The organism is Natronorubrum marinum, assembly GCF_052040125.1.
Classification (GTDB): domain Archaea; phylum Halobacteriota; class Halobacteria; order Halobacteriales; family Natrialbaceae; genus Natronorubrum.
In genome coordinates, this window is record NZ_JBPPFV010000002.1 from 1 (window position 1) to 225,989 (window position 225,989).

Below are 225,989 nucleotides of genomic sequence, written 5' to 3' on the forward strand. Positions count from 1 at the left end.
TTGGCCACGTGTTACTGAGCTATCTGCTACGAGTCTAAACTCGTACAACTAGCATGGCTAAATCGGACTCCAATAGCAATGACCTCCGGCAGGATCAACCGGAATGCTATATTACTCCCGACCTTGTGGTCGGGAGGGTTCATTTGGCGGTGAATGTAAATTCTTGTACACACTCACACATAAATGGGTCCACGTTCGATGACCTCGGACCGACGACCGGTCGAGCGTCACCGAACTACCAAGGCTAACATCAGATCCCTTCTGTACGGCGGACCGCAGGGGAAGGATCCTCATTTCCTTCGGATCTATTCGTAGACCATCTGGGGTACATAACCCCTTCGGACTGCGAACGATCCGAGACGACGAGACGAATCCAACGCCCCGCCGAACACATACTATCCGAATTCCCCTCGTACACTTAAGGGCATCGGATCGAAACCGCCGCCGGAAATCGCACCCGGCAGGGGGTTTTGCGTATCACACAGTAGGTATCCTGAATATATAAGGACATCGTACTGGCACGCCGATTCGTCGGCGTCAGTCGCGTTCGATCCGAGTACCCGTACGGAAGCGTATCGGTTCGACCGACGGGCTTCGACGAGAGACGGATAGTGTACCTGCCTCCGCGCCGGGAAACGGCCGGAGGGAACGCAGCGAGATGCGCCGCGTCGTTCGCATTACAATCGAAGTCCGGGTTTGTACATAAGGCCGTCGTCTCGAGTGCCGTTTGTCCCACGTTACTCCGTCTCTCAATTCGCTCGAGTCGGGCGATCCAAATCCGGAGACTATCGCCGTTCCGAGACCCGATCGGACGACTGATCGATTCCGACGAGACCGAAGAGCAGTCGCTTGCAGCCGAGCAGCAGTTCTCGAAGGACGGGTGCACCGTCGTAGAGCCAGAGGAGGGCTGCGAAGCCGGCCAGCCCAACCTGTATCCAGAGATAGGTCGAGAGCTCTCCCGAGAGGAACTCGCTCGAGTACCGGTTGAAAAACAGGAAGAACTGATCGACGAACCCCTGATCGTATCCTTCATGGGAGACCGTCTCGACCGGCCAGAGCATGATTGCTGGCTGATAGACACCTTCTCGAACGTAGGCGTCGAGTACGTCGGACGGCAAGTGCAACAGGTAACCGAGACCGAACGCGATGCCAGTACGCGGTCGTCCCGCTGAGCGGGCGACGAGACCGACGACGATCGACAGCGGAACGGCGAAGAAAATCGAGTGGCCGAGCGCGTAGCCGGCGTCGAAGACGCCGTACTCCCAGGCCAGGGGCTTGTCGATGATGTCCGGAAGGACGGACGCGAACACGACCGTGAACGCCTCGAGTCCACCGGGCGAGTCCCGATAGATCACGTGACAGAACAGCGAGTAAACGAGATAGCCGACGATCGCGTGTTCCCATGGCCACATACTCCGGACGTGCGGTGGGCGGTGGATAGTTATGCAGCGCTTGTCGTCGATCCTGCTGCGTGATAGCCCGAGACGTGGACGGATTTCGTGTACTAGACAGGGAGCCCAGTTCGGCGAGCAGTTCGAACAGCGGTAACACACCCCGCAGTAAAACGAAAACGGTTCGATGCCGTAGCAATCGGTTACCAATCATCGCCGCCGTCGTAATACGAGTGTGACGTCCGTTTCAATCCGCACACGCCGTTTCACACGGGGCACGACCGATACGATTTAACGGCGAGCGTCGAATACGCAGCTATGGATCGAGACGGGTTCGTCAAACTCTCAGTCATCGGAATCGGGCTCGTGGTGTTGAGTTTCTTCGTTCGCGGATTCAGTCAGCTCGCCCTCGGTCGAGACGTCGCGGAACTGCTGCAAGCACCCTTCGCAATCGCCGGCTTCTGTATCGTCGTCTATCTATTCATCAGGGCGACGCTCGACTTCACGGGTATCTGGGAAGTCGAGAACGGTGAGGCCTAACGCCGGCGACCGACGGGCATCTCGAAACGCGGAAGGAAACCGTTTTTCGCACACCGAACGAACGCGAGGGTATGACAGTACCCGTGCGGCCACTCCCCGACCTCGGACCGGCCGACCGCGCTGCCTTTTTCGATCGGGACGCCGGCATCGAGGCGGTCAGCGGAGACGTCGCGGAGATCGTCGAGCGCGTGCGCGAGGAGGGTGACGTCGCCGTCCGCGAGTTCACGAGCGAGTTCGACGGCGTCGAACTCGGAAACATCGACATCACGGACACGTGCGAGCGCGCGTACGACGACCTCGAGGACGACCTCCGCGAAGCGATCGAAACGGCCGCGGCGAACGTCAGGGAGTTCCACGAGGCACAACGCCCCGAGGACTGGCGCGACGAGTTCGGTCCCGGCCGGGAACTCGGCCGTCGGTTCCGGCCCATCGATCGCGTCGGCGTCTACGTTCCCGGTGGGTCAGCGGCCTACCCCTCGAGCGCGATCATGGGCATCGTCCCGGCGGTCGTCGCGGGCGTCGATCACGTCTCGGTCGTGACGCCGCCGGCCGACGAGATGAACCCGTCCACGCTGGGAGCGATCCACGCCGCGGGTGCCGACGCGGTCTACAGCGTCGGCGGCGCACAGGCGATCGCCGGGCTCGCCTACGGGACCGAGACGATCACGCGCGTCCAGAAGATCGTCGGTCCCGGAAACAAGTGGGTCACGGCGGCGAAGGCCACCGTTCGAGGCGACGTCGAGATCGACTTCCTCGCGGGACCGAGCGAGGTCGTCGTCGTCGCAGACGAGACCGCAGACCCAGAACTCGTCGCGACCGAACTGGTCGCACAGGCCGAACACGATCCGAACGCCTCGGTCGTCGCCGTTACGGCAGACGAGGACGCCGCCGAGGCGATTGCCGCGGCCGTCGACGAACAGGCCGACGCGCGCGAGCGCGAGGATGTGATACGCGACGCACTCGAGAACGATGCGAGCGGCGTGCTCCTGGCTCGATCGATGAGCGAGGCGATCCTCTTCACCGAGGAGTACGCACCCGAACACCTCGTAATCGTCGCGGAGGACGACGAGTCGCTCCTCGAGCGGATCGACAGCGCGGGCAGTGTCTTTCTGGGGCCGAACACGCCGGTCGCGGCGGGCGATTACGCTAGCGGGACGAACCACGTGCTCCCGACCAACGGCGGCGCGCGTGTCACCGGTGGGCTCTCGGTCGAAACATTCCTGCGATCGACGACGGTCCAGCGCCTCTCCGGCGAGGGGCTGGCCGACATCGGCGAGACGGTCACGACGCTCGCGGACGCCGAGGGACTCGAGGCCCACGCGGCGAGCGTCCGGCGGCGACTCGAGAAGCTGGACGACGCGTAGCCAAGTCCCGTCGTGAGAGCGGATACTCACGGAATCTACAACCTAGTTTTACGGTACTCGACGTAGAAGGAACCGTAGTAATGCCACGGCGTGAGCGCGAGAGTGAGCCAGTGGTCGACCCGACCGATAGGCGCATCCTCGAGCGAAACTACGATTACGCACAGAAGAACGTGCGACTCCTCTCAATGTGGTACGAGTGCGAGCCAAAGCGGATGCTCAAACTGCTCGCGGAGTACGATATCGAGCTGTCGCGAAACGACAGGCGACAGTTCGGAACGTACTATCAGACGGTACAACGGCATGCGAACGCCTACGTCGAGTAACGACGTACGGGATGTCGTCCGATGGGTCGCGATCGTGGGGTGTGTGATCGGTGAGTCACTAGGGTGGCCGATGGCGTCACAGTTAACACCGTTGCGACAGAAGGGGTACGCATGAGCACGGACAGCATGGATGGTGGCGACGCGGAGACGCGTCCGCAGATCGAAGTAACCGAAGAAGCGGCCGAGCAGGCGCTCAACTTGCTCGAGAGCGAGGGACTCGACGCGACCGAAGCAGGGCTTCGGCTCTTCGTCCAGCAGGGTGGCTGTGCGGGACTCTCCTACGGCATGCGCTTCGACGATGCACCGGACGGCGACGATACGATATACAACCACCACGACCTGCGCGTTTTCGTCGACCCGGCCAGCCTGAAGTATATCGAAGGCAGCATCCTTGATTTCGAGAGCGGACTGCAGGCGGAAGGGTTCCATGTGGAGAACCCGAACGTCGTCAGCGAGTGTGGCTGTGGCGAATCGTTCCGAACGTAACGTCGGTTCTCGTCACCGTTTGCCGTCCGTCGATTCTTTCGCAGACGACCCGCCGTAGCGCCGCTTCCTCCTCGAAAAAACGGTGAACGTCTCCGAACGCGAGTGGAACCGTCCCGAGTCGAGAGACGGTGCTCGAATCGAATCAGAAACGGGTTCTCGACTCGAGCAGGTGAACCCGAGGAGTCGCTCAGTCCTCGAGCTGGAAGGCCACGGTAACTTCCGCCTGGTACTCCCGGTCGTCGGCGCTCGCGACCTCGACCCCCAGTTCGTCGACTTCGATCCAGTGGACGTTCTCGAGGGTCGCCTCGGCGCGGTCGATCGCGTCGTCGGCCGCGGCGTCGAAACTCTCCGAACTCGTTCCGATCAGGGTGATCTTCTTGAAGACCATTGCCCGTAGCGGTACGCCCCGTGTCCCCTTCAATGTATGGCTAGTGATAGCAATTGGCATTGTTTTTGAGACGATTATCGTCGAAACGAGCGGTGATTCCGGAGCCATCGCCGGGAGGACGACCGATCGAAACCGACCGCGTCGACGAAAGCTGTCGGACAGCAAGGAGTTGCGTGAACGTTTTTGAGGGTTCCGGTCACACACTCTCCCATGGCAGATGCAGACGGTTCGATCGACGTGTCGGAGATCGGTGAACTGACGCCGCCGGATCGGACGCTAATGGGGCCCGGCCCGAGCGACGTCAATCCGCGAGTGCTGCGAGCGATGTCCACTCCGCTCGTGGGCCACCTCGACCCGTCGTTCGTCGAGATTATGAACGAGGTCCAGGAGTTGCTGCGCTACACGTTCCGGACCGACAATCAGTGGACGATTCCCGTCTCGGGAACCGGCTCCGCCGCGATGGAGGCCGCGATCGGGAACGTGGTCGAGCCGGGCGACACGATGCTCGTCCCGACGAACGGCTACTTCGGCGGCCGAATGGCCTCGATGGCGCGACGGGCCGGCGGCGAGGTCGTCAAAGTCGACGCCCCGTGGGGGGAACCGCTCGAGCCAGCCGACGTCTCCGACGCCCTCGCCGAACACGATCCGGACGTCTTCGGCTTCGTCCACGCCGAGACGAGTACGGGCGTGCTCCAGCCCGACGTTCCCGAACTCACGGCGGCGGCTCACGATCACGACGCGCTGGTCATCGCCGACACCGTGACCTCGATCGGCGGGGTCGAGTTGCGCGTCGACGAGTGGGATATCGACGTCGCCTACGCGGGTCCACAGAAGTGTCTCTCCTGTCCGCCGGGTGCGAGCCCGCTGACGCTCTCGGACACCGCGATGGAGAAAGTCCTCTCGCGGGAGGAGGAACCCCGCTCGTGGTATCTCGACCTCTCCCTGCTCGAGGGCTACTGGGGCGACGATCGATCCTACCACCACACCGCGCCGATCACGAACGTCTACGCGATCCGCGAGGCGCTGCGACTGGTCGCCGAGGAGGGCATCGAGGCCCGCTGGGACCGCCACGAACGACTCGCGGGCGCGCTGAAAGCCGGCATGGAAGGGATGGGCCTCGAAATGAACGCCCCCGACGAGTACTGGCTCCCGAGCCTCAACGCCGTCCGCGTTCCCGACGGAATCGACGACGGCGAGGTCTGTGCCGAACTGCTCGAGCGCTACGATCTCGAGGTCGCGAGCGGCCTGGGCGACCTCGACGGTGAGATCTTCCGGATCGGCTGTATGGGCTACTCCGCCCGCCCGGAGAACGTCATCTACGTGGTGACGGCGCTGGGTGACGTCCTCGAGTCGATGGGTGCGGACGTCGATCCCGGTGCCGGCGTGTCGGCGACTCGAGACGCACTATAAAAGAACTGGAACGGAACGCTTTTTCGCTCGTTACGCCGACACTCGTGGTCCTGGTGGGGCTCGTTCGACCTGATAGTCGTCCCCGTCAACGACGATGATGGCCCACTCGTAGTCCGGATCCGCGCTATTGAGCTTGGTCTCGATTTCGTCGGCGTCCTCCGGTTGGGCGACGAAACAGTGGAACTGTCCCGGTTGGGACGGGAGCTCTCCTGTCTCGAGGACGGTGTTTACCTGCACGGCCTTCCACTCGCGTTCGGCGCGGAACGTCGGGCCGTTGCCTTCGACGGTGTACCCAAGCTCTGCGAAGATCGACCTGGCCTGCTCGACGAGTCGCATGTTAACAGGACCCATTCATAACTACGTACGACGGCATCCATCATAAATGTTGGTGCGTCACACAAAGTCGCCCGTTCTTCCCAACTAACTGGATTTATGCCGGTGGAGAACGATACGATCGTCCAGTGAGTTAGCAGATTAATAGACGGAAACAGGCAGTTACCGACGATACACGCTGGTTTGCTGGCTCGACAGCGAACGCGGCAACGTTCCGGAAAACGGACGCTGAACTGACGAATCTCGATGCGGGTGTCGGGTTGTAAGCGTTGTATTGCGGGTGTCGTGTTCGGTGATGATCGCGATTATTCGTGGGCGGCGTCCCATTCGGTCGGCTTGCGGAAGTTCCCGCACCGATTGCACTTGATGCGGCCCATCGAATCCATCGCGTTGTCGAAGCTCTCGCAGTTCGCACAGAACCAGCCGTACCGACTCTCGGCGTCTCGAGACTCGTACGCCACGAGAAACGGTCCCTTCGAGCCTCTGTCGCCGTCCGTCTCCGAAACGTAGACGGTCGCTCCGTCGCCGGTGGACAGTGATTGCATACACGCGTGTACCCGTGCACGCGATAAATGACTGTCTGTCCGCCGTGGCGACCGCCAGGGACACCGAGCGACCGATCGCGACAGCATGTGGTATGTGTTCACAGTAGTGACTATCCTAACTGAAAGGTTTACCCGGCAGGGAATCGTTCGTTCGGATAATGTCGCTGGTCGTGGTTCCCGTTCGGTATCCGTTGTCGAAGCACTCTCGTCGAACGCTCGAGCGCGCGATCGAGGTCGCGCGCGAGCGTGACGCGCCGTTGACGGTCTTGCACGTCGATCTCTACCAGAACGGGAAGAAAGTGACGCGAATCGACCTGAAAACCGCCGTGGAGAACGTGTTCGGCCGACTCGAGAACGTTCGATACGTCGTTCGGACCGGCTTTCTCGTCGAGGAGAGCATTCTCGACGAAGTCGCGGCGGAGGGCGCCGACGCCGTCGTCATCGGCAGTCAGCAGGCGAGCCGATTACGCCGGATCTTCCGTCGGTTTACCGACAATCCGAACATCGACCAATACCTCCGAACTCACCTCGACTGCGAGGTCATCACGGTCGAGAGCGCGACGGCCTGACGCGAGGTCGAACCGCTTACGACGTTCTTCCGGCGTCCCGCACTACGAACACCGGAATTGAGGCGTTATCGACCACTCGCTCCGAGACGCTGCCGAGCGAGGTGACTTTCTCCCGGGCGCTCTTCCCGCGGGTCCCGATCACGATCAGATCGATCCCGTGCTCGTCGGCGTACTCGAGGATCGTCTTCGACGGCGTCCCTTTCCTGACGTCGGCTTCGGTCTCGAGGCCGCGCTCAGACGCCTGGTCTGCAACGGTGGCGACGGCGTCTCGACCCTCTTCCTCGAGCGATCGCTCGAGATCGGGACCGGTCTCGTCGGTGGCCGCGGCGGTGATCCGACTGTCGACGACGTAAAGCCCGTGAACCGTCGCGTCGTTGTCCGCCGCGATGGGTAACCCGTGAGCCAGCGTTTCGTCGATCGTCTCGCTCCCGTCCGTCGGAATGAGGATATCGTCGTACATCAGTCTCTGTCCGTGGACTTGGCGAGGAGTTCAAATAAAGGGCTCCCACGGTCTCGGCCAGTGGGAGGACGCGAACGGTCTCGAGCCTGCGGCAAGCGACGAGCGAACGCGAACGACTCCGCGGAGGCGGCCAACACAACCGTTACTGGCCAGTCTCGTCCCCGCCGTCGGGTTCGGCCGCTTCCTCGGCTGGCGCCTCCGAGTCCGCGGCTGACTCCGGCCAGTCGGAGTCGGGGCCGCCGACGGCTAGGCGGCCGACACCGCTGTTTGCGTCGAAGACGTGGTGTCGGTGCGGGTACGCGAACTCGACGTCCATGTCGGCGAATCGCTCGGTGACCGCCGCCTGAACGTCCGACTGGGCGACGCTTTGCTTGTAGGGGTGTTGGACCCAGAACCGCAGTTCGAGTGCGACCCCGTCGTCTGCGTACTCCTTGATCGTACAGAGCGGTGCGGCACCGTACCGTGCGCTACCGATTCGGATATCCGGCCCGCCGGAGATAACGGTATCGACGGTACGAGCGGCTCGTTCGGCCTGCCGTCGTGCGGCTTTGAGGTCGCTTTCGTACGTGATCTCGAACTCGACGGAGATCCGTGTGCGCTCGTCCTCCGCGGAGTAGTTGATCACGTCCCGCTCCTGAATCGCGGAGTTCGGGATGACGATGAACGTATTCTGGAGGGTGAAAATCTTCGTGTACCGAATCGTGATATCTTCGACGAACCCCTTGTGGCCTTCGTCGGCGATTTCGATCATGTCGCCGATCTCGTAGGGCCGGTCGGCGAGGACGAAGAAGCCGTTGATCAGGCTCCCCACGAGCGGTGCGAGGACGACCGCGATCACGGCCGAGATGACGGTCACCTGCAGGAGAATTTGGCCGCCGCCGAGACCGAGGATATTGAGGACGGCGAATGCCGTTACCACCAGGACGGAGACTCTGACGCCTCGCAGGACGGTTCGGGTGACGCTCGGGCGTTCGATCCGGCGAGCGACGGTGCGGCCGGCGATCCGAACGACGAGCTTAGAGAGGTACCAGCCGACGACCAACACGAGGCCCGCGAGGACGAACTGGACAACCATCTCCGGAATGCCGAACGGGAGGAAGCTGTGAACCTCCTCGGCCGCCGCGCTCTCGTTCTGCAACACCCCGCGCATGGCAACACACTCAGTCGCGGAGTGGTTAAGGGTTCTGACCTTCACACACGTAGTGATAGACAATAGCTCGCCACACTGAGACACAACCCGATTTCGAAAATAAGTGCTACTCAAAGTATAATAAATCATTTAATCGTCGGGAGCGTACGGACGGTCATGGCACCAGACGAACTTCGCTCGACCGTCGAGCAGGTCGGCGACCGGTTCAATCTCGGCGAGTACGAGATCGACGCCTACCTGACCGTCCTCGAGCAGGGACAGCTCACGGCCAGCGAGATCGCCGACCGAACCGACATCCCACAGCCCCGCGTCTACGACACCGTGCGTAGTTTGAGCGACCGCGGGTTGGTCGAACTGCGCGAATCGCGTCCGATGAAGGTTGTCGCGATCGATCCCGGCGAAGCCTTCGAGAACGTCCAGAACTCCTTAGCGGAGATGATCGACGAACTCGAGGCCCGCTACACGGCCCCCGCTCGCGACACGGAGGCCGTCTCGCTCGTCAAATCGCGATCGACGATCCTGCGCTATCTCGAGGAGGTCATCGCCGACGCCGACTACGAACTCTCGCTCTCGCTGACGCCGGACCTGCTGACGCGGTTCGAGGACGACCTGAAGGAGGCCGTCGACGAGGGCGTCAGCGTCGATCTGATCGTCACGCCGGGTCGAGAGGCGCCCGATCCCGACGAGTTCGACTACCTCGAGGTCGCGACGACGGCGCGGGCGCGACGCGGGATCACGACCCCGGTCGTCGCCGTCGCGGACGGCAACTACTCGATGTACGCGACCCAGGATGCGCTGCGTGACGACCAGGACCGGTACGGCGTCATCTTTAACCGCTCGGCGCTCGGCTTCCTTGTGTCGGGCTTTTTCGGCACCGTCCTCTGGACGACCGCCGAGCGGACCCTCGGCGAGGACGGGACCGCGCGACACTATCCCCGCAAGTACGCCTCGATCCGACGCTGCGTCAAAGACGTCATCGACGAGGGCGGTGAGTTCTACGCGACGATCGAGGGACGGGACGTCGAAGTCGGCGGCCCGCGCGTCGTCCGCGGACGGATCCTCGACGTCTCGTTCGAGGTCAGCGAAGAAGTCGCCGCGCTCACACTCGAGACCGAATCGGGTGAGGAGGTCACCGTCGGCGGCCGCGTCGCCGCCTTAGAAGACGTCGAGGCCCACGAAATCCACATCGGCCGCAACGAACCGCCGGCGATCGACGACGAGTGACCGGCCGCGGTCGATCGTGTCGACGCCGACCGCGGTTGGCGTCGACGGAGCTGTCAACCGGGTGCTAGTAAAGCCAGATAACAGCGGTTTCGGTAGCTTTTGGCAGCGGACAATCGGCGAATACTGCGTTCTCGAGAATAGGGGTGAGGGGAGCCGAGGCGAGTAGCGACGGCGAACGCGATCGTCGCGGCCAGTGTATCGACCGAGATTCGCGGGGGATCGATCTATCGTCGACGGCCGAGAGCCGCTGGAGGCCCTCGACGGCAGTTCGCGGCTTCACCGACGTCGCTCGTGGCCGGGATCGATCCGTCGAACGGCCGTCGATCACCAATGGCAGATTGGCGGCCCGTTGACGGCGACGAAGACTCGAGCCGACGAGCGTGACCGTTCGGTGTCAGTAGCAAGGGCGACGTAACCGAAACGATATCCCGACTCTCACTCTTTATTACACCATTTATTGCCAATATATAAGTCGCATAACGTGGACGGATCACTGGTCATGGGACGTGATACCGCCGATCGACCAGATCGTTCCCGTCTGGGACGGCGGCCGTTTCTGAAGGCCGCGTCAGTATCGAGCGCGGCCGGGGCAGTCGGCATCGCCGGCTGTCTCGGTGGGGCGCGCGATCCGGGGACCGTGGTGATGACCGCCGCCACGGACGTGGAGGGGATCATGCACAGTGACGGAGACGAACCTTCGATTCAGCAGGCGCTCTGGGACGCCGGACTGGACGAGGACATCCGGGTCGAGATCCAGACGGTCGTCAGCGACTCCGACCAGCGGATGCAGGGGGCCCAGTCCGCGCTACAGGCGGGTCGCGCCCCGCCCGACATCCACATGATGGACAGCGGCTGGACGATTCCGTTCATCCTTCGGGAACAGACGACCAATCTGGACGAACACCTCTCGGACGACGTGCTGGAGCGGATCGAAAACGAGTACCTCCAGGCCATCGTCGAGACGGCTCGACACCCGGAGACGGACGAACTACACGCACTCCCGATGTTTCCCGACCTCGGATTCATGCTGTATCGACAGGACCTCATCGAGGACGCCGGCCACGACACCGGCGACTGGGCCGAGGAACCGCCCTCGTGGGAGGAGTTCTCGACGGCCGTCAGCGACGCGATGGCCGAAGGCGACGTCGACTACGGCTTCACGACGCAGGCAGCCGCCTACGAGGGACTGTCCTGTTGTTCGTTCAACGAGGTGATGACGACCTGGGGCGGCGCGTACTTCGGCGGGGCCGACAACCTGTTCGTCGCCGGGGATCGGCCGATCACCGTCGACGACGACCACGTCGTGGACGCGATCCGGATGATGCGGACGTTCATCGACGAGGACGATCCGAACGCCCTCGAGGAGTACGACGAGATCTGTCCGTCCGCCATCGTCCAGTGGTCCGAACAGGAGTCGCTCGGCCCCTTTCAGGGCGGCGACGCGGTCGCCCACCGGAACTGGTCGTTCGCGATGGCCGAGACCGGGTCCGATGAGGCGTTCGGCGAGGACCTCGGCGTCACGACGATGCCGTACGCGGTCTCGGCCGACGACGCCGAGTTCGACGGTGTCGGCGGGACGACCTCCGCGCTCGGCGGCTGGAACCTCGTGCTGAGTCCGTACACGGATCGCCGCGAGGAGGCAGTACAGGTCCTCGAGGCGTTCACCCACGAGGAGGTGATGCTGACGATCCTGGAACTCGCCGGCTTCCTGCCGCCGGTCACCGAACTGGTGACGGAGGCCGACGAGGACGAGATCGGACCGATGGCGCGGTATACGGACCAGATCGAACGGGCCAGCGAGACCGCGATCCCGCGTCCGGTCACCGACGTCTGGCCCGAGCAGTCGGCACTGATCTATCAGGAAGTGAACGCGGCGTTCCGCGGCGCGAAAGCGCCCGACGAGGCGATGGGCGACCTCGCGGACCGTCTCGAAGGAAGCGAACGGGAGGTGGCAGAACAGAATGGCGACTGATACCGACGCCATCACCGGCGGCGAGACCCCGACCGACAGGGATCGGTCCGGGAACGCCGTCATCAACTGGATGGAGAGTCTGAGCGAGGCGGCTTACGCCTACCTGCTGTTGCTCCCGGCGTTCGCCCTCCTAACGCTGATCGCGTTCTACCCGCTCATCTCGACGTTCATCACGTCGCTGCGCGAGGATCGGACGCGCGGGGCGGAACCGCTCGGCGGCTTCGTCGGGATCGAGAACTACGTCGACATCCTCACCGGGAACGCGCGACTCGCGAGGCAGTTCCTCGACGTGACGGTGTCGGGGTCGTTCCCGTTTCTCGAGTTGGGAACCCAGTTCCTCCAGCAGGCGCTGTTCGTCACGATCGCCTTTGCGGTCATCAGCGTTATCTTCGAGACGGTGATCGGCTTCGGGCAGGCCTACGTCTTAGACCAGGAGTTCCGCGGCCGGCGCTGGGTCCGCGTCGCGATCATCCTACCCTGGGCCGTGCCCATCGTCATCCAGGGGATGATCTTCTTCCTGATGTTCCAGCCAGAGGTCGGCTTCGGCAGCGACCTCATGCAGTGGCTCGGGATCTTCGGGGCGAACCCGCTCGCCGACAGTCAAGACGCCTTCATCATCATCCTGGTCGCCGACATCTGGAAGTCCTCGGCGTTCATGGCGCTGCTGATCCTGGCCGGCCTCCAGAGCGTCGACCGAAGCCTGTACGACGTCGCCCGGGTCGCCGGGGCGTCGCCGTGGCAGCGGTTCAAGATGATCACGCTGCCGCTCGTGATGCCGGCCCTGCTGGTCGCGATGTTGTTCCGGACGATGGACGCGATGCGCGTCTACGGCCTGATCGAATCGACAGCCGGCTGTACCACCGTGCCGTCGCTAACCTGTCTCGTCGTCGAGGCGATGTTCGGCGGGACTCGCATCTACGCGACCGCGGCCGCCGTCGCGTTCGCGACCGCGCTGGTCATCGGCTTGATAATCTCGCTGTACGTGGTGTTCTTCCGCGACACCGAGGGGGGACTGTACTGATGACGGACACTCGAGATAACCCACATTCGGACGACACTGACGGACGAGCGGACCGAACGACAGCAACCGACTCGCGGGCCGAGCGATTCCGAACCTCGTCGGGGCTCCGCGCCGACGGCGGTCGCGAGACGACCGAAAGCGACCGAGCGGCCATCTTCGAGGGGAGCCAGGACGCGGAACTCGATCGCGGCCCCTTCCAGCAGTGGGCCGCGAACTCGATCGAGAATCCCGAGCGCGTCTACAGAGGAATGTTCTACGTCGCGGCGATCTTCTTCCTCTTTACGACGCTGTTCCCGTTCTACTGGCTGCTCATGGTCGCGCTGACCCCGGAGGGCCAGTTACAGGACATCATCTTCACGCCGAACGGGTTCAATCCCGGCGCCTTCATCGAGGTGTTCCAGGTGATCCCGTTCTACTGGTACATCTTCAACAGCTTCGTCATCGCGACGGCCTCGACGATCCTCGTCTTAGTCGTCGGGAGCCTCGCCGGCTACGCCTTCGGGCGACTCGAGTTCCCGGGGAAGACGCCCCTGCTACTGCTCGTGCTGGTCATTTCCTTTTTCCCGCCAGCCGCCTTCTTCATCCCGCTGAACGACCTGTTCAACACGAGCTTCTTCATCCTCGAGCCGATCACCGGCGACGGCACCCTCTACAACACGCCGGGGGCGATGGTGTTGCCGCTGTCGGCCATCTTCATGCCGCTGGCGATATTTATCCTGACGACGTTTTACGCCCAGATTCCCGACGGACTCGAGGACGCGGCCCGCGTCGAAGGGACGACCCGGCTCGGCGCGCTGTTCCGGGTCATCATCCCGCTGTCGGCACCCGGCGTCGCGACCGCGGGCGTGTTGACCTTCATCGCGGTCTACAACGAGTTCTTCTTCTCGTTCCTGATGACCGACGGCCAACCGCAGAACTGGGCCCCGATCCTCGAAGGTATTCTCGCCTATCAGGGCCAGTACGAAGTGATGTACCACCTCATGGCGGCCGCGAGCATCATCGGGGTCATCCCCGTCGCGATTCTCGTGGTCGTCGCCCAGGAAAAGATCGTCAGCGGACTCACCGCAGGAGCACTCAAGGAGTAAGACAATGGCACGAGTACGACTCGAAAACATCACGAAACGGTACGGAGAGGAAACGGCAGTCGACGGGATCAGCCTCGAGGTCGAGGACGGCGAATTCGTCACCTTCGTCGGTCCCTCGGGCTGTGGAAAGTCGACCACGATGGAGACCGTTGCCGGGCTCACCCAGCCGACCGAAGGCGAGGTGTACATCGGCGACGACAACGTCACCAAACTCGCCCCGAAGGACCGGGGCGTCGCGATGGTCTTCCAAAACATCGCCCTGTTCCCGCACATGGACGTCTTCGAGAACATCTCCTTCGGGCTGCGGCTCCGGAAGTACGACGACGAAGAAGTCCGGCGGCGCGTCGAACAGGCCGCCGACATCGTCCAACTCGAGGGGATGTTAGACCGGATGCCGGCGGAGATGTCCGGCGGCCAGCAACAGCGCGTCGGTATCGCCCGCGCGATCGTCCGGAACCCGGACGTGTTCCTGATGGACGAACCGCTGGCGAACCTCGACGCGAAGCTCCGGGTCCACATGCGGACGGAGCTCCAGCGGCTCCACCGGGAGCTGAACGCGACGATCATCTACGTCACCCACGACCAGGCGGAGGCGATGACGATGTCGAACCGGATCGCCGTCCTCAACGACGGCAAACTCCAGCAGATCGCCCCACCGCTAGTCTGTTACAACGAGCCGACGAACCTGTTCGTCGCGGGCTTCATCGGCTCGCCCTCGATGAACTTCGCGGAGGGCCAACTCGACGAAAGCGGGATCCAGACGCCGAACTTCCACCTCGATCTGGATCCCGCGGCCGTTCCGAACGCGTCGGTCGGCGACACGGTCACCCTCGGCGTGCGACCCGAGGACGTCCACCTCTCGGCGTACGCCGACTCGCTGAACCAGCCGACGGCACCGATCGACGCGCGAAGCGACGTCCTCGAGCCGATGGGTGACGAAGTGTTCGTCTATCTGCTGCTCGCAGAGGACGCGGAGCGAACGATGGACGAAGACCCAGCGTCGTCGTCCGGCCAGTTGTTGATGAGCGTCACGCCAGATACCGATATCGAGGCGGAACAGGACGTCGACGTCGTCCTCGATCGATCGAAGATCCACCTCTTCGACACGGAGACCGGCGACGCGCTCACACACGACATCACCGACCAGTCCGAACGGGAGCCGGGAACGGCCGCGACGGAGGCGGACAGCTAACCTCTATCGGTGCGCTCTCTCGAGCGCACAATCTCTTCGAACCGACCGGCTCGCACTGAGCGTCGTTTGGCGACGGAACAAAGGGGAACCAGCCCGCAATTCGATATAGCGGTATTACCTGTATCAGTACGAGAACAGACGACGACTGTGGTGACTGCACGCAAATGAAACCGAATCGAAACGACATCAGAACGGGTATCGTCGGGCTGGGAAACATCGGCCAGTACCACGCGGAGCGACTCGTCGACCACGGCGTCTCGCTTGTGGGGGGCATGGACGTCGCCGCCGAGGCGCGGTCGCGATTCGCTCGCCGGTACGACGTCGACGTCTACGAGGACCATCACGAACTGTACGACACCATCGACGCCGTGATCATCACGACGCCGAACAAGTACCACGAGGAGTACGCCGTCGACGCCTTCGACCGCAACCTCCACGTCCTCCTCGAGAAACCGCTCGCACACTCCTTCGAAAGCGCGACGCGGATCGCCGACGCCGCGAACGATTCTAGGGGCCACTGCATGGTCGGCTTCAACAACCGGTTCGCCAACACGGTCCAGATCGTCCGCAACCGGATCGAGCAGGGCGATCTGGGCGAGGTCACCCACATCGAGGCGAACTACGTCCGGCGCCGCGGGATTCCGGGCCGCGGCTCCTGGTTCACTCGGCGACAGATCGCCGGCGGCGGCGCACTCATCGATCTAGGCGTCCACGCGATCGACCTCGCCCTCTTCTTGCTCGACTACCCCGACGTCAACGAGGTCAACGGCGTCGCCCGCGGGGAGTTCGGCTCGGACGAAGCGTACGCCTACCTCGAGATGTGGGGCGAGGACGCCGGCCCGGCTGGATTCGACGTCGACGACTCCGCCAGCGCGTTCATGCGGTGTAAAGAGGATCGAACGGTCTCGCTCGAGGTCGCGTGGGCGACCAACCGCCCACCGACCCACGAGTTCGTCGTTCGCGGCACGAAGTCGGCCGCGCGATTCGATCTCCTCGAGGGGGATCTCACGTTTCACTCCGCGAGCAACGTCGGGCCCGATCACCTCGAAGACACCTCGGTCGAGACGCGCGAGATCGACACCCACTCGCGAGAACAGGAAGTCTTTTTCGACCGCATCGAGCGCGACGAACCGGACGACCGGAGCGTCGAACAGGCACTCGCCGTCCAGCAGATTATCGACGCGATCTATCGCTCGAGCGACGAGGGACACACGATTACCGTCGGCGAGTAACGCGGCCGTTTCTCGGACGCGTTCGACCGGTTCGAGCGGCGCTCACTTGCAAGTATACGCTTTTCGGCGTTCCCGTGGTACCGAGCCGCATGAGAGTCGAACGGCCGCTCGTCCTCGAGATCAGCCGTCACGAAGCGCCGGTCGGGCGACCGATCACCGTTCGCGTCCGCGATAGCGGGAATCGGCCGATCGAAGGGGCAGTCATCGAAGCGGGCTCGAAACGCGAACGAACCGACGCTCGGGGCCGATGTGAAATCACGTTCCACTCGCCCGGCTTCTGGAAGCTAGTCGCGAGGAAGTCCTCGACCGAGCGCGTCTCCTACGAACCGGCAGCGTCGCTCGTCCGAGCGATGCCGCGGTCGTCGACGGGTCGACGGCCGCGACGGTCCGGTCCGCCACGGCTGTAGCTCGGCTCCGACTGTAGCTCGACGACCACCGGCGCAGAAGCCGAACCGGGTCGCGTCGACGGATCATCGACCACGTACGGTCGCCGGCCCTCGTTCGTTCGCCGGCCCTCGTTTTATTTTATCGCCCGTTGACCGTCGGTCCGTATGGATATCGGCGTTCACACTCCACCGTTGGCCGACGAATCGCTCGAGGGAGCGCTCTCGTATCTCACTGAGATCGGCGTCGACGCGATCGAACCCGGCGTCGGTGGCCACCCCGGACAGGATCATCTCCCGCGAGCGGCGCATCTCGACGACGACGGCGCCCAACAGGAGGTCAAAAACCTGCTCGAGGAGTACGACATGCGAATCAGCGCCCTCGCGACCCACAACAACCCGTTGCATCCGGACGACGAGCGGGCGGCGACGGCGGACACCGAACTCCGCGAGGCGGTCGAGTTGGCCGACCAGCTCGACGTCGGCACTGTCACCTGTTTCTCCGGACTCCCAGCCGGCGGGCCGAACGACGAAGTTCCGAACTGGATCACGGCCCCATGGCCGCCCGAACACGCCGAGGCCCACGAGTACCAGTGGGAACGGGCGACCGACTACTGGTCGGAGATCGCCGATCACGCCGACGAGCACGGCGTCAATATTGCCATCGAAATGCACCCGAACATGCTGGTCTACGAACCCCACGGAATGGTCCGGCTGCGCGAGGAAACTGGCGATCGGATCGGCGCGAACGTCGATCCCTCCCACCTCTACTGGCAGGGGATCACGATCACCGACGCGATCCGGTATCTCGGCGAGCGCGACGCGATTCATCACGTCCACGCCAAAGATACCAAAATCTACGAGGAACAGGCTCGCGAGAAGGGCGTCCTCGATACGACGGCCTACGACGACGAGCCGAATCGGTCGTGGCTCTTTCGGTCGGTCGGCTACGGCCACGGCGAATCACACTGGAAAGACATCGTCTCGACGCTGCGGATGGTCGGCTACGACGGCGCGTTGAGCATCGAGCACGAGGACTCGCTGACGAGTTCGCGCGAGGGCCTCGAGAAAGCCGTGGACATCCTCGAGCGGGCGGTGTTCCGAGAACAGCCCGGCGAGGCCTACTGGGCGGAGTGATCGAGACGGGAGCGTTAGTCCTCGAGCGACCGGTCGATCGAGAAATGCGTCTCGCCGGTGGCCGATCGCTCGTCGACCTCGACGCGCCCGTCGCTGTGAACGACGACCTCGTACCCCTCGTACTCGAACGTGACGAACGCGTCGGGACAGACCGCCGAAGATGTCCGAAACAGCTTATCCAGCGCCGCTGGATCGACTACCGTGTACAGCGGCTCGTACGCCGGGGGCTCCACGTCGGTCACGTCCACTCCTTCGCGGGCGGCGATCGCCTCGATGACGGCCTGGGTCGGCACCGACGCGCTCTCGAGCGGCGACGGCGGATCGGATGCGGAGGACATATCCGTAGCATCCTCGCTCGAGCGGATAAGACTAGTGTCGAACGTAGCCACGTGAAAAAGGCGTTCGATAGCCACCGTACGGACGGAATACGGGCGGTGTCTGTCGCCGATCCCTCACTCGAGAGGAGTCACTCAGCGCTCGTTTCGCGCGCTCGTTCGAACGCCTCGATGGCCTGCTCCCGACGGTCGGCGTGGTCGACGATCGGTGCCGGATACGCCGGCGCAACGCGTTCGCGATCGGCCGGTTCGAGGTCCTGCCAGCCGTGAATCTCATCGACCGTCGCGTCGGCGAGTTCGGGAACGTACTCGCGGATGTACTCGGCGTTCGGGTCGTACTCCCGGCCCTGCTTCGTCGGGTTGAACACCCGAAAGTACGGCTGCGCGTCGGTGCCGGTCGAGGCCGCCCACTGCCAGCCGCCGACGTCGTTCGCGGTGTCGTGATCGGCGAGCGTCCGTCGGAACCAATCGTACCCCTCCCGCCAGTCGATCAGCAGATCCTTCGTCAGGAAGGCGGCGACGAGCATCCGAACGCGGTTGTGCATCCATCCCTCCGCCTGCAGTTGCCGCATCCCCGCGTCGACGATAGGATACCCCGTTTCGCCGGCTTTCCAGGCCGCGAGTTCGTCGGGGTCGTTGCGCCACGGAATCTCGTTCTCGTAGCCGCTGAAATTCTCCGTGACGGTTTCGGGGTTGAACGCGAGGACGTGCGCGTAGAACTCCCGCCAGGCGAGTTGGCGCTGAAACGCCGTCACGCTCGCTCGCTGGTCGTCCGTCTCAGCACGTTCTCGAGCCCGCTCGGTCGCCGCGTACACCTCCCGGACGCCGATCGTTCCCCACTTCAGGTGAACGGAGAGCCGCGAGGTAGTGTCTGCGGCGGGAACGTCTCGTTCGTCCTTGTACCGGTAGATGTCGTCCGCACAGAACGACTCGAGTCGATCGCGTGCTGCGTCACGGGTCACCATGGGGAGTTCGAGCGTTGGCTCTCCTGCTGCGTTCGCACTCGACTCGGGTTGGGGATCGTCAAATCCGAGTTCAGAAGACGACGGTAGCGGCTCGCCCGAGACGGTCGCCAGCTCGTCCGCGGTCGGTGGGGCTACCGGATCGCGTTTCTCCCGGTCGCGCCACTTCTTCCAGAAGTACGAAAAGACCGAGTAGTGGTCGCCCTCGTTCGGCGTGATCGATCCCGGCTCGTGATGGATCGCGTCGTGGACACTCTCGCAGTCGACGCCGTCGTCCTCGAGCGCCGCCGTGACCGCTCGGTCGCGGTCGGCCGCGAGTCCGCTGTACCCCTCGCTCCAGACGACCGTCTCGGCCTCGTGTTCGGCTGCGAGCCGAGGAATGGCATCGCTCGATTCACCGCGAACGACGAGCAGGTCGGCGTCTCGCTCATGGTACCACGCTCGGAGCCCCTCGAGCGCCTCGAGCAGGCAGGCGACTCGAACCGGCGAAGCGTACTCGAGGACGGTCGGATCGAGGACGAAGACGGGGACGATCGGCTCGTCGTCGACGGTAACGGCGCGGGCGAGTCCGCGGCTGTCGACTCCGCGAAGGTCACGACGGTGCCAGTAGACGACCATACCGTACTCGAGACGCCGAGCACTGAAAGTATCCGGATTGCGGCGACCCGGAACTGTCGTCGCTCGAGGCGGTCGGGACCGGTGTGGCGGCAGAATCGCTGCCAGCTGGCTACTCCTTGTCAGTGTTGGGCGACTCGAGTCGCGTCCCGAAGAACCGGCGGATCGATGCGACGATCCCGTCGACCGTGTAGTTGACGCCGATGTAGACGCTGACGAGTGCAAGCAGAGTCCCGGCGAGGACGTCAGCGAACCAGTGAATCCCTAGATACATCGTCGAGAGCGAGACGCTGATGGCGAGAAATCCCGAGATGGGGACCCACACCGGGTACTTCTTACGGGTCACCAACGACAGAAAGAAGACGGTCATCGCCAGGGACGTATGCAGCGACGGGAAGACGTTCGTCGGCTGGTTGATCTCGTTGGTGAGCGTTCGGGACTGCGGAAACGCCTCGTACAGGAGTCCCTCGAACAGTAACGGATCGACGTTTCGCGGTCCGAACGCGATAAAGAAGGTGTAGAACAACAATCCGATCGCGTAGTTCGCGGTGAACGCGAGCACGAGCGTCGACAGTTCCTCCATCTCTTCGAGTGCGAAGTACGCGACGAACGGGAACAACAGCAGGAACGCGTAGCCGTAGATGTAAATGAAGACGAAAAACGAAGTCAGGATGTCCGTCTGAAACGACTGAACGATGACGACCGGATCAGTGCTAAACAGCGCCCGGTCGAATTCGAACAGATACGGCGTGATGTTGTTTCGAAGCACGTTCCGCTCGAGGCGCTGCACGACGTCCTGCGTCGACCATCGCAAGAGAAGCACGGTAGCGAGGGCCGCAAACGGCAGGAGACAGGTCTCGAGTCGCCATCGAAACTCTCGCAACGCGGCGGCCACGTGACGCGGTCCGACGATGACGAGCGCCGCTGTAACGAGCATCGTTACTACGACGAGTGTGAGCTCGAGCAAGACGTCGAAGAGAGCCATTCGGTATACTTACGGGAAGTACTGTCCGCGAGCCATTAACTCTTTCACAGTTGTGACCACGCCGTCCTGAATCGCTGTAGTGTGTCGATCGCCTCCGACGGGCGTCGTCTCACTCGAGCAGTCGGCCGTCGTCGTAGTTGTAGCCGATATCCTGGAACAGCGGCCGAGTCCGCGACGTATCGAGCGAACCGTCGGTACCGGGAAACTCCAGGATGTCGGGATCGGGATCGGCGAACTCGTCGCCGTACTCCCACGCGCCGTTGCGAATGCCGACGAGTGACGGCGTTCTCGTCGCTCGTTGGGCGAAGCCCGCGAAGATTTCGGAGACGACGTGTTCGCGGTCGATTAATCGCGCACAGACCCGTCGGAAATTCGGGTTGCCGAGTTCGCCGTGCTGGCTGTTGAAGCCGACCATGTAGAACGCGTCGGTCGTCTCCATCGTCGTCGAGACATCGGCTGCATCCCGGATATCTTCGACAGTCCCTGGTGGGATCTCACTCGCAGTCACATCGATATCGCCGTCGATGAGCAAGTCCCGCATCGCACCCGAGTTCGGAGCGACCTGAAACCGAATCCCCTCGAACCGTGAGAATCCCTCGAGCACCGACGGCCTGTCCGACGTCCCGCGGAAGACGTGGTCGTCGAACGGCTCGAGAACGACCTCCTCGTCCGTCGAATCGCCCGCAAACGTAAGCAGTCCGGAGCCGACCGGGGACTCGTTGTCGTGGGTAATCGCCACCGTCTGCCGGTCGGTGAGCAGTTCCGACCGCTCGGCCCAGATATGCTCGGGAAGGAGCGGGATCGTCAGGGCTCGTGCGGCGACCGCCCGTGTCGTGTTGGTGAAGTACAGTTCGATCGTTCGCGAGTCGACGACGTCGGTCGATTCGACGAGAGTTTGCCGCCCCCGAAACCGCGGTGCAGGGAGCCCGCCGTCGACCTCACCCAGGGACGTGTCCTCGATGAACTCCAGCGTAAACGCCACGTCGTCGGCGTCGATCGGTTCGCCGTCGTGCCACTCGAGTCCGTTCCGGAGGGTGACGCGCGTTCGAAGCCCGCCCCCTTCGTGCCACTCGGCGCTCTCGGCCAACCACGGAACGTACGTCCCGTCGATCCGTCGTGACAGTGGATCGTACAGCAGATCCAAGAGTCCCTGGATCCGGTTTCGATCGACGGCCAGCGGATTCAACCGCTCGGTGAGCCCTTCGCCGAACACGCCGACTTCGAGCGGGCCATCCCGTGGTCCGTTGGCCGCGTGAGCGCAGAATTCGACGTATCCCAGCGCATCCCGCAACGGGGCGGGGACCTCGAAGCTCTCGCGGGACCCGGTTATTCGGTACGGATGTGCAACGGCGGTAAATGGCACCGACTGTAGCAGGTAGTCGACCAGTTCGACGAGTTCCGTGGGGCGGTCGTCCTCGGTCGCTTCGCGCTGCGTTTCGAGGTGGTCGTCAGCCGCCAATTCGGTGAACTGAAAGGGGTTTTGCCACCCTTGTTCCCCAATAAACCGCGAGTGCAACAGTCCGTACAGGGCGTCTGGATCGTCGAATCCGCAGTGTCTGGTGACGAACACGTCGTACTCACCCTCGAGCAGGACATCCCGATACAGTTCAGCTTTGGCGACGGGTTCGTGAGACGCGTCGATCCCCGCGTCGTTGTAGTTTTCCCGGAGCCTGCTCGCGATCGTCGCAGCGATCGGATCGTCGTCCGCCGGAACTGACTTGATCGACATCGAAATCTGGTCAGGACCGGGGGTTTCCGCCTGCGACCAGAGCCGATCGAAACAGCCGGCGAGAGAACTCATGCCGGCGATACCACCGCCTGCAAGGAGTCCCCGCCTGGTCGTCGACGGAGCGACGTTTTCCATACGCCCCGGGTTACGCCACCACAGCGTATAGGACTTACTCTCGAAGCGACATCTTGACGAACGGGTGTCTCGATCGGGCGAATCGACCGACTGCGACCCGACGAGCGACGTACGATCGATCAGCGAGTGCCAGAACCCGGACGCTTTGGCCCTGAGTCGAGTCGGTTACCTGGTCGTCCGTTTGCCGGCGGAGTTCGGTAGATTCCGTCCCGCGGACGGCGTATCGTGGTTGTTGGCGGCCAATCACCGGGTATCCGGAAGAAAAGTACTAAACAAACAACGGTATAGATGTGCGGAATCAATACAGTAATGAAAACCTGATTATCTTTCATTCCCGTATATGCCAGCCATAACAATTGGGTGTGGTGGTATCGAACCGCACGTGGATTCCGTTCCCACATCGCGGCCGACTGGTCTGGCAGGATCGATCGGTCGCGTCTCGAGGAACGGCCACGAGAGACAGTCATGAAACTCGCACTCATCGGATTCGGTCAGGCGGGCGGGAAAGTAGTCGATCAATTTTTAGCGTACGACGACGCGATCGACGGCGGCTTCGTCGAGAGCGGAATCGCGGTTAACACCGCGACGACGGATCTGCAGGGTCTCGAACACGTCCCCCGGAACCACCGCGTCTGCATCGGACAAGCGCGCGTCAACGGCCACGGCGTGGGTGCTGACAACGAACTCGGTGCCGAGGTCGCGGAGGCGGATATCGACGAGATTCAGCACGCCATCGACGCGATTCCGACCCACGAGGTCGACGCGTTCCTCGTCGTCGCCGGTATGGGCGGCGGCACCGGCTCCGGGGGCGCACCCGTCCTCGCAAAGCACTTGAAACGGATCTATACGCAGCCCGTCTACGGGCTCGGGATCCTGCCGGCGACGGACGAGGGCGGTATCTACACGCTCAACGCGGCCCGATCGTTCCGGACGTTCGTGCGCGAAGTCGACAACCTGCTGGTCTTCGACAACGAGGTCTGGCGCAGTGCCGGCGAGTCCGTCGAGGGCGGTTTCGATCGGATCAACCGCGAGATCGTCGAGCGGTTCGGCCTGCTGTTCGCCGCCGGCGAGGTCGGCCACGGCGATCACGTCGCCGAAAGTGTTGTTGACTCCTCGGAGATCATCAACACGCTCTCCGGCGGCGGCATCTCGACGATCGGCTACGCGACCGAGACGGTCGAAACGGACGATAGCGGCCTCCTTTCGTCGTTCACTGGGAGCGACGACGGCTTCGACGATGGGAGCGCAACCAATCGACTGACCAGTCTCGTTCGCAAGGCGACGCTTGGGCGGCTCACCCTCTCGTGTGACGTCGCCAGCGCGGATCGCGGCCTGGTCGTCGCGACCGGACCGCCCCGACAGTTGAACCGCAAGGGCGTCGAACGCGGTCGGCAGTGGCTCGAGGACGAGACGGGAAGCATGGAGATCCGCGGCGGTGACTACCCGATTACAGACGGCGACGAGGTGGGCACGATCGTTCTCCTCTCGGGCGTGACGGACGTGCCCCGAATCGATCAACTCCAGCAGGTCGGAATCGAAACCAAGGAGACGACCGAGGCGGTCCGGGCTAGCGTCGAAGACGAGTTCGCGTCGCTCGTCGACACGGGCGGCGAACTCGACGCACTCTTTTGAGACCGCGATCCGAAACCCGCGTTCGACGACTCACGTACGACGATACCCATCAGTTCTCGGACGCCGGCGGACGAATGAGCCGATCGACGGCATCACGGAACTGCGGACTCTCTCGGTACCAGAGCCAGCAGCCGACGCCGGCGAGGATGATCGAGTTGGCGACGACCCCGACGACCGACGCCAGATAGGCCGCCGCACCGTTCCCGGAGACCGCGAACGCGTTCGCCGGGTTGTCGTGAACGACGAAGAAGTAACAGACGAACCAGGCGTTGGGGATCAGCGACGCGACGAGCAGCGGCGCCCCGTAGGCGTAGTTCTTGAGCCAGATCAGGGCAAACGCGAGGAGCGGGCCGAGCAGGCCGACGACGAGCAGAAACGCGGGTTGGCCCTCCGTAAACGTCGCCCCCACCGTCGACTGAGCCACGGCGAACAATCCCAGCACGGTGAGGTACGCTACGACGGGCACCGTCACGATGAGTCGAATATCCACGTACTACGGTGGCCACCTGTTCATCTTAATCATTGTCACCAGAAGTCGAATTTCCAATATTTTTGTCCACGTCGCGGACCGTGGGAAGCCGACGGGTTACGACGTTCAAAACCGCCCGCTCGCTGTCAGCGTTGCGACTGATTGGCACTGACGAACGAATCCAGTCAGTTGAGTAGCCACCGTCTCGGTCAGCTACCCGCTGTCAGACATAGATAACGGAGCTGGAACAACCCGTCGAGCGAGCAGTCACGTATCGGCTCGATATCCCCGACGGCCCGGCGTAAGTGAGCCATTACCGTCGTTTTACTCGTCGGTGTTGGCAGCGGAGAACTATCAGTGTAAAAGTTAGTTATGGTATGATGAGTATAACGAAATCCGATATAGACAGCTAGTCGGATATGCGAAGTGAGAGACACTCGACCCGGGCATCGACACCGTCACGAATGCGGCGCGCACTCGAGTCGCTCCTCCGAAACGAGGAGCGAACGGTCATCGAGGAGTGTCGGCGATGCGGAACGACCCTCGAGTCGGGTGGCCCGAACTGCCCGGCCTGTGGCCGCGACGATATCGTGAAGTACCATCTCGAGTGACGTCGCGCCCGTCACCACCTCGTATCCGCCACATCGCGCCGTCGATCGAGCGGTTCGTCACTCGAGCGGCAGTGCACTCGTCTCGATCGCATCTCGTCGACCGTCCAGCATCTCGAACTGTTCGTCTCGGCGTGACTCGAGCCAGTAGAGCAACCGTTCGGCCCACTCGAGTTTGCGGGCTTTCGCCGGCTCCACGGTGGGATCGTCGAGGTCCCAGCCGACGAAGACGAGACGAGCCGCGCCGAGGTGGTCGGCGAGGAAGGCTGCCCGGTCGCCGTCGGTGAACCCGCCGAAATTTTCGACGGAACCTCGGGGTGCCGCCTGCGTCGTGGGGAGGACGAACTCGTCGCTGCAGTCGGGAACGACGTCACGAACCGCCGGCACGTTATCGCCGTGTGCGTGGACTGCGACCGGAACCCCTGCGTCGGTCAGTCGACGAACGGTGTCGGGATTCTTGTCGAGGTCGGTCACCATGCAGTCGACGTCGATTCGGTGTTCGGCGAGCGTGTCGACCGCCGTCGAGGCCGCGAAGACGACGTCGGCGTCGCGTACTCGCTCGAGCGACGCATCGTCCTCGAGCGAGGGACCGGCACCGGCGACCGCGACCGTCGCGTCGCGAGCACTAGCGAGTTGCTCGAGGTCGAATCCGTCGGTCAGCGAGGCCAGCACGTCGCGCGCCCGCTCGTCGCCGGCACGATCGTAGCCGAAATCGGACAGGATCGACTCGTACACTGGCTCCCACTCGTCGAACTCCATACTCGAGATGGGGCATGGAGTCGTATCTGTATTCGGGATTCGATGTCGGTTGCCGTAGTCGGCCGCGACGCACTGGAAAAGCGACGACTACTCCGTTCTAGTTGTCACTCGTCGGCGTGATTCCACAATAATTCCGTGTTGTGGGCCGGGGGTCGCCTCCAAAGTACCCCTACCCGGGAGGCCGCCCGGCGTCCAGTACCCCTTTTCGAAGCCTCCGGCATAAGCTTTCTCTTACCTCAGCATCGCCGCTAGCGAGCCGGCTAGAGCGCTTAGGTCGTCGTTTTCGTCGCGTAGACGGTCTGATACGTCTGAAATTGAAGTCATCGATCCCAGAAGTAGTACCCGACCATTGTCAACACTGTACACGTCAGCGTCGTACTCGGCGACGAGCGACGTGAACCGAACGCGATCGTCGCCGTCGAGTCCGGCAATCTCGACGGCCAGTGCCGACCAGTCGTCGGCGACCGTCGGTTCGATATCGCGCTCCGTCAGGTGGGCTCGGAGGTCGCGACTCGAGTGGACGTCCAGCCGGGAAACCGATAGCTCGCCGCGGCTGTCGCTCGAGCGCTCGGCGAACGCGTTCCCGATCAGCGCCGCGTCTCGCGTTTCGGCGACGTCGTGGGTTCGGATCACGTGCGCGCCGCGCTCGACGGCCAGCGACGTGGCCGCGAGACTGACCGGCAGTCGGTCCTCGGTCTCACGTCCCGCGATTTCCCCCAAGAAATTCTTCCGGTTGATCGAAACCAGCGTGGGCTGGCCGAGCGCACGAAACTCGCGCAGTCGGCGGAACGTCTCCCGGTCGTCCTCGAGCGTCTGGGCCTCGCTCCAGCCGCCGAACGCGGGATCGACGATCGTCTTGTCCGTCAGGCCGTTCTGTTTCAGGGCTTCGTACACCTGATCGACGTAGTCGGCCTCGGACGCCCACTCGGGAGACTTTCGGGCGGCCCAGTCGGTCTCTTCGACCGCGCCGGGTCGCTCGAGATTCGGCGGACTCGCCATCTTCGCGACGGCGACGTCGTACTCCTCACAGATGACGGGCATCTCGGGATCGGCGAAACCCGCGATGTCGTTGACCATATCGAACCCCCGAGAAAGCGCTTCGTCAGCTACCTCCGCGTACCGAGTTTCGATCGAGTAAATCGCGTCCCCGGAGACGCTCTCGATCGTCTCGAGCGCAACGTGAAGTCGCTCGAGTTCCTCTTCCGCGGAGAGGACGTCGAACCGTTTGTTCGCCGACTCGAGCCCGATGTCGACGATGTCGGCCCCCTGATCGATGAGTTCCTCGTCGACGTATCGGGCGGCGTCGCCGGGATCGTCGAAGACGCTCGGATCGTACGGGGACTCCTCGCTGACGTTCAACACGCCCATGATCCGGGGCGGGTAGTCGTCACCGATCCCCAGCCCCGCCGCGTCGACACTGTTCATACGCGGACTCAGGAGTGAAGCCTGATAGGTACCGCGATTGGGGAACCCGGCCACATCGACGCTCGGTGCAGGTGTGGTTACGTCCTCGAGCGACCGTACGCCGGCTCCGTCGGATCACCGATCAGGCTCACTCCCGACTCGTCGGCGTCGAGCGCGCTGATCCGAATCCACCGCGTCCCGTCGACGGTTGAAATCGTTTCGTCGGTCAGGGACGGGCGGGTGACGTACTCGTGCATCGTCGTCGGGCCGCTAACCGACAGTTCGCCGTCGGACTGATCCTCGAGCGTCCGCGTCTCGATCCCCGGCAACGGCTCACCGAGTGAGTTGAAGTCGTGTTCGTCAGGTTCGACGACGTGTGTCAGCCCCGTCTCCGGATGCCCCCGGTATCGGACTGGTGCTCCCGTCCGGTCGTCGACGGCCTCGTCCGGCCGCGACAGCGATGCTCCCGCCGATTCCAGAACGGCGACGAAATCGTCGATATCGGTCCCGAGTTCGCGAAGGGCCTCGTACTGTCGGGGCGAGCAGAACGCTCGATCCGCACCGTCGGTGACCAGCAACGAGCGCGCCGTTTCGGGGTCCCAATCGGCGTGCTGGTGGTACTGTCCACCCTCGAGTATCGCGGCGTTTGCGCCGTACATGAGTTCGATCGGGTTCGACAGGGGGAGCAAGCCGAGGTGACGGGGAGCAGCGTCCCCTTCGACGAACGACCCGCCGAGTTCGGCAGCGGCGGTCAGCGCCGAGTGGCTGTAGGCTACCCCGAGCGGTTCACATCCGTCGTACCCGACGTAGGCGATCAGCGCGCGGTCGTCATCTGACTGGCGCACGACGTCGATACCGGTTCGTGCCCCCGCACTGTTCATCCCGTCGTTGTCGAGAAATGACGGAAGGTCGATCCCCATTCGGGCATCGATATCGACCGTGATCGCGACGCGTACCGTGCCGACTCGGTTCAGAATACCCAGAAACGGCGTTTCATCGGTGACGTACGCGTTTGCCCCGGTTTCCTCCAGGACGGTCGTGATATCGGAACTGCCGTACTCGGTCGGCACCGTCACCGGAATACAGCCGTTTCTGAGCGTTCCGTAGAACGCTACGAGGAGCGCTCGAGGGTTCGAAAGACGGATCGCGACGGCGTCGCCGGCAGTGATATCGCGGTCCTGAAGGCCGCCGGCAAACGCGTCGGTCCGCGACCAGAGCCTCGAAAACGTCGTCGGATCGCTCCCGGCAATGGCCACTTCCGATTGGTTTTCCATCACCGTATCCTGTAGCTCGCTCGTTATATTGGACATAGTAGCCGAAGATAGTCAACGTCTGTTAAACGTTCTCCCGTTATCGTATAAGAGTATTATTCACAAGTTGATGTATAGATATGTCCTAGAAGATCGGAGGTGGATCGATTGTGTGCCACATTCGTTACTGAACGACCGAAATCGCGGTCTGCCTCTCTGGGTCGCAGCGACTGAAGACGGGTTCCACGTCTCGGTATCACAGCGACTGAAGACGGGTTCCACGTCTCGGTATCACAGCGACGAGACGGTTTCTCGAGCGTCCGCGGTCGACTACTCATCCTGGTCGTCCGCTTCGAGGACGGCCAGCCGCGAATCCCGCAGGAGTACCTTTCTGACGATCGAGGGGTTCTCGAGCAGTCGGTGCTTGGCGTGAGCACCGCGACCGCGTCCGCGGCCCTCCCGTTCGGACTGAATTACGTTGAGGAAGTTCTGCTCCTGGAGGATTTCCTGGACTCGACGCTCCGAGAGGACGTCGAAGTCGAGCTGGCGCGCGATCGACTTATACTGGTTGTAGATGATCTTCGTCGGGAACTCCTTCTCGGAACTGTTCTCGGTGAGCAGCGTCAGCGAGTAGAGGATCGCTTTGGCCTGCTGGGGCGAGCCCTCGATCAGTTCGTTGAATCGGTCGGCTTCGGTCTTCTCCTTGGCGTCGCGCACGTGATCCGCGGTGACCCGCGTTGCATCCTGTTTCTTTGCGATGCGACCGGCATTCCGGAGGATGTCGATCGCCTTGCGCGCGTCGCCGTGTTCCTGGGCCGCGAGTGCGGCCGTAAGTGGGATTACGTCGTCGGAGAGCACCCCATCGTGGAACGCGTCGCGCCGTTTCTCGAGAATCTCGACGAGTTGGTTGGCGTCGTACGGCGAGAAGACGAGTTCGTCCCGCGAGAGGCTCGATTTCACACGCTCGGAGAGGTGGTCCGGGAAGTCGATCTTGTTCGAGATGCCGATGATCCCGATACTCGAGTCCGAGATGCGCCGGTTCTCTCCTGCGCGCGAGAGTTTGCGAAGGACTTCGTCGTCCTCGAGCATGTCGATCTCGTCCAAAATGACGATGGTGACGTCGGTACAGTGATCGACGGCCTGCCAAAGACGTTTGTAGTAGTCGCCGGTGCCGAGACCGCGGTCAGGGACGCTCACACCGCTCTTGTCGGGTTCGTTGACGAGTTGAGCGATCGTCTTGACGATCGAGGCTTCGGTGTTTTGCTCCCCGCAGTCGATGAAGGCGTATTTGACGGTGATATCGTCGCGCTGTGCTTCGGAGATCACCCGCTGGGTGATCGATCGGGAGATGAGTGACTTTCCGGTCCCGGTCTTGCCGAAGATGAACAGGTGGTTGGGCTCGCTCCCGAAGATAGCCGGGTTCAGAGCGTCCGCAACCCGCTGCATCTGCTCGTCCCGGCCGACGATCCGATCCGGCCCGGGAAGGTGCGTGATCTCGAGCAATCGCTCGTCGGCAAAAACCGGATCGTCGTACCGAAAGAGGGGATCACGATCGTCGTTAGCGGACATTGCAATACCCGCACTCTTCCGACTGGATTGAAATAAAGCTATGGACTTCGCTCGCGGATGTAAATACGAGGCCTCAGGGACCCGAAAGCGGATATACGGGCGTGTGGTGAGAAACGTCTGCTTTGCCGGCATCGCGTATCTAACCCACGCACGACGACGAGCCGGGAATGCGAAACACCCCCACCCCCCTCGCGTATGTAACGTGCCGACGGGAGGAAGCCACCGAGCGTGCGGTCGTTCAGCGATTCGAAATCAGTCCGGACCGTCGTTCAGCGATCCGCGAACGGCGCTAGCCGTCGTTCAACCTGACTGCGACGTCGCTCGAGAATGTCCTACGATCGCGTCTCGGCGCATCTGAGATCACGCGGCGACCATCGCAGTCGACTGTCGCGAACGGACGAACGCGGTCGAAGAACGTCCGTTCACCCGCAGCAAAAGCAGACGGTTCGAAGCAGTATCGAAGCGACTGACGCCGAGATGGCCAGTTCTCGGGACACACACCCCCGTCGCGTATGTAACGCCGAATGGGTGGATGGGGGTCGAGCTAATTCCTCGGTTTGATCCCTTTTAGTGGCCAATCACCCTGCTTTTACATCCGCGGTCAAGGTGTGTTGCAATACAGACCCCCCACACGTGGATGGCCTTACAAACGCGAAGGGGGTGTGTCCCTCCTCCCGTTATATGAGTTTCGTTCCAAAAGACAGACCAGAACGGCGGAGAGGACAGCTCTCGGCACTCTCGATGCTCGATCATCAACTTCTGATCGATTCGAAAAACGAGTCGAGCGATTTCCTACTCGCTGAAACTACCCAGTACTCATCAAGACTACCTGTCTAGACTGGTTGTCTAGCCTAGAACTAGCTAGAACTAGCTAGAACACAGCATAGAGAAGATACAAACAGCCTCTCTCGAAATCGCCCTTTATCGTCCGTCCGGTACGGATAGATCGTACTCGGTTCCATCACTCGAGACGACCGCCGCCGTTTCACTCTAATCCGTGAATTCGCGACTCCATTCCGCCAGATCTCGAGGGTTATCGTCGGTTCTCCGAACGGCTCCTCGAGGACGGATCTCGAACGCGGACGCAAATCGAACGGTCGAATGCAGACGCAATTGAACGGTCGAACGCAGAGGCAATTGAACGGCCGAACGCAGAACCGAAAGGGTAACCCGTTTCTCGAGCCGATATCCGTCGACAGCGTATGAGCGAGGAGTCGCCCGAACCCGACAGTGTCGTTCGCCGCACGCCGCCAGCAGTCGCCGTCGTCGACGCCCAGACGCCGGGAAACGTCGGCACCATCGCCCGAGCGATGAAGAACTTCGGCTTCGAGGACCTCCTGCTCGTCGATCCGCCGGAGCTCGATCCCGACGGCGAGGCCTACGGCTACGCGGGCCACGCTCGCGAGGATATCCTCCCGAACGCGACCGAGATCACGTTCGACCACCTCGTCGAGAACTACCACACGGTCGGCTGTACCGCAGTGACCAATGAGGACGATCACAGTCACGTTCGGTTCCCGTTCTCGACGCCCACCGAACTCACAGATCGACTGGCGACCGTCGAGTCACAGACCGCGCTCGTCTTCGGCCGCGAACGCGTCGGCCTGACCAACGAGGAGCTCGCACGGATCGACGAGATCTGCTCGATTCCGGCCAGCGCGGCGTATCCCGTGCTCAATCTCGGGCAGGCCGCGACCATCACGCTCTACGAACTCCGATCGCTCACGCTCTCCGACGCGGAGACGCAGCTCCCCGATCTCGAGCGGTCTCGAGCCGCCGAACCGACGATCGATCGCGTTTACGATCAGTGGGCAGCGCTTCTCGAGGAGCTCAACCACCCCGAAGAGAAGCGCGAGAAGACGATGCGAATGCTTCGACGCGTCTACGGGCGCGCGGATCTAACCGAGGGCGAAGCCAACACGCTTCTGGGTTTGCTCCGTCGAGCGACGGAGCGGCCGGAACGACAGTAACGACCGAAACGACAGCAATTGAAGAGAAATCGGCGGCAGCGGATACTCCGATTGACACGTACGAGAAAACCACGGCCCTCGGCCACCACAGCCATATACTCCTAGTGGACACCACTACAGGATGATCGAGGTCACCCGACGACAGACGCTGTATCTCGCCAGTACGGGGATGGCAACGCTCGCGGGCTGTTCGAACTCGTCGGACGACGGTGGAACCGACGACGGCAACGACGGGACGGAAGAGACGATCGAACTGAACGGCAATCTCCCGTCGTACGCCTCGATTCTCTCCGAGAGCGACCGGCCAACCTACTTCTACGGCGCGATCGATTTCGAGACGATGTCGACGATTATCGACGACGAGGGTGCCGAAGCGGGCGACGAGCCAACGGATCCGTTGATCGGGAACCCCATCGTCGTCGCACTACTGTGCTCGTTTGGTCTCTCACAGCTGGCACATTCCCGAGCATCAACGTCGTACAGCGCCAACGACGAGACATCCAGCGGGGAAGGGGAACTCGTCTTCGCCGACGGCGTCTACGCACTGGTCGGCGAGTACGACCGCGACGGTCTCGAGACGGACCTCGAGGTCGAAGGCTACGAGCGCGAAACGGCCGAGAAATCGTACGCGGTCTACACCGACGCGGAGACCGGCGAAGCGATCGGAATCACCGACGAGGTGTACGCCTTCTCCTACCCGAACCCCGACGACGACGAGTTCGAGGCGGTCGCCGCCGTCGAACGGACGGTCGAGACCGCAAGCGGTGATCGAGCGCCGAAATACGCGACGGACGACGAATTCGAGGCGCTCCTCCGGGCCGGCGAACCCTCCGGAATTACGCTCGGACTCTACACCGCCGACGACGAGTTCGGGTCCGAGGCACTCACGGACGACCGGCCGGAGGAAGACGCCGAGAGCCTCGAGTTCGAGTTCAGCCCGTACGAGGGTGCATACGGCGTCCACCAGCAGCTATCCGTCGCCGGCAGCGACGCCAGCGCCAGTGGCGTCGTCGCGTATGCGGACGACAACCGAGTCGACGTCGAGCGGCTCGAGTCGTCGCTCGGCACCGAAGCCGACTCGCTCGAGGTGACTCGAGACGGGACGGTCGTGTCGCTCACAGCCGAGTACAGCGGTGATCTGGCGTAACCGAAGGCCCAGACGATACCGAAGGCCCAGACGATACCGAAGGCCCAGACGATACCGAAGGCCCAGACGATACCGAAGGCCCAGACGATACCGAAGATTCGGGCGATTTCGATTGCACCGAGAAGAATCGACTCGTCAGCGAGAGACCGTCGCGCTTCTCAAGGGACCGTATCGCAGTTGCTCGAGCTACCGTGGATTCGTGGGCGTACGCTCCGAATCTGTCGCTCGAGCCTCCGCAACCCGCGAGAGGAACTGACCCGTCTCGGAGACGGTGCCGGTCCAGTTGCAGTCCGGGCACGCGAACAGTCCCTGGCCGTCGATGAGCGGCTCGCCGCAGTCGGGGCAGTCGCTCGCGTTGGCTGCAGTCGCCGTCGACATCGACGGATCGCTTTCCGAAGTACCGCCCAGCGGCGTCGGAAATTCGCCCGTCCGAAGCGAGGCGATCACTTCGTCCGTCGTGAGCGTCTCCTCGGTCTCCTCGTCGGTGTGAGGAAAGACGCCGACCAGTTCGTCGTCCGCGTAGAGTTCGAGACAGAGCAACGGCGTCGCGAGGAGATCGGTCGTCTCACCGGTCACCTGAGAGGTCTTCGTGCGCTCCTGGAACGGCGGTCGAATGCTCACACCCCGACCGGCCGCCCACGTTTCGAATCGCTCGAAGCTCTCGAGGGTCTCCTGGTAGGGGCTGGTGTCCGTCAGCGCGATCTCTTTCGGCCAGCTACGGAGCAACAGATCGTCGATCGTTCCCTCGGAGTCGCAGGCCTGGAGGGTCTCGATCTGCCTGTCGACCGGCTCGAGCAACAGCGGCGCGCGCACGTGGCATACGACCGTCACGTCGGTCGACGTCGTGGTTGTGGGTGCTGTCATTGGATCATGTACTCGGGCCACGGTCTCCGACATAAATGTTTCTGGGAAGTCATATCGTGGCACGGTGCCGAGGTGAGCAACGCAGCGGTCGAGGAATCGGCGCGAACCGAGCGATCGTCGCTACTCGGTTCGTGTCCCGACGTCGGACGAGATGGGGACGTATTCCTTCGACTCAGTCTGCCCCGCCATCGGTTCTCGCGGTTGGTCGATCAGTCCCGCCGTCCGTTCTCGCGTCGGACCGCCGATCGAGAGTGATCACCGGCGTGCTCCGGTCCTCGAATCGCGACCGGAGCAGCGCGCGGAACGCCTCCCGTTTGATGACGACGAAGCCGGCGAGGATCGTCAGCAGACCGACGACGGTGAGCGAGTCGACCACCGAGCCGAGGACGAGCCAGCTCACGCAGATCGCGACCGCCGGCTCGGCGTAGCCGACGAGGTTCACCTGAATCGCCCCGCTCCGGTCGAGCAGTTCGAAGTAGAGCAGGAACGCGAAGACGCCGGAGACGAGCGTCAGGTAGAGGTACGACGCCAGCGCCGTCGGAGTCAACTGAATCGCGGCCACCGACTCGCCACGCAGGAACGCCCAGCCGAGCAACACGCCCGAGCCGAGCAGCATCGACCACGCCTGAAGCGTCTCGAGCGGAAGGTTCGATTCGATCGGACGGACGAGCACGCTCCCGAGCGCGAACGCGACGGCGGAGGCAAAGACGAGCATCGCGCCGAACACCGTATTGCCGCCAAGTGCCGCCGAGGACGGCTGGACGACGAGTACGACGCCGACCAGACCGAGGACGAAGCCGACGACGCCGAGGAGGTTGAGCCGCTCGTTCGGAAGCAACACGCCGGCGAACGCGACCGTCAGGATCGGTGCCGTGCTGACGATCGTGGCCGCGATTGCTCCCGACACGTACAGCTCTCCGAGGTACAACAGACCGTGATAAAGCGCGAAGACGAAGACGCCAGCGACGCCGATTACGAGCCATTCGGACGATCCGGACGGTCGAATCCGGTCGGTCGCGACGGCCGCGTACCCGAGGACGATCCCGCCGGCCAGCGCGTAGCGGAGTCCGGCGAACAGGAGCGGCGGCACGTACTCGAGACCGACCTCGATCGCGACGAACGAGCTTCCCCAGCAGAGCGCGAGCATCGAAAAGAGCACCAGTTCACGGTACTCGTATCGAAGTGAGGTGCGTGTAGTCATTTTCAGTTCGAAACGGATAGCACTATTTAGATCCTTCTACAATGAAAGGCGAATGGATGAACGAAAAACCACACATATGGATTGAATTCGAACGGGGAACCATACTGAATAGCTGTCTTGTAGATACCTTCAACTACATCAGACGAAGGATATATTCAACTCGCAGCCGACCGGCCCTGTATGGACGAACGCGACGTGCGACTCCTCAAGGCGATCTCCGAACTCGAGACGGGGAGTCCGGAACGGCTTCACGAAGCGACCGGCATCCCCGTGTCGACCATTCACTATCGCCTCAGCAACCTGCGCGAGGAGGGGGTCATCACGAACGACCGCTACGAGATCGATCTCGAGGAGCTCGGGCTCGGCGTGACCGTCCTCGTCGAGGTTCACGCCGATTATCAGGGCTCCTACGAGACGTTCTCCGATCGCCTACTGACCGTCGAGGGCGTCACGAACGTCTACTTCACGATGGGGAAGACCGACTTCATCGTCATCGCGAGACTGAGCAGCAGCGAGATGGTCGAGCGCCTGATCGCCGAGTTCGAGCAACTCGAGGGCGTCGACCGGACCGACTCGACGTTCGTCATCTCGGCGGTCGAAGAGCGCGACGCGCTCCAGAGCTACAGCCTCGAGACGCTGCTCGAGGAACTGACGGACGGTTAATCGGATCGAACGCTCGAGACGAAGACAGTCGGAACCCGGTTGAATGCGGGATTTTGTGAACGTACAGTGAGTAAGTAGAGAGCCGAACCGAACGAACTGATGAGTTGGGTCGGAGCGAGGTCGGTTCAGGCTCGCTTCTGGATCTCCTCACGCAGTAACTCGCTCACGAGGTCGCCGTCCGCCTTCCCGCGCAGCGCGCCCATACACTCGCCCATCAGCCCGGAGAACGCCTGCATGCCTTCTTCTTCGACCTGTGCCTCGTTCCGCTCGACGACTTCGGCGATCGCTTCGCGGACCGCTTCGTCGTCGGCCCCGCCGAGGTCTTCTGCGTCGGCCGCCTCCGCTGCGGTTCGGTCGGGATCTTCGGTCAGCGCCGTGAGGAGGTCCCCGACACCCTCGTTGGGCAGGTCGCCATCGTCGACCATCCCCAAAACGTCTCGGAGATGCGTCTCAGTGAGCACCTCGACAGCCACATCATCACGGCGGAGTTCGGTCAGCGTGGACTCGAGCGTCGACGCGGCAAGCGTCGGGTCGATGCCCTCCGCGACGAGTTCTTCGAACAGGGGCATCCGTCGGCCGTAGGCGACCTGCTCCGCCAGCCCCGCCCCGAGATCGTACTCGTCTTGGTAGCGCTCGACCTTCTCCGTCAGCAGTTCCGGCTCCGGCACGTCGCTCGGGTCGGGTTCGACAGGCGGCACGTCCGTCTCGGGGTACATCCGCGCCGCACCCGGCAGGGGGCGCAGGTAGCGGGTCGTCCCGTCGTCGTTCGCGCCGCGGGTCTCCTCGGGGACGCCCTCGAGTGCGACGCCGGCGCGCTCGGCGACGGCCTCGATCGATCCCTCGGCGACGTCGGTGTCGGCGGCGACGATCGCGACGGCGTCCTCGGATTCAGCCCCAACCGCTGCTCGCAGATCCGCAACCTCGTCTTCGGTGACCCCGTAGGCCGGCAGTTCGTCCGTGTGGAAGATCCCGCCCGCGCCGTGTCGCTTCGCATAGTCGGAGAACTCGGTGCCGAGCCGACGGTCCGGCGCGACCTCGCGGCCCACGATGCCGTCGAAGCCGTACAGCGGGACGGCCATCACGGAGCCGCCCGAACCGAGCGCCCCGCCGATGACGCCGCTGTCCGTCCCATCGAAGACAGCCGTCACGTCCTGCGTCTCGCCGATCGAGGCCTCACGCTCCGCGAGTTCCTCGCGAATCTCGACGAGTTTGGCCTGCCGAGCGACCTCGTTGCGGACGATGTCGTCGATGTCGTCGAGGCTCTGGACGCCCTTGATCTCGACGCGAGCGCCCTCCGCGATCGAGACGTTGACGTCCTGGCGGATCGTCCCGAGTCCGCGCTTGACCTTCCCCGTCGAGCGGAGGAGCATCCCGATCCGTTCGGCGGCCTCGAGGGCCTGTTCGGGCGAGGAGATGTCCGGCTTCGTCCCGATCTCGACCAGCGGAATGCCGAGCCGATCCAGGCTGTATCGAACCCCCTTGTCGGTCTCTGCGACGCGCTGGGCGCTTTCCTCCTCGAGCAGGAGGTCCTCGATTCCGACCGCGCCGTCGTCGGTCTCGATCTCGCCTTCGGTCGCGATCAGCGTCGAGCGCTGGAAGCCCGACGTGTTCGAGCCGTCGACGACGAGCTTTCGCATGACGTTCGCCTGATCGACCGGCTTCATATCCATCAGCTGGGCGATTTCGAGGACCGTCTCGAGCGCCTCCTCGTCCAACTCGTGTGGCGGCTCGTCGTCCTCCTCGACCAGACAGGTCGAGTCGTACGCGAGGTACTCGAACTCCCGATCGACCTTGCTCTCCTCGAGTGCGGCTTGGTCGATCTCGCCGAGTTCGCTGCGCGTGGGGTGTAGGTAGCGCGTGAACGTCCGCGTCGACTCCTCGGGCTCGCGAAGCTCGGTCGGACACTGGCAGAACAGCTTCGTCGCCGTATCGAGTTGCTGGTGGATCTCCAGCCCGGCGACGAGTCCGAGCTCGTCGTAATCGTACTCGCTCATTGGCGGGCACTCGGAGGCGGAGGGGTAAAAAACCGTCCAGTTGCGGTCGGACGACGACGCTGTCGCCTCCGTCACGATGCTGTCGCATCCGTCACCGTAGATTCGGCCGTCCGTATGCACGCGGCTGTCGCCGTTAGTTCGGCGGCTCCCGATCGGATAGCAGTTGCTCGAAGGTATTAGAGAGACGGGGTAGGTCAGTCAACGTGAGTACACGTGGAAACCACGCGTAGTCGAAAGGTGGCTGCCTGACCGTGCCGCCTACCGGCTCTCTCTTCTATCGTCATAAAACACCTCCGGTACTCGAGTCCATCACCCATCCAGTGTGACGATGGATCACCTCGCCATCGACGACGTTCGGACCGAACGCCGCCCATCACCCGTTCCTATCAGTGGTGCACAAGCAAGCACAACGGCTACACGCGGTAACCGGCACGTTTCCCTATGGTCCGGATTTCGACGATCGTCATCGTCCTCGCGATTATTCTCGGCATCGGTCTCATCCCGATCCCCATTATTCCCGGCGTCGGCATCCTCGTCGGTATCTCGGGGATCATCCTCGGCATCATTATTCGGCTCCTCGGCTACTGACTCAGTCGCCCGAGGACTCGGCCGAAACACCGGTACTCGAGTCACCGTCCGACGACGACCCGGTCTCCGAAGAGCCGGAATCGGATCGCGAGTACGCCGGTTCCGACCCCTGTTCTAACGCGTCAGCAACCGATTCGAGAATCGTCTCCGGCGTCGCCTCGATCATCCGGCTACGGTCGTGATCCGGCAGTACCTCGCTGTCCGCTTCAGACAGATCGCCGTCCGCTTCCGTCACGAACACGACCGAGCCGGCGACCGACTCGACCGTCTCGACGAGTTGCCGCGGCCCGGCAGCGCCGGATTCGAGCACGCTCTCGGTGACGATCGTCGCGTCGGTGGCTCGAACGCGGTCCTCGAAGTCGGTGAGAACACCCGGCGAGAGCGACTCGAAGGGAGGCACCTCGAGCCGGTTGACCGCGAGCGATTCGGCGGTCTCACCAGCCGTATCGCCGCCCGTAACGGGACCGACGGAAATTTCGAGTCCCGTGGCCGCGGTCTCGAGCCGGGCGAGCACGCTCGACGCGAGCGACCCGGTTCCGAGGACGTGAACGCGGACGGCGCTCCCGTCGCCGCCTCGAGTCTCGGACCCGCCGGCGTTCGGCAGCGCCGTCACGGTCTCCGTTCCCGTGACCGGATTTCGCGTCACCGTCGCGGTCGCGTCGAAGACGTCCGACAGCGACGCCCCGGTCAGCACCTCCGCCGCCGGCCCGCTCCGATAGACCCCGCCGTCGGCGAGCATTACGAGTCGATCGCAGTACCGCGCGGCCAGATCGAGGTCGTGGATCGCCGCACAGACGGTCCGCCCCTCATCGACCAGCTCACGGACTAGCTCGAGCGTCTCGATCTGGTGATTCACGTCGAGGCTCCCCGTCGGTTCGTCGAGCAGCATGGCCGGCGTCTCTTGGGCGATCGCCCGCGCGAGCACCACGCGCTGGCGCTGGCCGCCGCTCACCTCGTCGATCGGCCGATCCGCGAGTTCGGCCGTTCGGGTGCGCTCGAGGGCGCGTTCGACCGCTTCGCGATCCTCGCGCGTCGGGGACGAAAAGCGCGAGCGGTGGGGATGCCGTCCCATCTCGACGACGTCGCGGACGGGGAACGAAAACGACAGCGTCGTATCCTGCGGGACGACGGAGACCAGTCGACTCGAGGCCTTCGAGGACGCCCGATGAACGTCGGTTTCGCCGATCGTGATCGTTCCCGAATCCGGCTCGAGCGCGCCGCTGATCGCCCGGAGCAGCGTCGTCTTCCCGGCCCCGTTCGGCCCGACGAAGCCGACGAACTCGCCGGGCTCGATCGTCAGCGAGACGTCCTCGAGCACGGAGAGATCGCCGAAAGACAGCGAGAGATGTTCGACGGAGATCGACGCTCGCTCGGGCGACGGGCTGTACTCGCTTGCGACACCGTCACCGTCGGATCCGCCCCGGAATCGGCTCATACCGAATGCACCTCCCGACGGGTGAGCAGGAACAGGAAGAAGGGCGCACCCAGCGCGGCCGTGATGATGCCGACGGGGACGATTGGCGTGGAGACCTCGAGACCGAACGGAAACGAGAGCGTGCCGAGGCGGGCGATCGTGTCCGTTGCGACGAGGAAGGACGCGCCGGCGAGGGCGCTGGTCGGCAGGAGGATTCGGTGGTCGGGCCCGACGAGCAGCCGCATGATGTGCGGGACGACGAGGCCGACGAAGCCGATGACGCCGGCGACGGCAACGCCCGCGGCGGTGACGATGCTCGCGAGCGCGAGCAGGAGGAGTTTGGTCCGTTCGACGTCGACCCCGAGGTGGTGGGCGTCCTCTTCGCCCAGCAGCAGGACGTTCATCTCGCGCGTGTAGGTGAGCAAGACGGCCACGCCGACGAGGGTCACCGGCAGCGCGAACCGGACGTCGCTCCAGGTGCTATTGCTCAAGTGTCCCATCATCCAGATGACGGCCTGCCTGAGGTCGTCGCCGCTGTGGACGAGCATGTAGGAGATCATCGCGCCGAGAAACGCCTGAATGGCGATGCCGGCCAGCAGCAGCGTGGCGACGGGCGTTCGGCCGCCCTCGGTCGCGATCGAGTAGACGAGAAACGCCGTTCCGAGCGCGCCGACGAACGCCGAGAGGTGAAGTCCACCGAACGGGATCAGCGCCGGGAAGGCGATCGCCGCCACGGCTCCGGCGGCGGCACCCGAAGAGACGCCGATAATGGAGGGGTCCGCGAGCGGATTGCGGAAAAACCCCTGCATCACCGTCCCTGCGGCCGCGAGAGAGAAGCCGACCGTCGCCGCCAGTGCGATCCGGGGGAGTCGAATATCGGTGACGATGATCTGGTGGGTCGCCGGCACGTCGAACGCAAAGACTGTGCTGTACTGGAGGGTCGGTGCCGTGATACCGACACCGAGTACGGGCAGCGTCGAACTCCCGAACGTCAGCCCCGACGGGACGACGACCCTGTTGAGAATCGCCATCACGACCACCAGCGGCTCGATCCTGACCGCTCCGAGAGCGGCGCTCGCGACGACGACGGCGACGAGTACCGCGAGCAACCCCGCCGACCACGACGCGGTCCGGATCGGGCGTACCATACAGTACAACCTCGGTTGGCTTAGACAAATATTTGTTGAAGAAGCGCAACCTATCGATCAATGCGCCACAAATTCGTCGTTCTCATCACCGCGTTGCTCACACTCTCGCTGATCGCACCCGCGGCCGCGGGTGCCCCCGCTTCGACTTCCACTCAATCGGACGAACTGGAGTGTGAGTATCCGCTCGAGGTGACGGACGCGACCGGCGAAACGATCACGCTCGAAGAACCGCCCGAATCGGTCGTTGCGCTCCAACCGAGCGATGCACAAACCGTCTTCGAAATCGGTGCCGAAAACCGACTCGTCGGGATGCCCGATAACCCGGCGACAGCCGACCTCGAGATGGGCGACCGCGAGGCCGTCACCGACGGCTACGAGATCATCCACGAGCGCGTGATCGATCTCGATCCGGACATCGTCCTGGCCGCAAACGCCACGTTCGACGACGACATCGAAACGCTTCGTGAGGCCGGACTCGACGTCTACCAGTTCGACCAGGCGGAGTCGATCGACGACGTGCGCGACAACGTCTTCCGAACCGGCGAACTCACCGGCGAGTGCGAGGGCGCCGAAGAGACCGTCGACTGGATGGACGAGCGACTCGAAGTCGTCGACGCGGCCCTCGAGGACGCCGACCGACCGCTCGCGTACTACGCGATGGGCGACGACGGGATCACCGCCGGGACCGAGACGTTCATCCACGAGGTGCTGACGACCGCCGGCGTCGAGAACATCGCCGAACGAGCCGGTATTTCGACGTACGAACCCCTCTCGGAGGAGACGCTCGTCGATGAGAACCCCGAGTGGATCATCCACTCCGACGACGCCGAACTCGAAGATCTCACGCCCGACGCGGCCGAATCCACGACGGCCTACCAGGAGGGCAACGTGGTCGAAGTCGACGCCAATCAGATCAACCAGCCCGCGCCGCAGGTCGTCTACGCAGTCGTCGACATCGTCGAGGCGGTCCATCCCGACGCCTACGAAGCCGCGAGCGAGGGGTTAGACGACACAGACGACGGCGATACGAGTGAAGACGAAGGTGAAGACGACGCAGACGACGACACGATTCCCGGCTTCGGCATTCCCGTCGCAGCAGCCGCAGTGCTCGCCGTCGCCGGCTTCCTCCTGCGCCGTCGATAACCGTCTCACCGCCGTCTCGTTTTGAAAAGTGTTTACTCGTCGGCTGTTCGAGATGAACGCATGGTCGAGAACGTCATCTGGCCCGCCTATCTCGATGCGGGCCTCTCACGGGCCGAGGGCCGGCGCGTGTCACAGGATCTCGCAGTCGAAGAGCCGACGGTCGACGAAATCGCCAAGTCCGTCCAGCAGATCGGGTACGACGCCACGATCGAGCGGGACAAAGCCTACTCCCGGGAACACTGGGCCGACCGGGGCCGGGTCGTCGTCCGCGGGGCCGACGATTCGACGAAGAACGACCTCGTTCAGGCCGTGGCGGCGTACGTCGTCGCGATGCGGGACTAATGCGCCGGGTTGGCTCCGTCGTCCGAACCGCACAGGGACTCGCCGTGTTACGCACGGACGACACCGACGGCGATGCATCCGACTCGAGCGACGCGATCCGGAACGAAATCGGCACGATGGTTCTGAACGACTCGCTCGAGACGGTCGGTCGCGTCGTCGACGTCTTCGGTCCGGTCGACCGCCCGTACATCGCGGTAACGCCGGACAGCGGCGTCCACCTGCCGTCGCTCGTCGGCTCGACGCTCTACGCTCGGTAGGCCGCGATCGGTTCGGAGTCGTCGCTCGAGGGCCGTTTCTCGAGCCATCTCGCGATCCGTTCGAACTGTCTCGGTCCCGTTCCGGCTCCGCACGAATCGATTCGTCCGCCTCGAGCGGAAACGAAAACACCCATACGAGCGGGGTGTAAACGCCGCTTCATGAACCATCGGACACGCGTCTACCTCGCCGTCGCGTTCACCGTGGCGCTCTTTCTCGGCGTCCAACTCGGCGCGCTGGCGCTGGTCGAGCCCTTCCAGGAGGCCGGCCATCAGGCGGTCGAGGATCCCGACGATCCGACGAACAGCGCAGTCTACTTCGGCATTATCCTCGGTGCGACCGCCCTCATGCTCGTGACGTTCAAGTACGACGCCCAGTGGCTCATTAAGGCCATGATCGTCGGGGTCAGCGTGATGCTCGCCTGGTTCGTCTTCGCCGAACTCGTGCCGCCGGTCGTCACTGTCGGCGAGGTCAACGCCCTCGCCGCGCTCGCCGCGCTCGTCGTCGGCGCGGCCCTCCTGTTCTACCCCGAGTGGTACGTCATCGACACCACCGGGGTCGTGATGGGGGCCGGTGCCGCCGCGCTCTTCGGGATCAGTTTCGGACTCCTGCCGGCAATCTTGCTGCTCGCCGTCCTCGCCGTCTACGACGCCATCAGCGTCTACCGAACAGAACACATGCTCGATCTGGCCGAGGGCGTGATGGACCTCAAAATCCCCGTCGTGCTCGTCATCCCGACGAGCCTCTCCTACTCGTATCTCGCGTCGAGCAGCACCGACGGCGTTCTCGAGGACCGAGAGGACGACGCTGCCGAAAGCGATACTGGCTCGGCCCGGACAGACGGCTCGAACGCCGACTCCGTTAGTGAGTCGAGCGCGGACGATTCGAACCCGAATAACGACGGTAGCGACACCGATACCGACGAGTTATCCGAAGCAGAACAGGAGCGCGACGCGCTCTTTATCGGACTCGGTGATGCAGTCATCCCGACGATTCTCGTCGCGAGTGCTGCGTACTTCCTCGACGTCGGAACGATCGACGTCGTTCCCGGCATCGCGCTAAACGTTCCCGCTCTCGGCGCGCTGGTCGGCACCATCGCCGGCCTTCTCGTCCTCATGTACATGGTCCTCAAGGGCAGACCGCACGCGGGACTCCCGCTGCTCAACGGCGGCGCGATCGGCGGCTACCTGCTCGGGGCGCTCGCGAGTGGGCTCTCGCTCGCCGCCGCGTTCGGACTGTAGTCTGACTGTTCGTTCTATCCGATTTGTGGGTGGCGATTCTCGAGAACGGCAGTACCAGGATGTGTCTCAGCACTCGAGCGAGAGCAATGTCGATTACGGATCGATTCCGATTCGAGTTCGGCCGGACTCGAATCGACGCGAAGACGGATCGAAGTCTCTCGTACTCGGCCCACGACCGTGTCGAGTTACTCGTCTCCCTCGTCCCCTTCGGCGTCGCTCTCGACGATATCTACCTCGACGTCGTCGCCGTGCTCGATGCCGGCGACCAGCGTGTCGACACGCTCTCGCTCGTCGTCCAGCGGAACCTCGTCGTCGTCGGGATAGACCCCGATGATCACCAGGTGATCTTCGTCGTAACTGAGTTGGGCGATATCGATGTAGACGTCGACGCCCGTTTCGCCTTGTAGCGTCGCCGTCCCATCGTAGGTCTCGAGCGAGACCGTCTCCTCGAGGGCCTCCGCTTCGATGGCTCGCCCGCCGACGTTGCTGTCGATCTCGAGTTCGTCGTACTCCTGCTGGACGTACTCGGCGAGTTCCGCTTCGTTCATGTCGCCGACGGGGTTGAAGCTCTCTCCCGCGACGGCGACCTGTGGCGTCGAGACGAGCGCGAAGACGCCGGCGTCGACCTCGGAACTGAGGCCCGCGAACGGCACGTCGATGGTCCGGACGTACTGGCTGATATAGTTCGTCGTTTCGACGTTCTCGCCGCCGAAATCCCGCTCTTCGATCCGTTCTTCGGTGCCTCGATACTCGTAGCCGGCGTCGTCTGCGGCGTCCGCCGAGACGCGGATCGGCGACGCCTCGAACGTCGTGACGTCGTTGAGAATATCGCTGACACAACCTGCAGATGCGCCCGCGACGCCGATCGCAGCCGCGGCAACGAACTGTCGTCGATTCATACTAGTCGGGTCGACCGTGTTCTCGGACAAAAAGCTCGTGGTCATCGTCACGGCGTGGAATGGGGAAATTTCCCGCGTTTCAGGAACTCTACGGACGTGTTCGGCGAAACGATGAACGTCGCCGTCTGCTGGCTCCGCGAGCGCCGCGACGAGCCGGACCGTGCCTACTTCCCGGAGGGCAGTCGATAGCTCGCGCCGTCGTCCGTATCCTGCACCTCGATGCCGAGCGCCTCGAGTTCGTCGCGCAACTCGTCGGCCCGGCCGTAGTTCCCGTCCGCTCGCTCCTGTTCGCGGACGTCGAGAACGAGATCGACGACGTCGCCCGCGAGGTCGGCCGTCCCCGTCGTCTCGCCGACGAAGGAGAGCCCGAGGACGGCCCCGAGTTCCTCGAGCGTGTCGACGGCTCGTCGAAGCCCGCGGTAGTCGAACGCTGATCGGTCCTCGAGGTGGGAGTTGACCGCAGTCGCGATCGACAGCAGGGCCGACTGGGCCTCTCGAGTGTTGAAATCGTCGTTCATGGCCTCGACGAACGAATCGCGGGCGTCGTCGACGGCCGCCCGCAGCGACTCGTCGTCGACTTTCGTTCGCGCAGCGGTCGAGTCCACCGCCTCGACGGCCGCGTCGTAGGCGCGCTCGAGTCGGTCCCAGCGCTCCTCGGCTTCGGCGATCGTCTCGTCGGAGTAGAGCTGTTTGCTATTGTACGATCCCGCGGTGAGGAAGGTCCGCAACACGTTCGTTCCCCACTGATCGACGGCCTCGTCGACGGTGACGAAGTTGCCCAGACTCGAGGACATCTTCTCGTCGTCCATCTGGAACAGTTCGCAGTGGAGCCAGTAGTTTGCGAACTGCTGGTCGGTCGCGGCCTCCGATTGGGCGATCTCGTTTTCGTGGTGTGGGAAGACGAGATCCCGGCCGCCGACGTGGAGGTCCAGCGTCTCGTCTAGGTGGGTCATGCTCATCGCCGAGCACTCGATGTGCCAGCCCGGGCGACCCTCGCCCCACGGGGACTCCCAGGTCTGTCCTTCGGGCGCGTGATCGCCGTGGTCGACGCCCTCGTGACGGTGTTCGTGGACGGCGTTCTCGTCGACGCTTCCGGCCTTCCAGAGTGCGAAGTCCGCGGGATGGCGCTTCTCGGTCCGCTCGTCGGGATCGCCCTGGGACTCGATCTCGTCGAGTTCCTGATTCGAGAGTTTGCCGTACTCGTCGAAACTGGTGACGTCGAAGTAGACCGAGCCGTTCGACTCGTAGGCGTAGCCCTTCTCGATCAGCGTCTCGACGAGGTCGACGATTTCGGGGACATGCTCGGAGACGCGGGGATAGACCTCCGCTCGAAGCAAATTGAGCGAGCGCATATCTGCGAGCGTGTGTTCGATGTAGCTCTCCGCGACCGACGCTTCGTCCTCGCCGAGGTCGTCTTCGCCCACGCGGGCGACAATCTTCTCGTTGACGTCGGTGAAGTTCTCGACGTGACGCACGTCGTACCCGAGGTGCTCGAGCCAGCGGTGCATGACGTCGACGTGGACCCACGACCGCGCGTGGCCCAGGTGTGGCGGATCCGAAACCGTCAGGCCACAGTAGTAGAGGAGGACGTTCTCGGGATCCTGTGGCTCGAACGGCTCGCGGTCGCCCGTCAACGTGTTCGTCACGTGCAGGGTCATGACGCTCACTTCCCGCGGCCGAAAGTTAAAGCGTGTCATCTCTCCACGGCGTTAGTCGTGGACTTGAGCGTCGGGCTCCCCTTCGGCCGACAACGTGTCGGAAACGGTGTACTCGCCGTTCGAACGGTGTACTCGCCGTTCGGGTTCACCGTCCCGCGCTTGCGGGCGAGATGATCGTCACCCAACCCCGATAGCGGCTCGAGCCTCGATCCGATTACCCGCCGCTCGACGGAACGACCTCGAGCGCACCCTCGACCGCTCGCAGCGCGTTCGCTCCCTCGAGTCGGTCGACGACGACGACGATCGAATCCCCCCCTGCGGCGGCCACAGTGGGGGTGATCTCCTGGAGGCGCAGGCCCTGCAGGACCGCAGCGAGGGCGGCCGCGTCGACGTCCCCCGTCGCGACGATCGCCGTCCGATCGCCGCCGCTGGGACCGAACGATTCCCCGCCGACGGCGATCAGCGCGTCATCCGATCCGGGGTCGACCGGACCGATCCCGCTTTCCATCCTGACCCGCGCGTCGCAAGCGTCGCGTTCGTACGTCGGCAGTTCCTCGGCATACCGCCGCAGCGCCGTCGCAACCGCGTCGACCTCGCCGTCGATCTCGAGAAACCGGGCGGCGGCGGTGTAGTTCACGACCCCCGCTCGCAGCGCTGTGCGAAGAAACGGATGCCCGTCGGCGGCGCGGCGAGTCTCGGCTGCCAGTGACATATCACAGGCAGCGACCCATATCACTATAAATTCGACGACGTCAACCGACCGAAGCGCGAGGGACGTTAGACCGCGGCGTTTTTGCCTCGAGCGCCCAACCATCGATTATGGATCTGGACGATATCGAGGAACTCATCGAATCGAACCTCGAGGACGCGGACGCCACGGTCACGCACGCACGCGACAAGCACGACGACGATCACCTCGCGGCGACCGTAATCTCGCCGGCGTTCGACGGCGTCCCGCTGGTCCAGCAACACCAGCAGGTCTACGATGCCCTCGGCGACCACATGACGACCGACATCCACGCCCTCGAGCTCTCGACGTACACGCCCGAGGAGTACGACGAGTACGAGGGGTGAACGGCGCGTTTCGGCCGGCGAGTCGGCGCCGCGATCGCTGCAGCCGGAACCGCAGCTTTATCCACCCTACCTGATAGGATATGCGTATGGAATCGCTTCACCCCCGCATCAGGCTGCTCTGGATCGCGCAGGGAGCGATCACGGCGGTCGTCCTCGGCGTCGTCCTCGCGCTCGTCGACCGGTGGATTACCGACGTTCCCACGGTCGCCATCGCCGGCGTCGCCGCGTTCGCACTGCTGCTTGGGATCGTTTACGCCGTCCGCCTCTATCAGGTCTGGAAGTTCGAACTCCAGAACGACGCGCTCTATCTGGAGCGCGGAGTCGTCACGTTCGTCGAGACCGCGGTCCCGTTCGTCCGCGTCCAGCACGTCGACACGCAGTTCGGACCGATCGAACGCGCGCTCGGGCTCTCGAGCGTCGTCGTCTACACCGCGGGTTCGCGAAACGCGGACGTTCGGATTCCGGGGCTGACGCCCGACCGTGCCCGGGATCTGCAGGATACGCTTCGCGAACTCGCCGTCGAGAGCGAAGCCGACGACGCGGTCTGACCGACCATGAATCGACTTCATCCACTGAGCGCGGTCGCGTACGGCCTCCAGTACGGCTTCATCTGGTTATGGGTTCCGATGGTGCTCGTCCTCGTTCTGGGCGGGATCGTCGACCCGATCAGTCCGTCCTGGTTCCCCGTGGCCGCACCGCTCGGGTTCGCCGCCGGCGTCGCCTACGGAGTCGGCTACTACTACCGCTTCGAGTACGGCATCACGCCGGACACGTTCGACGTCGCCTCGGGCGTCTTCGCGCGTCGGTCCCGAGAGATTCCGTACGGCCGCATTCAGAACGTCGACGTTCGACAGGGCGTCTTCCAACGGCTGTTCGGCCTCGCGACCCTCTCGATCGAAACCGCCGGCGGCGGTGCCACCGAAGCCACGTTGAACTTCGTCAGCGAGTCCGAAGCGAACCGGCTCCAAGAGCAGATCCGACGCCGAACGGCCGACGCGAAAGACCGCCGACGCAAGGGCGAGTCGACGACTGCCGAAGGTCGGGTATCGGTCGACGAAACCGGCGAAATGGCAGGTGAAAGCGACGGGACGGGGATGTCCGAGACGGAGCGTTCCGCCGATCCGGACCCAACCGCTCCGTCGCCGGATCCGACCGAGAGCCGAGGGCATCGAACGCCAGCGTACGAACAACCGCGCCGCCGAAAGCTGTTCGACCTCGAGTCCCGAGAACTCCTGCTCTACTCCTTTACGTCGTTCCGACCCGCGGCCGCGGCGGCCGTGCTGGGACTGTTCTTCATCGCGACGGACACGTTCATCCAACTGCTCGTGGCGATCGCTCAGCCGGTCGGCGGTCCAGAATCGATCGGCGAGGGGACGGCCGCCAACTACGGCATCCTGACCCTCGTTTCGATGATCAACGGGATCGTCATCACGTACATGTTGAGCGTCGCCTACACATTCGCCACCTACTACGACTTCCGGCTCGGCCGCGCCGACGAGGACTTCGTCTACGAACGGGGGCTCCTCCAGCGCTACAGCGGGTCGATCCCCGTCGAGAAGGTCCAGTCGGTGACGGTGACGGCCAACCCGCTCCAGCGGCTCATCGGCTACGCCGGACTTTGGGTCGAAACGGCCGGCTACGGCCCCGACAGCAACGGCGGCAGTCAGTCGGCCGTGCCGTTGGCTAAACAGGGTCGCGTCCACCGGTTCACCGAGAACCTGACCGGCGTCGAGACGCCGAAGTTCCGGAGTCCGCCGACGATGGCTCGCCGTCGCTACCTCGTCCGGTACTCGATGGTCGCCGCGGTTGTGGTCGCGATCTTCTTCGGCATCGCGCAGGTGACCGGCCTCGAGCGCTGGTATCTGGCTGCGATCGTCTTCGCGGCGGTGCCCCCCGCGGCGCACCTACAGTACGTCCACCTCGGCTACTACGTCGGCGAGGATCACCTGGTCATCCGCCGCGGCTTCTGGAGTCGCCGAACCACCGTGATCCCCTACTACCGGATCCAGACGGTCTCGACGCAGCGTTCCATCTTCCAGCGCCGGCTCGGGCTGGCGTCGCTGGTCGTCGATACCGCGAGTTCGCGGACGTTCTTCTGGGCGACGCCGACGATCTACGACGTCGACCTCGAGGACGCGCGTGACGTTCAGCGAACCAGTCGCAAACGCCTGCAGTCAGCGCTCCGCGAACGGGCTCGGGACGACGAGCTGGGACTGTCGGTGGACTTCACCTGACGCGGTCTCGTTTTCCACCCGTCGCCGGCGTCGTTTCGGTGGATTTTACCACGCTCACAGCGACGCTCTCCCTATGGGAGACGAAGACACGGACTACCGTATCGAGGAGGACAGTCTCGGCGAGATGCAGGTTCCCAAGGACGCCTACTGGGGCGCACAGACCCAACGGGCCATTCAGAACTTCCCTATTTCGGGCATCTCCTTCAGTCGACGATTCGTCCGCGCGCTCGGCGTCGTCAAGAAGGGTGCCGCACAGGCCAACCGCGACCTCGGCCTGGTCAAGGACGACGTCGCCGAGGCGATCATCGAGGCCGCCGACGAGGTCATCGCCGGCGAACACGACGACCAGTTCCCGGTCGACGTCTTCCAGACCGGCTCGGGTACCTCCTCGAACATGAACGCCAACGAGGTTATCGCCAACCGCGCCGCCGAACTCATGGGCAGCGAGATCGGCGACCGCGTCGTCCACCCCAACGACCACGTCAACTACGGCCAGTCGTCCAACGATGTCATTCCGACCGCGATGCACGTTGCGAGCCTCGAGGCCGTCGAAAAGGACGTCATTCCGGCACTCGACACGCTCCGCGAGGCCCTCGAGCGCAAAGAGGAGGAGTTCGACGACGTCGTCAAGACCGGCCGAACGCACCTGCAGGACGCGACGCCGGTCACCCTCGGTCAGGAGTTCGGCGGCTACCGCACGCAGGTCGAGAAGGGCCTCGGACGCGTGGACAACGTTCGCGAACACCTCGCCGAACTCGCACTGGGCGGCACCGCGACCGGGACCGGCCTCAATACGCACGAGGAGTTCCCCGGCCGCGCTGCCGAGTACATCACCAAAGAGACCGGCGTCCAGTTCCGCGAGGCCGACAACCACTTCGAGGCCCAGGCCGCCCACGACGCGATGAGCGAGGCCCACGGCGCGCTCCGAGTGATTGCGGGCTCGCTGAACAAGATCGCCAACGATCTTCGACTGTTGGCTTCCGGTCCCCGGAACGGGCTCGGCGAGATCGAACAGCCCGAAAACCAGCCCGGCTCGTCGATCATGCCCGGCAAGATCAACCCCGTCGTCGCCGAGGCCGTCAACCAGGTCCACAAACAGGTCGTCGGCAACGACGCCGCGGTTTCCGCCGGCGCCGCGGAGGGCCAGATCGACCTCAACCTCTACAAGCCCGTCCTCGCGCACAACTTCCTCGAGTCCGCCGAACTGATCTCGAACTCGAGTCAGGTCTTCGCCGAGCGCTTCGTCGACCCGCTCGAGGCCAACGCGGAGTACTGCGAAGAGCGCGTCGAGCAGTCGATGGCGATGGCCACCTCGCTCAACGTCCACATCGGCTACGACAAGGCCAGCGAAGTCGCGAAAACCGCACTTAAGGAGGATAAGACGGTTCGCGAGGTCGTCCTCGAGAAGGGCTACCTCAGCGAGGCGGAAGCCGACGAGGTCCTCGATCCCCGAAAGATGACCGAGCGCGGCATTCTCGGTCAGGACGACTGACTCGAGTCGCTACCTGAGCCGATATTTCGGGACTGATCTCTTTCGTATAATTCGAAGCTGACACACTTCTGATACTGTGTCGTGTAACCGAGTCACACGACGTTGCTGTGCGTAGACATGACAGGAAACGGAGTACCCGAGACTGAGTAAACAGGTCGATTGGTCGTTCTTTCTTTCCGTAGCACCTCGGGTAAATCAGCACAGTGAAGCCGAATCACGTCCGTTTCGAACGGAAAAAACAAACCCAAGCAGTTTTGATGGATGCTCGCGTCAGACGAAATATGCACACCTGTCGCAACTGCAACCAGTCCTTCCAGACGGAGCTCGCCCTCGAACTACACCGCGATACGTGCAAAAAGGGACAGCTTTTCTGCCAGGTATGTGGCGACCGATTCCGGGAGGGCGATGCGACCCAGGACGGGTGGCACTTCGAGTGCCCGAACGAGGAGTGTGAGGGTGACGGACTGCAAGAGGACCTGTATCACGTCGACGACGTCCGAGCAGCGACTCACTGATCGAACAACGAACGCTTTCCGACCGAGTCGGTTTTCGACTGCAACTGGTCGCGTCCACACCTTCTTGCGCATCGAGTCCATAAACGAGCTATGGCCGCTGAACACCGCTCTCCTTCCTCGAGCGAGACGGCGGATTCGCAGTCGTCGAACCCGCGTATCGCGTCCGTCGACCCGCGAGCACCGCGGTTCGGCCAATCGATCACGGCGACGCTGTTGCTGATCGGTGTCGTATTTACGCAACCGGTGTTCGTCTACGCCGTGGCAGCGATTCTCGGACTGGCAGTGGTCTCGCGGTGGCGACTCGATTTCTACCGCCTGTGCTGGGAGCACGTCGTGATCCCCGTCCTCGGCCGGCCGGATGAACCCGAACCTGCGGCACCGCACCGGTTCGCGAAACTGCTCGGCGCTGTCGGCGCTGGCACCGCGTCGGTGCTCCTCGCCGTCGGGATTCCGACGGTCGGCTACGCGATCGCCACGGTGGTCGCACTCCTCGCGGGACTTGCGGCCACAACCGGATTCTGTCTCGGCTGCCGGATGTACAGACAGGTATCGTTCCTGCGGTCTCGAAACGTCCTCTAAACGTCGACCGACTCTCTGAGCCGACGCGCACGCATTACTCGAAACTGGACGCTGCGCGCTTGAGTTCTCGGACGGCGTCAGCATCGTTCTCGGCAATTTTGCCGACGAGTTCCCGCGCTCCCGCTTCGACCTCATCGTTCGGAACGACCCGGTTGACGATACCCAGTTCTCGCGCCCGTTCGGGAGCGATCGGCTCGCCCGTGAGAACGATCTCTTTGGCGACTCTGGTTCCCGTAATCGCCTCGATATACGGAACCGTCTCCGTCGGAGCGATACCGAACTGTACCTCCGGCAGGGCGAGTTTGGTCTCCTCCCCGAGCACGAGGAAGTCACACCGCAGGGAGAGGATGAACCCGATCCCGATGAGGGCACCGCGGGCCGCGACCGCGGTCGGATACGGTCTCGAGGTGAGAAATTCGCAGATTTCGGCGGTCAGCGCACCGATCTCGTCCGCGTACTTCTCGTCGTAAGCGGGGTCGGCGACGATCTCTCGGTCCATGCCGGCGCAGGTCACGTCGCCGGCACCCGTGACGACGAGTCCACCGATCTCGTCTTCGGGGAGATCGACGAGCGCGTCTCGGACGGCGGAGCGCAACTCGAGGGTGATAGCGTTGAGCTTCTCCGGCCGATTCAGTGTGACCGTCGCGATACCCTCGACGAGGTCGACGTCGACGAGTGGTGGTGAAGCCATATTCACCCGTCTACACAGTCGCTGTTAATTCCCCGCGGAACGGCTCCCCGACGGCACGAACTCGACTCGAAACCGAGCGACGTCGACCCGCGACGAAAGCCACCGTTCGCGCGTCGTCTCGCTTACGCTACAATCAGGGGGTTCGATTTCAAACACCGTCCTCCATCTCGATCGCCGTGTCAGTCCGTGACCGTCCGTACCAGAGTCGCTCAAGTCCGTTGCCGCCGTCGTGTGTCGGAGTTCAGCTTGTGATCTCACCCTCGAACGAGTCCCGCGCACGGATTGAACCGAGGGATCGCTTGGCACCATTTCGATATATCACTATGTAGTTTACAAGTCCCACAACTACCACCGATCGCAAGGGAATGTGTAGCGGTAACACGACTCTAGCAGCGTCGCCATCGGCTTCTGAAGACGAATGGTATTCCGAACAGCGACGGTATCGCACACACGACGTCGACCGCTGACGGCCGACGGACCAGAACGGATCATCCGACGCCAGTCCCCGTTCGGAACCAACGTTCTCTCTCCACGAAGGAGCCCCGCCGATACCCGCAGCCGTGTCCAGTGGAGCCACTAACGCCCTATCGAGACGCGCTAAGGCCCCATTCAAACGCCACGTGCTACCGGAACCCCCTCTCCGACGCGACAGCTGCGCAGGCGTCCTCGAGAACCGATCCGAGAGTCGATATTGAGACGATCCACACTACCTCGCCGGCACATCCATCTTCCGTCCCTACACCCCGCTGAACTCGCTCGAGACGCTGGGTCGACTCGCGAGGGGCGAAGATACCGCATAGACGAGGACAATTCCTGGTAGGCGAACCCTCCCGTCGGTTTCGCAGTTACCACCACCCCGTAGACGCTTCGAGACCGTGCCTGTCCGTCCACAGTTCGTCCTCGGCCGGTGGCCGTCAATATGTCTTCCGCGCCGTCTGAAGCGGTGCAAAACACCGTGTCGAGTAGCCAGCAGGGTAACCCTCCGTTTGACTCTCCGATGGCCTCGGCGTGCCCCACCGGTCTCACTATCAATCACCGAACGAGATGGAAATAATTCCGAAGGACGGCAAGCTACACTGGCCCGTCGTCCCCGTATCGGTGCTGGATCGACCCATCCTCTCGTAACGGCGCCATATGGCCGCTGAGGCGATTTTATCGATGTTCGAACTATGTGTGTGAAACTACGTTCCGACCGCCTACACCGGCTCGAGGAAGCGCTCAGGCAGGGCCAAATCGCTATCGCTCCTCGACAGACCGGGAACTGGGGTCGTACCGATCGCGGCTACGCGTGCATCGACTCCGATTACCGCGTGACATCGTGAACTGGCATGCTGACTACGGAACAGAGACACGACTCGAGTCGGCCCGGATCCGTTCGGAGTACACGCTGATCGGCGCGTTGTGAGGAACGAGGCTCGGTCCCAGTCGAACGACTCCAGCGAACCGTGTGTCCTCTAGGGCCTCACTCGTGCGAGCCACGGACGTGACGGCCCCGCCGTACCGATAGGGGGTATTCTCGATGAAGTGATCGACCGGCAGCCACTTCAGTGTCGGCTCGATGATGGTCTCGAAATTTCGAGTGCGATATCGACTCCAGTAGCGGGCCGTCTCGGGCCGCGATCGGTCGTCGAAATTCACCCTAAAAACAGCCCACCGTTTCCGCTCAATCGCGATACCAATCTAGGCATATTTCCCTCTAGTCACAGTCGAAATAATGCGATAGTTTTCACGAATTCTTCCCTGCTATTTACTTCTAAAAACACACGATATAACACATCTGTGATAATTATTTCGGCGTGCTAATTAGGCGTCTATTCGTGGGTTTGGTCGCCCGATACTGAACTCCAGTTACCGCAAACGAACTCGATATCTAGAACTGTGGTCCCAGAACGCACCATTTTTAATCCCGAATTGTGTCCCTTTCCAAAAACCAATCCAGAACAGTAGGTCTACATTTGGCGCAAATCTCGACCCACAAGAAGAGATAAAAACACTTAGCTCGAATAATGGGTAGATTAATACTCACCGCGTTTGATGGGTGTTGTATGAGCGATTCGGCGGACACCGACCGAACCACCGTCAAAACCTACGTCCCGTCCTACCAGAAATCTGAATGGCAGTCTCACGCCGACGATCTGGGGATGAGTCAGGCCGAGTTCGTTCGAACGATGGTGCAAGCCGGTCGAAGGGGGTTCGATACCGACTCTGAGGAACCCCATTCTCCGGACCCAAACCCTGGGGGTAACGGCCTCGAAACACGGGTCCTCAAACTACTCGAGTCTGACACGTATTCCTGGGACGAGTTGCTCGAAGCGGTGTCGGACGACATCGAGTCACGGCTCGACGAAACGCTCGAGGAACTCCAGGCGAACAACCGGGTTCGATACAGCGGACGCCACGGCGGGTACACCGCCGTCGACGGTGGTGTCGATGGCGACTGAACGCGGGACCGACGTCCCGGCGGACGTGACGGATCCGATCGCGTACTTCCTCGACGACCAACGCTATCACGGCAAGAGCGAACGGACGCTCGAGGCCTACGACCGAGTCCTCAGGCGGTTCGAGGCGTTCGTAAGTGAGCGCTTTGACGTTGATCAGGTGGGGGCAGCCCAGCGACGGGAGTGTATGGCCTGGATCCACTCCCTTCGAGGGGGGTTCGAACCGAGCACGATCGCGACCTACGCGTCGTATCTCAACCGGTTTTACGACTACATGAACCGCGTCGGGGTCTTCGACGACAACCCGATGGCCCTAGTCATGGAGGAGCTGTCCGAATCGATCGATACGAACCCGACGAGGCGGGATATCTCGGTTCCGGAAATGCGGGAATTTGTCGCCACGATCGACCATCCATTAGAGCGGGCCGTCGTGGTCACCCTATTGAAGACGGGGATGCGCGTCGGCGAGTGCTGCAACCTCGATCTACAGGACCTGAACCTCGAGACGCCCGAAATCGACCGCGAGTGGGACCCGCGCGTCGGACTCGAGCGGCGGCCATCGTCAGTGTTCGTCGCCGCGGCACCCGCTCGCGGTGCGACCGTCAACGGCGAGGAACGAACGGCGTCGAACAAACGCAAGCGGGACACGGTCGTCCCCGTCGACGACGAACTCCGTCGGGCGCTCCTCGAGTGGCTAGCGATCCGCCCGGACCCCGTTTCGGACGCCGACCCGCTCTTTCTCGATACCGGCGAGTCGTGGGGCGAGCGCCTGACGCCGTCGGACGTGCGCTATATCGTCGAAAAACACGCTCGAGAGCGCGGCTGGTATCGCACGGGTGGCGGGACACAGGAGAACGTCACCCCTCACTACTTCCGGCACTTTTTCACGACTCACCTGCGGGACCGAACGGGGGACCGCGGTATCGTCCAGTATCTCCGGGGAGACGTGGCCGGCGACGTGATCGATACGTACACCCACAACTGGGGTGATCGCGTTCGGGAGACGTACCTCGAGCACATCTACGCCGTCAGTCGATAAATCGCGGAGAGCGGTATCGACCGCGGAGTAGCCTGTCACCGACACCGATACTCAGACGCTCTCACGACTATTCTCTGGTTACTGGCCCCACTATCTGAGAAAATAACTACACACGTCGTAATTTGTCGTGTTCGAAAGTAGTCCTCTAAACTGTATTTCGCTATATCTAATTGTCGGTGGACTGTTCCAGAGGTTGACTGTTTGAGTTGCACTACAAATAATCTGGATAAAATCAAGATGGAGATCATATGTTTAGAAAAAGCGCGCTATCGGCCGGTTATTCCCCAGTATGGATACTGATCATCACCGTCAATTCTCACGCAAACTCCCTATATTCTACAAAATAGCGGATAGCTGCCGCTCACACATCCGACAGAACCCGGAAAAGAATTGGAAACGCTACCCTCCCGGATCAAACAGACAAAATCCGACCAACTCCACAATCTCTCCCGCACGCAGCGGGGGTTTCTCACCGAGGTCAACGTTGACCTCATCTCGCAGCACGAAATTCGCAAGTCGCCAGACGTTGTACATCATCACCCCGACTACAAAGTATAGGAACCGGATGCGGTAATCCTTTGATGCACACGTCGGCAAGAAGTGATTTTTGATCGATTTATATTCGTTCTCGATCTGCCATCGTTTTCGATACTGCGTGGTCAGCGCCATTGCCCGGTCCGGCGACACTTCCGCGTTCGTCGTGAAGATCGCGTAATTCTCCTCAATGATCTCCTCCTGATCCAGCTTCGTATCCTTCGGTACGTACATGATGCTCACATCATGCGTGCGTCCATCTACGGTCAACGTGGCATGCTCGACCTTCACGTCGGATACTGGATCGCTCGCTGTCTTCCTGATACCCTCCTTGTCGGCTTTCGCTTGCACCCTCTTTCCGAGAACATACTGGCCTCCGCGTCGGTCGATTACATCCCGTACTTCGTACTTATCGAATTCACGGTCAGCGAAAACCTTGTGGATGTCCACATGCTGTTCGGCTTGTTCCAGCAGTCGGTCAACGAGTTCGCCCCGCGTTCGGGTTTCAATCTCATCGGACTCCCACCATCGATTGTCGCGTACCGGCTCGATACCGACGACGATTGGCGTATCCTCGGCAATCACCGTGACCGTCGCAAACTTATACCCGCGTTCGTGGCTCTCCTTCAAACCAGACACCATCTTCGGATAATCCTCTTTCGGATACACCTCCCGCTTACTCCCGTCGCGATACGTGAGTAACGTGGGCTTTTCTCGCCAATCTACCTCGTTCTCGTCGCGAAATGGCGATGGCCAGAAGTTCCAGTGCGTGATGTCGATAGCCAGTTTGACAGGCTGTTGTAGCCCTTTTCGGTCGCGGCCCGCGATTTCATCCAGTTGCTTCTCAACGCCCGCATGGAACGCGGGTAACACCTCATCACGGATACGTTTCCAGTCTGGCGGCCGCTGACCCTCAGTATACTGGTCGAGATCGGTTTGCGAATTAGGGTCAGCGACTTTTTTCATCGTTCGATTATGCGAGGACCCGTGCGGCACCTCATCTCGCTCGCTGAGACGGGCAAACCGACGGCTTGGCGTCGTCGTACCCGCTTTTGCCATATTTAAATACCCCTGTCGCTCAAAATAGGCCTCCAGTGCGAACTTCGCGTTCGAAGCGCGGTCGGCACTGAACTCGTCGAAGCCGAGTTCGGTTGCTTTCCCCACTGCATCCATAATCGTCTCCTCTTCAATGTCGGTTCCGCGAATCTCCTCAGGATCAAGCGCGGGCGCAACACCCATTAGATCATGTTCCTCACCGAGTTCACGGATACGACGAGCGGCCTTCTTGATGAGGAGTCGGTCATCGAGGGAAAACCGCTCCCGCCAGTTGTAGCTAATTGCACCCTGAGTAGGAGGACGAGGCATCTCGAATCGGACGTACACGTATGATGCACCCCTGAGTCGGCGTTTCAGTTCCTCTTGGGAAATGTCCATCACCCGCTGATAGAGAAACATTCTGACGACACTTTCGAGGCTAAACGTAGAAGAGCGATCATACCCAGTGAACCAGTCTTCGTCAATATCGAGATTCGCGATAATAGGCGCGATATGGCCGCGTAGATGGCAGAGATCCTCGGCTTGCTCAGTGAGAGCCGCCACTATCTCATCGGCGTCGTCGGCCGCCGCGTCCGATTCTGGGTCTGCCATTTCGTTGGTGAATTGATTAGTCTAATTTTGACTTAGCGTCCGGTGCCGAGCTTCCATTTTTCCAGTTAGAAGCGGCGGTCGGCGCGAGCATAAAGAATCATGAGTAGACTATAGTCTATTTTAGATTATAGTCAAATTTAGAGTATACTTCAGATTTATACTCCGCTCTAAGAAACCCCACTGTGATGGCCATTGATCGCCACGAGTTCCTCAAAAAGCGCGGCGCGATTGAGTTACTCTGCGAGATTGATCCTCGCGGGTCCCGTTGGAAGGAATTAGAGCCCGAGCTTAGTGGGATAATTAGCAAACAAACACTCGCAACTCGGTTAGAACAAGGTCGCGACGTGTCGCTTCTCGACCGTGAACCGACTGATAGTGAAACAGGTTCTACAAATCTTCATGTCTTCTCTCCCGAGGGAGCCACGCTTCGGCTGATATTAGAAAAGTCGGGAACCGTTAGAGCCTATCACCAATTTAAACGGTCCCACAACGAGTTTTACAACAAATCCGAACAGATACAGCACTGGGCACGACGAGAGTTAGATACGTTTCGGCCAGCACAACACGAGGAGAATTTTGAGTTACTGAAAGAAACTAATGAGATCCCCTATCCAGACGCCCCGTCCTCCGCTGAAAACGCCGAGACTGGTAACAGTTCGGACGGGTAGTTCAATAATGATTACGTATTGATATAAGGGGGACCGCGTGGCAGTCTAGAAATTCCATTCTTCGTTAGAGGTTTTCCGAAACTAGGGTGCTGTATGTATGGAGTAGATGCTAGGACGTGTTGCATCCAGTGAGTCGGAAAAATGGAAACTCCACGGTTCCACTTATGCACTGGTTTGTGGTGCCATTTCGCATGATCACGGACGCCCGCGTGCTCGAACCCGAGTTCGTGCCACAAGAAGTGGCCTACCGAGACGCCGAAATCGATGCACTCGCGAGCGCTCTCGACCCGATCACCCGCGGCGAAACTCCCGAGCCGGTCTTTCTCTTCGGCCCCTCGGGAACTGGCAAAACCTGTATCGCGAAATATGCGCTCGACCGCCTACACGAAACCATCATTGACCTCTCCCACCAGTACGTGAACTGCTGGGGTGATTACACCCGGTACAAAACGTTATATCGGGTACTCGAAGGGGTCGACAAGGCACTGGATGTCCACCGCCAATCCACGCCGACCGACGCGCTACTCGACCGAGTGTACGAGTACGACGGGCCACCGTACGTGGTGATCCTCGATGAAGTCGATCAACTCGCCGACGTGGACGTGCTGTACGACCTGTACCGGGCGCACAACCTTTCAATGGTACTGATCGCGAACCGGGAAGAGGATGTGTTCGTACAACTCGATGAACGACTTCAAAGCCGCCTCCAATCGGCGACTCGCATTCGATTCGACCGGTACGAGATGGATGCCCTCGTCGGAATTCTTCGCGACCGCGTACGCTGGGGCCTCCGCGAGGACGCCGTCTCAGATAAAATCCTTCGGCGGATCGCGGATGCGGCGGCGGGCGATGCGCGGATTGCGATTGGAATTCTCCGCCGCGCAGCCCAGCATGCAACCGAACAGGAACTGGAGACAGTGACCGAGAGGATCGTTGATAGCGCGGTCCCAAAAGCGAAAACGGAACTTACGCAGAAGAATATCGAGAAACTGAACGACGATCAGCGAGTCCTGTACGAAATTATTTCCGACCACGGGGAAATCGACCCTCCCGATCTCTACAACGAGTATCGGAACCGGGTTGACGATTCGAAAACTGACCGTATGCTTCGGTATTATCTCCAGAAGATGCAACACTACAATCTTATCGTCGCTGACGGCGAGAATCGGGGACGAACCTATCGTGTTGTGGACTCTGAAAAATAACCGGTTCACGGCAAATCGTCGTGCGGTTTCGGTTTCCACCTCGACGATTGATCTGGAGTGGTCGATTCGGTACGTACATCTGCGAAGTTATCGGTTGACAGTTGCAATTTGAAACAGGATAGCATCTATAATCATTGGGACACAAGATAGTCGTATGACAGATGACCGTTCAGAAGGGAAGTCAGAAACGTCCCAATCAGACCCTCGTAATACCCAAATGACGACTTCATTTGGTTCGTCACTCAGAACGGACTACCGTGTTCTGGGACTAACTCTCACAGTTATCCTGTTTTTCGTAGCCGCAGTAGGATACACCTCAGGCGACTATTCGCTCTTAATGACCGTATTACTTCTTACAATTGCCTTTCTCAGCACAGCCATTCCTTTCACATATAATTCATTTAGACAGAGATAGCAGACGGAGTTGGTTGACTTCTACTCACTTCGGTAACGGCTTCCCTACGCTTAACGAAACACCGCTGTTCTTAACAATCGTACCACTTGTCAACTGCTCCTTCTTGGGTTAATGTCATTCCGATATTTCCCATATTGCATCCACTATCTCGGGAATGGCTAGGTGTGTATTCCCAAGATTTGGAATTGCCATTTGAAGTGAAGACAAAAATTTCTAGTGGCTTTTGATTGACATCCCCTGCTCTACCAAATTGGTCTAACTCAAGTGAAAATACGTGACTAAACAACTGTTCCTCTTCATCATCAGTTAGGAGAACTGCCACATCCACAGGCTGCCCAGAAGCATTATCAACGAGTATCTCAATCCCATCTTCGCTAGAAGCACACCCCGCGACCATTGTGCAAGCCGTGACACTAACGCTGTGTAGTAGATTTCTTCGAGATAAGACAGGTGTTGAAGATTTTGTCGTTTGATTACCGCTCATAAATAATATTAACACTCATTGAATAAAAAACTTCGGACTGGTTCTGTCTCACTTCTGGTATCGGCCAGTTCAAGTTGGATTATGTGGAGAGCAAAGCAACACCGAATTGAATCTCATCCGTAGTACCAATCTGGATGGAGGAGGTAGATGATTAGTTGATCGACATATCCTCTATATTCAGCAGGTCGTTTCTGACGCCTATCCGAGAGGTGGGTAGCTGCTCCAGTAACGCCTTCGCCTCTACTGATCGGGTGTTTCAAAGCCAGTTCTAAATAAAGAAACGGGGTTATCGACTACTGTTACGCGTCCGGCGGGGTGAGCGACTTCATTTTGAAATCCGACTTGGCCACGTACCGTCCTGCGAGAACCGCAAGCTCGCGCGTTCGCTCGATATCTGCGAGGTTGTGCAACAGGAGTTGCTCCCACGCCTCGTTCTCATGCGCGGTCACCGCGCTCTCGCTCTCCGCGAACGGGTCGCAATGCTCACCGCCAACGAGTTCGTCGTAGACGCCCTCAAGATTGTTCACGTCGCCTGTGTCGAATCGCTCGTACACGGTCATCACGTCCGCATACGCGACATCCGGAAACGGCCAGTCCACTTCCCGGCGGACGCACGCGCGGCGAAGAAACGGGAGATCGAATCCCCCTTTCCATGTTTCGCCGTGATACGCGGTTAGGTAGTGGCGGTCGCCGTCAATGCGCTTGTGGGCGAATTCGCCGAGTGCGGTGAGCAAGCTGCGCTCGTCGGAATGCGTGGAGACGCGGATGTTTGAGCCGGATTCGTGTTCGACGGCGGTTTCAAGGCGAGAGGCGTCGGCCTCGCGTCCGGTCGTGTTTAATCCGAGCCATGCGCCCATGTCGGTGGCAAGTCCGGCGACGGTGAGTGTTGCACTCGGTTCGAGCCCCGAGGTTTCGATATCGAATGCTATGGGTGTTAATCCTCCCATGTATACATGCTGGGATGCGGGGTGCAGTAAGGCTAGGCGGCGGATTTCCAGTTTTCCACTGTGCCGCGTTGAGGAACGTTCGCCCTTGTGTTCTCGGCGGCATCCAGTTCTAATAGGTGAAAAATTCTGTATCTGCGGGCGTGTGGTTCAGGAGTTGTCATCTGTCTCACTGAAGTGATGCGGATGGAGCGCAGGCGTTAATATGTCAGCGAGAGACTGGTTTGTAGAAATCCAAACAGCCAACCTCTGGTTCAGCGTTCGAATGGTAGCAATAGAACGATACAGCCGCTCTCAGGCCGCTTCCCAACGAATAATGGAGACGCCGTGTCCCGACGCACGGAGATGTTCTCGTCTTGGATCGACTATAGACTGACAGATAGCTCTCGAACTGGCCCAAGTGCCCCGATATCAGACGGCTTCGGCGCGAGCGTTGACCGCATCGAAGATTCGCGGGACGAACCCCTCCGCGAGCGGCGACAGTTCGTAGACGCGACTCCCGCCGTCGCGGAACTTGCCGACCAGTCCCGCATCCTCGAGCGCGTTGAGGTGGTGATACAGATCGTTCTGTCGACGGTCGAGCAGCTCCGCCAGTTCGCCACTCCGCACCTGTCCCTCCTCGGAGAGCAGATACAGAATCGTAAATCGGGTCGGTTCACCCATCACCGACAGTCGGTTTACCTCTCGCTCAAGGTCGAGGGTTCCCTCGAGGAGTTCCGACTCGATGCGGTCCTGGGCGGCCGTTCGTTGGTTCGTTGGGACCTCTCGTTCGCTCATACCTGTCTCTAGGCGTCCAGGGCACTTAGAATTAATCGTTATTAAGACACCGAGCCGATACGAACGTTTACCTGATAGTGGTCTGGATCTGCAAAACGATGGCCGGACTCACGACGTACGAGGGAACGCCGATTCGAACCATCATCGCCCAGTCGATCCCGTACGCAGAACCCGACGACACGTTCGTATTTTTGATGGGGCCGTACAGATTGCTCGATCCGTCGTATCTCTATCCGGATGCCGAATATCCGCTGCCGTCCGATCCGCTCGCGCCCGATCGGAGCGCCGGTGCCCCCGACGAAATCGAAGCGACCCTTCGGACGATCTGTGAGCGGGTGTCTGCCGAGACTTCGACGACGGTGTTCATCGCGAGTGACGTCGATATCCCGACCAAACAGGAAGCGGAACGAGCAGAATCAGACGAGACGGGGATGGCCGTCATCGATCAGTCGATCGCGTTCGCGGAGGCCAGCGAGGGGAACGCGTTCGTTTTCACGAAGGCCGGATTGACGACGGGTGCGGGAGCCGAGGCCGGAGCGATCCCCGAATACTTCCGCCTCAGAAACGACGTCGGCCGACTTCGCGATCCGCGAACGTTCTGTATCTTCGCCGAAGCCACGGCAGACAGCGAACGAAACGTGTACGAACCCCGGTTCAGCAGCGCATCCATCGACGAGATGGACGAGGCGTACGATCTCCGATTTCGGTACTTCGTCGACCGAGCAGAACTGGTCGATACACTCGTCGACTTCATCGAAGCGTACGTCGTGCCACTTTCGAGCGGTATGTGACTCGGTCGCCGGCGTCGGCTGGGTCGAATCAACCGTTATCCGGCGAAAAGAGCCGTTTCGAACGGTTTTCTACTGTTCGACCGTGAGTTCCGTCTCGAGGTCGGTTCCGTTCAACAACGCGCGAACGCCGTCGGCCGTCTCGCTCACTTCCGGCGTGCTCTCTAAGAGCACGGTCTCGCTGGGGAACAACTGCTCGCCCAGCAACAGCCCGTGTTCGCGAGCCGTCGAGCCCGTTACCGTCAGGTAGACACCGAGCCCGGTGTCGGCGATCGCGGCCTCCTCCTCGCGACCCTCTTCGGGATACGCGAAGTCGACGCCGTCGAGCGTCCGCGTGCCGAGGACGGCCTGTACGAGCCGCTCGTATCGCGGTTCGATGCAGAGCGGGCCCTCGTAGGACTCGAGGAAACCCCGGTCGAGCGATGCCGTCGATGGTGACACCGCAGGGGTGGCCATCAGCGTGTGATAGACGGTGTCGCCGAGGCCGGTGACGACGCGAACGTCGGTATCGGACGGATCGATTCGGGCGTTGATGTCGGCGATTCGGTCGAGCGGTTCCGGACGGAGTTCGACGACCTCCTCCAAGACGAGATCGGCGCTATCGAACCCGAGCGCGAACTCGTGGGTTCGCAGGGCTCGAAATGGCTCCTCGCGACCGACGAGCTGGATTTCCGTATTATCCGGGACGCCGTCGACGCCCTCGAGCGGAATCGTGACGCTGTCGAAGACGATCCGTCGGGGTTTGCCGGCCCGATCGTCTCGCAAGAGCGTGTACTCGGGCTCGGTCGGATCCTCGACGGTGCTGTAGTCGGCGAGACGATGGTAGACGTGCTCCTCGGCGTCGTCTTCGGGGTCGACCGTCCCCTTCGTGAGTGCCTTCTCGTGACGAAGCGTCGACGTGATATCGTCCGCGAGATCTGCCACGTCGAGTCGACGCGCGAATCGGTCGAGCACCGACTCGAGCGGTCGCCCCTTGCGTGGAACAGCGATCGGTATCGTCTCGCCCATCGACGAATTCTCGACCGGCGACGGATAAACGCGTTGCGTTTCGAAAACGAGACTGAGAATTCGGATCGAGACCGTCCTCGAAAAACCACGTCGTTCATACGGACAGCCGTCAGTCAGTTCCGAAGACCGCGAACCGTCCCGCGGTCACACCGGGACCCGGGTACAGCAGACCGTCTCACTCCGTGAACATCGAACCGAGCTGATCGCGCCACTCCTGAATGTCGGTAACGTCGGCCTGAACGTCCTCGAGGTCGCCTTCGATCGCTTCGACGTCGTCCTCCACGTCTTCGACGTCGTCGGCCACATCGTCGAGATCCTCGGCCACGTCTGCAACGTCAGCTTCGACGTCGTCGACGTCTTCCTCGAGATCGGTGACGTCGTCCGCGACCGTCTCGACGTCTGCTTCGACAGCCGAAACGTCCTCCGCGACGTCGTCGAGGTCGTCCCCGAGTTCGTCGACGTCCGTTTCGACGGCGCCGATCTCGCTTTCGAGGTTGGCGTTCCAGTCGGAGAGATCGCTCACGTCGGCTTCGACGTCGTCGACGGTCGCTGCCGTCTCGTCGAGTCGGTCGTCCATGGCCGAGAACTCGCCTTCGAGGCGACTGATATCGGCAGTGAGCTCCTCGATGAGCTGTTTCCCGGTGCCGTTCTCCTCGAGGAACTGCTCGAGAGCGTCAGTGTAGGCAGCGAGTTCCTCGACGCGGCGCTGCAGATGGTCGACTTTGGCAACGTCCGGACCCGACGGGTCGAGATCGAGTTCGGCGCGGAGTGCCTCGAGATCGTCCTCGTCGATGTCATCCTCGCGAATCTCCGTCGCGAGTCGGGCAGCGACGGAGCCATCGAACGCGGTCTCCGAGGTGTCCGTTTCCGAGTCGGCGTCGGTCGTGCTCGCTTCGCCGTCCCGTGCGTCGTCTGCGGCGTCTGCGGCGTCTGCGGCGTCTACGGTGTCCACCTCGGCATCGACGGCTGATTCGTCGGCCGCAGTCGATGGCTCGTCGACGTCCGTCTCTTCGGTCGTCGGTTCGTCGTCCTCGAGTTCGGGTTCGTCGACGGACGAGTCGGGCTCCGTGTCGGCGACGTCGCCGTCGTCGGCCGACGGCGCGTCTGCATCGGCGTCAAGGTCCTCGCTCGACTCAGCCAGCGGCGGTTCATCTTCGTCTGCACCGTCGTCGACGTCCGCTTCGTCTTCCTCGACGGTGGCCGCAGCGGCTTCGAGATCGAGTTCGATCTCGGGTTCGTCGTCAGTCTCCTCCTCGTCCTCGAGTTCGGGTTCGTCTCCAGCATCGTCTCCGTCGTCATCGTCGACGCCGAGATCGATCCCGAGGTCCGTCTCCTCCTGGTCAGCGTCGTCAGGTTCCGGAATCTCGTCCTCTTCGAAGCCGAGGTCGATATCCGGCGTGTCGTCTTCGTCCGCGTCGGTCTCGTCGTCGACCGGCTCCGGTTCGGGATCGATGTCGCCGAGATCGAGATCGAGTCCGCCGGCTTCGTTCTCGAGGTCGTCCGCGTCGTCAGCGGCCTCGACTTCGTCGTCTCCGTCGGCTTCGGCCGAATCGTCGTCCTCGAGGCCGGGGACGGACTCGGATTCGCCGGCGATCATATCCTTGACGGCCTGATTGCGGTCCTCCGAGACGATGTTTCCGATGACGTCGTCGGCGACCTCTTCGGCCTCCGTTCCGCCATCGTCGCCGTCGGAACTGACCTCGACGACTTCCGGCTCGGTCAGGAACTGTTCGGCATCGCTCTCGTCGTCGATGCGGATGCCGTAGACCGTGACGAGTTCTTCGTCGGGCTCGAGCGTGCCGGTGAACTCGACGTGGTTGTCCTGGAACGCGGTCCAGTCGTCGCTATTGTACTCCGGGTGGAACCCGACTTTGTCCATCGGGAACGATTCGGGGATCGATTCGGAGAGTCGAAATGCAACCTGTTCGTCACGTTCGGATTCGATCTCGAAGCGGATCGCAGGTACGGGAAACTCGTCCGCCGCGAACGTTTTCCGGACGGATAGCCCGTCAGCATCGACCTCGATCACGTCGTCCGTGTCGGCGGTGCTACTCATGAGGCCAACGTTACCACACCATTACTATAAATGATACGGACAGTATCAGATCTGGTTCACATAGCGCGTCTAGAGATCGACGCGGTCGCCGATCTCGACCAGATCGAGTCGCGTCGGGTACTCGAAACTCTTCGCGTGGTGGTGGAGCACCTTCGGGTCCGAGGTCAGTCCGCGCCACATATCCCAGTGACTTGGGAGGAGTCGCTCGAGTCCCAGCGCCGACGCGGCTTCGACGATCTGGTTCTCGTCGTTGTACCAGCGCGTTCGTTTGGGTTCGCCGGTCTCCTTGTCGGGAATTCGCCCGACGGTACCGAACGCGAGGACGCCGAGGTCGATATCGTACTCGTCGCCGATCCGTTCGAACTCGTCTGACGGCTTCGTATCGCCGCCGTGGAAAAAGGTCCCGGCGTCGTGTTCGAAGACGTAGCTCACGGGGTGGGTCGCGTCGGGATCGTTGGCGTCCTCGACGTGGACGGTAAACTCGCCGATCTCGAGGGTGTCGCCTTCGCCGACCTCGGCGAACTGCTCGTCCGCGAGATTCCACTCTGCGGACCACTCCTCTTCGTCCCGGGCGACCGCGAGGCTGTCGTCGGGTGCGTAGAAGGTGGCCTCAGTCTGCTCGAGAATCGGCGCCTGACTCGCGCCGTGAACGTGGTCGGTGTGTTCGTGCGTCGCGAGAACGGCGTCGGCCTCGGCAACGTCCTCGGGATCGAACGGAACGGGAATCATCCGGACGGTTCGCGGCGGATCGCCCAGCCCGAGGTAGGGGTCGATGTAGACGGTCGTTCCCTCGCTCCCCTTGAGGACGAAGCCGTTGCAGCCGAGATACCAGATCGCGACCCCGTCGGGTGAAGCGTCTTCGACATCACGAACGAGCCAGTCTCCCCAGTCACTTTTGATCATGTGCGTGCGTGCGAGGACCGACTGGGTAAGTGTTGTTGTCTCGGCGAACCGTAGCGGCGTCAACTGGATCGATACAAAATGAACGCGGGTGGGGAGGGCCGAAGCGGGGGATCGAGAGTAATCCGATCCGTCGGCGATCGGCACACGATCGTTCGTTGGGATCGTTCCGTACCGTCGCGTTACAACGGAATCTCCGACTGACCGGTCTCGCTGAGGGTATCCAGGTGGTCGAGTCGCGAGCCGAGCAGCTGGCGCATGAGGACGACGAACCCGTTGTCCGGTCCCTCACCGACGAGGGCGGTTTCGTCGTACTCGCCGTCGGCTGCTGGCGTTCCGAGCGTCCCCAACAAGACCGCTTTGCGGTCCGCAAACACGAGCCGACCGACGGACTCGCCGTTCGGCGGCAGGTTGAGCCAGTCTAACTGTGGCTCCCAGAGGACGACTTCCGGCGCGCGGTCGCGTATGATCTCGCGAACGCGGGGATCCCGCGATCCGACGTAGACGTCGACCCCGCGATCGATCGCGTCTTCGATCCGACGGAAACAGCCCTCCTCGAGCAGCCCCGTCGTCGTGAACATCATGAACAGTTCCTCTTCGGCTGATTCGCAGAGCGACTGACCGGTCGTGACGATCGACTCTCGTCCGCGTACCGTCCGAACCTCATCGCTCGAGTCACCGTCGGTCGATTCGACGGGGGCCGATCCGGTGGCCGACTGCGGCCGTTCGGGGTCGCTGTCGAGCCAGTCGGTGCGCAGGCTGGGATGTCCTTTGTAGGAGACACTGCCCGTCTCAAGATCGTAGGTGACGAGACCGGCGTCGTTCAGGTGTGGCAGGTGAACGTGGACGAGCGAGGTCAGCACCTGCTCGGCGCGTTCCTGAGACACGTCGCGCTCGGCGGTCTCCGCCTCGCGAGCCGCGACGTCTCGAGCGAGGGTCTCGGTCGAGAGCGGGTGGTACTGGTTCCCGAGAACGATGAGGATCGTTCGACGTCGCGAGTCGGCGAGGGCGCCGAACAGGGCGTCGAGATCGGTTTCGTCGTCCGTTCGGCCGGCGAAGGTCGCGTCGAATTCGGAATCGTCGAACACCCAGTGGTCGGTCGTCACGACCGTCCCGTCGCCAGTCTCCGCGACGAGTCCGGCGTCGACCAGCGCGGGCAGGTGCCTGTGCTGACAGTCGACGAGCGCACGCTGGTGATCGTCGTCGGTCACTGACGCGAGCGGGCTATCTGCGGTTACTGCGGCGAGTTCGAAGGCGAGATCGGTCGTCGAGACGCCGCTGGGCGATCGGCCGTGAACGATTCGGAGGATTTCACGCCGGACGCTGTCTGCGAGTGCATCGAAGACCTCGTCTCGAGATCGCGGCGACCGTCCGCCGGCGTCGGGATTACTCATCGATTACTGGTGGGGGGCTATCGGGCAAAAAAACTGCTCCAAACTACTTTGGAATCAGCACTTTATTACCAATCAAATGTTGAATGTGGGCGGAATATATTCTAAACACCATGAATAGTAGTCTGCTATTTCAGTTATCTTTGGACAGTATGGTCATCTTCTCGAGACTGTATTCTGCGATATAATTTCCGCGATCAATCACTTGTAACGTGAGTACTCCCGCAGAAGCGGATGGGGCGAAACCGCCGACCCTCAGCGTTCGCGAGCCGGGTGAGGCGGGAGATACCGAACTCGAGGCCGAAGAAGAACCGATGGGATCTGCATGCGAAACAGACGAACAGGGCTGACGATCGACTGGCCGGGTTCCGTCGGCCAGATGATTCCGTCTCACGGACGAACCGGAGTCGCTACCAGGTGCCGTGGAAGGTGTCGAACGAGAGGCTATCGAGCGGCTCGTCGCCAACGGCGATCCGGTACTCGCCAGGGGTGAGCATCGGTTTGTGGAACTGCGGGCCGTCGTCGGTCGTGATCCGCGGACAGCCGGTGTTGACGAAGGCGTCCATATCGAAGTTCCGCAGTCGATCCGGCGTCACCTCGTCCATGGTGATGAGGTAGGCGTTCTCGTTGTCGTCGATGATGTCCTGGGCGATCTCCCAGCGGCCCTGACCGATCTTGGTACAGAAGATGACGCCCCACTTCTCGGCGTCCATCGCCCGGTGGACGGCGCCGTAGCGCTGCTTCATGAATTTGTCAGTGTCCGCCGGCGTGACGACGTTGTTGACCGGATCCGCGATGACGACGTGTTTGTCGGGGTGTTCCATCGCCAGGCCGAGCGGGTGGAACTTCCCGCCGCCGACGTAGAGCACCTGGTCCGCGGGTACGTCCGCGCTCGCGTAGTTACAGCCGAGCACCTGTCCCTCGTGGGTCAGCCGTTCGTCGCCGCGGCGGCTCTGCACGTCGTAGCCCTGTTCGTCGAGGAACTCGCACATCTCCTCGTAGCGGTTCATGTGCTGGGCGGTCGTGACGAGGCCGACGCCCTCGGTCTCCTCGGGCGGCTCTAAGGTGTCGAGCGCTTCCTCCATGATGGGGAGCACCTCGACGTTCGAGAACAGCGGGACGTAGATCACCTTGTCCGTGTCCTTCATCGGCGAGTGGCCGAAGTGGACGAAGACGTCGGTGCGTTTCATCAGGTAGGTATCGAGGTCGCAGGCGCCGTAACACGGCTGCCCCGAGAGCATGAACGTCACGCCGTCCGTGAGTTCTCGGAGGTCGTCAGCGACCGCGGGACCGCGTCGCTTCAGTCCCTCGGGAAACTGCAGGCCGACCTTCGTCGCGTCTCGCTCCTCGATGGCGTCGACGATCTGCTCGAGTTCGTAGTCCCACTCCCGATCGTGCTTCAACCGCATCCCGGTGTTTCGGAGGTCACCTTCGGTGTACTCCGACTCTTGACTCATTGACCGTCTTAACGACCACGGACGTAAATACTGCACGCTGTGAGGAATACGGCGGATTGGCCACCGTATCGGGTGAATTCGTGTCCGACTCGAGCGGGGCGTATCCGACTGCACGGTTCGAATTCGATGCGATCTGACGGTCGTAGATATCGTGTCGAGTCGGCGTTGATATAGAATGGTAGCGCGACCCAACAGTCATAGTACTGGAGTATAAACCCGGTAGCAATGCCAGCGGAACAGCCTGCAGACGGGTATCTCTTCGATATCTATCGTCGATACATCGGCGAACCGGAGGATCGAACCGACGTCTACGTCGGGTTCAGCCTGTTTCTCGGTGGGATCGGACTCGCGATCGTTGCCCTCCTGCTTTTCGTGTGGAGTGGCACCTTCGAGACTCGGTCCGCATCGTACATCGCCTGGGTACAGCCCGCGTACGCGCTCGTGATGATTTCACTTCCCGTGTTCATGCTCGGGGTCGTCGTGTTGCTCCCGTCGGAACGACGGATGCTGTACACGTCGATCGCCGGCGTCGCGATCACGATCGGTGCCGTCATCGGATTCCTCGGAGCGTACCCCGACGACTGGAACGGGTACGGAAACGATTACACGGTCGAAGTCGTCGCAGCCTATGCCGTCGGTCTCGCCGGAATCACCGCATCAACGGGGGCAGCACTGATTGCCCACTATCTAGATATGGCTCAGCAGGTCCGGACCGTCGACTCGGACGACGAAACTGACGAGGAAGACGAACTCACCGATGCCGATATCCGCAGCGACATCGACGAGGCGATGGAGGACGTCGAACTCTCCTGGGGTGGCGTCGAAAAGACCGAGCACAAGCGTCTCAGCTTCTCCGAGGACGAGTTCGACGCGGTATCGGTCAACACCGACGCCGGAACGAAGACGGCCCGTTCGACGGGCGTCGACGCGCAGGTCGCGGGTCTCAAGGGACTGAAAGGCGGCGAGACGAAAACCACGACCTCGCAGTCGACGGTCGACGATCAGACGGCGAAACTCAAGGAACTGCGCGAGCAACAGCAAGCGGAGGAGCTGGCAACGGCCGAGGACGACGGCTCACCGCTCTCAGGTCTGCTCGATCGGCTTCGAGAGCTATTCGGCCGAAAGTAATCGGCTACTGCCCTGTGTTAAACTATTCTTATTGTCTATTAGTCTGAGCTGTAAGTTATTCACATAGATTTATAATCCATCGGCCGCCTTGCCAAACTATGGCGAAAGGCCTAGACGTTGGAACGATGAACATCTTGTCTGCACAGCAGGATGGGAACGATACGGTTTTCGTGCAACAGCGTAACTCCTTCGTAGAGATCGAATACTCGGATATGGCCGAGCAGATGCTCTCTCGGAGCGAAGTGCTTCACATTCGTAAGGACGATAAGGTGTACGTCGTCGGCGACGACGCCCTCAACTTTGCGAACATTTTCAACAAGGAAACGCGGCGTCCGATGAAACACGGGATCCTCTCGAACGACGAGAAGAGCGCGATCCCGATGATGAAGCTCATCATCGAGCAGGTCGTCGGCGAGCCCGCGTATCCGGACGAGAAGCTGTACTTCTCGTCCCCGGCGGATCCGATCGACTCGGATCTCTCGACGCTGTACCACCAGAAGACGATCGAGTCGTTCCTCGACGATATGGGATACGACTCCGAACCGATCAACGAGGGGATGTCCGTCATCTACAGCGAACTCGCGGACAACAACTTCACCGGACTCGGTATCTCGTTCGGCGCCGGGATGACGAACGTCTGTCTGGCGTACTACGCGGTGCCGGTCATGAAGTTCTCCGTCGCCCGCGGTGGCGACTGGGTCGACGAGCAGGCCGCGCGCGCGACGGGCACGCCCGTCGACAAGGTCACCTCCATCAAGGAGGACGACTTCGAACTGGACTTCACGACGGACGTCGGCGGTGTCGAGGGTGCTCTCTCGATCTACTACGAGAACTTGCTCGACTACGTCATCGAGAACATCGTCAAGGAGGTCGACGAGGAGGACGTCGAGGAAGGGCTCGACGTTCCCGTCGTCGTCACCGGCGGTACCTCGAGCCCCAGCGGCTTCGAGGCGCTGTTCCGTGACCATTTAGAGGACGCAAACATTCCGTTCTCGATCAGCGGCGTCTCACACGCCAACGAGCCACTGTACAGCGTCGCACGCGGTGGCCTCGTGGCCGCACGCTCCGACGAGGACGTCGACCACGACACGGGAGCGGACGACGAAGAAGTCGAAGCGGAAGCCGAGTAAGCGACCCGGTTTTTCCGTCTCTCCAGCCGACCACGAGAGTCATCGCTGCACGGACTCGTGCGACCGCGACGGAATCAGTCGGCAGATACGTCTCGCCAGTCGTCAGTTATTAGCCATCAGCAACATCCGGCCCGATGGCTCATTGTTCGTAAAATCGGTTAAACGCGTCTCGCCAGGACTCCGTCTCTTCCCCCTCCTGGATGTGGTCGACGGGGACATCCGCGAAATCACAGTGCGGACAGGTGACCGTCGAGACATCACCCAGCGAGTATTCCTCCAGCGACCCCTGGCACCGTGGACACTCCATACCTATCTCTCACATGGACTCTCCTTAACTCTATTCAAACTTGTCATGAAGCCGGCACACTCGGTTGACTCGAGCAGCGTGGTCAGTCGCCGGATTCTCAGCCACTATATTACCACTGAGCATTTACAAAGGTTTTTGTATGCGACTCATGTATGTGGTTGCAATGAGTACGTCACCGACCCCCGAACCCGATCGGACGATCGACGCCTGTCAACCCGCCGATGTCACCCCCGTCACGCTCGAGGCGCCGACGCTCGAGTCGACGGCGCCCGGCTACCTTCGGGACCTAAAGCGCGACCTGACCGAGGACGGGCTGATCCCGGCGGAGTTGACCGTCGACGCCTGCTTCGACGAGGACTGCTCGCTTGCGACCCAGGAGGAGATCGACCGCGTGCGAGCGTACGTGCGGGCCGGTGCCTTCCTCGGCGTCGGCACCGTTACGCTCGAGATCGACGATATCGCCGATCCGGAGAAGGTGCGGCCCGCGCTGGCCGCCTGTGCCGAACGCGCCGAGCGCGAGGGGCTCGCGCTCGAACTCGACGGTGCTATCAGCCTCGACTCCTAACGACGCGGTAATGTCCGGCCCGTCGCGACGTACCCTCGCTCGAGCGCTCGAAGCGCTCGCCGACTTTTCCGAGCCATCAGCCGCACTCGAGCAGTATCTCACGCCGCCGGAGATCGCCGCACACGTCTGTCACCAGGCGCGGATGCAGGACGATCTGTCGGGGTGGGTCGTCGATCTCGGGACCGGAACCGGGATGCTCGCGATCGGGGCCTCGCTCGCCGGGGCCGACCGCGTCGTCGGCATCGACGTCGATGCCGACGCGCTCGCACTGGCCGAGGCGAACGCCGCGCGGATCGACGAGGCGGGGCGGGACGGGCTCCTCGAGTGGGTCCGCGGCGACGCGACTCAGCCGCCGCTCTCCGCAGCCGATGCCGACGTAACGGTCGTCTCGAACCCGCCGTTCGGTGCCCAGCGCGGGAACCGCCACGCCGACCGCGCGTTCCTCGAGACCGCCCGGTCGATCGCCGACGTTTCCTACACGATCCACAACGAGGGGAGCCAGGAGTTCGTCGAATCCTTCGCCGCGGACGAAGGTGGCGACGTGACACACGCGTTCCGTGCCGAGTTCCCCATCGCGAACCGGTTCGAGTTCCACACCGACGCCGAGCGAACGCTCGAGGCGGAAGTGTTCCGGATCGAGTGGTAAACGCGGTCACTATCGGTGCCGCTGACCGTCGACGCACACCCGATTGCACGAGACCAGTCAGATAAACGTGAAAATTATTTTACCTGTCACTATCGTCTACTGTCGGTGTCGGTAGCCGCGCTACGTCCGTACGCTCTCGAGGACCGAGCGCTCGAACTGGGAGACCGGAGACGACAAAACACTTGTAGTAGCCGTTAAATCACCCGAACTGACACCCCGCAGATGACGAGCCCTCCACCACGGTTATCGACGGTCGCGGAACGCTGCAGTTCGGTGCTCAAGCCGTTGCGTACGGCTTCCGGCGCGCGACTCGGGATCGATCCGCGCGCACTCGGTGCGTTCCGGATCATGCTGGGGCTCCTGTTGATCGTCGATTTGATCGCCTACCGACTGCCGGGGCTCGTCACCTTCTACACCGACGACGGCGTCTTTCCACGGTCGGCGCTCGCCGAAGTCTACCCGACGTTTGCGGCTGCTTCCCTTCACGCGATATCCGGTTCGGCGTGGGTACAGGGGATCCTGTTCGCCATCGCCGGCTGTGTCGCCGTCTTCCTGCTCGTCGGCTACCGAACCCGGCTAGCCACAGGCGTCTCGCTTCTTCTGCTCGCCTCCCTGTACGCCAGGAATCCACACGTGATCAACGGCGGGAACACGATTCTTCTCACGTTCCTGTTCTTCGGGCTGTTCCTCCCGCTCGATGCGCGCTGGTCGCTCGACGGCGGTCGGCGACACCGAAACGACCGTCGCGTCTGTTCGGTCGGCACCGCGGCAATCCTCCTTCACTTCGTGATCATCTACGCGACGAACGCGGTCCGCAAGTATCAGAGCGAGCCGTGGCTGTCGGGGACGGCGGTCCCCCGCATCTTCCACGTCGAAGAGTACTTCGTCGGGCTCGGCCCGCACCTCGCGGAGTACACCGCGGCGCTCACCGCAGCCAACTGGTTCTGGGTCGGCCTGCTCTCTACGTCCCCGTTTTTGATCCTCTTTGTCGGCCGATTTCGAACCGTGCTCGTCCTCGCGTTCGGTTTCGTACACCTCGGCATGGCCGCGACGATGCGTCTCGGCGTCTTCCCGTTCGTCATGATAGCCGGACTGCTCCTGTTTCTCCCGCCGCGGGCCTGGGATCGGTTCGACGGGGTCCGCCGAGATCACGGCTCGAGCGCGTTCGAACTGATAATTCGACGGATCGAGTTGGTCCGAGACGGAGCGTCCGAACCGGAAGCGACGACGTCGCCGGCGACCGGCGCTCGTATTCGCCGCGGTCTTCGCGGCTGCTGTTCGCTCGTACTCGTCTGCGTTCTGGCCTCGCTACTCGTCTGGCAGCTAGCGGGCATCGGGGTCGTCGATTCGCCGGTGTCGGATGGTGAGCTGGCCGACGCGAGCTGGGCGTTTTTTGCGCCGAACCCGCCCGACACGTCCAGTTGGTACGTCCTCGAAGCGGAACTCGAGTCAGGCGAGACGGTCGACGCAGCCGATGGCGGGGCGGTCGCGTTCGATCGGCCGCCGAACGCCGCGGAGGCGTACGAATCAGCGCTCTGGCTCGAGTACGGGCTCGACATGCGGAATTTCGGTGAAACGCACTACGAGCCAGCAGCGGCGTACTTCTGTCAGCGCGTGGAGTCCGACGTCGAGTCGATAACGATCCATCACGTCGAACAGTCGGTCGATTCGGACGGAGCGGTCGGCGATCCAACGCCGAGCGAACGGATCAGCTACTCGTGTTGATGGCCTGCGTCGATCTGACGGTGGTCGTCAACACTCCCACTCGATGACCGTCGTCCGACTCGGCTCCTCGTACGGTCCCTCGATTGAACTAGGTTGATCGAACCTGTGGACCGTTACGCGCTCGACCGCACCGGCCTGTCCCCTGTCGGCGCGCTCGCAGGCCCAGTCCGCGTACCTCTCGGCGGTAATGCCGGTTTCCGGCCCGCTGCCGGAGTCACGAACGGCTTCCATGAACTTGCGATCCCGGAAGGTGTCGTACTCCTGTGAGGCGTCCGGCGGTCGATCCGTCGTCACGGCTCCGCCCTCGAGCGCATCGACCGTCGTTCCGTCGTCCAGTTCCGCTTCGACGACGTACCAGCTGTACGAATCCGAGGGATCCGGTGCGTACAGCCCCCACCGTTGTTCCTCGAGGAGGGGCGTGTCGATCTCCTCCGGAACGTCGTGTCCGGTCGCGTGGACGGCGCCGAAGAGCAGTATCCAACCGAGAACGATCACTCCGAGCACCGTCAGTCCCGACCGACCGTATCTGCGGACGACCGACCGAGCCGATTCGCGGTCGCTTCGCCGGTGGCGATCCAGAAGACGCCGTTCCGCGGGTCGTCGGTTGAACTGAGCGAGGTGGGCGGCAATCGGACGCGTACCGGGAAACCGCCGAGACGAACGTACGCGATCGACCGCCTCCCAGAAGGGACTCGTCAGGAACGGAAGGATCGCTGCCGCGAGTACGAGCGGAAACAGGCCGATCGAGATGGTCGGGATCATTCCCAGAAACGCACCGATATACACGAGGGCGACCGCCGCGCGTAACCGGCCAACGGGCAGCAAGAGGAACGCAACCGATCCCGCGAGGAGCGTTATCCAGATCCAGTTGATCGCTTCGAGGAGCGCGGGAACGCTCCCGAGGTGGTTTCCGAGATAGATCGTCATCGCATCATTGGCGAGCGCGATTTCGACCGCTTCGCCGGCGTACCAGGTCGTTCCGCGGTGTTTGAGGATTGCGTTTTGAGTGAACACGGCGAGGGGTTGGACGAGAAGCGCCGCGGTCGTCACGCCGACGACGGTGGTCCGAGCCGTCCCTCGCCGAACTGCGTCGACCGACCACCGCTCCCCGAGCGGGGTCAGGAGCGCGACCAAGAGCAACACCCTGAGCAGTCGATCTCCCCCGTTGAGAACCGCCGGATTTCGCCCGTGCAACGAAAGCAACAGGAGAAGCGAGACGAGGGCGACGACTCTCGTCCGATAGCCCGCGATCAGCGCGACCGCGAACAGCGCGGCCACGACGAACAGCAACTGCTGGAACCACAGTTCACCGGACGCGGCGTGGAGCGACAGCCCGCTGAACTGGGGATACGCTGCCTCGTACGCAGCCAACGGATACGCTCCGTCGTCGGTGTAAAACCGCTCGATAGCCCCGGCTCGATGGATCAGATCCAGGAGGAGGAGCAGCCCGAGGGCGATGCGGAGTGCGGCGAGAGATCGCGTGTCGATTTCGAACCGGGATCGGACCGCCTCGCGAATCGCTTCGAGCCGATCGCTGCGGTCGCGACACCCGCCAGTAGCCGGCTGGCCCTGACTTCCGTTTCGGTCTCCGTCCATGTGTCTCGCACTCGGCCGATCGCGGCGGGTTCAACGACGATCGATACGGTGGTGGATGGAGAGATCTTTCTTATAGGTTTTGTGGATCGACGGGACGGCGAACGCCTCGATAACGGTATCGAGGCCGTAACAGCCGATAGTACGCCGAGTTCGGAACCGGTACGCCGTTGTCGGTACTCGCGGACGACTCCCGACTCGACTCCGGACCGTTCCGATTCCCTCGGTTCGGTCCGGCGTTCGTCGCGGGCGCGACAAAGTGAGTGAAGTGTTCGCTTCGGACGACTCCCTACCCGTTGAGGTGCTGAATCCGCGCGTAGCGACTCGCCCGCCAGCCGGTGACGAGCGCAACGACCGTCCCGACGACGATGGCCAGCGCGAGTCCGAGCAGGTAGACCTCGAGCGGCGTCCGGAGCAGCTCCCCGAAGCCGATGACCGACGACGCGAGGTAGTTCAGCCCGGCCGCGAGCGGGGGTGTCAGGATGAGCCCGAGGACCCCGCCGAGGACGCCGATGACGAGTCCCTGGACGGCGATCGTTCCCGCGAGCAGCCACCGAGAGAGCCCGATCGCCCGGAGGGCGGCGAGTTCGTCCCGCTGTTGGTAGGCGACGAGCACGAACAGGTTGACGGTTAGGACGATCCCGCCGACGACGGCGAGGCCGATCAGCGTCGCGCCGCTGGCGAGAACAAGGGGCTGTTCTTCGAACATCGCGCCGATCTGCTCGTCGCTGGTCCGGACGTCGTAGGCCGCGTACTCCTCGTCCAGGTCCTCGACGACGGCGTCGCGGTCGGCGTCGTCCTCGACGCTGGCGGTAATAAACGTCGCCCGATCCGTTCCGGTCGTCCCAGCGATGGCCTGGAGATCCGTCAGCGGGACCGTCTCCGTGTCCGAGCCCAGATACTGCGAGTAGTACGCGGAGATGCCGACGACGGTGAACTCGTGGTTCGGCGCCGACTCTCGACTGGTTCCGACGTAGACCGTGTCGCCGACCTCGACATCGTGAGCCGCCGCGGTGTCCGGGTCGAGCACGATCTCCTCGTTTTCCGGTTCGCTGGGCCGTTCGCCGTCCGGATGTTCGCTCGTGGTGTGGTTCATCCTGCTTTCGAACCCGCCTCCCGCTTCGAAGCCGAAGCCGTCGTGGGTCTCGTGGACCCCGACCGCGGACGTCCGCTCGAGGTCGTCGGCCTCCGTTCCGACGTAGATATCGTGCATCGCAATCGGTGCGGCCGAACTGACGTCGTCGCGTTCGGTCATCTCTGAAGCGAGGGCGTGAGAGCCGACGATCGGGTTCGACGTACCGCTGGCCGAGGGATCGATCGGCTCGCTCGAGACCCAGATATCCCGGCCGGCGTTGTCGATCCCGTCCTCGCCGGTCTGGACGACGCCGACGCCGAGACTCGCGAGCAGCGTCACCGACAGCACCGCGAGCGCGACCGCAAACACGGTGAGTGCGGTTCGTCCGGGCGAGCGCCGAAGCTGTGCGAACGCCAGCCCGACGACGGCTCGCAGCCGCCGGCCCGCTCGTCGAAGGTTCGAGCTCATCGCCCCACCTCCTCGAGAACGGAGGTTCGCGCGGCGACGGCGAGCGGATAGGGGATGGCGACGAGCCCAGAGACGAGCGCGACGGCGAGCGCGTAGGGGACGAGTATCGGGTGGACGACCGCGACGGCACCCGGCGCGACCGTTGCGCCGGCCAGCGCGTTGACGGCGTAGATACCGCCGACGCCGAGGACGATCCCCACCAGTGCGCCCCCGAGGGTCGTCAGCAGCGTCGAGACGGCGACGATCGAGAGCCGACTACGCGTCGGGTAACCGACTGCCTCGAGGACGGCGAGGGTTCGACGGTCTTCGGTGACGGTCATCCCCGCGGTCGTCGCGACGAACGAGGCGCAGATGGCGATGCCGACGACGAATGCGAGCAGGCTGGTCGCGAACGCCAGCCCGTCGCCGAACAGCGCCGACGGATCGGTTCCGTCGTGAGTTTCGACCGCGGCGTCGGGATACTCGTCCGCGGCGGCCGACTCCGCCGCGTCGGTGTCGCCCCAGATCAGCACCCGGTCGGCCAGCCGGTCGTTGTCGGCTCCCGAAAGCGCCTGGAGTTCGCTCAGATGAACGAGCGCGACCGGTGTCTCGTCGTCATCCCCGCCGGCCTCCTCGACGGCAGCGGCCGTCACTGTGGGTACAGACGCGTTCTCCGGGAGCTGTGATCCGCCGACGGTCAGTTCGTCGCCCGGCTCCGCCTCGAGTCGGTCAGCGGCCGCCTCGGAGAGGACGAGTTCGCCCGCCCGCGGACCGTCGTACGAGCCGTTGGCGTAGTGTGGATCGCCCGGCTCGAGCGCATCGGTCGAAAGCCCGCCGACGGTTCGGGACTCGTCGTCCGGGACGACGCCGACGAGGAGAACGGTTTTCGGTTCGCCACCGTCGGCCGACTCGAGTTTCACCGGTTCGACCAGTATGGGCGAGGTGTGGTCGACATCGTCGTTCGAGCGGATCGACTCCGCGCGTTCGTTGGTTTCACCCAGTCGCGGCCCCTCCACGCCGTCGACGGCCGACAGCGCGCCGCTCTCTTCGGGAAGGATCTGGACGTCCGCGTCGGTGTCGTCGACCGCGCCGCCGCCGGCGAGGCCGAGCGCGACCCCGGTCACGACCAGCAGCAGGGCGATCGTCAGGGCGACGGCACCGACCGTCGCCACGACGCGCCTCGAGCGCGTTCGAACCGTCCGTTTCCACAGCCTGACGACCGAGACCCCGACGAGACCGCGCCAGCGCGTTCGACGAGAGCCGTCGCGCGCGGCGTCGAACTCGTCGTCAGCCTCCATCTGAGACCACCCGTCCGTCGCGAAGGGTGACCACGCGGTCGGCGACGGCGAGCGTCGACTCGTCGTGCGAGGCGACCAGCAGCGCCCGATCGCGGCCGATATCCATCAGGAGGTCGAGCACGTCCTCGCCGGTCGCCGTGTCGAGTTCGCCCGTCGGTTCGTCGGCGACGATCACGTCCGGATCGGTGACGAGCGCCCGCGCGATCGCGACGCGCTGTCGTTCACCCCCGCTCAGTTCGCCCGGGAGGTGGTGGATCCGATCGCCGAGGCCGACCTTCTCGAGCAGTGTTTCGGCGCGCTCGCGTCGCTTCGCTCGGGAAATTCCTGCCTGGACGAGCGGCAACGCAACGTTCGCGCGGGCCGAGAGCGACGGGAGCAGATGAAAACGCTGGAAGACGATCCCGACGTGTCGACGTCGCAACCGGGTTCGCTCCCGGTTCGAGCAGGCCGTGAGATCGGTGTCCAGCAGCTCGACGGCGCCGTCGGAGGGAACCAGCAGCCCCGAAACCGCGTGGAGGATCGTCGACTTGCCGCTCCCGCTCGGTCCTTCGAGACCGACGACGTCGCCCGCTTGTACGTCGAACGAGACGTCGCGCAGGGCGGTTACGGTTCGATCCTCGCCCGAGCGGCCTCGGCCCCCGTTCGCCCCGTACTCGTGAGTGACGGACTCGAGCCGAACGGCCGTCGGCGATTCGACGTCGTCGGTACTCGAGTCGTCGTTCGAGGCGGTCGCCTGCCGTGGTGCGTAGTTGCTCATCGGTCCAGAGTTCAACTCGCTCGAACGAACGGCGGAGCCGGATATTGTTTCTCTCCGGCTTCTCTCGACCACGTGGCCGTTAACGGCTCGAGCGAAACCGCCAAACTGGTTCTCAGCCACCACAGTAATCGCTACGCGACCGTCTCGAGTTTCGACTGGTTCGTCAGCGCCGATCGAAGTCCCGTCCGGCGAAACGTCGTCGTAATACTGACTGTCTCGCTCAACTAGCCGTTCCTGCTGGCACCAACCGACCGAAACCGCGGTCTAACTCCCGGTAGAAGCACCGGAACGCCCGACTGATTCCCATCGAGGGTCGATCTCCGAACCGGATCGATCGCTGTCACGAACGGACGGCATACGGACGTTCAGGCCGTCGAATCCGTCTCGCGGGATCGGGAGCGGCTACTCCGCGCTCGCGATGGCGATCCGCGTTCCGTCGGCGGCGGCGTATACGGTATCGTCCTCCCGCTCGAACGTGAGTCCGCTCGCTGCAGTCGACTCGTTCGACTCGGGCAGCGGCGCCGTCTCGACGTCCCCGGTCTCGGTCGACTCGACCTCGAGGGTGAACTCGCCGTCCACGGACGAAATCGTCACGTTCCGGTCGTCGATTCGGACGTCCGCGCGCGACCCGTTCGACTCGTGGGCGAGCTGCGGCTCGTCGCCCTCGGCCCAGATTTCGACCTGGTAGACGCTGTCGTTGCCGACCGGCTCCCAGCCGGTCCGTTCGACGTGGACGGTCTCGCGCCAGCCGGGCCCGCCGACGGCGATCGACTCCTCGCCCGAGAACTCGAGTTGCCGGGCCGGGACCACCTCCACCCAGAGCTGTCGCTCCTCGCTCGCGACGATCACGCCGCTGGCATCGAGGGCGACGGCGTCGGATAGCGGCCCGATCCTGACGGGCGAGACGAGTTCGTACTCGACGTCCTCGGCGTACTGAATCGTGTAATCCTCGATCTCGACGGCCGCGTCCGAGGAGGCGGCTTCGCCGTCCAGTACGAAGAAGTTGACCGGGATCGCCATGCCGGCGAGGACGGCGAGAACGACGATCACGAGCGTGAACGCGGCCTGTCTCCGGCCGACGTCCGAGAGCCGACCCGAGTCGCGAGCGTCGGACGTGGCGGCTATTTCGCCGATCCGCTCGAGGGGAGCAGTCAGGGCTGTCGCGTCGGAGTCGCCCCCGTCACCGCTGTTGCGAGCGAGTTCGACCGGGCGGGCGACGGCCGACTCGGACGGGGGTCGGCGGCCTCGAGCGAACCGGCGGCTGAGCCGCGCCGGAACGACGGGGCGCTCGCTGGCCGTGATCGCGACGGTAACCACGAGCGCGAGCACCGTGACGATCAGTACGCCGGGACCTTGATAGAGGTAGAAGACGTTCCCGCCACCGAACCAGTAGATCTGCCAGAGCCCCTGTGCGAAGCCGAAGATGAGGATCGCAATCCAGATTCGAAGCGCGTCTGGGCGGCGTCCGCGTCGTCGAAGCAGTGCGATTCCGAGCACGAGACCGATGAAAAAGCCGAGGGCGTGTCCCTGAATGGCGATGCCGGCCCACGACGGTGCGGAGGGGGCGCTTGGCTCGGCGACGTAGACCCCAATCGGATTCCGGAGCGCACGGTAGAGCGTCAGCAACACGCCCTGTACGCCGAGGACGCCGACGATCGTCGCGATGGGGTAGTGAACGAGGGCGAACGCGGCGAAGGCGAAGACGACACCCGAGAAGCCGATCACGGGCCCGAGCGCGAACAGGCTCGTGAGGATCGTGATCGCGACGACGATGAGCGGAAAGACCAGCAGTGCGCGGATCCAGGGGTTGGTACGCCATGAGTCAACCGGGTCCGCTCCCCGTCTGTCAGTGTCGGACGAATCGGCTTCCCGTCCGTCGGGGTAGTGTCCCCAGGCGTACTCCGCGATGGGTGCGACGACGACGGCGGCGGCGAGGTTTCCGAGGATGTGGTTCGGTCCGGCGTGGGAGAACGACGCCGTCAGCATCCCCAGCGGATAGAAGTACGAGTACGCCCGGTAGGGGATCGTCACGGGATCGCTGAACGCCGTGATCCCGTCCTGGACGAACAGGTAGACACACCAGACGAGCGCGATGACGATCAGCGACCCCCACGGGACGCCCATCACGAGCCTCGAGCGGGTCACGTCGCCCCACCGAGCGTCGGTTCGATGGAGTCGACTGACGACCGCCACGGAGAGGAGCACCGTGGCCACCGTAACGATGGGGAGGACGACCGTCAGGAGGACCCACTGGACGGTCTCGAGCGAGAGCATATCCAGACGTTCGAGCGAGCGTGTATATGGATTTACTTCTATTGCGCCAGTGCAGCCAGGAACTCGAGTCTCTCAATCGTCTCGAAACAGAGCCAGTAGCGTGTCGGAGAAATATTCACAGCCGACTCGATTCGATTCAAATGGCTGGAGATATATGCTGGACTGAGTATAATTACATAAATCGGTGCAATACACAGGCGAACGACGTAACGCAGCGGTTCGGGAACTTTCCACTCCCTATCAAAAGTCACCTGCTAGATATAGTGGATAGGTTGAGCCAGTTTGTGCATTACAGATACTCACCTAGCGGACTTGCTTTTCCATAATAATTTCGTCATAATCGCGGTATTCGAGCGGGTAGTTCCCGGTTTTTTCGTAACCACGGTCATGATAAAAATTGGGAAGATAGGGATGGTCTTCAGGTGTTGTCAACCGTACAATCTCGTACCCAGCGTCCCCTGCCCACACCTCAGCGACGTTCACTAATTCGCTCCCGATTCCTTGGGTCTTCCACTCCTCGTGTACACCGAGCCGGCTGAGTTTCAACCTGTCCGAGTCGATTGCTTCGAGCCGAACTCCACCAACGACATCTCCTTGAACAGTGCCGACGAACATGTGAGCGGCTCGAATCCATTTTGCAACCGTATCTGCTGTGATGGATTCCGCTTTGGCCGGAAATCCGAGCCGGCGGTTTTCTTGATATGCGCTCCTGTAAACCGCGGCAAGCTGTTCAGCATCCTCAACAGTCGCCTGTCGGATGATCGGGTTCGCCATATGTTCGATACTACCAATATTGGTGTTGAAAACTGTGATTTTGACCTTTCTGCACTCGGTCCCCGAGGACCGATAACGACAGATTCGACCGGAGCAGTGTGCAAGACATGCGCTATATTTTCAGTATGGCTCTCTCAACATCTATATTACCTGATGGAAGTAAGCGCGCTAGGTTCGCGCCCTATATTTTGGACGGAGAGTCCTAACAAGACTTGGATCGGATGTGCGTGCGAAGTTTTCTATGACACGCTGGAGCCAGTGCATTCCCACAGCCGTCGATTCGGATATCACTCCTCGAGAGACGCCACTCCGAACAGAAAGGTACAAGCGGCCGACGACCGGACTCATCGACATGGAACTGCGGGTCACCGAGAGCACCGAGAACGAACTCTCGATCGAGATCGCCGGCGAGGATCACACGTTTATGAACGTCCTGAAGGGGACGCTGCTCGAGCACGACGACATCACGGCCGCCACCTACGACGTCAACCCCGAACAGTCGGGCGGTCAGACGGAGCCGATCCTGACCATCAAAACCGTGGAAGGCGTCGATCCCCTCGAGGCGCTCGAGGCAGCAGCGGGCGACGTCCGCGGGAAAACGACGGCGTTCCGCGACGCGTTCGAAGCGGCCGCCTAAGCAGGATCGATCGCCGACGCGTCTCGCACTTCTCTTTCAACACGTCAGATAGACGCCGTAGAGCGCGCCGTCGGGACCGACGTGGAGGTCGAGTCCTTCGGACTCGAGTCCGGGATCGGTGAGGCCGTCGCTCGCCATCACCGCCTCGGCGACGGCCGCTCCGAGCGCGGCCTCGTCGTCGTAGTCGTCGATCGAGCCGGGGATCGGCACGTTCACACCGACGAGGTCGTTGCGACACTCCACGCCAAAGTCGCTCCCGTCGACCGAATCCGGATTCGCGTCATCGTACGTTCTCGCCACGTCCGCGCGGTTCAGGTATTCGGCGTACGCCGCCAGTCCGTCGTCGGAGGACCGCGACTCGTCCGCGTTCCGTTCCGCCTCGAGTCGGTCGTGAACCTCGCCTTCGGTCGCCTCGAGGTCGATTCCGGCAGCCTCCGTTCCCTCGCCGGGCGCGTCGGGCGGCGACGGCGTTCCGATGCCGGGGATGATCGATGTCGAGACGATCCCCGTCGCGAACAGGGCGACGATCAGGGCGAAGCCGACGATAATCGGCGCGTAGGGTTTGGCGACCTCGAGCCAACTGGGGACCTCGAGATCCCGATCGACGTCGCTGTATCGCTGCTCAGTTTTCTCCAGGTCGTGGTCCCCACAGCGCGAGCAGGGCGGGTTGTTCTTCATGTGCTGGCGACCGCAGCTCGCACAGACCCACATGTACTGCGTGCCGGTGTCGACCGTCTCGAACTCCTCCTGCCGGACGACCGCCTCTTCGAACGTGTTGTGGCCGCAGCTATCGCAGGGCGGATCGTTCGAATCGTGTGGTTTACCACACCACGTACACCGCCACTTCACTGGTAGTAGAGCACGACCGGGCAGATATAAGCGTATTGGAAGCCGAAACGGATGGGATGAAAGGAACCGTACGCTCGACCTCAAAATCGGCCGCTGATCCTCCCCTCAGAATCGGTTGGAATCGCAGTCAGCGTGGAACCTGAACGTCCCGTTCATCAGGATACTCCGTTCCCACCTTGTTCCGCTCGGGTTCGCTTCACTCACCGCTCGCGCAAAAATCTGGTCGAAAAAGGCCGCTCGCTCGTCCCCCGCTCGCGGCTCGCATGTTGCTTCGCTTCCGCTCAGACCTCGAGGTTCAGCGTCGTATCGGCACGTCCCGTTCGTCCAGATACTCCTTTACCTCGCCGATCGAGTGCTCGTCGAAGTGAAAGATCGACGCCGCGAGACCGGCGTCGGCGTTGGCCTCGGTGAACACGTCGTACATATCTTCGGGGCCGCCACAGCCCGAGGAGGCGATGACCGGCGTATCGACGGCGTCACAGACCGCCTTCGTCAGCGGAAGGTCGTAGCCGTCCTTGGTCCCGTCCTTGTCGATCGAGTTGACGAACAGTTCGCCCGCGCCACGGGACTCTGCTTCCTGGGCCCACTCGAGGACGTCGATCCCCGTCCCCTCGCGGCCGCCTTTCTTGGTACACTCGAACCAGCAGGCCTCGCCATCGACCTCGACGTAGTGTTCGCCCTTCTCGTCGAAGCGGCGTCTGGCGTCGACGCTGATGACGATGCACTGGCTGCCGAAGGCTTTCGCGCCGTCGTTGATGAGTTCGGGTCGCTCTAACGCGCCGGTCGTGATCGAGACTTTGTCCGCGCCCGCACGTAGCGTTTCCTTGATGTCGTCGGTCGTGCGGATGCCGCCGCCGACGGTCAGCGGGATGAAGACCTCGTCGGCGACGTCGCGGACGACGTCGAGCATGGTCTCGCGGCCCTCCGCGGAGGCGGTGATATCGAGGAAGACGAACTCGTCGGCCCCGGACTCGTTGTACGCCTTGGCCATCTCGACCGGATCGCCGGTGTATTTCAGGTCCTCGAAGTGAACGCCGGTGTAGACCGCCGGGTTCCCGTCCTCGTCTAGATCCACGTCGATACACGGAATGATGCGCTTGGTCAACATGTGGTCGTTACTCGAGCGTTGGCACCCGGAGTAGTAAAGTGGTCTGCATCGGGTAGTGGGCGTGAGCGATGCGGTGATCTCTGCTCGACTCTCTACAGCTGAACCGATTCGGTTCGCAATCGCGTGTCTTTAAGGCCCTGAGCCGGCAACACGCAGCTATGGCAGACGATACGGATCCAGCAGACGAACCGGATACGGCCGCCGCCGTCGGCCACGACCTCGAGGCCGAACGGACGACCGCTCCGATGAGCGAGTTTACTGCACGCGAAGCGGGTATCGGCTTCGTGATCGTGTTGATCGGCGTCGCTATCGCGTTCGGGGTTCCACTGATCGCCGTCGCTCCCTAAGACAGAACGCGGTGCGGAAACGTGGTCGTTAGAAGACGTACTCGTCGTCGTGACCCATCATACCGTCGTCTTCGAGGCCGCCAGGGCCACCCTCGTCTTCGTCCATCGGTCCACTGGTCTTGTAGGCTTTGATACCGGTCGACAGGAGGTCCTCGATCGCCTCTTCGCGATTGACGAACTCGCCGCGTTCGACCATCTGGGCGATCTGCATCTCGAGGTGTTCCGGTATGGTGATCTCTACTTTCGGCATCTGATTCGGCTTTCGGCGAGGGGGTATTTAGGTTTGACGGGGACTCCACGGTGTCCGGAATTGGGCCACCGCGGTGGCTCTCGGCTGGCCGGCGAATCGTCGTCGTCGTACAGAATGTACTGCCCGTGTTGGATGTGTTACCGCCGCTGTGGGGGCCATCGGAACACCGATCTCGAACGTGTCAGTATCGCTCGAGCGAAACCGACGGAGAAGTGGCCGGTCGGTACGTGGTCCGGTAGTCGCGTCTCGGTACCGCGACCGAAGCGTTGGTCAGCGTCGGTGTCGCTCTACTTGTTGCCCATCATCGAGTCGAACGCGTTCTTGAGCGACGTCCCCGGCTGGGTGATCGTCTCGAGCTGGTTGCGCATCTTTCGCTGGTTGAAGTAGCTCGCGAACGCGAGGATGGTCGGCGGCCAGAGGCCGATGAAGGTCCCGAGCCGGCGCTCCCCGCGGATGAAGAAGTAGTAGAGCGAGAGCCCGACCGACGCGGCCGACGCGATGGCTGCGGGGCCCATGGCCTCTTCGCCGACTTCTTCTGCTGACTGTTCGCTGACGTCCCGTTCGGATAGCTGTTGTCTGCTCGCCATACACTGTGAGGGTGGTCGAGACTGTACTAAGGGGTGGCGAGGGTTTCGAGAGGAAGGGCGTGAATTGTGATGTCGACTCGACTGTTCCACTCCGTTCCAACCGCGGCGCCGTCCCCGAAAATCGGGGTTACGTGTCGGCGATCGTATCACTCGAGTCGGGTGTCACCGAGCACGCGGCTCGAGCGGCGGGAGCGTTCGACCGGCCGTCGTGTCGGTCGTCGCGATCTCGGAGACCGATCGTCGCCGAGCGTCACATCTACGTCCGTCGGCACTAACCCACCCGTATGACTAACGACGTCACCGACGTCACGGAGCTCTACCGGGAGTTCGGCGACGACCGACTCCCGTCCGGACAGCGCGAGACCGAGGCGTTTCCTGTCCTCTCGAAGGGGCCCACGCCCGACTGGGACCCCGAAACGTGGGAGTTCACCGTTACCGGCGCGGTCGAGAAGGAGCTCGCCTTCTCCTGGGAGGAGTTTCAGGCGCTCCCCAGCGAGACGCAGCGACAGGATTTCCACTGCGTCACCGGCTGGAGCAAGTTCGACTGCGAGTTCACGGGCGTCCCGTTCCCGATGCTCGCCGAGCGAGCGGGGGTCATCGACGACGCTGACGAACGACGGTTGTCGGGCAACCGAACGGAGTCGGGTCAGGCCGTCCACGTGATGTTCTCCGCACTCGACGGCTACACGACCGATCTCGCGCTCGAGGACTGCCTGCGCGAGGAGGTGCTCTTCGCGTGGGCGTACGACGGCGAGTCGCTCCCGCCGGATCACGGGGGCCCGCTGCGGGTTGTCACGCCCCACAAGTACGCTTACAAGGGGGCCAAGTGGGTCGACGGCGTCGAGTTCCTCACCGAGACCGAACGCGGCTACTGGGAGAAACGCGGCTACTCCCAGACGGCGGACCCGTGGCAGGAAGAGCGATATAGCTGATCGATAGCCGTTCGTCCCCACGCAGCCGCCGTTTCCGTCGACCGGATACACCGCACGTTCCCGTCAACCCCCACACAGCGTCCGGGATAGTTAGGCTGAAGGCACGGCAGTCCCGAACTGTGTTCGATGGACCAATCGTCGGGTGAGCGTCGACTGGCGGGTGAGACGGGGACCAGGCCAGCCGACGGTCCGGCCACCCTCACTAGCCGGAGTCGCGAACTCGAGGACGTGTCGTTCGGCGCGATCGTCGGCGTCGCCACCGACTCGCGGATTCTGTGGGCCACGCCGGACGGGCTAGAAGTCGTCGGTCGCGGCGTCGCCGCTCGAGTCACCGCCAGCGGACCGAAGCGATTCGACCGAATTCGAGCGCAGACCGCTCGGGTGTTTGACGCGCTCGATCACGACGGCCCTGCGGTCGCGCGACCCCGCGCGTTCGGCGGCTTTTCCTTTCACGACGGCCACGAGTCTGGCCCGCCGTGGACTGGATTCGATGCCGCTTCGTTCGTCGTCCCGCAGACGCTCGTCGTTCGCAGCGACGAGGGCACCTGGCTGACGACCGTCGGGGACGACCCCGACGAGGCGACGGCTCGCCTCGAGCACTGGACCGACCGCTTGGACGACATGCCGACGATGCAACCCAGCGGGACGGCACCCGGCATCGACTCGACGAAGCGGACGACATCCCGCGAAACCTGGACCGAACAGGTCGAAACCGCGCTCGAGCGAATCGAACGTGGTGCGCTCACCAAAGTCGTCCTCGCGCAAGCGCTGTCGGTCGAACTCGACGGCCCGGTCGATATCCCCGGCACGCTCGAGCGCTTGCGCCGGCGGTATCCGAACTGTTACCGGTTCCTGATCGGTCACGAGGTCGGCGGAACCTTCTTCGGCGCGCCGCCCGAGCGGCTCGTCTCCAAACGCGGCGCTCGGGTCGTGACCGAAGCCCTCGCTGGTTCGGTTCCCCGAAGCGACGCCCCCGAGGAAGACGAGGCGTACGCTGATCAGATGCGCGACAGCGAGAAGGTACAACGCGAGCACGGGCTCGTCGTTGAAGCGATCCGCGACCAGCTCGAACCGCTCGCGTCCGAACTCCAAATCGCCGACCAGACGATCAGACGGTTGGCGAACATTCAACACCTCCAGACGCCGATCTCGGCGACGCTCGAGGGAGATCGACACGTCCTCGAAATCGTCGAAGCGCTGCATCCGACGCCGGCCGTCGGCGGGGTTCCGCCGGCGGCGGCCTGGGAGACGATCCGCGACGCCGAGACGTTCGACCGTGGCTGGTATGCGGCCCCGGTCGGCTGGTTCGACGGCGACGGCGACGGCGAGTTCGCCGTCGGCATTCGCTCGGGGATCGCGACCGAGGAGACGGTTACCCTCTTTGCGGGCAACGGTATCGTTGCCGACAGCGACCCTGACGACGAGTGGGAGGAGGTACAGCTGAAGTTTCGACCGATTCTCGACGAGTTACGGTGAGACGATGACCGGACAGGTGATCCCGTGACTGCGCCGAACCGCGCGACGCTGTGGGGCCGTATCCTCGTCGACGAACTCGCGAAGGGTGGCCTCGAGGCCGTCTGTATCGCCCCCGGGAGTCGATCGACGCCGCTGACGGTCGCGTTCGCCGACCATCCCGAGATCCGCGTCTTTTCACACCTCGACGAGCGCTCCGCGAGCTTCTTCGCGCTAGGGCGCGCGAGACGAACCGGCGAGCCGACGGCGCTGGTCTGTACCTCCGGAACCGCGGCGGCGAACTTTCATCCCGCCGTGATGGAGGCTGACCGGGCTCGCGTCCCGCTGCTCGTGCTCACTGCGGATCGACCCCACGAACTCCGCGACAGCGGCGCGAATCAGACCGTCGATCAGGTCGGCCTCTACGGCGAGGCCGTTCGGTGGGACGCGGAACTGCCGGAGCCCGAAGCCGAGGCGCGGAAAGTGCGAAGCCTTCGGACGACCGCCGCGAGAGCGTTGTCGGAGACGGTTGGAACCGATCCCGGCCCCGTCCACCTGAACTGTCCGTTTCGAAAGCCGCTCGAGCCGATCGAGGTGTCCGACGATGTCCCGGATTCGTTTTCGGAGACGCTGGCCGGCGCGGGACGAGACGGCGCGTTCGTCGAGACGAGTTCCGGGCGCGTAACGCTCGAGGACGGCCAGTACCGACCGCTCGTAAAGGCACTCAAGGAGGCCGACCGTCCGCTGATCGTCGCTGGGCCGGCCGATCCGGTCGACCTGGCCAAACTCGATCCCGAAGCGGTCGTCGCCGTCGCCGAACGCGTCGGCGCGCCGATCCTCGCGGATCCGCTCTCGAGCCTTCGATTCGGGGCCCACGTTTCTGACATCGACGCCAGTGATGGGCCCGTTTGCGGCGGTTACGACGGCTACATCGCCGATCTTCCGTCGCCAGATGTCGTCGTCCGCTTCGGCGCGTCACCGACCTCGAAGTCGCTTCGCCACGCCCTGCGCGACAGCGGGGCCCGGCAGTTCCTGTTCGATCCAGCGGGCGCGTGGCGCGAGGCGACGTTCACCGCGACCGACCTGCTCGCGGCGTCGCCCGGGAGCGTGTTCGAGGGGCTGTGCGAGCGACTCGAGTCCGAATCCGTCGAAGGCGCCCACGGAATCGCATCCGCAGCGAACGACGACTGGCGCACTCGGTTCGAGACCGCAGAAGAGCGCCACTGGCACGTCCGCGACGACGCGCTCGCGGAGGGCGCACTCGAGACCGATCCGTTCGAGGGGGGCGTCCTCGCGTCGGTGTTCGCGCACGCGCCGGATCCGGCGACCGTCTTCGTCTCGAACAGCATGCCGATCCGGGACGCGGATCGGTTCGGACGGCCGCGAGCGGCCGATCTGACGGTGCTCGCGAACCGGGGTGCGAGCGGGATCGACGGCATCGCGAGCACGGCGTTGGGTGCCGGGAGCGCGACCGACGACCCGCTCGTCCTCGTCACCGGCGATCTGGCGTTCTACCACGACTCGAACGGGCTGCTCGCGGTCGAGCGCTGCGACGTCGAGGCCACCATCGTCCTGCTGGACAACGACGGCGGCGGAATCTTCCACAAACTCCCCATCGAGGAGTTCGAGCCGCCGTTTACGGACCAGTTCAAGACGCCACACGGCCTCGAGTTCGAACACCTGACCGAGCTCTACGGCCTCGAGTACGAGCGGGTCGACCCCGTCGATTTCGCCGACGCCTATCGCGACTCGCTCGAGCGCGACGGAACGCAGGTGCTCGCCCTCGAGTTCGACTCGGAAGCGAGTCATCGGCGGCGGGAGGCGCTCGAGGATCGGGTTCGTGACGAAATTCGACGCGAGAGCGAGTAACGACTGATCCAGCTCATTTCGATCTCTACAGCCAAGCATACTCGCCTTACCGATTGTCGGTACCGATGGTCCACAGGCGATTTTTGAATCGAGCGAGCCACGTGCGGCGGCGCGCGCTGTCTCGCGGTGAACGAAAGTGACGCGAGTCGAAACTGTGCGAGGTCGTCGTGAACGGAGTGAACGACGGCTTGGAAGGCGCGAAGCGTCTTCCAGTGGATGAGCGAGCGACTGAAAGGAGTGAGCGGTAGCGCGGAACCTCCGGTTCCGCGAACCATGCGAGCGGGCCGAAGGCCCGCGAGCAAAAATCGGTTGGGGAGGGCGTGGAATTCATCGCCGCCAGCGCAGATCAGGACGTTCATGACAGTAAAAAAAACAATTAGAGTATCGATCGATTCATGGCCGAAGCGCCCACCAGAGCGCGACGGCGTAGCCAAATGGGATCCAGACGAAGCCGAGTGCGACCAGCCCGGTGATCGAAAACGCCGGCACGGACGCCACCTGATCGATTCCGAGCGGGAACAGCACGCTCCAAAATCCGAACATCGCGGTCGCGATGCGGGGCCTCGTAAGCAGATAGCCGACGAAGGCGAGCGTGCACGCGGCGACGATCGCGTTGATCGCGAGCGGGAACAGCGGCGTCACGCTCGCCGCGACGAACAGCGGATACAGCAGCCAGAGACAGGCGATCGTCACCGCCGTCGTCTGCGTTATCGCCTGGCCCTCCCACTCGAGGTCGACCTCTCCCTCCCAGTCGTGGACGGCGTACCGAAAGCTCGAGGAAGCGTCGGCGTCGGACGTACTCGAGCCCGCGGACGTCCCTGTGCCACTCGTCGATCCGGTGGCACCGGCCGCCCGGGTACCGGCAGTCGCTCCGGCGCTGGTCGCTCCGGCACTGGTCGCTCCCGACGCACCAGCCGCGGACGCCGTGTCACTGGCAGCCGAGCCGTCATTCGCGGACGATTCGCGCCCGCCCTCGGTCACGAACGTCCAGCCGCCACTGGCTCGCTGCTGGGCCGTCTTCCGCTGGCGTCGCGCGCGCTGGCGGGCGTGGTGGCTTTTGCTTCGCCCGTTCCTGCGTCGATCGCGGCCGGTAGCACCCCCATCGGTGTCCCTCCGTGAGGTGGACTCCGAACGGGTCGACGATGCCGTTTCGGTCTCCGAACTCGAGTCCGGCTCGCCGGTAGCGTCGCCAGTTTCGTCCGCCGCGCTCGAGTCCGGGGACCTCGCCCCGCTCGAGCGCTCGGCGAAGCGAACGTAGGCGTCGTGGCCGAGGCGGTCGTACCGCGCGCGTTCGGTGCCGTCGGTGAGGACGGATCTGGCCGTCGAGACGCGTTTGAACTGGGCGGCGGCGTCGGGGGCGTCGTTGTGATCCGGATGGGTCTCGAGGACGCGCTCGCGATAGGCCGTCTGGATCTCGGCGCAGGTCGCGTCGGGATCGACCTCGAGGACGTCGTAGTACGTTCGCCCCATCGACTACGCTGGAGTTCGGAGCCCAGTCAAAAAACATCACTGATTGGCTGATTGTCAATTCGACTGGTCGCTCTCCAAACTCGGCGATTTTCCAGATTATGACGCTTTGCTCCCAACCGAGCGGGTATCCCTCGGTTCGTCGACTGACTCTGGCACACCAAGTGAACTGTATATTGCTATATGAAATAGCGTTCGGCGCGTCCTGCCTTCGGAGGGCGTCAAATCGCCGGCGGACACCGACGACGGTGGATTTTATTACTCGTTGCGGCGGAATCGATGAATACGGTCCGTCACACAATGGACGACTCGCCACAGCCACTACCGGCCGATCAGTTCGACGCGCTCCTCGAGGACGACAGCCACGAAGAGGCCGTTGCGTCCCTCGAATGGGTCGCCACAGCCGACGCCGAGACGCGGAAGACGGCGCTTCGAGCGTTGCGTACGGGGGCCGAAACGAATCCGGGCGGGTTCAAGCCCGTACTCAGTGCGCTCACGCCGTTTCTTACCGACGAGGAGCGATCGGTCCGTCTGACGACCGCGAAACTGTTCGTGACCGCTGCCGAAACTGAGCCGGAAGCGGTCTCGTCGCTCGTTCCGGCGCTCGCTGCTCGGTTGGCTGACGAGGATGAGTTCTACTACGTGCGGGCCCGTTCGGCAGAGGCCTTGGGCTACGTCGCACTGGAAGAACCGGATACAGTCGCCTCGCCCGAAGTGCTGGCGGATCTGCGGATCGGGCTGTCGTTCGACGAACCCGAGGTGCGGGAGAAACTGGCGAAAGCGCTCGAGTACCTGGCGCTGGCCGATCAGCGTCGGCTCCGCTACCACGTCTCGGACCTCACTCGGCATCTCGACGATTCGAACGAACTCGTTCGGTACCACCTCTGTACCGCGCTCGTCGCGATCGGCTGTGCGTATCCGGACGCAGTGTCGGAGCGTACCGCCGCCCTGGCTGATCGACTGGACGACGAGAGCCATTTCGTTCGGGGACGGGCGGCCGAGGCGTTCGGCCTGCTCGCCCGCTCAGACTCGGCCGTGTCGGTACCCGACGTGACTCGAGCCGTGGAATCGGACGTGAGTTCGAACGCGGACGACGAGGGAGAGCGGTTCCTCCGCGACCGAGTTCGATTCGCGACGGACGCAAGCGGCGAGGAGTCGACCGACACCGGTTCCGGCGGAATCGGGACGATCGAGGGGATTCGCGATCGAACTGACGAGGTCGTCGATGCCATTACCAGCCCCGACGGCGACGAGTGTCCCCACTGCGGACAGTCGCTTCCCAAAGCGGGGCCACCGATCTGTCCACGATGCGGCGGCCCCCGGTGAGCTATCGGCTGTATTAGGTCGGCCTAAAAACCGGAACGGTTTTATCTTTTAGGTTTGCCTAAATCAATATGGCGGACCAACTCAGTGAACAGGACGTGTCGGCACGGCGAAATTACAGGGGCTCCGAAGCAATCGACGACGTATCGCTTCGGCGACGTTCGAAGCCCGCTGGAACGCGTAACGAGTCACCGACTGGACCGCTCGGTACCTCCTTGGATACCGCCCTGGTCGACTCAGTCGACGTGATTTCGCGATGAGTAGAAGGCGACCGAATCTCGAGACGGACCCGACCGAGCGGTCGGTGTCTGACGGCACGCGGTTCCGGTGGCTGTTCGATCCGAAACTTCTCACGGTAGTGTTCGGGAGCCTCTCCGTCGTCTTCGTCGGCGCGCTGATTCAGGTGAGCTACGGCGCGTACTCGATGACGTTCGCCGAGGCGTGGCGAGCGGTGTTCAATCCGAACGTGCTGTTCAATCCGCACGCGTGGGACGCGTTTTTGCTCGGCGAACCGATGCCCGAGATGAGCACCGAGAGCCTCATCGTCTGGAACATCCGCCTTCCGAGGGTGTTCGTTGCGGTGCTGGTCGGCATGAACCTCGCCGTTTCGGGGGCGATCTTCCAGGCGGTCACCCGGAACGAACTCGCGAGTCCGTTCATTCTCGGTGTCTCCTCCGGTGCCGGGCTCATGATCTTGCTCACGCTCGTCGTGTTCGGCAGTCTAACGACGTTTCTGCCGCTGATCGCTGCGCTCGGCGGTGCCGTCTCGTTTCTCATCGTCTACGTCATCGCCTGGAAGAACGGCACGTCACCGGTCCGATTGGTCCTGGCCGGCGTCATCGTCGGCACGGTTTTCGGGTCGCTGCAGACGGCGCTGTTTTTCTTTGCGGACGACATTGGGGTCGTTCAGTCGGCCATCGCGTGGACCACCGGCTCGCTCACCGGTACCGACTGGGAGCAGGTCCGAATCGTGCTCCCGTGGACGATTGCAGTCGTCGTCCTCTCCATCGCCGGTTCGCGCCAGATGAACGTCCTTCTGTTGGGCGAGCAGACGGCGAAGTCCCTGGGGATGTCGATCGAGAAAGTCCGCTTTGCGCTCTCGGGCGTCGCCGTTCTTGCGGCAGCGGCGAGCATCGCCGTCGCCGGCATCGTCGGTTTCGTCGGCCTCATCGTCCCCCACATGGTTCGGAACCTCGTCGGAAGCGACTCCAAGAAGTTGATCGTCGGCTGTCTGTTCGTCGGCCCGGCGTTGATGGTCAGCGCCGACGTGGGCGCGCGACTGGCGTTGAATCCCACCCAGATTCCCGTCGGCATCGTCACCGGACTCATCGGCGGTCCGTACTTCCTCTACTTGATGCGAAAACAGCAGAACATGGGTGAGATCTAAATGGGGCGCACCGTCACGGAGAGCCAACGGACGAACGAATCGAAAGACCCAGCCGTCGTCGACTCGGCGGCGAGAACGCTTTCCGGTTCGGAGCTCGTGTTACGGTACTCGAGCTCGGACGAACCGATTATCGCCGGTGAATCCATCACAGCCGAACCGGGAGCGGTCACCGCACTCGTCGGCCCGAACGGATCGGGGAAGAGTACGCTTTTGAAGGGGCTGGCAAACCAGCTCGCGCCTGAGGACGGTTCGGTACTGCTCGGCGGCGGCGACGTGCAGTCGATGGGGACGAAGGCGCTCGCCCGGAAGCTCGGCTTGCTTTCCCAGGAGAGCACGTCGCCCAGCAGTATCACCGTTGAGGAGCTCGTTTACCACGGCCGCTATCCCCATCGAGGCTTTTTCGAAACCGTCACCGACACGGATCGGGAGGCGGTCGAGCGCGCATTCGAACTCGCGGGCTGTGACCATCTCCGCGAACGCGAGGTCGGGAGCCTCAGCGGCGGACAGAAACAACTCGCGTGGATCGCCATGGTATTGGCTCAGGAAACCGACGTGCTCTTGCTCGACGAGCCGACGACGTTCCTCGACCTCCACCATCAGCTCACTGTCCTGGAGATCATCGAACGGCTGCGTGAGGAAAGCGAGATTACGGTTATCGTCGTGCTTCACGACATCGAACAGGCGGCACGGCTCGCCGACCGCATGGTCGTTCTCGAGAACGGCGAGATACGGGCTCGAGGGGCACCGTCGGAGGTCGTCACCGAAGCGCTTCTCCAGGAGGTGTTCCGCATCGATGCCGAGATCGAACTGACCGAGCGCGGACCGCGGATCGACCCGCTCTGCGCTCGCAGCGACGCCGGCGATTCGGATCACGACTCCGAATTCGGGCGACGAAACGACGGCGTGGAGGCCGAATAGTGGCCGAACACGAGGAGTTCGAAACGGAACTCGACGCCTACCGCGAGCGAGTCACACAGCCGTTGCTTCGACTGTTCCGTACGTACGGCCTCGGTGAGGCTCGCTGGCTCGCACTCGGGCTGTTCTCCAGCGTGCTCGCCTACGGGACGATCCTCGTAACGCCACTCGTGCTCGGGACGACCATCGACGCGGTGTTCGGCGAGGAAACGTACGCGCTTCCGCTCGTGCCCGCCGCGTGGCTGCCGACCGACCCGACCGCACAGTTCTGGCTATCCGCGACCGTTATTGGGGTCGCGCTGGCGGGCGGCGCGCTCCTCCAGTGGGTTCGGGGCGTAGCGATGAACTTCTTCGCCCACGGGGTGATGTACACGATTCGAACGGAGACGTACGAGAAGATGCAGCGCCTCGATATGACGTTCTTCGACAACAAGGAGACCGGCGAGGTCATGTCGATTCTGAACAACGATACCTCGAACCTCGAGGTGTTCTTCGATAACGCGCTGGGCGACAGCGTGCGGATCGGCGTGATCGTCGTCGGGATCACCGCCGCGTTGCTGTACACGAACTGGCAACTCGCAGTGGTCACGCTGGGAGCCGTGCCGCTGCTGGTCGCGTTCACCTGGTGGTTCGTCAGGGTGATCGAGCCTCGATACACTACCGTCCGCTCGACGATCGGTGATCTGAATACGCGCATCGAGAACGGTCTCAGCGGGATCGAACTCGTCAAGACCGCCAGCACCGAGGAGTACGAGAACGGCCGCGTTCGCGACGTCTCACAGGAGGTCCTCGACGCGCAGATGGACGTGTTGAAGCTGAGTTACTTCTACCGGCCCGGCATGGAGTTGATCACCGGCGTGGCGCTGCTCGCGACGTTCGTCGTCGGCGGACTGTGGGTGTTCTCCGGACCGCCGCTGTTTTTCTCCGGCGAACTCACCACGGGCAACTTCGTCGTCTTCATGCTGTTGACTCAGCGCCTGACGGGGCCGATGGCTCAGCTCTCGAGCATCGTCGACTGGTACGAGAACGCGAAGGCGTCGGGCAAGCGTATCTGTGGACTGATGGACGTCCCGGTCCGGATTCAGGACACGCCGAATTCGGTCCCGCTCGAGGACGTCGATGGTCGGATCGAGTACGACGACGTTCGGTTCAGCTACGAGGGCGAAGAGACCGTCCTCGACGGCGTCGACTTCGATGTGGAGCCAGGGGAGACGGTCGCACTCGTCGGCGCGACCGGCGCGGGGAAATCGACGGTCGCGAAACTCCTGTTGCGGTTGTACGACATCGACGACGGTGCGATCCGCGTCGACGGTCACGACGTACAGGAGCTCCGCGTTTCGGACCTGCGGGGAGCCATCGGCTACGTGAGCCAGGAGACCTTCCTTTTCGACGGCACCGTGGCCGAGAACATCCGTTACGGGCGCTTCGACGCGAGTGACGACGAGGTACGGGCGGCCGCCGACGCGGCGGAAGCCCACGAATTCATCCGAACGCTTTCCGAGGGGTACCGAACGCGAGTCGGCGAACGCGGGGTCAAACTGTCGGGCGGCCAGCGCCAGCGGATCGCACTGGCCCGGGTGATCCTGCAGGATCCGGCGATCATCCTGTTGGACGAGGCGACCGCCAGCGTCGACACGGAGACGGAGTACCTCATCCAGCGCTCGCTCGAGCGCTTGACCGCCGACCGGACGACGCTGGCGATCGCCCACAGGCTGTCGACGATCAAAGACGCCGATACCATCCTCGCGCTGAAGGACGGACGGGTTGTCGAGCGCGGCACCCACGAGGAACTGCTCGCAGCGGACGGCCTGTACGCCAATCTGTGGGGCGTACAAACCGGCGAGATCGACGATTTGCCCGAGACGTTCGTCGATACCGTCACTCACGGGGCGATCGACGGCGAACGATGACTTTTAGGCACACCTAAAAATCGGAGTATTTATTATGTTTTAGGCGAGCCTAAACCCATGGGTAGAGAGAAACCGGCACGTGGGGAATCGACGCGGCGGGATTTCGTCACGTACGGCGGCACGGCTGTCGGTGGCGGATTACTGGCCGGCTGTTCGGACATCGTTGGCAAGAACGACTCGGGGTCGACGGCGGAAGCAAGCGGGGGCGCCTACTCGGTGACGATATCACCGGTCGGACCCATCGAATTTGAGAAGGTCCCCGATCAGGTACTAACCTATAGTATAAATTACGTCGACATGGCGGTGGCTTTCGGCCACGGTGAAGCGATCAAGGCGATGCCGACGGAGCGTTTTTATACCGGATATTACGACCAGTTACCCGGTGTCGAGTTTGATCCCGCTACGCGGATGACGAGCAGTTACGACAACAAGGAACTTATCTACGACGTCGATCCCGACCTCATCTTGCTTGATCCGACGTGGTACACCGTTTACGGCGAGTACTACGACTTCGATGAGAGCGATATCGAGGAGATCGAGCGGAACGTCGCTCCCTACTTCGGGAATCGGTTCTCGCGGGCGCACAACGAGCGAGTCGATCACAGCGTCGAGAATTACGAATTCTACACCGCCTGGGAGTTATACAACAAGGTAGCACAGGTATTCCGCGAGACGGAGCGGTATCAGGCGTTAAAACGCGTCCGTGACGATCTCGTCTCACTCGTCGAATCCACCCTCCCGCCTGCGGACGAACGCCCGACAGTGGCGCTGGTTGCGATGAACGACTGGGGTGTGTTCTCGCCGTACAAAATAGATAACGAGGGATACGGCGTCTCCCACTACCGGCCGCTCGGCGTGCGGGATGTATTCGCCGAGAGCGACCGCACGTACGAATCGGACGCGGGAACCTACGACCTCGAATTGATGCTCGAAATCGATCCGGACGTTCTCATTCACAACTTCGGCACGGGCGGCTTTGACGAACGGTATCAGTCGATGCTCGAACTCGAAGACGATCCGGTTGGCTCGAAGTTGAGCGCGGTACAGAACGATCGACTGTACGGTGGCGGCGATTCGATGCAGGGCCCGATTTATAATCTGTTCCAGATAGAGATGGCTGCGAAGCAAATCTACCCCGAGCAGTTTGGCGAGTTCCCGACCTACAACGACGATGGGACGTACGACATCCCGGAATCGGAGCAGCTGTTCTCGCGAAAGCGCGTTGCGGACATCATCAACGGAGACTTCGAACAATGACTGGCCCGAATGTCGATGCGAGTGATGCACCGACGCGCAGAGACTATATTAAGTACGGAGGCACAGTTATCGGTGGTGGACTGCTGGCAGGGTGTTCGGACTTAGCAGGCCAGAACGACTCGGGATCGACGGCGGAGACAAGTGACGGCTCGTACTCGGTGACGATGTCGCCGATGGGAACCGTCGAGTTCGATTCGGTTCCGCAGTCATACATGTCCTACCGCGTCACCCACGCGGACATGGGCGTCGCCCTCGGTGTCGGCGACCGATTGAAAGCGGTTTACAATATCGGACAGTATCCGTTCGAATTCTACGACGAGCTTCCGGGGGTCGATATCGATGTCGACTCGCTCTCGGAGATAGAAGTCAATTCAGACTACGAGGCCGACAAAGAGTGGTTCTACGAGATGAACTGCGACGTCCATCTGATGGATCCCGAGTACATGTCGCAGTGGCTGCTCACACCCGACGATGTCGACGAAATAGCACAGTCTATCGGGCCGTTTTTCGGCCACTACGCCCGTCGACGGATCGGCGAGGAACGCGACTACCCGTTCCTCTCGCTGTACGACATCTTCGAGCGCGTCTCGAGGGTATTCCAGCGTGAAGAACGATACGTCGCGTTCGAAACGCTTCACGACGAGTTTATCAGCGGCCTGCAGGACGACCTTCCGCCCGAGTCTGAGCGTCCCGCCGTCGGGCTCGTCGCCACCGGGCCCGAAATGGTACAGAACGACGAGTTCGGCGCGTATCACATCGACCCCGGCTATGGAAAGAAACAGTACATCGACCTCGAGGTGGAGAACGCCATGGAGGGGGTGGTGCCCGAAGACACGTCGTACGCACAGGTCGATTACGAGACGCTCCTGGATGCCGACCCGGACATACTGATGATCCATAACGGAATCATCGGGACCGATTCTCGCGAGGACTTCATCGAGCAGGTGATCGATCCGATGCGAGAACACACCCTCGGGAGCCAGCTCACTGCGGTACAAAACGGTGACGTCTACCGCGGTGGCAACAACACGCAGGGGCCGATCACGAACCTCTTTCAGACGGAGGCAGCCGCAAAGCAGCTGTATCCGGAACTCTTCGGGGAATTCCCCGGTTTCGGTCGAATATCCGACGACGCGCAGCTCTTCGACCGACAGGCGGTTGCAGACATCATCAATGGTGATCTCTAAATATGAGCGACGACACCACCGACACGACGCACGAGGCACCGACACGCAGAGACACGCTGAAATACGGCAGCACGCTCGCCACAGGAACTCTGCTAGCCGGCTGTTCGGAGCTGGCTGGGCAAGACGACGGCACAGAGGGGGCCGACAGTCAGGGTTCGTACGAAGCCTGCATCGAACCCGTCGGCTGTCTCTCCCTCGAGGAGGTTCCGGAGAGCTGGATGGCGCTTACGGGCCCGTGGGCGGATATGGCCGTCGCACTCGGTCAGCGCGATGGGTTTCGGCCCGCCGGATGGTATCCGGAGCCGTACTTCTACGACCGCGTCGGCGTGTCGATGCCGACGGACGTTCCGAACCCGCTCGCCGGGGGCGGCTGGGACAAGGAGTTATTCTACGAACTCGATCCGGATATCATCCTCTGTGACCCGAACTACCTCCACGGAACCGGCTTCGACGACTCGTGGGACGAGAGCGATACCGAGGAAATCGTGGAGACCGTCGCTCCCTTCTTCGGGAACAACATCGTCCGCCGTCGGGAGTTTCACGACTACGAACTCTACTCGCTGTACGAGGCGTTCGATCGGTTGGCCGACGTCTTCGACGAGCGCGAGCGGTACGAGGCGTTCGTCGACGTTCACGACGACCTCTGGTCCGAGATCGACTCGAAATTATCGGCTGACCAGGACCGCCCCGAAATCGGACTGATAAACTTCGGATCTGACCTCGAAAGCGGCGAATTTGCGGCGATGACGACTGATTCCGAAGGGCTCGAGATGAAGCAGTATCGCGACCTCGGCATCGAATCGGCGTTCAGCGACGAACAGACCGACGGAATGCTCGACTACGAGTCGATGATCGATATCGATCCCGAGATCATCGTCGTCCACGGCGGCGTTCGCCTCACGGACGATACCGGCGAGTTCTCCGCACGCGCGTTTCACGACCAGTTCGTCGCGCCGCTTTCGGACCATCCGGTCGGCCGTCAACTCACCGCCGTCCAGAACGACGCCATCTATCCGGGTCCGTACTTCCAGCAGGGGCCGATCGTGAGCCTGTTCCAGACCGAACTCGTCGCACGCCTGCTCTACCCCGAGACGTTCGGCGCGTTCGATCCTGAGCGGTTTCCGGACGTCCCCGAGGACGAGCAGTTGTTCGATCGCGAGCGGATTGCAGAGATCATCAATGGAGACATCTGACATGAGCGACAACACCACCGATGCAACCCACGAGGCACCGACACGCAGAGACACGATCAAGTACGGCGCGGCGCTTGCGACCGGGACCGCCCTCGCGGGCTGTTCTGAGTTAGTCGGACAGGAGGAAGATGTAGGGCCCGAGACGACCGAAAAGGAATCGTACTCGGTGTCGATGGAACCGATGGGGAGCGTCGCGTTCGACCAAGTACCCGAGCGGTGGATCGCCTACGACGGCGGCTACGCCGATATGGCCGTCGCGCTGGGACAGGCTGATGGATTAGCTGGCATCGGTGGTGCGGACCGCTACTACACGTACGTCTACGACGAACTGCCCGGGGTGACCGTCGACCGGGACGTCCTCGAGCAGTATCCGGAGGTTCGGACCAAAGAGGAGTTCTACGAACTCGAGAGCGACGTCCACCTGTACGATCCCCAGATGCTCGTCAACTGGTTCGACTGGAACGATGGCGACGTCGAGGAAATCGCGTCGAACGTCGCACCGTTCGTTGGCAATCTGATCTTCCGGCGCTCCGACGAGTGGCACGACTACCGCTACTACACGCTGTACGAAGCCTTCGAGAAAGTGGCCGCGGTGTTCCAACAGCAGGCACGCTACGAGGCGTTCAGCGAACTGCACACCGAGTTTATGACGGCGATACGGGAACGACTTCCGCCGGTTGCGGACCGGCCGGACGTCTTCCTCACGTTCGAGGGGGCCGACGAACCGGAGGCGTTCTCGCCGTACCGACTCACCGATGCGGGAACGAGCAAAAAACAGTGGCGGGATCTCGGCGTCCACGACGCGCTGGCGGGGACGGACGTCGACAACCTCAGTACCACGAACCGCGGCAAACTCGATTACGAGAACGTACTCGAGGTCGACCCCGACGTGATTCTCGTCCGCGGCCACGAGCGAAAGTCCGCGACGGAGTTCCGCGACACCGTTCTCGAGTATATGCAGAGCCATCCCGTCGGGAGCGAACTCACTGCCGTCCAGAACGGACGGGTGTATCGCGGTGGGTACCTCAATCAGGGACCAATTCACAACTTCTTCCTGACCGAGCGGGCGGCGAAGCAACTGTTTCCCGACGAGTTCGGCGACGTAACCGGCGACGAACGGCTGTTCGACCGTCAAGCGGTTGCAGACATCATCAACGGAAGAGAGATAAATGAGTGATGATATCGACGGCACGACTGGAGAACCGACGCGCAGAGAGACGCTAAAATACGGCGGTGCACTCGCGGCTGGCACTGCCCTCGCGGGCTGCTCGGAGTTGGTTGGGCAGGACGGAGACGACGGGACCGAACCGTCCGATACTGGGACGTACTCGGTGACGATATCACCGGTCGGAACGGTCGAGTTCGATAGCGTCCCCGAGGCGGCGGCCGTCTACGATCCGCAGGTGGCCGACCACCTCGTCGCGCTGGGCCAACAGGAGCGGATCGTTTCGCTGGGCTTTCCCGATCGCTACTACACCGGATTCTACGACGAACTTCCCGGCGTCGAGTTCGACACGAGCGACCTCACCGCGTTCTACACCGATCAACTGACGCTCGACACGGAGATACTCTACGAACTCGACGCCGATATCCACCATCTCGATCCGCTCCGATGGGAAGGGACCTTCGACGCCGCGGACATCGAGGAACTCGAACAGAACGTCGCACCGTTCTTTTGCAACCGGTTCAGCCGGGCACACGGCTACCAAGGCGACCAGTCCTACGAGTACTACACGCTCTGGGAACTCCTCGACAAGTACGCACAGGTGTATCAGGTACAGAGCCGAAGCCAGGCGCTAGTTCGGGTTCGAGCAGAGATGCTCGAGACGATCCGAGACGCCCTCCCACCGCAGGAAGAGCGGCCGTCGGTCGCGCTCGTCGTCTACAATCACGACGAGGACACGTTCGGACCGTACCGACTGAACGGCCCGGGATTCGGAAAGGCACACACGCGCCCACTCGGCGCGAACGACGCGCTGGCAGAGGGGACGAAGAGCTACGCTTCGGACTACGGGAACAACTACTCGATGGAGGCGATGCTCGAGTTCGACCCGGACGTGATGATCCACAATTTCGACTGGACCAACGTCCGGGAGCGGACGGAGGCGTTCTTCGACCTCGGCGACCACCCCGTTGGCGGGGAGATCACGGCCGTCCAGAACGGCCGACTCTACGCCGGTGGATCGGCCCTACAGGGACCGATTTTCAATCTCTTCCAGGTCGAACTCTCGGCGAAACAGATCTATCCCGACCTGTTCGGCCAGCCGCCTGCCCCGGATCAATCCGTCCCGGCGGATGAGCGATTATTCGACCGACAGGAGGTTGCGGATATCATCAACGGAGCGGTCGAGCAATGAGTGACGATACCGTGATCCAGTCCAATTTACTGACACGGCGAGACACCCTGAAGTACAGCGGGGCGCTCGCAACCGGCGCTGCCCTTGCGGGGTGTTTGGACGGTAACAGCGAGTCGGAGTCACCCGAGGAGACGGATGACGGTTCGTACTCGGTAACGATGGCTCCGGCCGGTACCGTGGAGTTTGAGAAGCCACCGGAACGCGTGCTTACGGTTCTTCCACATCACGCCGACATGGCGCTCGCGGCCGGCCACGGCGAGGCCGTCTCCTCCATGCTGTACAATCCCGAGTACAACGACACGATCTGGAATACGTGCCTCGAGCGGCTCCCGGGCGTCTCCGCCGACTGGGCGGACCTCCCCGGAACGTGGGACCCCGACAAGGAGTTCCTCTACGAACTCGACAGTGACCTCCACCTCGCGGACCCTGCGTACATGACGAACATGCCGAGTTGGACGCGCGAGGACACCATGAAAATCGGGGAGAACGTTGCCCCGTGGTTCGGCAACACGCTCAGCAACGCGAACAAGGAACCGGCCGCGGAGTGGGCCGACGACTACGAGTACTACACGCTCTGGGAAATCTTCGAGCAGGTCGCAACCGTGTTCCAGGCGACGGAGCGCTACGAGGCGCTCAAAGCCGTCTACAGCGAGATGGTCGCGACGATCGAGGAGAATTTGCCGCCGGAAGACGAGCGGCCGTCGGTGGCGATGATCATCCTCATCCAGGGTGAGGACAGCATGTACACGTATGCATTGAACGGCCCTGGCTTCCTAACCGCCCACACTCGCCCGCTCGGTGCAGACGACGTTTTTGCGGACGTCCAGACCGAATCGACAGTCGACTACGAGGCCCTCGTCGAAGCCGATCCCGACGTGATCCTCTGTCTCGCCGGACTGTCGGAGGCGCGTCACGTGACGAAGACTCGAGAACGGTTCCAGGACGGCCCGGTAACCGAATCGGTTGCAGCGGTCGAGAACGACCGCATCCACACCCAGGGCGGGCGCAACCAGGGGCCGCTGATGAACCTCTTCCAGACCGAGATGACGGCGAAGCAACTCTACCCCGACATCTTCGGCGAGTGGCCGACGTACACCGAGGGGCCGTACCCCGAAATTCCCGCGGACGAACAGCTGTTCGACCGGCAGGCGGTTGCAGACATCATCAACGGAGAGAGATAAATGAGTAACACTACCGATACCAAGAACGAAACACCGACACGGAGAGACGCGCTGAAGTACGGAGGGACGCTCGCAACCGGTATCGCCTTCGCAGGCTGTTCCGAACTGGTCGGACGGAGCGGTGAGTCGGATGGACAGTCGGGCGATGGTACCTCGTCCGGCGATGGCACCTATTCGGTCACGATGGCCCCCATGGGCGAAGTCGCGTTCGACTCACCGCCGGAGAGCGTGTTTACGCGGCTGACTCACCTCGCCGGGATGGCGTTCGCCATCGGACGGGGGAACGACGTCAACGCGATGCACGCGCCGGAGTACTACGACCAACTGTGGAATCAGTTCACCGAACGACTACCCGGCGTCACGCTGGACTGGTCGGGGTTGTACTCCTCCTGGGACCCGGACAAGGAGATGCTCTACGACCTCGATAGCGACGTCCACCTGGCCGATCCGGCGAGCGTAAACGCCCTCGACAGTTGGAGCATGGCCGACATCGAGGAAGTAACAGAGAACATCTCACCGTGGTTCGGGAATCAATTCAGTGACAGACACGGCGAACCGCCGGCCGATTGGGCCGACCGCTACGAGTATTACTCCCTCTGGGAGATGTTCGAGACGGTCGCAGCGGTGTTCCGCGAGGAAGCGCGGTACGAAGCACTTGCGAAGGTACACGCGAACCTGTTAGAAACGCTCGAGGCGGATCTGCCGCCGGAGCAGGAGCGCCCGACCGCGGTCATGGCGGGAATGAGCGACATCGAGAGCATGTACGTCTACACGCTGGATACGCCCGGATTTCTGACGGCGCACGTGCGCCCGCTCGAGCCGGTCGGTGCGCTGGGCGACGACGTCTCTTCCGGCGATACAATCGATATGGAAGGGTTGCTCGAAGCCGACCCCGACGTCATATTTGCCCCGGGCGGAATGCACCCGGGAACGGATATGTCGGGGATACGGGACGCGTTTCAGAATCACTCCATCGGACAGCGGATTTCCGCGGTCGAAAACGGTCGGATCTACGCGCAGGGGGCGCGCTACCAGGGGCCGATTCTGAACCTGTTCCAACTCGAGATGACGGCAAAGCAGCTCTACCCCGACGCGTTCGGTGAGTGGCCGACGTACACCGACGGCCCCTACCCCGAGATCCCCGCGGACGAACGGCTGTTCGATCGTCAAGAGGTTGCGGAGATCATCGCGGGTGATCGGTGAATGCGCGCTCGAGAGTGGGCGATTGCGGGATCCTTCCGCGAGCCCGAAGAGTACGGCATCCCCGACCTGCCGTCGTGGCGAGTCCGTCGCAACGAGTGTGGCGGGCTGGCGTTCGCCGACGGGGACGGAGAGCCGTTCATCGCCGCCGATCATCCGGTGACGGTGAGACGCTAACGACGATCCATGATCGACGCCACCACCGGTATCGCACGCGGGAGACGTGGAGACCCCGTCTCGAGTCCGTTCGCGCGCGATTCGAGGCCTCACAGCGAGTGCAAAGGAGGCGAGGGCTTCCTCGAGAACGAACAGCTAGTCGACCGCCAGCAGGCTGTAGACAGCGACAACGGAGAGAACGATCCATGAAAGACGGTACTGAAAACACGACAGGGGCACCGACACGCAGAGAGACGCTGAAGTACGGCGGCGCCGTGATCGGCGGCGGGCTGCTCGCCGGCTGTACGAGCGGAACGGAAGACGAGACGGGGCCGACCGAAACGGACGAGTCGTACTCGGTGACGATGGAGCCCGTCGGCACCGTCGAGTTCGAGTCGGTTCCCGAAACGTGGTTCCCGTACACCGGGGATTACGCGGACATGGGCGTCGCACTCGGGCGGAGCGACGGCCTCTCGGCCATCGGCCTCCGCGCCCGATTCGCCTCCCACCTGTACGACGAACTCCCCGGCGTCTCCGTCGACGAAAACGAGCTCACCGAACTCTATCAGAACGGCACCGGCAAGGAAATCTTCTACGAACTCGAGGCCGACGTCCATCTCATCGATCCGAACTTCATGGTGAACCGCCTCCAGTGGAATCAGTCCGACGTCGACGAGATTCGAGACAGCGTCGCTCCGTTCGTGGGGAATACGATCTTCTCGCGCGTCTACGACTGGCACGACTACGCCGACTACACGCTGTACGAGGCGTTCGAGAAGATCGCACAGCTGTTTCAGGCGGAGGCTCGTTACGAGGCGTTCGCACAGTATCACGACGAGGTGCTCGCGGACGTTCACGAACGGCTCCCCGAAGAGACACCGACTGTCGCCGTGCTCTACCCGGCGGACGTTCCGCCGGAATCGTTCTACCCGTATCTGATCGACTCCGGGACGCAGTCCAAACACTGGAACGACCTGCACGTCGAGGACGCCCTCGCACCGCACGGCATCACGGACACACAGGCCGGTGGCGGTACCATCGACTACGAGACCCTGTTGGAGATCGACCCGGATGCGCTCGCGATCAGGTTGCAAGGCGAGATCACACCGGCGTACTTCGACGACGAGATCGTCTCACACCTCCAGCATCACGACGTCGCGAGTGAGCTCCAGGCCGTACAGAACGACCGGGTGATCTACGGCGGGGTGACCTACCAGGGGCCGATCATCCATCTCTTCCAGCTCGAGCGCGCGGCACAGGAACTGTATCCCGACGCGTTCGGCGACGAACAGCTATTCGACCGCCAGCGGGTTGCGGACATCGTCAACGGAGCGTTTCAACAATGAGTACTAGCGACACGACCCAAACTGAAGCAGCGTTCGATCACGACGTCGTTGTAGTCGGCGGGGGTCCCGCCGGCTGCTCGGCGGGCGTCTTTACCGCCCGGAACGGCTTGGATACGGTGATCTTCGACCGCGGACGCTCCTCGATTCAGCGCTGTGCCTACCTCGAGAACTACCTCGGCTTCCCCGCGGGGATCGACATCGAGACGCTGTACGGACTGATGCACGATCACGCCGAGACGGCGGGCTGTGAGATCGTTTCCGACCTCGTCGAATCGCTCGAGCCCCTCGAGACCGGCGAAGGGTTCGTCGTCAGCCCGCAGGAAGGGGACCCGGTCACCGCTCGCCGAGTGATCGCGGCCACGCGCTACGACGGCGAGTACATGCGCGGTCTCGACGACGAGGCGGCGATGTTCGAGACGCACGACCACGACGGCGAGGAACACGAGGACTTCGATAAGAGCTACGCCGAAAGCGACGGGACGACGCCGGTCGAGGACCTGTTCATCGCGTCGCCGTACGGCGACACTGGCTATCAGGCGAGCATGGCCGCCGGACACGGCGCGCGGGTCGGGATAACCGTCGTCGAAGACATTCGACGAGCGCAGGACTATCCCGAACGTCTGGCGAATCACTACGACTGGAGGCGCCGAGAGACGGAACTCGACGACGAGTGGAGCGAGCGAAGTCGGTGGCGGGAGTATTTCGACAATCAACTCCCCGACGATCACGACTTCGAGGAGGCGCGACTCGCCGAGATCCGCGAGCGAGAGATCGACCGCAGGCTCGCGACGTACCTCTCCGACGACGAGATCGAACGGCGGGTCGAGCGCGGTCACAGGCGGCTGCTCGAACACGTCGACGACGAGTTAATCCTCGAGGCGGCGCGCGAAATCGAGGCCGAACGCGAGGTGGGGGGTGAGTAGCATCGCTCCCATCAGCGAACCGACGGTTCTCGAAACGCCGGTCGCCCTCGATCTTGTCGTCTACCCGCTCTCGGCCGTGAGGAACGGTCGGGTCTACACGTCGGGTGTCGGACGGGCGGGGGACCATCCGGGGCCGATCCAGTGACAGATGACCGGTGGTCCCCAGTACCTCCTCGTGGTCTTCCTCGCCGAACGACAGGACGGCCCACCGGTTTCGTCCGGGGCCGTCGCGGATGCGGTCGGTCGGTCGCCCGCAGCGACGACGGAGATGCTCCAACGACTAGAAGCGAGGGGGCTCGTGACCTACGAGCCGTACGACGGAGCGACGCTCACCGAGGAGGGACGAGACGCCGCCGAAGAGCTGTACGAGGCCTACGATATCCTCTCGCGATTCTTTCGCGACGTACTCGAACTCGACGAGTACGAGCGCGAGGCGATGGAACTCGCGGGAGCGGTCAGTCCGACAGTCGTCGACCGACTCGGATCGACCCTTCTCGCCGACAGCGAGTCATCCGAAGAGACACAGATGTCGCTCCCATCCGCCCTCTCGGACTCCCGATAACGGCTTGCGTGTACTCCGGTCCAACTGGTACCGCCGGCCGAACCAAACCGTACGCTTTTTGTTTTAGGCCTGCCTAAACAGCGCCAATGGCCACCGGTACTCGCTCGGATGGCGAACGTGACTCCGAACCGGCTCCGAACCACGGACCCGAGATCGCAGTCTGTGAAAGCGGTCCCGACACGCTGGTGTTCATCGAATCCGGGAACACCGAGGGATGGATTTCGAGCACCCGTATCGTGGACGTCACTCGATGAGTTCCGGCTACAGAGAACGTCTACGGTAAAAAGTCGATAGCTACACTGGAACGCTCGAGGCGAACCGACGGGACGCCACTCGAGGCCCGACTCCGTCCGAGGTCCGCGCTACTTCGTCGCGGACTCGAGGACGAGGGTGTCGTCTTCGAGGTAGTGTTCGATGTGGTGGGTGTGTTCTTCGACTGTTTCGAGTTGCTCACGGAGCATCTGACTCGTCGCGTAGTCGCCGAGGCCCTCCGCGAGTTCGATGTGCTGTCGGTAGCTCTCGATGATGTCGCCCATCATCTCGAGGTCGTTGGCGAGCGAGGTCCGGACGTCGTAGACGTCTTCGTCTTCGGGTTCGACCGTCGCGTTGGCCGCGAGGGTCGTCATGCTGGCGTGTGGGACGCCACCGAGCGCTTGCAGTCGTTCGGCGAGTTCGTCGGCCGCGTCTTCGACGTCCTCGTAGACCTCCTGGAGGAAGACGTGGATATCGAGGAACTCCGCTCCTTCGACGTTCCAGTGGTGTTTGTGGAGTTGGTGGTAGAGGACGTACGCGTCGGCGAGGTCGGTATTGAGCGCGTCAACGATCTGTTCCGCCTTCTCCGTGTCGAGTCGAAGGGCGTTCTCTTCGACGGTGTCCGCAGGCTGTCGAGTGGTCTTTTGCGTGTTCATCACAGTTCGTAGTTGGTTCTCCCTCCTCTTATAACTTCTCAATTTACGAACAATTTTTCGTACTGCCTAAACCGTCTCTCACGCGAAGTGGAACGGTGATCGGCGAGGGAGAGACTGTCGTCGCTCTCGAAGCGAGACGGCTACCGACGCACGACGGACCGGCCGCGCTACGGCGCGAGTCCGGTCTCGCCTACTCGATTCGCGGCCCCGTCTCGTCGGTCCGGCCGGGAAGCTCGAGTTCGATCTCGAGTTCCGGCTCGTCCATCCCGTCGAAGTCGATCTCGAGGGAGACCGGGTCGCCGAACGCGAACGGGAGGACCCACTCGTCGTCGCCGATCGTGAGTTCCTCCCCGTCGCGAAGCTGTTCGCCGAGCGCGATGAGGAACTCGCCGGCGTCGCTCGCGTCGAGACGGTACTCCCGTTCGAAGTTGCGCCCGGCGCGGATCGTCGTTCGCTCGTCGGTGTCGGGTTGGTCGGCTGTCATCGTCCGTGGTACAGGGCACCGACGGATATGTCGTTCACGGTCGGTCCGTTCGAATCGCAGCGTCTCGATACCCGGATCGTTCACCCGCCGATGCTCTCGACCGGCCTCGAGGCACGACGCGAACCTATTTCACGCGCTGCCCACCAAACACGAGCCAATGGTTTCAGAACGCTTCGACGCGGAACAGTGGGAGCCGGTCGCGGACCTGAACGACGAGTTCGAGGACATCACCTATCATCGAGCGGTCGACTCCGGCACGGTCCGGATCGCCTTCGATCGGCCCGCGGTCCGCAACGCGTTCCGACCGGGAACGGTCGACGAACTGTACGACGCGCTCGACCACGCCAAACGCCAGACCGACGTGGGCTGTATCCTGCTGACGGGGAACGGCCCGTCGCCGAAAGACGACGGCTGGGCGTTCTGTTCCGGCGGAGATCAGACGATCCGCGGCGAGGACGGATATCAGTACGAGGGCGACGAGGAGCGGGCGTCGGAACAGGGGCGCCTGCACATTCTCGAGGTCCAGCGCCTGATTCGACACATCCCGAAGGTCGTCGTCGCCGTGGTGCCGGGCTGGGCCGTCGGCGGCGGCCACTCGCTGCACGTCGTCTGTGACCTCACGCTCGCGAGCGCGGAACACGCGAAGTTCCTCCAGACCGATCCCGACGTGGCCAGCTACGACGCCGGCTTCGGCTCGGCCTATCTCGCCAAACAGATCGGGCAAAAGAAGGCTCGAGAGGTGTTCTTCCTTGGAAAGACCTACAGCGCCGAGGAGGCCGCAGAGATGGGGATGGTCAACGAGGCGGTTCCGCACGAGGAACTCGAGGAGACGGCTCTCGAGTGGGGCGAGCGCATCAACGCCAAGAGTCCGACGGCGATGCGGATGCTCAAGTACGCGTTCAACATGACCGACGACGGCATGGTGGGCCAGCAGGTGTTCGCCGGCGAGGCGACGCGACTGGGCTACATGACCGACGAGGCGAAGGAGGGACGGGACGCGTTCGTCGAGGGTCGCGACCCCGAGTTCGACGACTACCCGTGGCACTACTGAACGTAGCGATTTGATCCGTCACCGTCGCGTGCGGCTGTGAACGTTTTGGGTCTATTCTTGTATCGAATGTCCGTCTCCGCTTGAGACACGTGCTGTCTCCTTGAGCGTACTGCTCATGCTGGCGGCGGGGATTTTCACGCCCTCCCCAACCGATTCACTCACTCCCTACGGTCGTTCGCTTATCCACAGGGAGACGCTTCGCGTCTTCCACGCAGTCGCTCGTTTCATCTGCTTACGGGCGCTATGCGCCCGTTCGCACGGTCCGCGGGACCTTCGGTCCCTCGCTACTCGCGACGACCTCGCGCACCTTCGTCGACGCACCCTCGTCGTGCTCGGGTGCGTCGTCAGCGCGCGCCACCGCAGAGTGTTTGACCGATCCAGGCAACTTCCTTGCCCAGTACTGCCCGCCGTCGCACTCGAGCACGCCCGCTCCATACCTCCGACCCGGTCGCGGTAGCATCGTCAGGAAGAGTAACGCTTTGGGTCTTCCAGCACCGAAACCCAGCCAGTGACACTCCCCGAACGGTCCGCGCTGTCCCGGCGGGACTACCTCCGGGCGCTGGTCGCCGTCGGCGGCGCGAGCGCGCTCGCCGCCTGTACCTCCGAGGGCGACGACATCGACGTGCCATCGGGCACGGACGACCCGTCGTCGCTCCCCGAGCGACAGCACGCCTGGAACGACGCCCTCACGCGGGACGACGACGGCAACGTGCGGCCGCCGGAACACCACGTCCTCGTTGCGCTCTCGCTCGTCGACGAGCCGACCGACGAGGCTCGAGCACAGGTCGAGGCCGCCCTGCAAGACCTCGAGCGCGCCTACGAGTGGAGCAACGAGGGGCTGCTCTTCACGCTCGGCTACACGCCGGCGTACTTCGACCGGTTCGACGGCTCACTACCCGACGAGATCGATCTCCCGGAGCCGGAAGCGATCGTGGGACAGGCCGACGAATTCGACGAGTTTGACGCCATCTTCCACCTCGCGAGCGATCACTCACAGGTCGTCCTCGAGGCCGAGGAGGGACTGTTCGGCGAGGGAGACGAACTCAACGGGCGCGAGATCGAGACGGATCTGACGGGCGTCTTCGAGCGCGTCGACGAGCACCGCCGAACCGGCTTCGTCGGTGCGGGACTCCCCGCGGAACACACCGACGTCTCGGGGGTTCCCGACTCCGTGCCGGCGGAGGCCCCGTTCTTCATGGGCTTTCGGTCCGGCTTCGCGGAGAATCAGGCCACCGAAAACCGAGTGACGATCGAAGCGGGGCCGTTCGCGGGTGCGACGACCCAACACGTCGAGTCGATGACCATCCAGCTCCGAACCTGGCTCGAGCAGGACAGCCACTATCAGCGGGTCGCGAAGATGTTCAGTCCGGAGCACGCAGACGAGAACCTGACCGGCGACATCGGCGAGGCGCTGGGGGCCTCGAGCGGGCTGACCGACGAGCGGATCGAGGCGACCGAGTCCGACGCTCGCGGCGGCGTCGTCGGCCACGCCCAGAAGGCCGCTCGAGCGAGAGAGGACGGCAATCCGCTGTTGCTCCGGCGCGATTTCAACACCGTCGACGGCGATACGCCGGGGCTTCACTTCCTCTCGCTGCAGGCCGGCATCGACGAGTTCGTCCGCGTTCGCGAGGCGATGGAGGGCGACGACCTCGGCGCGCCGAACGCGAACAACGGCATTCGGAGCTACGTCTTTCCGAATCGGCGGGGCAACTACCTGCTCCCGCCCCGGTCGCTGCGGGCGCTGCCGGCGGCGGATCCGGAGCGGGCGTAACGATCGACGACGGTCCACGGGACACGAGTACACAGATGCAACGACGCGATATCGATCGACGGGCGGTCGTCCGATTGGCGGGAGCGACGACCGAAACGCTCGCTCCTGCGGGCCGTTTGGGACGTGCCGACGACGGTGGACGAGTCGATTCGCTCACGGTCACGATCGACTCGCCGCTACGGGTGCCTCGCCAGCAGGAAGACGAGACGGCCGTTCTCGAGGGGGCGCCGATCGAACTAACGGGACCGGAGGACCGATGACGGGACCGACGTCGCCGCGCCGGTCTGGTGCCATCGCGCTGGTCGTCGCGTGTGCGCTCGTCGGTGCGCTGCTCGCTCCGGCGGCGGCGGTCACCGCCGGCGACAACGCGACGACGTTCCAGTTCGATCCGCACGAGATCGAGGCGGAGCCGGGTGAAACCGTGACGCTCGACCTCGTGGTGAGCACGCACGGCGGGTACGGCGGCGAAGGGATCGACGAACTCTCGATCGACCTCGAGTACGATCCGGATGCGCTGAGCGTCACGGACGTCGAGCACGGCCCGATGCTGACGGCGGGCAACGACGGCGCTGACGCGAACGGCTCAGCCGACGGCGACGACGCGACTGACGACGAGGGTTCGGCCACCGTCGACGGCTCGGCCGACATCGACAACGAACGCGGGACGGTGCGGATCGAACAGCAGCGCGAGCCCTCGGGTGACGGTGCCGTCGGGACGGATACGGCGGCGACCATCACGCTCGAGGTCGCCGAGGACGCGCCGTCGACGACGACCCTTGAGATCGACGAGGGCGAGGCGATCCTCGTGACCGGCTACCCGCAGGCGTCGCTCGAGCGAGACGCGACCATCACCGTCGACGACGGGGACGATACCGTCCCCGGGTTTACGGCGTTGCTGGCGGTCGCCGCGATCGTCGCGGCGATCATATTCTACAGCAGGCAGTAGCCCGCATTGGCCTCGAGAGGAGTGAATACCGCTGCAAACGACCGTCTGGTCGACTACCGGAACTGCCACCGAGGCTTTCCGATCGGCTGCAATGCCAACGTTGACACTCCCGCGAGTCGGACTCTCGAGCAATGAGTACGGCGGAGGTCGACATTTCACGGACGAAGGCGTGGTTGATGGCTGCACGCCCCCAGACCTTGCCCGCGGCGGCGGCGCCGATAATCGTCGCCACGGGACTCGCGGTCCACGAGGGCGTGTTCGCCCTGTTGCCGGCGGTGATGGCGTTCGTCGGGGCGGCGCTGATCCAGATCGGTACCAACTTCGCGAACGATTACTACGACGCGATCAAGGGCGCCGACACGGACGACCGGGAGGGCTTTACGCGGGTCACGCAGGCCGGGATCATCGAACCCGAACGGGTGAAACTGGCGACGATCGTCACGTTCGCGCTGGCGATCGCCACCGGAACGTATCTCGTCTATATCGGCGGCGTCCCGATTCTCGTCGTCGGACTGGTGAGCGTCCTCTGCGGCTGGGCGTACACCGGCGGCCCCTACCCGCTCGGCTACCACGGTCTCGGGGATCTGTTCGTCTTCGTCTTCTTCGGTATCGTCGCCGTGATGGGCACGTTCTACGTGCAGGCCGCGGCGACGGTCGCCGAGCCGCTTGCGACGGGGATTCCCGAGAGGACGGTGACGCGCGAGGCGTTCCTCGCGAGCCTGCCGGTCGCCGGGATTTCGACGGCGATTCTGGTCGTGAACAACGTTCGCGACCTCGAGACCGACGCCGAGACGGGCAAGCGCACGCTTGCGGTTCGACTCGGCTACCGGTGGAGTCGCGCCGAGTACGTGGCGCTGCTCGGACTCGCCTACGTTATTCCCGTCTGGCTCTGGGTCGACGAGGGGTTCGGCCCCGGCGCGTTGCTCCCGCTGGTCACGCTTCCCTACGCGGCCGTGATCGCCCGAACCGTCTGTACCCGAACCGACGGCGAGGCGCTCAACCCGGCGCTCGAGGGGACCGGGAAACTGCTGGCGATCTACGCGGCCCTGTTCGCCGCGGGGGTGGTACTGTGACCAACGACTGCGACTACGCTCGAGACCTCGAACTCGAGTATCGGCCGTTCTCGCTGTCGCTCTCCAGTCCGCTCGAGACGGCCGACGGGACGATCGAGTCTCGAGACGGGTTTCTCGTCCGAATCGTGGACGTGACGCTCCACGACGGCGACCCGGTGGTCGGCTACGGCGAGGCGACGCCGCTTCCCGGCTGGACGGAGTCCCGGGCGGACTGCGAGGCCGCCCTCGAGCGCGCAAGCACCGCGATCGAGACCGATCCCGACGCCGCGCTCGAGGCGGTCGAAGGACAGGTCGCCGCCAGACACGCGATCACGCTCGCTCTCGCGGACCTGCAGGCGACCCGCGAGTCGACGCCGCTGTACCGGTACATCGGCAAGGGACCGATGGTCGGCCGGGTGCCGGTGAACGCGACCGTCGGCGACGGCTCGCCCACCGAAACCGCGAGCGAGGCGGCCGCCGCCGTCGGGCGCGGGTTCGACTGCTGTAAGCTGAAGGTCGGCCGCAGGGACCTCGAGACGGATATCGAACGCGTGCGACGCACCCGCGAGGCGGTCGGTCCGGACGTCGAACTGCGGGTCGACGCGAACGAGGCCTGGACCTACGAGGAGGCGACGACCGCGCTCGAGGCGTTGGCTGATCTCGACGTCGCAATTCTCGAGCAACCGCTGCCCGCGGGGGCGCTCGAGGGCCACGCCGATCTTCGGAGGCAGGCGGGCGACGACGGCGTCGCGATCGCGCTGGACGAAGGGCTGCTCGAGCACGGCGTCGATGCGATCTGCGACGCGGCGGCGGCCGACGTGCTCGTCCTCAAACCGATGGCGCTCGGCGGGCTCGACGTCGCCCGGAAGGTCGCAGCCTGGGTCGGAATGCTCGAGGTCACGCCCGTCGTAACGACGACGATCGACGCGGTCGTCGCGAGGACCGGCGCGGTTCACCTCGCGGCGTCGATTCCGGACGTGCCGGCCTGCGGGGTGGCCACGGCGGAGTTGCTGGCCGAGGATCTGGGCCGGGATCCCGTCCTCCTCGAGAAGGGGTCGGCCGTCGTTCCGCAGGCGAAAGGGCTCGGCGTCGAGGGGGTGTGGCAGGAGTGATGGGCGCGCCGGACGAGTGGCCCACCCGGGACCTGCTGTCCCACCGCGCCTCGACGACGCCGGACGCGACGGCCGTGATCGACGCCGACGAGGGCGAATCGTGGACGTTCGGCGAGTTCGACCGTCGGGTCGATGTCGTCGCGAACCGGCTCGAGACGGTTCTCTCCGGTCCCGAGAGTGCTGCAGCCGATGCCGAGAGACGACTCGGCGTCCTGATGGAGACGCGAGTCGCGTTTGCCGAGGTCTATCTTGCTGCGATACGTCGCGGGGTCGCGGTCGTGCCGCTGAACGTCCGCGAGACGGCCGTCGAACTCGAGTCGAAAGCTCGTCGAACCGATCTCGACGCGATCGTCTGCGAATCCGAGACTGAGGACCTCGCGCTCGAGGTTACGGACCGTCCGATCGCCTCCGTCGACGACCCCGAACGTGACGGCGTCACCTCGCTGTTTTCGTCCCGCTCGAGAGGTGGCGCGGAGACGAGTCTCGCTCCGACTCCGCTCGAGCGCGACCGAACCCACCTGCTCATGTTCACGTCGGGGACTGCGGGCACCCCGAAGGGGGTTCGGCTGACGGTCGGTAACCTCGTCGCGAGCGCGGCCGCGTCGGCGTTCCGCCTCGGCGTCACGCCCGACGACCGGTGGCTGTGCTGTCTGCCAATGTACCACATGGGCGGGCTGGCTCCGGTCGTCCGCTCGGTCCTCTACGGCACGCCCGTCGTGATCCAGCGGGAGTTCGATCCCGCGGCGACTGCCGGCGTGATCGAAGAGTACGATATTTCCGGCGTCTCGCTCGTTCCCACGATGTGCAAACGGCTGCTCGACGCCGGCTGGAATCCGCCCGACTCGTTGCGATTCGTTCTGCTCGGCGGCGCGCCGGCCTCGAGCGACCTCCTCGAGCGCTGTCGAGCCGCTGACGTGCCGGTCTACCCGACCTACGGGATGACCGAGACGGCCTCCCAGATCGCGACGGCGACGCCCGCGGAGACGAGCACTCACGAGGGGACAGTCGGACAACCCCTCGTCTGCACCGACGTGACGGTCGTCGACGACGCCGGCGAGCGGGTTCCGGCCGGCGAGGCCGGCGAACTGGTCGTCTCCGGGCCGACGGTGACGCCGGGTTATCTCACCGAGGCGCAGACGGAAGCGGCGTTCGGCGAGTACGGGTTACACACCGGCGACATCGGCTATCGGGACGCGAACGGCCGACTGTGGGTGCTCAACCGTCGCAGCGACCGGATCGTCACCGGCGGCGAGAACGTCGATCCCGGCGCGGTGATCGAGGCGTTGCGCTCGTCTTCGCGGGTCGAGGACGCCGCGGTCGTCGGCCTCGAGGACCCCGAGTGGGGCGAACGGGTGGCTGCGCTCGTCGTGCTCGCCGACGGCGGTAGCGGGTCGACGGAGCCGAGGACGGTCGACCTCGAGTCGCTGCTCGAGCACTGTACCGAACGCCTCGCCGGGTTCAAACGGCCCAAGACGATCGCCGTCACCGACGCGCTCCCGCGGACGGCGTCGGGGACGGTCGATCGGGAGGCGGTTCGAGTGCGGTTGCTCGAGTCGGGAACCGACGTCTCGAAGCTGTCCTGATCGGCTATGGTAGCCACTGAAAGTCAATGCACACCTGATCGCAGGACTGCGTTGCGATCAGTGTGTAAATCGTTTCAGTTATTACTATAACGGCGACTGTAGCCGCCGGAACCGAAGTTAAGACGCTCGCACCCCTATCCTCGACCGTGTGTACACTCACCCTCGCCTGGCAGATCTTCGAGGACGCGCCGGTCGCGGTCGCCGCGAACAGGGACGAAGCGATCGAGCGGGAGGCGCTGCCGCCGGACGTTTATCGCGAGGATCCGCTCGTAGTCGCCCCGCGGGACGCAGAAGCTGGCGGCACGTGGATCGGCTACAACGAACGCGGCGTCTTCGCGGGAATCACGAACAAGTGGACCGCCGCTGAACTCGCAGCCGAGCGCTCGCGGGGCCTGCTCGTCGCGGACGTCCTCGAGGCCGAATCTGCCGCTGCGGGGGCCGCAGCTCTCGAGGATGCCGTCGCCGAGGACGAGTACGACGGCTTCTACCTCGTGATCGCCGACCAATCGGACGCCTACTGCTACTACTGGGACGGCGACCTCTCTCGAGTCGAGTTCGAACCCGGCGTACACGTCGTGGTCAACGTCGCCGTCGACGAGACCGTTGACGTGCCCTCGGTCCGACCCGACGTCGGCCGTCAGCAAGCCGACAACGCCCGCGCAGTTCGCGAGGCCCTGTCGGTCGAGGAGGGGAGCGACGAGTCAGTTTCGGCGTGGCTCGAGCGAGCCGGGACCGTGCTCGGCGACCACGAGTACGGCGTCTGCATTCACGAGAACGGCTTCGGAACGCGGTCGTCCTCGCTGATCGCCCTCGGCCCTGACGGCGGGCGGTACTCGTTCGCGGCCGGCCCGCCCTGCGAGACGGCGTACGAGCCGGTCGATCTCGAGGCCGCAGACAGCACGGAGACGGTCGGCATCGGCGGCGAGTGCGACGCCGAAGGGCACATTTAAGCGCCTCGCTCTATCTCATACGTACATGGACGCACCTCAGTCCCGAGCGACGAGCACGGAGTGGTGGTCACCGTGAGCGTTTCTACGATCGAAGCCGAACTCTCCGAGGACGAGCGCGCCGGACTCGAACTCGTCCGCGAAACCGGCGGGATCCACCAGAGCGACTTCTGGAAGGAACTGGACGTCTCCTCGCGGAAGGGGAGTCGAATCGTCGAGTCCCTCGTCGAGAAGGAACTGGTCGACCGAGAGGAGACGGTCTACGCCGGACACAACACCTATCACATCTCACCGACCGCTCGAGACCTCGACTTCACCCTGCTGATGGCCGGAGACATGTTGTCGCCGTTTATCGGCGAGGAGGAGGTCGATCCCAACAGCGACGCCTTCTCGCAGTGGATCATGAACCTCGCCTACGAGGAGTAGTTCGGCACTCGGTTTCACGGCCATCATTCGATTTCTCGAGTTCTATACTGAACGGCGGGATGACCGGATTATCGCCAGTGGATCAAAACAGCACCCGAACACCGCCTGTCAGTCGTACGGATCGAATCGCTCGATGAGGACGAACGGATCCCGTTCGCGGTTGTAGTAGGAGACGTCGCCGTCGATCGCTTCGATGAGGCGTCTGTGGACCTCGCGTGCGGCTCGCCCCTCGTCGGGTCCTAGGTGGTGACGACCGCGCATATCCGTCCAGAAGCCGCCGTCGAGCCAGAGCAACGTCTCGTCGTTGGACTGGTAGACAACCTCTCCGTTCTCCGTCAGACCACCGATCGCGAGCTGGCGACCGGAGAGCTGGGCCCGTGCGAGTACGGCGACGAGCTGGCGACGAGAGACCGGCGCGTGGAGCGCGACGTCGTCGATGGAGTCGCCGAAATACTCCTCGACGAGATCGCACGCGCGGGAGAACTCGTCGAATTCGACCTCGTGTTCTTGGGTAATCTTCATTGGACGATCACCGAGCGACCGGTTCGGTATGGGTACTGTTAGCAAAAACACTATAAAAATCTATCTTTCGATTCAGCGAGTGAGGCGCGCTCGAGTCAGGCGAGCGCACTTGCAGCCCGAATCAGGCGCTCCTCGCCGAAGGCCGGACCGACCAGCTGCAGGCCGACGGGGAGTCCGTCGGTTTCGCCGGCCGGCACCGAAATCGCGGGCAGGTCGGCGAGGTTTACTGGGACGGTGTTCGCGTCGGCAAGATACATCTGAAGCGGGTCGTCGAGGCTCTCGCCCAGTTCGAACGGCGGGACGGGCATCGTCGGCGACGCGAGCACGTCGGCTTCCGAAAGCGCCTCATCGAAGTCCTGTTTGACCCAGGCGCGGGCGTCCTGTGCCTTCTTGTAGTACTTGTCGTGGTAGCCAGCCGAGAGGGCGTACGTCCCGAGCAGGATGCGGCGTTTGACCTCGTCGCCGAAGCCTTCCTTGCGAGTCTGGGCGAAGCGCTCGTTCCAGTTGCCGTCGGCGTCGGCGTCGTGGCCGTAGCGAACGCCGTCGAACCGCGCGAGGTTCGAGGAGGCTTCGGACATCGCGATCACGTAGTAGGCCTCGACGGCGTGTTCGACCGACGGCAGCGAGACCTCGTGATACTCCGCGCCGCGGTCCTCGAGGTCGGCGATGGCGTCCCAGAACGTCTCGACGACGCCCTCGTCGGCCCCCTCGAGCAGTTCCGTCGGAACGCCGATGGAGAGGTCGTCGACGTCGCCGGTGGCGGCGTCGGCGTAGCTCGTGTCGTCCTCGACGGGTACCTCGCGTGTGGTCGCGTCCCGCTCGTCGTGTCCCGCAATCACGTCGAGCAGCGCTGCGGCGTCCTCGACGGTCTCGCCGAAGGGGCCGATCTGCTCGAGACTGTTGCCGTAGGCGACGAGTCCGTACCGCGAGACCAGCCCGTAGGTGGGTTTGATGCCGACGACGCCGCAGAACGCGGCGGGGCAACGAATCGAGCCGCCCGTGTCGGATCCGAGTGCGACGTCGGCTTCGCCCGCGGCGACGGCGGCGGCCGAGCCGCCCGAGGAGCCGCCGGGGACGTGGCCGGGTGCGGCGGGGTTTTCGGTCGAACCGAAGTGGGAGGTCTCGGTCGTCGACCCCATCCCGAACTCGTCCATGTTCGCCTTGCCGACGATGGTCGCGCCCGCGTCTTTCAGTCGGCTCACGACCGTCGCGTCGTACGGCGGGACGTACTCGGCGAGCATCTTCGACCCGCAGGTCGTCCGGACGCCCTCGGTCGAAATGTTGTCCTTGACAGCGACGGTCGTGCCGGCGAGCGGACCGTCGTCGTCGCCGTCGATAGTTTCCTCGGTGATGAAAATATTGTCCTCGCTGAGGGATATCTCTTGAGTCATGATCAGGAAACGTTCGGCCCCTTGAAGTAGCCGTCCTCGGTCTCGGATGCGTTCTCGAGTGCCGCCTCGCGGTCGAGGGAGTCGCGCTCCTCGTCCGGCCGCATCACGTTCGTCAGGTCGGCCTCGCGGTCGACCTCGGGCACCTCGTCCAGCGTCTCGAAGTACTCGAGGATGTCCGCGAACTGTCGCGTGAACTGGTCGACCTCGTCGTCCGCGAGGTCGACGCGAGCCAACTCCGCGACGTGGCGGACCTCCTCGTCACTGACGGCGTCGCTCATGGGTGCACGCACTGGCCAGCGGGGAGTAAGGGTTTCGATACGTTCACCGGCCGGTCTCAAATTCCGCTTTCGCCCGAAGATCCCGCGATCGGGCACACACGTCGGCGATCAGCTGTCGGAAGCGGTAGACACGTTCGACAGTCTCACAGGATACTCTACCATTCATCTCACGACACGATCGAAGAATTTAAGCGTCGGCGGTTCATCTGTGTATGTCACGATAGCACGTTTTCCAGCGAGCGTTGTGATCGATTTCCAACACAATGTCAGATACCACCATCCAAACACGGAGCGGTGAGCGACGTCAGCAGGAGTCCGAAGAGTCACCAGAACGGTCGAGCGAGCGAGAGGAGTGTCCCGAATGCGGCGGACGCCTCGTTTCCGACACCGAGCACGCGGAGACGGTCTGCGACGATTGCGGCCTCGTCGTCGAGGAAGGTGAGATCGACCGCGGCCCCGAGTGGCGTGCGTTCGACGCCGGCGAGAAGGACGAAAAGTCCCGCGTCGGCGCGCCCACGACGAACATGATGCACGACCAGGGGCTGTCGACCAACATCGGCTGGCAGGACAAAGACGCCTACGGTCGGTCGCTTTCGAGCCGTCAGCGCCAGAAGATGCAGCGGCTTCGCACCTGGAACGAGCGCTTTCGCACCCGCGATTCGAAAGAGCGCAACCTGAAACAGGCGCTCGGCGAGATCGACCGGATGGCCAGCGCGCTCGGCCTCCCGGAGAACGTCCGCGAGACCGCCAGCGTAATTTATCGGCGGGCCCTCGAGGAGGATCTCCTTCCGGGCCGCTCGATCGAGGGCGTCGCGACGGCCTCGCTGTACGCCTCCGCACGGCAGGCGGGAACCCCCCGGTCACTCGACGAGATCTCGGCCGTTTCCCGCGTCGAGAAGGACGAAGTGGCACGCACCTACCGCTACGTCGTTCGGGAACTCGGTCTCGAGGTCAAGCCCGCCGATCCCGAACAGTACGTGCCGCGCTTCGCGAGCGACCTCGACCTCTCGGACGAAACCGAGCGGCGCGCACGGAGCCTGCTCTCCACCGCGAAAGAAAAGGGAATCCACAGCGGTAAGTCGCCGGTCGGCCTCGCCGCCGCCGCGGTCTACGCTGCGGCGCTTCTCACGAACGAGAAGGTCACCCAGAACGACGTCAGCGAGGTTGCGAGCATTTCCGAGGTCACCATCCGCAATCGGTACCACGAGTTGCTCGAGGCCGAAGAGGGCGCGCCGGCCTGATCGGTTCACGGGTCGACTGCTCTCTCGACGCCGATTTCCGCGCTCGTCAACAGTCGATTGTCGCGAGTTATTCCGACACTAACCGCTTCGAACCAATTATAGTCTGTCCATAGTGAATATACGCCTTCGCTACGTGTCGGGTATGAGCTGTGACAACTGTCCGTCGGAGGAGGTCGCCTACACCTTGACGACTCACGTGTCGGATAGCCCCGGCGAGCAGATCGATCTGCACTTCTGTTCGAACGAGTGCCTGCGCGTTTGGACGTGACCGAGTCCCCGACTGTTCGCAAGCGGTGTCCGTCAGTCGATCGGAACTGGAAACGAACGAGCGTCGATCGGGCGACTCTCACAGGTCGTCATAGATCTCGGGATTCGGCTCGCCCTGGACGTCGATGACGCCGATCATCCCCCAACGGATTTGACGCACCGCGTGGCCAGTGTACGTATGGCTTCGAGCACGTCAGCGCACCTCGAGACGGCCGCGGAACTCCCGTCGTCGCTCGAGGTTGAATCGACGGTCCAACCCGTCAACGGAATCGAGCTACACGTCGTCGCGGCCGGCGACGAAGCGGATCCGCTGGTCGTTCTCCTACACGGCTTTCCGGAGTTCTGGTACGGCTGGCGACACCAGATCAAACCGCTCGTCGACGCCGGCTATCGCGTGCTCGTTCCCGACCAGCGGGGCTACAACCTGAGCGAAAAGCCTGAGGGCGTGCGACCGTACCGGACCAGGGAGTGCTCGCGGGACGTCGTCGAGCTGATCGCGAGCGAGGGCCGTGATAGCGCTCGCGTCGTCGGCCACGACTGGGGCGGTGCGGTGGCCTGGGACCTCGCGCTCCGACACCCCGAAGTCGTCGATCGGCTCGCAATCGTCAACGCGCCACATCCGGTCGTCTACCGCCACCACCTGCTCTCGAACCCGGAGCAGCTGCGCCGGAGCTGGTACGCGTTTACCTTCCAGCTACCGTGGCTCCCCGAACTCGCCTCCCGCGCCGGAAACTTCGCGCTGCTCGAGCGAGCGCTCACTGAGGTGGCCGCCCCGGGTACCTTCAGTGACGCCGATCTCGACCGATACCGCTGCGCCTGGCGGCAAGATGGGGCGCTCACGGCGATGCTCAACTGGTATCGGGCGGCCGCCCGATACCCGCCGACGGTTCCTCGAGAACGGGTCGAGGTTCCGACGCTGATCGTCTGGGGCACGGACGACGTCGCGTTGACGACCGAACTGGCGATCGACGCCGACCAGTACTGCGACCACAGTCGGCTCGAACTCCTCTCAGAGACGAGCCACTGGGTGCAGCACGAACGGCCGGAGCGATTGACGGAACTGCTGCTCGAGTCGTTCGCCAACGGGCCGTAAGCTGCCAGCCCCGACTGGCCCCCGGACTCACTCCGCCCAGATGGCGGTCACGACCTCGTTCTCGTACTCGACGGTTTCGAACGCGTAGCCACGGTCCTCGAGTTTCGGGTAGAGGAACTGCGGGACTCGGTCGTTGCGCTGGATCAGGACGGTCTCGTCGGGACGATCAGCGAGCGTCTCGAGGGTCTTCGCGAGCGGTTCGGGCGGGCCGAGCGAGCGCACGTCGAGGATCTCCCGCGGTCGGTCGCTCGGCGCATCGGTCCGCTCGAGGACGGTATCGGAGGACTGCATACGCGGTGGTTCGCGACGACGCTACCTCGGTTTCGTCCCGTACGTGTTCGGTCGCACGGTAGAAGTGCGAACGGGGGTGTGGGTGGTGTGTCGTGTTACCCCGGTCGTGGTGTCAGGCGATCGCTTTCGGGAACCAGGCGACGAACTCCTCGGGACCGACGCGTTCGACCTCGTAGCCGTCGGCGTCGAACGCGTCGACTTCGGCCTGGAACTCGTAAAACAACGGCTTGGGCTCGTGATCGTTGACGATCGTCAGCGTCTCGCCTGGCTCGAGGTCGTCGAACGCCTCGTGGATTTTCGGATGGCGGTTCACCGGTGGGATCTCCCGGACGTCGAGTTTCGTCATGCAACTTGTTCTGCGGAACGCGGCCGCAAGGATATTCGTTCGAACGTGTTCGGCCCTCGAACTCTCGTCGAGGGACCACTCGCCCTCGGGCCACGCTACGCGCGTTCGATACGGACGTACCAGACGCCGTCGCGCTGGTCGCTCTCGTGGGTGAACCCGCGGGCCTCGAGGACCTCGTACAGCGGCTTCGGTTCGAACGGTGCGATCAGTCGCAGCCGGCCGTCGGCCGCGAGCGACTCGAGTGCAGCCACGATGTCGTCGAACGGCGGGCCGTCGATCTCGCGGACGTCGAGCGTCGTCTCGGTGGCGGTGTGTTCGGGTGCCATACGTCGAGAATCGGCGCGAACCACGGTGGAGATTCGGGCGAACGTGTTCGAACGTTCCGCATTCCCACGGGCTGGGAACGGTCGCGAATATATTCGATGGCACGGGTACATACTGCTACACGGAACACGTTCCTATGGCTCAGGCGACACTCACAATCACGATGCCCGAACAGGTCTGGATTCAACAGCTCTCGACGGCGTATCCGACAGCGAGCTTTCGAGTGCTGGCCGCGGTCCCCGGCTCCGAGACCGGCTTCGCCCTCGTCCGGATCGCCGGCCCTGAGGTCGCCGATATCGTCGAGGAGATGCGCGACCACCCCCAGATTACCGAACTCTCGCTCGCCCAGTGGAGCGAGAACGAAGTGACCGTTCACTTCGAGACGACCGCCCCGCTGTTGCTTTTCTCGTCGCGAGACTCCGGAATGCCGATCGAACTCCCCGTCGAGATCGTCGACGGCGAGGCGACGGTCGAGGTGACCGGCTCGCGGAATCGGCTCGCCGAACTCGCCGAACAACTCGAGCACTTCGGGCTCGGATATCGGATCGAACACGTCCGCGAGCGGCTCCACGAGAGCCAGTTGCTCTCGGACCGACAGCTCGAGGTCGTCGTCGCCGCCGTCGATGAGGGCTACTACGACACGCCTCGACGCAGTTCGCTGACGGAGCTCGCTGGGCATCTCGACATCGCGAAATCGACCTGCAGCGAGACGCTCCACCGGGCGGAGGAAGCGATCATCAAGCGGTTCGTCGAGGATCTGCCGAGCGTCGACACCGAGGAGACGGTCGAGGACCCGCTCGCGAGTGGTTGATCAGTCGGCCCGCCGCGCCAAGACGAGCAGTGCCGTCGTGTCCGCCTGTGCTTTCGGAGAAATCTCCTGTGCCCCGTCGAATCTGACGACGTCACCCTCTCGGACATCGTACTCGTCGTCACCGAGTGACACCGTGAGGTGGCCCTCAAGGACGTGCAAAACGATTTTTCGGTCTGGATGTTGATGCGTCGGAATCCGCTCACCGTCGGCAAGCGCCAGTCGAATCGTCTGCGGTTCGCCGTCGAACAGGTGTGCGTGGGGTGTTTCCTCGAGGAAATCGAGACGGCGTCGTTCCGTCGGCGACGGTGGTCGATCGGTCATACTCGAATCTGAGCGTTCCTCGAGCGTCGGTACTGTGCCGAACAGGTTCGGCCGCTTCCGTTCTCGACATCGTGCGTAAAGTCGATTGCAGACGCGAGTTCGATAGCCATGCGTATGTTGACACATATTGTGCGACGACCGTTCAAAAACCTACTTAGATAGTATCTATCTCCCAACTATTCCGTTTCTCGGTCGCGCGTATTTCGAACCGAACTCCTGTACCTGACAGTACAGGTAGTGGCTATTACGCAACCTTAAATATGGGCGAACATATTCGCGTCAATTCTCACGTCGTGGAAATCGGCTCAACACTTGAACGTTATCTAGTTATGAGTGCGGTACAGAGGATCCACAGATGACCGTATTCAATTGCGTGTCGGCGTGTAATTACTTCGCATCGAGCGGATTCTCGTCCAGAGGTGTTCGATCGGAATGAGCACGGACGACGAATCTTTCCACCCGCTCGGTCAAGAGTGGGAGACTGAACTAGAGGGGATGCTCGACGAAACCGAGTACGATTCTGATCTCGGTATGCAGATGGCCCAAGACGCGATGCGCGTCACCAAGGGCGAACTCTCTGAAGCCGAATTCCACGAGAAGTATCACGACGACGTGATGGACGAGTTTGGCGTCGACGACCGCCCGACCGAAGCCGCCTACGACCAGGCTCAAGAGGAGTCGAACGGCACGATGGGGCGGATGCTTTCTGCCTTCGACGGCGACGGCGAAGAAAGCCGCCGCGATGTCATGAAGAAGATGGGCGTCGGTGCGGCCGCCGTCGGACTCGGTGCGTGGGGCACCGTCGACGACGGACAACCCAGCCTCGCAGACGACGGCAACATCACTGACGCACAGCCCAACAGCGACGTCCAGTGGGGGATGGCTATCGACCTCGAGCGCTGTGACGGCTGTCTCTCCTGCGTCCAAGCCTGCGCCGAGGAGAACAACCTCGACCAGGGCGTCAACTGGATGTACGTCCTCGAGTACGACGAGCCCAGAGCGGGCACGCCAGAGAACAGCCGCAACCGGCTCGTTCGCCCGTGTCAGCACTGTACCGACGCCCCCTGTGAGAAGGTCTGTCCGACGACGGCCCGACACACTCGGGACTCGGACGGCCTCGTCCTGACAGACTACGACGTCTGTATCGGCTGCCGATACTGTCAGGTCGCCTGTCCGTACGGCGTCAACTACTTCCAGTGGGACGAACCGGATATTTCGACCGACCAGATCGCCGAACAGGCCGAGGACATGGGCAACGACGGCGACCACATGGTCGACGAGCGCCAGCGCTGGGTCGACAGTCGCGCCCCGCGTGGCACGATGAGCAAGTGTACGATGTGCCCGACCCGACAGGACGGGTTCTCGGGTGACGATCGAGTCGGCACGACGGCCTGTGAAGAGGCCTGTCCGCCGGACGCGATCAACTTCGGGAACATGCAGGACGAGACCAGCGATCCGCAGGTCTACGCGTCGAACCCGAGCCGAGCCCGCACGCTCGCTCGACTGGCCGTCGGCGAGGACTTCCTCGGCTCCCTCGAGGAGGATCTCGACGGGGAGGACGACGACCTCGAATCCGTCCTCAACGCGACCGCGCTGGACGAGGATACGCTCGGACTGCTGCTCGCCATCCGGATCACCGCCGAGAGCGGGATGGCCGCCGGCGACGGCGACATCGCTGCCTACGAAACGGACGTCCAGAACGTGCTCGAAGCGCTTTCGGACCACGGCCTCGACCTCGAGAGCGAAGAAGTGCTCTCGGAGCTCGGCCTCGCCGATGCACCCGACGAAACCGAACTCGACGGCGAGGAAGAGAACGGTGACGAAGAGAGCGCCGAGGACGAGAATGGCGAGGAGGAGAACGGTGACGAAGAAGAAGCCGAAACCGGCTCGTTCATTCAGGAAGACGAGGGCGAAGCGGAAGCGGAAGACGAAGACGAGTTCGAGGGCCCGGACGTCGAGGCCGCACAGAACCTCCTCGATGCGTTCGCAGGCGTTCCGTCGTCGAGCTTCCGACTGCTCGAGGATATGGGAACCAACCCGAACGTCGTCTACCTCGGTAACGAGCCCGGTCCGAACGCCGAACAGCGCGAGCCGACCGGCTCGGGTGTCGCCTACGAGAACATCTCCTACCAGCGAGCGGACGGCGAGCGTACCAACCTCGTCGACAACCGAAAGGACGTGCTCGACGAGAAGACCGTCGGTGACACCGGGTGGTCGCTGTGAGCACCAAGACGCCATCTGAGGCGGACATCCTCCGCCCGGTCAACAACGTCTCGAAACAGTACCTCATTCTGTTCGGGATCTGTGCGCTGGCCCTCGGGGCCTTCCTCGTCGCGTGGATGTACCAGCTGGCCGAAGGCATGGCCGTCACCGGACTCTCCGACTGGGGCTCCGGCGGCGGCGCGACCTGGGGACTGTACATCGGCGCGTTCATCTGGTGGGTCGGGATCGCTCACGGCGGTATCATCCTCTCCGCCGCGGTCCGACTGCTCGGCATGGATCGATACATGCCGGTCGCCCGCCTCGCAGAACTGCTGACGATCGCCGGCCTCTCCGCGGCCGGCTTCTACATTCTGGTCCATATGGGCCGTCCGGACCGGATGGTCACGAGCGTGCTGGGCCACTACCACATCACGGTGAACAACTCGCCGCTGGTGTGGGACGTCACCGTCATCACGGCGTACTTCGTGCTGACGGCGACCTACCTCGCACTGACGCTTCGGTACGATATCACCCGACTCCGCGATGATCTGCCGGGCTACCTCTCGCCCGTCTACAACGTCCTGACTCTCGGCTACACCGAGGACGAGGACGAGGTCGTCGAGCGGATGGTTTGGTGGCTCGCACTCGCGATCATCATCATGGCACCGCTCCTGCTTCACGGCGGTGTGATTCCGTGGCTGTTCGCGGTGCTCCCCGGCATGCCGGCCTGGTTCAGCGCGGTGCAGGGACCACAGTTCCTGACCATCGCACTTACGTCGGCGATCAGCGGCGTGATCATCGCCGCCTACGCGTTCCGTCGTGCCTACGACTGGGACCACATCATGACCGACGACGTCTTCCGCGGGCTGCTCCTGTGGCTCGGGTTCTTCTGTCTCCTGTTCCTCTGGCTCCAGCTCCAGCAGAACGTCGTCGGCCTGTTCGCCGCGCCGGTCAGCACGGGCGTCGCACAGGAAGCGACGATCTCGCACCCGGTCTACATCACCGCGATGACGCTCGTCTTCGCGACGCTCGTTTACATCTTCGCGCAGACGATCCGTCCATCGCTGTTCACGAAGCCGCGAGCGCTCGCCGCCGCATTTACCGTCCTGTTCGCGACGCTCATCGAGAAGGTGCTCTTCGTCGTTGAAGGATTCATGCACCCCGAGTTCGAGATCTACGCGGCGACACCCGGGGAGTACTTCCCGAGCGCCATCGAGATCCTCTCGCTGGTCGGTACGGTCGGGATGGTCGTCCTGATCTTCCTCGTGGTCTCGAAGGTCGTTCCGATCGTCGAACTCCACGCGATCGAACACCTTCGCGGCGACCACGCGCACGGACACGAGGACGCGGATGAAACGGCGACCGAACCGGAGGTGAAAGCATGAGCACCGTCGCAGCACTCGCCGAACCGCTCTACCACGGCTACAGCGGCACCGAGGGCCTCACGGGCTTCCCCAACATCGGGACCTACCTCATCTTCGCCGTAATCCTGGTACCGGTTTACATCATGGTCGTCTCGTGGTTCGCCGGCACGCCCCGTGACACGAAGACGGGGCTGCTCGGCGTCTCCTATCTCGTCGGGATCACTGCCCAGATGTGGATCGGGATGTTCATCCTAACCATGATCATCGGCTTCGTGTTCTACGGCGGCCTGCCGGAGCCACTCGGCTCCCCAGGCCCCACCGGTAACATACCGATCTTCGGGTTCCTGTTCTAACCCGATCGATCGAACGATCTCCGCTTTCTCTCGTTTCGCTTCTCGACGCTTTTTGCAGCCGCGTTTACTGTCGCCGCCCCGTCGATAGGGACGTCTTTGTGATCTTCGCCCTCGTTCTCGAGCGGATCTTAGACGTTCGTTCGACAGTCATCGCCGGTCGTCGTTATGAGACCCATGCACAGTCAGGGGAAACCACAACCCCGACTGCGGGTAAAAGACTCTCTATGACACTTGTTGACATTCTCTCCCTGATCCTCTACCACGGCTACGAGGGAACCGAGGGGTGGACCGGGTTTCCGAACGAGGGGACCTACATCATCTTCGGGATCGTCCTGCTCCCGATTTACGTCATGCTCATCGCGTGGTTCGTCGGCACGCCCCGAGACACGAAGACGGGGCTGCTCGGCGTCTCCTACCTCGTCAGCATCGCGACCAGTATGTGGGTCTCGATGCTCATCATGACGGTCTTGATCGGAATCATTTTTTACGGACAGGCGCCCAGCATCTACTGAGGGTGAGAGCCGGCCTCGAGGTCGAGTACGACTTCGCGAACCGGTGCTCACCGGCAGGTTCGAACGCCGAACCATCACACGTATCCCGTTCGGCTCCCTTATGATCGGATAACGCATACGACGTATTATGAGCATTACAGAACACGAACTCCAGATCAAACTCGAGGGGATCGAAGACCCGGATATCGGCGAGGACATCGTCTCGCTCGGCCTGGTCAACGACGTCCGAATCGAGGACGAAACCGCCCGGATCGACCTCGCGTTCAACGCCCCGTACGCGCCCTCCGAGATGAAACTGGGCAACCGAATCCGCGAGGTCTGCGATGAGGCGGGCCTTCAGGCGGACCTACGTGCCCACGTCGGGGAAGAGCACGGATTCGACGACGAGGTACTGCCGCGGGTTCGCAACGTCATCGCCGTCGCCTCCGGGAAGGGTGGGGTCGGCAAAACGACGGTCGCCGCGAACATCGCGTCGGGTCTCGAAAAGCGCGGGGCGATGGTCGGTCTGCTCGACGCCGACATTCACGGGCCCAACATTCCGCGGATCCTGCCGGTCGAGAGCGAACCCGGCGTGACGCCGAACGAGGATATCGTCCCGCCTCGATCGGACGGCGTCCGGGTCATCAGCATGGGGATGATGACGGAACAGGAGGACGATCCGGCGATCCTGCGCGGCCCGATGGTCAACAAGTTCATGCTGAAGTTCCTGGAGGGCGTCGAGTGGGGTCGACTGGACTACCTCATCGTCGACCTCCCGCCGGGGACGGGTGACGCGACGCTAAACCTCCTGCAGTCGATGCCGGTGACCGGTGCAGTCGTCGTCACGACGCCCCAGGAGATGGCCCTCGACGACACCCGAAAGGGGATTCAGATGTTCAACAAACACGACACGCCAGTACTGGGCGTCGTCGAGAACATGAGTTCGTTCATTTGCCCCTCCTGTGGCGACCAGCACGGCCTGTTCGGCACGGAAGGGGCGAAGACGATCGTCGACAAGTACGACGTCCCGCTGCTCGGACAGATCCCGATCCACCCCGACTTCGGCGCGGAGGGCAGCGAGGGGGCGATCGTGAAGGACGACGAGAGCGAGGTCCAAGAGACCGTCGAGAATCTCGTCGCGGAGGTCGCCGACCGCATCGGCGAGACCAACCGCCGCACGGTCGCCGACAACGTCGAGGGCGGCCCGGAGAACCAGCTCCCGACCGAACTCGAGGACTAGCGGCCCCGTTTTACTCCCGTCTCGAGCGCCGTCGAATCGGTTCGAAGACTGGCTTCAGGGTTCTGTTTCGACCTCCCATTCGAGCGTTATCGTCAGTTCCTCCCGCGGGCCGCCGAGCATCGGCGATCGCTCCTGTACTTCGATGCCGTACTCGAGTTCCGGTGCCGGCGAGAGCGTCAACATCTTGTTCCCGACGCGCACTTCGGCGGGGCCCTCGCTCCGCAATTCTCGAGCGACTTCCTGTACCAGATCGGCCGCCTCCTCTCGAGACACGTTCTGCTCGTGGTTTGTCTTCTCTCCCATAGCAAAACGACCACCGAACGAACATAAATAGGTTGGCCGGGAATCGGCAGGCACGACTTTGGTGACGGCCGTTTTCGGCCAGAGATACCAGATCCCGAGACGGTGTCGAGTCGACAGAGACGGCGTCGGGGACTCAGGATTCCGGCGGTTCCGGGCCGTCCTCGAGCAGCGAGCGGACGTACTTCGTCACGTGGTCGTCGATCCGGCGCTTATAGCCGGCCTGTCGGGCGAGACGGTCGAGTTCGCGAGCGACGAGACTGCCGTACTGGACGGCCTTTTTCTCCCGAGAGACGACCTCGGCGGCGAGGGAGTCCGCGGCGACGCGACGAAGCGCTCGTTTGCGCTCGGTCTCGTCAGCCAACAGATCGTCGGGCAGTCGAAGCGCGGCGTCGACGACGGCGTCGTGGAGGAGGGGAGCGACCGGCTCGAGGCCGGTGGCTTCGATCGCGTGAACGTCTCGCGGAAGCTGTTCGGAGAGCGTCGCGATCTGTTCGCGGACGGCCTCACGGGTCGTCTCGGCCTCGACGCGGTGGTCGAGACGGACGACTTTTTCGTAGCCGCCGAACAGTTCGTCCGCACCCTGGCCCACCGCCAGGGCGTCGAAACCGTCGGCGGCGACGCGCTCGCCGACGAGATAGAGGGGGAGGGCGATCTGGACGTCCATCGCGTTCGTGCGGCCGGTCGCGCGGGCGAGGTCGGGCACCGCTCGCTCGAGGTCGGCCGGCTCGAGCTCGACGACGGTCAACTCCCGCCCCATCGCCTCGGCGGCCGTCCGCGCGGCCGCGACGTCGTGGCTATCGGGGAAGCCGACGACGTACAGCGGGGCGTCGAGCAGTTCGGCGACCAGCGCCGAGTCGACGCCGCCCGAGAAGGCGACGGCGATGTCGTGGTCGGTATCGAGCGCGTGGTCGGCCGCGATCTGGATCGCCGCGGCGAGTCGCTCGAGTGCGGCGTCGTGGTTCGTCTCCGGCTCCGGATCGGGGAGCGTCCAGCGACGTTCGGGTTCGGCGTCGGGGGCCGTCAGGTCGAGTGTGGTCCCGGCGGGGAGGAGCGCCGGCGCTTCGAGGGCCGTCGGTTCGAACGCCCAGTCGACCGTTGGTGTACGGCCATGGTCCTCGCGCTCGACGTACACGGGCACGCGGCCGAGCACGTCGCGAACGAGCGCGCCGTCGAGTTCGCCGGCGAAGCCGGTCGTTCCCGGCAGCGGCTCGTCGCGCTCGAGGGCACCGCAAACGGTTTCGGGGTCGGCACCGCGAAGCGTCATCGGAACAGCCCCACGACGGAGTTTCTGACGCGACGCGAGACGCCGCCGGCGGCCTGCCGGAAGCTGATGTGCCACGGCGTTCGTTTGCCCTCGACCGTGGTTCGGCCCTCGCGAATCGCCTCGAGGATCGCGGCGGCGGAGCGGTCGTCGGCCTCGACGCGGGTGACGGCCTGGCCGACCATCTCGCTGATGTGAGCGTCGCTGCCGGCCGTCATCGGCAGGTCGTGGGACTCGGCGAACCGTTCGGCCTGTCGGTTCGCGCGGCCGGTGAGCAGCCGCGAGTTGTAGACCTCGATCGCGTCGCCCTCGGCGAGTTGGTCCCGGGAGATGCGGGCCATCACGCCGTGGCGCGACTCCTGGAAGGGATGGGGGATCACCGCGAGTCCGTCCTGCTCCCAGATGGCCTCGAGCGTCGACTCGTAGGAGAGTCCGGGCGGGACGGCGTCTTCGAGCCCGAAGCCGAGGATGTGGCCGGCTTTGCTCGAGATCTCCATGGCGGGGATGCCGATCAGTCCGTACTCGGGGGCGCGTTCGGCGGCCTCGAGGCTCGCGTCGATCTCGTCGTGGTCGGTGACGGCGATCGCGTCCAGACCGACGGCCTGGGCCTGTTCGAGGATCAACTCGACCGAGTCTCGGCCGTCGTAGGAGAGCGCGGAGTGAGCGTGGAGTTCAACCGACAGCACGGGTATATCACGGTGGTTCGTGTGGACCGATCAAAAACAACTCGGTACGTGATAGCTTTGCGAGAACGGAATGGGGGGTGTTCACACGGTTCGAGCGAGAGGGCCTCGAGATCCTACTCGTCGGTGTCGAGTTCGACCATCTCGAGCGACCGGTCGAGGTGACAGACCTCGTGTGGCGGGTCGCCGAGGATGTCGCGAATGCGGTACTCCTCGTCGAACTCGACGGCGTCGGGTTCGCAGTACTCGTGGCTCGGACACTCGACGTAGGGACAGGGGCCGGAGAGGCTCGCCTTGCTGCCGGCGAACGCCCCCTTCGAGGGGATGTTCGCGCGCACGGAGACGGGTTCGACCTCGACGGCGCGGACGCCGCCGTCGTGCATCGCACACTCGAGGGTCTGGGCGTTCTCCCGGACGGACGTGATCCGGTACTTGGTATCGGGCTGGAGGTTGAGACACTGACTGCGATAGGGACAGCCGGCGCAGGCGTCGGCCTCGCCGTGGTAGACGAACTCCGTTCCCGGGTCGGCGAGTCGGGTTCCGACGAGCGTAACGGTCGACATAGCGGCCCCTACTTCGCGACGCCGGTTAAGACTCACGTGTCGACTCGTCGACCAACGGATCGCGGACCGCCGCGTTCGTCGCGATGGCCGGTTACGCGGATTCGCTCTCGGAATCGTCGTCTTCGACCGTGCCGGTCAGTTCGTCGAGTCGATCGAAGTACGTCTCCCGGGGGACCTGGTAAAGGCCTCGGTAGTCGACGTCGCCGGCGTCGAACGCGTCGGCGAGGTCGAGCGCGCGCTCGAGGGCCTCGCCGCGTGTCTCGAATCGTTCGTTGTCGGCGGAGACGTCGGGCTCGAGATAGAGGGTGACGTACCAGTCGTTGCTCGGACGGCTGGTCGGATTGGTTCCGGGGCGACGGGTGCGTTTTCCGTGGGTCAGGTACAGTGTGGGAAGACAGGCCGCCGGAAAGTCGTCGCCGTTGAAGATGTCCGGTCGGTATGCGAGCACGAGGCGGCCGTCGTCACCCTGACTCCAGACGGTCCAGGCGTCGGGGAGCGACGAGAGCGGCGGTTCGGGATCCCCGCCGGTCTCCGAGTTTGTCATATGCGGCGGTAGGTCGGCCGGTCCTAAAGCCTCGTCGTCGCGGGGACTCGAGGTGAGGCGTGTTGTGTGCTCACACGCCGAGCGCGCACGAGCGAAACCGGCCGCTGCAGGCCCGCAACTTATGCCGTCGATCGACCAAGGTGTGGTATGGTAGCGTGGGGCAACATATAATACATCCTACCACCGTGCGGAATAATATTCTGGTAAATATCTTTTGGGGCTAAAGCTAAGTACCTGGATTACTCACTCATTAAATACTATCGGTATCCGTTCGCCGGACCGATCCACTCCGCGCCCGTCCCCGGCGCGCCGTTGGCCGAGCCTCTGAGGAGGTCATCGCGCAACGTGAGTGGTGATCGATCACACATGGCACGACAGACCGCCGCCCGACGCAGTTCGGTTCGTTTCGAGAGCGAGTTACTCCCGGAGCCTGCCGACTGCCGTGACGATGTGTGGTCGACGGTGACACGGCTCGACGGATCCCGACGGTTCGGCCGCGACGAGAGTGGTGGTCGAACGACGTCCGCACCGACCACTCCGCGTGATCACGGACGATGCAAACGGGGGAGATCGCAACTGGCAATGATACCATGACCGGTGATATCGAGACACTCGAGACGCTCAGTACGGACTACAAGGAATCGATGCCCGCGGACCTGCGGGAGACCAAGTCCTTCGACTGGTACTTACAGGAGTGCTACGAGGACGCGAAGATCACCCGCAACGCCCACCAGCGCGTCGCGGACATGTTCGACTACTACGGGACGGCCTACGACGAGACCGAAGGGGTCGTCGAGTACCTGCTCGCGAGCGAGGATCCGCTCGGCGAGGGTGAGAACACCTTCTACGGGAAGGTAATTCACCAGTCGATCCACGAGTTCGTGAACAAGGTGAAGTCGGGTGCCCGCCGGCTCGGCCCCGAACGGCGTATCAAACTCCTGCTCGGCCCGGTCGGCTCCGGGAAGTCCCACTTCGACAAGCAGGTCCGCAAGTACTTCGAGGACTACACGCTCCGCGAGGAGGGCCGGATGTACACCTTCCGCTGGACCAACCTCTGTGACGTCATCAAGGATCAGGACCCCTCCGACGACACCGTCCGGTCGCCGATGAACCAGGATCCGCTCGTGCTCCTCCCGATCGAGCAACGCCAGCAAGTGCTCGACGACTTAAACGAGCGCCTCGATGCGCCGTACACGATCCAGAACGAGCAGGCCTTAGACCCCGAAAGCGAGTTCTACATGGACCGACTGCTGGCCTACTACGACGACGACCTCCAGCAGGTCTTGGAGAACCACGTCGAGATCGTCCGCTTCGTCGCCGACGAGAACAAGCGCCAGGGCCTCGAGACGTTCGAACCCAAGGACAAGAAGAACCAGGACGAGACGGAGCTCACCGGCGACGTCAACTACTCGAAGATCGCGATCTACGGCGAGAGCGACCCGCGGGCGTTCGACTACTCGGGGGCGTTCTGTAACGCGAACCGCGGCATCTTCTCCGGCGAAGAGTTGCTCAAACTCCAGCGCGAGTTCCTCTACGACTTCCTCCACGCCACCCAGGAACAGACGATCAAGCCGAAGAACAACCCCCGGATCGACATCGACCAGGTGATCGTCGGCCGGACGAACATGCCCGAGTACAAGGACAAGAAGGGCGACGAAAAGATGGAGGCCTTCAACGACCGCACCAAGCGGATCGACTTCCCCTACGTTCTCTCCTACGAGGACGAGGCCAACATCTACGACAAGATGCTGAACAACGCCGATGTGCCGGACATCAACGTCGAACCGCACACGTTAGAGATGGCGGGGCTGTTCGGCGTCCTCACGCGGGTCGAAGAGCCCGACACCGAGACGGTCGACCTCCTCTCGAAGGCCAAGGCGTACAACGGCGAGATCGACGAGGGCGACGACATCGACATCAAAAAGCTCCGCGACGAGGCCGAACAGAAGGCCGAGATCGGCGAGGGGATGGTCGGCGTCTCGCCCCGGTTCATCGGCGACGAGATCGCCGAGGCGATCATGGACTCCAAACACCGCAGCCGCGGCTTCCTCTCGCCGCTGACGGTGTTCAACTTCTTCGAGGAGAACCTCGAACACCACGGCTCGATCCCCGAGGAGAACTTCGAGAAGTACTACCGCTACCTCGAGACGGTGCGCGAGGAGTACAAGGAGCGAGCCATCGAGGACGTTCGCCACGCCTTAGCCTACGACATCGACGAGATCCAGCGTCAAGGCGAGAAGTACATGGACCACGTGATGGCCTACATCGACGACGACACCATCGAGGACGAACTCACGGGCCGCGAGCAAGAGCCCGACGAGACGTTCCTCCGATCGGTCGAGGAGAAACTCGACATCCCAGAAGACCGCAAGGAAGACTTCCGGCAGGAAGTGTCGAACTGGGTCTCCCGGCGCGCACGCGAGGGCGAGGCGTTCAACCCGCAGGACAACGAGCGCCTGCGCCGCGCGTTAGAGCGCAAACTCTGGGAGGACAAGAAGCACAACATCAACTTCTCCGCGCTGGTCAGCGCCAACGAATTCGACGACGACGAGCGCTCCTCGTGGATCGACGCGCTGATGGAACAGGGCTACTCCGAGGGCGGCGCGAAGGAAGTGCTCGAGTTCGCCGGTGCGGAGGTTGCCAAAGCCGAGATGGATTGATATGACCGGAAACGACTACGTCACCGAGGCCGACCGCACGTTAGAGGAGACCTACGAGGAGCCGATGGACCTCGCGACCTACGTCGATCGGATCTTCGCGAATCCGACGATCGCCTCCCACGCCTCGAAGTACCTCCTCGAGGCGATCGAGGCGGCGGGCACTCGGACCGTGGTCGAGGAAGGCGAGGAGAAGGAACGCTACCGCTTCTTCGACGATCCGCACAACGACGGCGAACACGCGATCCTCGGCAACACCGAGGTGTTAAACGGGTTCGTTGACGACCTCCGATCGATCGCCGCGGGCCGGGCGAAAGACGAGAAGATCATCTGGTTCGAGGGCCCTACGGCGACCGGCAAGTCCGAACTCAAGCGCTGTCTGGTCAACGGACTGCGCGAGTACTCGAAGACCCCCGAGGGTCGCCGGTACACGGTCGAGTGGAACGTGACGACGGCCGAAGCCGAAGACCGCGGACTGAGCTACGGCAGCGGCGACCCCACGGCGAGCGACGACCAGCACTGGTACGAGAGCCCCGTCCAGGCGCACCCGCTGTCGGTGTTCCCGGAGGAGGTCCGCGAACGCGTACTCGAGGACCTCAACGGCGATCTCGATGACCACGTTCCCGTTCGGGTCGACGCGAAACTCGACCCGTTCTCCCGGGAGGCGTACGACTTCCTCGAGGAGCGCTACCGACGCGACGGCGAGGAAGCGCTGTTCTCGGCGATCACCGACGACGACCACCTGCGGGTGAAAAACTACGTCGTCGACGTCGGCCAGGGCGTCGGCGTCCTCCACAGCGAGGACGACGGCCCGCCAAAGGAGCGACTCGTCGGCTCCTGGATGCACGGCATGCTCCAGGAACTCGATTCGCGCGGGCGCAAGAACCCGCAGGCGTTTTCCTACGACGGTGTGCTCTCGCAGGGCAACGGCGTCCTCACCATCGTCGAAGATGCGGCCCAACACGCCGACCTGCTGCAGAAACTGCTGAACGTCCCCGACGAGCAGTCCGTCAAACTGGACAAGGGGATCGGGATGGACGTCGACACGCAGATGCTGATCATCTCGAACCCGGACCTCGAGGCACAGCTCAACCAGCACTCCGACCGAAACGGGATGGACCCGCTGAAGGCGCTCAAACGCCGGCTGGACAAACACCAGTTCGGCTACCTGACGAACCTCAGCCTCGAGTCGGAGCTGATCCGTCGCGAACTGACCAACGAGTCCGCCGTCTGGGAGGCCGAGAGCTACGAGGAACTCGAGGCGCGGATCCGCGAGCCGGTGCGCGTCTCGGTCAAGGATCAAGGCGGCGAGACGCGGACGGAGGAGTTCGCGCCCCACGCGATCGAAGCCGCCGCGCTGTACGCGGTCGTGACGCGACTCGACGAGGAGAACCTGCCCAACGGGCTGGATCTCGTCGACAAGGCGCTGATCTACGATCAGGGCTACCTGCAGGAAGGCGACACGCGACGCGAGAAAGACGAGTTCGACTTCAACGGCGAGGCCCACGACGGCGAACACGGGATTCCGGTCACCTACACGCGGGACACGCTCGCGGAACTCATCCAGACCGACCGCGATCGCCACCACTCCGAGCTGGCTGTCGAGGACATCGTGATGCCCCGAGACGTGTTGAACACGATGGCCGAGGGACTGTCGGACGCCCCCGTCTTCTCGTCGGGCGAGCGTTCGGAGTTCGAAAACCGGATCGTCCCCGTGAAAAACTACATCTTCGACCGGCAGGAGAGCGACGTCATCGAGGCGATCATGCACGACAAGCGCGTCGACGAGGGGACCGTCGCCGAGTACGTCGAACAGGTCTACGCCTGGGAGACCGACGAGCCCCTGTACAACGACCGCGGCGAGGAGGTCGAGCCGGATCCGCTGAAGATGAAGCTCTTCGAGATCGAACACCTCGGTCGCTTTTCGGAGGCCGAGTACGAGGGCAACCTCCCCCGCGAGAGCGTCCGAAACTTCCGCCGGGAGAAGGTTATCACGTCGCTGAACCGCCACGCCTGGGAGCACCGCGACGACGACTTCGCCGTCGAGGACGTCGATCTCACCGCGATTCCGGTAATCAAGAGCGTCCTCGAGAGCCACGACTGGGACGACGTCCAGCGGACGTTCGAGGACTTCGATCCGCGCCAGTGGGACGACCCGCCGAGCGGGACGGAGACGGCGACCGTGAAAGAACGGACGATCGACACCATGGTCGATCTCTTCGACTACTCGGCGGCCTCCGCCGAGCTAACCAGCCGACACGTCATGGGACAGGTGAGCTACAGATGGGACTGAGAGACGACCTCGAGCGATTCCGTGAGGTGGGCGAACAGCGACGCGAGGATCTGGCCGACTTCATCCAGTACGGCGACCTCGCCGGCGGCCGCGGATCGATCCAGATCCCGGTTAAGATCGTCTCGCTGCCGGAGTTCGAGTACGACCAGCGCGACAAGGGCGGCGTCGGCCAGGGCGAAGATGGTACGCCCCAGCCGGGCCAGCCGGTCGGCCAGCCACAGCCCCAACCGGGCGACGGCGACGGCGAGGACGGCGAACCCGGCGAGGAGGGCGGCGAGCACGAGTACTACGAGATGGATCCCGAAGAGTTCGCCGAAGAACTCGACGAGGAGTTAGGGCTCGACCTCGATCCGAAGGGGAAGACGGTCGTCGAGGAGAAGGAAGGTCCCTTCACCGATATGACCCGGAGCGGTCCCAACAGCACCCTCGACTTCGAGCGGATGTTCAAGGAGGGCCTCAAGCGCAAGCTTGCGATGGACTTCGACGAGGAGTTCTTGAAGGAACTCTGCAAGGTCGAAGGCATCGAGCCCCGCGAGGTGTTCGAGTGGGCCCGCGGCGAGAGCCTGCCCGTCTCGATGGCGTGGGTCGAAGAGGCCCACAGCGAGATTCCCGACGAGGAACGCGGCACGTGGTCCTCGATCGAGGAAGTGGAGGAGAACGTCGAACGCGAGTCGGTCCAGCAGAAGATCCGCCGTGAGGGGATCAAACACGTCCCCTTCCGCCGCGAGGACGAACGCTACCGCCACCCCGAGATCATCGAGGAGAAAGAGAAGAACGTCGTCGTGGTCAACATCCGCGACGTCTCCGGCTCGATGCGCGAGAAGAAACGCGAACTCGTCGAGCGGACGTTCACGCCGCTGGACTGGTATCTCCAGGGCAAGTACGACAACGCCGAGTTCGTCTACATCGCCCACGACGCCGACGCCTGGGAGGTCGAACGCGACGACTTCTTCGGCATCCGCTCCGGCGGCGGGACGAAGATCTCGAGCGCGTACGAACTCGCCAACGAGCTGTTAGAGGAGTACCCTTGGAGCGACTGGAACCGGTACGTCTTCGCGGCGGGCGACTCGGAGAACTCGAGCAACGACACCGGCGAGCGCGTCATTCCGATGATGGAACAGATCGACGCCAACCTCCACGCCTACGTCGAAACTCAACCCAGCGGTAACGCGATCAACGCCACCCACGCCGAGGAACTCGAGCGACACTTCGGCCCCGACGCCGAGGACGTCGCGGTGGCGTACGTCAACAACAAGGAGGACGTGACGGACGCGATCTACGAGATCCTCTCCACGGAGAGTGACGACAATGAGTAAACGCAACTCCAACGCGGATCGATTCCGCAAACAGGCGATCGCCGCCGACCTCGAGGAACCGGTCGACGAGGCCAGAACCCTCGCCGTCAAACTCGGCCTCGAGCCGTACCCGGTCAAGTACTGGATCATCGACTACGACGAGATGAACGAACTCATCGCCTACGGCGGCTTCCAGAGCCGCTATCCCCACTGGCGGTGGGGGATGCAGTACGACAAGCAACAGAAGCAGGGCCAGTACGGCGGCGGGAAGGCCTTCGAGATCGTCAACAACGACAATCCGGCCCACGCTTTCCTCCAGGAGTCGAACACGTTGGCCGACCAGAAAGCCGTGATCACCCACGTCGAGGCCCACTCCGATTTCTTCGCGAAAAACGAGTGGTTCGGCCTCTTCACCAGCGGTCGGGCCGACGACGATCAGGTCAACGCCGCCGCGATGCTCGAGCGCCACGCGCGAGCCATCGACGAGTACATGTCCGATCCGGAGATCGATCGCGCGGAGGTCGAGAAGTGGATCGACCACTGTCTCTCCCTGGAGGACAACATCGATCAGCACCAGGTGTTCAGTCGGCGACTGGAGATCGACGGGCCCCGCGACGACCTCGACGACGATATCGCGGAGAAACTCGACGAACTCGGACTCTCGGACGAGATCAAGGGCGAAGTGTTCGACGACGAGTGGCTCGAGAAACTCGAGGAGGGCGACGAGGCGGTCACCTTCCCCGAGGTGCCCCAGAAGGACGTCCTCTCGTTCGTCCGCGAACACGGCAAGCAGTTCGACGACGAGGCGGGACGGGCCGCCGAGATGGAAGAGTGGCAGCGGGACATCCTCGACATGATGCGCGCGGAGGCCTACTACTTCGCCGCCCAGAAGATGACGAAGGTGATGAACGAGGGCTGGGCCGCCTACTGGGAGTCGACGATGATGACCGACGAGGGGTTCGCCGGCGACGACGAGTTCATGAACTACGCCGATCACATGGCCAAAGTGCTCGGCTCTGGCGGGCTCAACCCCTACAGCCTCGGGATGGAGCTCTGGGAGTACGTCGAGAACCGGACGAACCGCCGAGAAGTCTTAGAGCGGCTGCTCCGCGTCGAGGGCGTCTCCTGGCGCAACCTGATGGACGTCGTCGACTTCGATGCAGTCCTCGAGACGCTCGAGCCGCCGGAGGCCATCGCGACGATCACGCCGGAAACGCTCGATCGACTCGAGGAGGTTCCCGAAGAATGGGTCGACCGCGACGCGCTCGAGCAGGCACGGAACGGCGAAATCGACGTCGAAACGTACCCGTGGAAGGTGCTGACCACCGAGGGGCTGGCGCGACGCCACTACTCGCTGGTCAAGCGCCAGCACCGCGGGTTCCTGACTCGGGTCAGTCAGAACGATCTCGAGCAGATCGGTCGCTACCTCTTCGACGATGCGCGCTACGAGACGGTCGAAGAAGCGCTCGCGGACGTGGACTTCTCGGCGGGCTGGGATCGAATGTACGACATCCGTGAGAGCCACAACGACGTCACGTTCCTCGATGAGTTCCTCACGACGGAGTTCATCACGGAGAACAACTACTTCACCTACGAACACTCCCAGGCGACGGGCCAGTTCCACGTCGCCAGCGACGCCGCCGAGGACGTCAAAAAGAAGCTACTGTTGCAGTTCACCAACTTCGGGAAGCCGACCATCGCGGTCTACGACGGGAACTACAACAACGCGAACGAACTCCTGTTGGGCCACCAGTACAACGGCGTCATGCTCGATCTCGGGCAGGCCAGGGAGACCTTGAAGCGGATCTTCGAGCTGTGGGGCCGGCCCGTGAACCTGTTGACGATCGTCAAGGACGTCGATGAACACGATATCGAGGTGGCGAAACGACGCAACCGAGAGCCCGAACCCGAAGAGCGCGGCAAGCTGATCCGGTACAACGGGGAGGACGTGACGATCGACGACGTTCCGTGGGAGGAAGTCGAGCACCTCTCGGCCGACGACGTCGATTACGACACGAAACCCGACGAGTGGCTCGCCTGACCGTTCTTTCGGCCATTTTCGACCGCAGTAAACACTCGGAAGGCTTTTGCCGCCGATCGCACATGCTCGGGATGTGATGGATGGGGAAGGGGGCGAGGCGGTCGAACAGCGACGAGTCGACGCTGACTCGTTCGACCTGCCGTCAGTCCTCGCACAACTGGATAGGCGCGAACCGACCGACCAACGAGCGGCCGTCGAAACGATCCGCGACACGCTCGACGAGCGTCCCGGCGACTGCGTGCCGACGGTTCCGAAGCTCCGCGCACTGCTCGAGCAGCCGGCGCTCGAGTTTCACGAGTCGGTCGCGTACTGCCTGGCCGAACTCGCGGCCGAGTCGCCCGCGGACGTGGCGCCGTCGGTCGACGTGATCGTCTCCTTCGTCGATGAGCATCCGGACCGGCCGGCGACTCGAGAACTCCTCCGATGTCTGGCTATCGTTGCGGGGGAGCAGCCGTCGGTCGTCGTCGAACACACCGCCACGATCGCGGACGTGGTCGATCGACGATCCGGCTACGACGACTGGGGACTCCGCGCGATCCAGCAGGTGTCGCGAACGACGCCGACCGCGGCGCACTCCGCGCTCCCGGTGCTTACCGATGCGCTAGCGGCGGATCCGGAGACCAACGGTGTTCCCGTCCTTCCGACGCTGGGTCGGCTGACTCGATCCGAGACACCCCCGGAGCGACTCGAGTTCGTCGCGCGGGCGACCGAACTCGTCGACCACGACGACCCGTCGCTTCGACGCAACGCCATCGGCTGCCTGGCGGACATCGCCCACCGCGAACCCGCGGCGGTCGAGCCGGTCTGTGACGATCTCGGTGATGCTCTCGAGTCTCCGGATCCGGAGACGCGCGCGAACGCCGCCGTGTTGCTCGCCCGCGTCACCGCGGCAACGGGCCGGGACGTCGGTCCCGCACGAGAGCCGTTGCTCGAACTGCTCGCGGACGATTTCGATCGCGCGCGGGCGAACGCGTGCGTCGCACTCGGCCACGGACGCGTCGAGGCGGCCGCGGATCGACTCGAGACGCTGGCAGCCGACGATCCGGCGTCGATCGTTCGCGAGCGGGCCGACTGGGCGCTGGACCGACTCTCCTAATTCTGTCCTCGACTCCGGCGACCGTAACGCAGTGGTGTCTGGCCGACGAGAACTCGCATATGACACGGGAGACGTTTTCCGTCGAAACCGATGCGCGGTTGACGACCGTCGACGTAACTGATCGAATCGCCGCGGCCGTCCCCGCCGACCTCGAGTCCGGCACGGCGACGGGGTTCGTCGAGCACACGACGGCCGGATTGATCGTCCAGGAGGACGAGTCGCGGTTACGCGGCGACCTCGAGTCGTTCCTCCGGGAGCTGGTTCCCGACGAAGGACACGCACACGATCAGTTAGACGGAAATGCGGATTCGCACCTCCGAACGGCGCTGCTCGGCCCGGACGTGACGATACCGGTCGAAGACGGTGAGCTGGCGCTCGGAACGTGGCAATCGGTGCTGCTGGTCGAGTGCGACGGGCCGCGCACGCGGACGGTGTCGGTGACGACTGTCGGCGAGTAGTGAGCGTGCGCGAATCGGTCTCGAGGGGGGATTCGCCGCGCGAACCCGACAGACGGCCAGTACGATGCTCGATGGACTGAGGCGCGAGCCATGGTTGCGAAACAATTTTCATAGATCATCATAACTGAAGGATATGAAAACCGAGCACAAGCTCATTTCCGCCGGAGTCGCGATCGCTCTCATCGGTTTTCTCCCGGAAATATACGTCGCCGTTCGAGCACTGCGGTCGCACCTGCTTCTCGTCGGGTTCGGCATCGCTTTCGTCGGGATCGGTCTGTCGTTGCGATCCTCCGCCGAATTCGACCTGGCGTAACGCTATATCCGGAGCGGCCGATCCGCCGAGACGCAGTCGACGCCGCGCCACTCGAGCAACTTTGCCGTAATCCGCCGCTCGAGCGACCACGCGTGAATCTCGAGGTCGACCGACTTCGCTCGCGGGACGAGATTCGTCGTCAGACAGCGCCAGTAGTTCGCGCCGATGACGTCGCAATCGAGTTCGACCGCGGTCGTGACCGGCGTCTCGAGGCGGCGACTCACCAGCAGCCCCGTCGGCTGGCTGCGATCGATCTCGCGGATCGTCTCGAGTTCGGGCAGGAGAAAGGAGGTCGTGACGACGCGGTTCTCGACGTCTTCGATGGCCTCGAGCACGTCCGCAGCGATTCCGGTGGCCTTCATCTCGAGGTTGACTTCGACGTCCGGCGGGAGGGCCTCGAGCATAGCCTCGAGCGTGGGGACGCGTTCCCCGGAGCCGAGGACGGTGTGGGTCTTGAGTTCCTCGAGCGTGGTGTCGGCGACCGTACCGTTGCTCCCGGTCACGCGGTCGATCGTGTCGTCGTGGATGACGACGAGTTCGCCCGAACCGCAGCGCCGGACGTCGAACTCGACGGCGTCCGCGTACTCTGCGGCCGATCGAATCGCTACGATCGTGTTCTCGGGGGACGTGGCGGCAAAGCCTCGATGGGCGATCAGACGCATTCGGTAGGACAACGGCCGCAAGCGGCTTTAGTGACTCGTTCGGTTCGAGACGCCGCCGCAGCGCCCTCGGGTCGACCGGCTTTCACCCCGGACGTCTGCCGTCTTGCGATTTTCGGAGAGAACTCGATCCGAGTTCCAAACCGTGTAGTAAGTACGGTTAAACAGGCATCGGGACTACAGGGAAACGATTACAGTCCCCGATGCACCAGTCACGAGTACGCCGTACTACCGATAGGTGATGATCGAGTTATGACCGACCGAATCGACGATCCGATCGACGTGCTCCTCGTCGAGGACAATCCAGGCGACGTTCGACTCACGCAGGAGGCGTTCAAACAGCTCTCGATCGAGACGACGATTCACGTCGCCACCGACGGCGACGATGCCCTCGAGTTCCTCACGAAGCGCCGCGATAGCGATCCGGACACCGTTCCCGACCTCGTCCTCCTCGATCTGAACCTACCTCGGATGAACGGCCTCGAGTTCCTCGAGACGATCAAAGACGACGCGACGCTCACGCGAATTCCCGTCCTCGTCCTAACGAGTTCCGAGGCCGTCGAAGACGTCCTCGACAGCTACGAACTCTCGGCGAACGCCTACCTGACCAAGCCGACCGATCCGACCGAGTACGAGGAAACGGTCGAAGCCGTCGCGGAGTTCTGGCTCCAGAAAGCCGCGCTACCGCCGGTCTCTTCGTAGCGTTCGTTGCATCCGGGCGGTCACTCCTCGAGTGCGCGTTCTCCACGTTCGCACCGCGTGTCGACCCACTCACCCCCGACATTGATCTAACAGGCCGTGGCAGTGACGGTATGCCTTCGACCGAGTTCGACGTCGACTTCGACGGAACCGTCGCGGTGATCACGGGCGCGAGCGGCGCGCTCGGAAGCGCGGCCGTCGACCGCTTTCGGGCGGCCGGCGCGACCGTTTGTGCCGTCGACGTCGTTGCCCCGGACGACGAGGACAGCCTGCTCGAGACCGACGAGCGGACCCACTTCTACGAAGCGGATCTGACGGACGAGACCGACGTCGAGCGACTCGTCTCGGCTATCGCCGACGACCACGACCGGATCGATCACCTGCTGAACATCGCGGGTACCTGGCGCGGCGGCGACTCGATCGAGGAGACCGATCTCGACGAGTTCGATCTCCTGATGAACGTCAACCTGAAGACCGCGTTTTTGGCCGCGAAACACGCCCTCCCACAGCTCCGGGAAAGCGAGGGTTCGATCGTGAGCATCAGCGCGCGGTCGTCGCTCGAGGGTGGTGAGGGCGACGGTCCCTACCGAATCACGAAAGCCGGGATTCGGCTGCTGACGGAGACGCTGGCCGAAGAGAACCGCGGTACCGTTCGAGCCAACTGCGTGATGCCGAGCGTGATCGACACGCCGATGAACCGCGAGATGATGCCCGACTCGGATCACGACTCGTGGGTGGACCCGGCCGAGATCGCGGACGTGATGGCCTTTCTCTGTAGCGACGGCGCGGCTGTGACCAGCGGCGCCGCTGTGCCGGTGTACGGCGAGGCCTGACGGCAAAAAACGAACTGCGACGCAGTCGACTCTCGTTACGCGTTCTCGCCGATCCAGTCGGCGAACGAACCGGTGAGGAAGTCGACGTAGTCCATCACTCCCAGCGAGAGCGAGACGACGAGCACGACGAGGATCGGCACGCGAATCGCCCAGATCCAGACGGTACCGAGCGAGCCGAGGTCGCCGATCCCCTTCTCGAGTTCTTGCACGGCGAACTTCGGCGTGATCCAGCCGACGAGGATGACCAGCATGAGCGCACCGAACACCAGCAAGACGCCGTCCGCAAAGCCGTCGAGCAGGTCGAGGAAGATCAGGTCGTAGGTGACCGGCACGCCCAGCAGGTAGATGACGCCGCCCATGCCGAGCGCCGCCTTCCACCGTTCGACGCCCTTCTCGTCGATGACGTAGGCAGTCACGACCTCGAGCAGGGAGATCGCACTCGAGAGCGCAGCGATGGCGACGGTCCCGAAGAAGAGGAGCCCGAGGATGTGGCCCCCCGTGACGTCCGCGAACGCGGCGGTCATCGAGACGAAAATTGCACCGGCACCACCCTCGCCCGGTTCGGTGATTCCCGCCGAGAAGAAGATGGGGAAGACGACCAGCCCGGTCAGGAACGCGATCCCGGTGTCGAAGCCGATGATCGCCGTCCCGTCTTTGGCAAGGTTGCGGTCCTCACCGAGATAGGAGGCGTAGGTAACCATCACGCCCATCCCGAGCGAGAGGGTAAAGAAGGCCTGCCCGGCCGCAGCGGGGAGCAGTTCCATCCAGTTGTCGGCGATGACGCCGAACTCCGGCGAGAGGTAGTACTCGTAGCCAGCACCGGCGTCGGGAAGCGTAAAGGCCCAGATCGCCATTCCGACGAGCAGGACGATGATCGCCGGGACCATCACCTTCACCGCGAGTTCGATTCCCTGTCGGATTCCGAGCGCGACGATACCGATCGTCAGCGCCATGAACACCGTATGGAACAAAAAGGCATCTAGTCCGGTCGACAGCTCGCCGAACATCGCCCCTGCTTCCCCGCCGTACTCGGCGAGGTGACTCGCGTAGCTGCCGCGAAACCCCTCGAGGAAGTAGCGGATGAACCAGCCCGCGACGACGCTGTAGTACGAGAGGATGACGAAGCCGGTGACGATGAAGATACCACCGATGTACTTCCAGGCGTCACCGCCCAGTTCCATCAGCGCACCGACCGGATTTCGTTCGGTCTTGCGGCCGACGACGAACTCCACGAGTATCGCCGGGAATCCGACCAGTGCCACGAACAGGAGGTAGACGAGCAGAAACGCCGCACCACCACCCTCTCCCGTGACGAACGGGAACCGCCAGATGTTTCCTAACCCGACCGCGCTCCCGACCGCGGCGAGAATAAAGCCTGTCCTTGTCGCCCACGTTTCGCGTTGTACCATAATCCAGTCGAGAAAGTCCTGTTTTAAATGCCTTCTTAATACCGATTCAATAGCTCGTATCGAAACAATAGTTGTGGCATCCGAACCCCGGAATTTCCATATAGGACGGTCTCATACTATCTATTTAACAGTATAGAGAATCTCAAAACCGAAGGATTATTTATCACAGCACGTTCGTGGTTATGTGATAGCCATACTCATGGACGTATCAGATACAATTGCTCGGGGGAAGGAGCAACTGCGCATGCAACCACTCCTCTTATTGGCGGTGCTCGCTGTGGTGGTTCTTACCATCGACCTGATCGCCAGACTCGCTGGTGTTGAGGTCCCGCTGTCAAACGGACGCTCTTTCGGTGGGGCGCTCTCGATGAGCAGATTCGGTGGTCTCGTGTGGAACGGGATTATCGTCGGACTCATCTTCGGGCTCGCTGGTATTGGGCTCTCAATGACGTACAGCATTCTCAATTTCGCTAACTTCTCACACGGCGACCTGGTTACGACCGGTGCGTTCACCGGCTGGGGCACGTCGCTGTTGCTCGCCGGATGGGGGATCGGGGACCTGGGTCACCTGCTACTGGTTCGACCCGGGAGCGGTGCCAATCCCAACGAAATCGGGGCCTCGATCGTTCAGGCGCCGCTGTCGATCATAGTAGGCGTCATCGTTGCAGCCGTAGCCACCGTTCTCGTTGCCGTCGCGATCGATCGTATCGTCTACAAACCGATGCGGGACCGCGGCGGTATCGCGCTGCTCATCGCCAGTATCGGTGCGGCCCTCGCACTCCGGTACGTCATCCAGTTCGTCTACGGAGGCCGCAACCGTGGCGTGACGTCGACCCAGGAAGTCACCACACCGATCGCCGGGTTTTCGGTCAACATGCACGAAGCCACGCTCGTCATCGTTGCCGGCGGACTCATGCTCGGGATGCATTTCATGCTCCAGCGAACCAAACTCGGGAAAGCGATGCGCGCGATGGCGGACAACAAAGACCTCGCGCTCGTCACCGGGATTCCAACCGAGCGGGTCGTCACAGCGACGTGGGTGCTCGGAGGGGCGCTCGCCGGTGTCGCCGGCTACCTGTACGTGCTCGAACGCGGTACCATCGAATTCAACCTCGGCTGGTTCCTCCTGTTGTTCATTTTCGCAGCGGTGATTCTCGGGGGAATCGGGTCGATCTACGGTGCAATCGCCGGCGGCTTCGTTATCGGACTCGTCCACGAAGTGTCCCTGATCTGGATCCCGTCGGACTTTAACGCTGCCGCCGCGTTCCTCATTATGATCCTCGTATTACTGTACCGTCCGCAAGGGATCTTCGGCGGGGTGACTACAGCATGAGTGCAGAAACCGGGAGCGGCCCTGGGAGCGGGGAACCACGGGCTGACGGTCCTGCCGATCTCAAGAACTATCTGATCGATCAGATCGGTGCGACCGACTTCCGAATCGTTATCGCAACGATGCTCGGTATGTACGCGCTCTTTGCCGTGTTCACGTTCCTCGCGGGAGGTGGTATCAATTCGCTCGGGTCCACGTGGATCCGTCTCACCTATCTGTTCGCCGCGTACGCGATTCTCTCGCTCGCTCTCAACCTCCACTGGGGATACACCGGTCTGTTCAACATCGGTGTCGCCGGGTTCATGGGCGTCGGCGTGTACACGATGGCGGTGCTCTCGACGCCACCCGACGCGATCTCCGGGATGGGGCTCGGCCTCCCGCTCATCGTCGGCGTCGTGGGCGGGATGATCGCAGCGGCCCTCGTTGGCTTGATCGCCGCCGTCCCGGCGCTCCGACTGCGCGCCGACTACCTCGCGATCGTCACCCTCGGCCTGTCGGAGATTATTCGACTGACGCTCAACTCGGCCACGCTGTCGAACTGGACCATCGAGGTGTTCGGGTTCGGCACCGGCGGGGGTAGCGGGATCGACCTTCCCGCCCGCCCGACGGACGGACTGGTCAACACGGCGGTGGGCGAAGTAATCGTCGACCTCTTGAGTCCAACGATAGCGACTCAGGTCATCAGACGGCTGTTGTGGGTGTTCGTGATGATCGGGTTCGTTATCGCCGTCTACTGGTTGCTGGCTCGAGTCGGCAACTCCCCGTTCGGGCGAGTGCTGAAGGCGATTCGTGAGGACGAACTCGTGGCCCAGTCGCTCGGCAAAGACACCCGCTGGTTCAAAATCAAGGTGTTCATGCTCGGCTGTGCACTGATGGGGCTCGGTGGGATCCTCTGGCAGGGCTCCCAGGGATACGTCAGCCCGGACTCGTTCCGTCCGATCGTCACGTTCTACGTCTTCGTCGCGGTGATCATCGGCGGATCGGGCTCTAACACGGGCAGCCTCGTCGGATCGATCCTCTTCGTCGGCCTGTTGTTCGAGGGGCCACGCACGCTCGGGAACCTCATTTCCAACACGTTCAGTCTCGGCTCCGCCCCCGGGACGTTCGACGGAGCCATCGCACCGCTCGCTTCGCTCGATATCGGGCCGTTACTGGCATACATGATCAGCAACATCTCAGCGTTCCGATTCATCCTGCTCGGCGTCGTCCTGGTCGTCCTCATGCAAAAGCGTCCCGAGGGTGTCCTCGGTCACCGGACGGAAACGGCGTCGGCAATCAGTCTCGACCGTCCCGCCTCGAACGGAGGTGAGACCAATGAGTGACACTACCAACGCGAAGACGGCTGCAACCGATCGATCCGACGAGGTCGGACGGGAAGAAACAGCAGATACCGGCCGACTGGATGCGGCATCGACCGACGTTCCGCTTCGAGTGGAAAACCTCAGAAAAACCTTCGGCGGTATCGTCGCCATCGACGACGCCAGTTTCGAAGTCGAAGCCGGCACACTGACTGGGCTTATCGGACCGAACGGTGCCGGTAAGTCGACGACGTTCAACTGCATCGCCGGCGCGCACACCCCGGATTCCGGCACGGTCGTCTTCCAGGGCGAGAACATTACCGGACGTCGTCCGGATCAGATCGCGAACAAGGGCCTCGTCCGTACCTTCCAGATCGCCCGCGAACTCGAGGAGATGACGGTGCTCGAAAACCTGATGCTCGCTCCACAGCGTCAGATCGGCGAGAAACTCTGGAAGTCGGTGACGCCGATCGTTCGGAACGACGTGATCGAGCAGGAGGGCGAACTTCGCGACCGCGTCTGGGATATCGTGGACTTCTTCGAGATCGACCACATCGCCCACCAGGAGGCCGGAACGCTCTCCGGGGGGCAACGCAAACTCCTCGAGATGGCGCGAGCGATGATGACCGACCCGGAGATGTTGCTGCTGGACGAACCGCTCGCGGGCGTCAACCCGACGCTCGAAGAGAAGCTGTTGGAGCGAATTCACGACCTCCGCGAGCAGGGGTACACGTTCCTGCTCGTCGAACACGATATGGACGTTATCATGGAAAACTGCGAACACGTTATCGTCATGCATCAGGGCGCAGTCCTGGCCGAGGGTGAGCCCGAAGTCGTCCAGAACGACGATCGAGTCGTCGAAGCATACCTCGGGGAGATCGACGTATGAGTACAGATCCAACACCCGAACCCACGTCCGAGGATGCGATCACCGCACAGCGTGATCCACTCGCCACGGCGCCGGAGGAATCCATTCTTCGCGTTCGCGACCTCGACGCCGGGTACGGTGACCTACAGATCCTCACTGATGTCGTTCTCGACGTCGGAGAAGGCGAGTACGTCACCATCGTTGGCCCGAACGGTGCCGGCAAGTCGACTGTAATGAAGTCCGTGTTCGGTCTGACCACGTACTTCGGCGGCACGATCACGTTCCAGGGGTCAGAGATCCAGCAACTCGCTCCGGAGCAGATCATCCACGAAGGGATCAGCTACGTGCCACAGAACGACAACATCTTCGGCTCGCTCACCGTGGAGGAGAATCTCGAGATGGGTGCGTACATCCTCGACGAGGTTCCAGAGGATCAGATCGAAGCCGTCTACGATCGCTTCCCGGTCCTTCGCGAGCGACGCACGCAGAAGGCGGGGACGATGTCCGGCGGGCAGCGCCAGATGGTCGCTATGGGTCGAGCGCTGATGCTCGACCCCGACTTGCTTCTTCTCGACGAGCCGTCGGCCGGTCTCGCACCCGATCTGGTACAGGACATGTTCGATCGGATCGACGATATTAATGCCGACGGAACGGCCATCCTGATGGTCGAGCAGAACGCAAAGACCGCACTCCGGCGCTGTGATCGTGGCTACGTCCTGGCGCAGGGAGAAAACAGCTACACCGACACCGGCGATCGACTGCTGGCCGACGACGAGGTCCGCCAGCAGTTCCTCGGCGGCTAATCGCGTCTGTAGGCTATTATCGAGAGGACGATACTGCTCGTGAGAGGTGACGAGTACTGTGGCTTGCATCTGAGGTTGTTCGATTACGAGCCAGCGAGCCGTATGGGTAGTTTGCAAACCAGTCGCATCCGAAGCGACACACTACTGATCGCAGCCCTCGCTTGCGATCGGGTGTGTACTGACTCAGCGACGACGACAGATTCCGAACTCGGATCCAGTTCTCGAGTACCTGTCCGGCTGTCGGCATACCATCGTCAAAAACCGATATCGGGACGGAAGTCGTCGTCAGTTCTCGAAGTCGATCGATCGCTGCGTTTCGAGTTCGCCGTCCTGGAAACGCATCACATCGTACGTGACGGCCATCATGTCGCCGTTATCGTCGAAGTTGACAGGCGATGACGCACCCTCATAGTTGATCTCTTCGCCGTCCGCAACCATCGCGACCGCTTCGTCGAGGTTCGTCGGATCCACCTCGGTCCCGTTGGGATTTGCAATCTCGCGAATGTTATCCCGGATCGCGGTGCCGTCGGCTTCGTCCCCACCTGCAGCAACTGTTGCGAGGGTGATGACGGCTGCCGCGTCGTAGGCGTGACTGTTGAACACGGCGGGTTCCGCGTCGAACTCCTCTTCGTACATGTCGGCGAAAGCGTCGGCACCCGGACCGGCCGCACTCGGTGCTGTTCCCCAGACATCGTCCATCCCGCTGCCGACTTCACCGGGGAGTGTACCGTCGATGAGTCCGTCCGGGACGATGATCTGGCCGTCCCAGTCGTCGGCGTAGTTGTCGTAATAATCGCGGAAGAGCGTAATGCCGGATTGTGGGAAGCCGACGACCATCAACACGTCCGGATCGTCGTCCAGCGCTTCCCCGATCTGGGAGGTGTACGACGCCTGTTCAGGTTCGAACGAGACGCGGTCGGTGACCTCACCGCCCCCGTCTTCGAAGGCATCCACGTACGACTCCTCGAGTGCCTGTCCGTAGTCGTCGTTGAGGTATAACGTACCGGTCGTCGTGCCCTCGAGATCGTCCATGGCAGCCTCCGCCATTACCGGCCCCTGCAGTGCGTCGCTCGGGCAGGTCCGGAAGACGTAGTCGTCGTCGTCCAGTTCCGTTACCGCCGGTGCGGTCGAAGACGGTGAGATACCGACGACCTGATTCGGGATGTACGCCTGGCGCGTCACCTGAAGGTTGACGTTCGATGACGTCGGCCCTACTACGGCTGGATAGCCGGCATCGATGAGACTCTGCGCGGCGGAGATCCCCGCTTGCGGATCGGTTTCCGTGTCACCCGTCTGGACGTCGAAATCGAGGACGCCGCCGAGTTGGCTCTCGACGAGAAGGGCACCGTCACGGATTGACGGACCGAGGCTACCGAGGTCACCCGTCTCCGGCGTCAAGACGCCGAATCGAACCGTCCCACCGTAATCGTTCTCTACGCCGCCGTTGCCGACACCGCTCCCGTCGTCATCGTCGCCGCCAATACAGCCAGCAAGGCTGATTGCACCTGCCGCACCAATACCACTGAGCACACGCCGTCTATTGAGTCGTTGCACCATGGGTAACAGTGGCAACAACTCCTATATATGTCTTTTGTGAACGGCGTACATGAATTCTGACTGTGGGATCAACACTCAGAATATCTGTACTATTTCTAATTGTGCTTCGATAATGGCAGCGAACATCTAATTTATAGTAACAATTGAAACGATTTACACACTGATCGCAGAGCTGTCGTGCGATCTGGTATGCATTGACTGTCAGCGGCTACTATAGCTGCGTTGGCTGCCGAATAGCTCGCGAAATCGATTCCGTGTAGCTTCGTTCTCCCCTGGCAATAAGATAGACATTCACACACATGGGCGGGATAATACTACGAGTTACCGAACGCTTTTGAGGAACGTGGTCGTTGCCTCGGGCAATGAACGGGAGGGTTCATCAATGACCATGGAGGATCGGATCAACGAACTCGAGGAGCTTCGGGAAGAGGCCCGCCTCGGCGGTGGAGAGGAGCGAATCGAGAAACAACACGACAAGGGAAAGATGACCGCTCGCGAGCGGATCGACTACTTCCTCGACGAGGGAACCTTCACCGAGTTCGACCAGCTTCGAACCCACCAGACCAGCCAGTTCGGGATGGAGGAGAAGAAGGTGCCCGGCGACGGCGTCGTCACGGGCTACGGCGAGGTCAACGGGCGTACCGTCTTCGTCTTCGCCCACGATTTTACCGTCTTCGGCGGCTCCCTCGGCGAAGTTTTCGCCGAGAAAATTTGCAAGGTCATGGATATGGCGATGGAGGTCGGGGCACCCATCGTCGGACTCAACGATTCCGCCGGCGCTCGTATTCAGGAGGGCGTCAAGAGTCTCGCCGGCTTCACCGAAATCTTCCGCCGAAACCAGGAAGCCAGCGGCGTCGTCCCGCAGATCTCCTCTATTATGGGTCCCTGCGCCGGCGGCGCGGTCTACTCGCCGTCGATCACCGACTTCATCTTCATGGTGAAAGACACGAGCCACATGTACATCACCGGCCCCGGCGTCACCAAGACCGTCACCGGGGAGGAAGTCACACATGAGGAACTGGGCGGCGCGATGACCCACGCCGGGAAGACCGGCGTCGCCCAGTTCGCCTGCGAGAGCGAGGAACAGGCCCTAGACGACATCAAACGGTTGCTCTCCTATCTCCCACAGAACAACGTCGAGGATCCGCCGCGCGTCGAGCCCTGGGACGACCCCGACCGCCGCGACGAAGAGCTCAAGTCGATCGTGCCGCCAAGTCCGCAGAAGCCCTACGACATGACTGACGTCATCGACAGCGTCGTCGACGAGGGCTCCTTCTTCGAGGTGGCGGACAACTTCGCCAAAGAGATCGTCGTCGGCTTCGGCCGTCTGGACGGCCGCTCGGTCGGTCTCGTCGCCAACCAACCTCGAGTCAACGCCGGCACGCTCACCGTCGACTCCTCGATGAAAGGGTCCCGGTTCATCCGCTTCTGTGACTCCTTTAACATCCCCATCGTCACCTTCGTCGACGTCCCCGGCTACATGCCCGGGACCGATCAGGAACACCGCGGGATCATCCGCCACGGCGCGAAGCTCCTCTACGCCTACTCGGAGGCGACCGTCCCGCTGCTTACCGTCATCACGCGGAAAGCCTACGGCGGCGCCTACTGCGTCATGGCCTCTAAAAACCTCGGTGCCGACGTCAACTACGCCTGGCCGACCGCCGAAATCGCAGTCATGGGTCCCCAGGGCGCGGTCAACATCCTCTATCGCAAGGAACTCGCCGAGTCGGACAACCCCGACGAGTTGCGCGACGAACTCATCGAGGAGTACCGCGAGGAGTTCGCCAACCCGTACACTGCAACGGACAAGGGCTTCCTCGACGACGTCATCGTCCCGACCGAGACCCGGCCGCGCCTGATCGACGACCTCGAGATGCTCGAGACGAAACGCGAGTCGAACCCCGACAAGAAACACGGCAACATCCCACTATAACGCATGGCATCACAGAAACAGGCCGAACCGGGCGATGCGGATCAGTCCGCGACGGACGAGGGAGACGGGGCGGCCGCGAACGTGCTCCCCGCCGATGTCACCCTCGAACTCCCCGACGACGCGAACGACGAGGAAGCCGCGGCTATCGCGGCGGCCGTCGGCGCCCACCTCCACGACCATGCGCTGGCGGTCGCTGCGGCGGCGGCCGCGTCCGGCGAGGAGACGTGGGACGAGAAGCGCTGGGCGTTCGCGGGTCGGATCCGAGCCCAGCAGTCGCGGACCGTGCGCGTTCCGCGAGACGCGCCGACGAACGCCTGGTCGGCTGCCGGGCGAACCGATCGGTTCTGACGCGGATTCGACTGTCGCCTTCCCCTCGAGTCACGTTTTCTGTCGAACCCAGGGAGATTCGGTCATCCTCGCGTCCGGCCGCGAGTGGCCACCGCTTGCGGGTCAATGAATGCAATTAAGAGACCCCACACACAACCCCCGGGCATGGCCACGGAAACCGAGTCTACGACGGATATGGGTGTTGGACTGGCGCTCGCGCTCGGCGCGGTCGCGTCGATCGGTGCGCTGTTGATGTTTGTCGGCGCACCAGATATAACGGCTGCCTGGGGATTCGCGGCAGCGATGCTCTTTAGCTCGCTGGCAGTCGTCGGCATCCACCTCTACTGGGACTAACTCACACACCGGCCGAAACGCCGGTGACAGTCAGCGTAATCGACCTGAAACGGCCTATAAAAGTTAAGAGCAACGACGCCCTAGAGGCAGCCACGGACGATGACCGACTACTCCAACGAAGAGCAGCGAATTCTCTCACACCTCCGAGAGAGTGCCGCCCGAGGTGAACAGTACTTCCGGGCGAAGAATATCGCGGACGCGATCGGATTGTCCTCGAAACAGGTAGGTGTCCGTCTCCCTCACCTCGCGGAGAAAGCTGACGAGGTCGACATCGAAAAGTGGGGCCGTGCCCGTTCGACAACCTGGAAAGTCACCATCAGTTGAATCCGATGCTACGCGGTTTCGTGTCCGGCTGTCGATCCCCGCTCGGTCCACGGTCTTTTTAATAGTGACTCACGCAGGTAGAGCCATGACTGTACGGGTCGACCGTTCGTTCGAGCTGTCGGCATCACCCGAGCGCGTCTGGGAGTTCATCGCCGACCCGGAGAACCGGGCTCGGGCGATCAGCGTCGTTCAGGAGTACACCGTCGACGACCCCGAGGGTCGGCGAGTGACCTGGCACGTCGAGTTGCCGATCCCGCTCGTCCGCAAGACCGTCGCCGTCGAGACCGAAGATATCACTCGCGAGCCGCCGGAGTACGTCGAGTTCGTCGGGAAATCGAAGGTGATGCGGGTCACCGGGAAACACGAAATCGTCGAGACGGAGAACGGCACTCGCCTCGAGAACAACTTCACCGTCGACGGCAAACTCCCCGGCGTCGAGAAGTTCTTCAAGCGCAATCTGGACGGCGAACTCGAGAACCTCCGCCGGGCGCTCGAACGGGATATCGAGCGGACTCGCTCGGAGGAGTCGTGATGGCGGCCTCGACCGAGAACGGCCTTCGGATCGCGCTCGCCCAGATCGAGGTCGAACCCACCGAGGTTGACGCGAACGTCGAGCGAGCGCTCGAGGCGGTCTCGAGCGCCGCCGCCCGCGGCGCGGATCTGGTCGCGCTCCCGGAACTGTTCAACGTGGGCTACTTCGCGTTCGACAATTACGAGCGCCTCGCCGAACCGTTCGAGGGGGAGACGTTTACGCGGCTGCAAGAAGCCGCGGCCGAGCACGAGATCGCCGTCCTCGCGGGGAGTATCGTCGAGGACCTGGCGGCCACCGAGACCGTCGCAACGCCCGCCGAAGAGGGACTGGCCAACACGGCCGCGCTGTTCGACTCGAGCGGCGCGTTGCAGCTGGTCTACCGGAAACACCACCTCTTCGGCTACCAGTCGGCCGAGTCGGAGCTGCTCGTGCCCGGCGAACGCATCGAGACCGCCGAAATCGGCGGCGTCACCGTCGGCGCGACCACCTGTTACGACCTGCGATTTCCGGAGCTCTACCGGCGGCTGATCGACGCCGGCGCGGAGCTGGTGCTCGTACCGAGCGCGTGGCCCTATCCGCGCATCGAACACTGGGAGACGCTCTCGCGTGCCCGTGCGATCGAAAATCAGTGTTTCGTCGCGACGATCAACGGTTCCGGCGAGTTCGACGACGCCGACGCGACGCTGCTCGGCCGCTCGACCGTCTACGACCCCTGGGGGACCGCGCTTTCCTCGAGCGGCGACGAGCCGGCGCTGGTCGTGAGCGATATCGACCTCGGTTCGCTCGAGCGCGTGCGCGAGGAATTTCCGGCGCTCCGGGATCGACGGCTGTAGTCTCGAGGTGCGGAATCCACGATTACCCCCGGCTGAGCGCGGATGAAACCATCAGACGACGAGACGATCCCGCGACCGCTGACTTTTTATCCCGTGGCGGTAATTATTCGAGTGCCGGTTGATAGGCGCTTTTCACGTCACGACCGGCATTGCGCGTCGCTCCGGCCCGTCGCTCGCTCGTCTCCCGGGAACGAGCGACTCACTCCGCCCCACGTCTCGCCCACTCCCTCGTCCACATCCCTTTCGGACGAACTAACTCGAACCCGTGTACCATAGCCGTTGTTCTATCCATCCAACGGCGACCCGTTGCGAAAAAGTAACGTAGCCGGTTCGCGTCTGTTTTGCCAGGAATGTTCAGGAAGGTTCTCGTCGCGAATCGAGGAGAGATCGCTGTCCGAGTGATGCGAGCGTGCGAAGAGTTGAATATCGGCACGGTCGCCGTCTACTCCGACGCCGACTCGGACTCCGGCCACGTTCGCTACGCCGACGAAGCGTACAACGTCGGTCCGGCCCGAGCGGCCGACTCGTACCTCGATCACGAGGCCGTCATCGACGCCGCACGTCGCGCGGACGCCGACGCGATCCACCCCGGCTACGGCTTCCTCGCGGAGAACGCCGAGTTCGCGAGCAAGGTCGAAGCCGCCGATGGGATCACGTGGGTCGGTCCCGCGAGCGACGCGATGGAGTCGCTGGGCGAGAAGACCAAGGCGCGGACGATCATGAACGAGGCCGACGTCCCGATCGTCCCCGGGACCACCGACCCCGTCACCGATCCCGAGGAGGTCAAAACGTTCGGCGAGGAACACGGCTACCCGATCGCCATCAAGGCCGAAGGCGGCGGCGGCGGTCGCGGGATGAAGGTCGTCTGGGACGAAAGCGAGGTCGAAGAGCAACTCGAGAGCGCCCAGCGCGAGGGTGAGGCCTACTTCGACAACGACTCGGTCTACCTCGAGCGCTACCTGGAGCAGCCGCGCCACATCGAGGTCCAGATCGTCGCCGACCACCACGGCAACGTCCGCCATCTCGGCGAGCGCGACTGTTCGCTCCAGCGGCGTCACCAGAAGGTTATCGAGGAGGGGCCGTCGGCGGCCCTCTCGGACGAACTGCGCGAGAAGATCGGCGAGGCCGCCCGCCGGGGCGTCTCCGCCGCGGAGTACACCAACGCCGGCACCGTCGAGTTCCTCGTCGAGGAGGAAGAACGAGAACCGGGCGAACTGCTCGGACCCGACGCCAACTTCTACTTCCTCGAGGTCAACACCCGAATCCAGGTCGAACACACCGTCACCGAGGAAATCACGGGCATCGACATCGTCAAGCGCCAGATTCGAGTCGCCGCCGGCGAGGAACTCGACTTCGCACAGGACGACGTCAATATCGACGGCCACGCGATGGAGTTCCGAATCAACGCCGAGAACGCGGCCAACGATTTCGCGCCAGCGACCGGCGGGACCCTGGAAACGTACGATCCGCCGGGCGGCGTCGGCGTCCGCATGGACGACGCCCTGCGTCAGGGTGACGACCTCGTCACCGACTACGACTCGATGATCGCCAAACTCGTCGTCTGGGGCGAGGACCGCGACGAGTGTATCGAGCGCTCGCTGCGCGCCCTGCGGGAGTACGAGATCGCGGGCATTCCGACGATTATCCCGTTCCACCGACTCATGCTCACCGACGAGGAGTTCGTCGCGAGCACGCACACGACGAAGTACCTGGACGAGGAGATCGACGAGAGCCGCATCGAGGAGGCTCAGGCCCAGTGGGGTGGCGACGTCGGCGACGGAGGAAGCGGCGACGACGAGGAGACCGTCGAGCGCGAGTTCACCGTCGAGGTCAACGGCAAGCGCTTCGAGGTCGAACTCGAGGAACACGGCGCACCCGCCATCCCGGCCGGCGACGTCGACGTCAATGGCGGCGGCGCTCAACCGCCACAGCCCGCGGGCGGAGACAGCGGCGGAAACGAACTCGAGGGAAGCGGCGAGACGGTCGACGCGGAGATGCAGGGGACGATCCTCGACGTGAAGGTCGAGGTCGGCGACGAGGTCGCCGCCGGCGACGTGTTAGTCGTCCTCGAGGCGATGAAGATGGAAAACGACATCGTCGCCTCCAAGGGCGGTACCGTCACCGAAATCGCCGTCGAGGAAGACCAGAGCGTGGATATGGGCGACGTGCTTGTCGTCCTCGAGTAGGGCGGTTTCGGTCTCGAGTAGCGCGTCTCTTTCTCTCGAGTTGCGTCGTCTCGATCGGTTCGGCGCGTTCGACCGCTGAGTCGATCTCGGCACTGAACGCGATTCGTTCCGGATCCCGTCAGTGAATATGTGCGGGCCAGCGGTGAAGTGGGGACGGTCGAAACGGCCGGTGCACGCGGTCTCGAACGATTTCCGTTCGACGCCGCTGCGACGACACCGTGTCGCCGGGTCGTCTTCGGACGATCGGTACGCGGTGACACGCCGAAGGATCGGCTCGGGTGGACGGAGCGACGTCGGATCGGGGTGGTGCCCGACTCTGGCGTCTGACTGGTCAGTCATTGGTGCTCCGATCACCCGCCGACCTGTTCTCGGTCTCGAACGCGACGGCCGGCGGCGTCGCGGACTGAGACGATTGTCGAGGGCGATCCCGACCCGCACAACAACGTTGGCGGCGACCGACTCACTTGCCCTGCGCTCGCGAACGCCGCTGCTGTAGCGAACCTCGGCGGTTGTCGTCCCGCGTCGCACCCAAACCGTTGCTCCGAACTCGTTCGAGTCCTGGCTCAACAACAGAACATGAACGGGTAGATGAGGGCCACGCGGTCGCCGTCCTCGAGTTCGGTCTCGAGACCCTCGTAGTGCTCGTTGAACCGGCCGTTGATGCAAACGCGAGCGAACGCCCGGGTCTGCTCGCCTTCGGGGTTCTTGCGCCAGGTGCCGGGCAGTTCCTCGGGCGTACGCGCCCAGCCGTGGGCGGTCGCCTCCGCCTCGGTTTCGGCGATCAGCATCTCCTCGACGTCGTATTCGGCGAAGAAGGCCTCGAGGAACTCCCGGAGCCGGTCGCCCGCGAAGGTGTACTCGAGTTCGTGGGTGCCCACGGCATCCCGAACGTGGCCGGTGCAGCGGACGGTGACGGTCGTTTGCGCTCGCTCCTGTTCTCGCGCGTCTTGGTGAACCTGCTCGGCGGTCATACTCGATAGTACGGACGCGAGCCGCAACCGTTCGATCCCGAACTTGTTCGGACACAACTGCACGGCGGTGGATACCCGACTGTCGGATATGAGCCAGATTCGAGGCGACCTCCGAACGGACCAGCAACCGCCGATGGCGATTCCGCTCGGCCACTTCGTCGTCGGACTCGCCTTCCTCGTGGCGGGCGTCGTCGGCGGAACCGTCACGGCCGTCACGACGGTCCCCGGGCTGTCGAACGCGGCGCACGTTCACCTCCTGTTGATCGGCTGGATCGCAATCACGATCATGGGCGCGATGACGCAGTTCGTCCCCGTCTGGTCGGGGGTAGCGATTTACTCTCGACGGCTGGCAGTCGCGCAACTCGTCCTCGTCGCCGTCGGCGTAGTCGGCTTCGCGACGGCGCTGCTCGCGACGGCGCTATCCTGGCTCCCCATCGCGGCCGCAACCCTCCTGGTCGGGCTCTGGATCTTCGTCTACAACGTCGGTCGAACCCTGGTACGGGCGCGGCCGTTCGGTCTGACCGAGCGACACTTCGCGTTTGCACTCGGCTGTTTCGCCCTCGCCGCACCGCTCGGATTCTTTCTCGCCGTCGACTTCGCGGTCGGCGTTTTCGACTCGACCGCCGTCGATAGAGGCGACGTTCTACTGGTCCACGCAACCCTCGCGCTCTTCGGTGCCGTCCTCGCGACGATCGTCGGTGCGCTCGCCCAACTCGTGACGATGTTCACTCAGACCGATCGAACGCCGTTCGACGACCGGTTGGTCGGACTCGAGCAACTGCTGTTCCCGACGGGTCTGCTCGTCTTCGCCGTGGGTCGCGGACTGGCCACGGAGTCGCTCGCTCGAGTCGGCGCGCTCGCCGTCCTCCTCGGCCTCGCCGCGTTCACCGTCGTCATCGCACGCCAACTGTCGCGATCGACCGTCGATCGCTCCCCGATGACCGCGCGGTACTGGGTAGTCGCCGGGTCGCTGTGGGCCTGGATCGCCCTCACCGTCTCCGCGTGGTGGCTCGAGCCGGCGGGCTACGCGACCCTGTTCGGCCACCCCGACGCCACAAATCTGCTCGTCTTTGGCGTCTTCGGGTTCGTCGTCGTCGGCTCGCTCTACCACATCGTCCCGTTCATCATCTGGCTCGAGCGCTACAGCGACCGGCTCGGCTTCGAGCAGGTTCCGATGGTCGACGACCTGTACGACGGTCGACTCGAACGGGCTGACTTCTGGCTCACGCTCGTCGGCTTGCTCGGCATGGCCGCTGGCCCGCTGTTCGCACTTCCGACCGTCGTGAGAGTATCGAGTGCGATTCTCGCCACGCTCGGATTCTGCCTGTTCGTTCTGAATATGCTACTGACGCTCCACCGACACGCACCCGACGGGATCAGTGGGGTGCTCGCGGGAACCCTCAAAATCGACGCCGGCGTAGACGGTGTTGGCAATCACGAAAACCGGGAGGATGTCGGAGACGTCGGTCCTCGTCCGTAGCCACCGATTGTGAGTTGCACTCGTCTTTCGATCGGTTAGCGGGCTTTCACCTACTCGGACAGGGAGTTCGGCACCGATCCCGTTTCCCGAAGCGAGCGCTCGAGTCGCTCGAGCGAGGCATCGAGCGCGTCGGCTTGCTGGTGTGACGGGTGTACGCGAACGCGGACGATATCGTACTCGTGATGGTCCGCGAGCCCGTTCCACGCCCGAAAGGCCCCCTTGATCAGCGCGTCTGCCGCCGGACAGAACTCCGTCGTCGGCGTGAACTCCGCTCGGAGGACGGACGGATCGTCGGCGTCAACGGCGTAGCGAAATCCCGATTCGGGATGTCGCCGATCGAGATTGAGACGTGCGAGATTGTAGCCGAACGTCGCATCGTAGACGCCGCGTTCCTCGAACAGGGCTCGAGTGAGGCGATGAAAGGCGGCGTGCTCGTCGCCGGTGAGTACGGCGTGGCCCTCGAGAAACGGGCCGGACTCGGGGACGTGATCCGGGTCGAACGCGTCCCATCCGTCGAAGCTGTCGGTTGTACGCACCGTTTCGGTCGGTGAGGATGGCTCCGTCGCGAAGGGATTCATCACGACTAGCAATGGAATCAGCTCATTCCAGTAGTTGATTCCGAACATATTCGCAAACGCCCCATCACAATGTCTGCCTGTGCGATGGGTATACTCATATCGATAGTTCAGGATACTATCTATGAAATTGTTTCAAATAGACTAATTATAGAAAGATATACAACGGTGTACAATACTGAACCTCACAACCCACTACTGTCTAACAAGGAGAGATTGGGGCCAGAGGATTTATATCCAGTGACTGTAAGAGTCTGGCCAATGCTACTCTCAGTCGATCGATCGGATACCGCTGCCATCCACTCAGTCAGTTTTGACGTAATTGCCGCAATCGCCGAACGTGAGGGTGTCGACCCGATGGATATCGAGCCGCCGGAGTACGAAGCGTTGTACGATGCGATCAACCCGGAAGCCCTCGATGCACTTTTTGCACCGCGAGAGGACGGCAGCCCTCGAGCCTCCGGTCGCGTGGAATTCCCGTTCTGCGGCTATCTCGTCGTCGTCTCGAGTGATGGTGACGTAGACGTCGAAGAGTTGAACAACGGGAGATAAGGCTCGCTATCGAGACGGTTCGCAGTAGCCGCTGACGCACCTCAGTCGCCCGCCTCGTCGATTCGACGCCGCCATGCGTCTGGAATCGGTTCGGACTGCCCCGTTTCTCGATCGACGAGCACCTGAACCGTTCGGGCCGTCGCGGCCGGTTCGCCGTCGGCTCGAATTTCGTAGGCCATCGTCAGACTCGAGGTTCCCAGTTCCGACGCGCCTACCGCGACGGTGACCTCGGCGTCGCTTTCGATCGGTCGGACGTAGTCGATTGTGAGGCTCGCGATCACGGTTCCGACGTCGGTCAGCGAGACGCCGAAGATATCCTCGAAATACGCTTCTCGCGCCTCCTCGAGGAACGTCGCGTAGATCGCGTTGTTGACGTGGCCCATGAAATCGAGGTCGCGGAGGCGAACGTCGATACCGATCTCGCACTCGTAGTCGGTGTTCTGGTCGTCGTTCTCGCCGAACTCGTCAGTCATCGGTTCCCGCTACCGAGTGCAGCGTCCTATACGTACGTGCTACGATCCGGACGATCCCGACAATGGGAATACAGCGCCACCTGCTCACTCGCCCGCACAGGCCGCTTCGAAGACGGTCTCGTGAAGCCGATCCGTGACGATTTCCATCAGCGGTTCCATGTTCTTCGTGTCCGCACGGTTGTACTCGACGAGGGTCTCGAGTGCCGCCTCGTCACCGCGTTCGTACTCGTGCCAGAGCCGGACGGCGTCCCGGCCGGAGAGATCGGGCATGTCTCGATCGATTCCGAGATCCTTCTCGATGGCCTTCAGCCCGCCGTCGAGCCCGATCTTCTTGCAGGGGTACATGAGATCGACGTGGGGCGTCGCGACGTCGATATCGTAGCAGGTCTCCAGGAACGGCACGTCGAAGCGCTGGCCGTTGAACGTCACGAGCAGCGAGGACGCCTCGAGTTCGTCCTCGAGCCGCTGACTCGTCAGGTCCCGACCCTGCACGAAGGTCTTCGTCTCGCCGCCGCGGTGGACGCTGACGGTCGTGACATCGTTACAACTCGCGTCGAGACCGGTCGTCTCGATGTCCAGAAAGCAGGTGTTCTCGCGGACGTTCTCGTAGCACCGCCAGCGGCTGGCCGCAGGCAGCGCTTCCGTGAAGACGGAGACGTCGCCGCGCTCGAGGTGGGTTCGGCCCTCCTCGATGAACGACTCGATCCGGTCGGCGACCGTGTCGCCGACGACGCTGCCGTCGAACTCGTCCCAGTGGGTGATCCCCGCTCGCCACAGCTTGCGTTCGGTGGTTTCCCCGACGCCGCGGACGGGAATGAAACTGTTCTCGATTCGCACACCAGTGTCAGGGGCCCGGGCGAACTAAAAGCGATTGGATCGCACTGGGGGACTGCCGATCGCGGGCTGGACTCGAGTCCGTCGGAGACGGCGAGCGGACGCACCGTGGACGGATTGTATACGGGCTTCACGTACCATCTTCCCGGTAAGATAGATTGGAAACTGACTGCGGATCGGCCACGGCCGAATTCGCTTAGTTACCGTCGGAACTGTTGTCCGAGAGGTACAGCGTCCGATCGATGATGCTGACGGCCGCCTCGCCCCACCGCTGAACGGCGGCTCCGTCCGAGTCGGGAATCTCGATGACGATTCGATCCCGTCCGATGCGCACGTCGCCGTCGGGCGTCGAATCGCGGTCCGCAAAGCTCCGCATCTGATACTGGAGCAATCGCTTCGTCGAGCCGCTGATGTCGACCGTCTCCGTGTCGAACTCGAACAGCAACGTGGCACCGCCGCGGTCGTCGTCTTCACCCTCGAACACCTCCGCCGTCACGTCGAAGTGGTGACTCGAGAGCTCCGGCGCCGGTGCGTCCTCGTTGATCGTCTCGACGGCTTCTTCGACGGTCACGTCGTCTGCGTCGTCGAACTCGAACGTACCGACGTCGCCGCCGAACGGATCGGCGGGAGCGTCGTCGGTGCCGCTCGCGTCGTCGGAGTTCATCACGCTCGAATCCTCGTCGGCGATTGGTTCGTCCTCCTCGAACTCGAGGACGTCCGTGCCGGTCGACGCCGAGTTACTGGTCTCATCGGAGTCGTCGACCTCCTGCATAGCCGAGTCGACGTTGTCCGTCTCGCCGGCAGCCGACCCGTCGCTCGGGTTCTTCCCGCCGTGATCGTCGTCCCGATTTGTCTCAGCACTGGTGGACGGCTCGTCCGACCCGCCCGAATCATCGTCGGCCGTTTTGTCTGGATCGCTATCGGCCATCTCGTCCGTATCACCCACTTCGGCCGTCTTGGACACGCCATCGGCTTCGGCTGGCCCGGATGTCGCAGCCGATTCCACGGGTCCCGCAGCGATAATCTCCGACTCGTCGACAGCCGCGTCCGAACCGTCGGTTAGGGCACCGGCAATCATCGGTTGTGACGATCGGAGCGCCTCGCGGTCAAGCGGGGTCGCGTACCAGGCCGTTCGATCGGGCGAAGTAGTAAATCGACCTCGACTTCGCTCCGCTCGCGGGTGGGCCGATTTGGACGATGCCGTCGACTCGGCGGCGTCGTCGTCTGAAGTGGATTCGCCAGTCGGCACGCCGTCTCCGTTAATCGGCACGTCGTCCGCGTCTGTCGTACCGTCGGCTGACTGCTCGAGACTGCCGTCACCGTCTCCACCGACGGGGGCCGACGGCTCGTTCTCGCCATCGACAGCACCGGGATCACCGGCCTGTGACGGCTGCTGGCCGGTCCGGGGCTGTTGGGACGCCTGCTGCACCGTTTCGTTGGCAGCCTGTTGCGGTGCCTGCTGTGGCCCCTGTGGCTGTCCCTGCGTCGGCTGTCCCTGCTCCTGCGGGCCGGAGCTAATCGTGCCGCCGCTTAGATGAAGCTGCGTCCCGCCGTTGTTCGATCCGTTCGAGATCCCGTCCAGCGCGTGGGCGATATTCATTAAGTCGTCGTCGATATTGTCCTCGAGCTTGTCGATTTTGTCCCCCACGCTTCGGAGTGCGAGGGCGACGTCCCAGAGCACGACGACGCCGAAAAAGAGTAGCGCAAGGAAAACGGTTACTGCAGCCCCTACGAGAAGCTGAATGTCAAGTTCGACCATATATGGTACTCTGTAATCCGATAGGTCGTTCGATATATAGACCTTCTGCCGTAACACCAATAACACTGGACTGAGACCGTTTAGGACGGCCATTACAGGCGATCTCGTTCGGCGAGGATTCGACCCACTATCCGACGTTTCACACTCGAGCGCCAGGTATCACTTCCAGATTACTGATACCACTTCCGTCATTCGAGCAACCACAACAGGGTCAATCGGCAGCACGCTCCGTGGATCGATCCGAGATCCGGGATCCGGCCGAGGAATCGACCGACCGGATTTTTGCACCCGGCGTCCGTAGGCCAGCTATGGCCGATCACGACGACGATCTCGCAGACGCCGTCCGCGAGCTCACACGGACGATCGACGACCTCCGGGCGGAACTCGAGTCCACGCAGCGCCGTCCCCGACTCCGGCCGCCGGCACCGCGACCGCCGACGCCGCGAGACCTCCTCCGCTTCGCCGACGAGATCGCCATCCCCGCCGCGATCGCCGTCCTCGAGACCAGCGTGCGGGCGCTCGAGGGGTTCCAGCGGGCGCTCGAACTCACCCGCACCGAACGAGAGGTTCGCGACCGGACCACGGAGGCCGCGGACACCGCCGGCGAACGGGCGAACGCGTTGCGACGGACGACGCTCTCACAGCTCGATACCGTGCTGGCCCAACTCCAGCGAGCGACGAGCGCGGAGCCCAACACGTCGAACGAGGGGCTCGACGAGTTGCTCTCGCAGGCCCGCGCCCTACGGGACGACGTCGACAGCCGACTTCGAGACGTGGACGACGACCTCGAGCGAACCGACTCCTCGACGGACGCGATTCGGATCGACATCGACGACGCCGATGTCGTCGGCGATGATAACGACGATCGCGGCGAGACGGCACGCGACGACCCGGGTTCGCGCGTCGACGTCGACGCCGAACTCGAGACGCTAAAAGATCAGTACGGCTCGGAGGAACCGGACTCGAACGGTACGGACCACGCCGAGGAGGACGAACACGCTGTCGGCGAATCCGGTGTTGACGATGGTGACGACGATTCTACCGGGAGCGACGAAAACAGCGCGAGCGATTCCGATCGATCCGATTCTCGCGGGGACGATGCCGAGGAAAACAGTGCTGGCGACGATCCCGATGCAAACGGTGACGGTACCGACACCGATTCCGACTCCTAAACCGGCTCGAACCGCGGTCGGAGCGACGCTCCTCCCTGATTCGAACCGGCTTCACATCTGTGTTCTGTTGCTCACGGGTGTTCGCAACAGAACACAGGGCTCAGACCGGTTCGAACCGATACCCGTCCCAGTCCTGACTCTCCGGCTCGCGGATGCCGGCTCCGGGCTCGCGGAGTTCGTCGACGTACACTGGTTCGACCTCGTCGCCGGTTTCGACCTCGTCCGTCGTCACCTGTCCGATCGCGCGGACCGATTCCCCGTCGACGTCGAACTCGACGATCGCGAGCGTGTTCGGTTCTCGCACACCCGGCGGCGTCGCCATGCTCGTCGTCCAGGAGATCACTTCGGCGCTGTACTCGCTGAGATCGATCGTCTCCACCGGCTCCGACCCGCCGGGACCGCGCGGGTGGCCGGGGTAGCTGATCGAGCCGTCCTCGTATCGCGTGGCTTCCATCGTCATTGTGCTGCCTCCATGATGGTCGTGATAACGCAGTTTCCAAAGCCGCCGACGTTACAGCAGAGCCCGACGTCCGCCTCGACCTGTCGCGGTCCGGCCTCCCCGACCAGTTGTTCGTATATTTCGACCGCCTGTGCGACGCCGCTGGCTCCGAGCGGATGTCCTTTCGACTTGAGTCCCCCCGAGGTGTTGATCGGGAGCTCTCCGGTGTCGCGCTCCGTATACCCCTCCTCGACTAACTGCCACGCTTCGCCCTGCTCGGCGAAGCCGAGCCCTTCCATCTGGAGGAACTCGAGGATGGTGAACATGTCGTGGAGTTCCGCGACGTCGATGTCGTCGGGGCCGTAGCCGCTCATCTCGTAGGCCCCCTTCCCGCTCTCGACGACGCCACCCATGATCGTGGGATCCTCGCGTTCGTGGACGACGTGGGTGTCCGTCGCGCCGTCGATGCCCGAGATCACGACGTAGTTGTCTGTGTACTCCTGAGCCACGTCCTCGGGACAGAGCATTAGCGCCGCCGAGCCGTCCGTGATCGGACAGAAGTCGTACAGCCGCAGCGGGTCCGCGACGATCGGCGACTCGAGTGCGGTCTCCTCGTTGATCTCCTTGCGAAACTGGGCGTGGGGGTTGTCCACGCCGTTCTTGTGGTTCTTGACGGCGACCTTCGCGAGACTGTCCCGGGGCGCGTCGAAGCGCTCCAAGTAGTGACGGGCCGTCAGCCCCGCAAAGGAGGGGAGCGTGACGCCCGTCTTGTACTCGACGGGATGGGTCAGCGACGCGATGACGTCCGTAGCTTCGCCGGTGGTCTTGTGAGTCATTTTCTCGCCACCGACGAGCAGCGTCATGTCGCTCGCCCCGCTGGCGACGGACTGCCAGGCGGCGTAGATTCCGGCCCCGCCGCTCGAACTCGTTTGATCGACGCGCTGGGTGTACGCCGGCATCGCCTGCAGGTCGTGTGCCAGCGCGTTCGGCACGCCGGTCTGTCCTTCGAACTCCCCGCTCGCCATGTTCGAGACGTACAGGTGCTCGACGTCCGCCGCGTCGACGCCCGAGTCCTCGAGGCAGTCGATTCCGGCTTCCGCGAGGAGGTCCATCACCCACTCTCCCTCGCGTTGCCCGAACTGGGTCATCGAGGCTCCGATGATTGCAACACGTTCCATATCCTACTGGAGTTCGGTCAGCGATTTATAGGATGGGGTCTCGACAGCGAGTGATAGCGGTCAGACCTGCGATCTGAACGATACCGTACAGTCACTCCCACGAACGGCTACGCTTCGGCGACCGCAAGCATGTGTACCGACAGCTCCGCCACGAGCGAATCACTGTTGGTCCGCCGCACGGTCTCTTCGAGTGCGGCCCGTTCAGCGTCTGTGACCTCGTTCAGACGGCTCTTGAACTGACTGTCGTGGAGTGGAGACGCCAGCCCTTCCAGCCCGACCGTCGTCACGACGTCGAGACCGCCGTTCTCGAGGAGTGATTCCAGTTCCGCGCGTCGGAAGAAGTGCGTCGCGGTGAACTCGTTCTCGTACCCGTACTCGCCGAGCAACGCCGAATCGTAATCGCCGTGCTCGAGCAGCGCCGGTAGGGCCTCGAGATTGTGTCCGGTCAGGAGGTACAACTGGACGGCACCGAGCAGACCCATTACGGAAACGAACACCGGTGCCCCGGGGGCACTCGCTCGCTCGAGTTCACGAACTGCGCCTGTTCGATCCGTCTCGTCTAACACGTGAGAGAGCGGACCACCGAGACAACACGTCGCATCGAACGCGTTCGCGGCCACGCCGAGATCAGTGATGGTCCCCTGTGAAAGCGTGACGTTCGACTCGACATCGTGTTCGCGGATTCGCTCGCGAGCGATGGCCAACTGACTGCGACTGAGATCCACCAGTGTAACGTCGTATCCCTGCTCGGCGAGCCAGATACTGTACCGACCCGCACCCCCTCCGGCGTCGAGCACGCGTCCACCAGAGGGAAGGTGTTTCTCGAGCGCTTCGATCGTCAGTGTGTACTCCAGTCGACCGTCGATACCGTCCTCGAGGCGTTCCCACTCGCGCTCGCCATAGGCGTCGTAGAACGCACGTGGATCGTCAATATCAGGTGACGAACGTGATGGCATGTGTTTGCCATCTCGGGATTCCGTCAAAACACGTTCGAAGAAACTACGCGGATTCAGCAGCGGTCGTCCGCAACTCCGTCGCGCGCGAACGAGCCTGCTCGATGACCGCAGGACGAGCCTCGAAGGAGACGACGACGTCCTCGTCGCCGTAGGTGACGTCATCGACGTTCGCGTTGTCGTGGATCCACGACACCACGCTCATCGTCTCGTCGGTCATCGGCAGGAGGAGTCGTTCTTCTTCCCACTCGGGGAGTTCGCGGTCGATTCGCTCGAGCAGTTCCTCGACGTTCGTCCCCTCCATGCCGCTGACGGTGACCGGGTTCGGCGCGAGCGACGAGAGGGCCTCGCGTTTCTCCGCGAGTTCCTCGTCGTCGATCGTGTCGATCTTGTTCAACACCGTGACGATCGGCGCCTCGTTGCGCTCGTAGAGGGTGTCGTGGCAGGTGACGAGTTTCTCGTGGATCTCGTCAATTGGTTCGCTGACGTCGACGACGAGCAAGACCAGATCGGCCCGGTAGACGGAATCGAGCGTCGACTTGAACGATTCGACGAGCCAGTGAGGCAGGTCGCTGATGAACCCGACAGTGTCGGTTACCAGGACGTCCCGCGGCTCGATGGACGCCCGACGAGTCGTCGTTCCGAGCGTCGTGAACAGCTTGTCCTGGGATTCGGCCGTCGCGTCGAGGTCGGGGTGGAGTCCCTCGTTCTCCTCGACGGTGAGATCGTCGGCCAGCTGTCGCAACAGCGTCGACTTGCCGGCGTTCGTGTAGCCCGCCAGCGCGACCAGATCGAACCCAGAGTCTCGGCGGCGCTCCCGCCGTTGCTCCTCGGTTCGCTCGATCTGCTCGAGTTCGTCGTTGATCCGGCTGATCTGGGCTTTGATGTCCCGTTCGCGGCTCTCGTCGTACTCGCCCAGGCCCATGAAGCCGGGGTGTTCGTCGCGTTTGGCGAGGCTCGTCTTGGCCTCGGCGCGGGGCAGTTCGTACCGGAGTTCGGCCAGTTCGACCTGGAGCTGTGCCTTGCGCGTCTGGGCGCGCTGGCCGAAGATCTCGAGGATCAGGGTGAACCGATCGATGACTTCGACGCCGTCGGGAAGCAGCTGTCCGAGGTTGTACGTCTGGTAGGGTCCGAGCCGGTTGTCGAAGATGACCGTCGTCGCTTCCGTGGCGACGGCGACCTCGGCCAACTCCTCGGCTTTTCCCTCGCCGAGTTGGAGGGCCGCGTCGGCCCGCCGCGACTGGGTGACCTCTCCGACGACGGTGTACCCTGCCGCCGCGGCGAGGTCGCGAATTTCACTCGTGTCGGGCGTTCCGGAGTCGACGCGTTTGGCGATGATGGCGTTCATGCGGGTGGCAAAATGCGGGTGGCGTTCGGGGATCGGTGCTCGCGTCCTCGCGCGAGGCCGTACTCGTCGACCCGGCGAACCGTCGCTCGCGCGCACTGCTCGCGCCGACGCTGCAGGCGACGCGACGGGTGTCCGACCACACTACGGATGCCGGTCGAACACCTCCATTGGCTGGACGATACTCATAGCTACCCGTACGCGTCCGATCGTCTTGAATCCCGTGCACGATGCCGTCTTGCGGTTCGCTCGTAGTTCCACGACCGACCGCTCGTACTGGTAGCAGTTCGGCGGTCGAACCGCTGACCACACTCCACATATCAGGAAAGCAGAAACTCAGACAACCACAACAGTAATCGTACCGGACTCGAATACGAACCCGTGATGCTAGACGTCGATCTGACGACGCTCGGTCTCGAGTTCGGGGGTGGGGCGGTTATCGGGGCGGTACTGGGATTCGCGACGAAGCAGGTCGCAAAATTGCTGGCAATCGTCATCGGCGTTCAGTTGATGGCCTTTCGATACCTCGAGTCACAGGAGATCGTAACCGTCGACTGGAGCCGTCTCACGGCTGGCCTCCTCGAGACGCAGGAACACGCACAGAACGAGATTCACTGGCTCGAGTCGGTGCTCTCGATGGTCTCGGTCGGCGCGGGCTTTACCAGCGGCTTCCTGGTGGGCTACCACCGCGGTTAGGAACTGACTGGGAGCGTACCCGTTTCGCTCTACCGCGTCTTCAGATCGTCCTTGTCCTTGATGATCTCCGTCTCCGCGTTCCCGCTCGAGTGTTCGTTAACGACGTTGTAGAACTCGTTTTGCAACCCCGCGGGGAACGTGATGACGCCGATCCAGGAGCCGTCGGGCTGCCACTCCTCGCGCTCTAAGTCGCCGAACTGGCGGACCTGCGCCTGCGCGCTGCCGGCGTACTCGGCGGGAATCTGGGCCGCGATCGTTACCTCCTCGAATCGAATCGGAATCACCGGCCGCAGTGCGTCCAGTGCGTCGTCGACCTGCTGTTGAACCGGTTCCATCGGATCGACGGTGAAGCCGGCCTCCTCGAGCGCGTTCTCGATGCGCTCGGGTGGGTGGGGTGCGTTGTCCATCTGCGGGTTGACCGCGTTCCGCGTGATGGTGTCGATCAGCTGTCTGCGCTTTTGTTCTTGCATCTCGCGGCGCTGGTCGGCCGTGATCTGAATCTCCCCTTGCTTGATTACTTCCGGGATGATCTCGAGCGGGTCCGTCGTCTCGAAGACCTTCTCGAGATCATCCTCGGCGGGGCGGTCGCCGCGCGAGGCGTCCTCGAAGACGTCTTCGGCGGCGATGACCTCCTCTAGATCGCCGTCGAACTCGTCGCGTTTGATCGAAAGCGCCGCGTCCGGGTCTACGAGCACTTCGAAGCGCGCCCCGTGTGACTCGAGTCGCGCCGTCACCGCCTCGTCGAGCGATATCATACCAGGGAGTACCCCCGGCCGCCTAAAAGAGCTTTTCCTGACGGCATCCGCCGCGACCGTCCGGCGTCGCGCGGGCCGTTCGGTACGAAACCGCGAGGAGTGCCGCCGTCTCGATTACTACTCTTCGGGTTCGTCGTCCTCACCGTCGTCGAGGAGGCCGTTCTCCTCGAGGTGGGTCTCGATCTTGTCGTGGTCGAACTGCTCGAAGGATTCGCTCTCGACGTCAATCGTTGCGAGACCGACTTCGTTGGGCAGCAGCGAGCCCTCGTTGACCGACGCGAGCGCGTCGAGCGCGAGCGCGATGCCGCCGTCGAGGTCGGCTTCCTCGTCGTAGTTCTCCTCTAAGTATTCCTGCAGTTCGCCGCGGTCGGAGCCGACGGCCAGGGCCTTCCACTCGTATGGGGTCCCCGACGGATCGGTCTCGAACAGGCGCGGTTCGCCGTTGTCGATGCCGCCGACGATCAGCGCGACGCCGAACGGGCGAGCGCCGCCGACCTGCGTGTACTGCTGGATGTGGTCGGTGACCTCCTTGGTCAGCGTCTCGACGCCGATCGGCTCGCCGTAGCGCAGCTGGTTGACCTGCGTCTGGCGGCGGGCGAAGTCGATCAGTTGGCGCGCGTCGGCCACGTGGCCGGCGCTCGCGATGCCGACGTGGTTGTCGGCCTTGTGAATCTTCTCGACGCTCGAGTCCTCGAGCAGCGGGGAGGGGACTCGCTTGTCGACGGCGAGGACGACGCCGTCTTTCGTTCGGACGCCGATGCTCGCTGTTCCTCGTTTGACCGCCTCGCGGGCGTACTCGACTTGGTAGAGTCGGCCGTCCGGCGAGAAGATCGTGATACCTCGGTCGTATGCCTGCTGTTGTTGTTGTCCCTGCATAGTCTCACACTAAATCGTAATCGAGGTCTGTCGCGCCCGTAAACGTCTCATCGAGTCGCACGTCTGCCTCGCATTCCCGCAGGACGGCGACTCGCTCCTCGTTCCCGAACACGACGTTTCTCTCTTCCGAATCTTGCCGGCGTTTACCTAAATAGTTTTCTTCAGCGGCACGGATCGTGCCACTGATACCGCGGACCCGAATTCCGACCGCAGCGCCGTCGATACCGTCGATACAGGCGACGGCCGCGCGAGCCGGCTCCGTCTGGCCACGGCGGACCCGAACGATCGCTTCGCCGATTCCGTCGTCGAACGCGAACCTGACGACCGTCATATCCGCGCGAGCGCTGCCCGGATCGCCCAGCAGGTTCTGGGCCGCGTACCAGCACTCGCGCTGGAACGCCCGCCGATCGAGAGCGGCGTCGGGCCAGCTTTCGATCTCGACGGCGAGATACCGCCAGCGCGGCTGGAGGTGTTTCGGGAGGTGTTTCATTCGCCCGTGTTGGTCTCGTCGTCCGCGTCATCGCCGGTGACGCCGTCGGCCTCGGCCGGCGTCCGCTCGGCGACCAGGACGCCGACCTGGTCGTGGACGCGTTCGACCGCGGTCAGCGAGAAGCCCGCGTCGGTGAAGGCGTCCGCGAGGGTGCCGACGGTCGCCGGATCGTCGACCTCGGGCGAGTAGAACGGCTCCTCGGGATCGGGTTCGCCGAAGAACATCACGTCCCCGAGGACGAATTTTCGGGGCTCGAGGGCCGCGATGACGTCGATCGCCTCGCGCTTTTCCGTGTCCGAGAGGTGGTGGAGCGCGAAGTTCGAGGTGACCACGTCCACGTCGTCGTCGTAGTCGGGCTCGCGGAACGTGCCGCGGCCGAACTCGAGGTTCTCGAGCCCTTCGGACTCGGCTTTCGCCTCGGCTTCGGTCATCATCCCCTCGCTGATGTCCCGGCCGACGACGCGCTTCGCACCGGGTGCGAGCGCGAGCGCGATGGCACCCGTTCCGGTGCCCAGATCGAGGACGATGTCGTCCGCCTCGGGGGCGGCGTGTTCGATCACGAGGTTCGCACAGGCCCGATACTCGTCGGAGTTCGAGTCGTCGTACTCGCCGGCTAGCTCGTCGAATCGAGCGGCGTGATCCTCAAGGCTCTTTTTCATATCTCCCCCGTTCGACCCCCGGCTCAATGAACGACTCGGACTGCACGTGTCGGTTGCGCTCGGCGAGTCGGCCCCACTCCGCGAGCCCGTCCTCGATAAACTCGCTCGAGAACCCCAGTTGCTCCCCCACGGCGATCAGTTCGCGAGGAGCGCGCAACTCGAGGTGCGAGGCGGGGTCCGCGCTCACGACGTACGGCGCGTCGTAGTAGTCGACGATCTCCTCGAGCTTTCGCAGCGACTGGATCTCCCTGACTCGACGACCCCCGCTCTTGCGGAGGACTCCCGAGAGGGAGAACTCGAGGCGAACGCCGTTCTCAACGGCGGCTTTCACGAGGACGTGGTTGACGTCGCCGCGGTCGGCCATCGGATGGGCGAGCACGTCGACTTTGTCGTTCTCGACCGCGAACCGATTCATGTCGTTCGTCCCGCCGTGCAGCGCGACGATGGTCTGGTCGGTGCGGTAGTTTCCGACGGAGCCACCGGCCTCCTGCGGGCTGTCGGCCCGGATCTCGACGCCCTCGACGACGTCGATGTCGTACTCCTCGCGGATCGCCGCAGCGTCGTACTCGGCCCTCGAGTCGTGGTGGTTGCGGACGACCACGCCCTCGAAGCCGTAGTCGGCCGCCGTCTTGGCGAGTCTGGCGACCGTGCTGTCTCCGTCGGGACGGGCGTGGACGGCCTCGTACATACTCGGGTCGTCTCGCGGCGGCGACTTGGGGTTTGCGCCATGCACCGAACAAAAATTCGTGGCCGGGAACACGCTCGCCGGAACCCGGCGAGCGTGCGACCCGGGGGAGGGCAGGCCGCCACCCGATGCTCACCGCGAGCGAACCCGAAGGGTGAGTGAGCGGGCCGACGATTGATGTGAACGAGCGAGGGTGCGACGCGAAGCGTCGCTATCGAGCGAGAGAACGGAAGGAGGAGTGCTTTTTATAAACATTTTACCGAGTGACGACGGACTGTGCGACAGCTACGCTGTCGTCAGTCCGTCAGAACGTAGAGTAAAATGTTTTAGTTGAGAATCGACTGCGCGACTGTCGCGAGCTGGCCGTTGTCGGCCTCGTTGAGTCGGTCGTCGCCGATCTTGAGGCGGAGTCGCGGGCGGCCGACGTCGATCGGGACCTTCTCGGTGTCGATGAGACCCATGTCCTCGAGTTTGGTCTTCGTTCGGCTGAAGGTCGCCTTGGAGGCGATACCGACGTCCTCGCCCCATTTGCTGATGTCGTAGAGGAGCGCTTCGTTCTTGGCCGCGACGAGCAGCGAAATTGTCACTTCGTCGAGTCCGTCACCGTCGCCGCGGGCGGTCTCGAGCGAGTTGAGGATCGCCGTGAAGTCCTCCTCAGCGTCGGGGCTGATCTCGTCGGCGAGCGTCTCGCGAACGGCCGTGATCGGCGGCGTTCGGAGGTTGAACTGGGAGGCGTCCGCCCAGCGGTCCGCGTAGGTGTCGAAGGTGTCCTCGACGAAGCTGTCGTCGTCGGTGACGAGGCCGCCGACGCGGTCGCCGGCGTGGACGACGGCAATAACGCGCTCGTCGGTGACGAGCAGCGAGTTTTCGGGGGCCTCCTCGAGCGTTCGCAGGGCGAGTGCGTCCTGGCTGATGAGGTCGGCGGCGTTCGAGGCGACGATGAAGTCGTCCATAACGTCTTTCAGCGTCCGTTCGTCGGCGAGCATGTGTACCGTCGGCAGGTCGCCATCGAACGCGATCGCGACTGAAACGAACTCTTCGATCGCATCCGCGGATGGATTGACCATGTACACGTCGCCTGACGCGTCCTCGAGGATGGAGTCGAGGATATCGTCAATCTGGTGGTTGAGTAAATTCGAGGTCATGTCTATACAGAAGTAATCGTCTGCAAAGCACTTAATTTTGTTGGCCGATTCGCCGCTACAACTTGAACTCTGCCGATGTTTGCGGTAGGATTTGTCGATTCTTCCATCGAATTTTCAGTGTGCTTTCAAGATACAATGACGGTCGTGTAACACGATTGTGGCGGAGTCGTGCAATGTGCGACCGTCTCGGTCGACTATGCAGTTCATGTTCGGTTCGATGCTGGCCCCGAAAAAACAGTCATCGTGGCATCCGGATTAGGGACCGCTGTACGTACTGACTCGATTGAGAATGGTAAAATCTCCACCCAGTGATGCCATGACTGAACCTGTTTCGTACAGTGCGGTACTGACCTCGAGTATAAGCATCGGTTCCATACGGTACCATAGTGCACGGCATTCTATTTAACTATACGGTATCAGTTAAAAATAGATGCCCACCGCAAATTGATTAACAGTGCTACCGAGTAACGGTCGAAAAGGGCCGGTCGCCGACGCAGAGGATTCGATTGGTCACCGCGAAACTATCGACGCCCTCGCCAGCCACGGATGAAGACTCCGTTTCCCCGTACACACGCGACAGGGTCACGGCTCGCGGAAACGTTCTCGGGTACGGCGATAAATTGAGCGCGAGCGTGCCAGTTACCGATCCACTATGTATATCATCGTGTCGGCCAAAGGTGAGTACATGCGTGACGCGTACACCTGTTCTCGAGACGTGACGGTCGACGCCGTTGAGCAGTCGTCGCAGGCGACGACGCGGCCGGAGCGGCTGCAGGCGAAACGGGTCACAACCTACAGCGGACCATAATCAGCGGTCGAACCGGGCAGCGAGTTCTTTCGACCAGTAGAGATCGCCGTCGTAGATGACCGACGCATCGGTTTCGCGGAGTAAGGAGTGGACGCCGGACTCGGAGAGCGTGAAGTTCGACGTCCCGCCGCAGAGATACGCGTACTCGTTATCCTCGGTGTGGGGGAAGTAGTACGACCCCATCACTCGCGTCGAGTAGCAGTCGAACGTGGCTAAATACTGGTCGCCCTCGGATTCGAGTTCTTCGAGCGTGATGGTGATCGGTAACTGGTGTTCGCCCTGCCCGAGCGAGTGGGTCCCGTCGCCCACGACGGCGTAGTCTTTCCCCATCATGATACGTCGGCGTGCAAGCCCCATCGCGCGCTCGATACTAAATCCGTGGACGAGGAGTTTGGCGAACGTCGACCCGACCTTGATCGCGTGATCGTTCAACACCTTCGTGAACGTAACCGCGCCGGCGACGCTTCCCTTCTCGATCAGTCCCATCCCCTCGTAGTAGGAGCCACACGCGTTAAGGAAGAACGTCTGGGCGTTACACCGACCCAGGCTGTCGGTCGAGAGGTAGCCGTCCGGACAGCGCAGTCCGTCGGTCTCGCAGTGCCCGATGTAGTGGACGAAGTCGTGGTCGTCCTCGAAGACGCGGGCGAGGTCGGCCGTCGTCAACGACTCCTCGACGGTCACGTCCATCGTCAGCTCCTCCGAGCGCTGGCGGTAGATTCTGGCGACATCGTCGTGCTCGCCGGCCATCTCCGGATCGTTCAGGACGACACAGATCGAGGTTGAATCGCTCGAGCGCTCGATGAAGTCGAGTCGGTTGTGGTAGGCGTTCAGCGTCGTTTTGAAGACGTCGATGGGAACACCGTCCGCCAGCCAGCCGTGGACCCGGCCGTTTCGAAGTTCGGGTTTGACGATATCCACCGACGCGACTTTGCCGGCGCTCGCCCTGTCGAGTACGGCGGTTCCGGGTCCGGAGTCTCGACTGCCGCCGCGGTAGAAGTCCTCCAGCGAGCGTTCGACCAGCTCTCGCCCCTCGAGTTCGGAGGTTCGGGGGGTGTAGATCATGCTCAGGCGATCGAGCAGGAAAGGGAGCGATTCGATGCTCTCGTAGCGTGGCGAGACGTACGTCGAAAGATGCCAGTCGGGGAGTCGGTGCTCGATCGCCGTGTAGGGGACGTCGAGGTAGGTCGCGAGTCGCTCCTGTGGGCTCGCCTCGTACAGTTCGTCGGCGTCGAGTCCGAGCACCTCGAGGACGCTCAGCTCCGCCAGATCGGTTCCGTACGGGCCGGCGTTGCGCACGAGACAATCGAGGAAGAACACCTTTCGAAGCAGTCGCTCGACGTCGCGTTCGAGCTCGGGCATCGGCGAGAGGCTCGTTTCGACGGCGAACTCGGGAACGCGGAGTGTCGGCCGAACGGGGGTGGTCCCGCGGTGGTCGCTAGTCCGGACGGTCGCCTGAAGGTAGTAGGCAAGCGGGGCGGTCACGAACAGCGACTCGTACTCCGGCGGCACGACCAGTTCGATGCCCGACTCGGAGAAGTCGTCGCGAATACAGTCGGGAATCTCGAGGGCGTCGCCATGCTCGAGAAGCGACGGATGTCCGCGAAGCGTCGGGTAGGTCCGGTCCGGTCCGTCCGTTTTGTGCGAGGCCGCGAGGTGGGTGATCCCCGCCGCGAGTCCGTCTGGCGTGTCCGGGACGGTGATCGTCCCCGCGGGAAGTTCGTGGTGGCTCCGAAAGCCGACGATGACGCGGACCCGGTCCGGAAACGTGACGACGGTCTCCTCGAAGCCGTCGGTCTTTTCGATGGTCGCCGCGCCGGAAAACCGGAGGTAGGTCTTGATCTCCGTATCGATGTCGACGACGTACTCGCCGGGCGGGAGCGAGAGCGGCGAGCCGTCGGGGTCGAGTTCGTGTTGCTCGTCCGAGCCGAGCGAGAACGCGTAGGCGACGGCGTGGGGGAATCGGAGTTCGTTCGTCGTCACGACCGCGGTCTCGTCGACCGGGCGCTGGATGTCCGGGCCGGGACCATCGACGACGAGTTCGCCACCCTGGACCGACAACTCGGTGTTGTCGGCATCCGTGACGCGGAGCGTCTCGTCGTCCATCGTCCACTCTATCATTCGGTACGCTGAATGTTTCTCCGGTAAGTTAGTTGTATCGGGTGGGGGAACGAACGGGGGATAGATCGGTCGTCACTCGCTCGTGAACATCAGTCCGTTTGGGAGTTACGGAGAGTTCCCGAGCGGTCCCTCGTCCCCGTTCGAGACGCGCGAGTAGTGGCTCCACTTGCCGAAGACGGGTACACTTATGCGGACGCCAGACCGCACATCGAACATGGACCACGAGCACGTTCGGGACGTCGATCCCGCCGTCGCCGATGCACTCGAGGGAGAGGTAGATCGCCAGCGGAACTCGCTGCAGATGATCGCCAGCGAGAACCACGTCAGCGAGGCCGTCATCGACGCCCAGGGGAGTGCGCTGACGAACAAGTACGCCGAGGGTTACCCCGGATCCCGGTACTACGGCGGCTGCGAGTACGCCGACGAGATCGAACAGCTCGCGATTGACCGCGCCCAGGACCTGTTCGGTGCCGAGCACATCAACGTCCAACCCCACTCGGGCACGCAGGCGAATCAGGCCGTCTACTTCGCGATGCTCGAGCCGGGCGACAAGATCCTCTCGCTGGATCTGACCCACGGCGGTCACCTGAGCCACGGCCACCCGGCGAACTTCGTCGGCCAGTTCTACGAGGTCGAACAGTACGAGGTCGACCCGGACACCGGCTACCTCGACTACGAGGGCCTGGCCGAACAGGCCGACGAGTTCGAACCCGACATCATCGTCTCGGGCTACTCCGCGTACCCGCGCGAAGTCGAGTGGGAGCGCATCCAGGAGGCCGCCGACAGCGTCGGCGCGCTCCACCTCGCCGACATCGCCCACATCACGGGGCTCGTCGCCGCCGGCGTCCACGACTCGCCGGTGGGAACCGCCGACTTCGTCACCGGTTCGACGCACAAGACCATCCGCGCCGGCCGCGGCGGCATCGTCATGTGCGACGAGGAGTACGCCGACGACGTTGACTCGGCGGTGTTCCCCGGCGGACAGGGCGGCCCCCTCATGCACAACGTCGCCGGCAAGGCCGTCGGCTTCAAGGAGGCGCTCGAGCCCGAATTCTTGGAGTACGCCGAGCAGACGATCGCGAACGCGAAGGCGCTCGGCGAGAGCCTCGTGGACAACGGTTTCTCGCTGGTTTCGGACGGGACGGACAACCATCTCGTGCTCGTCGACCTCCGCGAGAGCCACCCCGACACGAGCGGCGGCGACGCCGAAGAGGCCTTAGAGGACGCCGGCATCGTCCTCAACGGGAACACGGTTCCCGGCGAGACGCGCTCGGCGTTCGATCCGTCGGGCATCCGCGCCGGTACGCCCGCGCTGACGACCCGCGGCTTCGACGAGGACGACTGCCGTCAAGTCGGCGATCTGATCGCCCGCGTGATCGACGCGCCGGAAGACGAGTCGGTCATCGACGAGGTCCGCGAGGACGTCCAGTCGCTGTGTGATGCGAACCCGCTGTACGAATAGAAACTCGCGATAGAGGCCATCAGTCGCTTGAAGTCGGCTTTTAATTCTCCGGTCCGCGAACGACCACTCGTGGGATCTCGATCGCCCGCACCGCGACGGGAGTGAGACATTGACGGCCTGGTGAGACGTAGTCGACCCAGTATTACCGCTTCTCGAGTATCGTTCGCCACTGGGTCTCTCCGCGCTTGGTCGCGACGACCTCCCACGGCGTTCCGATCGTCGCTTCCCGGAGTCGGTCGACGCTGAACACGCGAAAGAGCAGCGTTCGCCCGACATCGCCCTCGTACTCGCAGTGGTACACTCGATGGGCGAGCCCGGGTGCCGGATCGTCTCGGTAGCCGAAGACATCGTTCGCAGCGTCGCCCCTGGGGACGTAGTTGTCGAGAACCGCCGTCCCGCCGGGCGTCGTCACGTACGCGAGATCCTCGAGAAACGCACGAACGCCGTCCATCGAGCCCGCCAGCCCGACCTGCGTCCCGATCGAGTGGGCCGATCGGAACCGATCGCGGTCGAACTGGTCGCGGAGCGAAAACATGTCCGCCTGACGGGCGTCGTTCACGCCGCGATCCTGCATCGTCTCGACGAGATGGTCGCTGACATCGATCGCGACGGTCTCGAATCGCTCTTGGTAGTAGAGGGCGTCTCTCCCCGCACCGGCTCCCAGATCCAGCAACGGGCCGTTCAGCCATCGATCCCGCCACGCGCAGTCGTCGTGTTCTCCGAAGTACCAGTCCTCGATGGCGTGCTCCCGAACGGCGTCGCCGTCGCGGTCGAGGAGCGGTGCCTCCCGGACACCGAAGTGGTGGTCGCGGATCGCACGACCGAACGGATCAGTCGATGTCACAACGTGTGACACACGCCCGACTGTCATAAATATGCAATGAAATCCGGTACCGATCCACACCGTATTCGGACACGTCTGGGACCGGAACTCGAGGCCGGGGACGATCACGTCGTCACCGCCGAGTGCGACACCGACGAGTAAGCGGTCTCGGAATCGGGTACGTCAAACCGAAGCTCACAGCGGAGCAAACGGCGCTCGAGAGATCGCCGGTCAGTCGTCGCTGTCCGTATCGCCGCCGCCGATCGACTCGTGTTTGTGCAGCAACGCCATCTTGTCGCGGAGGTCCTCCCCGTCCTTGTCGTACGTGCGGACGCGGTAGACGTACAGCAGCGAGACCAGTGCGATCCAACCGAACTGAACCCCGAGCGCGCTCGGTGCACCCAGTGCGACGAACACCATGAAGATCGCCGAGACGATGACGTTCCCCACGGCGACGACCTTCAGTAGCGGCATCGGGAGCTTGTAGAACGAGTACTCGTACCGGTCCGGGAAGATCTTCGGGAGGTTCCACAGGGCGACGCCGCTGATCATGAAGCTAATGAAGATCCCGGTGACGGTGATCGTCACGAGCCAGTCGAGTACGTCGACCGCGAGTATCCCACCGAGGGGACCGGTCAGTGGTGCGACCAGCAGCGGCGGCACCGCGAGCAACATCAGCGCGCGATTCGGCGTGCCGAACCGGTCGTCGATTCCCGCGAAGAAGTTGGGGATAACGTCGTCTCGAGCCGCGCGCATGATCGTTCGCGAGTAGGACGTGTACAGCGTGTTCGTCGTCGTCGCGGCGGCGACAAGTGCGCCGAACGCGACGAACGCGATCGCCCAGCCGGGCATGATCCCTTCCGCGACGGCTGCGAGGCCGCCTTCGACGGCTTCGCCGTCGTCGCCGACGATCTCCTGCCACGGCACCGCACCGATCAGCGCCACGATGATGCCGATCGTCAGAACGGCGACGAGCGTCATCCCGACCGCGAGCACGCGCGGGATGTTCTTCGCCGGATTCTCGAGTTCCTCGCCGATCTCGATGATCATCGCGAATCCCTGGAACGGGATGTACAGGGTGACGGCGGCGAGGAAGAACGGCGCGTAGCCGTCGGCGAAGGGCTCACCCTCGCCCGACGGGAACAGCGGCTCGAAGTTCGAGGCGTCGAACGAGGTGAATCCGCCGGCGATGAACGTGAGCATCGCGGCCATCAACAGACAGACGAGGACGATCTGGACGTTCGCAGCGAGCCGAACGCCGACGTAGTTGAACACCAGAAACGCTCCAAGCAGAAGGTAGACAGACGCCAGCGTCGGCAAGTCGGCGAAGACGGGGACGTACTCGGCGAAGCCGAGCGCCGCGAACAGGAGGTACGCCCAGACGGACATGACCGGCACCGCGACCCCCAAGAAACCCCAGTACGGCCCGACGAGCCGCGAGGCGTAGACGTACGCCCCGCCGGCGACCGGAATCGCGCCCCCGAGTTGTAACAGCAATAGGATGCCCAACACCATCGGAATGATGGATAGCAAAATCGCGACGATGATGCTCGGCCCGGCAACGACCGCCATCTGCGTCGGCACGATGAAAATGCTCATCCCCACCGCCGTCCCGATGAGCAGTGCAACCGCGGCAATCGGTCCAACCTTCTCGTTGATCAGCTTGAAGTCGTCTCTCGACATCGATAGTCTGTCAGAGTATGACACCCAGGGGATCTTTAAAATACTTATTCTTGCGAAAATACGCTTACCATTTCTGTCCAAACAGCCGCTTGAACGAACCGCTGTTATCTCGTGTGGCGTTTATAACTATTTGCGTTCAAGGAATGTATGGTTCCAGAGAGGAAACCGGAAGGCGGTGTCCCAGTCGCCGACTACAGGGACCGTCGGCGACACCGGCCCCGTACGAACTCAACCGCCTTGGCCCGCCACACGGTCTCTCCATCCACAACTGGGCTTCGAGGAGCCGTTGGCTGACCGGTTCACGTAGGTTTTTGTAGACGTGTCATGTCAGCAACTCTCATGGGAACTGATGGAGCGACGGCGATGTATCGAACCAGGACCGACGCCCTCACGACCGAGCGCGGCGACGGGCGGCCGGTCGTCTTCGCTCACGGAACGTTGATGGATCGAACGATGTTCCGACCGCAACTCGAGGCGCTCGCTCCCGACTACCGAGCAGTCGCCTACGATTTGCGCGCGCGGACGGATCGGTACGCGCCGGGATACGACCTCGGCGATCTTGTCGCGGACTGCGACGCACTGCTCGACGGAATTGGGGAAGAGAGCGCCGTCATCGGCGGGATGTCCATGGGTGGATTCATGGCGCTGCGGTTCGCGCTCGCCTATCCCGAGCGAGTCGACGGACTGATCCTGATCGATTCGATGGCCTCACCGCACGAGGCCGAAGAACGGGAGACCTACGGCCAACTCGTCGACCCACTCGAGGGCTCGACCGATTCCACCCCGCGGTCGCTGGCGGAGGGGGTCACCGGCTATCTCTTCGGCGAGACGACCCGCGAGGAGAACCCAGCACTCGTCGAGGAGTGGGTCGATCGCTGGGCGACCTACCCCGGCGCGGCGGTCTATAACGAACTGCACTCCTGGCTCGACCGGCCCGACGTCACGGACCGACTCTCGGAGATCGATGTGCCCGTCCTCATCGTCCACGGCGAGGAGGATCCCTCGATCGACCCCTCGCGAGCCGAACCGATGCTCGAGGAGCTTCCGGACGCCAGGATGGAACGGATTCCGGCGGCCGGTCACACGTCGAACCTCGAGCGCCCCGAGCCGGTCAACGAGGCGATTCGAGAGTTCCTCGAGGAACGGTTCTGACGGCATAACTATACACATGCGTGCATATTTGGCGCGTGTTAATTCTAATTCTGAGCACGAACCCGAGGGTTAATGAGCCTCGCGGTCGCCCAGTCGAACAATGACGGAGATCATCGACGGCAACGCGGTCGCGAGCCAGATTCGTGACGATCTGACGGACGCAATCGAGACGCTCGCCGACGCGGGCGCGCGACCGGGGCTAGCGACCGTTCTGATGGGCGACGACCCCGCCAGCCAGACCTACGTGAACATGAAACAGCGCGACTGCGAGGAGGTCGGCATCGAGAGCATTCACGTCGATGTCGACGGAGACGCGCCGCCAGAGGAACTGTACGAAACGATCGCCGATCTCAACGACGATCCGGATGTCCACGGCTACATCGTCCAGGCGCCCGTCCCGGATCACGTCGACTACCGCGAGGTCATCCGCCGCGTCGATCCCGCGAAGGACGTCGACGGCTTCCACCCCGAGAACGTCGGCCGCGTCGTTGCGGGCGACGCTCGATTCCGGCCCTGTACGCCCCACGGCGTACAGAAGCTGCTCGAGAGCGCCGGCGTCGAGACCGAAGGGAAGGACGTGACGATCGTCGGCCGTTCGGATATCGTCGGCAAGCCGCTGGCGAACCTGTTGATTCAGAAGGCCGACGACGGCAACGCGACGGTGACGGTCTGTCACTCCCGGACCGAGAACCTCGCCGAGAAGACGCGCGGTGCGGACGTCGTCGTCGCCGCTGCCGGGGTTCCCGAACTGATCGACGGCTCGATGATCGGCGAGGGCAGCGTCGTGATCGACGTCGGCGTCAACCGCGTCGATGCCGATAACGAAAAGGGGTACGAACTCGTCGGCGACGTCGAGTTCGAGAGCGCGAAAGAACAGGCCAGCGCGATCACGCCGGTTCCCGGCGGCGTCGGCCCCATGACGCGTGCGATGTTACTCTATAATACGGTCGAGGCGGCGAGCCAGCAGACGGACATCGACGTCGAGTTGCCCTGAGACACGGTCTATTCGACTCGGCTTCTCTTACCCGTGTCGAGTTCGCCGCACCCCTTCTTCGATCGCTTGCCGAAGTTCGTGTGGCCGTTCCGATCCGAGAAAGATCGCCGGGCCGTTCCTCCGGTGTATGTCGACGCCGTCGCTCGCGTTCGGTCGATACTCCCAGCCCCATCGCGTCCGCCGGAGCCCGTACTGATAGGCGCGACGCTCGCTCCGTCGGACGTTCTCGATCTCCTCGAACGAAACGTAGCGTTCCGACCAGTGGAACGGGCGAAACCGGAAGTACACACCGTCGTCGCGGACCGTCGTTCGGAGCGTCGATCGAAGGATCAGCGGAATCGGTCCCAGGACGGCCACCACGGTCACGACGACGAGCCCAGCCCCCCGAAGCGTCGGCCCCCCTGCCTCGAGGACCGCGACGAGGGCGACCACGAGCGCCGGTATCGAGAGCACGACCAGCGCCGGTCCGAGCCAGGAGGGGAGCGACTGGTGCTCTTCGAACGTCGGTTCCGTTCCGGTCGGTCCGCGCTCGGTCCTCACGCCGATCACCTAGCTTCCATCGAACTCGAGTCCCGTCAGTCGGTCCTGTGCCTGCGAGAACGCCACCTCGTCGCCGCGCAGTCCGTTCGCGAGGTCGCGAGTCGCCTCGACCAGGCGGTCGGCCGTCCGAGGGTCGACGTCGCCATCGAGCATCCGTACGCGGGTGACATGTTCGCCGAGGGTCTCGAGAGCGGTACGCTCGGCCGTCGTCAGCTCGCGGTCCGCGATCCAGGTTCGAACGTCGCGCCGGTACTCGCGGACGGCGTTCGCGTACGCGAGCCCGCGGGCCGCGCGGAGGGACGTGGGGATCTCCGCTGCGGGCGGACGTTCGCCAACGTCGGATCGAGGCTCCGACGAGGATCGCCTCGCGTCACTCGACTCACCGCCGTCCGCGTCGCGAAGCAACGAAAGGAAGTAGAGCTCCTCGCGTTCCTCGAGACGCATATCACGGGCCACGATATCGGCGACGTGGAGCAGTTCGCCGGCAGCCAGGTAGCTGTCGTCGAGGTCCCGAAGCTCGCCGGCGGTAATGAATCCGCGCCGGCGGATATACTCGCGACACGCCTCGCGGGCGCGATCCGCGAGGTCGTCGTTCGAGACCTCGTCGATGGCGTTGCGGACCGCCGTGAGGTCGAACGCCACCGGCATATCGGTGTGTTCGGTTCGGTCGTCGACGCCGACGCTGCGGAGGCTGCCACAGCCCGGACAGCCGACGCTGCCCGTCTCGTAGTACGACCAGCGGGTTCCACACTCCGTACACTCTCGCTCACCCCGTATTTTCATACGTGACCGTACGGATAGGACACCAAAAACCACACCGGAGTCGAGCGCTCGGGCCCGCTGCGCTCTGGCCTGCGTCCGCGGGTTCGAGTCGAGCGTCTCTCTCGAGGGCACTACGGCTCTCTGGCGAACAATCCGGCCGCGGAGATGCCGCCGATTCCGATCGCGAGCCAGTACGTACTGAGCCGATAGATGAGCGCGACGGTCAGGGCGGCGGCTGGCTCGAGCGAGCCGAGCGTGGTGAGTCCGGCCGTCACGACCGCTTCGACACCGCCGGTCCCGCCGGGAGAGGGGACGACCGATCCCAGCTTCCCGAGCGCGACGACGATAGCGACGACGGGAAGGGTGAGCTGATAGCCCAGCGCGATCGCGCCGATGTACACCGGGAGCATCAGGAATGCCATGCCGAGGTGGGCGTAGACGGACGCGATTACGAGGGTCCGTTTGTCCGCCGTTATCGTCTCGACCGTCGTATAGAACCCGTCTAGTCGCGACCGAACGGCACCGGCGGAGAGCTGTTGATCGAATCGGTCGGTAAATTGGCTGACGATACGGCGACCGACGCCGGCGATTCCGAGGACGAGCCTGTAGACGACGATCGGTCGACGGACGGCGACGAATACGACCGAGGCGACGACGACGAACAAGGCACCGAACGCAGCGAGTTGGGTGCTCATTCCGGTCCCGATCGCGCCGCCGGTGGCGATCATCCCCAGCGCCAGAAAGCCGAACGTGTAGTAGGGAACGTAGTTCAGCAGATCGGCGGAGATGACGCTCGCGAGTCCGTCCTCGTAGGCCATCTCACCGTCGCGCGAGATCAGGTAGGCGACGAACGGCTCCGTCGCGAGCTGGCCGTACGGCGTCGCGTACTTGACGAACATCGCCGTCAGAAAGACCCCGGCGATCCGGCTGCGGGGCATCGTGTCGTCCACCAGCGAGACGAACCGCTCCCAGACCAGGCCGCGAAAGGTCAGTGCGAGCAGTCCGGAGAGCAGTCCGAGACCCAGCAACCGGAGATTGGCCGTCGACAGTTCGGCGACGATGTCCTGACTGCCGACGGCGCGAACGAGGAGGGCGAGGAGGGCAACGGCGAACACGAAACCGAGGGCGATCCGGCGCTTCACGATCCGAACATTGCACTGAAACTACAACTATGTTATGAATGAGTCGGCGCTCGTAATTTAGCCCTCGCCGGCAGTCTCGACGGCGCTCCACGGCCGAGCGCCTCGCGAACGGTGTCTCCCGACCGACGATTTCACCGGTCCAACCGGAGTTACCCGCCGAACGGTTCTCGGTCGATGACGGTCACACGTTCTGTGGTTACGTTCAACACGTCATTAACGGACGGCAGTTGCAGGCCGCACTGAAACCAACGGAAAGGTCCTATCCAGAGATATGTCCGATTCAGAACTGAACCGACGCAAGTTCGTCGCCGCAGCAGGTACCGCAAGTGCACTCGTCCTCGCCGGCTGTGCCGACGAGGGTCCCGGTGACGATAACGAAAGCGAAAACGGTAACGAAGCCGAAGAAGATCCGGGGACAGAAGAAAACGGAGCGGAAGAGAACGAGACGGAGGACAACGAGACCGAGGACGAAGGTGAAGACGGCGAGACGTACACACTGACCGTTACCGTCGAAGATGACAGCGGGGAACCCGTTGAGGGCGCGACCGTCGAACTCGACGAAGCCGACGGCGGCATGATGGACGACGACGAGAACGGTCTCGCGGACGACGACAACGAAACCGACGACAACGAAACCGACGACAACGAAACCGACGACAACGAGACGGAAACCGGTTCATCCATTCAGGACAACGAGACCGACGACAACGAAACCGACGGCAACGAAACCGACGACAACGAGACCGAAGAGAACGGCCTCGCCGACGACGGGGGAGAGGACTTCCCGCGCGAAGAGGAGACCGACGAGGACGGAGAAGTCGAATTCGACGAACTCGAAGACGGCGAGTACACCGTTATGGCCGAATCCGACGGTGAAGAGGCCGAGGACGAAGTCGAAATCGACGGCGACGACGAGGAACTCACGCTGACCCTCGGCGAGGACGGCGGGAACGGCCTCGCGGACGACGACAACGAGACCGACGACAACGAATCCGACGACAACGAGTCCGACGACGGGCTCTAATCGGTAGCGACGTCGACGCTCAAGTGCACGCTGCGGTCGCTACGAATACTGGCGGCCGATCGGCCGCCGTATCCCATCGATTTTCTTCGGCGCGATAGGTTAGCCAGCGGCTGCTGTCCGAACCGCGACTCGAGACAGTACGCCGTTCGAACTCGTGGCTGTCGCGCGGGCGTTCGCGAGATGGATCGCAAGCTCGCCCGTGGTTCGGACGCCGGCCCCTGTGAACTGTTTGTACAACTGTTGTCGGATCGAAACCGGCGGCTTCACGCTGAAAGTGACGGGAACGGTCTCGAGGAACGATCCTAATCCGGTGTTGGTCCCTCGACACCCGCTGTTACTCCTCGCTTCGAACGAGTGGCACTCGTCGCTGGCGATGGTGGTCGAATCGTCGGCGAACGCCTGTCGGCGGATTTCGATCCAGCAAGCCCGATCACGGCGACCTTTTTTCCGTTCCGCACGCGTACTGACCACCCATGCGAGACGAAGAAGAGATCCGCGAGCAGTACGAGTTCCTCACCGAGCACCTCGAGAGCGAGGAGATGCGCCACGATGGCGTCAGAGAGATGTTTACCTACTACAAACGGGCGATCGGCTGGGTTCTCGAGGAAGAACATATCTAACCGATCGGACGAACGGACGTATCACCAGTCCGGTCGGTGTCGTTACCTTTAAGTATACTCGGCAAAATCGTTCACCTGACGCTTCGCTTGGAGGGCCGAAGCGTCAGCGGGGACCAATTCAGGGCGGCAAGCGATCGCGTGGCATTTTTCCGCCACGCGATTTGCTTTCCTGTTTCGACGAACGCTAACCGAACAGCGCCAGCCTCATTCGTCGGTGGACGCTCGATAATTTGAGCGACGCGTTTCGCGTTCTACTATTATAATAATACCGAAATTATTTGGCTGGACTGTAAACATGAACCGCACGTTACCTAACTTCGGCCGAGAATCCATCATAGGGGTTATCATTCGGTTTTGCTCCAGAAATCGATTCTCGACGGTAATATCCCGGTTTCGATCGAAACAACCCGATAGCCTTATTAAAATTCGACAGTAAGTGCAATTGGTACTTTCCCAATGTACGACCTGACAGGATTCCAGCGTGACCTGCTGTACGTTATCGCTGGCGAGGAGGAACCCCACGGACTAGCAATCAAAGAGGAACTCGAGCAGTACTACGAGAAAGAGATCCACCACGGCCGACTCTACCCGAATCTCGATACCCTCGTCGACAAAGGGCTCGTCGAGAAGGGACGGCGCGACCGCCGAACCAACTTCTACACGCTCACGCGTCGCGGCCGACGCGAACTTGAGGCCCGCCGCGACTGGGAAGGACAGTACGTCGAACTCTAGGCCGTTCACGAACGATCACCACGGTCGCGGGATTGCTGTGCGGACTGGTAGTGAGCGTCGCTGCCTGGGTGTGCTTTGAGACGATTTTGTTCGTTCTCTTCCTCAATAGAGCTAACATCGTGGTTTCAAAACGGGTTGAATCTAGTCGGATCGCTCCGTTTTCTTCGTCTTGACCGGCTGTGATTGCTCCGTTTCTGGTTTCTTCAGAGGCTGACGTTCTCCGTAGGTGAGAATTCGCCAGACCCATTCGATGGGGCCGTATCTGAAATGTCGAAGCCACAGCACTGATAGTGGGATCTGAACAGCCCAGATCATGAGTACGACTGCGAGTGCCTCCAACCGTGTAACGGTTCCGAACAGACCGAGTCCGTGCCCGTAAAAAATCGATGTTGCAAGAATCGTTTGAAGCAGATAGTTCGAAAACGCGGTCTGTCCGACCGCTGCCAGTGCCGCGGAAACGACCCCGGTTGGTCGCCGTCGACACCAGAGCATAATTCCAGCGACGTAGGCCACAGCGAGTGGGATGCTCCCCCAGTAGTTAAACTGCCGTCCAATGAAGAAAGCCTCGCTGAAAGTCCACTCCTGAGTCGTGTTGTACCAGACGCCCACGAGGATCAACGAAAGGCCGGTGACCGCTCCGGCAACAAATAGCCGGCGGTAGAAGCGCTCCGATCGATCGTTCGAGAGGACCCCCCAAGAAAACAGCGCCATGCCGATCAACATCAGGCCGCTGACCCGCCAGAACAACCAGACAGGTATGTCGAAGAGATGGGCTTCGAGCACGGTCGGAACGCGGTATGCGAACTGGTCCGCCCAGGGTCCTTGATACGCAGTGATCTCGTCTCGAATCACCGCTTGTGATGGGTTCCATAGTGCAAGCGTCTCTTCGGGCACGTGCTCGGCGTAGCGCCATCCGAGTACCGAAAAGAGCGTTGGCACCGCGAGCATTGTGAGTCCGGTGAGCGCCTGCTTGATCGGTGACCAGTTTCGGGCGAAGATCACAACGAGAGCGCAAATGCCGTATACAACGAGGATATCACCGTACCATAGCAGATAGGCGTGACCGAGACCAATCAGTACCAAAAGGATCGTTCGGCGATAGTGAAGTCGAATCGCCGGTTGTCCGTTTCGCTCTTTGCTTGCCGTGAACAACAGTATTCCTGCTCCGAACAAGAGCGTAAACAGCGTCATGAATTTCTGGTCGAAGAAGACGTGACTGACGAACCAGACCGCGTAATTTGCGCCCGTGAAATCTCCATACGCCGTCGGATTGAATGCCGCAGCTTGCGGCATCGAAAACAGCCAGATGTTGATAACCAGGATACCGAGAAGTGCAAAGCCGCGAAGGACGTCCAAGCTGACGATTCTCTCGGACGGCGCAGTCGGCTTCGGCGCGTCCTCGTTCGATTCAGTTCCCGACGCAGGTTCGGCTTGTGTCATCACGTTCATGGTCTCAGGAGTGGACCTTGCAAATTAGTCCAACATGTTGGAGCCACACTCAGTGGAATGGCGGGTATCTGATACGAGTGAGAATGGGCGATACGCACACCGACTCGAGCCGACGACATCGGAAGAAAGGGGCAATGATTAGCGCCAAATTCCGGGTTCAACTTCCGGAAGGAATCTGGGTAGCCGACACGTCACGAGCGTTTCCAGACGCAACGTTTAGACTCCTCTCGGGGCTGCGTATCGGCGAGAAAGCGGTTGAACTCGGTGAGGTCATCGCCGACGACCCGCAGGCGATCATCGATCGCCCACAGTCGTCGATTGACGGGTGGGAACTGCTCGAAGCAACCGACGAACGCGCCCTCACGAAGTACGAAACGACCGACATTGAACTCTACGAATTCGTCGAATCGTCCGCGCTGACGGTCGAATTCCCCGTCGTCGTCCGAGACGGCTGGTATGAGTTCGACCTGACAGGAACACGGGACGACCTCGAACGGTTTGGAGACGCCCTCGATGAGGCTGGTCAGCCGTACGAACTGCAGTCGATTGTCGGAACAACGGATCCGGAATCGCTGTTGACTGATCGTCAGCGCGAACTCCTTGACGCCGCGCTCCAAGCAGGCTACTTCGAAGTCCCTCGAGACTGTACCCTGGCTGAACTGGCCGAAACTCTCGGCGTGGACAAATCAACCGCCAGTACCGTATTACGAACCGGTGAAGCCAAACTCGTCGCTTGGTTTCTGACGGGGCCGAAACAGAACTGACATCGAATACGGAGAACAAGAGTAGCCACTCGGCCTACCCGTTGGTCGAGCAATCGAAATCTCGAACGAGCGAGGACTCGCGAACGACATGTTCTACACGCGGCGTGTCGGCAAGCGCGGTATCGAGAAACTCGACTGTGAAGTCGGTAATGAACACACTCAGTAGCCGACGCCATCCGTTCCGGCTGGTCAGCGATTGATCGATAAATTGTTTGACGAGAGCAACCCCTGTCACTAGCCAATACATGGGTTCGGTACGGAGCCCCGCACAACCCCCTCTCGAGACAGCACCGATCCAGACACCAATTCCGGGGACGCGGACGAACAAATCACGGTCGGCGACGACGGCTATGAGCTCCGGATCGTCGACGTGCCCACCGGACGGCAATTCATCATGGGCTCTTCCTCCCGTTCGTTCCGTTCGTCTTCGGGTGGGGTCGATCGAACGGGATGGCCGAGCGGTCCCGTCGGCAAACGACGAAACAGTATCTCGCCTGTTCGTTTCGGACCACGGAACCGTCGTGTTCTCGGGAAGGGGCCACGGAACCGTCGTTCGAGTACTGTCCGCGGGACGGGCGACGACTGCGCGAGGAGTCCGCGTAGCGCTCGAGCGATCCTGTACGTGATCGCTGGCGCAGTGGCTGCCGCCGGTCGACCGTCACTATCGCGGCCGTCGATCCGTAACGAGAGCCGTCCACGCCGACGACTCCGGCAGGTCGCTTATGTGTGCTCGTGGTGAACGTCCGGGAGTGAACGAGGTTACGTTGCAGCTCGCGGACGCGCCGCTGGACGAGACCGTCGTCCGACTCGCCCTGGCCGGAGCGCTCGGGATGTTCCTCGGTCTCGAGCGCGAGTGGTCCCAGAAGTCGGCCGGCATCCGGACGTTCTCGCTGATCAGTCTCCTCGGCGCCGTTTTCACCCTGCTGGCCTCGGAAACCGAGATCGGCGAGGGGCTGCTCGTGCTCGGCGGCATTCTCGTCATCGTTCAGGGCGTGTTGCTGGCCGTGCAGGGGTTGTTGGACGACGACGGCGAAACCGGGCTCTCGCTGACGACGTCGGTGTCGATGCTCGTCGCCTACGGGATCGGCGCACTGGTCGCCGCCGGGTTCATCCTCGAGGGTGTCACGGTCGCCGTGCTCTCGTCGCTGTTGCTCGTCCTCAAGCGCGAACTCCACGAGTTCGCGTGGGGACTCACCCGCGAGGAGATGCGCTCGACGACCGAGTTCGCCATCCTGGCGTTCGTCGTCTATCCGCTGTTGCCCGCCGAGTGGAACCCCGAGATCGCCGGAATCGTCATCCCGCTCGAGCCGCAGGTGATCTGGCTGATGGTCGTCGCCGTCGCCGGGATCGGCATCGTCAACTACGCGATCGTCTCGACCTACGGCGGCCGGGGGATCGCGGTGACCGGCTTCTTCGGCGGGCTGGCCTCCTCGACGGCCGTCGTCGGGACGATGCTCGATCACGTCCGTCAGCGCCCCGAAGCGGCGTCGTACGCCGTCGCCGCGATCCTCCTCGCGAACGCGGCGATGGCCGCGCGCAACCTCGCCATCGCGGTCGGCTTTACCGTGGGCAGCGACACCACCGTCCTTCTCGAGGCGATTATCCCGCTCGGGGCGGTCATCGTGATCGCCTTCATCATCGCGGCCACGACCGCCGACTGGCGAGAGTCCGGGCCGATCGAACTCGAGAGCCCGTTCTCGATGAAGAACGCGCTCGCGTTCGGGGCCGTCTTCCTCGTCGTGCTCGTCTTCGGGTCGCTCGCCGAGACGTGGTTCGGCACGCTCGGCTTCTACGCGACGGCCGTCGCGAGCGGCTTCGTCTCGAGCGCCGGCGCGACCACCTCGGCCGTCGTCCTCTACCGCGGCGGGCAACTGGGTCCGGCGGAGGCGACGATCGCGATCTTACTCGCGACGGTCTCGAGCATTCTGGTCAAGACGCTCCTCGCGTCGACGTCACCGAACCACGACTTTCGGAAGCAGGTTGCAGCCTACAGTGCACTGCTCCTCGTCGGCGGCGCACTGGCGTCGATTATCATCGTCATTTAGGGCTCGAGTCCCGCTTTGCTCCCGGTCGTCGTACGAAAGCCTCGGCCTCTTTCCGCTCCCGTGTGGACGTGTGGTACGATGCTCGGAGCACTCTCGGTCGGCAAAAAGGCGGTGTCGTTCGGCTACAAACGCTACGGCGTCCCGGGAGCGATCGCCTCCGGCGGGGCCGCCCTGGTCGGCTACGTCGCCGTTCGACGCGCCCTGCAGGCGGCGACGGAGGCCGACGAGGACTCGCTCGCCGCGGCTATCGATGGCAAATCGCTCGAGGCGGCGATCGACCAGAAGGGACTACAAGCAGTGACCGACGTTGGGACGATCGACGAGGCGATCGATAGAGACCAACTGCGCTCGAACGTCGACATCGGTAACGTCCAGTCGGACGTCGAGTCGTCGATCGAGGAAACGGACGAGTTCGAACAGAATCGGGGCGGCGAATAACGAGCGCGGAATCGAACCGTCGCCGACGGCCGGTCGAGCTATTCTTCGCGGAGTTCGTTCATGTGATCGATCCGCCGCTGGACGAGATCGGGTTTGCCGATGTCGTGGCGCATGTGTAGCCCCTCGTCGCCGGCAACTGCGAGGGCGTCCTCCGCGATTTCCTCGGCCTCGGTGATCGAATCCGCGAGACCGACAACGGCGAACGAGCGCGAGGTGGTCGTGTAGATGCCGTCGTCGCGCTCGTCGACGCTGGCGTAGTACAGGAGCGCGTCACCGGCACTCTCTTCGTCCACTTGCACTTTGGCACCCGCCTCTGGATCCGTCGGATACCCCTCCGGCACGGCGTACTTGCAGACCGTTGCCTGGGAGGCAAAGTCGAGTTCGGGCGGGGCCTCGCCGTCTCGAGCGGCCGTCAGCACGTCGAGGAAGTCCGTCTCGAGGACGGGAAGCGTGTTCATCGCCTCGGGGTCGCCGAAGCGGGCGTTGAACTCGATGACCTTCGGGCCCTCGCTCGTGAGCATGAACTGACCGTACAGAATCCCGCGATAATCGTCGAGAGCGTCGACGGTGGCCTCGATGATCGAGACGGCCTCCGTGTAGTCCGCTTCGGTCATGAACGGAAGTTCGTTCGTCGCGTCGGAGTAACTGCCCATTCCGCCCGTGTTCGGCCCTTCGTCGCCCTCGTAGGCGCGCTTGTGGTCTTGCACGGCGGGTGCGGTCTCGAAGGCCCCGTTGGCGACGAACGCCTGAATCGTGACCTCCTCGCCGATCAGGCGTTCCTCGAGGACGATCCGGTCGTAGTCGGAGTTGCGGATGTACGCCTTGCCCTCCTCGGGTGTAACCTGATCGCCGATGACCTTCACGCCCTTGCCGCCCGTGAGGCCAGCGGGTTTGATCACCAGATCGCCGTCGTAGTCGTCGATGTAGTCGCAGGCGGCCTCCATATCGTCGAAGGTCTCGAAATCCGGACAGCCCGGGATGTCGTGTTCCGCCATGAACCGCCGCTGGAAGGCCTTATCCGTCTCAATCCGGGCCTCGTCCTCCTTCGGGCCGAACGGGTAGACCCCCGCGGCCTCGAGTTCGTCCGCGACGCCGGCCTCGAGGGGTGCCTCGGGACCGATAACGGCGATCGTCGCGTCTACTTCTTCGGCGTATTCGACGACGGCTTTCGGGTTGGTCGTCTCGAGCGTCTCGAACTCGCTCGCGATCCGAGCGATTCCCGGGTTTCGGTTCCCCGCGCAGGCGTAGAGGTCGGCCTCGCTGTCCTCGAGCGCGCGAGCGATAGCGTGTTCGCGGCCACCGCCGCCGATCAGGAGCACGTGCTCTCGCATGGTCGATAGCGGAACGCACGAACCTGTAAGCGTTGCTCTTTCTCCGAGCGAATTGTATCCACACCCGTGTATATCTCAGACGACGGTCACCGGCACGGGTGAATCGCGGACGACATCGTCCGCGAGGGGACGCACGAGCAGTTGGCTCGCGCCGCTTCGGTCACGGTCGCCGACGACGATTCGGTCGACGTCGTGTTCGGCGGCGTACTCGTGGACTGCCCGCGGTGGGTCGCCGGTCGCTTTCGCCGTCGACAGCTCTCGGTCCTGGTCGATCGCTCGTTTTCGCGCCCGTACGAGGGCCGAGTCACCGTCACCGCCGGACGTCGCGTCCTCCGGTTCGTCGTCGACGATCGCCGTGTTCGTCCCGCCGTAGCCGTCAGCCGGCTCGACCACGTAGAGGACCGTAATCGCTCCCGCCGAGTACTCGGTCAACGCGTGCTCGAGCGCGGCGCGGGCGAACTCCGAGTCGTCGTACGGAACGAGAACGTGAGTGGACATAATTTCTCTACCGACAGGATCGGCAAGGTCGTACGCATTGCAGTGGCTGGTGACAGGCAACTGGTGAGTGCGGTCCAGTCAGGCGTAAAACAGCGGCGGCCGCCGGTCGCCACCGTACTCCCCATCGGGAAGATACTCCTCGAGCGCGTCCACGTCCTCGTTTCCGAGCAACTGGTCCAGTACGTCCACCGCAGCCCCGCGATGCAGCGGCTGGTTGTCGTTCCCGCACTGCTCGTCCATTACACACGCGGGACACCCCCCGACGTTCCCGCAGTCGCAGTCCGCGATGAGGTTCCGCGCGCGCTCGGCAACGGCTTCGTAGTTCTCGTAGATCGCCCGCGCGAAACCGAGTCCGCCCTCGATCCCGTCGTAGATGAACCAGCCGCTCGCGGGGGTTCGATCGAGATCCATCGCGATCTCCCGCACCGTCGCCTCGGCGGCGGCGATGTTCTGCGGTGCGTCGTCCTCGCCTGCTGCAGTGCTGGCTCCGATACCCGGCCCCATCCCCGCATCCGTCTCGTCAGCGACGGCCGCCTCCTGATCGAGGTGCGAGTCGATCGTCAGCGTCGCCAGCCCGCCCAGATCCCGTTTGTCGACCATCAACTCGAGCGGCGCCACGCCGATCGTCGCGTGCTCGGCGGCGTGGAGTCCGCCCGCGTAACCGAGGTGGGCGGTCCCCGCGAGACCGTCCTCGAGTTCCGGCACCGAGAACTCTCGATACTTTTCGATAAGCGCGTCTTCAACGGCCTGGGGCACCTCGAGCCAGCACAGTTGCGTTGCCATCGACAGCGGCGGGTTGTCGGTCGGAATCCCCTGTTCCCGCTTTTTCCCGCCGTGGATCGCGACCTTATCGTAGGTGCCGTGGTAGACGAGCACCCGTCCACGGCCGAAGTGCAGCGTAAAGTCGCCGATCTCTCGGGACTCCTCGGAGACTGCGTCGAGGACGGTCACGTCAGTTCGCGTGCGCGTGTAGTACTCCGCGTTCGTCGGCCGGAGCGTGACCGAGGGGCGCGGTGACCCGTGGTCGACCTCGATAATTTCGTACTGCTGGCCCTGATGAAGCCGCACTGCGCCCTCATGGAAGTCCCGGAAGACGCGTTCTCTCGCGAGCGGTTCCATCTCTGGATCGTGCTTCGTGTCGACGCCGTCGGCGAGTCCCACCTCGTACTCCTCACCCGCCGTCGCGTACAGCGAGATGGACTGCTGGGGTCGCGGCGGCCCGACGTAGGAGACGCCGGTCTCGAGCGCTCCCGTCAACTGCCCCGCGCGCCGCCACATCTCGACGGCGCGCTCGAGGCGCTCGCGTTCGGCGAACCAGCCAGCGTCCGATACGTCGAGCGCGAGTTCGTCGGCTGCACAGCGCAGGTGCTGAGCGAAGACGGCGTCGTTGTCGATGTCCACGACGGCGTCCTCGACGTCGTTCTCGAGCAGGTAGTCCGGATTGTTCACGACGTACTGATCGAGCGTGCGGTGTTCGGCGACGAGCACCGAGAGCGCCCGCCTCGCGCCTCGGCCCGCTCGCCCGATCTGCTGCCAGAACGACTGGCGCTGGCCGGGGTAGCCCAACTGGACCGTCGCGTCCATCGCGCCGATATCGATCCCCAACTCGAGGGCGTTCGTCGACGCCACGCCGTCCAGAATCCCGGTCTTGAGCTGATGTTCGGTGCCGTGGCGTTTCTTTCGCGAGTGACCGGCGTGGTACGGTTCGATCGCGCTCCCACGGTCGGGGTTCGTGTAGTAGTGGTTCTCGTGGCGGTGTTTCGACGCCCGCTTGACCGAGAGTTCGGCGAGCTTTCTCGACGGAGTAAACAGCAGCGTCTGGGCGTTCTGGTAGGTCAGATGCGAGAGCAGCCGCGGGGCCTCGACGGTGGCGGGAACGCGCTCGAGGACGGCGTCCTCGGCTTCTCTCTCGTCGTCCGCGTCCTCGTCACGCCACTCGTCGCGGTCGTCGTCTGCGTCTTCGCGGCTCACGTGTCGCTCGGTCCGCATCGCTCCCGTTCGCGTATCCGAGGACTCGCTGCGCTCGTCCTCGCGAGCCCGAGGCGGCGGATTCCAGAGCACCAGATCCCGCGGCCCCGCGGGGGAGCCGTCCTCGTCGACCACGGTGGCGGGTTCGTCGATCAGCGCGGCGGAGTGTTCCCCGGGATTGCCGATCGTCGCGCTCGTGAGGACGTACTGGGGATCGGCGTCGTAGTACGAAAGGACGCGCTCCAGCCGCCGGACGATCCAGGCGACGTGCATGCCGTGGACACCGGTGTAGGTGTGCGATTCGTCGATCACCACCAGATCACAGGCCGAGAGGAATCGCGCCCAGCGGTCGTGGTCGTGTAAGTAGGTGTTCACGCCCGCGAAGTTCGTGATGATGACGTCGGCCTCCTCGCGGATCCGCTTGCGATTCTGCCCGCGTTCGGTGTCGCCGTCGTAGACCCGGACCGTGATCTCGAGACCCAGTTCGTCGAAGAGATCGTTCAAACTCCGTTCCTGATCCCGGGAGAGGGCCTTCGTGGGATAGAGGAGGTAGGCGGTGGACTCCTCGCCTCGAGCCCGCGCCTCGAGGTAGTTCCGCGCGATCTGGAGCGCGTAGACGCGGGTCTTTCCGGAGGAGGTACTCGTCGCGACGCAGACGTGCTCGTCGCGTGCGAGGGCCTCGAGCGCGTCGGCCTGGTGGGTGTAGAGGTCGTGCTCGAGCGGCCCCGCGAGTTCGGGTCGGAGGACGTCCGCACTCGGCACCGTCTCGGCGGGCCGACCGGGGCGCTCGAGGAGCGAAATATCCTCGGGATTCCGGTAGCCGGGGAAGGTGTCGACCAGTTCGTCGCCGGTAACTGGAACGGCCGCCTGCTCGTCGTGGTTTTGCTCGCTCATGGTTAGAAATCACTCAGTCCGGTCTGTTCGCCGCCGCTCGTGTCGCTCGAGGGTTGTGGGTTCGACGTTCGATCCGTCGAATCAGCGCTGGATCCGTCCGTCGCCGTCCGACTCGAGTCTCCGCCATTCGAGACTGAGACCGAATCGGATTCGGCCTGCGCCGCGTCCAGAAGCCGCTCGTAGACGTGCCACAGCGCTCGGCAGTCGTCCTCGCAGTAGGCTTCGTGGCGAGCCCACTCGAGTGGCTCCCCTGTTCGCACGAATTGCTGGTAGGCTGCCGCGGTCTGCGCACCGTCGAGACCGGTACCGGCACTGTCGTAGCCGAGCGCGTCCGAAACGGCCTCGAGTTTGTTCGTCCGCCCGGGCAGGAGCGCGTTGTCGTTGCCGACGGCCCAGAGGTAGAGATCGAACTTGGGGATCGACTCCCACTCGTCGACGTAGTAAGGAACGTGCCGGGCGATGAAAGCGCCGAGGTGCCGGTAGTCGAACCGCCAGCCGTTCCACGTGAGCAGGGCACGGTTGGGGTGGACGCCCAGCAGCCAGTCGCAAAAGGCCTCGAGCACCGACCCAGGATCCGACGGATCGTCGCGCTCGACGAACGTGCGGTAGTCGTCCGTCGCGGGATCGTAGACGCCGACCTGCCAGATGATCGTCGGCGAGAGGCCGTCGGTCTCGATGTCGACGCAGAGCGGCGGCGTGTGCCAGTTCTCGCCGGGCAGGGACTCGTCCGTGAGCCGTCGTGGCTCGCCCGTCTCGAGGACCGACGCGTGTCGGTGCATCGTGCGGGCACGGTCGCGGCCGACGCGAGGGAGGTCGGCCAGCGTCTCGAGGGACGTCTCGAGGAGTTCCGTGCGTGTCGTCACTCCTCGCTCGGCGAGTCGCTCGGCAGTCTTCGGGCCGATTCCGGAGACGGCCTCGAGACCGAAGTTAGTGATTTTGTGCGTTTCGACGCCCTCGATCCCGCCGGCGGTGAGCGTCAGGCTCGCGACCGACTGTCGGTGGTTGTATCCCTCGACGGGGCCTGCCCCCTGGACGCGAACGGAGACACAATCCTCGTCGAGTGGCTCGAAGCCGCCGATCAGGTTATGGTCGACTCCACGGACCGCGCCGGTGTCGGGTTCGAGGTGCCACAACTCGTCGTATCCCGCGGGCTCACTGCCCGTCAGGACGGTCGTGACTCGTCCGGTCGAAAGCGCGCTGGCGAGCGCGTCCGCGCCCTCGAGGGTCGTCTCGAGAGCCGTCGGACGAACGGTCGTCGTCACGTCGTCGCAGACGAGCGCGGCGATACCGGGTCGTTCAGCGAGCGCGCTCGAGACGCTCTCCGACTGTGGATGGAGGGACCTGATTCCGGCAGCCACGGCGATCTCGAGGCTGCCACCGCCGATCTTTTGTCGGTGAAACGGACCCTCGCCGCCGGTCTCGAGCGGCGGGTGAAACGCCGGCGCGTCGAACGCGCTGCGGGCCCGGGCGAACGCCTGCGGTTCTCGAGACGGGCCGAGCACCCAGACGGCGTCGGGTTCGAGGGTCACCTCGAGATCCTCGAGCGTCGCGACGGGGCGGTCGGCGATCGCCGAAGGCGGAAGGGCGAGGAGGGTGGCGCCGTCTCGAGCGGTCATCGCTCGTCGGAACGCGCGGCGCGATAAAGAGGGTTTGGACACCGCGGTGAAAGTGATCCGTTAGCCCGCGGCTCGTCTTCGCGGCCGGAGGGAAACTCAGCGGCCCGAGTCGTCCGGATCCGTCGGCGCGGGGTAGGACTGATCGCGCGCAACGAGGGTGTCCGGATCGAACTCGATGAGGCGATACTCGCACGGATCCAGTCCGCGGAACGTCTCGGGCCACGCCGCCTGTTCGCCACCGAGGTACTTCCGCAGGAGTCGCTCGGCGCAGTCGGCGTCGTAGGGCTCGAGGCTCGCTTCGCCGCGCATACCGACGTGTTCGACGCGCCCCGCTCGAGCGTCGAAATCGACGATCGCGACCGCCGATTTCGGATAGCGTTCGACGCGGCTGGGATACGAACGCCCGCGCAACTGCGCGATCGTCCAGAGGGTGGCGTCCTCCCACAGGAACCAGAGCGGAGAGACGCGCGGCCCCGCGTCGGACGATTGCGCGACGAAGCAGAACAGCGGACGAGCGAGAAACGACTCCAGGTCACATTCGAGACTGTCCTCGATGATGTTCATACGGTGGCGTCGTCCGAGATCGTGTTAGTAGTGTGGATGGTCGACGAATCGAGCGGTCGACCCGCCGCTCCCGACCGGTACGGATAAATCCGCAGGGTCAGAAATCCACTCTCAATGCGACAGTACCTGGATCTCGTCGACGCGACCCTGAGCGGGGGCACGTACAAGCCCAATCGGACCGGCGTCGACACGATTTCGGCCTTCAGCGAGCACTACGAGGTCGATCTGCAGGAGGGGTACCCCCTCTTGACGACGAAAGCGATGGACGGCTACCGCTGGAACTCGATGCTCCACGAAGTCTGCTGGTATCTCTCCGGCGAGGAGCACATTCGAACCCTCCGCGAGGAGACCAAGATCTGGGACGCGTGGGCCGACGACGAAGGCAAACTCGACACCGCCTACGGCCGCTTCTGGCGACGGTATCCGGTTCCCGAGCAGGGCGCACAACTCGAGGGCGAATCCTGGCCTGATGACTCTCACCAGTGGGTCACCGAGGAGGACGACGGCAGAAAGACCTTCGACCAGTTGCAGTACATCGTCGACACGCTCTCCGACTCGCCGAACTCACGCCGTCTGGTGGTCAACGCCTGGCATCCGGCCAACGCGGCCGTCTCGACGCTGCCGCCCTGCCATTATTCGTTCGTCTTCAACGTGCAGGGCGACCGGCTGAACTGCCACCTCACGCAGCGCTCGGGCGACATCGCACTCGGCGTCCCGTTCAACATCGCGGCCTACGCGCTCCTGACGAAGGTCGTCGCCCAGCAGACCGGATTCAAACCCGGCTCCTTCGCCCACACCGTCGTCGACGCACACGTCTACTGCGGGCGCGGCGCGCGCGGGGAGTGGTACGCGGACAACCTCGAGGCGCTCCAGTCCCGGCTGGCCGACGTCGACGCCCGCGAGGACTACCTCGCGGTTCGCGAGTGGCTCGAGTCCGAAGCGCCCGCTGAAGCCGACGGCGACGAGCGCCTCGACCACGTCCCTGGCCTGCTCGATCAGCTATCTCGAGAGCCGCTCGAACGACCGACGCTCGAACTCGCCGAAACCTCGATCGACGACCTGCGCTACGAGGACGTCCAGCTCAAGGACTACGAATCCCACGACGGACTCGAGTTTGCGGTCGCAGAATGAGCGAGCCCGAATCCCCCAACCTGGAAACCGACCGCGAACTCGTCGGCATCGTCGCGGTCGCCGAAAATGGCGTCATCGGGAAAGATGGGGACATGCCCTGGCACATCCCCGCGGATCTCCAGCACTTCAAGGAGACGACGATGGATCATCCGATCATCATGGGTCGAGTGACCTACGAGGGCATCCTCGAGACCCTCGGCGAACCGTTACCTGGCCGGACGACGATCGTGTTGACAAGTCGTGATCTCGAGACGCCCGAGAACGCCGTCACCGCGGGGAGTCTCGAGGACGCGCTCGAGAAAGCCGACGCTGCCGCGCGCGAGCGTCACGACGACGCCGACCGACTCTTCGTCGCCGGCGGCGCGACCGTCTACGAGCAGTTCCTCCCCGCGCTGGATCGGTTAGTCGTGACCGAAATTGACGACGACCCCGACGGCGACACGCGGTTCCCCGACTGGGACCGAGACGCATTCGAGACCGTCTCTCGCGACGAACGAGACGGGTTCGCGTTCCTCGAGTACGTCCGTCGCGAGTGACGCGGCGTCGAATTGGGCGGCTCTGTCGGAATCTACGATCGAGGATAGCTTTTCGAAGCCGTGCTGAAGAGAGAGGACGAGTTCAGCACGTACAGTTTATCCGAATAGGACCCGAAGGACGAAGCTATGGCCGTCATCCAATGTAATGGGGCCGACCTCTATTACGAGGACTACGGAGAGGGGCAGCCGATCGTTTTTCTCCATGGCGTATTGCATGGGCTCCGGTTCTTCGAACCGCAGTTGGCCGGACTCTCGGACGACTATCGGACAATCGCGTTCGATTGTAGAGGACACGGCCGGTCAGAGAAGACGGAACTCGGCCACACGGTCCCGCAATATGCACGGGACCTCCACGCGTTCCTCGAACAGCGCGACCTCGAGGACGTCGTCTTGGTCGGCTGGTCGATGGGCGCGTTCGTGTCGTGGGACTACGTGGATCAGTTCGGTACAGACCGGATTCGCGGGTTGGTCGATGTTGATATTGAAGCAACCCGGTTCAGATGGGACGATTACGACTACGGACTCGCTCGGCTGGAGGACATACAGAGCCTGCTTGAACTGGCGCAGTCAGACCAGCAAGCTCTCATCAATCGGTTCACGGAGCAGGTTTTCGCCGACCCGACAGCCGAGACGAGAACCCTACAGTACGACGAGATCTCTCGGACGCCACCGCCGATTCAAAGCGCAATCCTGTTCGATACGCACACGCGAGACTACCGATCTGTCCTCCCCGAAATCGACGTTCCGATGCTGGTCTGTGCTGGTACCGCCGAAACGAGAGGCTCCGTCGACGCCGTTCGGCACGTCGCCGAACTCGTTCCCGAGGCGAGGGTGGAACTCTTCGACGAGAGCGGCCACGGTCCGCCGTTCGAAGAACCCGAGCGGTTCAACCAGGTCGTGAGCCGGTTCGTCGACTCGCTGTGACCGATACGTACCCTGTATTCAGCACGCCATTCATATCAACTATTGAGGAGCTCAATAGAGCCAATTAGACGAGATGAGCCTTTTTGAGGACACTTCCTCCCGATTGCGCGTTGGCAGTCCCGAATCATAATAGAATATTAAGAATACAACCACACACCAATACCGTCAAATACGGGGGTATTAGTATGTGTTACAGCGGATTCTCGGGAGATTCAAAACCCCCCGGTCCGAAGTCCTCCTATGGCAACTGATGAGTTCTCGGACGCAATCCGGGAGTTCGAACACGATGGCGAGACGTACAAGATGGCAGATCTCACGGTACTCGAGGAGCAGGGCCTCTGTGACCTCGAGAAACTGCCGGTGAGCATCCGCGTGCTGCTCGAGGCGGTCCTCCGAAACGCGGACGGCGATATGATCTCGGCACAGGACGTCAAAAACGCGGCCTCCTGGGAGCCGGACGTCCCGGACGTCGAAGTTCCCTTCCAGCCGTCCCGCGTGGTTCTTCAGGACCTGACCGGCGTTCCGGCGGTCGTCGACCTCGCGGCGCTGCGGTCGGCCGCGGACCGCGCGGACAAGGACCCCTCGATCGTCGAACCCGAAGTCCCCTGTGACCTCGTGATCGACCACAGCGTACAGGTCGACTACTTCGGCAGCGAAGACGCCTACGAACAGAACGTGGAACTCGAGTACGAGCGAAACGAAGAGCGATATCGTGCGATCAAGTGGGCCGAACAGGCCTTCGAGGACTTCAACGTCGTCCCGCCGGGAACGGGGATCGTCCACCAGGTCAACTTGGAACACCTCGGCAAGGTCGTTCACGCACGCGAAGAGGACGGCGAGCAGTGGCTCCTCCCCGACACCCTCGTCGGCACCGACAGCCACACGCCGATGATCAACGGCATCGGCGTCGTCGGCTGGGGCGTCGGCGGGATCGAGGCCGAAGCGGCCCTTCTGGGCCAGCCGATCACGATGACCCTCCCCGAGGTCGTCGGCGTCGAACTCACGGGCGAACTCCCCGAGGGCGCAACCGCGACGGACCTCGTGCTCCACATCACGGAGAAGCTCCGTCAGGTCGGCGTCGTCGACAAGTTCGTCGAGTTCTACGGCGACGGCGTCTCCCAGCTCTCGGTCGCCGACCGCGCGACCATTTCGAACATGTCGCCCGAGCACGGCTGTACAATCTCGATGTTCCCCGTCGACGACGCGACGCTCGACTACCTCGAACTCACCGGTCGCGACGAGGACCACATCGAACTCGTCCGGGAGTACTTGGAAGCCCAGGGCCTGTTCGGCGACCACGATCCGGAGTTCACCGAGACGGTCGAGTTCGACCTCGGCACCGTCGAACCCAGCCTCGCGGGTCACAAGAAGCCCCACGCCCGGATTCCGATGGGCGATCTGGACGAGCACTTCCCGACGCTGCTCGCCGAAGAGGGCGTCATCGACTCCGGCGCCGCCGAGAGCGACGGCGGACTCGTCGCCAAGGAACAGCCCGGACTCGACGAGAAGATCCCCGTCACGCTCGAGGACGGCACCGAGGTCGAGATCGGTCACGGGAGCGTTCTCGTCAGCGCGATCACGAGCTGTACGAACACCTCGAACCCGTCGGTGATGGTCGCCGCGGGCCTGCTCGCACGCAACGCGCTCGAGCAGGGCCTCGACGTTCCCGACTACGTCAAGACCAGTCTCGCACCCGGCAGCAAGGTCGTCACGGAGTACCTCAAGCAGGCCGACCTACTCGACGACCTCGAGGGCCTGGGCTACCACGTCGTCGGCTACGGCTGTACGACCTGTATCGGTAACGCCGGCCCGCTCGCCGAACCGATCGAGGCCGCCATCGACGAACACGACCTCTGGACGACCAGCGTCCTCTCGGGGAACCGAAACTTCGAGGCCCGAATCCACCCGAAGATCCGCGCGAACTACCTCGCCAGCCCGCCGCTGGTGGTCGCCTACGGTCTCGCGGGCAAGATGGACATCGACCTCGAGAACGAACCGATCGGCACGAACGACGACGGCGAGGAAATCTTCCTCGAGGACATTTGGCCGGACCCACAGGAGGTCAAAGAGACGATTCACGAGAACGTCTCCGCCGAACTGTTCAAAGACAAGTACGCGAGCGTCTTCGAAGGCGACGACCGCTGGGAGGCGCTCGACGCACCGACGGGCGACGTCTACGAGTGGGATTCGGAGTCGACCTACATCCGCGAGCCGCCGTTCTTCCAGGACTTCCCCCTCGAGGAACCCGGCGTCGAAGACATCGCGGACGCCCGCTGTCTGCTCACGCTCGGCGACACGGTCACGACCGACCACATCAGCCCGGCTGGACCGTTCAGCGAGGATCTGCCCGCCGGCCAGTGGCTCTCCGAGCGCGGCGTCGAACCGTACGAGTTCAACACCTACGGCTCCCGCCGCGGGAACCACGAGGTCATGATGCGCGGCACGTTCGCGAACGTCCGCATCGAAAACCAGCTGCTGGACGGGAAGGAAGGCGGCTACACGATTCACCACCCGACGGGTGAGGAAACGACGGTCTTCGACGCCTCCGAACGCTACCGCGACGAGGAGACGCCGCTCATCGTCATGGCCGGCGAAGAGCTCGGGACCGGCTCGAGCCGCGACTGGGCCGCCAAGGGGACCGATCTGCTCGGCATCCGCGCGACGATCGGCAAGAGCTACGAGCGGATCTACCGCGACAACCTCCTCGGCATGGGCGTCCTGCCCCTGCAGTTCGCCGAGGGCGAGGGCTGGGAAGAACTCGGCCTCGACGGCACCGAGTACTTCGACATCAAGGGACTCGACGACGGTCTCGAGCCGAACGCCGAACTCACCGTCGTCGCCGAGGACGACGACGGCGAGACAACCGAGTTCGACGTGACCGCACAGGTCGGCACGCCCGCGGCCGTCAAGTACGTCGAAAACGGCGGTGTGCTCCACCTTGTGCTCCGCCGCATGCTGACGGAGTAAGGGGCTCGAGTCTCGGCGGTTCGCGTTCATTTTTCCGCCGATCGATCATCGCGGTATCTTACCGGTCCGTTTCCTGATTTATTGCTAAATAGTGAGTGTAGTATATATCCTCTGGAAGCGTTCATACTACCTGAGGAATAATGTCAACAGAAACTACTGAGGAGTCGTACGCCGAGTTCCCGCTCGACGTCGACTGGCAAATGATCGGGATCATCGGCGGTATCATCGCACTGATCGGCGTGCTTGCAATCGCGTTTCCCCTCGCAACGGGGCTCTCCGTCACGTACGCGCTGAGTGCCCTCCTCATCGTGAGTGGGATCGTCCACGGGGTAGCCGCGTTCTCGAACCGCGGTTGGAGCGGCACGGTCTGGCAACTCGTGCTCGCCGTCGTCGCCATCCTCGCGGGTATCGTGCTCCTCGCGAACCCCGTCGTCGGGCTCGCCTCGCTCACCGTCCTCGTAATCGCCTACCTGCTCGTCGACGGACTGGTGGAACTCGCCGCCAGCATCCGGATGAGCGGTCAGGAGGGGAGAGGCTACATCGCAGCCAGCGGGGTCCTCTCGCTCGTCCTCGCCGTATTTCTCTGGGCTGGATTCCCCGCCGACTCGGCCTGGGTCGTCGGGCTGCTCGTCGGCGTGAGCCTGCTCATGACCGGGTTCTCGATGGTCCTCGTCTCCATGTCCGGTCGCCGGATCGAGAAAGACCTCGATGCGGGCGTGGTCGACTCGCGAAAGGCGTGAGCTGCCATTTTTAACTGGACCGTCTTCGCCACACCGTCTCTGCAGATTGACGACCGACCGGTTCTCGGGTGATCGACCGAGCCGAAAATGAACGCCGTACTCCACGACAGCGTTTGCGTACCCCGCGTTTTTACAACCGCCGTTCGTAGAAGACCCTATGACCGACCCGACTCAGCGCAATCGGCTCGACGAGGAGGAAAGTCCGTACCTGCGCCAGCACGCGGACAACCCCGTCAACTGGCAGCCGTGGGACGACCAGGCCCTCGAGGCAGCCAGGGAGCGCGACGTGCCGATCTTTCTCTCGATCGGCTACTCGGCGTGTCACTGGTGTCACGTCATGGAGGACGAGAGCTTCGCGGACGACGAAGTCGCGGAGATGCTCAACGAGAACTTCGTCCCGATCAAGGTCGACCGCGAGGAGCGTCCGGACGTCGACAGCATCTACATGACCGTCGCCCAACTCGTCACCGGTCGCGGCGGCTGGCCGCTCTCCGCGTGGCTCACGCCCCAGGGCAAACCGTTCTACGTCGGGACCTACTTCCCGAAAGAGGCAAAGCGAGGCCAACCCGGCTTCCTCGACGTCCTCGAGCAGCTCACGAACTCCTGGGAGCAGGACCGCGAGGAAGTCGAGAACCGCGCCCAGCAGTGGACCGACGCGGCGAAAGACCGACTCGAGGAGACGCCCGACTCCGTGGCTCAGGCGGAGCCGCCCTCGAGCGAGGTGCTGACCAGCGCGGCCGACGCCGCGCTCCGGAGCGCCGACCGCCAGCACGGCGGCTTCGGCTCCGGCGGGCCGAAGTTTCCCCAGCCCTCGAGGCTCCACGTTCTCGCCCGCGCGTACGACCGGACGGGTCGCGAGCAGTTCCGCGAGGTGCTCGAGGAATCCCTGGATGCGATGGCTGCAGGTGGGCTCTACGACCACGTCGGCGGCGGCTTCCACCGCTACTGCGTCGACGCCGACTGGACGGTGCCCCACTTCGAGAAGATGCTGTACGACAACGCGGAGATTCCGCGGGCGTTCCTCGCGGGCTATCAGCTGACGGGCGACGAACGGTACGCCGAGGTGACGGCGGAGACCCTCGAGTTCGTCGACCGAGAGCTGACCCACGAGGATGGCGGCTTCTTCAGTACGCTCGACGCCCAGAGCAAGACGGAAGACGGCGAGAAAGAAGAGGGGGTCTTCTACGTCTGGACGCCCGAGGAAGTCAGCGAGGTGCTCGCAGACGCGACGGACGCGGACCTCTTCTGTGCCCGCTACGACATCACCGAGTCGGGCAACTTCGAGGGGACGAACCAGCCCAACCGCGTCCGTTCGATTCCGGACCTCGCCGACGAGTTCGATCTCGCGGAAGACGATATCGAGCAGCGACTCGAGTCCGCCCGCGAGGAACTGTTCGAAGCCCGAGAACGGCGCCCGCGACCGAACCGCGACGAGAAGGTCCTCGCGAGCTGGAACGGGCTCATGATCAACACCTGCGCCGAAGCGGCGCTCGTTCTGGGCGAGGACGACTACGCCGAGACGGGCGTCGACGCGCTCGAGTTCGTTCGGGATCGGCTCTGGAACGAAGACGATCAGCGGCTTTCGCGCCGGTACAAAGACGGGGACGTCGCCGTTCAGGGCTACCTCGAGGACTACGCCTTCCTCGCGCGCGGTGCCCTCCGGTGTTACGAGGCGACTGGGAACGTAGACCACCTCGCATTCGCGCTCGACCTCGCCCGTACTATCGAGACGGAGTTCTGGGACGCGGAACGCGGAACGCTCTACTTCACGCCCGAGAGCGGCGAGTCGCTCGTCACCCGACCGCAGGAACTCGACGACCAGTCGACGCCCTCCGCAACGGGCGTCGCGCTCGAGACGCTGCTCGCGCTCGACGGGTTTGCCGAGGAGGACTTCGAGCAAATCGCGTCGACCGTCCTCGAGACCCACGCCAACCGGATCGAGGCGAACTCGCTCCAGCACGCTTCGCTCTGTCTCGCCGCGGATCGACTCGAGGCCGGAGCCCTCGAGATCACCGTGGCCGCGGACGAACTCCCCGCGGCGTGGCGCGACCGCTTTGGGGCGGAGTACCGCCCCGACCGACTGTTCGCGCTCCGGCCGCCGACCGCTGAGGGGCTGGAGGCCTGGCTCGAGCAGTTAGGACTCGAAGAACCCCCTGCGATCTGGGCCGGCCGCGAGGCCCGCGACGGCGAGCCGACGATGTACGTCTGCCGGGATCGGACGTGTTCGCCGCCGACGCACGATATCGAGGACGCGCTCGAGTGGTTGGACGACAACGCTAACGCTGTCGAATCCGATAGTACGTCGCTCGACGACCCGGAGAGTCCGTTCTAACGGCACTCGCCGAACGCCCGTTGCTACTGCTGTCACTCGAGAGGAGGTGGAACGACGGTACCGAAACGGCGATCTCGAGTCGAGCCTACAGCTCTTCCTCGAGTTGCTTCGCCAACCAGATCGCCGGCGGGAGGTCCTCGGACTCGACGAACCGCGTCACTTCCTTGCCGTCGTCGGTCTCTACGACGACGGTCGGGATGTACTCGATATCGTACGCGGAGACGCCGGGACCCTGCTTGTCCTCGTCGAGGGCGTACTCCTCGATACGGTCCTCGGGAACGGCCGCAGCCTCGAGTGCGGCCCCCAGATCCGGCAGCAGTTTCCGGCAGTCCTTACACCAGTCGCCGCCCCACACCTTGTATACCAGTTCGTCGTTGTGCGCTGCGAGCGTGTCGACAGCCTCCTGGTAGGATGCTTCGTCCCACGTGGGGTTCGGCCGCATGGTCTCGAGACTCATAGCAGGGGGTAGTGAGTCCGGGGGCTTAACGACGGTGTTTGTGGCAGGCGTTTCGCTCAGGGACGATGGTACTCGTACGATATATCGTACACAAGAGACGGGTCGAGACCCCGATCGACAGTCCGAAGCAATTTTCACACTAACCACAAGTATTATATCTATGGTATTCGACTCGAGCGCTCACTCGGATCACGAGCAGGTATCGTACTTCACTGACCCCGAAACCGGGCTACAGGCGATCGTCGCGATCCACGACACGACGCTCGGACCGAGCCTCGGCGGGACGCGACTGCTCGATTACGCCTCCGAGGATGCCGCCCTCGAGGACGTGCTGCGACTCTCCCACGCGATGACGTACAAGGCGGCCGCGGCCGACCTCCCGCTGGGTGGCGGAAAAGCGGTGATCCTCGGTAATCCCGACGAGATCGAACGCGAGGCCCTGTTCGAGGCGTACGGTCGGGCCGTCGACTGCTTGGGCGGTCGGTACATTACCTCCGTCGACGTCAACTCCGGCGTCGAGGATATGGACGTGATCGCTCGAGAGACTGACCACGTCGTCGGGACGAGCGGCGGGTTAGGCGATCCGTCGCCGATCACGGCCCACGGCGTCTTTCACGGCGTCCGAGCCTGCGCGGAGTCCGTCTACGGAACGCGGTCGATGGACGGCCGCGACGTCGTAATTCAGGGGCTCGGCAAAGTCGGCCGCTCGCTCGCCGAGGAACTGCTCGCCGACGGGGCCTCGGTGACGGTCTCCGACGTCGACGACGACGCCATCGACGCGTTCGCCGAGGAGTACGACGTCGAAACCGTCGATCCGGAAGCGGTCTACAGCCAGTCCTGCGACGTCTTCGCACCCTGTGCCGTCGGCGGCGTCGTCAACGATGAGACGATCCCCCAACTCGACTGCGACATCGTCGCGGGCGGGGCGAACAACATCCTCGCCGAACGGCGACACGCGGCCGTGCTTCGGGAGCAGGACATCCTCTACGCCCCGGACTACGTGATCAACGGTGCCGGACTGATCACGGTCGCCAAGGAGTATCTCGGCGGTACCCGCGAGGAAGCCTACGAGGAGGCGGCCGCGCTCGGAGATCGACTGCTCGAGATGATCGAACTCGCCGACGACCGAGACACGACGGTGCTCGACGCGGCCGACGCGTACGCCGAAAACCGAATCGAAGGCGGCGAACGGACGCCGACGATCCTTTCGTAACTCGACTTCATTTCGTCGATCGCGTCTCGAGACCGTATCGACGGGGGCGTCCGATACACCGGCACGTCCTGCCAGTGTCCAGCATCGGTTTATGGCTCGACTTCCTAGGGGTTGCCAATGAAAGGGAGCATCCTGGACACGATCGGCTCGCCGCTCGTCCAGGTCGACTCGCCGGAGGGCGCGACCGTCGCCGCGAAGGTCGAATCCTTCAACCCCGGCGGCTCGGCCAAGGATCGGCCGGCCCTCCAGATGATCCGGGCGGCCGAACGCGACGGCACGATCGAACCCGGCGACCGGCTCGTCGAACCGACCAGCGGAAACACCGGAATCGGTCTCGCACTGGTCTGTGCGGCCCGAAATTACGATCTGACGATCGTGATGCCGTCGGACAAATCCGCGGAGCGTCGCCGGATCATGGCCGCTTACGGCGCCGACCTCGAGTTAGTCGACGGCAACATGGAAACGGCCCGCGCACGCGCCGACGAACTCGAGGCGGAGGGCGCGATCCAGTTGGGGCAGTTCGAGAACCCGGCGAACCCCGAGGCGCACTACCGGACCACCGGTGCGGAGATCGTCGAACAGGTCGGTGACCGAGAGATCGACGCCTTCGTCGCCGGCGTCGGCACCGGCGGCACGATTTCGGGCACCGGCCGCCGGCTCCGCGAGGAGTTCCCCGAGATGGACGTTATCGCGGTCGAGCCGGCCACGAACGCCGTCCTCTCGACGGGCGAGGCCGGCGACGACGACTTCCAGGGGATGGGTCCCGGATTCGTCAGCGACAACCTGGATCTCGATCTGATCGACCGCGTCGAGACCGTCGAACTCGAGGACGCCGAAGCCGAGTGTCGCCGACTTGCCCGCGAGGAGGGCGTCCTCGTCGGCCAGTCCAGCGGCGCGACGAGTCTGGTCTCCCAGAAAATCGCCCGAGAAATCGCCGAGCCCACCCTCGACTGCCCCGAGGTGCCGGGCGCGTTCGACGAACCGGCCGCGACGCCGGAGCCGGACGGCGGCGAACGGTTCGACGACTGCCCGCTCGTGGTGACCGTCTTCTGGGACAGCGGCGAGCGATACCTCTCGACGGGACTGTTCGACTGAGAGCGCCTCGAGCGGGGCGACCACCTCCGACCGATCGAACGACGAAACCGCGAGCCGCGACGCCAAAACGATTCTTTCACCTTAGCCAATGTACTTTACCCGTCTCCGTCTATGTCACCGGTAATGACGGAGTCCTCCAGACGAACGCTGCTGTGTGCTAGCGCCGGCCTACTCACCCTCACGGCCGGCTGTCTCGACGAATTCGGCAGTTCGACGAGCGATGACAACCCGTCGAACGACGATGATTCCGACGAGAACGATCCGGAATCCAGTGATGATGAGACCGAATCCACCGCTACCGGGAGTCTCGAGACCACGGACAACGTGTCCTTCGAACATACGGACGTGCCGATGGAACCCGAAGCGACACTCGTCACCAGCGCGGATCGCGCCGACAGATGGCTCGACGAGCACGAGTTCGTCGACGACGTAATTCCCGAGTTCGTCGAGGAGACGTTATTCGAGGAGTCGGTGCTGCTCGCCCTCGAGAGCGACGCGCCGACCCTCTGTTATGCGATGGCACTCGAGGAGGTAACGCTTGAGGAGATCGACGAGTCGGACGACGGCGAGGCGCAGCTCTCACTCGACGCAGCGGTGATCGACGAATCCGACGACGACGAGGCGTGCGGACAGCAGATGATCGCCGTCGGTCAACTCGTCCGCGCGACGTTCGACGGCGAGCCCGCGACCAGCGCGTCGGTGACGATTACCGATTCCGACGGCACCGACCACGAAATAGGACTGGCTACCGACAGTGCGAGCGAGTCGGATGTCGATCGGGAGTCCACCGACAACGCCTGACCGGGCCACCCCTGACTCTCTCTGGCTCCCGCTCGAAATCGTCTCGAGTCAGGGCGCGTGTTCGGCTTCGGTGAGTCGAACGACCAGCGTCTCCTCGACGTCGCGGAGATCGTACTCCGGGAGGTCGCCGTCTGTTCGGCGCACGTACAGCGGTTCGACGAGTCGCCACTGCGAGCCGACGACCCCCGGAGTACCGCTCGAGTCGGTTCCGTTGTCCGCACTCGAGTCGGTCTCGCCGTCGGCATCCGGGTCACTCGTCTCACCCGACTCGACCGATGTCGTCGGCGCTCCGGCCGGGGTTCCACCGTCGCTCGCCGCGCTCGGCTGTTCCGTGCCGTCCAGCTCCGGGCCGACTCGCTCGAGCCCGTAGATCTTACAGAACTCGGCCGTATCGGCCGGCTCGACGGCTCCGTTGCGAAGGTCCGTGGCGAGCGGGCGCGAGAGCCACTCGTCGTCGCTGACGCTGGGTTCCTGGACGAGCGCTTCGTCGACGAAGCGGGTGAGATACCAGTTCAGGTCGTTCAACAACGAGATGGCGGCGCCAACGCTGACCGTTCGGAGTGCAATGGAGTTCTCGAAGGGGCGCTCGAGATCGTACGTCGAGAGCGCCTCGCGGGATGTCTCCCGGGAGAGGAGTTCGTACTGGAGGTTGCAGTCGGCCGTCCCGATGAGACAGACGCGCGTCACTGGTCTCCCCTCGGTGCGTCGGCGTAATGTGGGTTTCGCTCCCCGGCGGTCGGGTGGGAACGGCGGCTACGCCGGCGCCTCGTTCACGGCTCCACCAATTCCGCGTTTCGCGCGGCTGCTTCGGCCCGCTCGAGTAGGTCGTCGGGCTCCGCTTCCAAGAGCGGCTCCAGGCGCGCGTTCGTCTCGACGCGGTCGGGAGCCACCCGGTTGCAGCCGGCGTTGATCGTCGAGTCAGTGTAGGTGTCGATCGCGCGGGCCTTCGCGACGATATCCTGCTTGTCCAGCGTGAGCAGCGGTCGGTGGACCGGCAGTCGAGCGGCGCGACTCGTCACGCCGAGGTTCCGGACGGTCTGGCTGGACTTCTGGCCGACGGCCTCACCGGTGACGATGCCGTTCGCGTCGACGAGTTCCGCCAGCGTCTCGGCGGCCCGGTAGAAAAAGCGGCGCAAAGAGAGCATCCGGCCCTGCTCCATCTCGCTGACCAGCAGATCCACCGTTTCGCCGCCTGGAATCTTGTACACCTGCGTGTCGAAGTTGGGCGCGTACCCCGAGAGTTTTCGGACGGTCTCCATCGCACGCGCCTCGTGGTCGATACCGCCGTAGGCGCCGAGATCGACGTACGCCGGCACGATCGGACAGCCGCGTTTCATCATCTCGTAGGCCGCGACGGGCGAGTCGATGCCGCCGCTGACCAGCGCGATGACCGGCTCCTGAGCGCCGAGTGGCAGCCCGCCGGGTCCCGGGACGTGCTCGAGGTAGACGAACGCCAACTCCTCGCGTACCTCGACGCCGAAGGTGATGTCCGGATCGTCGAGGTCGACTTCGGGTTGGAACTCGTCCTCGACGGCCTTCCAGATGGCCGTCCCGCCCTCGCGGGCCAGATCCTCGCTGTCGTAGGGGAGGGTCTTGTCGGCCCGTCGGGCGTCGACCGCGAAGGTTCCGCCGGTGTACCGTTCGCGCGCCGTCTCGACGAGGGCCTCGAGGATGCGCTCCTTTTCGGTACTGACGACTAGTGCGGGACTCGCGGAGACGATCCCAAACGCGTCCGTCGCGGCGGCAGTCGCCGACTCGACGGCGTCTTCGGTGGTGTGAATCAACGGTCGATTCCACCGCTGTTCGACGTCGCCGGAGATCGAACGGTCGGCCAACAGCGCCTCGAGGTTCTCGACGAGGATCTCCTCCATGTACCGCTTGACGGTGTTGCTCTTGGTGTTGACGTCACCGTGACGGAGGAGGACGGTGTCGGCTCCCGGCGGGTGCATAGGCGGAATAGACGGGCGGAGCTATAAGGGGATTACGAGGGGCGGACGCGAGCCGAGTTACGGAGGCGACCGAGGGCCGAATCGCGAAGTCGAGATCAGCCCGCGTCTCGGACGGACGGTTCGTGAGCTACCGGTGGTCGGTGAGCTTTCGGTAGGCCAGTTTCGGGAGCTGTCCGACGACCGCGGGGAACGTAAGGCCCAACTGGGCGTTTCCGTCCGCCGTATCCCAGTACGTTCGACCGGTAGTCAACTTCCCGTCCTCGAGTCGGACGGTGGACATCCCCCGGAGGATCAGCTGGCGGCCGGTCGGCGGAATGCCCTCGAGCGGCCCGTCGTGGGTCCCCGTGAGCGTCCACTCTACCAGTACGACATCGTCGTCGGCGACAACCGATTCGGGGAGGACGTGAAAGTCCGGGAATGCCGTCTCGGTCTCCCGGAGGTGCTCGCGGAACTCGCGGGACCCGCGAACCGGTTTCGAGAGGGTTGGATCCGTGTACGTAAACGCGTCGTCGACGAACTCCGAGACCCTGTCGAACTCGTGGTCCTGCCAGAGTGCGGTCACGTAGTCGCGGACGATGCGTTCGTTTTGCTGGGGGATGGCGTCTACTTCCATAGTGGTTCTTCAGTGCTCGTCCGGGTTGCTCCGGGCTCTCGAGGGAGGATAGTCACTCGAGTGCGCCGCGGGGCGACGAGAACGTACGCGCCTAGAGGCGCTTCGAAACGTTAACCCTTCCCACCATGATCTGCCCCGTCGTGTTGGTTAGCCAACCGATCCGCTAATCGTTGGGCTCAGGCGGCCGGTGTGGAAGTAGATCCCGACGAGCAGGACGACGCCGGCGAGCATCGGGACGACCGCGCTGACGCCGTAGATGATCTCGAAGCCGACGACGTCGACCAGCGGAAGCGAGACGAGGGGTCCGAGCCCGCCCCCGACGTCGCCGAGGACGTTGTTCGTTCCCATCGCGCGGCCGACGCGCTTCTCCGGCGTCAGATCGGCGAGCAACGCCGTCAGTGGCCCGCCGACGCCACCCTGTCCGGCGCCGATCAGGAGACACGCGAGGACCAGCACCTCGAAACTCGAGCCGAACGCGAGGATCGAGAAGCCGACACAGGAGGTGATCAGAAAGCCGATCATGACGGGAACGCGCGCGCCGACAGAGTCGCTCAGGTAGCCGCCGCCGAGCGTAAACACCGCGCCGGCCAGCACCGTCAGTCCCATCAGCATCCCCGACGAGCCTTGCGCGTCGAGCCCGAAAATGGAAATCGCGCGGGCGTCGAGCAGCAACACGAGCGTCGAGAAGAGCACGCCGATGTACGCGAAGTAGAGCCCGAAGTTGACGAGCCCGATCGTCAGCGCCGGGACGCTCACGTCGACGTCCCAGGGCTTGACCGACGTCTGTTCCTCCTCGACGTGGGTCTCGGGGACGATCAGGTAGGCGATGACGCTCGCGAGGCCGGCGAACGACGCCGCGAGGACGAACGCCTCGACGTTCCCCCAGACGTCGCTGACGACGCCGCCGAGGACGAGTCCGGCGGGGAAGCCGAAGGTGATGCCCGCCCGGACGATGCCCATGCTGGTTCCCCTCGAGTCCGCCTCGCTCACGTCGGCGGTGATCGTGTACGCGGTCGCGAAGACGAGTGCGCTCCCGATCCCCCAGAGGATGCGGGCGATCATGAACCAGAACTCGGGCATCGGCGAGAGGATCGCGACGACGTAGATGAACGTCGCGACGCCTTCGATGGCCAGCCCCGCGACGAACGGTTTTCGGGTGCCGATCCGGTCGACGAGCACGCCGGCGGGCGCGTTCGCGACGAGCCGCGTAAACCGGTTCGCACTCAGGATGAGCCCGACCATGACCGCCGAGATGCCGAGCACCTCGCCCAGGTTCGGCAGGATCGGGAAGATGACCCCGCCGCCGAAGCCGACGAAGAAGGTACTCGCGACGACGGCGAACACGATCCGGTTCGAACCGACAGAGGGGAGGTTCACTGGCGGTCGCTCTCGAGTACTGTTTCGATTCGTAACTCGCTCGGTTGTGCGAACGGGGCTGTGGCTAAAGGTCCTATCGAAACCGGTGATCCCACGGGGCGGAATCGTCCTGCCTGTTGTACTCTCTGTGCCCTCGAGAGAGACTGGAACCGAGTGCAGTGCTGGGGATCCAGCCGCACAGTCCCAGCGGCTCGGCGTCGGCTACCCGTTATATAAGACGGCTTGGTGACAGAACAGATATAATGCTCACACAGCGCGGAGACCGGTTCTGGACCTACGAGGAATCGCTCCGATTCTTCGGCGTCGAGATCGGTCGCATTATGTCCGTAATGCGGCTCTCGAGCGGCGGTCTGTTCGTCCAGTCGCCGGCCGAACTGACCCCGGAACTGAAATCGGCTTTGGACGACCTCGGCGAAGTCCGGTTCGTCGCAGCGACGAGCAAACTCCACGGGCACCTGTACATGGAGCAGTACAGGGCCGCGTATCCGTACGTCGAACTACTGGCTGCCCCCGGCCTCGCCGCACGTCGGACCGATTTGCAATTCGATCACCTACTGGGCGATACGCCCGATCCGCGGTGGGGTACTGACGTCGATCAGGCGGCGATCGTCGGCCACCGGTGGCTCACCGAAATCGCCTTCTTTCACCGGCCGAGTCGGACGCTCATCCTCGGCGATGTCGGCTTCCACATCGGCGAGCGCAGCCCCCTGAAGACCCGTCTCGTGGCCCGCGCCCTGCGCATCTACGAGCGGATCAGCCCGCCGATCGAGCTCCGGCTCACGATCACAAACGAGGCGACGTTTAGACGGTCGATACGGGACGTCCTCGCGTGGGACTTCGACCGCGTCGTGCCCGGTCACGGTGAGATCGTCGACTCAGGCGGAAAACGGGCGGTTCTCGAGGGCTACGACTGGTTGTTCGAGTAACGGTCGAAAACGCGACTCTCTGTGCCGCCCCTCAGAACGTCGTCAGTTCGCCGTCGATCACGCGGCGCGTGATTCCGGTGACGTCGGCGAGTTCCGCGTCGACGATCGCGTTAACCTCGTCCTTTACATCCCCAAGCGCGACGCCGTCTTCGGTGACGGCGTGGACGTCGGCGACGTGTGGCTGGTCGATCGGCCGGCCGATCTGGGAGAGCAGTCGAACGCGCAGGTCGCGGATGCCGTCGACCTCGCCGACGACCTCCTCGGCGATCTCCGTCGAGAGCAGGTTGTAGATCTTTCCGATATGATTGACCGGGTTCTTGCCGCTGGTCGCTTCCATCGACATCGAGCGGTTGGGCGTGATGAGTCCGTTCGCGCGGTTGCCGCGGCCGACGGAGCCGTCGTCGCCCTGCTCGGCGGAGGTGCCGCTCACCGTAAGATAGATCGAGCCCTCGTCGTAGTCGTCGGCGGTGTTGACGTGGACGTCGACCGCGCGGCCGGTGTGTTCGTTCGCGACCCCCTCGACGAACTCGCGGACGGACTCGACGGCGTCGATGTAGGCGTCCAGATCGGCGATGTGCTCGTCGACCATCGCCGCGGCGACGGTGACGTCGATCTCGTCGCCCTCGCGTTTGCCCATGATTTTGACGTCCGTCCCGAGTTCCGGGTTCTCGTCGGCGTACTCGCCGTTGAGTCGGTGTTCGGCCTCGAGGACGATCTGTTCGGTCTCGGTCAGGGGTGCGTGACCGACGCCGAAACTCGTGTCGTTGGCCATCGGGACGCTCACTTCGTCCTCGCCGAAGACCTCCTGTAAGTCGCCGCTGCCCTCGCCGAGTTTGACATCGACGACGATGTCCTCGCCGAACGTGAGTTGGGGGATCGTCTCCGCTAAGTACTCGCGTGCGGCGCGCAGCGCGATGGGTTCTGCGGGGATGGTCTGACCCTCGTAGTGTTTGGTCGCGCGGCCGACGATCAGCAGATAGATGGGATCGACGACTTCGCCGCCGCCGAAGGCGGGTGCGGCCTCTCCGGCGACGAGCTGTGTCTCGTCGGTGTTGAAGTGTAACACTTCGCCCACGCGGTCGATGTACTCGCGGGCCAGCGCGCCGGCGACGGCCTCGGCGATTCCGTCACAGATCGAGTCCGGGTGGCCGATTCCCTTCCGCTCGACGATCTCGACTTCCTGATCCTCTACTGCCTGACGGTCGATCGGCTCGACCCGAATGTTCCGCTCACTCATTACCGGGAATTGGGGGACAGGCGTTCTATAACTTGCGGAAACAAAATCGAAACGAAAATGTCTGGAAGTAATACGGGTCGCCCGTCCGAGCGCCGAATACGTGCGTCTACCGTGACTCGGCGATGTCAGGACTCGAGCAACAGCCCCAGATACGACGTCCGAAGCTGCTCGTCGGGATCCAGTCCGAGTCGCTCGAGGACGTCGTAGGCCCCGTTACGGGCCGACTCGAGGTCGGCTTCCGTCTCCACGTCGGTCTCGACCTCGACGTACTCGCCGACGCTGTCGACCGAGTCGAGGGTGATCGTGTAGCCGTCGAGGGCGAAGCGCTCGCGTTCCTTGCGGACCGTCGCGGCGGGCTCGAAGCCGAGGTTCGTCAGGACGGCGTCCATCGTCTCGCCGTCGCCGACCGTTGTCTCGTGCTCCTCGCGGCTCTTGGATTGCTCGTCCAGCAGGGGCCCCTTGTACGTGATTCTGGTCTCGTCGCTGCCAGCTTCGGGATTCGACTCCCGGCGAATCCGCAGCGCCTCGTCGGTCTCGACGAACGAGCGGTGGGGCGCATCGTAGTACGTATCCACCTGGACGATGGCCCGTTCGCGGTCCGCGTCGAGGGCCTCGAGTCGCGTCCGGACGGCCTCGAGATTCGCGGGGACCTTCACTTCGACTTCGTACATGGACGGAGAGACGAAAAGCGGCCGTAAGTATCGGTCGCTCTCCGTCTCGCGTGAAAACGTGTACCTTAAATGTAGACGGCGGGACGTACAACGTATGACCGAGGAACAGGAGGCCGAGCTCGAGGAGCAGGCCGATGACGCCGACGCAGAAGGAGACGAGAGCGCCGAGGAAGCCGAGGGGCTTCAACACGGCGACTTCGTCGAGATCGACTACACCGCCTACACCGCGGACGGTGACCAGCTGGTCGACACGACCGACCCCGACGTCGCCGAGGAGGAGGGTGTCGACGACCAAGGTCAGGAGTTCAAGCCGCGAACGATCGTGCTGGGCGAGGGCCACATCTTCGAGGGCGTCGAAGACGCGCTCGTCGGCAGCGAACCCGGCGACTCCGGCAGCGTGACGATTCCCGCCGAAGAGGCCTTCGGCGAGCACGATCCGGACGATGTCCAGACCGTCAGCGCCGAGAAGATCGACGAGGACGACCGCTACCCCGGTGCGAACGTGCAGGTCGACGGCCAACAGGGATACATCAGCACGATCATCGGCGGCCGCGCCCGCGTCGACTTCAACCACCCGCTGGCCGGCGAGGACGTCGAGTACGAGTACGAGATTCTCGAGGAAGTCGACGACCGCGAACAGCAGGCCGCCGGCCTG

221 protein-coding genes, 1 rRNA gene and 1 pseudogene (1 of these 223 running past the window's edge) are annotated in these 225,989 nt (G+C 63.2%); 125 read left to right on the forward strand and 98 right to left on the reverse strand.

All coding sequences use genetic code 11. The features are described 5' to 3' along the window. A 16S ribosomal RNA gene (locus ACSFC5_RS09655) occupies positions 1-105 on the reverse strand; the annotation flags it as partial. 680 nt (positions 106-785) lie between these two features. After that, entirely contained in the window at positions 786-1,412 is a 627-nt protein-coding gene (locus tag ACSFC5_RS09660; protein WP_440765043.1) for a metal-dependent hydrolase, read from the reverse strand. Positions 1,413-1,709: 297 nt separating this feature from the next. On the opposite strand from ACSFC5_RS09660, the gene ACSFC5_RS09665 reads away from it, so the two are divergent. The 4 genes from ACSFC5_RS09665 (at position 1,710) to ACSFC5_RS09680 (ending at position 4,104) form a co-directional block, all read left to right on the forward strand. Continuing rightward, positions 1,710-1,931, forward strand: coding sequence for a hypothetical protein (locus ACSFC5_RS09665; protein WP_440765044.1), 222 nt, complete (start codon positions 1,710-1,712; stop codon positions 1,929-1,931). A gap of 71 nt (positions 1,932-2,002) precedes the next feature. Next, positions 2,003-3,295, forward strand: a complete 1,293-nt coding sequence (hisD, locus tag ACSFC5_RS09670; RefSeq protein ID WP_440765045.1) for a histidinol dehydrogenase — start codon at positions 2,003-2,005, stop codon at positions 3,293-3,295. An 80-nt stretch (positions 3,296-3,375) separates the two neighbouring features. Then, positions 3,376-3,618 (forward strand): hypothetical protein, encoded by a 243-nt coding sequence (locus tag ACSFC5_RS09675; RefSeq protein WP_440765046.1) that lies wholly within the window; start codon positions 3,376-3,378, stop codon positions 3,616-3,618. A gap of 111 nt (positions 3,619-3,729) precedes the next feature. Continuing rightward, complete coding sequence (locus ACSFC5_RS09680; protein ID WP_440765047.1) at positions 3,730-4,104, forward strand: HesB/IscA family protein; 375 nt, start codon at positions 3,730-3,732, stop codon at positions 4,102-4,104. A gap of 187 nt (positions 4,105-4,291) precedes the next feature. On the opposite strand, the gene ACSFC5_RS09685 is transcribed toward ACSFC5_RS09680, so the two are convergent. Next, positions 4,292-4,492, reverse strand: a complete 201-nt coding sequence (locus ACSFC5_RS09685) for a dodecin (protein ID WP_006091367.1) — start codon at positions 4,490-4,492, stop codon at positions 4,292-4,294. A 210-nt stretch (positions 4,493-4,702) separates the two neighbouring features. Here ACSFC5_RS09685 and ACSFC5_RS09690 point away from each other — a divergent pair, with 210 nt between their 5' ends. Then, complete coding sequence (locus ACSFC5_RS09690) at positions 4,703-5,902, forward strand: pyridoxal-phosphate-dependent aminotransferase family protein (RefSeq protein WP_440765048.1); 1,200 nt, start codon at positions 4,703-4,705, stop codon at positions 5,900-5,902. A gap of 30 nt (positions 5,903-5,932) precedes the next feature. Here ACSFC5_RS09690 and ACSFC5_RS09695 read toward each other — a convergent pair whose 3' ends face one another. Both ACSFC5_RS09695 and ACSFC5_RS09700 read right to left on the reverse strand, forming a co-directional pair. Then, the gene (locus tag ACSFC5_RS09695) at positions 5,933-6,238 is read right to left on the reverse strand and encodes a DUF7116 family protein (RefSeq protein WP_440766295.1); all 306 of its coding nucleotides are present in this window, start codon (positions 6,236-6,238) and stop codon (positions 5,933-5,935) included. A gap of 302 nt (positions 6,239-6,540) precedes the next feature. Next, positions 6,541-6,780, reverse strand: coding sequence for a DUF5816 domain-containing protein (locus tag ACSFC5_RS09700; RefSeq protein WP_440765049.1), 240 nt, complete (start codon positions 6,778-6,780; stop codon positions 6,541-6,543). 158 nt (positions 6,781-6,938) lie between these two features. On the opposite strand from ACSFC5_RS09700, the gene ACSFC5_RS09705 reads away from it, so the two are divergent. After that, entirely contained in the window at positions 6,939-7,349 is a 411-nt protein-coding gene (locus ACSFC5_RS09705; RefSeq protein ID WP_090306219.1) for a universal stress protein, read from the forward strand. 16 nt (positions 7,350-7,365) lie between these two features. Here ACSFC5_RS09705 and ACSFC5_RS09710 read toward each other — a convergent pair whose 3' ends face one another. Next, positions 7,366-7,809 carry a universal stress protein gene (locus ACSFC5_RS09710; protein WP_440765050.1) on the reverse strand — a complete coding sequence of 148 codons (444 nt, stop codon included), beginning with the start codon at positions 7,807-7,809 and terminating at the stop codon, positions 7,366-7,368. 142 nt (positions 7,810-7,951) lie between these two features. Then, complete coding sequence (locus ACSFC5_RS09715; protein WP_440765051.1) at positions 7,952-8,959, reverse strand: mechanosensitive ion channel family protein; 1,008 nt, start codon at positions 8,957-8,959, stop codon at positions 7,952-7,954. Between the two features lie 156 nt (positions 8,960-9,115). On the opposite strand from ACSFC5_RS09715, the gene trmB reads away from it, so the two are divergent. The 8 genes from trmB to ACSFC5_RS09755 all read left to right on the forward strand — a co-directional run bounded on the left by trmB (position 9,116) and on the right by ACSFC5_RS09755 (position 18,205). After that, complete coding sequence (gene trmB, locus ACSFC5_RS09720) at positions 9,116-10,183, forward strand: HTH-type sugar sensing transcriptional regulator TrmB (RefSeq protein WP_440765052.1); 1,068 nt, start codon at positions 9,116-9,118, stop codon at positions 10,181-10,183. A gap of 499 nt (positions 10,184-10,682) precedes the next feature. After that, a complete protein-coding gene (locus tag ACSFC5_RS09725; RefSeq protein ID WP_440765053.1) occupies positions 10,683-12,155 on the forward strand; it encodes an extracellular solute-binding protein in 1,473 nt (490 codons plus the stop codon). Next, on the forward strand, positions 12,145-13,176 hold the full coding sequence (locus ACSFC5_RS09730) for a carbohydrate ABC transporter permease (RefSeq protein WP_440765054.1): 1,032 nt from the start codon (positions 12,145-12,147) through the stop codon (positions 13,174-13,176). Before ACSFC5_RS09725 ends, ACSFC5_RS09730 begins: the two co-directional genes overlap by 11 nt. Beyond that, the gene (locus ACSFC5_RS09735; protein WP_440765055.1) at positions 13,176-14,261 is read left to right on the forward strand and encodes a carbohydrate ABC transporter permease; all 1,086 of its coding nucleotides are present in this window, start codon (positions 13,176-13,178) and stop codon (positions 14,259-14,261) included. Before ACSFC5_RS09730 ends, ACSFC5_RS09735 begins: the two co-directional genes overlap by 1 nt. 4 nt (positions 14,262-14,265) lie before the next feature. After that, positions 14,266-15,453, forward strand: coding sequence for an ABC transporter ATP-binding protein (locus ACSFC5_RS09740; RefSeq protein WP_440765056.1), 1,188 nt, complete (start codon positions 14,266-14,268; stop codon positions 15,451-15,453). A gap of 164 nt (positions 15,454-15,617) precedes the next feature. Then, positions 15,618-16,685, forward strand: a complete 1,068-nt coding sequence (locus tag ACSFC5_RS09745; protein ID WP_440765057.1) for a Gfo/Idh/MocA family protein — start codon at positions 15,618-15,620, stop codon at positions 16,683-16,685. An 89-nt stretch (positions 16,686-16,774) separates the two neighbouring features. Then, a complete protein-coding gene (locus ACSFC5_RS09750) occupies positions 16,775-17,092 on the forward strand; it encodes a carboxypeptidase-like regulatory domain-containing protein (RefSeq protein ID WP_440765058.1) in 318 nt (105 codons plus the stop codon). A 144-nt stretch (positions 17,093-17,236) separates the two neighbouring features. Then, positions 17,237-18,205 carry a sugar phosphate isomerase/epimerase family protein gene (locus ACSFC5_RS09755; RefSeq protein WP_440765059.1) on the forward strand — a complete coding sequence of 323 codons (969 nt, stop codon included), beginning with the start codon at positions 17,237-17,239 and terminating at the stop codon, positions 18,203-18,205. 14 nt (positions 18,206-18,219) lie between these two features. On the opposite strand, the gene ACSFC5_RS09760 is transcribed toward ACSFC5_RS09755, so the two are convergent. From ACSFC5_RS09760 to ACSFC5_RS09775, 4 genes are all read right to left on the reverse strand, one after another. Further along, positions 18,220-18,543 carry a HalOD1 output domain-containing protein gene (locus ACSFC5_RS09760; protein ID WP_440765060.1) on the reverse strand — a complete coding sequence of 108 codons (324 nt, stop codon included), beginning with the start codon at positions 18,541-18,543 and terminating at the stop codon, positions 18,220-18,222. 128 nt (positions 18,544-18,671) lie between these two features. Further along, a complete protein-coding gene (locus ACSFC5_RS09765) occupies positions 18,672-20,120 on the reverse strand; it encodes a cryptochrome/photolyase family protein (protein WP_440765061.1) in 1,449 nt (482 codons plus the stop codon). A gap of 109 nt (positions 20,121-20,229) precedes the next feature. Then, positions 20,230-21,102, reverse strand: a complete 873-nt coding sequence (locus ACSFC5_RS09770) for a phosphatase PAP2 family protein (RefSeq protein WP_440765062.1) — start codon at positions 21,100-21,102, stop codon at positions 20,230-20,232. A gap of 109 nt (positions 21,103-21,211) precedes the next feature. After that, a complete protein-coding gene (locus ACSFC5_RS09775; RefSeq protein WP_440765063.1) occupies positions 21,212-22,966 on the reverse strand; it encodes an ABC transporter substrate-binding protein in 1,755 nt (584 codons plus the stop codon). Positions 22,967-23,431: 465 nt separating this feature from the next. On the opposite strand from ACSFC5_RS09775, the gene ACSFC5_RS09780 reads away from it, so the two are divergent. Continuing rightward, positions 23,432-24,598, forward strand: a complete 1,167-nt coding sequence (locus ACSFC5_RS09780) for a tubulin/FtsZ family protein (RefSeq protein WP_440765064.1) — start codon at positions 23,432-23,434, stop codon at positions 24,596-24,598. Positions 24,599-24,647: 49 nt separating this feature from the next. Here the strand turns inward: ACSFC5_RS09780 and ACSFC5_RS09785 are convergent, their stop codons facing one another. After that, positions 24,648-25,088, reverse strand: coding sequence for a hypothetical protein (locus tag ACSFC5_RS09785; RefSeq protein WP_440765065.1), 441 nt, complete (start codon positions 25,086-25,088; stop codon positions 24,648-24,650). 443 nt (positions 25,089-25,531) lie between these two features. Between ACSFC5_RS09785 and ACSFC5_RS09790 the strand changes: the two genes are divergently transcribed. Beyond that, complete coding sequence (locus tag ACSFC5_RS09790; protein ID WP_440765066.1) at positions 25,532-25,678, forward strand: hypothetical protein; 147 nt, start codon at positions 25,532-25,534, stop codon at positions 25,676-25,678. A 57-nt stretch (positions 25,679-25,735) separates the two neighbouring features. Here the strand turns inward: ACSFC5_RS09790 and ACSFC5_RS09795 are convergent, their stop codons facing one another. From ACSFC5_RS09795 to ACSFC5_RS09810, 4 genes are all read right to left on the reverse strand, one after another. After that, on the reverse strand, positions 25,736-26,434 hold the full coding sequence (locus ACSFC5_RS09795) for a 6-hydroxymethylpterin diphosphokinase MptE-like protein (protein WP_440765067.1): 699 nt from the start codon (positions 26,432-26,434) through the stop codon (positions 25,736-25,738). Positions 26,435-26,665: 231 nt separating this feature from the next. Further along, complete coding sequence (gene folP / locus ACSFC5_RS09800; RefSeq protein ID WP_440765068.1) at positions 26,666-27,859, reverse strand: dihydropteroate synthase; 1,194 nt, start codon at positions 27,857-27,859, stop codon at positions 26,666-26,668. Between the two features lie 77 nt (positions 27,860-27,936). After that, a complete protein-coding gene (locus ACSFC5_RS09805; protein ID WP_440765069.1) occupies positions 27,937-29,148 on the reverse strand; it encodes an AMP-binding protein in 1,212 nt (403 codons plus the stop codon). A gap of 270 nt (positions 29,149-29,418) precedes the next feature. Further along, the gene (locus tag ACSFC5_RS09810) at positions 29,419-30,657 is read right to left on the reverse strand and encodes a Cdc6/Cdc18 family protein (RefSeq protein WP_440765070.1); all 1,239 of its coding nucleotides are present in this window, start codon (positions 30,655-30,657) and stop codon (positions 29,419-29,421) included. Between the two features lie 1,202 nt (positions 30,658-31,859). On the opposite strand from ACSFC5_RS09810, the gene ACSFC5_RS09815 reads away from it, so the two are divergent. Both ACSFC5_RS09815 and ACSFC5_RS09820 read left to right on the forward strand, forming a co-directional pair. Then, a complete protein-coding gene (locus ACSFC5_RS09815; protein WP_440765071.1) occupies positions 31,860-32,627 on the forward strand; it encodes an RNA methyltransferase in 768 nt (255 codons plus the stop codon). Positions 32,628-32,748: 121 nt separating this feature from the next. Next, positions 32,749-33,774, forward strand: a complete 1,026-nt coding sequence (locus ACSFC5_RS09820) for a hypothetical protein (RefSeq protein WP_440765072.1) — start codon at positions 32,749-32,751, stop codon at positions 33,772-33,774. 186 nt (positions 33,775-33,960) lie between these two features. Here ACSFC5_RS09820 and ACSFC5_RS09825 read toward each other — a convergent pair whose 3' ends face one another. After that, the gene (locus tag ACSFC5_RS09825; protein WP_440765073.1) at positions 33,961-34,638 is read right to left on the reverse strand and encodes an HTH domain-containing protein; all 678 of its coding nucleotides are present in this window, start codon (positions 34,636-34,638) and stop codon (positions 33,961-33,963) included. 172 nt (positions 34,639-34,810) lie between these two features. Further along, positions 34,811-35,839, reverse strand: coding sequence for a DMT family transporter (locus tag ACSFC5_RS09830; protein WP_440765074.1), 1,029 nt, complete (start codon positions 35,837-35,839; stop codon positions 34,811-34,813). A gap of 180 nt (positions 35,840-36,019) precedes the next feature. Here ACSFC5_RS09830 and ACSFC5_RS09835 point away from each other — a divergent pair, with 180 nt between their 5' ends. Further along, the gene (locus ACSFC5_RS09835; RefSeq protein WP_440765075.1) at positions 36,020-36,502 is read left to right on the forward strand and encodes an Lrp/AsnC family transcriptional regulator; all 483 of its coding nucleotides are present in this window, start codon (positions 36,020-36,022) and stop codon (positions 36,500-36,502) included. A gap of 125 nt (positions 36,503-36,627) precedes the next feature. Here ACSFC5_RS09835 and gatE read toward each other — a convergent pair whose 3' ends face one another. After that, complete coding sequence (gene gatE, locus ACSFC5_RS09840; RefSeq protein ID WP_440765076.1) at positions 36,628-38,496, reverse strand: Glu-tRNA(Gln) amidotransferase subunit GatE; 1,869 nt, start codon at positions 38,494-38,496, stop codon at positions 36,628-36,630. Between the two features lie 441 nt (positions 38,497-38,937). On the opposite strand from gatE, the gene ACSFC5_RS09845 reads away from it, so the two are divergent. Then, the gene (locus tag ACSFC5_RS09845; protein ID WP_440765077.1) at positions 38,938-39,084 is read left to right on the forward strand and encodes a hypothetical protein; all 147 of its coding nucleotides are present in this window, start codon (positions 38,938-38,940) and stop codon (positions 39,082-39,084) included. Position 39,085: 1 nt separating this feature from the next. Here the strand turns inward: ACSFC5_RS09845 and ACSFC5_RS23335 are convergent, their stop codons facing one another. From ACSFC5_RS23335 to btuC, 3 genes and pseudogenes are all read right to left on the reverse strand, one after another. Continuing rightward, on the reverse strand, positions 39,086-39,778 hold the full coding sequence (locus tag ACSFC5_RS23335) for a hypothetical protein (protein WP_502262896.1): 693 nt from the start codon (positions 39,776-39,778) through the stop codon (positions 39,086-39,088). Beyond that, positions 39,752-40,519 (reverse strand): annotated as a pseudogene (locus ACSFC5_RS23340) (ABC transporter ATP-binding protein); the annotation flags it as partial. The gene ACSFC5_RS23335 and the pseudogene ACSFC5_RS23340, both read right to left, overlap by 27 nt. Next, on the reverse strand, positions 40,516-41,646 hold the full coding sequence (gene btuC, locus ACSFC5_RS09855) for a vitamin B12 ABC transporter permease BtuC (RefSeq protein ID WP_440765079.1): 1,131 nt from the start codon (positions 41,644-41,646) through the stop codon (positions 40,516-40,518). The pseudogene ACSFC5_RS23340 and the gene btuC, both read right to left, overlap by 4 nt. Before the next feature lie 60 nt (positions 41,647-41,706). On the opposite strand from btuC, the gene ACSFC5_RS09860 reads away from it, so the two are divergent. From ACSFC5_RS09860 to ACSFC5_RS09875, 4 genes are all read left to right on the forward strand, one after another. After that, positions 41,707-42,789, forward strand: coding sequence for a PGF-CTERM-anchored ABC transporter substrate-binding protein (locus ACSFC5_RS09860; RefSeq protein WP_440765080.1), 1,083 nt, complete (start codon positions 41,707-41,709; stop codon positions 42,787-42,789). 60 nt (positions 42,790-42,849) lie between these two features. Next, the gene (srp19, locus tag ACSFC5_RS09865; protein ID WP_440765081.1) at positions 42,850-43,131 is read left to right on the forward strand and encodes a signal recognition particle subunit SRP19; all 282 of its coding nucleotides are present in this window, start codon (positions 42,850-42,852) and stop codon (positions 43,129-43,131) included. Then, a complete protein-coding gene (locus ACSFC5_RS09870; RefSeq protein WP_440765082.1) occupies positions 43,131-43,388 on the forward strand; it encodes an H/ACA ribonucleoprotein complex subunit GAR1 in 258 nt (85 codons plus the stop codon). Before srp19 ends, ACSFC5_RS09870 begins: the two co-directional genes overlap by 1 nt. A gap of 159 nt (positions 43,389-43,547) precedes the next feature. Then, positions 43,548-44,627, forward strand: coding sequence for a presenilin family intramembrane aspartyl protease PSH (locus ACSFC5_RS09875; RefSeq protein ID WP_440765083.1), 1,080 nt, complete (start codon positions 43,548-43,550; stop codon positions 44,625-44,627). Between the two features lie 185 nt (positions 44,628-44,812). Here ACSFC5_RS09875 and ACSFC5_RS09880 read toward each other — a convergent pair whose 3' ends face one another. From ACSFC5_RS09880 to ACSFC5_RS09890, 3 genes are all read right to left on the reverse strand, one after another. Beyond that, a complete protein-coding gene (locus ACSFC5_RS09880) occupies positions 44,813-45,526 on the reverse strand; it encodes a DUF6517 family protein (protein WP_440765084.1) in 714 nt (237 codons plus the stop codon). A gap of 164 nt (positions 45,527-45,690) precedes the next feature. Beyond that, positions 45,691-47,184: a cysteine--tRNA ligase gene (gene cysS, locus ACSFC5_RS09885; protein ID WP_440766296.1), complete on the reverse strand. Its 1,494-nt coding sequence runs from the start codon at positions 47,182-47,184 to the stop codon at positions 45,691-45,693. 214 nt (positions 47,185-47,398) lie between these two features. Continuing rightward, positions 47,399-47,896, reverse strand: coding sequence for a DUF7523 family protein (locus tag ACSFC5_RS09890; protein WP_440765085.1), 498 nt, complete (start codon positions 47,894-47,896; stop codon positions 47,399-47,401). A gap of 107 nt (positions 47,897-48,003) precedes the next feature. Here ACSFC5_RS09890 and ACSFC5_RS09895 point away from each other — a divergent pair, with 107 nt between their 5' ends. The 6 genes from ACSFC5_RS09895 to ACSFC5_RS09920 all read left to right on the forward strand — a co-directional run bounded on the left by ACSFC5_RS09895 (position 48,004) and on the right by ACSFC5_RS09920 (position 53,078). Next, complete coding sequence (locus ACSFC5_RS09895) at positions 48,004-48,258, forward strand: BolA family protein (protein ID WP_440765086.1); 255 nt, start codon at positions 48,004-48,006, stop codon at positions 48,256-48,258. Positions 48,259-48,344: 86 nt separating this feature from the next. After that, complete coding sequence (locus ACSFC5_RS09900; RefSeq protein ID WP_440765087.1) at positions 48,345-48,806, forward strand: PH domain-containing protein; 462 nt, start codon at positions 48,345-48,347, stop codon at positions 48,804-48,806. Positions 48,807-48,812: 6 nt separating this feature from the next. Next, positions 48,813-50,492 carry a PH domain-containing protein gene (locus tag ACSFC5_RS09905; protein ID WP_440765088.1) on the forward strand — a complete coding sequence of 560 codons (1,680 nt, stop codon included), beginning with the start codon at positions 48,813-48,815 and terminating at the stop codon, positions 50,490-50,492. 73 nt (positions 50,493-50,565) lie between these two features. Next, on the forward strand, positions 50,566-51,984 hold the full coding sequence (locus tag ACSFC5_RS09910) for a class II fumarate hydratase (protein WP_440765089.1): 1,419 nt from the start codon (positions 50,566-50,568) through the stop codon (positions 51,982-51,984). Positions 51,985-52,265: 281 nt separating this feature from the next. Continuing rightward, entirely contained in the window at positions 52,266-52,499 is a 234-nt protein-coding gene (locus ACSFC5_RS09915; protein WP_440765090.1) for a transcriptional regulator, read from the forward strand. A gap of 90 nt (positions 52,500-52,589) precedes the next feature. Next, on the forward strand, positions 52,590-53,078 hold the full coding sequence (locus ACSFC5_RS09920) for a DUF4395 domain-containing protein (protein WP_440765091.1): 489 nt from the start codon (positions 52,590-52,592) through the stop codon (positions 53,076-53,078). A gap of 34 nt (positions 53,079-53,112) precedes the next feature. Here the strand turns inward: ACSFC5_RS09920 and ACSFC5_RS09925 are convergent, their stop codons facing one another. Beyond that, on the reverse strand, positions 53,113-53,769 hold the full coding sequence (locus ACSFC5_RS09925; RefSeq protein WP_440765092.1) for an enoyl-CoA hydratase/isomerase family protein: 657 nt from the start codon (positions 53,767-53,769) through the stop codon (positions 53,113-53,115). Positions 53,770-55,814: 2,045 nt separating this feature from the next. On the opposite strand from ACSFC5_RS09925, the gene ACSFC5_RS09930 reads away from it, so the two are divergent. Beyond that, a complete protein-coding gene (locus ACSFC5_RS09930) occupies positions 55,815-56,210 on the forward strand; it encodes a DUF5805 domain-containing protein (protein ID WP_440765093.1) in 396 nt (131 codons plus the stop codon). Further along, positions 56,200-57,246 carry a tyrosine-type recombinase/integrase gene (locus tag ACSFC5_RS09935; protein WP_440765094.1) on the forward strand — a complete coding sequence of 349 codons (1,047 nt, stop codon included), beginning with the start codon at positions 56,200-56,202 and terminating at the stop codon, positions 57,244-57,246. Before ACSFC5_RS09930 ends, ACSFC5_RS09935 begins: the two co-directional genes overlap by 11 nt. A gap of 399 nt (positions 57,247-57,645) precedes the next feature. Here ACSFC5_RS09935 and ACSFC5_RS09940 read toward each other — a convergent pair whose 3' ends face one another. Beyond that, positions 57,646-59,427 (reverse strand): transposase, encoded by a 1,782-nt coding sequence (locus ACSFC5_RS09940; protein WP_440765095.1) that lies wholly within the window; start codon positions 59,425-59,427, stop codon positions 57,646-57,648. 185 nt (positions 59,428-59,612) lie between these two features. Between ACSFC5_RS09940 and ACSFC5_RS09945 the strand changes: the two genes are divergently transcribed. Together ACSFC5_RS09945 and ACSFC5_RS09950 are read left to right on the forward strand one after the other, a co-directional pair. Continuing rightward, positions 59,613-60,095, forward strand: coding sequence for a hypothetical protein (locus tag ACSFC5_RS09945; protein WP_440765096.1), 483 nt, complete (start codon positions 59,613-59,615; stop codon positions 60,093-60,095). 128 nt (positions 60,096-60,223) lie between these two features. Then, entirely contained in the window at positions 60,224-61,300 is a 1,077-nt protein-coding gene (locus ACSFC5_RS09950; RefSeq protein WP_440765097.1) for a Cdc6/Cdc18 family protein, read from the forward strand. A 485-nt stretch (positions 61,301-61,785) separates the two neighbouring features. On the opposite strand, the gene ACSFC5_RS09955 is transcribed toward ACSFC5_RS09950, so the two are convergent. From ACSFC5_RS09955 to ACSFC5_RS09965, 3 genes are all read right to left on the reverse strand, one after another. Next, entirely contained in the window at positions 61,786-62,199 is a 414-nt protein-coding gene (locus ACSFC5_RS09955) for a hypothetical protein (RefSeq protein ID WP_440765098.1), read from the reverse strand. A 299-nt stretch (positions 62,200-62,498) separates the two neighbouring features. Beyond that, positions 62,499-63,146: a hypothetical protein gene (locus ACSFC5_RS09960; protein ID WP_440765099.1), complete on the reverse strand. Its 648-nt coding sequence runs from the start codon at positions 63,144-63,146 to the stop codon at positions 62,499-62,501. A gap of 408 nt (positions 63,147-63,554) precedes the next feature. Continuing rightward, on the reverse strand, positions 63,555-63,920 hold the full coding sequence (locus tag ACSFC5_RS09965) for an ArsR/SmtB family transcription factor (RefSeq protein ID WP_440765100.1): 366 nt from the start codon (positions 63,918-63,920) through the stop codon (positions 63,555-63,557). Positions 63,921-64,018: 98 nt separating this feature from the next. On the opposite strand from ACSFC5_RS09965, the gene ACSFC5_RS09970 reads away from it, so the two are divergent. Further along, positions 64,019-64,711: a DUF7509 family protein gene (locus tag ACSFC5_RS09970; protein ID WP_440765101.1), complete on the forward strand. Its 693-nt coding sequence runs from the start codon at positions 64,019-64,021 to the stop codon at positions 64,709-64,711. A 69-nt stretch (positions 64,712-64,780) separates the two neighbouring features. Here ACSFC5_RS09970 and ACSFC5_RS09975 read toward each other — a convergent pair whose 3' ends face one another. From ACSFC5_RS09975 to ACSFC5_RS09990, 4 genes are all read right to left on the reverse strand, one after another. Continuing rightward, on the reverse strand, positions 64,781-65,716 hold the full coding sequence (locus tag ACSFC5_RS09975) for a phosphoribosyltransferase HisG-related protein (protein ID WP_440765102.1): 936 nt from the start codon (positions 65,714-65,716) through the stop codon (positions 64,781-64,783). Between the two features lie 175 nt (positions 65,717-65,891). Further along, a complete protein-coding gene (locus ACSFC5_RS09980; protein WP_440765103.1) occupies positions 65,892-67,772 on the reverse strand; it encodes a midas domain-containing protein in 1,881 nt (626 codons plus the stop codon). 69 nt (positions 67,773-67,841) lie between these two features. Further along, complete coding sequence (locus ACSFC5_RS09985) at positions 67,842-68,675, reverse strand: MBL fold metallo-hydrolase (protein ID WP_440765104.1); 834 nt, start codon at positions 68,673-68,675, stop codon at positions 67,842-67,844. Between the two features lie 179 nt (positions 68,676-68,854). Continuing rightward, complete coding sequence (locus ACSFC5_RS09990; RefSeq protein WP_440765105.1) at positions 68,855-70,066, reverse strand: DUF7344 domain-containing protein; 1,212 nt, start codon at positions 70,064-70,066, stop codon at positions 68,855-68,857. A gap of 209 nt (positions 70,067-70,275) precedes the next feature. On the opposite strand from ACSFC5_RS09990, the gene ACSFC5_RS09995 reads away from it, so the two are divergent. Further along, positions 70,276-70,413, forward strand: a complete 138-nt coding sequence (locus ACSFC5_RS09995) for a hypothetical protein (RefSeq protein ID WP_440765106.1) — start codon at positions 70,276-70,278, stop codon at positions 70,411-70,413. 60 nt (positions 70,414-70,473) lie between these two features. On the opposite strand, the gene dph2 is transcribed toward ACSFC5_RS09995, so the two are convergent. After that, the gene (dph2, locus tag ACSFC5_RS10000) at positions 70,474-71,520 is read right to left on the reverse strand and encodes a diphthamide biosynthesis enzyme Dph2 (protein WP_440765107.1); all 1,047 of its coding nucleotides are present in this window, start codon (positions 71,518-71,520) and stop codon (positions 70,474-70,476) included. Between the two features lie 225 nt (positions 71,521-71,745). Here dph2 and ACSFC5_RS10005 point away from each other — a divergent pair, with 225 nt between their 5' ends. Both ACSFC5_RS10005 and ACSFC5_RS10010 read left to right on the forward strand, forming a co-directional pair. Continuing rightward, positions 71,746-72,648, forward strand: a complete 903-nt coding sequence (locus ACSFC5_RS10005) for a cell division protein CdpA domain-containing protein (protein ID WP_440765108.1) — start codon at positions 71,746-71,748, stop codon at positions 72,646-72,648. Positions 72,649-72,746: 98 nt separating this feature from the next. Continuing rightward, complete coding sequence (locus ACSFC5_RS10010) at positions 72,747-73,778, forward strand: disk-shape morphogenesis protein volactin (RefSeq protein WP_006091426.1); 1,032 nt, start codon at positions 72,747-72,749, stop codon at positions 73,776-73,778. 139 nt (positions 73,779-73,917) lie between these two features. On the opposite strand, the gene ACSFC5_RS10015 is transcribed toward ACSFC5_RS10010, so the two are convergent. Next, positions 73,918-74,085 (reverse strand): TFIIB-type zinc ribbon-containing protein, encoded by a 168-nt coding sequence (locus ACSFC5_RS10015; RefSeq protein ID WP_440765109.1) that lies wholly within the window; start codon positions 74,083-74,085, stop codon positions 73,918-73,920. Between the two features lie 163 nt (positions 74,086-74,248). Between ACSFC5_RS10015 and ACSFC5_RS10020 the strand changes: the two genes are divergently transcribed. The 3 genes from ACSFC5_RS10020 (at position 74,249) to ACSFC5_RS10030 (ending at position 77,021) form a co-directional block, all read left to right on the forward strand. Then, the gene (locus ACSFC5_RS10020; protein WP_440765110.1) at positions 74,249-74,650 is read left to right on the forward strand and encodes a DUF7961 family protein; all 402 of its coding nucleotides are present in this window, start codon (positions 74,249-74,251) and stop codon (positions 74,648-74,650) included. Positions 74,651-74,660: 10 nt separating this feature from the next. Beyond that, complete coding sequence (locus ACSFC5_RS10025) at positions 74,661-75,296, forward strand: METTL5 family protein (protein ID WP_440765111.1); 636 nt, start codon at positions 74,661-74,663, stop codon at positions 75,294-75,296. 222 nt (positions 75,297-75,518) lie between these two features. After that, positions 75,519-77,021: an HTTM domain-containing protein gene (locus ACSFC5_RS10030; RefSeq protein ID WP_440765112.1), complete on the forward strand. Its 1,503-nt coding sequence runs from the start codon at positions 75,519-75,521 to the stop codon at positions 77,019-77,021. Between the two features lie 27 nt (positions 77,022-77,048). On the opposite strand, the gene ACSFC5_RS10035 is transcribed toward ACSFC5_RS10030, so the two are convergent. From ACSFC5_RS10035 to ACSFC5_RS10060, 6 genes are all read right to left on the reverse strand, one after another. Further along, positions 77,049-78,617: an HTTM domain-containing protein gene (locus tag ACSFC5_RS10035; protein WP_440765113.1), complete on the reverse strand. Its 1,569-nt coding sequence runs from the start codon at positions 78,615-78,617 to the stop codon at positions 77,049-77,051. A 286-nt stretch (positions 78,618-78,903) separates the two neighbouring features. Continuing rightward, positions 78,904-80,157, reverse strand: a complete 1,254-nt coding sequence (locus tag ACSFC5_RS10040; protein ID WP_440765114.1) for an ABC transporter permease — start codon at positions 80,155-80,157, stop codon at positions 78,904-78,906. Beyond that, on the reverse strand, positions 80,154-81,434 hold the full coding sequence (locus ACSFC5_RS10045; RefSeq protein WP_440765115.1) for an ABC transporter permease: 1,281 nt from the start codon (positions 81,432-81,434) through the stop codon (positions 80,154-80,156). Before ACSFC5_RS10045 ends, ACSFC5_RS10040 begins: the two co-directional genes overlap by 4 nt. After that, the gene (locus ACSFC5_RS10050; protein ID WP_440765116.1) at positions 81,424-82,191 is read right to left on the reverse strand and encodes an ABC transporter ATP-binding protein; all 768 of its coding nucleotides are present in this window, start codon (positions 82,189-82,191) and stop codon (positions 81,424-81,426) included. The genes ACSFC5_RS10045 and ACSFC5_RS10050 overlap by 11 nt, the downstream gene beginning before the upstream one ends. Positions 82,192-82,593: 402 nt before the next feature. Next, entirely contained in the window at positions 82,594-84,465 is a 1,872-nt protein-coding gene (locus ACSFC5_RS10055; RefSeq protein WP_440765117.1) for a rhomboid family intramembrane serine protease, read from the reverse strand. A gap of 303 nt (positions 84,466-84,768) precedes the next feature. Then, positions 84,769-85,239, reverse strand: a complete 471-nt coding sequence (locus ACSFC5_RS10060) for a GNAT family N-acetyltransferase (RefSeq protein WP_440765118.1) — start codon at positions 85,237-85,239, stop codon at positions 84,769-84,771. Between the two features lie 352 nt (positions 85,240-85,591). Between ACSFC5_RS10060 and ACSFC5_RS10065 the strand changes: the two genes are divergently transcribed. Continuing rightward, entirely contained in the window at positions 85,592-85,876 is a 285-nt protein-coding gene (locus tag ACSFC5_RS10065; protein ID WP_440766297.1) for a DNA-directed RNA polymerase subunit L, read from the forward strand. A 36-nt stretch (positions 85,877-85,912) separates the two neighbouring features. Here ACSFC5_RS10065 and ACSFC5_RS10070 read toward each other — a convergent pair whose 3' ends face one another. Continuing rightward, on the reverse strand, positions 85,913-86,725 hold the full coding sequence (locus tag ACSFC5_RS10070; protein WP_440765119.1) for a hypothetical protein: 813 nt from the start codon (positions 86,723-86,725) through the stop codon (positions 85,913-85,915). A gap of 295 nt (positions 86,726-87,020) precedes the next feature. Next, complete coding sequence (hisF, locus tag ACSFC5_RS10075; RefSeq protein WP_440765120.1) at positions 87,021-87,833, reverse strand: imidazole glycerol phosphate synthase subunit HisF; 813 nt, start codon at positions 87,831-87,833, stop codon at positions 87,021-87,023. Between the two features lie 158 nt (positions 87,834-87,991). On the opposite strand from hisF, the gene ACSFC5_RS10080 reads away from it, so the two are divergent. Continuing rightward, positions 87,992-88,180 carry a DUF7550 family protein gene (locus tag ACSFC5_RS10080; RefSeq protein ID WP_440765121.1) on the forward strand — a complete coding sequence of 63 codons (189 nt, stop codon included), beginning with the start codon at positions 87,992-87,994 and terminating at the stop codon, positions 88,178-88,180. A 28-nt stretch (positions 88,181-88,208) separates the two neighbouring features. Here ACSFC5_RS10080 and ACSFC5_RS10085 read toward each other — a convergent pair whose 3' ends face one another. Continuing rightward, entirely contained in the window at positions 88,209-88,430 is a 222-nt protein-coding gene (locus ACSFC5_RS10085; protein WP_006091440.1) for a ribbon-helix-helix domain-containing protein, read from the reverse strand. Between the two features lie 287 nt (positions 88,431-88,717). After that, a complete protein-coding gene (locus ACSFC5_RS10090) occupies positions 88,718-89,017 on the reverse strand; it encodes a hypothetical protein (protein WP_440765122.1) in 300 nt (99 codons plus the stop codon). Positions 89,018-89,301: 284 nt separating this feature from the next. Here ACSFC5_RS10090 and ACSFC5_RS10095 point away from each other — a divergent pair, with 284 nt between their 5' ends. The 3 genes from ACSFC5_RS10095 to menD all read left to right on the forward strand — a co-directional run bounded on the left by ACSFC5_RS10095 (position 89,302) and on the right by menD (position 93,270). Next, complete coding sequence (locus ACSFC5_RS10095) at positions 89,302-89,949, forward strand: sulfite oxidase-like oxidoreductase (RefSeq protein WP_440765123.1); 648 nt, start codon at positions 89,302-89,304, stop codon at positions 89,947-89,949. 126 nt (positions 89,950-90,075) lie between these two features. Next, complete coding sequence (locus tag ACSFC5_RS10100; RefSeq protein ID WP_440765124.1) at positions 90,076-91,425, forward strand: isochorismate synthase; 1,350 nt, start codon at positions 90,076-90,078, stop codon at positions 91,423-91,425. Positions 91,426-91,449: 24 nt separating this feature from the next. Next, positions 91,450-93,270, forward strand: coding sequence for a 2-succinyl-5-enolpyruvyl-6-hydroxy-3-cyclohexene-1-carboxylic-acid synthase (gene menD / locus ACSFC5_RS10105; protein WP_440765125.1), 1,821 nt, complete (start codon positions 91,450-91,452; stop codon positions 93,268-93,270). A gap of 393 nt (positions 93,271-93,663) precedes the next feature. Here menD and ACSFC5_RS10110 read toward each other — a convergent pair whose 3' ends face one another. Further along, positions 93,664-94,740: a J domain-containing protein gene (locus ACSFC5_RS10110; RefSeq protein ID WP_440765126.1), complete on the reverse strand. Its 1,077-nt coding sequence runs from the start codon at positions 94,738-94,740 to the stop codon at positions 93,664-93,666. 297 nt (positions 94,741-95,037) lie between these two features. Here ACSFC5_RS10110 and ACSFC5_RS10115 point away from each other — a divergent pair, with 297 nt between their 5' ends. The 17 genes from ACSFC5_RS10115 (at position 95,038) to ACSFC5_RS10195 (ending at position 111,634) form a co-directional block, all read left to right on the forward strand. After that, a complete protein-coding gene (locus ACSFC5_RS10115; protein ID WP_440765127.1) occupies positions 95,038-96,063 on the forward strand; it encodes a hypothetical protein in 1,026 nt (341 codons plus the stop codon). Between the two features lie 253 nt (positions 96,064-96,316). Continuing rightward, positions 96,317-97,447 carry a FecCD family ABC transporter permease gene (locus ACSFC5_RS10120; protein WP_440765128.1) on the forward strand — a complete coding sequence of 377 codons (1,131 nt, stop codon included), beginning with the start codon at positions 96,317-96,319 and terminating at the stop codon, positions 97,445-97,447. After that, on the forward strand, positions 97,448-98,365 hold the full coding sequence (locus ACSFC5_RS10125; RefSeq protein WP_440765129.1) for an ABC transporter ATP-binding protein: 918 nt from the start codon (positions 97,448-97,450) through the stop codon (positions 98,363-98,365). Beyond that, positions 98,365-100,272, forward strand: coding sequence for an ABC transporter ATP-binding protein (locus ACSFC5_RS10130; protein WP_440765130.1), 1,908 nt, complete (start codon positions 98,365-98,367; stop codon positions 100,270-100,272). Before ACSFC5_RS10125 ends, ACSFC5_RS10130 begins: the two co-directional genes overlap by 1 nt. Before the next feature lie 57 nt (positions 100,273-100,329). Then, positions 100,330-101,529: an ABC transporter substrate-binding protein gene (locus ACSFC5_RS10135; RefSeq protein ID WP_440765131.1), complete on the forward strand. Its 1,200-nt coding sequence runs from the start codon at positions 100,330-100,332 to the stop codon at positions 101,527-101,529. Continuing rightward, positions 101,526-102,716, forward strand: coding sequence for an ABC transporter substrate-binding protein (locus tag ACSFC5_RS10140; protein WP_440765132.1), 1,191 nt, complete (start codon positions 101,526-101,528; stop codon positions 102,714-102,716). Before ACSFC5_RS10135 ends, ACSFC5_RS10140 begins: the two co-directional genes overlap by 4 nt. A 2-nt stretch (positions 102,717-102,718) precedes the next feature. Further along, positions 102,719-103,909, forward strand: a complete 1,191-nt coding sequence (locus tag ACSFC5_RS10145; RefSeq protein ID WP_440765133.1) for an ABC transporter substrate-binding protein — start codon at positions 102,719-102,721, stop codon at positions 103,907-103,909. A gap of 1 nt (position 103,910) precedes the next feature. Beyond that, positions 103,911-105,086: an ABC transporter substrate-binding protein gene (locus tag ACSFC5_RS10150; protein WP_440765134.1), complete on the forward strand. Its 1,176-nt coding sequence runs from the start codon at positions 103,911-103,913 to the stop codon at positions 105,084-105,086. Continuing rightward, positions 105,079-106,266, forward strand: coding sequence for an ABC transporter substrate-binding protein (locus ACSFC5_RS10155; RefSeq protein ID WP_440765135.1), 1,188 nt, complete (start codon positions 105,079-105,081; stop codon positions 106,264-106,266). The genes ACSFC5_RS10150 and ACSFC5_RS10155 overlap by 8 nt, the downstream gene beginning before the upstream one ends. Continuing rightward, on the forward strand, positions 106,263-107,447 hold the full coding sequence (locus ACSFC5_RS10160; protein ID WP_440765136.1) for an ABC transporter substrate-binding protein: 1,185 nt from the start codon (positions 106,263-106,265) through the stop codon (positions 107,445-107,447). Before ACSFC5_RS10155 ends, ACSFC5_RS10160 begins: the two co-directional genes overlap by 4 nt. Continuing rightward, a complete protein-coding gene (locus ACSFC5_RS10165) occupies positions 107,448-108,650 on the forward strand; it encodes an ABC transporter substrate-binding protein (protein ID WP_440765137.1) in 1,203 nt (400 codons plus the stop codon). Continuing rightward, entirely contained in the window at positions 108,651-108,824 is a 174-nt protein-coding gene (locus ACSFC5_RS10170; RefSeq protein WP_440765138.1) for a hypothetical protein, read from the forward strand. Between the two features lie 9 nt (positions 108,825-108,833). Beyond that, a complete protein-coding gene (locus ACSFC5_RS10175; protein WP_440765139.1) occupies positions 108,834-109,013 on the forward strand; it encodes a hypothetical protein in 180 nt (59 codons plus the stop codon). Next, entirely contained in the window at positions 109,010-110,149 is a 1,140-nt protein-coding gene (locus tag ACSFC5_RS10180; protein WP_440765140.1) for an ABC transporter substrate-binding protein, read from the forward strand. Before ACSFC5_RS10175 ends, ACSFC5_RS10180 begins: the two co-directional genes overlap by 4 nt. Further along, a complete protein-coding gene (locus ACSFC5_RS10185) occupies positions 110,146-111,072 on the forward strand; it encodes an FAD-dependent oxidoreductase (protein ID WP_440765141.1) in 927 nt (308 codons plus the stop codon). Before ACSFC5_RS10180 ends, ACSFC5_RS10185 begins: the two co-directional genes overlap by 4 nt. Next, positions 111,065-111,217 carry a hypothetical protein gene (locus ACSFC5_RS10190; protein WP_440765142.1) on the forward strand — a complete coding sequence of 51 codons (153 nt, stop codon included), beginning with the start codon at positions 111,065-111,067 and terminating at the stop codon, positions 111,215-111,217. The genes ACSFC5_RS10185 and ACSFC5_RS10190 overlap by 8 nt, the downstream gene beginning before the upstream one ends. Positions 111,218-111,220: 3 nt before the next feature. Then, positions 111,221-111,634 carry a metal-dependent transcriptional regulator gene (locus tag ACSFC5_RS10195; RefSeq protein ID WP_440765143.1) on the forward strand — a complete coding sequence of 138 codons (414 nt, stop codon included), beginning with the start codon at positions 111,221-111,223 and terminating at the stop codon, positions 111,632-111,634. A 362-nt stretch (positions 111,635-111,996) separates the two neighbouring features. Here the strand turns inward: ACSFC5_RS10195 and dpsA are convergent, their stop codons facing one another. Then, positions 111,997-112,542, reverse strand: a complete 546-nt coding sequence (gene dpsA, locus ACSFC5_RS10200; RefSeq protein ID WP_440765144.1) for a DNA starvation/stationary phase protection protein DpsA — start codon at positions 112,540-112,542, stop codon at positions 111,997-111,999. 190 nt (positions 112,543-112,732) lie between these two features. Beyond that, complete coding sequence (locus ACSFC5_RS10205) at positions 112,733-113,026, reverse strand: amphi-Trp domain-containing protein (RefSeq protein ID WP_440765145.1); 294 nt, start codon at positions 113,024-113,026, stop codon at positions 112,733-112,735. A 157-nt stretch (positions 113,027-113,183) separates the two neighbouring features. Here ACSFC5_RS10205 and ACSFC5_RS10210 point away from each other — a divergent pair, with 157 nt between their 5' ends. The 9 genes from ACSFC5_RS10210 to ACSFC5_RS10250 all read left to right on the forward strand — a co-directional run bounded on the left by ACSFC5_RS10210 (position 113,184) and on the right by ACSFC5_RS10250 (position 121,914). After that, entirely contained in the window at positions 113,184-114,077 is an 894-nt protein-coding gene (locus ACSFC5_RS10210; protein ID WP_440765146.1) for a 1,4-dihydroxy-2-naphthoyl-CoA synthase, read from the forward strand. A gap of 508 nt (positions 114,078-114,585) precedes the next feature. Then, on the forward strand, positions 114,586-115,848 hold the full coding sequence (locus ACSFC5_RS10215) for a DUF7405 family protein (RefSeq protein WP_440765147.1): 1,263 nt from the start codon (positions 114,586-114,588) through the stop codon (positions 115,846-115,848). 35 nt (positions 115,849-115,883) lie between these two features. Continuing rightward, positions 115,884-116,108, forward strand: coding sequence for a hypothetical protein (locus tag ACSFC5_RS10220; protein ID WP_440765148.1), 225 nt, complete (start codon positions 115,884-115,886; stop codon positions 116,106-116,108). Continuing rightward, the gene (locus ACSFC5_RS10225) at positions 116,105-116,794 is read left to right on the forward strand and encodes a cohesin domain-containing protein (RefSeq protein ID WP_440765149.1); all 690 of its coding nucleotides are present in this window, start codon (positions 116,105-116,107) and stop codon (positions 116,792-116,794) included. Before ACSFC5_RS10220 ends, ACSFC5_RS10225 begins: the two co-directional genes overlap by 4 nt. 131 nt (positions 116,795-116,925) lie before the next feature. After that, positions 116,926-117,867 carry a 1,4-dihydroxy-2-naphthoate polyprenyltransferase gene (locus ACSFC5_RS10230; RefSeq protein WP_440765150.1) on the forward strand — a complete coding sequence of 314 codons (942 nt, stop codon included), beginning with the start codon at positions 116,926-116,928 and terminating at the stop codon, positions 117,865-117,867. Then, complete coding sequence (locus ACSFC5_RS10235; protein ID WP_440765151.1) at positions 117,864-118,958, forward strand: mandelate racemase/muconate lactonizing enzyme family protein; 1,095 nt, start codon at positions 117,864-117,866, stop codon at positions 118,956-118,958. Before ACSFC5_RS10230 ends, ACSFC5_RS10235 begins: the two co-directional genes overlap by 4 nt. After that, complete coding sequence (locus ACSFC5_RS10240) at positions 118,958-120,541, forward strand: class I adenylate-forming enzyme family protein (RefSeq protein ID WP_440766298.1); 1,584 nt, start codon at positions 118,958-118,960, stop codon at positions 120,539-120,541. The genes ACSFC5_RS10235 and ACSFC5_RS10240 overlap by 1 nt, the downstream gene beginning before the upstream one ends. Before the next feature lie 146 nt (positions 120,542-120,687). Continuing rightward, positions 120,688-121,491 carry an NRDE family protein gene (locus tag ACSFC5_RS10245; protein ID WP_440765152.1) on the forward strand — a complete coding sequence of 268 codons (804 nt, stop codon included), beginning with the start codon at positions 120,688-120,690 and terminating at the stop codon, positions 121,489-121,491. A 72-nt stretch (positions 121,492-121,563) separates the two neighbouring features. Further along, positions 121,564-121,914 carry a helix-turn-helix transcriptional regulator gene (locus ACSFC5_RS10250; protein WP_440765153.1) on the forward strand — a complete coding sequence of 117 codons (351 nt, stop codon included), beginning with the start codon at positions 121,564-121,566 and terminating at the stop codon, positions 121,912-121,914. A gap of 108 nt (positions 121,915-122,022) precedes the next feature. Here ACSFC5_RS10250 and ACSFC5_RS10255 read toward each other — a convergent pair whose 3' ends face one another. From ACSFC5_RS10255 to gatC, 3 genes are all read right to left on the reverse strand, one after another. Beyond that, on the reverse strand, positions 122,023-122,436 hold the full coding sequence (locus ACSFC5_RS10255) for a DUF8048 family protein (protein WP_440765154.1): 414 nt from the start codon (positions 122,434-122,436) through the stop codon (positions 122,023-122,025). Between the two features lie 95 nt (positions 122,437-122,531). Further along, positions 122,532-123,827, reverse strand: a complete 1,296-nt coding sequence (gene gatA, locus ACSFC5_RS10260; RefSeq protein ID WP_440765155.1) for an Asp-tRNA(Asn)/Glu-tRNA(Gln) amidotransferase subunit GatA — start codon at positions 123,825-123,827, stop codon at positions 122,532-122,534. Between the two features lie 2 nt (positions 123,828-123,829). Continuing rightward, positions 123,830-124,105: an Asp-tRNA(Asn)/Glu-tRNA(Gln) amidotransferase subunit GatC gene (gatC, locus tag ACSFC5_RS10265; RefSeq protein WP_440765156.1), complete on the reverse strand. Its 276-nt coding sequence runs from the start codon at positions 124,103-124,105 to the stop codon at positions 123,830-123,832. Positions 124,106-124,368: 263 nt separating this feature from the next. On the opposite strand from gatC, the gene ACSFC5_RS10270 reads away from it, so the two are divergent. From ACSFC5_RS10270 to ACSFC5_RS10280, 3 genes are all read left to right on the forward strand, one after another. After that, entirely contained in the window at positions 124,369-125,346 is a 978-nt protein-coding gene (locus tag ACSFC5_RS10270) for a transcription initiation factor IIB (RefSeq protein ID WP_440765157.1), read from the forward strand. A 142-nt stretch (positions 125,347-125,488) separates the two neighbouring features. Next, a complete protein-coding gene (locus ACSFC5_RS10275) occupies positions 125,489-125,614 on the forward strand; it encodes a hypothetical protein (protein ID WP_440765158.1) in 126 nt (41 codons plus the stop codon). Between the two features lie 177 nt (positions 125,615-125,791). Continuing rightward, entirely contained in the window at positions 125,792-126,706 is a 915-nt protein-coding gene (locus ACSFC5_RS10280) for an alpha/beta fold hydrolase (protein WP_440765159.1), read from the forward strand. A 27-nt stretch (positions 126,707-126,733) separates the two neighbouring features. Here ACSFC5_RS10280 and ACSFC5_RS10285 read toward each other — a convergent pair whose 3' ends face one another. The 3 genes from ACSFC5_RS10285 to ACSFC5_RS10295 form a co-directional block, all read right to left on the reverse strand. Beyond that, positions 126,734-126,997, reverse strand: coding sequence for a DUF2249 domain-containing protein (locus tag ACSFC5_RS10285; protein ID WP_440765160.1), 264 nt, complete (start codon positions 126,995-126,997; stop codon positions 126,734-126,736). A 112-nt stretch (positions 126,998-127,109) separates the two neighbouring features. Continuing rightward, the gene (locus ACSFC5_RS10290) at positions 127,110-127,343 is read right to left on the reverse strand and encodes a DUF2249 domain-containing protein (protein ID WP_440765161.1); all 234 of its coding nucleotides are present in this window, start codon (positions 127,341-127,343) and stop codon (positions 127,110-127,112) included. Positions 127,344-127,438: 95 nt separating this feature from the next. After that, positions 127,439-127,669: a DUF2249 domain-containing protein gene (locus ACSFC5_RS10295; RefSeq protein WP_440765162.1), complete on the reverse strand. Its 231-nt coding sequence runs from the start codon at positions 127,667-127,669 to the stop codon at positions 127,439-127,441. Between the two features lie 134 nt (positions 127,670-127,803). Between ACSFC5_RS10295 and ACSFC5_RS10300 the strand changes: the two genes are divergently transcribed. Continuing rightward, a complete protein-coding gene (locus ACSFC5_RS10300; RefSeq protein ID WP_440765163.1) occupies positions 127,804-128,478 on the forward strand; it encodes a helix-turn-helix domain-containing protein in 675 nt (224 codons plus the stop codon). On the opposite strand, the gene ACSFC5_RS10305 is transcribed toward ACSFC5_RS10300, so the two are convergent. Then, the gene (locus ACSFC5_RS10305; protein WP_440765164.1) at positions 128,479-128,799 is read right to left on the reverse strand and encodes a cupin domain-containing protein; all 321 of its coding nucleotides are present in this window, start codon (positions 128,797-128,799) and stop codon (positions 128,479-128,481) included. It lies immediately after the preceding gene. Between the two features lie 432 nt (positions 128,800-129,231). Between ACSFC5_RS10305 and ACSFC5_RS10310 the strand changes: the two genes are divergently transcribed. The 5 genes from ACSFC5_RS10310 to ACSFC5_RS10330 all read left to right on the forward strand — a co-directional run bounded on the left by ACSFC5_RS10310 (position 129,232) and on the right by ACSFC5_RS10330 (position 134,449). After that, the gene (locus ACSFC5_RS10310; RefSeq protein WP_440765165.1) at positions 129,232-131,022 is read left to right on the forward strand and encodes a 4Fe-4S ferredoxin N-terminal domain-containing protein; all 1,791 of its coding nucleotides are present in this window, start codon (positions 129,232-129,234) and stop codon (positions 131,020-131,022) included. After that, positions 131,019-132,386, forward strand: coding sequence for an NrfD/PsrC family molybdoenzyme membrane anchor subunit (nrfD, locus tag ACSFC5_RS10315; protein WP_440765166.1), 1,368 nt, complete (start codon positions 131,019-131,021; stop codon positions 132,384-132,386). Before ACSFC5_RS10310 ends, nrfD begins: the two co-directional genes overlap by 4 nt. Beyond that, positions 132,383-132,718 carry a hypothetical protein gene (locus ACSFC5_RS10320; RefSeq protein WP_440765167.1) on the forward strand — a complete coding sequence of 112 codons (336 nt, stop codon included), beginning with the start codon at positions 132,383-132,385 and terminating at the stop codon, positions 132,716-132,718. Before nrfD ends, ACSFC5_RS10320 begins: the two co-directional genes overlap by 4 nt. A gap of 224 nt (positions 132,719-132,942) precedes the next feature. Next, entirely contained in the window at positions 132,943-133,230 is a 288-nt protein-coding gene (locus ACSFC5_RS10325; RefSeq protein ID WP_440765168.1) for a hypothetical protein, read from the forward strand. Between the two features lie 127 nt (positions 133,231-133,357). Beyond that, entirely contained in the window at positions 133,358-134,449 is a 1,092-nt protein-coding gene (locus ACSFC5_RS10330; protein WP_440765169.1) for an Mrp/NBP35 family ATP-binding protein, read from the forward strand. Positions 134,450-134,503: 54 nt separating this feature from the next. Here ACSFC5_RS10330 and ACSFC5_RS10335 read toward each other — a convergent pair whose 3' ends face one another. From ACSFC5_RS10335 to ACSFC5_RS10355, 5 genes are all read right to left on the reverse strand, one after another. Beyond that, complete coding sequence (locus tag ACSFC5_RS10335; RefSeq protein WP_440765170.1) at positions 134,504-134,752, reverse strand: amphi-Trp domain-containing protein; 249 nt, start codon at positions 134,750-134,752, stop codon at positions 134,504-134,506. Between the two features lie 133 nt (positions 134,753-134,885). Then, positions 134,886-136,016: an asparagine synthase C-terminal domain-containing protein gene (locus tag ACSFC5_RS10340; RefSeq protein WP_440765171.1), complete on the reverse strand. Its 1,131-nt coding sequence runs from the start codon at positions 136,014-136,016 to the stop codon at positions 134,886-134,888. Continuing rightward, positions 136,013-136,699 (reverse strand): PHP domain-containing protein, encoded by a 687-nt coding sequence (locus tag ACSFC5_RS10345; protein WP_440765172.1) that lies wholly within the window; start codon positions 136,697-136,699, stop codon positions 136,013-136,015. The genes ACSFC5_RS10340 and ACSFC5_RS10345 overlap by 4 nt, the downstream gene beginning before the upstream one ends. Before the next feature lie 113 nt (positions 136,700-136,812). Next, the gene (locus ACSFC5_RS10350) at positions 136,813-137,259 is read right to left on the reverse strand and encodes a UPF0179 family protein (protein ID WP_090306548.1); all 447 of its coding nucleotides are present in this window, start codon (positions 137,257-137,259) and stop codon (positions 136,813-136,815) included. A gap of 91 nt (positions 137,260-137,350) precedes the next feature. Then, positions 137,351-137,803 carry a DUF5820 family protein gene (locus ACSFC5_RS10355; RefSeq protein ID WP_440765173.1) on the reverse strand — a complete coding sequence of 151 codons (453 nt, stop codon included), beginning with the start codon at positions 137,801-137,803 and terminating at the stop codon, positions 137,351-137,353. Between the two features lie 590 nt (positions 137,804-138,393). Between ACSFC5_RS10355 and ACSFC5_RS10360 the strand changes: the two genes are divergently transcribed. The 6 genes from ACSFC5_RS10360 (at position 138,394) to ACSFC5_RS10385 (ending at position 147,643) form a co-directional block, all read left to right on the forward strand. Continuing rightward, a complete protein-coding gene (locus ACSFC5_RS10360) occupies positions 138,394-140,463 on the forward strand; it encodes a PrkA family serine protein kinase (protein WP_440766299.1) in 2,070 nt (689 codons plus the stop codon). 1 nt (position 140,464) lies between these two features. Continuing rightward, positions 140,465-142,753, forward strand: a complete 2,289-nt coding sequence (locus ACSFC5_RS10365) for a PrkA family serine protein kinase (protein ID WP_440765174.1) — start codon at positions 140,465-140,467, stop codon at positions 142,751-142,753. After that, entirely contained in the window at positions 142,744-144,069 is a 1,326-nt protein-coding gene (locus tag ACSFC5_RS10370) for a YeaH/YhbH family protein (protein ID WP_440765175.1), read from the forward strand. The genes ACSFC5_RS10365 and ACSFC5_RS10370 overlap by 10 nt, the downstream gene beginning before the upstream one ends. Further along, positions 144,062-146,089 (forward strand): SpoVR family protein, encoded by a 2,028-nt coding sequence (locus tag ACSFC5_RS10375; protein WP_440765176.1) that lies wholly within the window; start codon positions 144,062-144,064, stop codon positions 146,087-146,089. The genes ACSFC5_RS10370 and ACSFC5_RS10375 overlap by 8 nt, the downstream gene beginning before the upstream one ends. A 76-nt stretch (positions 146,090-146,165) precedes the next feature. Beyond that, positions 146,166-147,185, forward strand: coding sequence for a HEAT repeat domain-containing protein (locus ACSFC5_RS10380; protein ID WP_440765177.1), 1,020 nt, complete (start codon positions 146,166-146,168; stop codon positions 147,183-147,185). 59 nt (positions 147,186-147,244) lie between these two features. Next, positions 147,245-147,643, forward strand: a complete 399-nt coding sequence (locus ACSFC5_RS10385; protein WP_440765178.1) for a secondary thiamine-phosphate synthase enzyme YjbQ — start codon at positions 147,245-147,247, stop codon at positions 147,641-147,643. Between the two features lie 315 nt (positions 147,644-147,958). On the opposite strand, the gene ACSFC5_RS10390 is transcribed toward ACSFC5_RS10385, so the two are convergent. Further along, the gene (locus ACSFC5_RS10390) at positions 147,959-148,618 is read right to left on the reverse strand and encodes a glycerophosphodiester phosphodiesterase (protein WP_440765179.1); all 660 of its coding nucleotides are present in this window, start codon (positions 148,616-148,618) and stop codon (positions 147,959-147,961) included. Between the two features lie 249 nt (positions 148,619-148,867). Here ACSFC5_RS10390 and ACSFC5_RS10395 point away from each other — a divergent pair, with 249 nt between their 5' ends. After that, positions 148,868-149,317, forward strand: a complete 450-nt coding sequence (locus tag ACSFC5_RS10395; protein ID WP_440765180.1) for a response regulator — start codon at positions 148,868-148,870, stop codon at positions 149,315-149,317. 110 nt (positions 149,318-149,427) lie between these two features. Further along, on the forward strand, positions 149,428-150,147 hold the full coding sequence (locus tag ACSFC5_RS10400) for an SDR family oxidoreductase (protein ID WP_440765181.1): 720 nt from the start codon (positions 149,428-149,430) through the stop codon (positions 150,145-150,147). A gap of 35 nt (positions 150,148-150,182) precedes the next feature. On the opposite strand, the gene ACSFC5_RS10405 is transcribed toward ACSFC5_RS10400, so the two are convergent. Continuing rightward, complete coding sequence (locus tag ACSFC5_RS10405) at positions 150,183-151,556, reverse strand: sodium-dependent transporter (RefSeq protein WP_440765182.1); 1,374 nt, start codon at positions 151,554-151,556, stop codon at positions 150,183-150,185. Positions 151,557-151,755: 199 nt separating this feature from the next. Between ACSFC5_RS10405 and ACSFC5_RS10410 the strand changes: the two genes are divergently transcribed. Genes ACSFC5_RS10410 through ACSFC5_RS10425 form a run of 4 tightly spaced genes read left to right on the forward strand, consistent with a single transcriptional unit; the run spans position 151,756 to position 155,855 of the window. Further along, entirely contained in the window at positions 151,756-152,889 is a 1,134-nt protein-coding gene (locus ACSFC5_RS10410) for a branched-chain amino acid ABC transporter permease (RefSeq protein ID WP_440766300.1), read from the forward strand. Beyond that, positions 152,886-154,208, forward strand: a complete 1,323-nt coding sequence (locus tag ACSFC5_RS10415) for a branched-chain amino acid ABC transporter permease (RefSeq protein ID WP_440765183.1) — start codon at positions 152,886-152,888, stop codon at positions 154,206-154,208. The genes ACSFC5_RS10410 and ACSFC5_RS10415 overlap by 4 nt, the downstream gene beginning before the upstream one ends. Continuing rightward, complete coding sequence (locus ACSFC5_RS10420; RefSeq protein ID WP_440765184.1) at positions 154,201-155,073, forward strand: ABC transporter ATP-binding protein; 873 nt, start codon at positions 154,201-154,203, stop codon at positions 155,071-155,073. Before ACSFC5_RS10415 ends, ACSFC5_RS10420 begins: the two co-directional genes overlap by 8 nt. After that, positions 155,070-155,855 (forward strand): ABC transporter ATP-binding protein, encoded by a 786-nt coding sequence (locus tag ACSFC5_RS10425; protein ID WP_440765185.1) that lies wholly within the window; start codon positions 155,070-155,072, stop codon positions 155,853-155,855. The genes ACSFC5_RS10420 and ACSFC5_RS10425 overlap by 4 nt, the downstream gene beginning before the upstream one ends. Before the next feature lie 285 nt (positions 155,856-156,140). On the opposite strand, the gene ACSFC5_RS10430 is transcribed toward ACSFC5_RS10425, so the two are convergent. Next, on the reverse strand, positions 156,141-157,412 hold the full coding sequence (locus ACSFC5_RS10430; protein WP_440765186.1) for an ABC transporter substrate-binding protein: 1,272 nt from the start codon (positions 157,410-157,412) through the stop codon (positions 156,141-156,143). Between the two features lie 388 nt (positions 157,413-157,800). On the opposite strand from ACSFC5_RS10430, the gene ACSFC5_RS10435 reads away from it, so the two are divergent. The 7 genes from ACSFC5_RS10435 (at position 157,801) to ACSFC5_RS10465 (ending at position 163,901) form a co-directional block, all read left to right on the forward strand. After that, positions 157,801-159,345: an acyl-CoA carboxylase subunit beta gene (locus ACSFC5_RS10435; RefSeq protein ID WP_440766301.1), complete on the forward strand. Its 1,545-nt coding sequence runs from the start codon at positions 157,801-157,803 to the stop codon at positions 159,343-159,345. 3 nt (positions 159,346-159,348) lie between these two features. After that, a complete protein-coding gene (locus ACSFC5_RS10440; protein WP_440765187.1) occupies positions 159,349-159,693 on the forward strand; it encodes a DUF8022 family protein in 345 nt (114 codons plus the stop codon). A 144-nt stretch (positions 159,694-159,837) separates the two neighbouring features. Next, positions 159,838-160,026: a DUF7525 family protein gene (locus tag ACSFC5_RS10445; RefSeq protein WP_440765188.1), complete on the forward strand. Its 189-nt coding sequence runs from the start codon at positions 159,838-159,840 to the stop codon at positions 160,024-160,026. Between the two features lie 99 nt (positions 160,027-160,125). Then, positions 160,126-160,350 carry a DUF7123 family protein gene (locus tag ACSFC5_RS10450; RefSeq protein WP_006091498.1) on the forward strand — a complete coding sequence of 75 codons (225 nt, stop codon included), beginning with the start codon at positions 160,126-160,128 and terminating at the stop codon, positions 160,348-160,350. A gap of 85 nt (positions 160,351-160,435) precedes the next feature. Further along, positions 160,436-160,882 carry an SRPBCC family protein gene (locus ACSFC5_RS10455; RefSeq protein WP_440765189.1) on the forward strand — a complete coding sequence of 149 codons (447 nt, stop codon included), beginning with the start codon at positions 160,436-160,438 and terminating at the stop codon, positions 160,880-160,882. Continuing rightward, positions 160,882-161,715, forward strand: coding sequence for a carbon-nitrogen family hydrolase (locus tag ACSFC5_RS10460; RefSeq protein WP_440765190.1), 834 nt, complete (start codon positions 160,882-160,884; stop codon positions 161,713-161,715). The genes ACSFC5_RS10455 and ACSFC5_RS10460 overlap by 1 nt, the downstream gene beginning before the upstream one ends. A 350-nt stretch (positions 161,716-162,065) precedes the next feature. Next, positions 162,066-163,901, forward strand: a complete 1,836-nt coding sequence (locus tag ACSFC5_RS10465) for an acetyl-CoA carboxylase biotin carboxylase subunit (protein ID WP_440765191.1) — start codon at positions 162,066-162,068, stop codon at positions 163,899-163,901. Positions 163,902-164,464: 563 nt separating this feature from the next. On the opposite strand, the gene ACSFC5_RS10470 is transcribed toward ACSFC5_RS10465, so the two are convergent. Next, positions 164,465-164,872 carry a MoaD/ThiS family protein gene (locus ACSFC5_RS10470; protein ID WP_440765192.1) on the reverse strand — a complete coding sequence of 136 codons (408 nt, stop codon included), beginning with the start codon at positions 164,870-164,872 and terminating at the stop codon, positions 164,465-164,467. Positions 164,873-164,960: 88 nt separating this feature from the next. Here ACSFC5_RS10470 and ACSFC5_RS10475 point away from each other — a divergent pair, with 88 nt between their 5' ends. Continuing rightward, positions 164,961-166,352, forward strand: coding sequence for a hypothetical protein (locus ACSFC5_RS10475; protein ID WP_440765193.1), 1,392 nt, complete (start codon positions 164,961-164,963; stop codon positions 166,350-166,352). A 50-nt stretch (positions 166,353-166,402) separates the two neighbouring features. On the opposite strand, the gene ACSFC5_RS10480 is transcribed toward ACSFC5_RS10475, so the two are convergent. Continuing rightward, positions 166,403-166,978 (reverse strand): DUF7998 family protein, encoded by a 576-nt coding sequence (locus ACSFC5_RS10480; RefSeq protein WP_440765194.1) that lies wholly within the window; start codon positions 166,976-166,978, stop codon positions 166,403-166,405. A 210-nt stretch (positions 166,979-167,188) separates the two neighbouring features. Between ACSFC5_RS10480 and ddfA the strand changes: the two genes are divergently transcribed. Continuing rightward, complete coding sequence (gene ddfA, locus ACSFC5_RS10485; protein WP_440765195.1) at positions 167,189-167,479, forward strand: DdfA family disk-determining factor; 291 nt, start codon at positions 167,189-167,191, stop codon at positions 167,477-167,479. 41 nt (positions 167,480-167,520) lie between these two features. Here the strand turns inward: ddfA and ACSFC5_RS10490 are convergent, their stop codons facing one another. The 3 genes from ACSFC5_RS10490 to ACSFC5_RS10500 form a co-directional block, all read right to left on the reverse strand. Then, positions 167,521-167,952, reverse strand: coding sequence for an acyl-CoA thioesterase (locus tag ACSFC5_RS10490; RefSeq protein WP_440765196.1), 432 nt, complete (start codon positions 167,950-167,952; stop codon positions 167,521-167,523). Positions 167,953-168,036: 84 nt separating this feature from the next. Next, positions 168,037-168,789: a ribonuclease H-like domain-containing protein gene (locus tag ACSFC5_RS10495; RefSeq protein WP_440765197.1), complete on the reverse strand. Its 753-nt coding sequence runs from the start codon at positions 168,787-168,789 to the stop codon at positions 168,037-168,039. A gap of 193 nt (positions 168,790-168,982) precedes the next feature. Beyond that, complete coding sequence (locus tag ACSFC5_RS10500; protein ID WP_440765198.1) at positions 168,983-170,545, reverse strand: AAA family ATPase; 1,563 nt, start codon at positions 170,543-170,545, stop codon at positions 168,983-168,985. Between the two features lie 308 nt (positions 170,546-170,853). Here ACSFC5_RS10500 and ACSFC5_RS10505 point away from each other — a divergent pair, with 308 nt between their 5' ends. After that, the gene (locus ACSFC5_RS10505) at positions 170,854-171,717 is read left to right on the forward strand and encodes a DUF7547 family protein (protein ID WP_440765199.1); all 864 of its coding nucleotides are present in this window, start codon (positions 170,854-170,856) and stop codon (positions 171,715-171,717) included. A 100-nt stretch (positions 171,718-171,817) separates the two neighbouring features. Here the strand turns inward: ACSFC5_RS10505 and ACSFC5_RS10510 are convergent, their stop codons facing one another. The 4 genes from ACSFC5_RS10510 to hflX all read right to left on the reverse strand — a co-directional run bounded on the left by ACSFC5_RS10510 (position 171,818) and on the right by hflX (position 175,635). Then, entirely contained in the window at positions 171,818-172,177 is a 360-nt protein-coding gene (locus ACSFC5_RS10510) for a PhlB family protein (RefSeq protein ID WP_440765200.1), read from the reverse strand. Then, positions 172,174-173,334, reverse strand: a complete 1,161-nt coding sequence (locus ACSFC5_RS10515; RefSeq protein ID WP_440765201.1) for a thiolase family protein — start codon at positions 173,332-173,334, stop codon at positions 172,174-172,176. Before ACSFC5_RS10515 ends, ACSFC5_RS10510 begins: the two co-directional genes overlap by 4 nt. 107 nt (positions 173,335-173,441) lie before the next feature. Beyond that, positions 173,442-174,290 (reverse strand): class I SAM-dependent methyltransferase, encoded by an 849-nt coding sequence (locus tag ACSFC5_RS10520; protein ID WP_440765202.1) that lies wholly within the window; start codon positions 174,288-174,290, stop codon positions 173,442-173,444. 43 nt (positions 174,291-174,333) lie between these two features. After that, complete coding sequence (gene hflX, locus ACSFC5_RS10525; protein ID WP_440765203.1) at positions 174,334-175,635, reverse strand: GTPase HflX; 1,302 nt, start codon at positions 175,633-175,635, stop codon at positions 174,334-174,336. 381 nt (positions 175,636-176,016) lie between these two features. On the opposite strand from hflX, the gene ACSFC5_RS10530 reads away from it, so the two are divergent. Further along, a complete protein-coding gene (locus tag ACSFC5_RS10530) occupies positions 176,017-176,328 on the forward strand; it encodes an FUN14 domain-containing protein (RefSeq protein WP_440765204.1) in 312 nt (103 codons plus the stop codon). 29 nt (positions 176,329-176,357) lie between these two features. On the opposite strand, the gene ACSFC5_RS10535 is transcribed toward ACSFC5_RS10530, so the two are convergent. The 6 genes from ACSFC5_RS10535 to tbsP all read right to left on the reverse strand — a co-directional run bounded on the left by ACSFC5_RS10535 (position 176,358) and on the right by tbsP (position 180,938). Further along, the gene (locus ACSFC5_RS10535) at positions 176,358-177,083 is read right to left on the reverse strand and encodes a ribosome assembly factor SBDS (protein WP_440765205.1); all 726 of its coding nucleotides are present in this window, start codon (positions 177,081-177,083) and stop codon (positions 176,358-176,360) included. A gap of 117 nt (positions 177,084-177,200) precedes the next feature. Beyond that, positions 177,201-177,959 (reverse strand): archaeal proteasome endopeptidase complex subunit alpha, encoded by a 759-nt coding sequence (gene psmA, locus ACSFC5_RS10540; protein ID WP_440765206.1) that lies wholly within the window; start codon positions 177,957-177,959, stop codon positions 177,201-177,203. A gap of 4 nt (positions 177,960-177,963) precedes the next feature. After that, positions 177,964-178,449, reverse strand: a complete 486-nt coding sequence (locus tag ACSFC5_RS10545) for an Rpp14/Pop5 family protein (protein WP_440765207.1) — start codon at positions 178,447-178,449, stop codon at positions 177,964-177,966. Next, positions 178,446-179,108: a class I SAM-dependent methyltransferase gene (locus ACSFC5_RS10550; RefSeq protein WP_440765208.1), complete on the reverse strand. Its 663-nt coding sequence runs from the start codon at positions 179,106-179,108 to the stop codon at positions 178,446-178,448. The genes ACSFC5_RS10545 and ACSFC5_RS10550 overlap by 4 nt, the downstream gene beginning before the upstream one ends. After that, positions 179,092-179,796, reverse strand: a complete 705-nt coding sequence (locus ACSFC5_RS10555) for an RNase P subunit p30 family protein (protein ID WP_440765209.1) — start codon at positions 179,794-179,796, stop codon at positions 179,092-179,094. The genes ACSFC5_RS10550 and ACSFC5_RS10555 overlap by 17 nt, the downstream gene beginning before the upstream one ends. A gap of 323 nt (positions 179,797-180,119) precedes the next feature. Further along, entirely contained in the window at positions 180,120-180,938 is an 819-nt protein-coding gene (tbsP, locus tag ACSFC5_RS10560; protein WP_440765210.1) for a transcriptional regulator TbsP, read from the reverse strand. 685 nt (positions 180,939-181,623) lie between these two features. On the opposite strand from tbsP, the gene ACSFC5_RS10565 reads away from it, so the two are divergent. Continuing rightward, the gene (locus ACSFC5_RS10565) at positions 181,624-181,746 is read left to right on the forward strand and encodes a hypothetical protein (protein WP_440765211.1); all 123 of its coding nucleotides are present in this window, start codon (positions 181,624-181,626) and stop codon (positions 181,744-181,746) included. Here ACSFC5_RS10565 and ACSFC5_RS10570 read toward each other — a convergent pair whose 3' ends face one another. Next, the gene (locus ACSFC5_RS10570) at positions 181,747-183,864 is read right to left on the reverse strand and encodes a hypothetical protein (protein WP_440765212.1); all 2,118 of its coding nucleotides are present in this window, start codon (positions 183,862-183,864) and stop codon (positions 181,747-181,749) included. A gap of 214 nt (positions 183,865-184,078) precedes the next feature. Here ACSFC5_RS10570 and glyA point away from each other — a divergent pair, with 214 nt between their 5' ends. Next, entirely contained in the window at positions 184,079-185,326 is a 1,248-nt protein-coding gene (glyA, locus tag ACSFC5_RS10575) for a serine hydroxymethyltransferase (RefSeq protein WP_440765213.1), read from the forward strand. 142 nt (positions 185,327-185,468) lie between these two features. On the opposite strand, the gene ACSFC5_RS10580 is transcribed toward glyA, so the two are convergent. Together ACSFC5_RS10580 and ACSFC5_RS10585 are read right to left on the reverse strand one after the other, a co-directional pair. Continuing rightward, positions 185,469-186,170 (reverse strand): class I SAM-dependent methyltransferase, encoded by a 702-nt coding sequence (locus ACSFC5_RS10580; RefSeq protein ID WP_440765214.1) that lies wholly within the window; start codon positions 186,168-186,170, stop codon positions 185,469-185,471. Between the two features lie 210 nt (positions 186,171-186,380). Further along, complete coding sequence (locus ACSFC5_RS10585; protein ID WP_440765215.1) at positions 186,381-187,832, reverse strand: APC family permease; 1,452 nt, start codon at positions 187,830-187,832, stop codon at positions 186,381-186,383. Positions 187,833-188,171: 339 nt separating this feature from the next. On the opposite strand from ACSFC5_RS10585, the gene ACSFC5_RS10590 reads away from it, so the two are divergent. Next, positions 188,172-188,984, forward strand: a complete 813-nt coding sequence (locus ACSFC5_RS10590) for an alpha/beta fold hydrolase (protein WP_440765216.1) — start codon at positions 188,172-188,174, stop codon at positions 188,982-188,984. 100 nt (positions 188,985-189,084) lie between these two features. Continuing rightward, positions 189,085-189,978, forward strand: a complete 894-nt coding sequence (locus ACSFC5_RS10595; protein WP_440765217.1) for a bifunctional methylenetetrahydrofolate dehydrogenase/methenyltetrahydrofolate cyclohydrolase — start codon at positions 189,085-189,087, stop codon at positions 189,976-189,978. A 27-nt stretch (positions 189,979-190,005) separates the two neighbouring features. Here the strand turns inward: ACSFC5_RS10595 and ACSFC5_RS10600 are convergent, their stop codons facing one another. From ACSFC5_RS10600 to ACSFC5_RS10610, 3 genes are all read right to left on the reverse strand, one after another. Then, on the reverse strand, positions 190,006-190,518 hold the full coding sequence (locus ACSFC5_RS10600; RefSeq protein WP_440765218.1) for a hypothetical protein: 513 nt from the start codon (positions 190,516-190,518) through the stop codon (positions 190,006-190,008). Between the two features lie 9 nt (positions 190,519-190,527). Continuing rightward, positions 190,528-191,301, reverse strand: a complete 774-nt coding sequence (locus ACSFC5_RS10605; RefSeq protein WP_440765219.1) for a DUF7117 family protein — start codon at positions 191,299-191,301, stop codon at positions 190,528-190,530. Between the two features lie 110 nt (positions 191,302-191,411). Beyond that, entirely contained in the window at positions 191,412-192,422 is a 1,011-nt protein-coding gene (locus tag ACSFC5_RS10610) for a lysylphosphatidylglycerol synthase transmembrane domain-containing protein (protein WP_440765220.1), read from the reverse strand. A 271-nt stretch (positions 192,423-192,693) separates the two neighbouring features. Between ACSFC5_RS10610 and ACSFC5_RS10615 the strand changes: the two genes are divergently transcribed. The 3 genes from ACSFC5_RS10615 to ACSFC5_RS10625 all read left to right on the forward strand — a co-directional run bounded on the left by ACSFC5_RS10615 (position 192,694) and on the right by ACSFC5_RS10625 (position 194,798). Beyond that, on the forward strand, positions 192,694-193,446 hold the full coding sequence (locus tag ACSFC5_RS10615; protein WP_440765221.1) for a hypothetical protein: 753 nt from the start codon (positions 192,694-192,696) through the stop codon (positions 193,444-193,446). Between the two features lie 473 nt (positions 193,447-193,919). Beyond that, on the forward strand, positions 193,920-194,066 hold the full coding sequence (locus tag ACSFC5_RS10620) for a DUF8555 family protein (protein WP_440765222.1): 147 nt from the start codon (positions 193,920-193,922) through the stop codon (positions 194,064-194,066). A 456-nt stretch (positions 194,067-194,522) separates the two neighbouring features. Further along, on the forward strand, positions 194,523-194,798 hold the full coding sequence (locus ACSFC5_RS10625) for a PadR family transcriptional regulator (protein WP_076578009.1): 276 nt from the start codon (positions 194,523-194,525) through the stop codon (positions 194,796-194,798). A gap of 141 nt (positions 194,799-194,939) precedes the next feature. Here ACSFC5_RS10625 and ACSFC5_RS10630 read toward each other — a convergent pair whose 3' ends face one another. Further along, on the reverse strand, positions 194,940-196,238 hold the full coding sequence (locus tag ACSFC5_RS10630; RefSeq protein WP_440765223.1) for a DUF418 domain-containing protein: 1,299 nt from the start codon (positions 196,236-196,238) through the stop codon (positions 194,940-194,942). 143 nt (positions 196,239-196,381) lie between these two features. Between ACSFC5_RS10630 and ACSFC5_RS10635 the strand changes: the two genes are divergently transcribed. The 3 genes from ACSFC5_RS10635 to ACSFC5_RS10645 all read left to right on the forward strand — a co-directional run bounded on the left by ACSFC5_RS10635 (position 196,382) and on the right by ACSFC5_RS10645 (position 199,494). Continuing rightward, the gene (locus ACSFC5_RS10635) at positions 196,382-197,011 is read left to right on the forward strand and encodes a helix-turn-helix domain-containing protein (RefSeq protein ID WP_440765224.1); all 630 of its coding nucleotides are present in this window, start codon (positions 196,382-196,384) and stop codon (positions 197,009-197,011) included. A 749-nt stretch (positions 197,012-197,760) separates the two neighbouring features. Further along, positions 197,761-199,056: an MgtC/SapB family protein gene (locus ACSFC5_RS10640; protein WP_440765225.1), complete on the forward strand. Its 1,296-nt coding sequence runs from the start codon at positions 197,761-197,763 to the stop codon at positions 199,054-199,056. A gap of 78 nt (positions 199,057-199,134) precedes the next feature. Further along, complete coding sequence (locus ACSFC5_RS10645) at positions 199,135-199,494, forward strand: hypothetical protein (RefSeq protein ID WP_440765226.1); 360 nt, start codon at positions 199,135-199,137, stop codon at positions 199,492-199,494. Positions 199,495-199,532: 38 nt separating this feature from the next. On the opposite strand, the gene purD is transcribed toward ACSFC5_RS10645, so the two are convergent. From purD to ACSFC5_RS10670, 5 genes are all read right to left on the reverse strand, one after another. Then, on the reverse strand, positions 199,533-200,825 hold the full coding sequence (gene purD, locus ACSFC5_RS10650) for a phosphoribosylamine--glycine ligase (RefSeq protein WP_440765227.1): 1,293 nt from the start codon (positions 200,823-200,825) through the stop codon (positions 199,533-199,535). 75 nt (positions 200,826-200,900) lie between these two features. Further along, entirely contained in the window at positions 200,901-201,323 is a 423-nt protein-coding gene (locus tag ACSFC5_RS10655; protein ID WP_440765228.1) for a universal stress protein, read from the reverse strand. Positions 201,324-201,401: 78 nt separating this feature from the next. Further along, positions 201,402-204,185, reverse strand: coding sequence for a DEAD/DEAH box helicase (locus ACSFC5_RS10660; RefSeq protein WP_440765229.1), 2,784 nt, complete (start codon positions 204,183-204,185; stop codon positions 201,402-201,404). A 2-nt stretch (positions 204,186-204,187) separates the two neighbouring features. Next, positions 204,188-205,801 (reverse strand): ribonuclease H-like domain-containing protein, encoded by a 1,614-nt coding sequence (locus ACSFC5_RS10665; RefSeq protein WP_440765230.1) that lies wholly within the window; start codon positions 205,799-205,801, stop codon positions 204,188-204,190. A 96-nt stretch (positions 205,802-205,897) separates the two neighbouring features. Next, entirely contained in the window at positions 205,898-206,365 is a 468-nt protein-coding gene (locus ACSFC5_RS10670; protein WP_440765231.1) for a pyridoxamine 5'-phosphate oxidase family protein, read from the reverse strand. A 114-nt stretch (positions 206,366-206,479) separates the two neighbouring features. Here ACSFC5_RS10670 and thyA point away from each other — a divergent pair, with 114 nt between their 5' ends. The 6 genes from thyA (at position 206,480) to ACSFC5_RS10700 (ending at position 214,995) form a co-directional block, all read left to right on the forward strand. Continuing rightward, the gene (gene thyA / locus ACSFC5_RS10675; protein ID WP_440765232.1) at positions 206,480-207,496 is read left to right on the forward strand and encodes a thymidylate synthase; all 1,017 of its coding nucleotides are present in this window, start codon (positions 206,480-206,482) and stop codon (positions 207,494-207,496) included. Beyond that, a complete protein-coding gene (locus ACSFC5_RS10680) occupies positions 207,493-208,032 on the forward strand; it encodes a dihydrofolate reductase (RefSeq protein WP_440765233.1) in 540 nt (179 codons plus the stop codon). The genes thyA and ACSFC5_RS10680 overlap by 4 nt, the downstream gene beginning before the upstream one ends. 126 nt (positions 208,033-208,158) lie before the next feature. Then, positions 208,159-208,956 (forward strand): alpha/beta fold hydrolase, encoded by a 798-nt coding sequence (locus ACSFC5_RS10685; protein WP_440765234.1) that lies wholly within the window; start codon positions 208,159-208,161, stop codon positions 208,954-208,956. 240 nt (positions 208,957-209,196) lie between these two features. Further along, positions 209,197-211,923, forward strand: a complete 2,727-nt coding sequence (gene acnA / locus ACSFC5_RS10690) for an aconitate hydratase AcnA (protein WP_440765235.1) — start codon at positions 209,197-209,199, stop codon at positions 211,921-211,923. A gap of 140 nt (positions 211,924-212,063) precedes the next feature. Further along, positions 212,064-212,663: an HdeD family acid-resistance protein gene (locus ACSFC5_RS10695; RefSeq protein WP_440765236.1), complete on the forward strand. Its 600-nt coding sequence runs from the start codon at positions 212,064-212,066 to the stop codon at positions 212,661-212,663. A gap of 157 nt (positions 212,664-212,820) precedes the next feature. After that, positions 212,821-214,995, forward strand: coding sequence for a thioredoxin domain-containing protein (locus ACSFC5_RS10700; protein ID WP_440765237.1), 2,175 nt, complete (start codon positions 212,821-212,823; stop codon positions 214,993-214,995). Between the two features lie 85 nt (positions 214,996-215,080). On the opposite strand, the gene ACSFC5_RS10705 is transcribed toward ACSFC5_RS10700, so the two are convergent. After that, the gene (locus ACSFC5_RS10705) at positions 215,081-215,452 is read right to left on the reverse strand and encodes a TlpA family protein disulfide reductase (RefSeq protein ID WP_440765238.1); all 372 of its coding nucleotides are present in this window, start codon (positions 215,450-215,452) and stop codon (positions 215,081-215,083) included. 160 nt (positions 215,453-215,612) lie between these two features. Between ACSFC5_RS10705 and ACSFC5_RS10710 the strand changes: the two genes are divergently transcribed. The 3 genes from ACSFC5_RS10710 (at position 215,613) to ACSFC5_RS10720 (ending at position 218,561) form a co-directional block, all read left to right on the forward strand. Further along, positions 215,613-216,665 carry a Leu/Phe/Val dehydrogenase gene (locus ACSFC5_RS10710; protein WP_440765239.1) on the forward strand — a complete coding sequence of 351 codons (1,053 nt, stop codon included), beginning with the start codon at positions 215,613-215,615 and terminating at the stop codon, positions 216,663-216,665. A 117-nt stretch (positions 216,666-216,782) separates the two neighbouring features. After that, positions 216,783-217,760 (forward strand): PLP-dependent cysteine synthase family protein, encoded by a 978-nt coding sequence (locus ACSFC5_RS10715; RefSeq protein ID WP_440765240.1) that lies wholly within the window; start codon positions 216,783-216,785, stop codon positions 217,758-217,760. 123 nt (positions 217,761-217,883) lie between these two features. Continuing rightward, positions 217,884-218,561, forward strand: coding sequence for a hypothetical protein (locus ACSFC5_RS10720; RefSeq protein WP_440765241.1), 678 nt, complete (start codon positions 217,884-217,886; stop codon positions 218,559-218,561). A gap of 48 nt (positions 218,562-218,609) precedes the next feature. On the opposite strand, the gene ACSFC5_RS10725 is transcribed toward ACSFC5_RS10720, so the two are convergent. The 4 genes from ACSFC5_RS10725 to ACSFC5_RS10740 all read right to left on the reverse strand — a co-directional run bounded on the left by ACSFC5_RS10725 (position 218,610) and on the right by ACSFC5_RS10740 (position 222,500). After that, positions 218,610-219,248 carry a DUF5804 family protein gene (locus tag ACSFC5_RS10725; protein ID WP_440765242.1) on the reverse strand — a complete coding sequence of 213 codons (639 nt, stop codon included), beginning with the start codon at positions 219,246-219,248 and terminating at the stop codon, positions 218,610-218,612. 83 nt (positions 219,249-219,331) lie between these two features. Next, positions 219,332-220,510, reverse strand: a complete 1,179-nt coding sequence (locus ACSFC5_RS10730; RefSeq protein ID WP_440765243.1) for a tRNA sulfurtransferase — start codon at positions 220,508-220,510, stop codon at positions 219,332-219,334. Between the two features lie 127 nt (positions 220,511-220,637). Beyond that, positions 220,638-221,123 carry an ester cyclase gene (locus tag ACSFC5_RS10735; RefSeq protein ID WP_440765244.1) on the reverse strand — a complete coding sequence of 162 codons (486 nt, stop codon included), beginning with the start codon at positions 221,121-221,123 and terminating at the stop codon, positions 220,638-220,640. A gap of 147 nt (positions 221,124-221,270) precedes the next feature. Next, complete coding sequence (locus tag ACSFC5_RS10740; protein ID WP_440765245.1) at positions 221,271-222,500, reverse strand: MFS transporter; 1,230 nt, start codon at positions 222,498-222,500, stop codon at positions 221,271-221,273. 242 nt (positions 222,501-222,742) lie between these two features. On the opposite strand from ACSFC5_RS10740, the gene ACSFC5_RS10745 reads away from it, so the two are divergent. Then, the gene (locus ACSFC5_RS10745; RefSeq protein ID WP_440765246.1) at positions 222,743-223,426 is read left to right on the forward strand and encodes a DUF4336 domain-containing protein; all 684 of its coding nucleotides are present in this window, start codon (positions 222,743-222,745) and stop codon (positions 223,424-223,426) included. 31 nt (positions 223,427-223,457) lie between these two features. Here the strand turns inward: ACSFC5_RS10745 and ACSFC5_RS10750 are convergent, their stop codons facing one another. Further along, a complete protein-coding gene (locus ACSFC5_RS10750; RefSeq protein WP_440765247.1) occupies positions 223,458-224,663 on the reverse strand; it encodes a methionine adenosyltransferase in 1,206 nt (401 codons plus the stop codon). A 125-nt stretch (positions 224,664-224,788) separates the two neighbouring features. Further along, positions 224,789-225,334 carry a class IV adenylate cyclase gene (cyaB, locus tag ACSFC5_RS10755; RefSeq protein WP_440765248.1) on the reverse strand — a complete coding sequence of 182 codons (546 nt, stop codon included), beginning with the start codon at positions 225,332-225,334 and terminating at the stop codon, positions 224,789-224,791. A gap of 94 nt (positions 225,335-225,428) precedes the next feature. Between cyaB and ACSFC5_RS10760 the strand changes: the two genes are divergently transcribed. Next, positions 225,429-225,989 carry the 5' portion of an FKBP-type peptidyl-prolyl cis-trans isomerase gene (locus ACSFC5_RS10760; protein WP_440765249.1) on the forward strand. Its footprint extends 402 nt past the window's final position, so 561 of the gene's 963 nt are visible here — the first part of the coding sequence; it begins with the start codon at positions 225,429-225,431; its stop codon lies off the right edge, out of view.

Bases quoted from the DNA above. Each gene is read 5' to 3' on its own strand.
- ACSFC5_RS10165 (WP_440765137.1), top strand. From the start codon at position 107,448: ATGAGTAACACTACCGATACCAAGAACGAAACACCGACACGGAGAGAC.
- ACSFC5_RS09710 (WP_440765050.1), bottom strand. From the start codon at position 7,809: ATGTACGACGATATCCTCATTCCGACGGACGGGAGCGAGACGATCGAC.
- ACSFC5_RS10440 (WP_440765187.1), top strand. From the start codon at position 159,349: ATGGCATCACAGAAACAGGCCGAACCGGGCGATGCGGATCAGTCCGCG.
- dpsA (WP_440765144.1), bottom strand. From the start codon at position 112,542: ATGAACACGCAAAAGACCACTCGACAGCCTGCGGACACCGTCGAAGAG.
- ACSFC5_RS10225 (WP_440765149.1), top strand. From the start codon at position 116,105: ATGACGGGACCGACGTCGCCGCGCCGGTCTGGTGCCATCGCGCTGGTC.
- ACSFC5_RS10385 (WP_440765178.1), top strand. From the start codon at position 147,245: ATGACACGGGAGACGTTTTCCGTCGAAACCGATGCGCGGTTGACGACC.
- ACSFC5_RS09935 (WP_440765094.1), top strand. From the start codon at position 56,200: ATGGCGACTGAACGCGGGACCGACGTCCCGGCGGACGTGACGGATCCG.
- ACSFC5_RS10750 (WP_440765247.1), bottom strand. From the start codon at position 224,663: ATGAGTGAGCGGAACATTCGGGTCGAGCCGATCGACCGTCAGGCAGTA.
- ACSFC5_RS10365 (WP_440765174.1), top strand. From the start codon at position 140,465: ATGACCGGAAACGACTACGTCACCGAGGCCGACCGCACGTTAGAGGAG.
- ACSFC5_RS10415 (WP_440765183.1), top strand. From the start codon at position 152,886: ATGAGTGCAGAAACCGGGAGCGGCCCTGGGAGCGGGGAACCACGGGCT.
- ACSFC5_RS10370 (WP_440765175.1), top strand. From the start codon at position 142,744: ATGGGACTGAGAGACGACCTCGAGCGATTCCGTGAGGTGGGCGAACAG.
- dph2 (WP_440765107.1), bottom strand. From the start codon at position 71,520: ATGAGTCAAGAGTCGGAGTACACCGAAGGTGACCTCCGAAACACCGGG.
- ACSFC5_RS09700 (WP_440765049.1), bottom strand. From the start codon at position 6,780: ATGCAATCACTGTCCACCGGCGACGGAGCGACCGTCTACGTTTCGGAG.
- ACSFC5_RS10605 (WP_440765219.1), bottom strand. From the start codon at position 191,301: ATGAAAATACGGGGTGAGCGAGAGTGTACGGAGTGTGGAACCCGCTGG.
- ACSFC5_RS10275 (WP_440765158.1), top strand. From the start codon at position 125,489: ATGAGCTGTGACAACTGTCCGTCGGAGGAGGTCGCCTACACCTTGACG.
- cyaB (WP_440765248.1), bottom strand. From the start codon at position 225,334: ATGTACGAAGTCGAAGTGAAGGTCCCCGCGAATCTCGAGGCCGTCCGG.
- ACSFC5_RS10240 (WP_440766298.1), top strand. From the start codon at position 118,958: ATGGGCGCGCCGGACGAGTGGCCCACCCGGGACCTGCTGTCCCACCGC.
- ACSFC5_RS10340 (WP_440765171.1), bottom strand. From the start codon at position 136,016: ATGACGCTTCGCGGTGCCGACCCCGAAACCGTTTGCGGTGCCCTCGAG.
- ACSFC5_RS10355 (WP_440765173.1), bottom strand. From the start codon at position 137,803: ATGACAAACTCGGAGACCGGCGGGGATCCCGAACCGCCGCTCTCGTCG.
- ACSFC5_RS09815 (WP_440765071.1), top strand. From the start codon at position 31,860: ATGAGCGAGGAGTCGCCCGAACCCGACAGTGTCGTTCGCCGCACGCCG.
- ACSFC5_RS09905 (WP_440765088.1), top strand. From the start codon at position 48,813: ATGAATCGACTTCATCCACTGAGCGCGGTCGCGTACGGCCTCCAGTAC.
- ACSFC5_RS10405 (WP_440765182.1), bottom strand. From the start codon at position 151,556: ATGGTACAACGCGAAACGTGGGCGACAAGGACAGGCTTTATTCTCGCC.
- ACSFC5_RS10210 (WP_440765146.1), top strand. From the start codon at position 113,184: ATGGTTTCAGAACGCTTCGACGCGGAACAGTGGGAGCCGGTCGCGGAC.
- ACSFC5_RS10565 (WP_440765211.1), top strand. From the start codon at position 181,624: ATGCGTGACGCGTACACCTGTTCTCGAGACGTGACGGTCGACGCCGTT.
- ACSFC5_RS10290 (WP_440765161.1), bottom strand. From the start codon at position 127,343: ATGACGAAACTCGACGTCCGGGAGATCCCACCGGTGAACCGCCATCCG.
- ACSFC5_RS10515 (WP_440765201.1), bottom strand. From the start codon at position 173,334: ATGGAACGTGTTGCAATCATCGGAGCCTCGATGACCCAGTTCGGGCAA.
- ACSFC5_RS09895 (WP_440765086.1), top strand. From the start codon at position 48,004: ATGGATCTGGACGATATCGAGGAACTCATCGAATCGAACCTCGAGGAC.
- ACSFC5_RS10660 (WP_440765229.1), bottom strand. From the start codon at position 204,185: ATGAGCGAGCAAAACCACGACGAGCAGGCGGCCGTTCCAGTTACCGGC.
- ACSFC5_RS10045 (WP_440765115.1), bottom strand. From the start codon at position 81,434: ATGGAGGCTGACGACGAGTTCGACGCCGCGCGCGACGGCTCTCGTCGA.
- ACSFC5_RS10285 (WP_440765160.1), bottom strand. From the start codon at position 126,997: ATGCAGTCCTCCGATACCGTCCTCGAGCGGACCGATGCGCCGAGCGAC.
- ACSFC5_RS10325 (WP_440765168.1), top strand. From the start codon at position 132,943: ATGACACTTGTTGACATTCTCTCCCTGATCCTCTACCACGGCTACGAG.
- ACSFC5_RS09680 (WP_440765047.1), top strand. From the start codon at position 3,730: ATGAGCACGGACAGCATGGATGGTGGCGACGCGGAGACGCGTCCGCAG.
- ACSFC5_RS09910 (WP_440765089.1), top strand. From the start codon at position 50,566: ATGGGAGACGAAGACACGGACTACCGTATCGAGGAGGACAGTCTCGGC.
- ACSFC5_RS10295 (WP_440765162.1), bottom strand. From the start codon at position 127,669: ATGGCACCCGAACACACCGCCACCGAGACGACGCTCGACGTCCGCGAG.
- ACSFC5_RS10390 (WP_440765179.1), bottom strand. From the start codon at position 148,618: ATGCGTCTGATCGCCCATCGAGGCTTTGCCGCCACGTCCCCCGAGAAC.
- ACSFC5_RS10100 (WP_440765124.1), top strand. From the start codon at position 90,076: ATGGACCAATCGTCGGGTGAGCGTCGACTGGCGGGTGAGACGGGGACC.
- ACSFC5_RS10030 (WP_440765112.1), top strand. From the start codon at position 75,519: ATGACGAGCCCTCCACCACGGTTATCGACGGTCGCGGAACGCTGCAGT.
- ACSFC5_RS10490 (WP_440765196.1), bottom strand. From the start codon at position 167,952: ATGACTGACGAGTTCGGCGAGAACGACGACCAGAACACCGACTACGAG.
- tbsP (WP_440765210.1), bottom strand. From the start codon at position 180,938: ATGACCTCGAATTTACTCAACCACCAGATTGACGATATCCTCGACTCC.
- ACSFC5_RS10635 (WP_440765224.1), top strand. From the start codon at position 196,382: ATGATTAGCGCCAAATTCCGGGTTCAACTTCCGGAAGGAATCTGGGTA.
- ACSFC5_RS10055 (WP_440765117.1), bottom strand. From the start codon at position 84,465: ATGCTCTCGCTCGAGACCGTCCAGTGGGTCCTCCTGACGGTCGTCCTC.
- ACSFC5_RS10720 (WP_440765241.1), top strand. From the start codon at position 217,884: ATGACGGAGTCCTCCAGACGAACGCTGCTGTGTGCTAGCGCCGGCCTA.
- ACSFC5_RS10095 (WP_440765123.1), top strand. From the start codon at position 89,302: ATGACTAACGACGTCACCGACGTCACGGAGCTCTACCGGGAGTTCGGC.
- ACSFC5_RS09740 (WP_440765056.1), top strand. From the start codon at position 14,266: ATGGCACGAGTACGACTCGAAAACATCACGAAACGGTACGGAGAGGAA.
- ACSFC5_RS10120 (WP_440765128.1), top strand. From the start codon at position 96,317: ATGAGTAGAAGGCGACCGAATCTCGAGACGGACCCGACCGAGCGGTCG.
- ACSFC5_RS09980 (WP_440765103.1), bottom strand. From the start codon at position 67,772: ATGAGTAGCACCGCCGACACGGACGACGTGATCGAGGTCGATGCTGAC.
- ACSFC5_RS10445 (WP_440765188.1), top strand. From the start codon at position 159,838: ATGGCCACGGAAACCGAGTCTACGACGGATATGGGTGTTGGACTGGCG.
- ACSFC5_RS10410 (WP_440766300.1), top strand. From the start codon at position 151,756: ATGGACGTATCAGATACAATTGCTCGGGGGAAGGAGCAACTGCGCATG.
- ACSFC5_RS10585 (WP_440765215.1), bottom strand. From the start codon at position 187,832: ATGTCGAGAGACGACTTCAAGCTGATCAACGAGAAGGTTGGACCGATT.
- ACSFC5_RS09760 (WP_440765060.1), bottom strand. From the start codon at position 18,543: ATGTCCTCCGCATCCGATCCGCCGTCGCCGCTCGAGAGCGCGTCGGTG.
- ACSFC5_RS09830 (WP_440765074.1), bottom strand. From the start codon at position 35,839: ATGACTACACGCACCTCACTTCGATACGAGTACCGTGAACTGGTGCTC.
- ACSFC5_RS10035 (WP_440765113.1), bottom strand. From the start codon at position 78,617: ATGGACGGAGACCGAAACGGAAGTCAGGGCCAGCCGGCTACTGGCGGG.
- ACSFC5_RS09775 (WP_440765063.1), bottom strand. From the start codon at position 22,966: ATGGAAAACGTCGCTCCGTCGACGACCAGGCGGGGACTCCTTGCAGGC.
- ACSFC5_RS10025 (WP_440765111.1), top strand. From the start codon at position 74,661: ATGTCCGGCCCGTCGCGACGTACCCTCGCTCGAGCGCTCGAAGCGCTC.
- ACSFC5_RS09940 (WP_440765095.1), bottom strand. From the start codon at position 59,427: ATGGCAGACCCAGAATCGGACGCGGCGGCCGACGACGCCGATGAGATA.
- ACSFC5_RS10715 (WP_440765240.1), top strand. From the start codon at position 216,783: ATGAAAGGGAGCATCCTGGACACGATCGGCTCGCCGCTCGTCCAGGTC.
- ACSFC5_RS10430 (WP_440765186.1), bottom strand. From the start codon at position 157,412: ATGGTGCAACGACTCAATAGACGGCGTGTGCTCAGTGGTATTGGTGCG.
- gatA (WP_440765155.1), bottom strand. From the start codon at position 123,827: ATGACTCAAGAGATATCCCTCAGCGAGGACAATATTTTCATCACCGAG.
- ACSFC5_RS10535 (WP_440765205.1), bottom strand. From the start codon at position 177,083: ATGATATCGCTCGACGAGGCGGTGACGGCGCGACTCGAGTCACACGGG.
- ACSFC5_RS09810 (WP_440765070.1), bottom strand. From the start codon at position 30,657: ATGTCCGCTAACGACGATCGTGATCCCCTCTTTCGGTACGACGATCCG.
- ACSFC5_RS10400 (WP_440765181.1), top strand. From the start codon at position 149,428: ATGCCTTCGACCGAGTTCGACGTCGACTTCGACGGAACCGTCGCGGTG.
- ACSFC5_RS09820 (WP_440765072.1), top strand. From the start codon at position 32,749: ATGATCGAGGTCACCCGACGACAGACGCTGTATCTCGCCAGTACGGGG.
- ACSFC5_RS10005 (WP_440765108.1), top strand. From the start codon at position 71,746: ATGCCAGCGGAACAGCCTGCAGACGGGTATCTCTTCGATATCTATCGT.
- ACSFC5_RS10310 (WP_440765165.1), top strand. From the start codon at position 129,232: ATGAGCACGGACGACGAATCTTTCCACCCGCTCGGTCAAGAGTGGGAG.
- ACSFC5_RS09660 (WP_440765043.1), bottom strand. From the start codon at position 1,412: ATGTGGCCATGGGAACACGCGATCGTCGGCTATCTCGTTTACTCGCTG.
- ACSFC5_RS10220 (WP_440765148.1), top strand. From the start codon at position 115,884: ATGCAACGACGCGATATCGATCGACGGGCGGTCGTCCGATTGGCGGGA.
- ACSFC5_RS10230 (WP_440765150.1), top strand. From the start codon at position 116,926: ATGAGTACGGCGGAGGTCGACATTTCACGGACGAAGGCGTGGTTGATG.
- ACSFC5_RS09915 (WP_440765090.1), top strand. From the start codon at position 52,266: ATGCACACCTGTCGCAACTGCAACCAGTCCTTCCAGACGGAGCTCGCC.
- ACSFC5_RS10545 (WP_440765207.1), bottom strand. From the start codon at position 178,449: ATGAAACACCTCCCGAAACACCTCCAGCCGCGCTGGCGGTATCTCGCC.
- ACSFC5_RS09845 (WP_440765077.1), top strand. From the start codon at position 38,938: ATGGTCCGGATTTCGACGATCGTCATCGTCCTCGCGATTATTCTCGGC.
- ACSFC5_RS09695 (WP_440766295.1), bottom strand. From the start codon at position 6,238: ATGCGACTCGTCGAGCAGGCCAGGTCGATCTTCGCAGAGCTTGGGTAC.
- ACSFC5_RS09965 (WP_440765100.1), bottom strand. From the start codon at position 63,920: ATGAGCGAACGAGAGGTCCCAACGAACCAACGAACGGCCGCCCAGGAC.
- ACSFC5_RS10280 (WP_440765159.1), top strand. From the start codon at position 125,792: ATGGCTTCGAGCACGTCAGCGCACCTCGAGACGGCCGCGGAACTCCCG.
- ACSFC5_RS10590 (WP_440765216.1), top strand. From the start codon at position 188,172: ATGGGAACTGATGGAGCGACGGCGATGTATCGAACCAGGACCGACGCC.
- ACSFC5_RS10530 (WP_440765204.1), top strand. From the start codon at position 176,017: ATGCTAGACGTCGATCTGACGACGCTCGGTCTCGAGTTCGGGGGTGGG.
- ACSFC5_RS09705 (WP_090306219.1), top strand. From the start codon at position 6,939: ATGTCGCTGGTCGTGGTTCCCGTTCGGTATCCGTTGTCGAAGCACTCT.
- ACSFC5_RS10620 (WP_440765222.1), top strand. From the start codon at position 193,920: ATGCGAGACGAAGAAGAGATCCGCGAGCAGTACGAGTTCCTCACCGAG.
- ACSFC5_RS09730 (WP_440765054.1), top strand. From the start codon at position 12,145: ATGGCGACTGATACCGACGCCATCACCGGCGGCGAGACCCCGACCGAC.
- btuC (WP_440765079.1), bottom strand. From the start codon at position 41,646: ATGGTACGCCCGATCCGGACCGCGTCGTGGTCGGCGGGGTTGCTCGCG.
- ACSFC5_RS10125 (WP_440765129.1), top strand. From the start codon at position 97,448: ATGGGGCGCACCGTCACGGAGAGCCAACGGACGAACGAATCGAAAGAC.
- purD (WP_440765227.1), bottom strand. From the start codon at position 200,825: ATGCGAGAGCACGTGCTCCTGATCGGCGGCGGTGGCCGCGAACACGCT.
- ACSFC5_RS10270 (WP_440765157.1), top strand. From the start codon at position 124,369: ATGTCAGATACCACCATCCAAACACGGAGCGGTGAGCGACGTCAGCAG.
- ACSFC5_RS10735 (WP_440765244.1), bottom strand. From the start codon at position 221,123: ATGGAAGTAGACGCCATCCCCCAGCAAAACGAACGCATCGTCCGCGAC.
- ACSFC5_RS09790 (WP_440765066.1), top strand. From the start codon at position 25,532: ATGCGGCGCGCACTCGAGTCGCTCCTCCGAAACGAGGAGCGAACGGTC.
- ACSFC5_RS10175 (WP_440765139.1), top strand. From the start codon at position 108,834: ATGATCGACGCCACCACCGGTATCGCACGCGGGAGACGTGGAGACCCC.
- ACSFC5_RS10375 (WP_440765176.1), top strand. From the start codon at position 144,062: ATGAGTAAACGCAACTCCAACGCGGATCGATTCCGCAAACAGGCGATC.
- ACSFC5_RS10500 (WP_440765198.1), bottom strand. From the start codon at position 170,545: ATGGTCGAACTTGACATTCAGCTTCTCGTAGGGGCTGCAGTAACCGTT.
- ACSFC5_RS10040 (WP_440765114.1), bottom strand. From the start codon at position 80,157: ATGAGCTCGAACCTTCGACGAGCGGGCCGGCGGCTGCGAGCCGTCGTC.
- ACSFC5_RS10360 (WP_440766299.1), top strand. From the start codon at position 138,394: ATGACCGGTGATATCGAGACACTCGAGACGCTCAGTACGGACTACAAG.
- ACSFC5_RS10060 (WP_440765118.1), bottom strand. From the start codon at position 85,239: ATGGCGAACCCGATCATCCGACAGGCGACTGTTGAGGATGCTGAACAG.
- ACSFC5_RS09745 (WP_440765057.1), top strand. From the start codon at position 15,618: ATGAAACCGAATCGAAACGACATCAGAACGGGTATCGTCGGGCTGGGA.
- ACSFC5_RS09765 (WP_440765061.1), bottom strand. From the start codon at position 20,120: ATGGTCGTCTACTGGCACCGTCGTGACCTTCGCGGAGTCGACAGCCGC.
- ACSFC5_RS09755 (WP_440765059.1), top strand. From the start codon at position 17,237: ATGGATATCGGCGTTCACACTCCACCGTTGGCCGACGAATCGCTCGAG.
- ACSFC5_RS10110 (WP_440765126.1), bottom strand. From the start codon at position 94,740: ATGGGGCGAACGTACTACGACGTCCTCGAGGTCGATCCCGACGCGACC.
- ddfA (WP_440765195.1), top strand. From the start codon at position 167,189: ATGCTACTCTCAGTCGATCGATCGGATACCGCTGCCATCCACTCAGTC.
- ACSFC5_RS10380 (WP_440765177.1), top strand. From the start codon at position 146,166: ATGGATGGGGAAGGGGGCGAGGCGGTCGAACAGCGACGAGTCGACGCT.
- ACSFC5_RS10555 (WP_440765209.1), bottom strand. From the start codon at position 179,796: ATGTACGAGGCCGTCCACGCCCGTCCCGACGGAGACAGCACGGTCGCC.
- ACSFC5_RS10595 (WP_440765217.1), top strand. From the start codon at position 189,085: ATGACGGAGATCATCGACGGCAACGCGGTCGCGAGCCAGATTCGTGAC.
- ACSFC5_RS10645 (WP_440765226.1), top strand. From the start codon at position 199,135: ATGCTCGGAGCACTCTCGGTCGGCAAAAAGGCGGTGTCGTTCGGCTAC.
- ACSFC5_RS09900 (WP_440765087.1), top strand. From the start codon at position 48,345: ATGGAATCGCTTCACCCCCGCATCAGGCTGCTCTGGATCGCGCAGGGA.
- ACSFC5_RS09835 (WP_440765075.1), top strand. From the start codon at position 36,020: ATGGACGAACGCGACGTGCGACTCCTCAAGGCGATCTCCGAACTCGAG.
- ACSFC5_RS10255 (WP_440765154.1), bottom strand. From the start codon at position 122,436: ATGAAGATTACCCAAGAACACGAGGTCGAATTCGACGAGTTCTCCCGC.
- ACSFC5_RS10685 (WP_440765234.1), top strand. From the start codon at position 208,159: ATGGCCGTCATCCAATGTAATGGGGCCGACCTCTATTACGAGGACTAC.
- ACSFC5_RS09925 (WP_440765092.1), bottom strand. From the start codon at position 53,769: ATGGCTTCACCACCACTCGTCGACGTCGACCTCGTCGAGGGTATCGCG.
- ACSFC5_RS09890 (WP_440765085.1), bottom strand. From the start codon at position 47,896: ATGTCACTGGCAGCCGAGACTCGCCGCGCCGCCGACGGGCATCCGTTT.
- gatE (WP_440765076.1), bottom strand. From the start codon at position 38,496: ATGAGCGAGTACGATTACGACGAGCTCGGACTCGTCGCCGGGCTGGAG.
- ACSFC5_RS09920 (WP_440765091.1), top strand. From the start codon at position 52,590: ATGGCCGCTGAACACCGCTCTCCTTCCTCGAGCGAGACGGCGGATTCG.
- ACSFC5_RS10145 (WP_440765133.1), top strand. From the start codon at position 102,719: ATGAGCGACGACACCACCGACACGACGCACGAGGCACCGACACGCAGA.
- acnA (WP_440765235.1), top strand. From the start codon at position 209,197: ATGGCAACTGATGAGTTCTCGGACGCAATCCGGGAGTTCGAACACGAT.
- ACSFC5_RS10010 (WP_006091426.1), top strand. From the start codon at position 72,747: ATGGCGAAAGGCCTAGACGTTGGAACGATGAACATCTTGTCTGCACAG.
- ACSFC5_RS10050 (WP_440765116.1), bottom strand. From the start codon at position 82,191: ATGAGCAACTACGCACCACGGCAGGCGACCGCCTCGAACGACGACTCG.
- ACSFC5_RS10185 (WP_440765141.1), top strand. From the start codon at position 110,146: ATGAGTACTAGCGACACGACCCAAACTGAAGCAGCGTTCGATCACGAC.
- ACSFC5_RS10205 (WP_440765145.1), bottom strand. From the start codon at position 113,026: ATGACAGCCGACCAACCCGACACCGACGAGCGAACGACGATCCGCGCC.
- ACSFC5_RS10705 (WP_440765238.1), bottom strand. From the start codon at position 215,452: ATGAGTCTCGAGACCATGCGGCCGAACCCCACGTGGGACGAAGCATCC.
- ACSFC5_RS10335 (WP_440765170.1), bottom strand. From the start codon at position 134,752: ATGGGAGAGAAGACAAACCACGAGCAGAACGTGTCTCGAGAGGAGGCG.
- ACSFC5_RS10710 (WP_440765239.1), top strand. From the start codon at position 215,613: ATGGTATTCGACTCGAGCGCTCACTCGGATCACGAGCAGGTATCGTAC.
- ACSFC5_RS10570 (WP_440765212.1), bottom strand. From the start codon at position 183,864: ATGATAGAGTGGACGATGGACGACGAGACGCTCCGCGTCACGGATGCC.
- ACSFC5_RS10420 (WP_440765184.1), top strand. From the start codon at position 154,201: ATGAGTGACACTACCAACGCGAAGACGGCTGCAACCGATCGATCCGAC.
- ACSFC5_RS10460 (WP_440765190.1), top strand. From the start codon at position 160,882: ATGGCGGCCTCGACCGAGAACGGCCTTCGGATCGCGCTCGCCCAGATC.
- ACSFC5_RS10680 (WP_440765233.1), top strand. From the start codon at position 207,493: ATGAGCGAGCCCGAATCCCCCAACCTGGAAACCGACCGCGAACTCGTC.
- ACSFC5_RS10665 (WP_440765230.1), bottom strand. From the start codon at position 205,801: ATGACCGCTCGAGACGGCGCCACCCTCCTCGCCCTTCCGCCTTCGGCG.
- thyA (WP_440765232.1), top strand. From the start codon at position 206,480: ATGCGACAGTACCTGGATCTCGTCGACGCGACCCTGAGCGGGGGCACG.
- ACSFC5_RS10170 (WP_440765138.1), top strand. From the start codon at position 108,651: ATGCGCGCTCGAGAGTGGGCGATTGCGGGATCCTTCCGCGAGCCCGAA.
- ACSFC5_RS10455 (WP_440765189.1), top strand. From the start codon at position 160,436: ATGACTGTACGGGTCGACCGTTCGTTCGAGCTGTCGGCATCACCCGAG.
- ACSFC5_RS10745 (WP_440765246.1), top strand. From the start codon at position 222,743: ATGCTCACACAGCGCGGAGACCGGTTCTGGACCTACGAGGAATCGCTC.
- ACSFC5_RS09975 (WP_440765102.1), bottom strand. From the start codon at position 65,716: ATGGGCGAGACGATACCGATCGCTGTTCCACGCAAGGGGCGACCGCTC.
- ACSFC5_RS10020 (WP_440765110.1), top strand. From the start codon at position 74,249: ATGAGTACGTCACCGACCCCCGAACCCGATCGGACGATCGACGCCTGT.
- ACSFC5_RS09990 (WP_440765105.1), bottom strand. From the start codon at position 70,066: ATGAGTAATCCCGACGCCGGCGGACGGTCGCCGCGATCTCGAGACGAG.
- ACSFC5_RS10465 (WP_440765191.1), top strand. From the start codon at position 162,066: ATGTTCAGGAAGGTTCTCGTCGCGAATCGAGGAGAGATCGCTGTCCGA.
- ACSFC5_RS10160 (WP_440765136.1), top strand. From the start codon at position 106,263: ATGAGTGACGATACCGTGATCCAGTCCAATTTACTGACACGGCGAGAC.
- ACSFC5_RS10080 (WP_440765121.1), top strand. From the start codon at position 87,992: ATGGCAGACGATACGGATCCAGCAGACGAACCGGATACGGCCGCCGCC.
- ACSFC5_RS10155 (WP_440765135.1), top strand. From the start codon at position 105,079: ATGAGTGATGATATCGACGGCACGACTGGAGAACCGACGCGCAGAGAG.
- ACSFC5_RS10330 (WP_440765169.1), top strand. From the start codon at position 133,358: ATGAGCATTACAGAACACGAACTCCAGATCAAACTCGAGGGGATCGAA.
- ACSFC5_RS09805 (WP_440765069.1), bottom strand. From the start codon at position 29,148: ATGTCCAATATAACGAGCGAGCTACAGGATACGGTGATGGAAAACCAA.
- ACSFC5_RS09735 (WP_440765055.1), top strand. From the start codon at position 13,176: ATGACGGACACTCGAGATAACCCACATTCGGACGACACTGACGGACGA.
- ACSFC5_RS09780 (WP_440765064.1), top strand. From the start codon at position 23,432: ATGAAACTCGCACTCATCGGATTCGGTCAGGCGGGCGGGAAAGTAGTC.
- hisD (WP_440765045.1), top strand. From the start codon at position 2,003: ATGACAGTACCCGTGCGGCCACTCCCCGACCTCGGACCGGCCGACCGC.
- ACSFC5_RS10305 (WP_440765164.1), bottom strand. From the start codon at position 128,799: ATGACCGATCGACCACCGTCGCCGACGGAACGACGCCGTCTCGATTTC.
- ACSFC5_RS10395 (WP_440765180.1), top strand. From the start codon at position 148,868: ATGACCGACCGAATCGACGATCCGATCGACGTGCTCCTCGTCGAGGAC.
- ACSFC5_RS10015 (WP_440765109.1), bottom strand. From the start codon at position 74,085: ATGGAGTGTCCACGGTGCCAGGGGTCGCTGGAGGAATACTCGCTGGGT.
- folP (WP_440765068.1), bottom strand. From the start codon at position 27,859: ATGAACAGTGTCGACGCGGCGGGGCTGGGGATCGGTGACGACTACCCG.
- ACSFC5_RS10655 (WP_440765228.1), bottom strand. From the start codon at position 201,323: ATGTCCACTCACGTTCTCGTTCCGTACGACGACTCGGAGTTCGCCCGC.
- ACSFC5_RS10630 (WP_440765223.1), bottom strand. From the start codon at position 196,238: ATGACACAAGCCGAACCTGCGTCGGGAACTGAATCGAACGAGGACGCG.
- ACSFC5_RS10505 (WP_440765199.1), top strand. From the start codon at position 170,854: ATGGCCGATCACGACGACGATCTCGCAGACGCCGTCCGCGAGCTCACA.
- ACSFC5_RS10700 (WP_440765237.1), top strand. From the start codon at position 212,821: ATGACCGACCCGACTCAGCGCAATCGGCTCGACGAGGAGGAAAGTCCG.
- ACSFC5_RS10350 (WP_090306548.1), bottom strand. From the start codon at position 137,259: ATGTCGACCGTTACGCTCGTCGGAACCCGACTCGCCGACCCGGGAACG.
- hflX (WP_440765203.1), bottom strand. From the start codon at position 175,635: ATGAACGCCATCATCGCCAAACGCGTCGACTCCGGAACGCCCGACACG.
- ACSFC5_RS09770 (WP_440765062.1), bottom strand. From the start codon at position 21,102: ATGGCTCTCTTCGACGTCTTGCTCGAGCTCACACTCGTCGTAGTAACG.
- srp19 (WP_440765081.1), top strand. From the start codon at position 42,850: ATGGTCGAGAACGTCATCTGGCCCGCCTATCTCGATGCGGGCCTCTCA.
- ACSFC5_RS10065 (WP_440766297.1), top strand. From the start codon at position 85,592: ATGGAACTGCGGGTCACCGAGAGCACCGAGAACGAACTCTCGATCGAG.
- ACSFC5_RS10470 (WP_440765192.1), bottom strand. From the start codon at position 164,872: ATGACCGCCGAGCAGGTTCACCAAGACGCGCGAGAACAGGAGCGAGCG.
- ACSFC5_RS10450 (WP_006091498.1), top strand. From the start codon at position 160,126: ATGACCGACTACTCCAACGAAGAGCAGCGAATTCTCTCACACCTCCGA.
- hisF (WP_440765120.1), bottom strand. From the start codon at position 87,833: ATGTTGACCAAGCGCATCATTCCGTGTATCGACGTGGATCTAGACGAG.
- ACSFC5_RS09880 (WP_440765084.1), bottom strand. From the start codon at position 45,526: ATGAATCGACGACAGTTCGTTGCCGCGGCTGCGATCGGCGTCGCGGGC.
- ACSFC5_RS09875 (WP_440765083.1), top strand. From the start codon at position 43,548: ATGAACCATCGGACACGCGTCTACCTCGCCGTCGCGTTCACCGTGGCG.
- ACSFC5_RS10695 (WP_440765236.1), top strand. From the start codon at position 212,064: ATGTCAACAGAAACTACTGAGGAGTCGTACGCCGAGTTCCCGCTCGAC.
- ACSFC5_RS09795 (WP_440765067.1), bottom strand. From the start codon at position 26,434: ATGGAGTTCGACGAGTGGGAGCCAGTGTACGAGTCGATCCTGTCCGAT.
- ACSFC5_RS10510 (WP_440765200.1), bottom strand. From the start codon at position 172,177: ATGACGATGGAAGCCACGCGATACGAGGACGGCTCGATCAGCTACCCC.
- ACSFC5_RS10090 (WP_440765122.1), bottom strand. From the start codon at position 89,017: ATGGCGAGCAGACAACAGCTATCCGAACGGGACGTCAGCGAACAGTCA.
- ACSFC5_RS09725 (WP_440765053.1), top strand. From the start codon at position 10,683: ATGGGACGTGATACCGCCGATCGACCAGATCGTTCCCGTCTGGGACGG.
- ACSFC5_RS10625 (WP_076578009.1), top strand. From the start codon at position 194,523: ATGTACGACCTGACAGGATTCCAGCGTGACCTGCTGTACGTTATCGCT.
- ACSFC5_RS10115 (WP_440765127.1), top strand. From the start codon at position 95,038: ATGGACGACTCGCCACAGCCACTACCGGCCGATCAGTTCGACGCGCTC.
- ACSFC5_RS10425 (WP_440765185.1), top strand. From the start codon at position 155,070: ATGAGTACAGATCCAACACCCGAACCCACGTCCGAGGATGCGATCACC.
- ACSFC5_RS09675 (WP_440765046.1), top strand. From the start codon at position 3,376: ATGCCACGGCGTGAGCGCGAGAGTGAGCCAGTGGTCGACCCGACCGAT.
- ACSFC5_RS09870 (WP_440765082.1), top strand. From the start codon at position 43,131: ATGCGCCGGGTTGGCTCCGTCGTCCGAACCGCACAGGGACTCGCCGTG.
- ACSFC5_RS09970 (WP_440765101.1), top strand. From the start codon at position 64,019: ATGGCCGGACTCACGACGTACGAGGGAACGCCGATTCGAACCATCATC.
- ACSFC5_RS10730 (WP_440765243.1), bottom strand. From the start codon at position 220,510: ATGCACCCGCCGGGAGCCGACACCGTCCTCCTCCGTCACGGTGACGTC.
- gatC (WP_440765156.1), bottom strand. From the start codon at position 124,105: ATGAGCGACGCCGTCAGTGACGAGGAGGTCCGCCACGTCGCGGAGTTG.
- ACSFC5_RS10085 (WP_006091440.1), bottom strand. From the start codon at position 88,430: ATGCCGAAAGTAGAGATCACCATACCGGAACACCTCGAGATGCAGATC.
- ACSFC5_RS10135 (WP_440765131.1), top strand. From the start codon at position 100,330: ATGGGTAGAGAGAAACCGGCACGTGGGGAATCGACGCGGCGGGATTTC.
- ACSFC5_RS10320 (WP_440765167.1), top strand. From the start codon at position 132,383: ATGAGCACCGTCGCAGCACTCGCCGAACCGCTCTACCACGGCTACAGC.
- ACSFC5_RS09685 (WP_006091367.1), bottom strand. From the start codon at position 4,492: ATGGTCTTCAAGAAGATCACCCTGATCGGAACGAGTTCGGAGAGTTTC.
- ACSFC5_RS09665 (WP_440765044.1), top strand. From the start codon at position 1,710: ATGGATCGAGACGGGTTCGTCAAACTCTCAGTCATCGGAATCGGGCTC.
- ACSFC5_RS10615 (WP_440765221.1), top strand. From the start codon at position 192,694: ATGTCCGATTCAGAACTGAACCGACGCAAGTTCGTCGCCGCAGCAGGT.
- ACSFC5_RS09955 (WP_440765098.1), bottom strand. From the start codon at position 62,199: ATGAGCGGTAATCAAACGACAAAATCTTCAACACCTGTCTTATCTCGA.
- ACSFC5_RS10480 (WP_440765194.1), bottom strand. From the start codon at position 166,978: ATGTTCGGAATCAACTACTGGAATGAGCTGATTCCATTGCTAGTCGTG.
- ACSFC5_RS09945 (WP_440765096.1), top strand. From the start codon at position 59,613: ATGGCCATTGATCGCCACGAGTTCCTCAAAAAGCGCGGCGCGATTGAG.
- psmA (WP_440765206.1), bottom strand. From the start codon at position 177,959: ATGCAGGGACAACAACAACAGCAGGCATACGACCGAGGTATCACGATC.
- ACSFC5_RS09985 (WP_440765104.1), bottom strand. From the start codon at position 68,675: ATGATCAAAAGTGACTGGGGAGACTGGCTCGTTCGTGATGTCGAAGAC.
- ACSFC5_RS10150 (WP_440765134.1), top strand. From the start codon at position 103,911: ATGAGCGACAACACCACCGATGCAACCCACGAGGCACCGACACGCAGA.
- ACSFC5_RS10550 (WP_440765208.1), bottom strand. From the start codon at position 179,108: ATGAAAAAGAGCCTTGAGGATCACGCCGCTCGATTCGACGAGCTAGCC.
- ACSFC5_RS09715 (WP_440765051.1), bottom strand. From the start codon at position 8,959: ATGCGCGGGGTGTTGCAGAACGAGAGCGCGGCGGCCGAGGAGGTTCAC.
- glyA (WP_440765213.1), top strand. From the start codon at position 184,079: ATGGACCACGAGCACGTTCGGGACGTCGATCCCGCCGTCGCCGATGCA.
- ACSFC5_RS10180 (WP_440765140.1), top strand. From the start codon at position 109,010: ATGAAAGACGGTACTGAAAACACGACAGGGGCACCGACACGCAGAGAG.
- ACSFC5_RS10435 (WP_440766301.1), top strand. From the start codon at position 157,801: ATGGAGGATCGGATCAACGAACTCGAGGAGCTTCGGGAAGAGGCCCGC.
- ACSFC5_RS10140 (WP_440765132.1), top strand. From the start codon at position 101,526: ATGACTGGCCCGAATGTCGATGCGAGTGATGCACCGACGCGCAGAGAC.
- ACSFC5_RS10195 (WP_440765143.1), top strand. From the start codon at position 111,221: ATGACCGGTGGTCCCCAGTACCTCCTCGTGGTCTTCCTCGCCGAACGA.
- ACSFC5_RS09930 (WP_440765093.1), top strand. From the start codon at position 55,815: ATGAGCGATTCGGCGGACACCGACCGAACCACCGTCAAAACCTACGTC.
- ACSFC5_RS09690 (WP_440765048.1), top strand. From the start codon at position 4,703: ATGGCAGATGCAGACGGTTCGATCGACGTGTCGGAGATCGGTGAACTG.
- ACSFC5_RS10670 (WP_440765231.1), bottom strand. From the start codon at position 206,365: ATGAACATCATCGAGGACAGTCTCGAATGTGACCTGGAGTCGTTTCTC.
- ACSFC5_RS09860 (WP_440765080.1), top strand. From the start codon at position 41,707: ATGCGCCACAAATTCGTCGTTCTCATCACCGCGTTGCTCACACTCTCG.
- ACSFC5_RS10520 (WP_440765202.1), bottom strand. From the start codon at position 174,290: ATGCCATCACGTTCGTCACCTGATATTGACGATCCACGTGCGTTCTAC.
- ACSFC5_RS10475 (WP_440765193.1), top strand. From the start codon at position 164,961: ATGAGCCAGATTCGAGGCGACCTCCGAACGGACCAGCAACCGCCGATG.
- ACSFC5_RS09825 (WP_440765073.1), bottom strand. From the start codon at position 34,638: ATGACAGCACCCACAACCACGACGTCGACCGACGTGACGGTCGTATGC.
- ACSFC5_RS09750 (WP_440765058.1), top strand. From the start codon at position 16,775: ATGAGAGTCGAACGGCCGCTCGTCCTCGAGATCAGCCGTCACGAAGCG.
- trmB (WP_440765052.1), top strand. From the start codon at position 9,116: ATGGCACCAGACGAACTTCGCTCGACCGTCGAGCAGGTCGGCGACCGG.
- ACSFC5_RS10300 (WP_440765163.1), top strand. From the start codon at position 127,804: ATGGCTCAGGCGACACTCACAATCACGATGCCCGAACAGGTCTGGATT.
- ACSFC5_RS09960 (WP_440765099.1), bottom strand. From the start codon at position 63,146: ATGGGAGGATTAACACCCATAGCATTCGATATCGAAACCTCGGGGCTC.
- cysS (WP_440766296.1), bottom strand. From the start codon at position 47,184: ATGACCCTGCACGTGACGAACACGTTGACGGGCGACCGCGAGCCGTTC.